The 230,686-nt window shown below is 58.9% G+C and carries 186 protein-coding genes, 3 tRNA genes, 3 rRNA genes and 8 pseudogenes (2 of these 200 cut by a window edge); 93 read left to right on the top strand and 107 right to left on the bottom strand.

The annotated features are described in order from the left end of the window. Positions 1 to 90, top strand: the final stretch of a protein-coding gene (locus tag ACZ9BB_RS01760; protein WP_476212279.1) for a LysR substrate-binding domain-containing protein. 792 nt of this gene lie to the left of the window's left edge; only the last 90 of its 882 coding nucleotides appear in the window; its start codon lies off the left edge, out of view; it ends in the stop codon at positions 88 to 90. Between the two features lie 60 nt (positions 91 to 150). Here the strand turns inward: ACZ9BB_RS01760 and ACZ9BB_RS01755 are convergent, their stop codons facing one another. Together ACZ9BB_RS01755 and ACZ9BB_RS01750 are read right to left on the bottom strand one after the other, a co-directional pair. Further along, complete coding sequence (locus ACZ9BB_RS01755) at positions 151 to 765, bottom strand: NAD(P)-dependent oxidoreductase (protein ID WP_476212278.1); 615 nt, start codon at positions 763 to 765, stop codon at positions 151 to 153. 203 nt (positions 766 to 968) lie between these two features. Continuing rightward, entirely contained in the window at positions 969 to 1,853 is an 885-nt protein-coding gene (locus tag ACZ9BB_RS01750; RefSeq protein ID WP_476212277.1) for an MBL fold metallo-hydrolase, read from the bottom strand. 114 nt (positions 1,854 to 1,967) lie between these two features. Between ACZ9BB_RS01750 and ACZ9BB_RS01745 the strand changes: the two genes are divergently transcribed. After that, the gene (locus ACZ9BB_RS01745) at positions 1,968 to 2,873 is read left to right on the top strand and encodes a LysR family transcriptional regulator (protein ID WP_476212276.1); all 906 of its coding nucleotides are present in this window, start codon (positions 1,968 to 1,970) and stop codon (positions 2,871 to 2,873) included. Positions 2,874 to 3,328: 455 nt separating this feature from the next. Here ACZ9BB_RS01745 and ACZ9BB_RS01740 read toward each other — a convergent pair whose 3' ends face one another. After that, positions 3,329 to 4,240, bottom strand: coding sequence for a helix-turn-helix domain-containing protein (locus ACZ9BB_RS01740; protein WP_476212275.1), 912 nt, complete (start codon positions 4,238 to 4,240; stop codon positions 3,329 to 3,331). Between the two features lie 178 nt (positions 4,241 to 4,418). On the opposite strand from ACZ9BB_RS01740, the gene pobA reads away from it, so the two are divergent. Together pobA and ACZ9BB_RS01730 are read left to right on the top strand one after the other, a co-directional pair. Then, complete coding sequence (gene pobA, locus ACZ9BB_RS01735; protein ID WP_476212274.1) at positions 4,419 to 5,612, top strand: 4-hydroxybenzoate 3-monooxygenase; 1,194 nt, start codon at positions 4,419 to 4,421, stop codon at positions 5,610 to 5,612. Positions 5,613 to 5,690: 78 nt separating this feature from the next. Then, positions 5,691 to 7,208 (top strand): MDR family MFS transporter, encoded by a 1,518-nt coding sequence (locus tag ACZ9BB_RS01730; RefSeq protein WP_476212273.1) that lies wholly within the window; start codon positions 5,691 to 5,693, stop codon positions 7,206 to 7,208. An 83-nt stretch (positions 7,209 to 7,291) separates the two neighbouring features. Here ACZ9BB_RS01730 and ACZ9BB_RS01725 read toward each other — a convergent pair whose 3' ends face one another. From ACZ9BB_RS01725 to ACZ9BB_RS01710, 4 genes are all read right to left on the bottom strand, one after another. Next, a complete protein-coding gene (locus ACZ9BB_RS01725) occupies positions 7,292 to 8,140 on the bottom strand; it encodes a cache domain-containing protein (RefSeq protein WP_476212272.1) in 849 nt (282 codons plus the stop codon). Between the two features lie 285 nt (positions 8,141 to 8,425). Further along, positions 8,426 to 9,292, bottom strand: coding sequence for an ATPase (locus tag ACZ9BB_RS01720; RefSeq protein ID WP_476212271.1), 867 nt, complete (start codon positions 9,290 to 9,292; stop codon positions 8,426 to 8,428). A gap of 116 nt (positions 9,293 to 9,408) precedes the next feature. Beyond that, positions 9,409 to 10,401, bottom strand: a complete 993-nt coding sequence (locus ACZ9BB_RS01715; protein WP_476212270.1) for an NAD-dependent epimerase/dehydratase family protein — start codon at positions 10,399 to 10,401, stop codon at positions 9,409 to 9,411. An 82-nt stretch (positions 10,402 to 10,483) separates the two neighbouring features. Further along, entirely contained in the window at positions 10,484 to 11,377 is an 894-nt protein-coding gene (locus tag ACZ9BB_RS01710; protein WP_476212269.1) for a LysR family transcriptional regulator ArgP, read from the bottom strand. A 96-nt stretch (positions 11,378 to 11,473) separates the two neighbouring features. On the opposite strand from ACZ9BB_RS01710, the gene ACZ9BB_RS01705 reads away from it, so the two are divergent. The 10 genes and pseudogenes from ACZ9BB_RS01705 (at position 11,474) to ACZ9BB_RS01660 (ending at position 25,821) form a co-directional block, all read left to right on the top strand. Next, the gene (locus tag ACZ9BB_RS01705; protein ID WP_476212268.1) at positions 11,474 to 11,875 is read left to right on the top strand and encodes an ACT domain-containing protein; all 402 of its coding nucleotides are present in this window, start codon (positions 11,474 to 11,476) and stop codon (positions 11,873 to 11,875) included. Positions 11,876 to 11,880: 5 nt separating this feature from the next. Continuing rightward, the gene (locus ACZ9BB_RS01700; RefSeq protein WP_476212267.1) at positions 11,881 to 12,483 is read left to right on the top strand and encodes a LysE/ArgO family amino acid transporter; all 603 of its coding nucleotides are present in this window, start codon (positions 11,881 to 11,883) and stop codon (positions 12,481 to 12,483) included. Between the two features lie 176 nt (positions 12,484 to 12,659). Next, entirely contained in the window at positions 12,660 to 13,256 is a 597-nt protein-coding gene (locus ACZ9BB_RS01695) for a superoxide dismutase (RefSeq protein ID WP_007898423.1), read from the top strand. Positions 13,257 to 13,843: 587 nt separating this feature from the next. Next, positions 13,844 to 15,893 (top strand): annotated as a pseudogene (locus ACZ9BB_RS01690) (putative bifunctional diguanylate cyclase/phosphodiesterase). Positions 15,894 to 16,222: 329 nt separating this feature from the next. Further along, positions 16,223 to 17,566, top strand: coding sequence for an imelysin family protein (locus ACZ9BB_RS01685; protein WP_476212266.1), 1,344 nt, complete (start codon positions 16,223 to 16,225; stop codon positions 17,564 to 17,566). 205 nt (positions 17,567 to 17,771) lie between these two features. Continuing rightward, on the top strand, positions 17,772 to 19,199 hold the full coding sequence (locus tag ACZ9BB_RS01680; RefSeq protein ID WP_476212265.1) for a di-heme oxidoreductase family protein: 1,428 nt from the start codon (positions 17,772 to 17,774) through the stop codon (positions 19,197 to 19,199). A 27-nt stretch (positions 19,200 to 19,226) separates the two neighbouring features. Continuing rightward, positions 19,227 to 20,291, top strand: a complete 1,065-nt coding sequence (locus tag ACZ9BB_RS01675; protein WP_476212264.1) for an imelysin family protein — start codon at positions 19,227 to 19,229, stop codon at positions 20,289 to 20,291. A gap of 14 nt (positions 20,292 to 20,305) precedes the next feature. Further along, positions 20,306 to 21,406, top strand: a complete 1,101-nt coding sequence (locus ACZ9BB_RS01670; RefSeq protein ID WP_476212263.1) for a DUF1513 domain-containing protein — start codon at positions 20,306 to 20,308, stop codon at positions 21,404 to 21,406. Between the two features lie 225 nt (positions 21,407 to 21,631). After that, positions 21,632 to 22,780, top strand: a complete 1,149-nt coding sequence (locus tag ACZ9BB_RS01665; RefSeq protein WP_476212262.1) for an efflux RND transporter periplasmic adaptor subunit — start codon at positions 21,632 to 21,634, stop codon at positions 22,778 to 22,780. Between the two features lie 13 nt (positions 22,781 to 22,793). Then, a pseudogene (locus ACZ9BB_RS01660) lies at positions 22,794 to 25,821 on the top strand (multidrug efflux RND transporter permease subunit). A gap of 125 nt (positions 25,822 to 25,946) precedes the next feature. Here ACZ9BB_RS01660 and ACZ9BB_RS01655 read toward each other — a convergent pair. The 5 genes and pseudogenes from ACZ9BB_RS01655 to colR form a co-directional block, all read right to left on the bottom strand. Further along, positions 25,947 to 26,174, bottom strand: coding sequence for a hypothetical protein (locus ACZ9BB_RS01655; protein WP_026331876.1), 228 nt, complete (start codon positions 26,172 to 26,174; stop codon positions 25,947 to 25,949). Between the two features lie 2 nt (positions 26,175 to 26,176). Continuing rightward, positions 26,177 to 26,326: pseudogene (locus ACZ9BB_RS01650) on the bottom strand (lipopolysaccharide kinase InaA family protein); the annotation flags it as partial. Positions 26,327 to 26,396: 70 nt separating this feature from the next. Then, on the bottom strand, positions 26,397 to 27,062 hold the full coding sequence (locus ACZ9BB_RS01645) for a class I SAM-dependent methyltransferase (RefSeq protein WP_476212261.1): 666 nt from the start codon (positions 27,060 to 27,062) through the stop codon (positions 26,397 to 26,399). Between the two features lie 129 nt (positions 27,063 to 27,191). Continuing rightward, complete coding sequence (locus tag ACZ9BB_RS01640) at positions 27,192 to 28,472, bottom strand: sensor histidine kinase (protein ID WP_476212260.1); 1,281 nt, start codon at positions 28,470 to 28,472, stop codon at positions 27,192 to 27,194. Continuing rightward, positions 28,462 to 29,145: a two-component system response regulator ColR gene (colR, locus tag ACZ9BB_RS01635; RefSeq protein ID WP_476212259.1), complete on the bottom strand. Its 684-nt coding sequence runs from the start codon at positions 29,143 to 29,145 to the stop codon at positions 28,462 to 28,464. The genes ACZ9BB_RS01640 and colR overlap by 11 nt, the downstream gene beginning before the upstream one ends. Positions 29,146 to 29,347: 202 nt before the next feature. Between colR and ACZ9BB_RS01630 the strand changes: the two genes are divergently transcribed. Together ACZ9BB_RS01630 and ACZ9BB_RS01625 are read left to right on the top strand one after the other, a co-directional pair. Further along, entirely contained in the window at positions 29,348 to 31,297 is a 1,950-nt protein-coding gene (locus tag ACZ9BB_RS01630) for an LTA synthase family protein (RefSeq protein WP_476212258.1), read from the top strand. Between the two features lie 54 nt (positions 31,298 to 31,351). Next, positions 31,352 to 32,095: a phosphatase PAP2 family protein gene (locus ACZ9BB_RS01625; RefSeq protein WP_476212257.1), complete on the top strand. Its 744-nt coding sequence runs from the start codon at positions 31,352 to 31,354 to the stop codon at positions 32,093 to 32,095. 171 nt (positions 32,096 to 32,266) lie between these two features. Here ACZ9BB_RS01625 and groL read toward each other — a convergent pair. From groL to ACZ9BB_RS01605, 4 genes and pseudogenes are all read right to left on the bottom strand, one after another. Next, a pseudogene (gene groL, locus ACZ9BB_RS01620) lies at positions 32,267 to 33,914 on the bottom strand (chaperonin GroEL). Between the two features lie 49 nt (positions 33,915 to 33,963). Then, complete coding sequence (locus ACZ9BB_RS01615) at positions 33,964 to 34,257, bottom strand: co-chaperone GroES (protein WP_018926588.1); 294 nt, start codon at positions 34,255 to 34,257, stop codon at positions 33,964 to 33,966. A 247-nt stretch (positions 34,258 to 34,504) separates the two neighbouring features. After that, positions 34,505 to 34,981 carry an FxsA family protein gene (locus ACZ9BB_RS01610; protein ID WP_427622959.1) on the bottom strand — a complete coding sequence of 159 codons (477 nt, stop codon included), beginning with the start codon at positions 34,979 to 34,981 and terminating at the stop codon, positions 34,505 to 34,507. A gap of 66 nt (positions 34,982 to 35,047) precedes the next feature. Next, on the bottom strand, positions 35,048 to 35,779 hold the full coding sequence (locus tag ACZ9BB_RS01605; RefSeq protein WP_476212256.1) for a HugZ family pyridoxamine 5'-phosphate oxidase: 732 nt from the start codon (positions 35,777 to 35,779) through the stop codon (positions 35,048 to 35,050). Between the two features lie 170 nt (positions 35,780 to 35,949). On the opposite strand from ACZ9BB_RS01605, the gene ACZ9BB_RS01600 reads away from it, so the two are divergent. After that, on the top strand, positions 35,950 to 36,708 hold the full coding sequence (locus ACZ9BB_RS01600) for an SDR family oxidoreductase (protein WP_476212255.1): 759 nt from the start codon (positions 35,950 to 35,952) through the stop codon (positions 36,706 to 36,708). Positions 36,709 to 36,818: 110 nt separating this feature from the next. Here the strand turns inward: ACZ9BB_RS01600 and apbC are convergent, their stop codons facing one another. Further along, positions 36,819 to 37,913, bottom strand: coding sequence for an iron-sulfur cluster carrier protein ApbC (apbC, locus tag ACZ9BB_RS01595; protein WP_008069516.1), 1,095 nt, complete (start codon positions 37,911 to 37,913; stop codon positions 36,819 to 36,821). A gap of 367 nt (positions 37,914 to 38,280) precedes the next feature. On the opposite strand from apbC, the pseudogene metG reads away from it, so the two are divergent. The 8 genes and pseudogenes from metG to ACZ9BB_RS01555 all read left to right on the top strand — a co-directional run bounded on the left by metG (position 38,281) and on the right by ACZ9BB_RS01555 (position 45,173). Beyond that, a pseudogene (gene metG, locus ACZ9BB_RS01590) lies at positions 38,281 to 40,337 on the top strand (methionine--tRNA ligase). Positions 40,338 to 40,481: 144 nt separating this feature from the next. After that, entirely contained in the window at positions 40,482 to 41,051 is a 570-nt protein-coding gene (locus ACZ9BB_RS01585; protein ID WP_476212254.1) for an electron transport complex protein RnfA, read from the top strand. Then, positions 41,048 to 42,055, top strand: coding sequence for an electron transport complex subunit RsxB (gene rsxB / locus ACZ9BB_RS01580; protein WP_476212253.1), 1,008 nt, complete (start codon positions 41,048 to 41,050; stop codon positions 42,053 to 42,055). The genes ACZ9BB_RS01585 and rsxB overlap by 4 nt, the downstream gene beginning before the upstream one ends. Continuing rightward, on the top strand, positions 42,042 to 43,034 hold the full coding sequence (locus ACZ9BB_RS01575; protein ID WP_476212252.1) for an RnfABCDGE type electron transport complex subunit D: 993 nt from the start codon (positions 42,042 to 42,044) through the stop codon (positions 43,032 to 43,034). The genes rsxB and ACZ9BB_RS01575 overlap by 14 nt, the downstream gene beginning before the upstream one ends. Beyond that, positions 43,031 to 43,642: an RnfABCDGE type electron transport complex subunit G gene (locus ACZ9BB_RS01570; RefSeq protein WP_476212251.1), complete on the top strand. Its 612-nt coding sequence runs from the start codon at positions 43,031 to 43,033 to the stop codon at positions 43,640 to 43,642. The genes ACZ9BB_RS01575 and ACZ9BB_RS01570 overlap by 4 nt, the downstream gene beginning before the upstream one ends. Further along, the gene (locus ACZ9BB_RS01565) at positions 43,635 to 44,222 is read left to right on the top strand and encodes an Rnf-Nqr domain containing protein (protein WP_476212250.1); all 588 of its coding nucleotides are present in this window, start codon (positions 43,635 to 43,637) and stop codon (positions 44,220 to 44,222) included. Before ACZ9BB_RS01570 ends, ACZ9BB_RS01565 begins: the two co-directional genes overlap by 8 nt. Before the next feature lie 25 nt (positions 44,223 to 44,247). Next, the gene (nth, locus tag ACZ9BB_RS01560) at positions 44,248 to 44,886 is read left to right on the top strand and encodes an endonuclease III (protein WP_007938911.1); all 639 of its coding nucleotides are present in this window, start codon (positions 44,248 to 44,250) and stop codon (positions 44,884 to 44,886) included. Between the two features lie 107 nt (positions 44,887 to 44,993). Beyond that, positions 44,994 to 45,173, top strand: coding sequence for a PA3496 family putative envelope integrity protein (locus ACZ9BB_RS01555; RefSeq protein ID WP_476212249.1), 180 nt, complete (start codon positions 44,994 to 44,996; stop codon positions 45,171 to 45,173). Positions 45,174 to 45,264: 91 nt separating this feature from the next. On the opposite strand, the gene ACZ9BB_RS01550 is transcribed toward ACZ9BB_RS01555, so the two are convergent. Further along, positions 45,265 to 45,891 (bottom strand): response regulator, encoded by a 627-nt coding sequence (locus tag ACZ9BB_RS01550; protein WP_476212248.1) that lies wholly within the window; start codon positions 45,889 to 45,891, stop codon positions 45,265 to 45,267. A 543-nt stretch (positions 45,892 to 46,434) separates the two neighbouring features. Here ACZ9BB_RS01550 and ACZ9BB_RS01545 point away from each other — a divergent pair. Next, positions 46,435 to 47,016 carry a hypothetical protein gene (locus ACZ9BB_RS01545; RefSeq protein WP_476212247.1) on the top strand — a complete coding sequence of 194 codons (582 nt, stop codon included), beginning with the start codon at positions 46,435 to 46,437 and terminating at the stop codon, positions 47,014 to 47,016. Positions 47,017 to 47,182: 166 nt separating this feature from the next. On the opposite strand, the gene ACZ9BB_RS01540 is transcribed toward ACZ9BB_RS01545, so the two are convergent. After that, on the bottom strand, positions 47,183 to 48,400 hold the full coding sequence (locus ACZ9BB_RS01540) for an argininosuccinate synthase (protein ID WP_007938916.1): 1,218 nt from the start codon (positions 48,398 to 48,400) through the stop codon (positions 47,183 to 47,185). A 129-nt stretch (positions 48,401 to 48,529) separates the two neighbouring features. Beyond that, positions 48,530 to 49,438, bottom strand: coding sequence for a flagellar protein MotY (locus tag ACZ9BB_RS01535; protein WP_476212246.1), 909 nt, complete (start codon positions 49,436 to 49,438; stop codon positions 48,530 to 48,532). A gap of 157 nt (positions 49,439 to 49,595) precedes the next feature. Here ACZ9BB_RS01535 and pyrC point away from each other — a divergent pair, with 157 nt between their 5' ends. Both pyrC and rnt read left to right on the top strand, forming a co-directional pair. Further along, positions 49,596 to 50,642, top strand: coding sequence for a dihydroorotase (gene pyrC / locus ACZ9BB_RS01530; RefSeq protein ID WP_476212245.1), 1,047 nt, complete (start codon positions 49,596 to 49,598; stop codon positions 50,640 to 50,642). After that, on the top strand, positions 50,639 to 51,316 hold the full coding sequence (gene rnt / locus ACZ9BB_RS01525) for a ribonuclease T (protein WP_476212244.1): 678 nt from the start codon (positions 50,639 to 50,641) through the stop codon (positions 51,314 to 51,316). Before pyrC ends, rnt begins: the two co-directional genes overlap by 4 nt. An 85-nt stretch (positions 51,317 to 51,401) precedes the next feature. On the opposite strand, the gene ACZ9BB_RS01520 is transcribed toward rnt, so the two are convergent. Beyond that, positions 51,402 to 52,004 carry a peroxiredoxin gene (locus ACZ9BB_RS01520; protein WP_253416557.1) on the bottom strand — a complete coding sequence of 201 codons (603 nt, stop codon included), beginning with the start codon at positions 52,002 to 52,004 and terminating at the stop codon, positions 51,402 to 51,404. Between the two features lie 326 nt (positions 52,005 to 52,330). Here ACZ9BB_RS01520 and ACZ9BB_RS01515 point away from each other — a divergent pair, with 326 nt between their 5' ends. Further along, positions 52,331 to 52,549 (top strand): bacterioferritin-associated ferredoxin, encoded by a 219-nt coding sequence (locus ACZ9BB_RS01515; RefSeq protein ID WP_018926608.1) that lies wholly within the window; start codon positions 52,331 to 52,333, stop codon positions 52,547 to 52,549. Between the two features lie 198 nt (positions 52,550 to 52,747). Continuing rightward, positions 52,748 to 53,221, top strand: coding sequence for a bacterioferritin (bfr, locus tag ACZ9BB_RS01510; protein WP_123500680.1), 474 nt, complete (start codon positions 52,748 to 52,750; stop codon positions 53,219 to 53,221). Positions 53,222 to 53,311: 90 nt separating this feature from the next. On the opposite strand, the gene grxD is transcribed toward bfr, so the two are convergent. The 3 genes from grxD to ACZ9BB_RS01495 all read right to left on the bottom strand — a co-directional run bounded on the left by grxD (position 53,312) and on the right by ACZ9BB_RS01495 (position 56,285). Next, entirely contained in the window at positions 53,312 to 53,653 is a 342-nt protein-coding gene (gene grxD, locus ACZ9BB_RS01505; protein WP_476212243.1) for a Grx4 family monothiol glutaredoxin, read from the bottom strand. Positions 53,654 to 53,750: 97 nt separating this feature from the next. Next, positions 53,751 to 55,859 (bottom strand): molybdopterin oxidoreductase family protein, encoded by a 2,109-nt coding sequence (locus ACZ9BB_RS01500; protein WP_476212242.1) that lies wholly within the window; start codon positions 55,857 to 55,859, stop codon positions 53,751 to 53,753. A 135-nt stretch (positions 55,860 to 55,994) separates the two neighbouring features. Continuing rightward, on the bottom strand, positions 55,995 to 56,285 hold the full coding sequence (locus tag ACZ9BB_RS01495) for a hypothetical protein (RefSeq protein WP_476212241.1): 291 nt from the start codon (positions 56,283 to 56,285) through the stop codon (positions 55,995 to 55,997). A gap of 454 nt (positions 56,286 to 56,739) precedes the next feature. Here ACZ9BB_RS01495 and argF point away from each other — a divergent pair, with 454 nt between their 5' ends. Together argF and ACZ9BB_RS01485 are read left to right on the top strand one after the other, a co-directional pair. Next, entirely contained in the window at positions 56,740 to 57,660 is a 921-nt protein-coding gene (gene argF, locus ACZ9BB_RS01490; protein ID WP_253553548.1) for an ornithine carbamoyltransferase, read from the top strand. After that, the gene (locus tag ACZ9BB_RS01485) at positions 57,657 to 58,766 is read left to right on the top strand and encodes an ABC transporter ATP-binding protein (protein WP_476212240.1); all 1,110 of its coding nucleotides are present in this window, start codon (positions 57,657 to 57,659) and stop codon (positions 58,764 to 58,766) included. Before argF ends, ACZ9BB_RS01485 begins: the two co-directional genes overlap by 4 nt. A 58-nt stretch (positions 58,767 to 58,824) precedes the next feature. Here ACZ9BB_RS01485 and ybaK read toward each other — a convergent pair whose 3' ends face one another. Then, positions 58,825 to 59,295, bottom strand: coding sequence for a Cys-tRNA(Pro) deacylase (gene ybaK / locus ACZ9BB_RS01480; RefSeq protein ID WP_476212239.1), 471 nt, complete (start codon positions 59,293 to 59,295; stop codon positions 58,825 to 58,827). 369 nt (positions 59,296 to 59,664) lie between these two features. Here ybaK and ACZ9BB_RS01475 point away from each other — a divergent pair, with 369 nt between their 5' ends. From ACZ9BB_RS01475 to ACZ9BB_RS01420, 12 genes and pseudogenes are all read left to right on the top strand, one after another. Further along, entirely contained in the window at positions 59,665 to 60,516 is an 852-nt protein-coding gene (locus ACZ9BB_RS01475; RefSeq protein ID WP_476212238.1) for an MIP/aquaporin family protein, read from the top strand. A gap of 75 nt (positions 60,517 to 60,591) precedes the next feature. After that, positions 60,592 to 62,097: a glycerol kinase GlpK gene (gene glpK / locus ACZ9BB_RS01470; protein ID WP_476212237.1), complete on the top strand. Its 1,506-nt coding sequence runs from the start codon at positions 60,592 to 60,594 to the stop codon at positions 62,095 to 62,097. Positions 62,098 to 62,180: 83 nt separating this feature from the next. Beyond that, positions 62,181 to 62,936, top strand: a complete 756-nt coding sequence (locus tag ACZ9BB_RS01465) for a DeoR/GlpR family transcriptional regulator (protein WP_095632280.1) — start codon at positions 62,181 to 62,183, stop codon at positions 62,934 to 62,936. Between the two features lie 329 nt (positions 62,937 to 63,265). Then, complete coding sequence (gene glpD, locus ACZ9BB_RS01460) at positions 63,266 to 64,804, top strand: glycerol-3-phosphate dehydrogenase (RefSeq protein WP_476212236.1); 1,539 nt, start codon at positions 63,266 to 63,268, stop codon at positions 64,802 to 64,804. 376 nt (positions 64,805 to 65,180) lie between these two features. Next, entirely contained in the window at positions 65,181 to 66,095 is a 915-nt protein-coding gene (locus tag ACZ9BB_RS01455; protein WP_476212235.1) for a glutamate/aspartate ABC transporter substrate-binding protein, read from the top strand. Positions 66,096 to 66,285: 190 nt separating this feature from the next. Beyond that, positions 66,286 to 67,034: pseudogene (locus ACZ9BB_RS01450) on the top strand (amino acid ABC transporter permease). Next, entirely contained in the window at positions 67,034 to 67,705 is a 672-nt protein-coding gene (locus ACZ9BB_RS01445; RefSeq protein WP_476212234.1) for an amino acid ABC transporter permease, read from the top strand. Before ACZ9BB_RS01450 ends, ACZ9BB_RS01445 begins: the two are co-directional and overlap by 1 nt. Further along, entirely contained in the window at positions 67,702 to 68,436 is a 735-nt protein-coding gene (locus tag ACZ9BB_RS01440) for an amino acid ABC transporter ATP-binding protein (RefSeq protein WP_476212233.1), read from the top strand. The genes ACZ9BB_RS01445 and ACZ9BB_RS01440 overlap by 4 nt, the downstream gene beginning before the upstream one ends. A 238-nt stretch (positions 68,437 to 68,674) precedes the next feature. Then, positions 68,675 to 70,576, top strand: a complete 1,902-nt coding sequence (gene aauS / locus ACZ9BB_RS01435; RefSeq protein WP_476212232.1) for a two-component sensor histidine kinase AauS — start codon at positions 68,675 to 68,677, stop codon at positions 70,574 to 70,576. After that, complete coding sequence (gene aauR / locus ACZ9BB_RS01430) at positions 70,573 to 71,901, top strand: two-component response regulator AauR (protein WP_476212231.1); 1,329 nt, start codon at positions 70,573 to 70,575, stop codon at positions 71,899 to 71,901. Before aauS ends, aauR begins: the two co-directional genes overlap by 4 nt. A gap of 8 nt (positions 71,902 to 71,909) precedes the next feature. Beyond that, the gene (locus ACZ9BB_RS01425; RefSeq protein ID WP_476212230.1) at positions 71,910 to 72,239 is read left to right on the top strand and encodes a GlpM family protein; all 330 of its coding nucleotides are present in this window, start codon (positions 71,910 to 71,912) and stop codon (positions 72,237 to 72,239) included. 715 nt (positions 72,240 to 72,954) lie between these two features. Beyond that, the gene (locus ACZ9BB_RS01420) at positions 72,955 to 73,311 is read left to right on the top strand and encodes a DUF6124 family protein (RefSeq protein ID WP_476212229.1); all 357 of its coding nucleotides are present in this window, start codon (positions 72,955 to 72,957) and stop codon (positions 73,309 to 73,311) included. A 178-nt stretch (positions 73,312 to 73,489) separates the two neighbouring features. On the opposite strand, the gene ACZ9BB_RS01415 is transcribed toward ACZ9BB_RS01420, so the two are convergent. After that, entirely contained in the window at positions 73,490 to 74,524 is a 1,035-nt protein-coding gene (locus ACZ9BB_RS01415; protein ID WP_476212228.1) for an alpha/beta fold hydrolase, read from the bottom strand. 252 nt (positions 74,525 to 74,776) lie between these two features. Here ACZ9BB_RS01415 and ACZ9BB_RS01410 point away from each other — a divergent pair, with 252 nt between their 5' ends. Together ACZ9BB_RS01410 and ACZ9BB_RS01405 are read left to right on the top strand one after the other, a co-directional pair. Beyond that, positions 74,777 to 79,246, top strand: coding sequence for a dermonecrotic toxin domain-containing protein (locus ACZ9BB_RS01410; RefSeq protein WP_476212227.1), 4,470 nt, complete (start codon positions 74,777 to 74,779; stop codon positions 79,244 to 79,246). A 73-nt stretch (positions 79,247 to 79,319) separates the two neighbouring features. After that, complete coding sequence (locus ACZ9BB_RS01405; protein ID WP_476212226.1) at positions 79,320 to 80,351, top strand: hypothetical protein; 1,032 nt, start codon at positions 79,320 to 79,322, stop codon at positions 80,349 to 80,351. A gap of 41 nt (positions 80,352 to 80,392) precedes the next feature. On the opposite strand, the gene metE is transcribed toward ACZ9BB_RS01405, so the two are convergent. After that, on the bottom strand, positions 80,393 to 82,705 hold the full coding sequence (gene metE, locus ACZ9BB_RS01400) for a 5-methyltetrahydropteroyltriglutamate--homocysteine S-methyltransferase (protein WP_476212225.1): 2,313 nt from the start codon (positions 82,703 to 82,705) through the stop codon (positions 80,393 to 80,395). 121 nt (positions 82,706 to 82,826) lie between these two features. Between metE and metR the strand changes: the two genes are divergently transcribed. Both metR and ACZ9BB_RS01390 read left to right on the top strand, forming a co-directional pair. Continuing rightward, positions 82,827 to 83,744, top strand: a complete 918-nt coding sequence (gene metR, locus ACZ9BB_RS01395; RefSeq protein ID WP_007898547.1) for a transcriptional regulator MetR — start codon at positions 82,827 to 82,829, stop codon at positions 83,742 to 83,744. Between the two features lie 43 nt (positions 83,745 to 83,787). Continuing rightward, positions 83,788 to 83,884: pseudogene (locus ACZ9BB_RS01390) on the top strand (DUF6124 family protein); the annotation flags it as partial. Between the two features lie 147 nt (positions 83,885 to 84,031). Here the strand turns inward: ACZ9BB_RS01390 and ACZ9BB_RS01385 are convergent. The 4 genes from ACZ9BB_RS01385 to nosR all read right to left on the bottom strand — a co-directional run bounded on the left by ACZ9BB_RS01385 (position 84,032) and on the right by nosR (position 87,242). Continuing rightward, on the bottom strand, positions 84,032 to 84,547 hold the full coding sequence (locus tag ACZ9BB_RS01385) for an N-acetyltransferase family protein (RefSeq protein WP_476218168.1): 516 nt from the start codon (positions 84,545 to 84,547) through the stop codon (positions 84,032 to 84,034). Between the two features lie 2 nt (positions 84,548 to 84,549). After that, positions 84,550 to 85,188 (bottom strand): LysE family translocator, encoded by a 639-nt coding sequence (locus tag ACZ9BB_RS01380; RefSeq protein ID WP_476212224.1) that lies wholly within the window; start codon positions 85,186 to 85,188, stop codon positions 84,550 to 84,552. 36 nt (positions 85,189 to 85,224) lie between these two features. Then, entirely contained in the window at positions 85,225 to 85,659 is a 435-nt protein-coding gene (locus ACZ9BB_RS01375; RefSeq protein WP_476212223.1) for an NUDIX hydrolase, read from the bottom strand. A gap of 224 nt (positions 85,660 to 85,883) precedes the next feature. Next, on the bottom strand, positions 85,884 to 87,242 hold the full coding sequence (gene nosR / locus ACZ9BB_RS01370) for a response regulator c-di-GMP phosphodiesterase, NosR family (protein WP_476212222.1): 1,359 nt from the start codon (positions 87,240 to 87,242) through the stop codon (positions 85,884 to 85,886). 254 nt (positions 87,243 to 87,496) lie between these two features. Between nosR and ACZ9BB_RS01365 the strand changes: the two genes are divergently transcribed. The 6 genes from ACZ9BB_RS01365 to ACZ9BB_RS01340 all read left to right on the top strand — a co-directional run bounded on the left by ACZ9BB_RS01365 (position 87,497) and on the right by ACZ9BB_RS01340 (position 97,787). Continuing rightward, the gene (locus ACZ9BB_RS01365; protein WP_476212221.1) at positions 87,497 to 89,806 is read left to right on the top strand and encodes an EAL domain-containing protein; all 2,310 of its coding nucleotides are present in this window, start codon (positions 87,497 to 87,499) and stop codon (positions 89,804 to 89,806) included. Beyond that, positions 89,803 to 91,677 (top strand): putative bifunctional diguanylate cyclase/phosphodiesterase, encoded by a 1,875-nt coding sequence (locus ACZ9BB_RS01360; RefSeq protein ID WP_476212220.1) that lies wholly within the window; start codon positions 89,803 to 89,805, stop codon positions 91,675 to 91,677. Before ACZ9BB_RS01365 ends, ACZ9BB_RS01360 begins: the two co-directional genes overlap by 4 nt. A gap of 45 nt (positions 91,678 to 91,722) precedes the next feature. Further along, entirely contained in the window at positions 91,723 to 92,682 is a 960-nt protein-coding gene (locus tag ACZ9BB_RS01355) for a cytochrome-c peroxidase (RefSeq protein ID WP_476212219.1), read from the top strand. After that, a complete protein-coding gene (locus ACZ9BB_RS01350) occupies positions 92,679 to 94,484 on the top strand; it encodes a DAHL domain-containing protein (protein WP_476212218.1) in 1,806 nt (601 codons plus the stop codon). The genes ACZ9BB_RS01355 and ACZ9BB_RS01350 overlap by 4 nt, the downstream gene beginning before the upstream one ends. Then, positions 94,481 to 95,887 (top strand): ATP-binding protein, encoded by a 1,407-nt coding sequence (locus ACZ9BB_RS01345; RefSeq protein WP_476212217.1) that lies wholly within the window; start codon positions 94,481 to 94,483, stop codon positions 95,885 to 95,887. Before ACZ9BB_RS01350 ends, ACZ9BB_RS01345 begins: the two co-directional genes overlap by 4 nt. Before the next feature lie 280 nt (positions 95,888 to 96,167). After that, complete coding sequence (locus tag ACZ9BB_RS01340) at positions 96,168 to 97,787, top strand: FMN-binding glutamate synthase family protein (protein ID WP_476212216.1); 1,620 nt, start codon at positions 96,168 to 96,170, stop codon at positions 97,785 to 97,787. On the opposite strand, the gene ACZ9BB_RS01335 is transcribed toward ACZ9BB_RS01340, so the two are convergent. From ACZ9BB_RS01335 to ACZ9BB_RS01325, 3 genes are all read right to left on the bottom strand, one after another. Further along, entirely contained in the window at positions 97,765 to 99,279 is a 1,515-nt protein-coding gene (locus tag ACZ9BB_RS01335; RefSeq protein WP_476218166.1) for a glycosyltransferase family 39 protein, read from the bottom strand. The two genes, ACZ9BB_RS01340 and ACZ9BB_RS01335, sit on opposite strands and share 23 nt — an antisense overlap. Before the next feature lie 73 nt (positions 99,280 to 99,352). Further along, complete coding sequence (locus ACZ9BB_RS01330; protein ID WP_476212215.1) at positions 99,353 to 100,861, bottom strand: glucosyltransferase domain-containing protein; 1,509 nt, start codon at positions 100,859 to 100,861, stop codon at positions 99,353 to 99,355. Position 100,862: 1 nt separating this feature from the next. Next, entirely contained in the window at positions 100,863 to 101,804 is a 942-nt protein-coding gene (locus tag ACZ9BB_RS01325) for a glycosyltransferase family 2 protein (RefSeq protein WP_476212214.1), read from the bottom strand. A gap of 237 nt (positions 101,805 to 102,041) precedes the next feature. Here ACZ9BB_RS01325 and ACZ9BB_RS01320 point away from each other — a divergent pair, with 237 nt between their 5' ends. Continuing rightward, positions 102,042 to 103,166 carry an OpgC domain-containing protein gene (locus ACZ9BB_RS01320; RefSeq protein ID WP_476212213.1) on the top strand — a complete coding sequence of 375 codons (1,125 nt, stop codon included), beginning with the start codon at positions 102,042 to 102,044 and terminating at the stop codon, positions 103,164 to 103,166. Positions 103,167 to 103,415: 249 nt separating this feature from the next. On the opposite strand, the gene ACZ9BB_RS01315 is transcribed toward ACZ9BB_RS01320, so the two are convergent. Continuing rightward, the gene (locus ACZ9BB_RS01315; protein ID WP_476212212.1) at positions 103,416 to 104,837 is read right to left on the bottom strand and encodes an amino acid permease; all 1,422 of its coding nucleotides are present in this window, start codon (positions 104,835 to 104,837) and stop codon (positions 103,416 to 103,418) included. 630 nt (positions 104,838 to 105,467) lie between these two features. Here ACZ9BB_RS01315 and ACZ9BB_RS01310 point away from each other — a divergent pair. The 3 genes from ACZ9BB_RS01310 to ACZ9BB_RS01300 all read left to right on the top strand — a co-directional run bounded on the left by ACZ9BB_RS01310 (position 105,468) and on the right by ACZ9BB_RS01300 (position 114,635). After that, positions 105,468 to 105,926, top strand: a complete 459-nt coding sequence (locus tag ACZ9BB_RS01310) for an REP-associated tyrosine transposase (RefSeq protein WP_476212211.1) — start codon at positions 105,468 to 105,470, stop codon at positions 105,924 to 105,926. Between the two features lie 301 nt (positions 105,927 to 106,227). Further along, complete coding sequence (locus ACZ9BB_RS01305; RefSeq protein ID WP_476212210.1) at positions 106,228 to 109,377, top strand: transglycosylase domain-containing protein; 3,150 nt, start codon at positions 106,228 to 106,230, stop codon at positions 109,375 to 109,377. A 146-nt stretch (positions 109,378 to 109,523) separates the two neighbouring features. Next, positions 109,524 to 114,635 carry an NEL-type E3 ubiquitin ligase domain-containing protein gene (locus tag ACZ9BB_RS01300; RefSeq protein WP_476212209.1) on the top strand — a complete coding sequence of 1,704 codons (5,112 nt, stop codon included), beginning with the start codon at positions 109,524 to 109,526 and terminating at the stop codon, positions 114,633 to 114,635. A gap of 222 nt (positions 114,636 to 114,857) precedes the next feature. Here the strand turns inward: ACZ9BB_RS01300 and ACZ9BB_RS01295 are convergent, their stop codons facing one another. The 6 genes from ACZ9BB_RS01295 to ACZ9BB_RS01270 form a co-directional block, all read right to left on the bottom strand. Continuing rightward, entirely contained in the window at positions 114,858 to 116,144 is a 1,287-nt protein-coding gene (locus tag ACZ9BB_RS01295; protein WP_476212208.1) for a hypothetical protein, read from the bottom strand. Between the two features lie 50 nt (positions 116,145 to 116,194). Beyond that, on the bottom strand, positions 116,195 to 116,689 hold the full coding sequence (locus tag ACZ9BB_RS01290; protein WP_476212207.1) for a CS1 type fimbrial major subunit: 495 nt from the start codon (positions 116,687 to 116,689) through the stop codon (positions 116,195 to 116,197). A 47-nt stretch (positions 116,690 to 116,736) separates the two neighbouring features. After that, positions 116,737 to 117,480, bottom strand: a complete 744-nt coding sequence (locus tag ACZ9BB_RS01285; protein WP_476212206.1) for a molecular chaperone — start codon at positions 117,478 to 117,480, stop codon at positions 116,737 to 116,739. 59 nt (positions 117,481 to 117,539) lie between these two features. Then, positions 117,540 to 118,802 (bottom strand): hypothetical protein, encoded by a 1,263-nt coding sequence (locus tag ACZ9BB_RS01280; RefSeq protein WP_476212205.1) that lies wholly within the window; start codon positions 118,800 to 118,802, stop codon positions 117,540 to 117,542. Positions 118,803 to 118,839: 37 nt separating this feature from the next. After that, positions 118,840 to 121,362 (bottom strand): CS1-pili formation C-terminal domain-containing protein, encoded by a 2,523-nt coding sequence (locus tag ACZ9BB_RS01275; RefSeq protein ID WP_476212204.1) that lies wholly within the window; start codon positions 121,360 to 121,362, stop codon positions 118,840 to 118,842. Positions 121,363 to 121,470: 108 nt separating this feature from the next. Beyond that, positions 121,471 to 121,965 carry a CS1 type fimbrial major subunit gene (locus tag ACZ9BB_RS01270; protein ID WP_476212203.1) on the bottom strand — a complete coding sequence of 165 codons (495 nt, stop codon included), beginning with the start codon at positions 121,963 to 121,965 and terminating at the stop codon, positions 121,471 to 121,473. 514 nt (positions 121,966 to 122,479) lie between these two features. On the opposite strand from ACZ9BB_RS01270, the gene ACZ9BB_RS01265 reads away from it, so the two are divergent. Both ACZ9BB_RS01265 and ACZ9BB_RS01260 read left to right on the top strand, forming a co-directional pair. Beyond that, positions 122,480 to 123,061 carry a PadR family transcriptional regulator gene (locus ACZ9BB_RS01265; RefSeq protein ID WP_008010671.1) on the top strand — a complete coding sequence of 194 codons (582 nt, stop codon included), beginning with the start codon at positions 122,480 to 122,482 and terminating at the stop codon, positions 123,059 to 123,061. Further along, complete coding sequence (locus ACZ9BB_RS01260) at positions 123,058 to 123,858, top strand: siderophore-interacting protein (protein ID WP_476212202.1); 801 nt, start codon at positions 123,058 to 123,060, stop codon at positions 123,856 to 123,858. Before ACZ9BB_RS01265 ends, ACZ9BB_RS01260 begins: the two co-directional genes overlap by 4 nt. A 175-nt stretch (positions 123,859 to 124,033) precedes the next feature. Here the strand turns inward: ACZ9BB_RS01260 and ACZ9BB_RS01255 are convergent, their stop codons facing one another. The 3 genes and pseudogenes from ACZ9BB_RS01255 to ACZ9BB_RS01245 all read right to left on the bottom strand — a co-directional run bounded on the left by ACZ9BB_RS01255 (position 124,034) and on the right by ACZ9BB_RS01245 (position 126,463). Further along, positions 124,034 to 124,678 (bottom strand): Pr6Pr family membrane protein, encoded by a 645-nt coding sequence (locus ACZ9BB_RS01255; protein ID WP_476212201.1) that lies wholly within the window; start codon positions 124,676 to 124,678, stop codon positions 124,034 to 124,036. 2 nt (positions 124,679 to 124,680) lie between these two features. After that, positions 124,681 to 124,911, bottom strand: coding sequence for a VF530 family protein (locus tag ACZ9BB_RS01250; protein WP_007941719.1), 231 nt, complete (start codon positions 124,909 to 124,911; stop codon positions 124,681 to 124,683). 161 nt (positions 124,912 to 125,072) lie between these two features. Further along, positions 125,073 to 126,463 (bottom strand): annotated as a pseudogene (locus tag ACZ9BB_RS01245) (aminotransferase-like domain-containing protein). A gap of 349 nt (positions 126,464 to 126,812) precedes the next feature. Here ACZ9BB_RS01245 and ACZ9BB_RS01240 point away from each other — a divergent pair. The 4 genes from ACZ9BB_RS01240 to ACZ9BB_RS01225 all read left to right on the top strand — a co-directional run bounded on the left by ACZ9BB_RS01240 (position 126,813) and on the right by ACZ9BB_RS01225 (position 133,557). Next, complete coding sequence (locus tag ACZ9BB_RS01240; protein ID WP_476212200.1) at positions 126,813 to 128,018, top strand: benzoate/H(+) symporter BenE family transporter; 1,206 nt, start codon at positions 126,813 to 126,815, stop codon at positions 128,016 to 128,018. A gap of 134 nt (positions 128,019 to 128,152) precedes the next feature. Beyond that, a complete protein-coding gene (glyA, locus tag ACZ9BB_RS01235) occupies positions 128,153 to 129,391 on the top strand; it encodes a serine hydroxymethyltransferase (protein WP_476212199.1) in 1,239 nt (412 codons plus the stop codon). Between the two features lie 243 nt (positions 129,392 to 129,634). Then, the gene (locus tag ACZ9BB_RS01230) at positions 129,635 to 131,017 is read left to right on the top strand and encodes a carbohydrate porin (protein ID WP_476212198.1); all 1,383 of its coding nucleotides are present in this window, start codon (positions 129,635 to 129,637) and stop codon (positions 131,015 to 131,017) included. Between the two features lie 128 nt (positions 131,018 to 131,145). After that, the gene (locus ACZ9BB_RS01225; RefSeq protein ID WP_476212197.1) at positions 131,146 to 133,557 is read left to right on the top strand and encodes a glucose/quinate/shikimate family membrane-bound PQQ-dependent dehydrogenase; all 2,412 of its coding nucleotides are present in this window, start codon (positions 131,146 to 131,148) and stop codon (positions 133,555 to 133,557) included. 309 nt (positions 133,558 to 133,866) lie between these two features. On the opposite strand, the gene ACZ9BB_RS01220 is transcribed toward ACZ9BB_RS01225, so the two are convergent. Further along, positions 133,867 to 136,938, bottom strand: a complete 3,072-nt coding sequence (locus tag ACZ9BB_RS01220; protein ID WP_476212196.1) for an efflux RND transporter permease subunit — start codon at positions 136,936 to 136,938, stop codon at positions 133,867 to 133,869. A gap of 6 nt (positions 136,939 to 136,944) precedes the next feature. Further along, positions 136,945 to 138,045, bottom strand: a complete 1,101-nt coding sequence (locus ACZ9BB_RS01215) for an efflux RND transporter periplasmic adaptor subunit (RefSeq protein WP_476212195.1) — start codon at positions 138,043 to 138,045, stop codon at positions 136,945 to 136,947. Between the two features lie 93 nt (positions 138,046 to 138,138). On the opposite strand from ACZ9BB_RS01215, the gene ACZ9BB_RS01210 reads away from it, so the two are divergent. Continuing rightward, a complete protein-coding gene (locus ACZ9BB_RS01210; RefSeq protein WP_476212194.1) occupies positions 138,139 to 138,783 on the top strand; it encodes a TetR/AcrR family transcriptional regulator in 645 nt (214 codons plus the stop codon). A gap of 114 nt (positions 138,784 to 138,897) precedes the next feature. On the opposite strand, the gene ACZ9BB_RS01205 is transcribed toward ACZ9BB_RS01210, so the two are convergent. Further along, complete coding sequence (locus ACZ9BB_RS01205) at positions 138,898 to 139,680, bottom strand: class I SAM-dependent methyltransferase (protein ID WP_476212193.1); 783 nt, start codon at positions 139,678 to 139,680, stop codon at positions 138,898 to 138,900. 93 nt (positions 139,681 to 139,773) lie between these two features. On the opposite strand from ACZ9BB_RS01205, the gene ACZ9BB_RS01200 reads away from it, so the two are divergent. After that, entirely contained in the window at positions 139,774 to 140,394 is a 621-nt protein-coding gene (locus ACZ9BB_RS01200) for an energy transducer TonB (RefSeq protein ID WP_476212192.1), read from the top strand. 34 nt (positions 140,395 to 140,428) lie between these two features. On the opposite strand, the gene ACZ9BB_RS01195 is transcribed toward ACZ9BB_RS01200, so the two are convergent. The 6 genes from ACZ9BB_RS01195 to ppc form a co-directional block, all read right to left on the bottom strand. Then, complete coding sequence (locus ACZ9BB_RS01195; RefSeq protein ID WP_476212191.1) at positions 140,429 to 141,250, bottom strand: isocitrate lyase/PEP mutase family protein; 822 nt, start codon at positions 141,248 to 141,250, stop codon at positions 140,429 to 140,431. Positions 141,251 to 141,283: 33 nt separating this feature from the next. Further along, positions 141,284 to 142,144, bottom strand: coding sequence for a DUF72 domain-containing protein (locus tag ACZ9BB_RS01190; protein WP_476212190.1), 861 nt, complete (start codon positions 142,142 to 142,144; stop codon positions 141,284 to 141,286). Further along, a complete protein-coding gene (locus ACZ9BB_RS01185; RefSeq protein ID WP_476212189.1) occupies positions 142,144 to 142,449 on the bottom strand; it encodes a hypothetical protein in 306 nt (101 codons plus the stop codon). The genes ACZ9BB_RS01190 and ACZ9BB_RS01185 overlap by 1 nt, the downstream gene beginning before the upstream one ends. Positions 142,450 to 142,747: 298 nt before the next feature. After that, on the bottom strand, positions 142,748 to 143,422 hold the full coding sequence (gene tsaB, locus ACZ9BB_RS01180; RefSeq protein ID WP_476212188.1) for a tRNA (adenosine(37)-N6)-threonylcarbamoyltransferase complex dimerization subunit type 1 TsaB: 675 nt from the start codon (positions 143,420 to 143,422) through the stop codon (positions 142,748 to 142,750). Positions 143,423 to 143,515: 93 nt separating this feature from the next. Beyond that, positions 143,516 to 144,163, bottom strand: a complete 648-nt coding sequence (adk, locus tag ACZ9BB_RS01175) for an adenylate kinase (protein WP_476212187.1) — start codon at positions 144,161 to 144,163, stop codon at positions 143,516 to 143,518. A gap of 302 nt (positions 144,164 to 144,465) precedes the next feature. Then, positions 144,466 to 147,096, bottom strand: a complete 2,631-nt coding sequence (ppc, locus tag ACZ9BB_RS01170; protein WP_476212186.1) for a phosphoenolpyruvate carboxylase — start codon at positions 147,094 to 147,096, stop codon at positions 144,466 to 144,468. A 234-nt stretch (positions 147,097 to 147,330) separates the two neighbouring features. Between ppc and ACZ9BB_RS01165 the strand changes: the two genes are divergently transcribed. The 3 genes from ACZ9BB_RS01165 to lptF all read left to right on the top strand — a co-directional run bounded on the left by ACZ9BB_RS01165 (position 147,331) and on the right by lptF (position 149,296). Beyond that, on the top strand, positions 147,331 to 147,675 hold the full coding sequence (locus ACZ9BB_RS01165; RefSeq protein ID WP_476212185.1) for a pilin assembly protein: 345 nt from the start codon (positions 147,331 to 147,333) through the stop codon (positions 147,673 to 147,675). Positions 147,676 to 148,037: 362 nt separating this feature from the next. Then, complete coding sequence (locus ACZ9BB_RS01160; protein WP_476212184.1) at positions 148,038 to 148,451, top strand: DUF4398 domain-containing protein; 414 nt, start codon at positions 148,038 to 148,040, stop codon at positions 148,449 to 148,451. A gap of 56 nt (positions 148,452 to 148,507) precedes the next feature. After that, positions 148,508 to 149,296: a lipotoxin F family OmpA-related lipoprotein LptF gene (lptF, locus tag ACZ9BB_RS01155; RefSeq protein WP_476212183.1), complete on the top strand. Its 789-nt coding sequence runs from the start codon at positions 148,508 to 148,510 to the stop codon at positions 149,294 to 149,296. A 266-nt stretch (positions 149,297 to 149,562) separates the two neighbouring features. Here the strand turns inward: lptF and ACZ9BB_RS01150 are convergent, their stop codons facing one another. The 14 genes from ACZ9BB_RS01150 to ACZ9BB_RS01085 form a co-directional block, all read right to left on the bottom strand. Next, positions 149,563 to 149,892: a hypothetical protein gene (locus ACZ9BB_RS01150; protein ID WP_476212182.1), complete on the bottom strand. Its 330-nt coding sequence runs from the start codon at positions 149,890 to 149,892 to the stop codon at positions 149,563 to 149,565. Beyond that, positions 149,889 to 150,803, bottom strand: a complete 915-nt coding sequence (locus ACZ9BB_RS01145; RefSeq protein WP_476212181.1) for an alpha/beta hydrolase — start codon at positions 150,801 to 150,803, stop codon at positions 149,889 to 149,891. The genes ACZ9BB_RS01150 and ACZ9BB_RS01145 overlap by 4 nt, the downstream gene beginning before the upstream one ends. 89 nt (positions 150,804 to 150,892) lie before the next feature. Then, positions 150,893 to 152,170 carry a flavohemoglobin expression-modulating QEGLA motif protein gene (locus tag ACZ9BB_RS01140; RefSeq protein ID WP_476212180.1) on the bottom strand — a complete coding sequence of 426 codons (1,278 nt, stop codon included), beginning with the start codon at positions 152,168 to 152,170 and terminating at the stop codon, positions 150,893 to 150,895. 36 nt (positions 152,171 to 152,206) lie between these two features. Beyond that, on the bottom strand, positions 152,207 to 152,761 hold the full coding sequence (locus ACZ9BB_RS01135; protein WP_476212179.1) for a hypothetical protein: 555 nt from the start codon (positions 152,759 to 152,761) through the stop codon (positions 152,207 to 152,209). Between the two features lie 187 nt (positions 152,762 to 152,948). Beyond that, on the bottom strand, positions 152,949 to 153,665 hold the full coding sequence (locus tag ACZ9BB_RS01130; protein WP_476212178.1) for a TetR/AcrR family transcriptional regulator: 717 nt from the start codon (positions 153,663 to 153,665) through the stop codon (positions 152,949 to 152,951). A gap of 102 nt (positions 153,666 to 153,767) precedes the next feature. Further along, complete coding sequence (lysS, locus tag ACZ9BB_RS01125) at positions 153,768 to 155,270, bottom strand: lysine--tRNA ligase (protein WP_476212177.1); 1,503 nt, start codon at positions 155,268 to 155,270, stop codon at positions 153,768 to 153,770. Between the two features lie 102 nt (positions 155,271 to 155,372). Next, a protein-coding gene (gene prfB, locus ACZ9BB_RS01120; RefSeq protein ID WP_476212176.1) for a peptide chain release factor 2 occupies positions 155,373 to 156,468 on the bottom strand; the annotation gives its coding sequence in 2 pieces (ribosomal slippage) (positions 155,373 to 156,395 and positions 156,397 to 156,468; 1,095 coding nt in all). A 262-nt stretch (positions 156,469 to 156,730) separates the two neighbouring features. Next, positions 156,731 to 157,732 (bottom strand): diguanylate cyclase domain-containing protein, encoded by a 1,002-nt coding sequence (locus tag ACZ9BB_RS01115; RefSeq protein WP_476212175.1) that lies wholly within the window; start codon positions 157,730 to 157,732, stop codon positions 156,731 to 156,733. Between the two features lie 48 nt (positions 157,733 to 157,780). Next, positions 157,781 to 158,791, bottom strand: coding sequence for a chemotaxis-specific protein-glutamate methyltransferase CheB (gene cheB, locus ACZ9BB_RS01110; protein WP_476212174.1), 1,011 nt, complete (start codon positions 158,789 to 158,791; stop codon positions 157,781 to 157,783). Next, positions 158,788 to 161,076, bottom strand: a complete 2,289-nt coding sequence (locus ACZ9BB_RS01105) for a response regulator (protein WP_476212173.1) — start codon at positions 161,074 to 161,076, stop codon at positions 158,788 to 158,790. Before ACZ9BB_RS01105 ends, cheB begins: the two co-directional genes overlap by 4 nt. Beyond that, a complete protein-coding gene (locus ACZ9BB_RS01100) occupies positions 161,073 to 161,756 on the bottom strand; it encodes a chemotaxis protein CheW (protein WP_476212172.1) in 684 nt (227 codons plus the stop codon). The genes ACZ9BB_RS01105 and ACZ9BB_RS01100 overlap by 4 nt, the downstream gene beginning before the upstream one ends. Next, positions 161,753 to 163,042 (bottom strand): CheR family methyltransferase, encoded by a 1,290-nt coding sequence (locus ACZ9BB_RS01095; protein WP_476212171.1) that lies wholly within the window; start codon positions 163,040 to 163,042, stop codon positions 161,753 to 161,755. Before ACZ9BB_RS01095 ends, ACZ9BB_RS01100 begins: the two co-directional genes overlap by 4 nt. Then, positions 163,039 to 163,575 carry a chemotaxis protein CheW gene (locus ACZ9BB_RS01090; protein ID WP_476212170.1) on the bottom strand — a complete coding sequence of 179 codons (537 nt, stop codon included), beginning with the start codon at positions 163,573 to 163,575 and terminating at the stop codon, positions 163,039 to 163,041. Before ACZ9BB_RS01090 ends, ACZ9BB_RS01095 begins: the two co-directional genes overlap by 4 nt. After that, positions 163,575 to 165,197, bottom strand: coding sequence for a methyl-accepting chemotaxis protein (locus ACZ9BB_RS01085; protein WP_476212169.1), 1,623 nt, complete (start codon positions 165,195 to 165,197; stop codon positions 163,575 to 163,577). Before ACZ9BB_RS01085 ends, ACZ9BB_RS01090 begins: the two co-directional genes overlap by 1 nt. Positions 165,198 to 165,742: 545 nt before the next feature. Here ACZ9BB_RS01085 and ACZ9BB_RS01080 point away from each other — a divergent pair. Further along, the gene (locus ACZ9BB_RS01080) at positions 165,743 to 166,147 is read left to right on the top strand and encodes a hypothetical protein (RefSeq protein ID WP_476212168.1); all 405 of its coding nucleotides are present in this window, start codon (positions 165,743 to 165,745) and stop codon (positions 166,145 to 166,147) included. A gap of 80 nt (positions 166,148 to 166,227) precedes the next feature. Here the strand turns inward: ACZ9BB_RS01080 and ACZ9BB_RS01075 are convergent, their stop codons facing one another. The 3 genes from ACZ9BB_RS01075 to ACZ9BB_RS01065 form a co-directional block, all read right to left on the bottom strand. Beyond that, the gene (locus ACZ9BB_RS01075) at positions 166,228 to 166,944 is read right to left on the bottom strand and encodes a tellurite resistance TerB family protein (protein ID WP_476212167.1); all 717 of its coding nucleotides are present in this window, start codon (positions 166,942 to 166,944) and stop codon (positions 166,228 to 166,230) included. 256 nt (positions 166,945 to 167,200) lie between these two features. After that, on the bottom strand, positions 167,201 to 169,051 hold the full coding sequence (locus tag ACZ9BB_RS01070; protein WP_476212166.1) for an Ig-like domain-containing protein: 1,851 nt from the start codon (positions 169,049 to 169,051) through the stop codon (positions 167,201 to 167,203). A gap of 17 nt (positions 169,052 to 169,068) precedes the next feature. After that, positions 169,069 to 169,608: a hypothetical protein gene (locus ACZ9BB_RS01065; RefSeq protein ID WP_476212165.1), complete on the bottom strand. Its 540-nt coding sequence runs from the start codon at positions 169,606 to 169,608 to the stop codon at positions 169,069 to 169,071. Positions 169,609 to 169,814: 206 nt separating this feature from the next. On the opposite strand from ACZ9BB_RS01065, the gene ACZ9BB_RS01060 reads away from it, so the two are divergent. From ACZ9BB_RS01060 to ACZ9BB_RS01030, 7 genes are all read left to right on the top strand, one after another. Next, entirely contained in the window at positions 169,815 to 170,729 is a 915-nt protein-coding gene (locus tag ACZ9BB_RS01060) for a LysR family transcriptional regulator (RefSeq protein ID WP_008072897.1), read from the top strand. A 130-nt stretch (positions 170,730 to 170,859) separates the two neighbouring features. Continuing rightward, positions 170,860 to 172,317, top strand: a complete 1,458-nt coding sequence (locus tag ACZ9BB_RS01055; RefSeq protein WP_476218165.1) for a gamma-aminobutyraldehyde dehydrogenase — start codon at positions 170,860 to 170,862, stop codon at positions 172,315 to 172,317. 91 nt (positions 172,318 to 172,408) lie between these two features. Continuing rightward, on the top strand, positions 172,409 to 173,560 hold the full coding sequence (ydcS, locus tag ACZ9BB_RS01050; RefSeq protein WP_476212164.1) for a putative ABC transporter substrate-binding protein YdcS: 1,152 nt from the start codon (positions 172,409 to 172,411) through the stop codon (positions 173,558 to 173,560). 122 nt (positions 173,561 to 173,682) lie between these two features. Continuing rightward, positions 173,683 to 174,720 carry an ABC transporter ATP-binding protein gene (locus ACZ9BB_RS01045; protein ID WP_476212163.1) on the top strand — a complete coding sequence of 346 codons (1,038 nt, stop codon included), beginning with the start codon at positions 173,683 to 173,685 and terminating at the stop codon, positions 174,718 to 174,720. Position 174,721: 1 nt separating this feature from the next. Beyond that, positions 174,722 to 175,669 carry an ABC transporter permease gene (locus ACZ9BB_RS01040; RefSeq protein ID WP_476212162.1) on the top strand — a complete coding sequence of 316 codons (948 nt, stop codon included), beginning with the start codon at positions 174,722 to 174,724 and terminating at the stop codon, positions 175,667 to 175,669. After that, a complete protein-coding gene (locus ACZ9BB_RS01035) occupies positions 175,659 to 176,486 on the top strand; it encodes an ABC transporter permease (protein WP_476212161.1) in 828 nt (275 codons plus the stop codon). The genes ACZ9BB_RS01040 and ACZ9BB_RS01035 overlap by 11 nt, the downstream gene beginning before the upstream one ends. Positions 176,487 to 176,607: 121 nt before the next feature. Then, the gene (locus ACZ9BB_RS01030) at positions 176,608 to 178,032 is read left to right on the top strand and encodes a gamma-aminobutyraldehyde dehydrogenase (RefSeq protein ID WP_476212160.1); all 1,425 of its coding nucleotides are present in this window, start codon (positions 176,608 to 176,610) and stop codon (positions 178,030 to 178,032) included. A 70-nt stretch (positions 178,033 to 178,102) separates the two neighbouring features. Here ACZ9BB_RS01030 and ACZ9BB_RS01025 read toward each other — a convergent pair whose 3' ends face one another. Further along, positions 178,103 to 178,729: an RloB family protein gene (locus ACZ9BB_RS01025; protein ID WP_476212159.1), complete on the bottom strand. Its 627-nt coding sequence runs from the start codon at positions 178,727 to 178,729 to the stop codon at positions 178,103 to 178,105. 2 nt (positions 178,730 to 178,731) lie between these two features. After that, the gene (locus ACZ9BB_RS01020; protein ID WP_253416634.1) at positions 178,732 to 179,985 is read right to left on the bottom strand and encodes an AAA family ATPase; all 1,254 of its coding nucleotides are present in this window, start codon (positions 179,983 to 179,985) and stop codon (positions 178,732 to 178,734) included. Positions 179,986 to 180,495: 510 nt separating this feature from the next. On the opposite strand from ACZ9BB_RS01020, the gene ACZ9BB_RS01015 reads away from it, so the two are divergent. Next, complete coding sequence (locus ACZ9BB_RS01015) at positions 180,496 to 180,975, top strand: BRO-N domain-containing protein (RefSeq protein WP_476212158.1); 480 nt, start codon at positions 180,496 to 180,498, stop codon at positions 180,973 to 180,975. A gap of 65 nt (positions 180,976 to 181,040) precedes the next feature. Here the strand turns inward: ACZ9BB_RS01015 and ACZ9BB_RS01010 are convergent, their stop codons facing one another. Beyond that, positions 181,041 to 181,226 carry a hypothetical protein gene (locus ACZ9BB_RS01010; RefSeq protein WP_105344867.1) on the bottom strand — a complete coding sequence of 62 codons (186 nt, stop codon included), beginning with the start codon at positions 181,224 to 181,226 and terminating at the stop codon, positions 181,041 to 181,043. A gap of 410 nt (positions 181,227 to 181,636) precedes the next feature. Between ACZ9BB_RS01010 and ACZ9BB_RS01005 the strand changes: the two genes are divergently transcribed. Next, complete coding sequence (locus ACZ9BB_RS01005) at positions 181,637 to 183,262, top strand: glucan biosynthesis protein D (RefSeq protein WP_476212157.1); 1,626 nt, start codon at positions 181,637 to 181,639, stop codon at positions 183,260 to 183,262. 136 nt (positions 183,263 to 183,398) lie between these two features. Here the strand turns inward: ACZ9BB_RS01005 and ACZ9BB_RS01000 are convergent, their stop codons facing one another. The 3 genes from ACZ9BB_RS01000 to ACZ9BB_RS00990 all read right to left on the bottom strand — a co-directional run bounded on the left by ACZ9BB_RS01000 (position 183,399) and on the right by ACZ9BB_RS00990 (position 187,180). Then, positions 183,399 to 184,505 (bottom strand): NADH:flavin oxidoreductase/NADH oxidase, encoded by a 1,107-nt coding sequence (locus ACZ9BB_RS01000; protein WP_476212156.1) that lies wholly within the window; start codon positions 184,503 to 184,505, stop codon positions 183,399 to 183,401. A gap of 356 nt (positions 184,506 to 184,861) precedes the next feature. Further along, a complete protein-coding gene (gene recJ, locus ACZ9BB_RS00995) occupies positions 184,862 to 186,571 on the bottom strand; it encodes a single-stranded-DNA-specific exonuclease RecJ (protein WP_476212155.1) in 1,710 nt (569 codons plus the stop codon). Positions 186,572 to 186,637: 66 nt separating this feature from the next. Beyond that, the gene (locus ACZ9BB_RS00990) at positions 186,638 to 187,180 is read right to left on the bottom strand and encodes a YaeQ family protein (protein ID WP_476212154.1); all 543 of its coding nucleotides are present in this window, start codon (positions 187,178 to 187,180) and stop codon (positions 186,638 to 186,640) included. Between the two features lie 147 nt (positions 187,181 to 187,327). Between ACZ9BB_RS00990 and ACZ9BB_RS00985 the strand changes: the two genes are divergently transcribed. Then, positions 187,328 to 188,527, top strand: a complete 1,200-nt coding sequence (locus ACZ9BB_RS00985) for a CaiB/BaiF CoA transferase family protein (RefSeq protein WP_476212153.1) — start codon at positions 187,328 to 187,330, stop codon at positions 188,525 to 188,527. 218 nt (positions 188,528 to 188,745) lie between these two features. Here ACZ9BB_RS00985 and ACZ9BB_RS00980 read toward each other — a convergent pair whose 3' ends face one another. The 12 genes from ACZ9BB_RS00980 to queA form a co-directional block, all read right to left on the bottom strand. Further along, positions 188,746 to 189,033: a DUF3509 domain-containing protein gene (locus ACZ9BB_RS00980; RefSeq protein ID WP_476212152.1), complete on the bottom strand. Its 288-nt coding sequence runs from the start codon at positions 189,031 to 189,033 to the stop codon at positions 188,746 to 188,748. Positions 189,034 to 189,254: 221 nt separating this feature from the next. Beyond that, entirely contained in the window at positions 189,255 to 190,610 is a 1,356-nt protein-coding gene (locus ACZ9BB_RS00975; protein WP_476212151.1) for a transporter substrate-binding domain-containing protein, read from the bottom strand. Between the two features lie 133 nt (positions 190,611 to 190,743). Continuing rightward, complete coding sequence (gene thrC, locus ACZ9BB_RS00970) at positions 190,744 to 192,153, bottom strand: threonine synthase (RefSeq protein ID WP_038979090.1); 1,410 nt, start codon at positions 192,151 to 192,153, stop codon at positions 190,744 to 190,746. Positions 192,154 to 192,261: 108 nt separating this feature from the next. Then, positions 192,262 to 193,566, bottom strand: coding sequence for a homoserine dehydrogenase (locus tag ACZ9BB_RS00965; RefSeq protein WP_476212150.1), 1,305 nt, complete (start codon positions 193,564 to 193,566; stop codon positions 192,262 to 192,264). A gap of 132 nt (positions 193,567 to 193,698) precedes the next feature. Then, positions 193,699 to 194,430 carry a bifunctional protein-disulfide isomerase/oxidoreductase DsbC gene (gene dsbC, locus ACZ9BB_RS00960; protein ID WP_476212149.1) on the bottom strand — a complete coding sequence of 244 codons (732 nt, stop codon included), beginning with the start codon at positions 194,428 to 194,430 and terminating at the stop codon, positions 193,699 to 193,701. Positions 194,431 to 194,697: 267 nt separating this feature from the next. Beyond that, entirely contained in the window at positions 194,698 to 195,594 is an 897-nt protein-coding gene (xerD, locus tag ACZ9BB_RS00955; RefSeq protein WP_019651849.1) for a site-specific tyrosine recombinase XerD, read from the bottom strand. A 137-nt stretch (positions 195,595 to 195,731) separates the two neighbouring features. Then, positions 195,732 to 196,280, bottom strand: a complete 549-nt coding sequence (locus ACZ9BB_RS00950) for a glycine zipper 2TM domain-containing protein (RefSeq protein ID WP_007934016.1) — start codon at positions 196,278 to 196,280, stop codon at positions 195,732 to 195,734. Between the two features lie 120 nt (positions 196,281 to 196,400). Further along, positions 196,401 to 197,315 carry a protein translocase subunit SecF gene (gene secF, locus ACZ9BB_RS00945; RefSeq protein WP_476212148.1) on the bottom strand — a complete coding sequence of 305 codons (915 nt, stop codon included), beginning with the start codon at positions 197,313 to 197,315 and terminating at the stop codon, positions 196,401 to 196,403. 9 nt (positions 197,316 to 197,324) lie between these two features. Next, on the bottom strand, positions 197,325 to 199,193 hold the full coding sequence (secD, locus tag ACZ9BB_RS00940; protein WP_476212147.1) for a protein translocase subunit SecD: 1,869 nt from the start codon (positions 199,191 to 199,193) through the stop codon (positions 197,325 to 197,327). 63 nt (positions 199,194 to 199,256) lie between these two features. Beyond that, positions 199,257 to 199,592 (bottom strand): preprotein translocase subunit YajC, encoded by a 336-nt coding sequence (yajC, locus tag ACZ9BB_RS00935; RefSeq protein ID WP_008014002.1) that lies wholly within the window; start codon positions 199,590 to 199,592, stop codon positions 199,257 to 199,259. A gap of 43 nt (positions 199,593 to 199,635) precedes the next feature. Continuing rightward, positions 199,636 to 200,751 carry a tRNA guanosine(34) transglycosylase Tgt gene (gene tgt / locus ACZ9BB_RS00930; protein ID WP_476218163.1) on the bottom strand — a complete coding sequence of 372 codons (1,116 nt, stop codon included), beginning with the start codon at positions 200,749 to 200,751 and terminating at the stop codon, positions 199,636 to 199,638. A 14-nt stretch (positions 200,752 to 200,765) separates the two neighbouring features. Next, positions 200,766 to 201,830 (bottom strand): tRNA preQ1(34) S-adenosylmethionine ribosyltransferase-isomerase QueA, encoded by a 1,065-nt coding sequence (gene queA, locus ACZ9BB_RS00925; RefSeq protein WP_476212146.1) that lies wholly within the window; start codon positions 201,828 to 201,830, stop codon positions 200,766 to 200,768. 107 nt (positions 201,831 to 201,937) lie between these two features. Here queA and ACZ9BB_RS00920 point away from each other — a divergent pair. Further along, positions 201,938 to 202,022, top strand: a tRNA-Leu gene (locus tag ACZ9BB_RS00920). Positions 202,023 to 202,184: 162 nt separating this feature from the next. After that, positions 202,185 to 202,514: a hypothetical protein gene (locus ACZ9BB_RS00915; RefSeq protein WP_476212145.1), complete on the top strand. Its 330-nt coding sequence runs from the start codon at positions 202,185 to 202,187 to the stop codon at positions 202,512 to 202,514. Between the two features lie 67 nt (positions 202,515 to 202,581). Here the strand turns inward: ACZ9BB_RS00915 and ACZ9BB_RS00910 are convergent, their stop codons facing one another. The 3 genes from ACZ9BB_RS00910 to ACZ9BB_RS00900 form a co-directional block, all read right to left on the bottom strand. After that, positions 202,582 to 203,316, bottom strand: a complete 735-nt coding sequence (locus ACZ9BB_RS00910) for a tetratricopeptide repeat protein (protein ID WP_476212144.1) — start codon at positions 203,314 to 203,316, stop codon at positions 202,582 to 202,584. 76 nt (positions 203,317 to 203,392) lie between these two features. Continuing rightward, the gene (locus ACZ9BB_RS00905) at positions 203,393 to 204,793 is read right to left on the bottom strand and encodes a sensor histidine kinase (protein ID WP_476212143.1); all 1,401 of its coding nucleotides are present in this window, start codon (positions 204,791 to 204,793) and stop codon (positions 203,393 to 203,395) included. Continuing rightward, positions 204,790 to 205,500, bottom strand: coding sequence for a response regulator (locus tag ACZ9BB_RS00900; protein ID WP_476212142.1), 711 nt, complete (start codon positions 205,498 to 205,500; stop codon positions 204,790 to 204,792). Before ACZ9BB_RS00900 ends, ACZ9BB_RS00905 begins: the two co-directional genes overlap by 4 nt. 166 nt (positions 205,501 to 205,666) lie before the next feature. On the opposite strand from ACZ9BB_RS00900, the gene ACZ9BB_RS00895 reads away from it, so the two are divergent. Together ACZ9BB_RS00895 and ACZ9BB_RS00890 are read left to right on the top strand one after the other, a co-directional pair. Continuing rightward, positions 205,667 to 206,458 (top strand): MlaA family lipoprotein, encoded by a 792-nt coding sequence (locus ACZ9BB_RS00895; protein WP_476212141.1) that lies wholly within the window; start codon positions 205,667 to 205,669, stop codon positions 206,456 to 206,458. Beyond that, complete coding sequence (locus tag ACZ9BB_RS00890) at positions 206,448 to 206,711, top strand: hypothetical protein (protein ID WP_476212140.1); 264 nt, start codon at positions 206,448 to 206,450, stop codon at positions 206,709 to 206,711. The genes ACZ9BB_RS00895 and ACZ9BB_RS00890 overlap by 11 nt, the downstream gene beginning before the upstream one ends. Before the next feature lie 115 nt (positions 206,712 to 206,826). Here the strand turns inward: ACZ9BB_RS00890 and ACZ9BB_RS00885 are convergent, their stop codons facing one another. The 7 genes from ACZ9BB_RS00885 to ACZ9BB_RS00855 all read right to left on the bottom strand — a co-directional run bounded on the left by ACZ9BB_RS00885 (position 206,827) and on the right by ACZ9BB_RS00855 (position 213,296). Next, complete coding sequence (locus ACZ9BB_RS00885) at positions 206,827 to 207,180, bottom strand: gamma-glutamylcyclotransferase family protein (RefSeq protein WP_476212139.1); 354 nt, start codon at positions 207,178 to 207,180, stop codon at positions 206,827 to 206,829. Positions 207,181 to 207,193: 13 nt separating this feature from the next. Continuing rightward, positions 207,194 to 207,859, bottom strand: a complete 666-nt coding sequence (locus ACZ9BB_RS00880; RefSeq protein WP_476212138.1) for a M24 family metallopeptidase — start codon at positions 207,857 to 207,859, stop codon at positions 207,194 to 207,196. A gap of 224 nt (positions 207,860 to 208,083) precedes the next feature. Then, positions 208,084 to 208,199 (bottom strand): 5S ribosomal RNA (gene rrf, locus ACZ9BB_RS00875). A 160-nt stretch (positions 208,200 to 208,359) separates the two neighbouring features. After that, a 23S ribosomal RNA gene (locus ACZ9BB_RS00870) occupies positions 208,360 to 211,251 on the bottom strand. 237 nt (positions 211,252 to 211,488) lie between these two features. Continuing rightward, positions 211,489 to 211,564: transfer RNA gene (locus tag ACZ9BB_RS00865), tRNA-Ala, on the bottom strand. A gap of 34 nt (positions 211,565 to 211,598) precedes the next feature. After that, positions 211,599 to 211,675 (bottom strand) — tRNA-Ile (locus tag ACZ9BB_RS00860). An 82-nt stretch (positions 211,676 to 211,757) separates the two neighbouring features. Next, a 16S ribosomal RNA gene (locus tag ACZ9BB_RS00855) occupies positions 211,758 to 213,296 on the bottom strand. Together the 16S, 23S and 5S rRNA genes with 2 tRNA genes alongside form the textbook arrangement of a ribosomal RNA operon. 529 nt (positions 213,297 to 213,825) lie before the next feature. Between ACZ9BB_RS00855 and ACZ9BB_RS00850 the strand changes: the two genes are divergently transcribed. Beyond that, positions 213,826 to 215,763, top strand: coding sequence for an alkaline phosphatase D family protein (locus ACZ9BB_RS00850; RefSeq protein WP_476212137.1), 1,938 nt, complete (start codon positions 213,826 to 213,828; stop codon positions 215,761 to 215,763). Positions 215,764 to 215,779: 16 nt separating this feature from the next. Continuing rightward, complete coding sequence (locus ACZ9BB_RS00845) at positions 215,780 to 216,313, top strand: P-loop NTPase family protein (protein WP_476212136.1); 534 nt, start codon at positions 215,780 to 215,782, stop codon at positions 216,311 to 216,313. A gap of 48 nt (positions 216,314 to 216,361) precedes the next feature. Here ACZ9BB_RS00845 and ACZ9BB_RS00840 read toward each other — a convergent pair whose 3' ends face one another. Further along, positions 216,362 to 217,537 (bottom strand): acetylornithine/succinylornithine family transaminase, encoded by a 1,176-nt coding sequence (locus tag ACZ9BB_RS00840; RefSeq protein WP_476212135.1) that lies wholly within the window; start codon positions 217,535 to 217,537, stop codon positions 216,362 to 216,364. A 102-nt stretch (positions 217,538 to 217,639) separates the two neighbouring features. On the opposite strand from ACZ9BB_RS00840, the gene ACZ9BB_RS00835 reads away from it, so the two are divergent. Together ACZ9BB_RS00835 and ACZ9BB_RS00830 are read left to right on the top strand one after the other, a co-directional pair. Continuing rightward, positions 217,640 to 218,545, top strand: coding sequence for a LysR family transcriptional regulator (locus tag ACZ9BB_RS00835; protein WP_476212134.1), 906 nt, complete (start codon positions 217,640 to 217,642; stop codon positions 218,543 to 218,545). Between the two features lie 75 nt (positions 218,546 to 218,620). Beyond that, the gene (locus ACZ9BB_RS00830) at positions 218,621 to 219,634 is read left to right on the top strand and encodes a sensor domain-containing diguanylate cyclase (protein ID WP_476212133.1); all 1,014 of its coding nucleotides are present in this window, start codon (positions 218,621 to 218,623) and stop codon (positions 219,632 to 219,634) included. 6 nt (positions 219,635 to 219,640) lie between these two features. Here the strand turns inward: ACZ9BB_RS00830 and msrA are convergent, their stop codons facing one another. The 3 genes from msrA to msrB are packed head-to-tail and all read right to left on the bottom strand — an operon-like array spanning position 219,641 to position 222,740. Beyond that, on the bottom strand, positions 219,641 to 220,348 hold the full coding sequence (msrA, locus tag ACZ9BB_RS00825) for a peptide-methionine (S)-S-oxide reductase MsrA (RefSeq protein WP_476212132.1): 708 nt from the start codon (positions 220,346 to 220,348) through the stop codon (positions 219,641 to 219,643). A gap of 42 nt (positions 220,349 to 220,390) precedes the next feature. Continuing rightward, positions 220,391 to 222,178, bottom strand: coding sequence for a cytochrome c biogenesis protein DipZ (locus tag ACZ9BB_RS00820; RefSeq protein WP_476212131.1), 1,788 nt, complete (start codon positions 222,176 to 222,178; stop codon positions 220,391 to 220,393). Positions 222,179 to 222,221: 43 nt separating this feature from the next. After that, positions 222,222 to 222,740 (bottom strand): peptide-methionine (R)-S-oxide reductase MsrB, encoded by a 519-nt coding sequence (msrB, locus tag ACZ9BB_RS00815; RefSeq protein ID WP_476212130.1) that lies wholly within the window; start codon positions 222,738 to 222,740, stop codon positions 222,222 to 222,224. 152 nt (positions 222,741 to 222,892) lie between these two features. Between msrB and ACZ9BB_RS00810 the strand changes: the two genes are divergently transcribed. The 4 genes from ACZ9BB_RS00810 (at position 222,893) to ACZ9BB_RS00795 (ending at position 226,424) form a co-directional block, all read left to right on the top strand. Next, on the top strand, positions 222,893 to 223,609 hold the full coding sequence (locus tag ACZ9BB_RS00810; protein WP_476212129.1) for a response regulator transcription factor: 717 nt from the start codon (positions 222,893 to 222,895) through the stop codon (positions 223,607 to 223,609). Beyond that, positions 223,606 to 225,126, top strand: a complete 1,521-nt coding sequence (locus ACZ9BB_RS00805; RefSeq protein WP_476212128.1) for a sensor histidine kinase — start codon at positions 223,606 to 223,608, stop codon at positions 225,124 to 225,126. The genes ACZ9BB_RS00810 and ACZ9BB_RS00805 overlap by 4 nt, the downstream gene beginning before the upstream one ends. 112 nt (positions 225,127 to 225,238) lie before the next feature. Continuing rightward, the gene (locus tag ACZ9BB_RS00800) at positions 225,239 to 225,943 is read left to right on the top strand and encodes a hypothetical protein (RefSeq protein ID WP_109787539.1); all 705 of its coding nucleotides are present in this window, start codon (positions 225,239 to 225,241) and stop codon (positions 225,941 to 225,943) included. Between the two features lie 310 nt (positions 225,944 to 226,253). Then, positions 226,254 to 226,424, top strand: a complete 171-nt coding sequence (locus ACZ9BB_RS00795) for a hypothetical protein (protein ID WP_476212127.1) — start codon at positions 226,254 to 226,256, stop codon at positions 226,422 to 226,424. 70 nt (positions 226,425 to 226,494) lie between these two features. Here ACZ9BB_RS00795 and ACZ9BB_RS00790 read toward each other — a convergent pair whose 3' ends face one another. Continuing rightward, positions 226,495 to 226,989 (bottom strand): RidA family protein, encoded by a 495-nt coding sequence (locus tag ACZ9BB_RS00790; RefSeq protein WP_476212126.1) that lies wholly within the window; start codon positions 226,987 to 226,989, stop codon positions 226,495 to 226,497. A gap of 121 nt (positions 226,990 to 227,110) precedes the next feature. On the opposite strand from ACZ9BB_RS00790, the gene ACZ9BB_RS00785 reads away from it, so the two are divergent. Then, positions 227,111 to 228,520 (top strand): aminotransferase-like domain-containing protein, encoded by a 1,410-nt coding sequence (locus ACZ9BB_RS00785; protein ID WP_476212125.1) that lies wholly within the window; start codon positions 227,111 to 227,113, stop codon positions 228,518 to 228,520. A gap of 132 nt (positions 228,521 to 228,652) precedes the next feature. Here ACZ9BB_RS00785 and cyoE read toward each other — a convergent pair whose 3' ends face one another. The 4 genes in view from cyoE to cyoB are tightly spaced (at most 11 nt apart) and all read right to left on the bottom strand, a layout consistent with a single transcriptional unit that may run on beyond the window. Continuing rightward, positions 228,653 to 229,540 carry a heme o synthase gene (cyoE, locus tag ACZ9BB_RS00780; RefSeq protein ID WP_305478984.1) on the bottom strand — a complete coding sequence of 296 codons (888 nt, stop codon included), beginning with the start codon at positions 229,538 to 229,540 and terminating at the stop codon, positions 228,653 to 228,655. Positions 229,541 to 229,551: 11 nt separating this feature from the next. Further along, positions 229,552 to 229,887: a cytochrome o ubiquinol oxidase subunit IV gene (gene cyoD, locus ACZ9BB_RS00775; protein ID WP_008025399.1), complete on the bottom strand. Its 336-nt coding sequence runs from the start codon at positions 229,885 to 229,887 to the stop codon at positions 229,552 to 229,554. Next, positions 229,888 to 230,514, bottom strand: coding sequence for a cytochrome o ubiquinol oxidase subunit III (locus ACZ9BB_RS00770; protein ID WP_476212124.1), 627 nt, complete (start codon positions 230,512 to 230,514; stop codon positions 229,888 to 229,890). A gap of 3 nt (positions 230,515 to 230,517) precedes the next feature. Beyond that, a protein-coding gene (gene cyoB / locus ACZ9BB_RS00765) for a cytochrome o ubiquinol oxidase subunit I (protein ID WP_476212123.1) crosses the window boundary here: on the bottom strand, positions 230,518 to 230,686 show its 3' end. 1,862 nt of this gene lie beyond the right edge of the window; the window shows 169 of its 2,031 coding nt (coding positions 1,863–2,031); the start codon falls outside the window, past its right edge; its stop codon occupies positions 230,518 to 230,520.

Genomic DNA, 230,686 nt, shown 5'->3' with positions numbered 1-230,686 from the left:
TATTACCTGGTGTTCCCCGACAAACCAGAGCCTTCGCCGAAGTTGCGCGAATTGATGGGGTGGTTGGTGGAGCAGGCTCAATCGCGTTGAACCGAAATTCCCCGTAGCAGCTGGCGCAGCCTGCTGCTACGGGGTGCGGTGTTTCGTGGATCAATACCCTACAGTAAACCGCTGGCGGGAATGCTTCGGCGTCTCCACTTCATCAAGCAGCGCAATGGCGAAGTCAGCAAAGGTAATCCAGCTGCGGCCCTGCGCACTCACCAGCAAGTCATCCTTGCCGATTCGAAACGTGCTCGTACGCTCACCTTCGACAAACTCTGCCGACGGCGACAGGAAGGTCCAATCCAGGTCCTGCTCCTGACGCAGGGTGTTGAGGAACGCCGCACCGGCGCTGGCCTCGGCCTTGTACTCCGGCGGAAAGCCTTCGCTGTCGATCACCCGGGTGCCACCCGGCAGCAACAGCGAACCGGCACCGCCCACCACCAGCAAACGCTTGACCCCGGCTTTTTTCACCGGCTCGATGACAGCGCTGGCGGGAATGGTGGAGAAATGCGCAGCGCTGATCACCGCATCATGTCCGGCGACGGCGGCTTGCAATGCAGCGGCATCGAGCACGTCCACGTTTTTGCTCACGACACCGGCACGCTGGCCGATTTTCGAGGTGTCGCGGGCGATGGCGGTGACGCTGTGACCGCGACGCAGGGCTTCTTCCAACAGTTGGCTACCGGCACGACCGGTGGCACCGATGATTGCGATGTTGCTCATGATGTTTCTCCAGTTGCGGTGATGTAGTTGTAGTGACTTGGCAATGCTCATTGTGGCGAGGGAGCTTGCTCCCGCTGGAGTGCGAAGCGCTCCCCCCGCATTTCTTCAGGCTCACCGCATGCTCAGGTTTTACGACTGCTTCGCAGCCGAGCGGGAGCAAGCTCCCTCGCCACAAAGGCTTATTCAGTTTCAGCTGCGGCGGATTACCACTTCATCTCGCCCTTGGCGACTTTGGCGCTCAGCTCAAGCGAGCTTTCTTCGCCCAGGGTCGGGTAGCGTTTTTTCATCGCGCCGATCAACTCGGCAGCATCTTTCGCCTTGGCGGTTTCTTCGTCGAAAGCCTTGATGTAGTCGGCGGTGAACTGCACCGCTGCCAGAGAGCGAGCGCTCTCGCCGAGGTAGTGACCCGGCACGATGGTGTTCGGCTTCAGCGTTTCGATAGCGTGCAGCGTCGTCAGCCAATCGGCATGGGACTGCGGAGTCTGGGTGTCGGCCATCCATACGTGAATGTTTTCAGCAACCACCACGCCTCCCACCACTGCCTTGATCGACGGAATCCACACAAAGCTGCGATCCGGCTGTTTGCTGTCCAGGCCGATCACCTGCAGTTTCTGCCCTTCCAGCATCAGGCTGTCGCCCTTGAATACGTGTGGCACGACGGTTTTGTTCGGTACATCAGCACCCATTTTCGGGCCCCAGAAGGCCAACTTGCCGTCGACGGTTTTTTTGATGTGATCAACGGTTGGTTGCGAGGCCAGCACTTTGGCTTTCGGGAACGCTTTGGTGACGGTGTCGAGGCCGAAGTAGTAATCCGGGTCACCGTGGCTGATGTAGATAGTGGTCAGTTGCTTGCCGCTGGCGCGGATTTTTTCCACCACTTGTTCGGCTTGGGCTTTGCCGAATTGCGCGTCCACCAGAATTGCTTCCTTCTCGCCGCTGACCAGTACCGAGGTCACCGGGAAGATTGCGTTGGTGCCAGGGTTGTAGACCTCCAGCGTCAGGGTGGACGCTGCCGCGGCGTGGGCCACCACGAAGCCGAGCGTGGCGGTTGCCAGAAGGATGCGTCTGAGTGAAGTGAAGCCGATCATCTGTTGCTCCGTTGTCCGAATGCCGTGCTTGGCGATGGGACAGAGCTTAGTTGCCTGGTTCGATACAAAAAATGCGATGCTTGAACATAGTTTGTTTCTGAAAGCGGGCAAATCATGGATCGTCTACAAGCAATGCGGGTGTTCGTCACCGTGGTCGACCTCGGCAGCCAATCGGCCGCCGCGGATCACCTGGACCTGTCACGGCCGGTGGTTTCCCGGTATCTGGCGGAGCTGGAAGATTGGGTCGGCGCGCGCCTGATGCACCGCACCACGCGCAAATTGAGCCTGACCACCGCCGGCAGCGAGATCCTGCCGCGCTGCCAGCAGATGCTCGAGTTGTCCAGCGACATGCAAGCCGCCGTCAGCGAGCCGCACGACGCACCACGCGGCTCGCTGCGGATCAGCGTCAGTACCTCGTTCGGCCAGGCGCAACTGGCGGACGCCATGACGGCTTATGTCAAACGTTACCCCGGCGTCAGCATCGATATGCAAATGCTCGACCGCACGGTGAACCTGGTGGATGAGCGTATCGATCTGGCCATCCGCACCAGCAACGACCTGGACCCGAACCTGATCGCCCGGCGCCTGACGGTCTGCCGCTCGGTGATCTGCGCCTCCCCCGCTTATCTGCGCGAGCACCCGACACCGCAACGGGTCGAGGACCTGAGCCTGCACAATTGCCTGACCCACTCCTATTTCGGCAAGAGCCTGTGGCATTTCGAGCAGGACGGCGAGCCCGTCTCGGTGCCGGTGCAGGGCAACATCAGCGCCAACGAAGCCAGCACATTGTTGCGTGCGGCGATGGCCGGGGCCGGTGTGGTGATGCTGCCTAGTTACCTGGCCGGTGTGCATATCCACAGTGGCGAACTGGTCCGTCTGCTGCCCCAGGCTGAGCCCCGGCAGATGAACATTTATGCGGTGTATGCGTCACGCAAGCACATGCCGGTGGCGTTGCGCAGCATGCTGGATTTTCTGGTTCTCAGATTTCCGCAAGAACCCGCTTGGGATGCAGGCCTGTAAACACCTCTCCTGTGGGGGATATCAGTGTTCTGAATAACGCGTTACATGTCGGGCAACTGCGCTGGCAACTCATCACCGCTGACCTATGCTCAAAGCAGTACCCACGGGTATTCGTTCAGAGGTCACCGCCATGAACATCAGAACAAGAAGATACCTCGCCATTTTCATCACTTGCGCTGCGACACTGGCGCTGTATGGCACGGCAGCCTGGCGCGTCGAGCAGTTGCGACAACAGCCCCGTGACTTCGCGAGCTGCAACTTCGAGCGCTGCATCCCCCACAACGCAAGCCTCAACGCCCTCCGATAACGAACACCCTGTGGCGAAGGGGCTTGTCGGAACGCCGCATCACCCCGTTCGGCTGCGCAGCAGTCGTAATTCGGTGAATGCGGTGTTCTCATTGAAATGCTGGGGTCGCTTCGCGACCCAACGGGGGCAAGCCCCCTCGCCACAGGCTTCAGGCCTCGCTGTCCTGATCGGCAGCGTCCTGATCGGCCTTCAAGCGGTCGCGAAAGGCTTTGGGCGAGATCCCCACGCGACGTCGGAACAGACGTGTGAAGTTGGTGGGATCGGAAAACCCCAACACGTCGGACATTTCGTAAATGGTCATGCTGGTGTAGGTCAGCAAGCGCTTGGCCTCCAGCAATTGACGCTCATGCATGATCTGCAACGCCGGTTGCCCCGCCAGTTCGCGGCACGTGCCGTTGAGGTGGGACACAGAAATCCCCAGCCGATGCGCCAGGTCCTCGACCTTGACGTGCTGGCGATAGGTCTCTTCCACCAACTGAATAAAGCCGTTGAGGTATTCCCGAGCCCGCTGCGGACGCTGGGTGGCGGTTTGGCGCTGAATCACCTGACGGCTGATCCACACCATGATCACGCTGACCAGCGAATGCATGAGCATTTCCCGCGCCGGTTGATGGCCGGTGTATTCGCTTTGCAGCGCTGAAAAAAGGCTATTGAGGTACTCGCTGTCCTTGCCCGCCGGGTAGCTTTCGGCCTGCGCCAGAGCGTTCACCGAATTACCCAGTTGTGCCTGCAGGTGGGCGATCAGCGGCGCGGCCAGTGTGACGACGAACCCTTCGACGTCCTCGGAAAACCGATAACCATGCACCGACAGCGGCGGCAGGATCAGGATGGCCGGCTCAGTCAGCTGTGTGCGTTTACCTTCGATTTCAAGTTCTGCCTGACCTTTGAACACGAACAGCAACTGACACAAATCAGCGTGGCGGTGAGGTTTTATTTCCCACTGATGTTCGCGGCTGCGTTTGGAAATGGTTTCGCAGTGCAACAAATCAGGGGTCGGCCAGTCCAGGCTTTCACCATAGAGTTTGAACACCGGAATCGATGGCAGGTCAGGCTTGTTCATCACTTCAATCCAGGCCTCGGGGTAACGGGGCGATAATCGCACCGATTGGTAAAAAGTACAGGTATCGGCTCAGTTTTCACCTTCAATTGACAGACTCGCAAGTGAAAAATGCAAGTACTCGATCCATAAAAATCATTCACCGGCCTTGGTCGCGTAGAACTTGCGAGTCATAAAAACAATGAAAACACTAAAAACCCAAGTCGCCATCATCGGTGCCGGTCCCTCTGGCTTGCTGCTCGGCCAATTGCTGCATAACGCCGGTATCGACACGCTGATTCTCGAACGCCAGACCCCGGATTATGTACTCGGACGCATCCGCGCCGGAGTCCTCGAACAAGGCATGGTAGAGCTGTTGCGTCAGGCCGGGGTGGGCCGGCGCATGGACACCGAAGGGCTGGTCCACACAGGCTTCGAACTGGCCCTGGATGGGCGCCGGGTACACATTGATTTGCAGGCGTTGACCGGTGGCAAAACCGTGATGATCTATGGCCAGACCGAGGTCACCCGCGACCTGATGGCCGCCCGTCGGGACGCAGGCGCGCAGACCCTTTATGAGGCAAGCAACGTTGTGCCCCACGGCATGAAAACCGCTGACCCCTTTATCACCTTCGACAAGGACGGCGAAACCTGGCGACTCGATTGTGACTACATCGCCGGTTGCGACGGTTTCCATGGCGTGGCACGGCAGTCGATCCCTGCCGATAGCCTGAAGGTATTCGAGCGAATTTATCCCTTCGGCTGGCTGGGGATTCTCGCCGACACGCCTCCCGTTCACGAGGAGTTGGTCTACGCCCGGCATGAGCGGGGTTTTGCGCTGTGCAGCATGCGTTCGCCGACACGCACCCGTTATTACCTTCAGGTCCCGGCCCAGGATCAGGTCGAGGACTGGTCCGATCAGCGCTTCTGGGATGAGCTCAAATCCCGCCTGCCGGCCGCCCTCGCCGAGACACTGGTGACCGGCCCGTCAATCGAAAAAAGCATCGCGCCGCTACGCAGTTTCGTGGTCGAACCGATGCAGTACGGCCGGATGTTCCTGGTCGGCGACGCCGCGCACATTGTTCCGCCTACCGGCGCCAAGGGTTTGAACCTGGCGGCCAGCGACGTCAGTACGTTATTCAATATTCTGCTGAAGGTTTATCGCGAAGGCCGTGTGGACTTATTGGAGAAGTATTCCGAGGTCTGCCTGCGGCGGGTGTGGAAAGCCGAGCGGTTTTCGTGGTGGATGACTTCGATGCTGCATCGCTTCGATGACCACGACGCGTTCAGTCAGCGCATCAGCGAGTCGGAGCTGAGCTATTTTGTGAACTCCGAGGCCGGTCGAAAAACCATCGCGGAAAATTACGTCGGCCTTCCTTATGAGGCTATCGAATAGCCTCCTACCGACTTACACTGGCGAGCATCCCCGCTCGCCTCGGCTCTTGCGGGCCCATCACTGCCCGCAGGTTTACCCGTGACCAATCTCAACCAGCCTGAAACGCGCAAACCGGCCATTCGCAGCGTGCTGATCGCCCTGATGCTGGCGATCTTTCTGGGCGCGCTGGACCAGACCATCGTCGCCGTGTCGATGCCGGCGATTTCCGCGCAATTCAAGGATGTGAGCCTGCTGGCCTGGGTAATTTCCGGGTACATGGTGGCGATGACCGTGGCCGTGCCGATCTACGGCAAACTCGGCGATCTGTATGGCCGTCGCAAGTTGATGCTGTTCGGTATGGGGGTGTTCACCCTGGCGTCGTTGTTCTGCGGCATGGCGCAAAGCATGGAGCAACTGGTGCTGGCGCGGATCCTTCAGGGCATCGGTGCCGGCGGGATGATTTCGGTAAGCCAGGTGATCATCGGCGACATCGTTCCACCCCGCGAGCGCGGTCGTTATCAGGGCTACTTCAGCAGCATGTACGCGGTGGCCAGCGTAGCCGGGCCGGTACTCGGTGGCTACATGACCGAATACCTGTCCTGGCGCTGGGTGTTTCTGATCAATCTTCCACTGGGCCTGGGTGCCTGGCTGGTCGCCTATCGCACGCTGGTGGGGCTGCCGGTGCCGCAACGCAAACCGGTCATCGACTACTTCGGCACATTGCTGATGATCATTGGCCTGACAGCGTTGCTGCTGGGCATCACCCAAATTGGCCAGGGCCATTCGTGGCGCAGCGCCGACGTCTTGGGTTTGCTCGGTTGTGCGGTGGTGGTGCTGGCGATGTTCGTCTGGCATGAACGGCGGGCGCGGGAACCGTTGCTGCCGATGCATTTGTTCGCCAACCGCAATGCGATTCTCTGCTGGTGCACGATTTTCTTCACCAGTTTCCAGGCGATTTCCCTGATCGTGTTGATGCCGCTGCGTTTCCAGAGCGTCACCGGCGCCGGGGCCGACAGCGCCGCACTGCACCTGTTGCCGCTGGCCATGGGCTTGCCGATAGGCGCGTATTTCGCCGGGCGCCAGACTTCGGTGAGCGGTCGTTACAAACCAATGATCCTGACTGGCGCCCTGCTCATGCCGTTCTCGATTCTCGGCATGGCGTTCAGTGCGCCTCAGGCGTTTGTGCTGAGCAGTCTATTCATGTTGCTCAGCGGCATTGCCAGCGGCATGCAGTTCCCGACGTCGCTGGTGGGTACGCAAAACTCGGTGGAACAACGGGACATCGGCGTCGCGACCAGCACCACCAATCTGTTCCGCGCTCTGGGCGGCGCGGTGGGGGTGGCGTTGATGTCGGCGCTGCTGCTGGCGTTACTGCAGGATTCAAGCTTCGCGCATCTGGCCGGCTCGTCGCTGATTGCCGAGGGCAGTTCGGGAAATGTCTTGCTGGACGGTTTGAACGCCGCGCCGGGGGATGCACAAAACGCCCTGCGCGCTGAGCTGCTGCTGACCTTCCGGCATTTGCTGATGGTCAGCGCGGCGGTGTCATTGCTGGGGCTGGCGGCGGCGATTGCCATGCCGAACAGGGTGTTGCGGGGGCGGGAGGACACGGTTCGGTAGATAGACCGAGGTGCGGCCTTCGCGGGCGAGCCTCGCACCTGTAGAGGCTTGCCCGCGAAGACGTCAGCCCGGACACCACCGAATCAAGGGCTGTAATACCCCACCGCCACCAGAAAATGCCCGACCTTTTTCAGGTAGGCATGCTTGTCTTCGACCTTGCCGGTCACCGGGTTTTTCCAGCGGTATTCGTATTCGCCGTCATCCTGCTTGGCCATCAGCGCCAGAATCGGCTCGCCCACCGGTTTGCCTTCCGGGTCCTTGATCTTGCCGAAGTCGGTATTGATCAGGCGCAGATTGGTGCCGTGGGCAACATAGCGCTGGTTATCCAGGTCGACGACAAACACGTACAGGTCATCCTGCAAGTAGCCGCCCTTGAGGGAGTTGATCGCTGTGAGCGTGCCCTTCTCGTTTTTGGCCAGATCGACCGCTGCGTTATCTAGCAACGCTTGCGCCTGTTGCGGCGAGGCCCGTGGCAGGTAGTAACCGACCGCCAGAATCCGCTGGCCGACGCGCTGATAGAACACATGCTTGCGTTCGACTTTACCGTCGGCCCAGTTCTGCCAGCGGTATTCGGCCTGCTGAATTCCGTTGCCCTCAGGCACTTTCAAGGCGTCCTTGAAGGCCTTCTGCACATCCGGCCCAAGCACCTCGGATACATCACGACCGATCAACGCTGAAGATGGCCCACCACTGGCGAGCATCACGCCCTTGGTGTCGACCACGAAGACATAACGATCCTTGTCGACAAACTCGCCCTGACGGCTGAAGGCCGCGAAAGCCTTGTCGCCCTGCTCGTGGTAATAGGCCAGGGCTTTTTCCAGCAAGGCTTTGGCGGCCTGGCTGTCATCCTTTTGTGCCGTGGCGGCGTGAACCGGCCCCAGGCACAGCAATATCATCCCGCCCAGCAAGGCCAGCTTGTGAAGAACCCCCATGGCGCATTCCCCGTTCTTGTTAGTGTTTCAAGAGCGTAGACGGCTTGGGGCTATGTATGAATATTCAGGAAACGGTGGGGAGGTCTGTGCTTTGAAGAGCTTTTCCGTGGCGAGGGAGCTTGCTCCCGCTGGGTGGCGCAGCCGCCCCAATCCATGCGCCGCGTTTTTTCAGATAATGCGCGACGCCTGATTTGCGACTGCTGCGCAGCCGAACGGGGGCAAGCCCCCTCGCCACAGAAGCTCCCTCGCCACAAAAGCCCCATTCCCCATCACTGCATCAGCCAATCAAGGCCGGGTGCGCAGTTGTTGTTGCAGATTCTGGATCTGCGCCTGCAGGGTGTTGATGCTGCGGGTGACCTGGCCACGGAAAGCGTCGAACTCCGCGGTGTTGGAGCCACCTGGCGCGGCGGACGGGCGGTTGTCCTGCTCGCTTTTGAGCACGATCATGTCTTGCTCCAGGCGCTCGATGGCGGCGCTCGGGTTACCTTGTCTCTTCAGCGCGGCGATGTCGGCGCCCAGGCTTTTGAGCTGGGCGTCGACTTTGCTGGTATCAGCCGGAGCGTTTTTCAACGCAGCCAGTTCGCCGCTCAAGGCTTTGACCTGCGCCAGTAACTGAGCGTTGGTGGCTTGCTGTTCGGTGGTTTGCGCACTCATTTGCGCCAGGCGCTTGTCCAGATCGGAAGCCTGGCCGAGCACGCCTTGCTGCTGTTTGCTCTGGTCCTGAAGCTTGCTTTCCAACTGTTTGCTTTGGTCCTGCAGCTTGCCTTCCAGCTGTCTGATTTGCAGCTTCAGCGCTTCACTGTCGGTATTGACGTTGGACTGGCTGGCCACGACCTTGCCGGAAATGTCCTGCAAGCGCCCCGCCGCTTCCTCACTGATGCGCGCGAAACTTTCCTGAGTGGCCACCAGTTGCTGTTCCATCAGCGAGATCTGTTGGAAACTCCACCAGGCAAGGCCGGCGAAGGCAAAGAACAATGCGCCGACCAATGCCCACAGAGGGCCGGTGCTCGGGCCTTTGACCTTGACCACAGGCGCGGTGCGCGAATGTACCGAGGTGCGAGCGGTGGTTGGAAAATCATCGTCATCGAGGGTGTCGGCACGCAGGCTCGGTACATCGTCGAAGTCGTCGTTGGCATCGTTACGCATGGACATTGAGTCAACCTTTGTGGAACGCGGTGATGGCTTGATGCGGCGAAGTATAACCCTCGCTGCCGCACCGGTTGACCCTGAACCCCGAGCTCGGTTCAGTAAGGGGCCGCCCTTGTGTGTCAGCGAATGTCCTGAGCCTTCCACCAGCCGCAGAACTCATCGAGGGCGGTCCAGAGGCTGACTTTCGGATCGTAGTCCAGATAATGCCGTGCGCGGCTGATGTCCAGGGTGAAATTTTTGCTCATTACCTGCATACCCAGCCGCGACAGGGTCGGTTCGGGACGACCCGGCCACAGCTTGCACACGCCTTCGTTGAGCGCGGCAAGGCTGTAGGCCAAACCGTAGGAACGGTAACGGGTAACCTGTGGGACATCCATTTGGCGCATCACGTAATTGACCACATCCCACAACGGCACAGGCGCTCCATTGCTGATGTTGTAGGCCTTGCCCAAGGCCGAACCGCTGGCCAGCAAGCTGCTGAGCAAAGCTTCGTTGAGGTTTTGCACGCTAGTGAAGTCAACCTTGTTCAGGCCATTGCCAATAATCGCCAAGCGCCCTTTGCGCTGCATCTTCAGCAGCCTGGGAAAAATGCTCATGTCACCGGCGCCCGTGACAAAACGCGGGCGCAGGGCCAGGGTTTCGAGGCCGAACTCCTGTGCACCGAAGACTTTTTGCTCGGCCAGGTATTTGGTCGCGGCGTAAGGATGTTTGAAGCGCTTGGGCACCTGCTCTTCGGTCAACCCCAGATGATCGCGGCCATCGAAGTAGATTGACGGCGACGACAAGTGCACCAGGCGCCGCACCCGTTGTTTCAGGCAGGCCTCGACCACGTTCTCGGTGACTTCGACGTTGCCTTGATGAAAGTCCTGATACCGCCCCCACAAACCCACTGCGCCGGCGCAATGCACCACGGCTTCGACGTCTGAACACAAGTCGCGCGCCAGTTGCGGGTCGCTCAAGTCACCCTGAATGAACTCGGCGCCACGGCGCACCAGATGCTCGACGCTCTCGGCCCGGCGACCGTTGACCCGCACGTCCAGGCCCTGCTCCAGGGCGAAACGCGCAAAGCGTCCGCCAATGAAGCCGCTTGCGCCGGTGACCAGAATCTTCATGAGTTGCTCCGAATATTTCGTTTTGCGTTTTGCGCTTTGCATATTGCGTAGGGCGTAGGTCGTGAGGTCTTGACGCTGCCCGTCAGTCCAACGGCACCAGCCATTGCTTCGACGAGCGCACCAATTGGTCGGTGAGTACCCCCAGCAACTGACCGCCATTGCGCCAATGATGCCAGTACAGCGGCACATCGATCGGCCTATCTGGCAAAAGCTCCACCAATTGACCGCGCTCCAGCTGCTCGCGCACCTGCAATTCGGGCACCAGCCCCCAACCAAGTCCCGCTTCCGTAAGACGAAGAAATCCTTCGGACGATGGGCATAAATGGTGTTCGAAACCGCCATCCACGCCGAGGGACGCAAGGTAGCGATGCTGTAGGAAATCGTCCGGGCCAAACACCAGGGCCGGGGTTTTGGCCAACTGGTCGGCGCGCACACCTTCGGGAAAATGCCGGGCGATGAAGGCCGGGCTGGCCATCGCACGGTAGCGCATCGCCCCCAACAGCACACTACGCGCACCGGCCACCGGCCGTTCACTGGCGCAAACGCAAGCCGCTACTTCGCCTGCGCGCATGCGTTTGAGGCCGACGGTCTGGTCTTCCACCACCAGGTCGAGCAACAGATGTTGTTCGGCGCAAAAATCCCCTACCGCCCCGGCCCACCACGTTGCCAGGCTGTCGGCGTTCAGCGCGATGCGCAGGCGTTCCGGCATGCCTTCTTCGTCCAGTGCCGGCACCAGGGTTTGCAGATCGCGTTCCAGCAGCCGCACCTGCTGCACATGGTTGAGCAATCGCCGGCCAATCTCCGTCGGCGCCGGAGGCGTGACCCGCACCAGCACCGGTTGGCCGACCCGTGCCTCCAGCAGTTTGATCCGCTGGGAGATGGCCGATTGGGACAAGCCCAACACCTGCGCGGCGCGTTCGAATCCGGCCTGCTCGATCACCGCGGCGAGCGCGGACAGTAATTTGTAGTCGAACATCAGTTTTCCTAATGAGCGATCAGCACTATTGGTTTTTCTTATACATCGTTCAACCCGAGAATGGCCAGCAAGAACTCTTGAACAAGGATCACCGACATGGCTGGCGAAACGTCATTGGCAACCCTGCTGCGCAGCATGAGCCCGCAACTCAACGACGGCGACTACGTGTTCTGCACCTTGCCCGACGGCAATCTGCCCGCAGGCCTTGAGATTGTCGGCAGTTTTCGCGAACAAGAAGGGCTGACGGTGATTCTGCAACGATCCGACGCCGAAAAAGCCGGGTTCAGCTTCGACTACGTCGCTGCCTGGATCACCTTGAACGTGCACTCGGCCCTCGAAGCCGTCGGCCTGACCGCCGCGTTCGCCACGGCGCTGGGCCAGGCCGGAATCAGTTGCAACGTGATCGCCGGGTATTACCACGACCATTTATTCGTCGGCCAGGCCGATGCCGAACGCGCCCTGCAGGTGCTGCGGGATCTGGCGGCCAACGCGGAGTAAAACCTATGTGGCAAAGCTATGTGAACGGCCTGTTGGTGGCCGCGGGGCTGATCATGGCGATCGGTACCCAAAATGCGTTTGTGTTGGCGCAGAGCCTTCGACGTGAACATCACCTGCCGGTGGCGGCACTCTGCGTCACCTGCGATGCACTGCTGGTGGCCGCCGGGGTGTTCGGCCTGGCGACGGTGCTGGCGCAAAACCCGACCCTTTTGGCCATCGCCCGTTGGGGTGGCGCGGCGTTTCTGCTGTGGTATGGCAGCCTGGCGTTGCGTCGGGCGTGTTCAAAGCAAAGCCTGCAACAAGGTGAAAACCAGACCGTACGTTCACTGCGGGCGGTGATGCTCAGCGCACTGGCGGTGACGTTGCTCAATCCACACGTTTATCTGGACACCGTGTTGTTGATCGGCTCCCTCGGCGCACAACAAACCGAGCCCGGTGCTTATGTAGTGGGCGCGGCCAGCGCGTCGTTGCTGTGGTTTTTCACCCTGGCCCTTGGCGCGGCATGGCTCGCGCCGTGGTTGGCGCGACCCGGTACCTGGCGAATCCTCGACCTGTTGGTGGCCGTAATGATGTTCACCGTAGCGTTCCAGTTAATCAGCGCCGGGTGATTTATTCCAAAAGCCTCTGGAACCTCTATTCCACACAGTTGTTGCGTGGTTATGCCGCACCCCCGGTGCTATGATCCGATCCCTGCGCCGCAAAGAGTACAAACTCCCCGGCGCATGTCTGGCCGCCCGTGATCGGCCTTGCGCTCACCGCAACTGACCTGATTAGGAGAATCATCATGGCTTTCGAATTGCCGCCGCTGCCTTACGCACACGATGCCCTGCAGCCGCACATTTCAGAGGAAACTCTGCAATACCACCACGACAAGCACCACAACACCTATGTCGTGAACCTGAACAACCTGGTGCCAGGCACCGAGTTCGAAGGCAAGACCCTGGAAGAAATCGTCAAGACTTCCTCCGGTGGCATCTTCAACAACGCCGCTCAGGTCTGGAACCACACCTTCTACTGGAACTGCCTGGCGCCAAACGCCGGCGGTCAACCAACCGGCGCGCTGGCTGATGCCATCAACGCCGCTTTCGGTTCGTTCGACAAGTTCAAGGAAGAGTTCAGCAAAACGTCCATCGGCACCTTCGGTTCCGGTTGGGGCTGGCTGGTGAAAAAGGCTGACGGTTCCCTGGCCCTGGCCAGCACCATCGGCGCCGGCAACCCGCTGACCAGCGGCGACACCCCGCTGCTGACCTGCGACGTCTGGGAACACGCTTACTACATCGACTACCGCAACCTGCGTCCGAAGTACGTCGAAGCGTTCTGGAACCTGGTCAACTGGAAATTCGTGGCTGAGCAGTTCGAAGGCAAAACCTTCACCGCTTAAGCTTCGCGCCAGTCAAAAAACCCGGCTTTTGCCGGGTTTTTTTGTGGGCTCGGGAAAGTGTGTCGTCTGTCAGACCGCTATCGCTAGCAGGCTCGCGATGAACGATAACGCTGTCTACGCCGGATCGACGTTATCCAGTGCCCGATTCACCGCCAGCTCCGAAAGTTCCAGGTTTTGACACATCCATTAAACATTCAAAAGCGGAACGCGGAGCGTCCCTGGCGCAATTCCCACGCAGAGCGTAGGAACAATCAATCGAGCGCAGCAGAAAGGGATTGGTCGTCTGTCAGGCCGTCATCGCGGGCAAGCCCCACAGGGTTTGCGGTGTATCAGCGCCCGAATCACCCGCCAATTCCGCCACCATGACGCCTCTCCCTGTCCCCAAAGGAAAAATAGTCCCGATCCCCCTCAAGTTGAAGGCCTCAACAACCGACACAGTACGAATAGGGCAAATACTCCAAACAACAGCCTATCCGCCAAGCTACCGGCAAAATCCCTTGGGGTGGATTGTCCCTTTGACTGACATCACGGGATTGCCAATACTCATGGCAACTTGACGCTACCCGCACGGAACAAGGAATAACCCTTTGAAGCTGGAACTCAAGAACAGCTTGTCGGTGAAGTTGCTCCGGGTCGTGCTCCTGTCGGCATTGATCGTCGGCGTGGTCTTGAGCTGCGCACAGATCGTTTTCGATGCCTATAAAACACGCCAGGCCGTGGCCAATGATGCCCAGCGCATCCTCGACATGTTCCGCGATCCCTCGACCCAGGCCGTCTACAGCCTGGACCGGGAGATGGGCATGCAGGTAATCGAAGGCCTGTTCCAGGATGACGCCGTGCGCATGGCCTCCATCGGCCATCCCCACGAAGCCATGCTTGCGCAAAAATCCCGCGAGCTGCAGCACTCCCACAGCCGCTGGCTGACCGACCTGATCCTCGGCAAGGAACGCACCTTCACCACTCAACTGGTGGGGCCGTGGCCCCTACAGCGAGTACTACGGCGACCTGAGTATTACCCTCGACACCGCCACCTACGGCCAGAGCTTCATCGTCAGCTCGGTGATCATCTTCATCTCTGGCGTCTTGCGCGCCCTGGCCATGAGCCTGGTGCTGTATCTGGTCTATCACTGGCTGCTGACCAAACCGCTGTCGCGGATCATCGAGCACCTGACCGAAATCAACCCGGACCGACCCAGCGCCCACAAGATTCCGCAGCTCAAGGGCCATGAGAGAAACGAGTTGGGGGTCTGGATCAACACTGCCAACCAGTTGCTCGAATCCATCGAGCGCAACACGCATCTGCGCCACGAGGCGGAAAACAGCCTGCTGCGCATGGCCCAGTACGATTTCCTCACCGGTCTGCCGAACCGCCAGCAATTGCAGCAACAGCTGGACAAAATCCTCATCGACGCTGGCAAATTGCAGCGTCGGGTCGCGGTGCTGTGTGTCGGGCTCGATGATTTCAAAGGCATCAACGAACAGTTCAGCTATCAAACCGGCGACCAATTGCTGCTGGCCCTGGCCGATCGCCTGCGAGCCCACAGCGGCCGCCTCGGCGCCCTCGCCCGCTTGGGGGGCGACCAGTTTGCACTGGTCCAGGCCGACATCGAACAACCTTACGAAGCCGCCGAACTGGCGCAAAGCATTCTTGACGATCTGGAAGCGGCCTTCGCCCTCGATCATCAGCAAATTCGCCTGCGCGCCACCATCGGCATCACCCTGTTTCCCGAGGATGGCGACAGTACCGAGAAGTTGCTGCAAAAAGCCGAGCAGACCATGACCCTGGCCAAGACTCGCTCACGCAACCGCTATCAGTTTTATATCGCCAGCGTCGACACGGAAATGCGGCGGCGCCGCGAGCTGGAAAAAGACCTGCGCGATGCCTTGATCCGCGACCAGTTCTACCTCGTCTACCAACCCCAGATCAGTTACCGCGATCATCGCGTGGTGGGCGTCGAGGCGTTGATTCGCTGGCAGCATCCAGAACATGGGCTGGTGCCGCCGGACCTGTTCATCCCGCTGGCCGAGCAGAACGGCACCATCATCGCCATCGGCGAATGGGTGCTGGACCAGGCCTGCAAACAATTGCGCGAATGGCACGATCAGGGTTTCGACCTGCGCATGGCGGTGAACCTGTCCACCGTGCAATTGCACCACGCCGAGTTGCCGCGAGTGGTCAATAACCTGCTGCAGATGTACCGCCTGCCACCGCGCAGCCTGGAGCTGGAAGTCACCGAAACCGGCCTGATGGAAGACATCAGCACCGCCGCCCAGCATCTGCTGAGCCTGCGTCGCTCCGGCGCGCTGATCGCCATTGACGACTTCGGCACCGGTTATTCGTCGTTGAGCTATCTGAAAAGCCTGCCCCTGGACAAGATCAAGATCGACAAGAGCTTCGTTCAGGACCTGCTCGATGACGACGACGATGCGACCATCGTTCGGGCCATCATCCAGCTGGGCAAGAGCCTGGGCATGCAGGTGATTGCCGAAGGCGTGGAAACCGCCGAGCAAGAGGCCTATATCATTTCCGAAGGCTGCCACGAAGGTCAGGGCTATCACTACAGCAAACCGCTGCCGGCGCGGGAATTGAGTGTTTATCTGAAACAGGCGCAGCGTAGTAACGCGTTTACCCTCTGAGACAACACAGCCTTTGTAGCAGCTGACGCAGCCCTGTGGCGAGGGAGCTTGCTCCCGCTCGGCTGCGCAGCAGTCGCAACCAGGCTGACGCGATCCTTCTGGCAGAACCGGGTTGCAGAATTTGGGACAGCTTCGCCGTCCAGCGGGAGCAAGCTCCCTCGCCACAGGGATCTGCCAGCTGTTACAGATCATTCTGTTGGCATTCAGCCGCGTGAATAAGAAATATTTACAAGCGCAACCCTTTACACATAATGCGAAAGATTTGCATTATGTCGCAGTTTTGCGCGCCCCTCGCGCGTCCAATCCATCACCGAAGCAGGATGTTCGCCATGATTCGTATGCCTCTGGCCACCGCCAGTCTGCTGGCCATCGCTATTTCCCTCGCCGGTTGCGGCGAAGGCAAAGACAAGGCTGCCGCTCCACAAGCGCCGACACCGGCTGCCAGCACGGCTGCCGCGGCTGCGCCTGCTGCCACCGGTAAAGTCGACGAAGCCGCCGCCAAGGCTGTGGTCGCACACTACGCCGACATGGTCTTCGCCGTTTACAGCGATGCCGAATCCACCGCGAAAACCCTGCAAACCGCCGTCGACGCGTTCCTCGCCAAGCCGAACGCCGACACCCTCAAAGCCGCCAAGGCGGCCTGGGTCGCGGCCCGCGTGCCTTACCTGCAGAGCGAAGTGTTCCGCTTCGGCAACACCATCATCGACGACTGGGAAGGTCAGGTGAACGCCTGGCCACTGGACGAAGGCCTGATCGACTACGTCGACAAATCCTACGAACACGCACTGGGTAACCCGGGCGCCACCGCCAACATCATCGCCAACACTAAAGTCCAGGTCGGCGAAGACAAGGTCGATGTGAAAGACATCACCCCGGAAAAACTCGCCAGCCTGAACGAGCTGGGTGGTTCCGAGGCCAACGTCGCCACTGGCTACCACGCTATCGAATTCCTGCTGTGGGGCCAGGACCTGAACGGCACCGGCCCTGGCGCCGGCAACCGTCCGGCTTCCGACTACCTGGAAGGCAAGGGCGCTACCGGCGGTCACAACGATCGTCGCCGCGCTTACCTGAAATCCGTGACCCAGCTGCTGGTCAACGACCTGGAAGAAATGGTCGGTAACTGGAAGCCGAACGTGGCTGACAACTATCGCGCCACCCTGGAAGCGGAGCCTGCTGAAACCGGTCTGCGCAAAATGCTGTTCGGCATGGGCAGCCTGTCGCTGGGCGAACTGGCGGGCGAGCGCATGAAGGTTTCCCTGGAAGCCAACTCCCCGGAAGACGAACAGGATTGCTTCAGCGACAACACCCACAACTCGCACTTCTACGATGCCAAAGGCGTGCGTAACGTGTACCTGGGTGAATACACCCGTGTCGATGGCACCAAGCTGACCGGCGCCAGCCTGTCGTCCCTGGTCGCCAAAGCCGACCCGGCCGCCGACACCGCGCTGAAAGCCGACCTGGCTGCGACCGAAGCCAAGCTCCAGGTCATGGTCGATCACGCCAACAAGGGTGAGCACTACGACCAACTGATCGCGGCTGGCAACACCGCCGGCAACCAGATCGTTCGCGACGCCATCGCTTCGCTGGTCAAGCAGACCGGTTCGATCGAAGCGGCCGCCGGCAAACTGGGCATCAACGACCTGAACCCGGACAACGCTGATCACGAGTTCTGATCAACGCTGACTGAAAAAAAGGCGACTTCGAGTCGCCTTTTTCATGCCTGTTTTTTGGGTGATGCTGATGGCTTGCCCGCGATGGCCGCGACGCGGTCTGACGCCAACCCTGCGCCACATCAACCAAACGATAATTCCTCTTATTCAAACTCCCCTGCCCTGTTAGACTTTGCGCCCTTGTTTTGCTCGTCTTGCAGGATGTCCGATGCCCTCGCTGCCTCTTCGTTTGTCTGCACTGTTGCTGGCCCTGGGCCTGAGTGCCTGCGATGACGCCCCGCGTTTTACCCAGGCCGAACCCGGTGAAGCCCGGTCCGGTGGCAGCGCGACGGTGCGCAAGACCGATCAGAATTCATTCTCCCTGCCGTCCGCCAATCTGCCGCCGTCACGGCGTGTGGATTTCAGCGTCGGCAACAGTTTCTTTCGCAGCCCCTGGGTCATCGCACCGTCGACCACCACGGCGCGTGATGGCCTCGGCCCGCTGTTCAACACCAACGCCTGCCAGAACTGCCACATCAAGGACGGGCGCGGTCATCCGCCCGCGCCCGATGCGCCGAATGCGGTGTCGATGCTGGTGCGCCTGTCGATCCCCGATACGCCGGCCTACGCCAGGGTCATCGAACAACTGGGCGTGGTGCCGGAGCCAGTCTACGGCGGCCAGTTCCAGGACATGTCGGTGCCTGGCGTCGCCCCGGAAGGCAAGGTGCGTGTCGATTACACGCCGGTCCCGGTGCGTTTCAAGGACGGCAGCGAAATCGAGTTGCGTAAGCCGACCTTGCAGATGACCCAACTCGGCTACGGCCCGATGCACCCCGACACGCGTTTCTCGGCGCGCATCGCACCGCCGATGATTGGCCTGGGCTTGCTTGAAGCGATCCCCGACGAGGCCATCCTGGCCAACGCCCAGGCTCAGGCCCGAGAGAAAAACGGTATCGCCGGACGGCCGAACCGGGTCTGGGACGACGCGCAGCAGAAAACCGTTCTCGGGCGATTTGGCTGGAAAGCCGGGCAACCGAACCTCAATCAACAAAACGTTCACGCGTTCTCTGGTGATATGGGCCTCACCACCAGCTTGAGACCCATTGATGACTGCACCGACGCACAAACCGCTTGCAAGCAGGCGCCCAACGGCAATGGCCCGGCTGGCGAGCCGGAGGTCAGCGACAACATTCTGCGTCTGGTGCTGTTCTACAGCCGTAACCTCGCCGTACCGGCCCGTCGCGATGTCGGTGCGCCGCAAGTACTGGCCGGCAAGAATCTGTTTTTCCAGGCTGGATGCCAGTCCTGTCACACCCCCCAATACACCACCGCCGCCAACGCCGCCGAACCTGAATTGGCCAATCAAGTGATTCGCCCTTACAGCGACCTGCTGCTGCATGACATGGGCGACGGCCTGGCCGACAACCGCACCGAGTTCCAGGCCAGTGGCCGCGATTGGCGCACGCCGCCGTTGTGGGGCATCGGCCTGACACAGACGGTCAGCGGCCACACCCAGTTCTTGCATGACGGCCGCGCCCGCAACCTGCTTGAAGCCGTGCTCTGGCATGGCGGCGAGGCAAAGGCGGCGCAGCAACAGGTTTTGTCTTTCAATGCCGAGCAGCGCGCGGCGTTGCTGGCGTTTTTGAATTCCCTTTAATACGTATTCCTCCAATGGGAGCCCGACATGTTCCGTCCCAAATTGTTGTTCACCAGCCTTGCCGCCCTCGCCCTGGGCGCTTGTTCCCCCCAGGATCCACAAGCGGTCACGTCGGCGGCCATCGCCAAGCAAGTGATCCTGCCGACCTACAGCCGCTGGGTCGAAGCCGACCGTCAATTGGCGGTCAGTGCCCTGGCGTTCTGCCAAGGCAAGGAAACCCTGGACACCGCCCGCGCCGACTTCCTGCACGCGCAAAAAGCCTGGGCCGAGTTGCAACCACTGCTGATCGGGCCGCTGGCCGAGGGCAACCGTTCGTGGCAGGTGCAGTTCTGGCCGGACAAGAAAAACCTCGTTGGCCGTCAGGTCGAGCAACTGGTCACCGCGCAACCGCAAATCGATGCCGCCGCCCTGGCCAAGTCCAGCGTTGTGGTTCAGGGGCTCTCGGCCTATGAATACATCCTGTTCGACAGCAAGATCGACATGGCCGACAGCGCTCAGAAAGCCAAATACTGCCCGCTGCTGACCGCCATTGGCGAACGTCAGAAGCAACTGGCCGAAGAGATCCTGTCGCGCTGGAATACCAACGACGGCATGCTCGCGCAGATGAGCAAATTCCCGAACCAGCGCTACGCCGACTCCCACGAGGCGATCGCCGATCTGCTGCGCGTGCAGGTCACCGCGCTGGACACCCTGAAGAAAAAACTCGGCACGCCAATGGGCCGCCAGAGCAAGGGCACGCCACAGCCGTTCCAGGCCGATGCCTGGCGCAGCCAATCGTCGCTCAAAGGCCTGGAAGCGAGCCTGAGCGCGGCGCAAACCGTCTGGGTCGGTGTCGACAACAAAGGCCTGCGCGGCCTGTTGCCGAGCGAGCAAAAACCGTTGGCCGACAAGATCGATGCCGCCTATGCCGCGTCCCTGAAACTACTTGCCAGCAACCAGCGCTCGCTGACCGACATGCTCACCGACGACACCGGTCGCCAGCAGCTCAACGACATCTATGAGAGCCTCAACGTTGTTCATCGCCTGCACGAAGGCGAACTGGCCAAGGCGCTGGGTATCCAACTGGGCTTCAACGCCAACGACGGTGACTGATGAGGGCAAGTGCCATGCTGCGACGCCAGGCTCTGACGTTAGGGAGTTTGCTGCTGGGTGCGGTGACACTGGGCGGCTGGACGCTGTTCAAGCAAAAGGACAAAAGCCCGCTGCTGCTTTCGGCGCGGGATGACAGTGACGGCAAGCACTATGCCGTCGGTTATCGGCTGGACGGCACCCGGGTATTTGCCACCCAGGTCGGCCAGCGTTGCCACGACATCATCAACCACCCGACGCTGACAATAGCGCTATTCGTCGCCCGGCGTCCGGGCACCGAGAGTTACCTGATCGACCTGCGCGACGGCACGCTGCTGCAAACCGTGGTCTCGCAGCCGAACCGGCACTTCTACGGTCACGCAGTGATTCACCAGAGCGGCGACTGGTTGTACGCCACCGAGAACGACACCTGCGATCCGGGCCGTGGCCTGCTCGGTGTGTATAAGTTCGAAGGTGAGCGTCTTATCCACAGCGGCGAGCTTTCCACCCATGGCGTCGGCCCGCATCAGGTGTCATGGATGCCCGATGGCGAGACGCTGGTGGTGGCCAACGGCGGCATTCGCACCGAGGCCGAAAGCCGGGTCGAGATGAACCTCAATGCGATGGAGCCGAGCCTGGTGTTGATGCAGCGCGATGGCACTTTGTTGAGCAAGGAAACACTGGCCCAGCAGATGAACAGCGTGCGGCATCTGGGCGTCGCCAGCGATGGCACCATCGTCGCCGGCCAGCAGTTCATGGGCGATGCTCACGAGTCTTCGGAGCTGCTGGCGATCAAGCGTCCCGGCCAACCGTTCGTGGCGTTCCCGGTGCCCGAGCATCAGTTGCAGGCCATGGGGCATTACACCGCCAGCGTCGCCGTGCACAGCGAACTGCGCCTGGTCGCCCTGACCGCGCCGCGGGGCAACCGCTTTTTTATCTGGGACCTGGACAGCGGTGAAGTACGCCTGGATGCACCGCTTCCCGACTGCGCCGGTGTCGGGGCCGTGGCCGATGGTTTTGTCGTGACCTCGGGACAAGGCCGCTGCCGGTTCTACGATTGCCGCCAGACAACCCTTGTTGCAAAACCGCTGGAGTTGCCTGCGGGGCTCTGGGACAACCACCTTCATCTGATAGCGTAAACGCCCGCAAGATCGCAGCCTTGTAGCAGCTGGCGCAGCCTGCGTTCGGCTGCGCAGCAGTCGTGAAATCAGACACCGAGTTGTATCAGACAAACCGCGGTGTATGGATTACGACTGCTGCGCAGCCGAACGCAGCCTTCGGCAGCTGCTACGGTTGGAATCCCCCTTATACTCGGAGTAATGTTCCCGCCTGTCTCACCTGATTTTCTCCAAGGAACTGGAAATATGCTGCGTCGCCGCATGCTGATCATGTTGGGTGTTGTCCTGCTAATCGTGTTGGTCCTGGCCGGCTACAAAGCCTTCTCCATCTACACGATGATGCAGGGCTTCTCCGTGCCGAAACCGCCGATCAGTGTCGCCGTGGCCACCGCCACCGAACGTCCGTGGCAAAGTCGTTTGCCGACGGTGGGCACCCTCACCGCGCTGCAAGGGGTCGACCTGAGTCTGGAGATCGCCGGCACCGTCAAGGAAGTGCAGTTCGAGTCCGGGCAGAAGGTCAAGGCAGGTCAACCGATCCTGCAACTCGACACCTCCGTTGAAACGGCCCTGCTGGCAACCGCTCAAGCCGACCTGGGGCTGGCGCAACTGGATTATGGTCGAGGCAGCCAATTGGTCGGCAGCCAGGCCATCTCCAAAGGTGAGTTCGACCGACTCTCGGCGGTGTTGCAAAAGAGCCGGGCCACGGTCAATCAGCTCAAGGCAGCGCTGGAGAGAAGGCGCATCCTCGCCCCGTTCAGCGGGACCATCGGCATTCGCAAGGTAGACGTCGGCGACTACGTGGCCAGCGGCACGATGATCGCCACCCTGCAAGATCTGAGCAGCCTCTATGTCGACTTCTTTGTACCCGAGCAGTCCGTGCCGAAAATCACCCTCGGCCAACCGGTACAAATCGTTGTCTCGGCTTACCCAACAGAAAGTTTCCCCGGCACCATCAGCGCGATCAACCCGAAGGTCGAGGCCAGCACCCGCAATGTGCTGGTACGCGCGACCCTCGCCAACCCCGATGGCAAATTGCTTCCGGGGATGTTCGCCAGCCTGCAGGTGATGTTGCCCGACCCGCAGCCGCGCATCGTCGTGCCGGAAAGCGCAATCACCTACACCCTGTATGGCAACTCGCTGTACGTCGTCGCGCAGAAAAAGGCCGAAGACGGCAGCCTCGAAAAAGACGACAAGGGCGAGCCGATTCTGATCGCCGAACGGCGCTTCGTCGAAACCGGCGAGCGCCGCGACGCGATGGTCATCATCACCAAAGGCGTGCAGAACGGCGAGAAAGTGGTCACGGCCGGCCAGATCAAACTGGACAACGGCGCGCACATTGCCATCAGTGACGACAAGACCCTGGCCGAGAAGAGCAGTCAGCCGCGCGCTGATTGATCAAGGAACCCCTATGGCTTTTACCGACCCGTTCATCCGCCGCCCGGTGCTCGCCACCGTGGTCAGCCTGTTGATTGTATTGCTGGGATTCCAGGCCTGGAGCAAGCTGCCGCTGCGCCAATACCCGCAAATGGAAAACGCCCTGATCACGGTGACCACCGCTTACCCCGGGGCCAACGCTGAAACCATCCAGGGTTACATCACCCAACCGATGCAGCAGAGCCTGGCCAGCGCCGAGGGCATCGACTACATGACCTCGGTCAGTCGCCAGAACTTCTCGGTGATCTCGATCTACGCGCGCATCGGCTCCAACACCGACCGCCTGTTCACTGAACTGCTGGCCAAGGCTAACGAGGTCAAGAACCAGCTGCCCCAGGACGCCGAAGACCCGGTGCTGAGCAAGGAAGCCGCCGGCGCCTCGGCGCTGATGTACATCAGTTTCTTCAGCAACGAGCTGAGTAACCCGCAGATCACCGATTACCTGTCACGGGTCATCCAGCCGAAACTGGCGACGCTGCCGGGCATGGCCGAAGCCGAGATTCTCGGCAACCAGGTGTTCGCCATGCGCCTGTGGCTGGACCCGGTGAAACTCGCCGGTTTTGGCCTGAGCGCCAGCGATGTGACCAACGCCGTGCGCCAGTACAACTTCCTCTCCGCCGCCGGCGAAGTGAAAGGCGAGTACGTGGTCACCAGCATCAACGCCAACACCGAACTCAAATCCGCCGAGGCCTTTGGCGCGATCCCGCTCAAGGTTGAGGGCGACAGTCGCGTACTGCTGCGGGACGTGGCACGGGTCGAGATGGGCGCGGAAAACTACAACTCCATCAGTTCCTTCGGCGGCACGCCCTCGGTGTACATCGGCATCAAGGCCACGCCCGGCGCCAACCCGCTGGACGTGATCCGGGAAGTGCGCAAGATCATGCCGGACCTGGAAGCCCAACTGCCGCCCGAACCTCAAGGGCGAAATCGCCTACGACGCCACGCTGTTCATCCAGGCCTCCATCAACGAAGTGCTGAAAACCCTGTTCGAAGCGGTACTGATCGTGATCGTGGTGGTGTTCCTGTTCCTCGGTGCGCTGCGCTCGGTGGTGATCCCGGTGGTCACCATTCCGCTGTCGATGATCGGTGTGATGTTCTTCATGCAGATGATGGGCTACTCGATCAACCTGCTGACCTTGCTGGCGATGGTGTTGGCCATCGGCCTGGTGGTGGACGACGCCATCGTGGTGGTGGAAAACATCCATCGGCACATCGAAGAAGGCAAGACGCCGCTGGATGCGGCGATCGAGGGTGCCCGGGAAATCGCCATGCCGGTGGTGTCGATGACCATTACCCTGGCGGCGGTCTATGCGCCAATCGGTTTCCTGACCGGTCTGACGGGGGCGCTGTTCAAGGAGTTCGCCCTCACCCTGGCCGGTGCGGTGGTGATTTCCGGCATCGTTGCCCTGACGCTGTCGCCAATGATGTGCGCCCTGCTGCTGCGCCACGATGAAAACCCCAGCGGCCTGGCCCATCGCCTGGACATGATCTTCGAAGGCCTCAAGCGCCGCTACCAGAGTGTGCTCCACGGCACCCTCAACACCCGGCCGGTGGTGCTGGTGTTCGCGGTGATCGTGCTGTGCCTGATTCCGGTATTGCTCAAGTTCACCCAATCGGAACTGGCGCCGGACGAGGACCAAGGCGTGATCTTCATGATGGCCAACGCCCCGCAACCGGCCAACCTCGACTATCTGAACGCCTACACCGACGAATTCGTCGCGATTTTCAAGAAGTTCCCCGAGTACTACTCCTCGTTCCAGATCAACGGCTTCAACGGCGTGCAATCGGGGATCGGCGGCTTCCTGCTCAAACCCTGGAACGAACGCGACCGGACCCAAATGCAGATCCTGCCCGAGGTCCAGGGCAAGCTGGAAAGCATTCCCGGCTTGCAAATCTTCGGCTTCAACCTGCCATCCCTGCCGGGCACCGGTGAAGGGTTGCCGTTTCAATTCGTGATCAACTCGGCCAACACTTACGAGTCGTTGTTGCAGGTGACGGACCGCGTGAAAAAAAGAGCGATGGAGTCCGGCAAGTTCGCCTTCGTCGATGTCGACATGGCCTTCGACAAACCCGAAGTCGTCGTCGATATCGATCGGGCCAAGGCCGCGCAGATGGGGGTGTCCATGCAGGACCTGGGCGGTACCCTGGCGACGTTGCTGGGTGAGGCGGAGATCAACCGTTTCACTATCGAAGGTCGCAGCTACAAAGTCATTGCTCAGGTGGAACGGCCTTTCCGGGATAACCCCGACTGGCTGAACCATTATTACGTCAAGAACACCAAGGGCGAACTGCTGCCCCTGTCGACCCTGATCACCGTGACCGACCGGGCGCGGCCGCGTCAGTTGAACCAGTTCCAGCAACTCAACTCGGCGATACTTTCCGGGGTGCCGCTGGTCAGCATGGGTGAAGCCATCGACACTGTGCGCCAGATCGCTCGGGAAGAAGCTCCTACGGGTTACGCCGTCGATTATGCCGGCGCATCACGGCAATACGTTCAGGAAGGCAGCGCGCTGTGGGTTACTTTTGCACTGGCTCTGGCGATCATCTTCCTGGTGCTGGCGGCCCAGTTCGAAAGCTTCCGCGATCCATTGGTGATTCTGGTGACCGTGCCGCTGTCGATCTGTGGTGCGTTGATCCCGCTGTTCCTCGGCTGGTCGAGCATGAACATCTATACCCAGGTGGGGTTGGTGACGTTGATCGGGCTGATCAGCAAGCACGGGATCCTGATCGTCGAGTTCGCCAACCTGTTGCGCAAGGAGAAAGGCCTGACGCCTCGCGAAGCGGTGGAGGAAGCGGCGGCCATTCGCCTGCGCCCGGTATTGATGACCACGGCGGCGATGGTGTTCGGCATGGTGCCGCTGATCATCGCCACCGGTGCGGGTGCTGTCAGCCGCTTCGACATCGGTACGGTGATCGCGACGGGGATGTCGATCGGCACGCTCTTCACCTTGTTCGTGTTGCCATGCATTTACACCTTGCTGGCAAAACCCGACAAACCCTGAAGAACACAACATTTCCCTGTGGGAGCCAGCAGGCTCGCTCCCACAATGGATCGCGCAAGACTTGAGTCATCGGATACAAAAAAGGCCTCGCATCTGCGAGGCCTTTTACTTGGGCTTCAATCTGTTCAACTCTGTGGCCTCAGTCCTTGAGAAAGTCCGAACATGAACAGTAACAAGTCATGATCAGGTTGAGTGGCCACAGGGGCTTTGGCCACCCGGGGCAACGGACAATGCGCGTCACCGTGCACTGAACTGAGGACTTGCGTGCGGGGCTGCTCCCAGGCAGCGACCGCCAATGAAGCGACTGCCAAGGCTCCCGCTAAAAACAAACCTCGCGCAATTTCGAGTTTCATTGTTATAAGCCTTTGATAGCGCTGCCAAACGCCGTCTCATAAAAATAGACCAGTTTTTTCCAGTCCGTATCGCTGAACGACGAGTGGCGACGTAGTTGTTTCAGGTCATGCGCCGCCGCTTGATGGGCGGTCAAACGCTCTTCTACCCATTCACCGCGCAGATTCCAGAAGCGGTCCTGAGGAGTGACTTGCGTTTGTGCTGCATATTGCACTGCCATCCAGTTACCTCTTGCGCAATACGTAAATCCGCCACATGGCATAGAACGGTAAAAAATCCAGTTGCTCCTGAATACGGAAACCCACCTGCTCGAATTCCTTTTCGATCGTGGCAGCCGGTAACACAAATCGATTCTGGTACTCCTGCCCACGCTGTTTCTCGGCGCGCTTGCGTTTCCAGGCCTTGAAATTGCCATCCACCCACAACGAAACAATCACGCTGTCACGGGTGACACGCTCGAATTCGCGCAGGATAGTCAGTCGCTGTTCGGCTTCACCGATGTGATGGAGCAAACGCATGCAGAAAATGCTGTCGACGGCGTTATCGGGCAAGGCAATGTCGAATGCAGAAGCGTGCAAGGGTTGTACCCGTTTTACCACGTCGGCGGGTTGCGCCTGCATGGCAGTCTTCAACATGGACTGCGAGTTGTCGGCCCCGATGATGACACGGTTGTGTTTTTCCGCCAGCAACGGCCAGAAACGCCCTGCGCCACAGGGCAAATCGAGGACCAACCCAGGATCACCGGCCAGCTTTAATGCTTTTCGCGCCAGCTGTTCGTCACGCCAGTGAGAGAGTCGGCGGCCGAGCCCCTCCTGATGCTTGCGCAAATACTTCTGGGCGTGTTGATCGTCGTACTTTTTGGAAAATTCGAGCTTGACCGGGCCAGCCATGACTGCAATCTCCTGAGCTTCTGATGACAACCACATTAGGTAGCGTGGTGTTAGCGTCAGGTGATGCCTTTGTGAAAATGTTGTCATGTAAAACCCGGATTCATTTCAGGGGATTACATGACGGCCCAATCAAACCCGGGACGACGTCAACTCCACCTGAAAACGGCAGCCATTGGGTTCCATATTCGTCAGGCTGACGCTCCAGCCCTGGTTCTCGCAGATTCGCTGCACCAGCGACAGTCCCAGCCCCAGGCCCTCGCCACGCTTCTCACTGCCGCGCACAAAAGGCTCGAACATTGCCTCGCGTTTTTCCTCGGGAATACCTACGCCACTGTCTTCGACCACAAACCCGGTATCCGTGAGGGTCAAGCGGATAAAACCGTGTTCGGTGTAATGCAGCGCATTACGTAACAGGTTGCCCATCACCGCGTGCAGGAGGGTCGCGTTATAGCGGGTGTCCGGCGGATTGCCTGGCTCGAAGTTCAGCGTCAGGCCCTTGGTTTCTATCGGCTCGCGCCATTGGCAGAGTAGCCCGTCGGCTACCTGGCCCAGGGTTTGCCGAGGGGCCATACTGGCGTCTTCATGTTGAGCGCGAGCCAGCATGAGGAAAGTTTGCACCAGCTCGCGCATTTCCGCGCACGCACGGGCGATTCGTTCGACCTGGGCACGTCCACGCTGATCGATGCCGGGGTTTTCCAGCAACAGCTCACAGGAACTGGCCAACACCATCAACGGCGTGCGCAACTCGTGGCTGACGTCACTGGTGAACAATCGCTCTCGGGTCAACGCCTGACGCAAACGCCCGAGGGTGGCGTCGAAGGCCACGGCCAGTTCGCCCACTTCATCGGCGGCATAATCCGGGGCCAGTGGCGGTGCCAGGCCCAACAACTGATCCCGATGACGCACCTGGCGGGCCAGCCGTACCACCGGAGCCATCACCTTGCGCGCCAGCACCCAGCCCAGAAATACCGCCAATGCCAGGCTCAGCACGAAACCCACCAGCACCACGGCAAACAACACCCGCTCACGTTCTTCGAAATCGCTCTGGTCTTGCAACAGCACGTAATGCCGACCGTCGACGATTTCGACCATCGCGTGATACGACAGCTGCTCGCGAAAGATTTCATGAAAACCCGAGTCCAGGTGCCGCAAATCCTTGGGCAATTCGAAATCGCCCGGTCCGCCACTGAAATAGAACAACTGGTCCGGCTCGGGGCGATGGCTCCAGTCCGACACGCTGTCCATCAGCAACAGGCGTTGCAAATCACCGCCCAGACCTGCCGAAATCAGCTTCTCCTCCACCAGGTGCACGGTCGCCACGATGCCCATGGCGAAGGCCCCGGCGACCAGGGCGCTCATCAACGCAAAGGCGATGATGATCCGCTGAGAAAGGCTCTGCTTAAACTCCATCACGGCCCTCGGCCAAGCGATAACCGACGCCGTGCACCGTGTGCAGCAAGGGCTTGGCGAACGGCTTGTCGATCACCTGGCGCAGTTGATGGACGTGGCTGCGCAGGCTGTCGCTGTCCGGGCAGTCATCACCCCACAGGGCCTCTTCGAGAATTTCCCGGCGCAACACGTGCGGACTCTTCTGCATCAGCACGGCCAGCAACTTCAGGCCCACCGGGTTGAGTTTCAGCAAGCGACCTTCGCGCGTCACTTCCAGCGTATCGAGGTCGTAGCTCAAATCGCCAACCTGCAACGAACGGCGACCGCCCCCCTTGGCACGACGCATGACCGCCTCGATCCGCGCTGCCAGTTCGGACAGGGCAAAGGGTTTGATCAGATAGTCGTCAGCACCGGACTTGAAGCCCTGCAAACGGTCATCGAGTTGATCGCGCGCAGTGAGCATGATCACCGGCGTATCGCGGCGCGCGTCTTCGCGCAGGCGTTTGCACAGGGTGTAGCCGTCGATGCCGGGCAACATGATGTCGAGTACAATCAAGTCGTAATGCTCGGTGGCCGCCAGGTGCAGGCCTGACAAACCGTCCTGCGCGCAATCCACGGTGTAACCTTTGAGCCCCAGATAATCGGCCAGATTGGCCAGGATATCGCGGTTGTCTTCAACCAATAGAATTCGCATCGGCACCTCCTCCGTATACAGTAACGGCTGTCTTGGCGCGCAGCTTAAGGCCAAGTGTGGCTCAGGGATAGGGTTGCGGGTCGAGGAATCAATTCGCTCAACCAATTTCCGGGGTTAACATGTTTTTCACTATCGATTCACAAGCTCACTACAGTGATCAGCCGAGAATCCCGCGCAATTGATATTAAGGAATGTAAACACAATGGACTTTTTCAAGACTGCGCCAATGCGCTTTCTCCTACTTGTGACCGGCGCCTGGCTGATCATTTTCTTGCTGACCCGAACCGTTCTGCTGCTGACTCATCTGGATGAGGCCGGTAGCGGATTTTTGTCAGTGTTCGGCATCGGCCTGCTTTACGATCTGGGCTTCATTGCCTATGCGGCGCTGCCGATGGGCCTCTATTTGCTGCTCTGCCCGCCGGCCTTGTGGCGCCGCCGTGGCCATCGCTGGGTCCTTCAGGGACTGCTGACCGTCAGCCTGTTCGCCATGCTGTTCACTTCGGTGGCCGAATGGTTGTTCTGGGATGAATTCGGTGTGCGCTTTAACTTCATCGCCGTTGATTACCTGGTGTACTCCGACGAAGTGCTGAACAACCTGCTTGAGTCCTACCCGATCGGCACCCTGCTGAGCATCCTCGCAGTGCTGGCCCTCGCCCTGAGCCTTGCGTTGCGCCAACCTTTCAATGCCGCCCTGGACGCACCGTTGCCATCGCTGCGCGGGCGCCTGCTCAATGCACTGGGCCTGTTGATCGTCGCGGGGCTGAGCCTGCAACTGCTCAGTCAGGATTCGCCGCGCGCCCAAGGCGGTAATGCCTATCAGAATGAACTGGCGAGCAATGGTCCGTATCAATTCTTCGCTGCATTCCGTAACAACGAACTGGATTACCCGCAGTTCTACAGTAGCCTGCCGCCGGCAGTCGTAGCGCAGCAGATTCGTGCCGAATTGAGCGAACCCAACGCGCACTTCATCAGCGAAGATCCGCAAGACATTCGCCGGATGATCGACAACCCGGGCACTGTGCGTAAACCCAACATTGTGCTGGTAACCATTGAAAGCTTCAGCGCCAAGTACATGGGCAGCAACGGCGATGACCGTAACCTGACCCCCAACCTCGATGCCTTGCGCAAGCAGAGCCTGTATTTCAATAACTTCTACGCCACCGGCACCCGCACCGATCGCGGTCTTGAGGCCATTACCCTGGCGATCCCGCCAACCCCAGGGCGCTCGATCGTCAAGCGTGTTGGCCGTGAAAGCGGTTTCGCCAGCCTCGGCCAGCAACTCGGCGCCGTGGGTTATGACAGCGTATTCGTCTATGGCGGACGCGGTTACTTCGACAACATGAATGCATTCTTCAGTGGCAATGGTTACCGCGTGGTGGACCAGAGCAGTGTCGATGAGTCAGAGATCCACTTCAAAAACGCCTGGGGCATGGCCGACGAAGATCTCTACAAGCAAACCCTCAAGCTGGCCGACGCCGACTACGCGAAGCAGCAGCCGTTTCTGTTGCAACTGATGACCACTTCCAACCATCGTCCTTATACCTACCCGGATAACCGGATCGAGATCAAATCCGGCAACGGTCGCGACGGCGCGGTGAAGTACACCGACTATGCCATTGGTCAGTTCCTCGATCAGGCGCGCAAGAAGCCGTGGTTCGACGATACAATCTTCGTCTTCGTCGCCGACCACACGGCTGGCAGCGCCGGCAAGGAAGACTTGCCGATCAGCAACTACCAGATTCCGTTGTTCATCTATGCACCGAAACTCGTCGACGCTCGGGAAACCGCGCAACTGGCTAGCCAGATCGACTTGGCGCCGACCTTGCTGGGTCTGCTTAACCTGGACTATGAATCGACTTTCTTCGGCCGCAACTTGCTGCAGGAAAATCCACTGCCACCCCGCGTGGTCGTTGGCAATTACCAGCATCTGGGCTTGTTCGATGGCAAGGATCTGGCGATTCTGAGTCCTCGCCAGGGGCTGCGCCGCCATGATGAAGCACTGACCGAGAGCCGCGAGTCCCGGGCCACCGCCAGTGATCCGTTGATCACTCGCGCAATCACCTATTACCAAACTGCCAGTTATGGCTTCAAGCAACAGCTGCTTGGCTGGAAAGCGCCCAAGGAGGGTGCCGGGCAAATCAGCGAACGTTAACCGAACAGCCCCGGGCTGATGCCCCGGGGCTATTTCCTTTGTTCAGGATCCACCATGTCATCAACTGCTGTCCGCCCCGCGTCTCGTCCGCTTAATGTCTGGCTATGCCTGGGAGTGCCCGCCATTGCGGCGATAACCCTGCTACTGCTCGAACTGACGTCCCTGGACATGGACCTTGCCAAGCTGTTCTATGACCCGGTCGCCGGCGCGTTCATCGGGCGACACAGTTATTTCCTGGAAAACATCCTGCATGACCGGGCCAAGCAAGTGGTCATTGCCTTCTCAGTGTTCTCCATCCTGGGCTTCATCGGCTCCTTTTTCATGGAAAAGCTCAAACCGTTCAAACGTGAACTGGGTTGCCTGGTGGTGTCTCTGGCGCTGGCAACTTCCTTTGTTACCCCGGTCAAAGCAGTGACGGCGGTGCAATGTCCATGGAGCCTGGAGCAATTCGGCGGACACGAAACCTATAGCGAACTGCTCAGCCCCCGCCCGCACACCGACAAGCCGGGGCGCTGCTGGCCTGGTGGTCATGCGGCGACCGGTTTCACGTTGTTTGCGCTGTTCTTCGTCCTGCGAGATCGTCGGCCGCGGCTGGCGCGCAAGGCGTTTGTCCTGGCCTTCACGTTGGGCTCGGTATTTTCCATCAGCCGGATGATGCAGGGCGCGCATTTCTTCTCGCACAACGTGTGGACGGCGATTTTCTGCTGGCTGATTTGTCTGGGGGCCTACTACTACATCCTGTACCGGCCGGCCTCCAAGGCTGAGCAGGCGAGCGAGGCACAACCGGTCGGCGCCTGAGCCGACGCCATCGCGGCAAGCCCGCTCCCACAGGTTTGACACAATCCACTGTGGGAGCGTGGCTTGCCCGCGATGGCCGCGACGCGGTCTCCAGACCTACCAAAATGAAGGCCATAAAAAACCCCGCCTGCTCAGCGCAGGCGGGGTTTTTTCGTACAGGGTGAGGCTGGCTTACATCATGCCGCCCATGCCACCCATACCGCCCATGTCTGGCATACCGCCGCCAGCTGCACCGTCTTTCTTCGGTGCTTCGGCAACTGCGGCCTCGGTGGTCAGGATCAGACCGCCAATCGAGGATGCAGCTTGCAGGGCCGAACGAGTCACCTTGGTTGGGTCCAGGATGCCCATTTCGATCATGTCGCCGTATTCGCTGGTGGCAGCGTTGTAACCGAAGTTACCCGCACCCTGCTTGACCTTGTCCACAACCACGCTTGGCTCGTCGCCGGAGTTGGCAACGATCTGACGCAGTGGCGCTTCGACCGCACGACGCAGAACAGCGATACCGACGTCCTGATCGGCGTTGTCGCCTTTCAGTTCGCTGATGGCTTGCAGGGCACGGATCAGTGCCACGCCGCCGCCAGGTACCACGCCTTCTTCAACGGCTGCACGGGTAGCGTGCAGGGCGTCTTCAACGCCGGGCTTTCTTCTCTTTCATTTCAACTTCGGAACCAGCGCCAACCTTGATCACTGCAACGCCGCCGGACAGTTTGGCCAAGCGCTCTTGCAGTTTTTCACGGTCGTAGTCGGACGAAGTGTCGGCCACTTGTTGACGGATCTGGGTAACGCGAGCCTGGATGTCAGCCTCAACGCCAGCACCGTCGATCACGGTGGTGTTTTCTTTGGACAGGATTACGCGCTTGGCATTACCCAGGTGTTCCAGGGTGGTGCTTTCCAGGCTCAGACCGATCTCTTCGGAGATGACGGTACCGCCAGTCAGAACAGCGATGTCCTGCAGCATGGCCTTGCGACGGTCGCCGAAGCCTGGAGCCTTGACGGCTGCGACTTTAACGATGCCACGCATGTTGTTCACAACCAGAGTCGCCAGGGCTTCGCCTTCAACGTCTTCGGCCACGATCAGCAGTGGACGGCCGGCTTTGGCAACGGCTTCCAGTACTGGCAGCATTTCGCGGATGTTCGAGATCTTTTTGTCGACCAGCAGGATCAGCGGACCGTCGAGTTCGGCGGTCATGGTTTCCGGCTTGTTGACGAAGTACGGGGACAGGTAGCCACGGTCGAACTGCATGCCTTCAACAACCGACAGTTCGTTTTCCAGGCCCGAGCCTTCTTCAACGGTGATCACGCCTTCTTTACCGACTTTTTCCATGGCTTCGGCAATGATGTCGCCGATGGAGTTGTCGGAGTTGGCCGAGATGGTACCCACCTGAGCGATAGCCTTGGTGTCAGCGCAAGGCTTGGACAGGGCTTTGAGTTCCTTGACGATCGCGATGGTCGCTTTGTCGATACCGCGTTTCAGGTCCATCGGGTTCATGCCGGCAGCGACGGCTTTCAGGCCTTCGTTGACGATCGACTGAGCCAGAACGGTAGCGGTGGTGGTGCCGTCGCCTGCGTCATCGTTGGCACGGGAGGCAACGTCTTTGACCAGCTGCGCGCCCATGTTTTCGAAGCGGTCTTCCAGTTCGATTTCTTTGGCTACGGAAACGCCGTCCTTGGTGATGGTCGGAGCGCCGAAGCTCTTCTCGATGATCACGTTACGGCCTTTCGGGCCCAGGGTCGCTTTTACTGCGTCAGCCAGGACGTTGACACCGGTGAGCATTTTCTTGCGGGCGGAGTCGCCGAATTTAACTTCTTTAGCAGCCATGATCGATATTCCTTAAATACTTTGTAGTAGCGGGAAAATGAGCGGGGAATCAGCCTTCGACAACAGCGAGAATCTCGTTCTCAGCCATGATCACCAGGTCTTCGCCATCGACTTTCACAGTGTTGCTGCCGGAGTAAGGGCCGAACACAACCTTGTCACCCACTTTCACGGACAGCGCACGCACTTCACCGTTGTCCAGCACTTTGCCTGGGCCTACAGCGAGGACTTCACCCTGGTTTGGCTTTTCAGCAGCCGAACCTGGCAGGACGATACCGCCAGCGGTTTTCTTTTCTTCTTCGCTGCGACGGATGACGACGCGGTCATGCAGAGGACGAAGCTTCATTGTCGATCTCTCCTAATTGTGGTTTTCATCGGCCGGTGTAGTCCCGGCGGGTTTAACAAATCCGGCGGCGCCGGGTGCGGTTCGTCGAGCGAACCGCGGAAGTCTGTCTGGCGCAATTGCCAGAAACCTTGCGGTGACCGATACATAAGGGCGCATAAGCTTATTTCAAGGGCGCTGCGCGAATTTTTTTTACGTCCAGGCCCTGAAAACGAACACGGCACCCGAAGGTGCCGTGTCGATGGAAGTGTTACTTGGAATCGCGGTGCTCGAACTCGCCTTCGATCACATTGGGCTCACGGCCCAGTGGCTGCCGCGGAGCAGGACCGCCCCGTGGCTGAAGGTCATCGGCGAACGCACGCTGACGCATCGCTTGTTCCTCGGCGCGCAGACGCATTTTGTTGGCCAGCAGTCGACGGGAGATCGGCAGCAACATGATCAGGCCCAGCACGTCGGTGACGAAGCCTGGCAGGATCAACAGGCCGCCAGCCAGGGCCAGCATCAGGCCTTCGAGCATGGTCTGGGCCGGCAGCTCGCCGCGGTTCAGGCTTTCACGGGCACGCAGTGCAGTAGCAAGACCGGCGACACGCAGCACGAACACACCGAGCATCGAGCCGAGAATTATCAGCAGCAGGGCCGGGAAAAACCCGATCGCCCCGCTGACCTTGACGAATACGAACAGCTCCAACACCGGGAACAGTACAAAGAGCAACAAAAAAGGGCGCATCAAATGGTTCCTCAACGCAAGAATGCCTTGCCAGTGTTCCTTAGATGACGTCGCCGTTTCGTGAATTCAAGCGTCGGCCACTTCATTTTTCGGCCAATGCTCGGCGTGAGCCAGGAAAACCAAGGCTTCCCGGACTTGTGTCGGCGTATTACAGGGTGTTTGAAACGGCAGCCAGTAGAGTCCCTGACCGATGCGCAAATGCATGCCTTCGCTGTCGATTCCGGCCAACTGCGCCGGAGCGGTTTTCGGCAGGCCCGCCAGATCGACGTAGTGGGCGATGGCTTTGGCGTGATCGGCATTCATATGCTCGACCATGCTCGCTTCGGCCTTGCCGACGAACGGGTTGGCGAGGGTCAGCTGATCGATCCAGTGGATTGCGCCGAAGCCGCCAATGTAACGGTGACGTACCGGTTTAAGTACCCAGAAATCGAAATCGTGGGCCTTGTGATAGCTCTGTGAATCCGGGAAGTAGCGGTAATAACGCTCGGCTGCCGCTTCAATGGCCGCGGCGTCCTTGAGTTTTTCCGCCTCGGCCAGGTAAGTCAGGCGACCAACGGCTTGTACGTCTTCGGCCTCGCGCTCCCCCACCAGCAGCGAGCATTTAGGATCTTTCTGCAGGTTGTGAGTGTGCTGAGCGATGCGGCTGATAAGGATCAGCGGCCGGCCCTGCTCGTCCAGGCAGTACGGAACCACGGAGCCAAACGGAAAACCGGGCATCGCTTTGGAGTGCGTCGAGAGCACTCCACGGTATTCCTTGAGAAGCAATTCTCGGGCATGCTTAGCCACTACAACGCTCAATTTATGACTCCTTATATAGAATCCGTCAAAAAAACGGACAGGCGCCTGGGTAAAAGTTCCAGCACGCCATAGGGGCAGTTCTCATGTGCAGCCAGGCCACATCAGGCTCAGATCGAGAGACCCTCTAGAATAGAAGGAAAACCACTCGGAACTGCTATGGGGCTATGCGAATGCAACTCACTGACAAAGTAATCATTATCACCGGCGGGTGCCAGGGTTTAGGTCGTTCCATGGCCGAGTATTTAGCCGGCAAAGGCGCGAAGCTGGCGCTGGTGGACCTGAACCAGGAAAAACTCGACGCCACTGTCGCGGTTTGCAAAGCCAAGGGTGTCGAGGCCCGCGCCTACCTGTGTAACGTCGCCGATGAAGAGCAAGTGACCCACATGGTCACCCAGGTAGCCGACGACTTCGGCGCGATCCATGGTTTGATCAACAACGCCGGCATTTTGCGCGATGGCCTGCTGCTGAAGGTCAAGGACGGCGAAATGACCAAGATGAGCCTGGCCCAATGGCAGGCGGTCATCGACGTCAATCTGACCGGTGTGTTCCTGTGCACCCGTGAAGTCGCGGCAAAAATGATCGAGCTGCAAAACAGCGGCGCGATCATCAATATCTCGTCGATCTCGCGCGCTGGCAACGTCGGCCAGACCAACTACTCCGCCGCCAAGGCCGGTGTCGCTGCGGCGACCGTGACCTGGGCCAAGGAACTGGCGCGCTACGGGATTCGCGTGGCAGGTATTGCGCCGGGCTTCATTGAAACCGAAATGACCCTGAGCATGAAGCCCGAAGCGCTGGAAAAGATGACTTCCGGGATTCCGCTCAAGCGCATGGGCAAACCCGAAGAGATCGCCCAGTCGGTGGCCTACATTTTCGAGAACGACTACTACACCGGCCGGATTCTCGAATTGGATGGCGGGTTGCGCATCTAAAGCAAGATCAAAAGATCGCAGCCTCGCTTCGCTCGACAGCTCCTACATGGATTGGCTTACACCTGTAGGAGCTGTCGAGCGAAGCGAGGCTGCGATCTCTTTTCAGCGATTTAATCGTCGCTGACAGTGATGTTCGGCATCGCCGGCGTCGCAGCTTCCTGCAACACAATCCGCGCGCCGACATGGCGGGCCAGCTCCTGGTAAACCATCGCAATCTGGCTGTCAGGCTCGGCGATCACCGTTGGCTTGCCGCCATCGGCCTGTTCGCGGATCAGCATCGACAGTGGCAACGAAGCCAACAGCTCAACGCCGTACTGATTGGCCAGCTTCACACCGCCGCCCTCACCGAACAGATGCTCGGCATGCCCGCAGTTGGAGCAGATGTGCACGGCCATGTTCTCGACCACACCCAGCACCGGGATGTTGACCTTGCGGAACATCTCCACACCCTTGCGCGCATCCAGCAATGCCAGATCCTGCGGGGTGGTCACGATCACGGCACCAGCCACCGGGACTTTCTGCGCCAGGGTCAGCTGGATGTCACCGGTGCCTGGCGGCATGTCGATGACCAGGTAATCCAGATCGCCCCAGGCCGTTTGCGTGACCAGTTGCAACAGCGCACCGGACACCATCGGCCCGCGCCAGACCATCGGCGTGTTGTCGTCGGTCAGGAAGGCCATGGACATCACTTCGACGCCATGGGACTCGATCGGAATGAACCACTTCTGATCCTTGACCTTTGGGCGGGTGCCTTCAGGGATGCCAAACATGATGCCCTGGCTCGGACCGTAGATGTCCGCGTCGAGAATCCCGACTTTGGCGCCTTCACGGGCCAGCGCCAGGGCCAGGTTGGCGGCCGTGGTGGACTTGCCCACGCCGCCCTTGCCGGATGCCACGGCCACGACGTTCTTGACGTTGGCCAGCCCTGGAATCTGCGCCTGGGCCTTGTGCGCGGCGATCACACTGGTGATCTCGACGCGGGCAGTGACCACGCCGTCCAGGCCCTCGATGGCCAGTTGCAGCAACTGCGCCCAGCCACTCTTGAACAGACCGGCGGCGTAACCCAGCTCTAGCTGGACACTGACGCGATCGCCCTGAATATCGATGCTGCGCACACACCCGGCGCTGACCGGGTCCTGGTTCAGGTAAGGATCGGTGTACTGGCGAAGGACGGCTTCCACCGCTGCGCGATTGACGGCGCTCATGGGCAACTCCGATAGCAAGACTGGAAAATCAGGCGGGTATCCTAACCGTTCTACATCATAGACGGCATGCCCCACGATGATTTGTGGCAAACATATCCCTGTGGCGAGGGAGCTTGCTCCCGCTCGGCTGCGCAGCAGTCGTAATCAAGTTGATGCAATCCTTCTGTCGGAACCGGGTTGCAGGGGTTGGGGCGGCTTCGCCACCCAGCGGGAGCAAGCGCCCTCGCCACAAAAGCCCTCTTGCACCCAGCAAACTCATCACCACTTTTTTCAGGGTCGATGCATCCGGAAACAGGCCCGAAGGGTGAAAAATCTGCGCCGGCGCTTTATAGTGGCCGACCTCCGTTTCATCAAGTAGCCGAGCCCCATGTCCGAGCCACGCAAGATCCTCGTTACCAGCGCCCTGCCCTATGCCAATGGTTCGATCCACCTCGGCCATATGCTGGAGTACATCCAGACCGATATGTGGGTGCGCTTCCAGAAGCATCGCGGCAATCAATGCATTTATGTCTGCGCCGACGACGCCCACGGTTCGGCCATCATGCTGCGCGCGGAAAAGGAAGGCATTACCCCGGAACAACTGATCGCCAACGTCCAGGCTGAACACAGCGCCGACTTTGCCGAGTTCCTGGTGGACTTCGACAACTTCCACTCCACTCACGCCGAAGAAAACCGTGAGCTGTCGAGCCAGATCTACCTGAAGCTGCGCGACGCCGGGCACATCGCCACGCGCTCGATCACGCAGTACTTCGACCCGGAAAAGAAAATGTTCCTGGCCGACCGCTTCATCAAGGGCACCTGCCCGAAATGCGGCACCGAAGACCAGTACGGCGACAACTGCGAAAAATGCGGTGCAACCTACGCGCCGACCGACCTCAAGGATCCGAAGTCGGCGATTTCCGGCGCCACGCCGGTGCTCAAGGATTCCCAGCACTTCTTCTTCAAGCTGCCGGACTTCCAGGAAATGCTGCAAGCCTGGACCCGCAGCGGTACGTTGCAAGAGGCCGTGGCCAACAAGATCGCCGAATGGCTGGATGCCGGCCTGCAACAGTGGGACATTTCCCGCGATGCGCCGTACTTCGGTTTTGAAATCCCCGACGAGCCGGGCAAGTATTTCTACGTTTGGCTGGACGCGCCGATCGGCTACATGGCCAGCTTCAAGAACCTGTGCAACCGTACACCGGAGCTGGACTTCGACGCGTTCTGGGGCAAGGACTCAACCGCCGAGCTGTACCACTTCATCGGCAAGGACATCGTCAACTTCCACGCCCTGTTCTGGCCAGCGATGCTCGAAGGCGCCGGGTTCCGTAAACCGACCGCGGCATCAACGTGCACGGCTACCTGACCGTCAACGGCCAGAAGATGTCCAAATCCCGCGGCACGTTCGTCAAGGCGCGGACTTACCTGGATCACCTGTCGCCGGAATACCTACGCTACTACTACGCCGCCAAGCTGGGCCGTGGCGTCGATGACCTGGACCTGAACCTCGAAGACTTCGTGCAGAAGGTCAACTCCGACCTGGTCGGCAAAGTCGTCAACATTGCCAGCCGTTGCGCCGGTTTCATCCATAAAGGTAACAGCGGTGTGCTGGTGGCCGGTAACGCCGCACCGGAACTGACCGACGCCTTCCTGGCCGCAGCGCCAAGCATTGCCGATGCCTATGAAGCTCGCGACTTTGCCCGGGCCATGCGCGAAATCATGGGCCTGGCCGACCGTGCCAACGCCTGGATCGCCGACAAGGCGCCGTGGTCGCTGAACAAACAGGAAGGCAAGCAGGATGAGGTCCAGGCCATTTGCGCCTTGGGCATCAACCTGTTCCGCCAACTGGTGATTTTCCTCAAGCCGGTACTGCCATTGCTGGCCGCCGATGCCGAGGCCTTCCTGAATGTCGCGCCGCTGACCTGGAACGACCACGCCACCTTGCTCAGCAACCATCAGCTGAACGAGTTCAAACCGTTGATGACCCGTATCGACCCGGTAAAAGTGCAAGCCATGACCGATGCCTCGAAAGAAGACCTGACCGCCAGCCAGACCGACACTGGCGAAGCTGCCGCACCTCAAGGCAACGGCGAACTGGCAAAAGATCCGCTGTCGCCAGAAATCGAGTTCGATACCTTCGCCGCTGTAGACCTGCGTGTTGCGCTGATCCTCAAGGCCGAAGCGGTGGAAGGGGCCGACAAGCTGCTGCGCCTGACCCTGGACATCGGTGACGAGCAACGCAACGTGTTCTCCGGCATCAAGAGCGCCTACCCGGACCCGTCCAAGCTCAATGGTCGCCTGACCATGATGATCGCCAACCTCAAGCCCCGCAAAATGAAATTCGGGATCTCCGAAGGCATGGTGATGGCGGCAGGTCCTGGCGGCGAAGAAATCTACCTGCTGAGCCCCGACAGCGGCGCCAAGCCGGGTCAGCGCATCAAGTAAAGTTCTGCGCTAAACCGATCCCACAGTCGTGCCCGGCGCGACTGTGGGATTTTCATGTCTGGCCCACCCTCCTTCCTTGCCGGATAATGCCTACTCTCTTTTTAGAGAGCCCCTTAACAAAGGCTTGTTCTTGCCGGCACGATCATGACCGAGATACTGCTTACGCTTATCAGCGCCGCCCTGATCAACAACCTCGTGTTGCACTGGCCGCTGGGCGTCGATCCGGTGCTGGGCAGCGAGCGACAACAGGTCCACGCGCTGGGCATCGCGACGACGTGCCTGATGCTGATCGTCGGCCTGCTCGGCTATGCGCTCTACCACTGGCTACTGGCGCCGTTGGGGCTGACGTCGCTGCGGCTGTTCGTGTTCTTGCCGCTGAGTGTTCTGCTGATCGGTCCGCTGCTGAAGCTGCTTTCCCGGTTATTTGCGAAGCTTTCATTCGATGGCCTCTGGCCCTTGCTGCTGGGGAATGCCGGGGTGCTTGGGCTGACCTTGCTCAACGCTCAGGACAACAAAGGGTTTTTCCACGCCACCGTCCTGAGCCTTGGTGCCGGGCTGGGTTTCTGGCTGGTGCTGAGCCTGTTCAGCGACTTGCGCCAGCGCACCCTCGATAACAATGTCCCCCTGCCCTTTCGCGGCCTGCCGATCGAATTGATCGGCGCCGGATTGATCGCGGTGATTTTTCTCGGATTCAGCGGGCTGATCAAAACATGAGTCTGATTCAACGCATCGATGCCCTCTTGCCACAAACCCAATGTGGCAAGTGTGGCCACCCCGGATGCAAACCCTACGCCGAGGGCATCGCCAGCGGTGAGCCGATCAACAAGTGCCCTCCGGGCGGCAGTGAAACCATCGCGGCCCTGGCCGAACTGCTGAAAGTGCCGGTGCTGGAACTGGACGTCAGCCGCGGCTCGGCACCGGCGCAGATCGCCTACATCCGCGAGGCCGAATGCATCGGCTGCACCAAATGCATTCAGGCTTGCCCGGTGGACGCGATTGTCGGCGCGGCGAAATTCATGCATACGGTCATCGTCGACGAATGCACCGGTTGCGATCTCTGCGTGGCGCCCTGCCCGGTGGATTGCATTGAGATGCATCCATTGCCGCTGGCCACGGTGCTGCCGATAGTCGGTGGGCTGGCGTTCAGCCTGGAGGAGCAACAGGCCCGGGCCGCCAAGCGCAATCGCGCGCGACGCCGTTTCGAACAGCGCAATGACCGTTTGCGTCGCGAAGAGGAACAAAAACTCGCCGAACGCCAGGCCCGCGCCCAACGTGCCGTGCAGCACAATGAAGCGACTCTGGACCCGGTTCAGGCCGCGCTCGAGCGCGTGCGCGCACAGAAGGCCGCCAATGCCGATGCGGCACTGAAAAAGGCCAAGGTCGACCTGGCGATGAGTCGGGCGCAGTTGAACAAATCGCTCAAGGCCTTCGGACATCCACCGACCTTCGAACAGCAGTCGCAATTGATCGTGTTGCAACAACAGTTTGAAGCCGCCGAACAGGCGCTCCTGCAACTGGAAAGCGCTGCACCGCAGATCTCTGCCCCTCCTCCCCCAGCGAAAGATGCCGAGCTGAAACGGGCGAAGATCCAGTTGGCCATGCGTCGCGCCGAACTGAAGAAAGCTCAAACAAGCGAAGCGCCGGCCGAACAGATTGCAGCGCTGGAACTCGCGCTCAGCGAAGCCGAACGTCAGGTGGACGCCTATGCCAACCCATGAATCGGTGGACGAGCGCCTTCAGCAGGCCATGAAGCTGGTATTGCTGGCCACCGTGCCGGGGATGCTGATGTTGTTCTGGTTGTATGGCTGGGGCGTGTTGATCAACCTGATTCTGACGGCGGCGGCCGCGCTGGCCGTTGAAGCGGCGGTGTTGCAGTTGCGCAAACAACCGGTAAAACCAACGTTGAGCGACGGCAGTGCGCTGGTCAGTGCAACCCTGTTGGCACTGGCCTTGCCGCCTTACTGCCCGTGGTGGCTGACGGTCAGCGCTGCTGCGTTCGGACTGTTCTTCGGCAAGCATCTGTACGGTGGCGTCGGCAAGAATCCGTTCAACCCGGCGATGCTTGGTTTCGCTCTGGTCCTGGTGACGTTTCCCCAATCAATGACCCATTGGCCGCAGCCCCATGGCCTGGGCTTGCTCGATGGCCTGCAGCGAGTATTCGGCTTCAGCCTCGACCAGACGCCAGATGCCTGGGCCCGGGCCACGGCGCTGGACAGTCTGCGAATCAACAAAAGCCTGACCATGGACGAACTGTTCGCCGGCAACCCGGCATTCGGCCATTTTGGCGGTCGAGGCGTGGAATGGGTCAACCTGGCGTTTCTGGCAGGTGGTGCATTTCTGCTGCAACGACGGGTGTTCAGCTGGCATGCGCCGGTCGGCATGCTGTCCAGCCTGTTCATCATCAGCCTGTTGTGCTGGAACGGTACGGGCTCCGACTCCCATGGCTCGCCCCTGTTTCATCTACTCACCGGCGCGAGCATGCTGGGAGCCTTCTTCATCGTGACCGAACCGGTATCCGGTGCGAAAAGCCCCACCGCCCGATTGTTGTTCGGCGCAGGCGTGGGATTGCTGACTTACCTGATTCGTACCTGGGGCGGGTATCCGGACGGAGTGGCCTTTGCAGTCCTGCTGATGAACCTCTGTGTACCGGCGCTGGAGCGGTTTGCCGCGTCCAGGCAGGAGCAAGTTACCCCATGAACCGAGCGACGAGCGTTGTGGCTCTGGTAATGCTGGCAGGCCTGGGGATGGGTGCGACTTACCTCGTGCAGCACACCAGCGCCGCGCGCATCGCCGCCGAACAACGCCTGATCGACAGCCGTCAGTTACTGGATCTGCTACCACCCGACAGCTACGACAATCAGCCCCTGGAACATCCCCTCAGCCTCGAAAGCATGCGCCTGGCCAACAGCACGCTGCTGGGTGGCTTCCTGGCATCCAGCGCCGGCCAACCGAGTGCCGTGTTGCTGCGCAGCCAGACCCTGGGCTATGCGGGCGCCATCGACTTGCTGATCGCCATCGATCCCAATGGCAAGCTGCTGGGCGTCAAAACCCTCAAGCAATCGGAAACCCCGGGGCTGGGCGGCAAGCTCGCCGACTGGCCCAATGCCTGGCTTGAGGTGTTTACCGGCAAGTCTCTGACGGAACCCGGCGACAATGGCTGGTCGTTGAAGAAGGACCAGGGACAATTTGATCAAATCGCGGGCGCGACCATCACCTCAAGAGCAGTGATCAATGCCACCCATGATGCGTTGCGCTACTTCGATGAACATCGGCAACCGCTAATCGGGAGCAGCGCCCATGAATAAGTCATCGACCCTGCAGAACTCACTGATGCTTACGCCTTTGATCGGCATCACTGACTCACTGGTAACGGCCCTGGGCCTGTGGCTGATGTTCGCCCTGGTGCTCAGTGCTTATGGTATGGGCATGGGCGCCTTGCGCTCGCGATTGATGCCGCCCACACATTTGCTCGCTAGCCTCCTGCTGGCGGCCACGCTGACCAGTTGCGCGGAACTCGCCATACAGGCCTGGTCGCTTCAATGGCACCAGCATTTGGGTTTCTATACAGGATTGATCGCCTTGCAATGCGTCGTGCTGGAACACAACGGTTTTTTCCAGGGCACATGGCGTGATCGCCTGCGTCTGTGTGGCCTGTTCGGCGCCTTGATGGTGAGCCTGGGCCTGCTGCGCGAGTTCATCGGCAACGGTACACTCGGCAGTCATCTGCCCTGGCTGGCCGGAGCTGCACAAGCGGACTGGTCAGGCTGGATCCTGATCGCCGATGGAGGCCTGCATCTGGCCACGCTGGCCCCTGGCGGGTTTATTCTGCTGGGACTGCTGATCGCCGCATATCAAGCCTGGACTCGCCAGGCTGCCTCACATTGAAAGCCTTCGAGGAAACGCATCGCCCATGAATGCCGCAAAACGCCTGGAAATTTTCCGCAGGTTTCACGAAGACAACCCTGAACCGAAGACTGAACTGGCCTATTCCTCGCCGTTCGAATTGCTGATTGCCGTAATTCTCTCGGCACAGTCGACCGATGTCGGCGTCAACAAGGCCACCGCCAAGCTGTTCCCGGTAGCCAATACGCCGGCGGCGATTCATGCCTTGGGCGTCGAAGGGCTGTCGGAGTACATCAAGACCATCGGCTTGTTCAACAGCAAAGCGAAAAACGTGATCGAAACCTGTCGCTTGCTGGTAGAGCGCCATGGCGGTGAAGTACCACAGACCCGCGAGGCGCTGGAGGCACTGCCCGGCGTCGGTCGCAAAACCGCCAACGTGGTGCTCAATACCGCATTTCGTCAGCTGACCATGGCCGTGGACACCCACATTTTCCGGGTCAGCAATCGTACCGGCATTGCTCCTGGCAAGAATGTGGTCGAGGTGGAGCAGAAACTGATGAAATTCGTGCCGAAGGAGTATCTGCTCGACGCCCATCACTGGCTGATTCTCCATGGACGCTACGTTTGCCTGGCCCGCAAGCCGCGTTGTGGCAGTTGCCGGATCGAAGACCTCTGCGAATACAAGCAAAAGACCTCCGACGATTGAGGCATCATTAGGTTTTTTGATTGACCGATTGAAAAAATCTTTTTTACCCGCCGGGAAATTGTCGATATAAGGAGCGCCAAAGGCAGTCTTAGCCTGGAGTTAACCTTATGAGCACTGGCAAAGAGCAATTGGACGTAGAAGACGACTTCACCCCCGTTGATGCCGATGACGCAGAACCGGTGGTGGAAGTGGCGAAGACCAACCTGAGCAAACGCCGCACCATAGACAACCTGCTGGAGGAGCGCCGACTGCAAAAGCAATTGGCCGATTACGATTTTGACCTATGACACCTAAAAGCCTCCCGAAACGGAGGCTTTTTACTAAGTGCCGATCCTTGGTAAACGCCCGTTTATCACGCTTCCTCAAACACTGACATCCTCATACCAGGCCATTGCGTTGAGCCAATTCGATCAGGTCGACCAGTGAGCGAGCATTGAGTTTTAACAACAGACGAGTCTTGTAAGTACTGACGGTTTTATTGCTGAGAAACATTCCATCGGCGATCTCTTTGTTGGTCTTTCCTCGGGCTAACTGTTGCAAAACCATCATTTCCCGCCCAGATAGACGATCCACCATGTCGGCCTCACTGGCGTTCCCAAGACTGGAACGCACAGTATGCAGAGCCTGATTGGGAAAGTAACTGTAGCCTGACAGCACGGCTTTTATTGCACTGAGCAATTCAGTGAGATCCTGTTGTTTACAAACATATCCGGCAGCACCCGATTGCATACAACGCATGGAAAAGTGCCCTGGCGCCTGGGACGTCAATATCAGTACTTTAAGAGGCATCGCCATCGATGTCAGGCGCGCGATAACTTCCAGCCCGTCCAGCTTCGGTATTCCAATATCCAGGATAACAATATCCGGCATAAGTTCACGGGCAAGTTGTAATGCGTCGACGCCATTATCTGTTTCTGCAATGACTTCGTAGCCATGACGCTCCATCAGCATACGTACCGCAAGACGAATGACGGGGTGATCATCCACGATCAGCACTTTATTCATGGGCAAGTCCAATTTTCGCTGTTCGAATTTTTAGAGCCCGCACCATAGCCTAGTCGTTTCACCCATGGCATGCCGTCCCCCTCGGCCACTCGCACCGAGAGACATCACCTACAAACAACACGGATTATTCCTACAAAAAATCATTGCACACAATGAGCCAGAGATTTTACTGGCCAGAGGCTGTTCCGCGCACCGGCAGTTTCTTTGTATCAATTCACAACCAGAAAAACACAAGAACTGGGCTCGACGCCAGTAATCTTATCTACCTCGACTATTGAGCCTACACTTAAAAGTAACGAGCATTGTCCATTTCTTCCGCAAGCTTACACACAGCAACACACCAGCAACAAAACAACCTCATGCAACTTTAGAACCTACAAACAACTATACCCGCGCCAAGAACATTACAGCTATTATAACAACCTCAACCGCTCAACAAAAAAGGAGTGCAACATAACAGCAGACAACCTCATACATTAGCCGCCCTAAACTGAATACCCATAAACAAACCGAGAAAAAGAAAATAACTCATGAGCAAAAAACATGATAAAACTCAAAAAAAGAATCTCCAACCCCATGACAATCATTGCAATGTTTGCAGCACTGTCTGAAACATCAGCCGCTGTATCCCTCCCCTTCCTCGCCAATGAGGAAAGAGAGCTCTATATCTGGTTCCTGATAAGTTTTCCCTTTTATTTGCTTTTTCTTTTCTTTGTTACACTCAACTTCAACTATCGATCGCTTTACGCACCGTCCGATTTTGAGAAGGGGAAACATTTCATAAGAGTCATGGACAACGCTGATCATTCAGCAAACAGCATTTCCAGGGTAGCGCCTGAAAGCTCGACCCAACACCACGTGCACTTGCCTGCCCCCCCGGAGGATCTGCACATCATCGATGCACGGGGTATAAACAAAAAAATGGCGTTCAGCGCCCTGATGGAGAGTATCCGGCAGCCTGCGGATAACCCTGCACAAGTGATCGTATTTCTCACGTGCGCCGATTCGGAGATCTTGCTGAAGGAAAACGCGCTCAAACACTGGAAACAAATGAAGAAACGCAACAGCGCAACGTTCTGTATTTCTTACAACTTGAACTCACGCGGCGTGACAATTGTGGGCTAGGTGTGATGCAGCAGAAGGCAGTCCTTGAAGTGAGATCAAAGACAGGAAGCAGAAGGAACGGTTTGCAGATACAGGAAGAAAGTGGACCGCAGTATGCAACAGCCCCTTTTCAGAGTTGTGGCCTCGTCAACGACAAGGCCACGACTTCATTACCGACTCAAAGGTCTCAGAAAAGCTTCCGGCCTTTGTTCGCCGCAATGCGCATGCGCAAGGCGTTGAGCTTGATGAAGCCCGCCGCATCGGCCTGGTTGTAGGCGCCGCCATCTTCCTCGAAGGTCGCGATGTTGGCGTCGAACAACGACTCGTCGGACTTGCGGCCGGTGACGATCACGTTGCCCTTGTACAGCTTCAGGCGCACTACGCCGTTCACGTGGGCCTGGGAAGCATCGATCATCTGTTGCAGCATCAGACGCTCAGGGCTCCACCAGTAACCGGTGTAGATCAGGCTGGCGTATTTAGGCATCAGCTCGTCTTTGAGGTGAGCCACTTCGCGGTCCAGGGTGATCGATTCGATCGCACGGTGAGCGCGCAGCATGATGGTGCCGCCGGGGGTTTCGTAGCAGCCACGGGACTTCATGCCGACGTAGCGGTTTTCGACGATGTCCAGACGGCCGATACCGTGTTCGCCACCGATACGGTTCAAGGTCGCCAGCACGGTGGCCGGGGTCATTTCGACGCCGTCCAGTGCGACGATGTCGCCGTTGCGATAGGTCAGTTCCAGGTATTGCGGTTTGTCAGGAGCGTTCTCCGGGGAGACGGTCCAGCGCCACATGTCTTCTTCGTGCTCGGTCCAGGTGTCTTCCAGCACGCCGCCTTCATAGGAGATGTGCAGCAGGTTGGCATCCATCGAGTACGGGGATTTTTTCTTGCCGTGACGCTCGATCGGGATCGCGTGCTTCTCGGCATAATCCATCAGCTTCTCACGGGACAGCAGGTCCCACTCGCGCCATGGAGCGATCACTTTTACGCCTGGCTTCAAGGCGTAGGCACCCAGTTCGAAACGAACCTGGTCGTTACCCTTGCCGGTCGCGCCGTGGGAAATGGCGTCAGCGCCGGTTTCGTTGGCGATTTCGATCAGGCGTTTGGCGATCAACGGACGAGCGATGGAAGTACCCAGCAGGTACTCGCCTTCGTAAACGGTGTTGGCGCGGAACATCGGGAACACGAAATCACGCACGAATTCTTCGCGCAGATCGTCGATGTAGATTTCTTTTACGCCCATGGCCTGTGCCTTGGCGCGGGCCGGTTCGACCTCTTCGCCCTGACCCAGGTCAGCGGTGAAGGTCACTACTTCACAGTTATAAGTATCCTGCAGCCACTTGAGGATCACCGAAGTGTCCAGGCCGCCGGAATACGCCAGAACGACCTTGTTTACGTCCGCCATGCCATCACTCCACGGGGTTCTACGGAAAGCCGTCAAGTCTACCGCTCATGCAGGATAATTTACAGAGGCGCGACAGCTTATGACGACGAAGCGACAGATTATGTCGAGTGAGCGACGATTTCAGCCGCTTCAGGAGGTCGTCGCGCTGCTCGCGGAGGCAGTGGCTTGAGGCGCCGGCTTTTCGGTCGGCGCTACTCGCTCAAGTCGTACGGCAACCCGGCGGTTCTTCGCCCGATTGGCGGCGTTGTTGTTCGGCGCCAGCGGATAGCGCTCACCGTGAAAACGCATAGTGATCTGCGATTCCTGAATACCGTTGGCCTTGAAGAAGTCCATCACGGCCAGCGCCCTGCGTCGTGACAGTTCACGGTTGGTCAGGCGGTTGCCACTGTTATCAGAATGGCCGTCGAGTTCAATGTGGTTGACCGTCGGATCGGCTTTGATGAATTCGAGCATGACCTGCAACTGGGCCTTGGCCCTGGCGTCGAGATCGATACCCTCCCCCGGAAAACCGACTTCGGATTGCTTCACTTGCTCGAAATTCTGCGGCAGCAGCTTGGCCACGCACCCTTGGTAGTCGCCGTAGGCCTTGCTGAATTTGACTGGTAACAGACGAACTTCAGACACCCGACCGTCACTCGAATAGTGTCGAACCACCGGACTGCGACCATCCATCAACCCGCTGATCAGGCGCCCGGCCTGAACCTGCGAACTGTTGAACAGCACGTTGCCATTGCCGACTCGCACCGACCCCAGGTTGATGTCGCCCCGCCCCGGCTGCCAGGGTGCCGCCGCCGCCAGCAAGGTCGCGGAACCACCACCGACCATCGAGTTGTAGGCCTTCAGACGAAATGTCGCCTGCTCGCCGGCGCGACGCACGAACTCACCTGCACCGAAATCAGTGATCGGTTGAGTCAGGCGGCACTCGAACTTGTCACCTTCGACCGTCCACTCGATGCTCTCCAGACGAGTCTGGAAAGTGAGCGCCATCGCAGGAAGGCTGGCAAACACACTGAGCAAAGCTAAATAACGCTGGCGCACGGGAGGCTCCCCTGGCTTGTGCAACAAAAATACCGACATACACATTTACGGCATACCTGTTGGGTATCGGAAGGTTGCCGCAAAACTTGATAGCGAGTGCCTGGAAGAGTCTTTTCCGGTAGCATTCCCCTGAGTTCGACCCGCCTGGAATCCCCTCATGTCCGACCGCCTGACCCTGCTGCGTCCCGACGACTGGCATATTCATCTTCGCGATGGTGCTGTGTTGACCAATACCGTCGCGGATGTCGCGCGCACCTTTGGTCGCGCCATCATCATGCCCAACCTGGTACCTCCGGTACGCAACGCTGTCGAAGCCGATGGCTATCGCCAGCGGATTCTCGCCGCACGTCCGGCCGGCAGCCGTTTCGAACCGCTGATGGTTCTGTACCTGACCGACCGCACCCAGCCCGAAGAAATTCGTGAAGCCAAGGCCAGTGGTTTTATTCACGCCGCCAAGCTGTATCCGGCCGGCGCGACCACCAACTCGGACTCTGGCGTCACCAGCATCGACAAGATTTTCCCTGCGCTCGAGGCCATGGCCGAAGTCGGGATGCCCTTGTTGGTTCACGGTGAGGTCACCCGTGGCGATGTCGACGTTTTCGATCGCGAAAAAATCTTCATCGATGAGCACATGCGTCGTGTGGTCGAGCGTTTCCCGACGCTCAAAGTGGTGTTCGAACACATCACCACCGCCGACGCCGTGCAGTTCGTCAACTCGGCTTCGGCCAACGTTGGCGCTACCATCACCGCGCATCACCTGCTGTACAACCGCAACCACATGCTGGTGGGCGGGATTCGGCCGCACTTCTATTGCCTGCCGATCCTCAAGCGCAATACCCACCAGGAAGCCCTGCTCGACGCCGCCACCAGCGGCAGCGACAAGTTCTTCCTCGGCACCGACTCGGCCCCCCATGCCCAGCACGCCAAAGAAGCGGCTTGCGGCTGCGCCGGTTGCTACACCGCTTACGCCGCGATCGAGATGTATGCCGAAGCCTTCGAACAGCGCAATGCGCTGGACAAGCTTGAAGCCTTCGCCAGCCTCAATGGCCCGCGTTTCTACGGCCTGCCGGCGAACACCGATCGCATCACCCTGGTCCGTGACGAATGGACCGCCCCAACCAGCCTGCCATTTGGCGAGCTGACCGTAATCCCGCTGCGCGCCGGTGAAAAACTGCGCTGGCGCCTGCTGGAGGAACACGCGTGAGTGAAGACCATTTCGACGACGAACAGGACGGTCAAGGCGGCGGAGGCGGTCCTCGTCATCCAATGGCAGCCAGGTTCCGGGGTTACCTGCCGGTAGTTGTCGATGTAGAAACCGGTGGCTTCAATTCGGCCACCGATGCCCTGCTGGAAATTGCTGCAACCACCATCGCCATGGATGAAAAAGGGTTTGTGTATCCCGATCACACCTACTTCTTCCGCGTCGAGCCATTTGAAGGCGCGAACATCGAAGCGGCCGCTCTGGAGTTCACCGGGATCAAGCTCGATCACCCGTTGCGCATGGCGGTGACTGAAGAAGCGGCCCTGACTGATATTTTCCGTGGCATCCGCAAGGCCCTGAAAGCCAACGGCTGCAAACGGGCGATTCTGGTCGGGCACAACAGCAGCTTCGATCTGGGCTTCCTCAACGCCGCTGTCGCACGCCTGGACATGAAACGTAACCCGTTTCATCCATTTTCCAGCTTCGATACCGCAACCCTCGCAGGCCTGGCCTACGGTCAAACCGTATTGGCCAAGGCCTGTCAGGCAGCCGATATCGACTTCGATGGTCGTGAGGCCCACTCGGCTCGCTATGACACGGAGAAGACTGCCGAGCTGTTCTGCGGCATCGTCAATCGCTGGAAACAAATGGGTGGCTGGGAAAACTACAACGACTGATCCGCCCCAAGTGAACAGCATGGGTTTATCCCGCCCATAAAAAAACCGGCCTCATCAGCCGGTTTTTTTATGCCTCGAACGTGCCTTACAGCGCAGCAGCGTTCTCGGTCAGGTAAGCAGCAACGCCTTCTGGCGAAGCGTTCATGCCTTTGTCGCCTTTTTTCCAGTTGGCAGGGCAAACTTCGCCGTGCTCTTCGTGGAATTGCAGAGCGTCGACCAGACGGATCAGCTCTTCCATGTTACGGCCCAGCGGCAGGTCATTGATGATCTGCGAACGGACAACACCTTTGTCGTCGATCAGGAACGCGCCACGGAAAGCCACGCCGCCTTCGGACTCAACGTCGTAGGCCTTGGCGATTTCGTGCTTCATGTCGGCAGCCATGGTGTAGCGAACCTGGCCGATACCGCCATTGTTCACCGGGGTGTTGCGCCATGCGTTGTGGGTGAAGTGCGAATCGATCGATACCGCGACCACTTCAACGTTACGAGCCTTGAAGTCAGCCATGCGGTTGTCCAGAGCGATCAGCTCGGACGGGCAAACGAAGGTGAAGTCCAGTGGATAGAAGAACACCAGGCCGTATTTGCCTTTGATGGCCGAGGACAGGGTGTAGCTGTCAACGATCTCGCCATTGCCGAGTACGGCCGGTACGGTGAAGTCAGGGGCTTGTTTGCCTACGAGTACGCTCATTGGATATCTCCTGGTGTAATAACGTTGAAGAACAGGGTTCATGCCAGCCTGCCACCCTCGGGCGACAGCCCTGTGACACGAACCTGCTTCGCAAAAGGCCGACCATCATACACCGCGTTTTTCACCTGTCCTTAGCGCCTTAACGGTTTTTTTCCTGGAAGGTAAAAAGGCCGTTGCTATATTTTTCTCATGACAGGTGTAAGAAGAAACCGTTCGTCAGTCACAGGCCCTTATGACGAAAAGGCTTCAGAAACCACTTTGACAATCATTCTCGTTAACATTAAGATCCATCGCAATTGAGTCACAACCAGCGACGGTTCTCACTTATGTATGTCTGCCTCTGCACTGGCGTCACCGACGGTCAAATCCGCGATGCAATCTATGAAGGTTGCTGCAGCTATAAGGAAGTCCGTCTGGCTACCGGCGTAGCCGGCCAATGCGGTAAATGCGCTTGCCTGGCCAAGGAAGTGGTGCGTGAAACACTGGGCAAACTGCAAACGGCCCAGGCGGCGATCCCCTACCCCGTAGAATTTACGGCCGCCTGACTACCGCATTTCAAAGAACCGGACTGATGTCCGGTTTTTTTATGCCCGAAAATCAATTGCTTAGGCACCAGACGCGGAACACAAACATTCTTATTCCGATTAATTTTCATATAAGTTTCAATAACTTAGGTTTGACACTCTTAATTGCGCGGCTCAGACTCTGCCTTATAGACAGCTAATACAGGGCAGGACCCCATCATGAAAGGCGACATTACAGTCATCCAGCATCTCAACAAGATCCTTGCCAATGAACTGGTCGCGATCAATCAATACTTTTTGCATGCGCGCATGTACGAAGATTGGGGCCTGAACAAGCTCGGCAAGCACGAGTACCACGAATCCATCGACGAGATGAAGCACGCCGACAAGCTGATCAAGCGCATCCTGTTCCTTGAAGGCCTGCCGAACGTTCAGGACCTGGGTAAGCTGAACATCGGCGAACACACCAAGGAAATGCTTGAGTGTGACTTGAAGATCGAACGCGATGGCCATGCCGATTTGAAAGTCGCGATCGCTCATTGCGAAACCGTTGGCGACTTCGGTAGCCGTGAACTGCTCGAAGACATTCTTGAATCCGAAGAAGAACATATCGACTGGCTGGAAACCCAACTGGGCCTGATCGATAAAGTCGGTCTTGAGAACTATCTGCAATCGCAGATGGGCGAAGAGTAAGTTCTACGCCTCTAACCCCGATGCAATAAAAAGCCCCGCTCTCTTTTAAAGAGGCGGGGCTTTTTGTGTGCGCTTCCTACAGGTACCGAATCAGGCGTCGGTCTTGTTGGCAGCAGCAGCTTCAACAGCGGCTTTGATCGTCGCTTGCAACGAACCGTCAGCAGCCATTTCAGTCATGATGTCGCTACCACCGACCAGTTCACCCGCCACCCACAGTTGTGGAAAGGTTGGCCAGTTGGCGTACTTGGGCAGGTTGGCGCGGATTTCCGGGTTCTGCAGGATATCCACATAGGCAAACTTTTCACCACAGGCCATCACAGCCTGGGCGGCTTTCGCGGAGAACCCACACTGCGGGGCATTCGGCGAGCCTTTCATGTAAAGCAGAATGGTGTTGTTGGCAATCTGCTCTTTAATCGTTTCGATGATATCCATGGAGCACCTCGGCTGAACTTTCCGACTCAGTGGTCGGCACGGTGGCGCATTGTAACGGAAACCCGAGCGCCATGCTCGGCCTCCCCGACAGTCATGTTCACGCCGCCGCCACGGTCACCGGCACGCCGTTCAATGCCGCATTGCCCGACAACTCATCGAGCTGACATTCGTCAGTCAGGTCATTGGCGCTGGAACCTGGCTGGCCACTGGCAATCGTCATCTGCACGCCCGGTCGCGCATGGCCCCAACCGTGGGGCAGGCTGACCACTCCTTTCATCATATCGAGGCTGGCGACCACTTCAACCTCGATCACGCCGACCCGTGAACTGACGCGCACCCGCTGCCCATCGCTGAGCCCGCGGCTGGCCAGGTCGTCCGGGTGCATCAGCAGTTGATGGCGCGGTTTGCCCTTCACCAGTCGGTGATAGTTATGCATCCATGAGTTGTTGCTGCGCACATGGCGGCGACCGATCATCAGCAACTCATCGGCGGCCGGTGCTTGCAGCGCCGCAAAGCGTGCCAGATCGGCGAGGATCTCCACAGGCGCCGCCTGGACGCGCTGATTAGCCGTCTTCAGACGAGGCGTCAAATTGGGCTTGAGCGCCCCGAGATCGATACCGTGAGGGTGATCGAACAAGCTCGCCAGCGAAAGCTTGTACTGCGAAGCATCGCCATACAGGCCCATCCGCAGCCCTTGGTCGATCATCTGTGCCGGTGCAATGGTCGGTTTCAGCTCCTTGCCGGTCTTCGCCGCAAAGGCTTTGGCCAGCCCCACGAAGATCTCCCAGTCATGCAACGCGCCTTGCGGCTTGGCGAGAATCGCCCGGTTGAAACGGGTGACATTGCGTACCGCGAACATGTTGAAGGTGGTGTCGTAATGGTCGTTTTCCAGCGCCGAAGTCGACGGCAGGATCAGGTCGGCATAACGCGTGGTTTCATTGATGTACAGGTCGACGCTGACCATGAACTCCAGCCCGTCCAGCGCCTGCTCCAGCTGCCGGCCATTGGGTGTGGACAACACCGGATTACCCGCCACGGTGATCAACGCGCGGACCTGCCCTTCCCCTTCGGTGAGCATCTCTTCGGCCAGCGCCGACACCGGCAGTTCTCCCGCGTATTCCGGACGCCCGGACACCCGGCTCTGCCACCGGTTGAAATGCCCGCCCGAGGTCGATGCCACCAGATCCACCGCTGGTTCGGTGCACAACGCACCACCCACCCGATCGAGGTTGCCGCTGACCAGATTGATCAGTTGCACCAGCCAATGGCAAAGGGTGCCGAAAGCCTGGGTCGAAACACCCATGCGCCCGTAGCACACCGCTGTCGGCGCTGCCGCGAAGTCCCGCGCCAGTTGGCGGATCTGCTCGGCGGGCACCGCGCAAAGCGGGCTCATGGCCTCGGCAGTGAAACCTGCGATCGCCTTACGCACTTCATCCAGACCATCGACCGGCAAATGACTGTCGCGGGTCAGGCCTTCAGCGAATAACGTATTGAGCAGTCCGAACAACAGCGCCGCATCGCCGCCGGGGCGCACGAACAGATGCTGATCGGCAATCGCCGCCGTCTCGCTGCGACGCGGATCGACCACCACCACTTTACCGCCCCGGGCCTGAATCGCCTTAAGGCGCTTCTCGACATCCGGCACGGTCATGATGCTGCCGTTGGAAGCCAGTGGATTGCCGCCCAGGATCAGCATGAAATCGGTGTGATCGATGTCCGGGATCGGCAACAGCAAACCGTGGCCGTACATCAAATGACTGCTCAGGTGATGGGGCAACTGATCGACCGACGTCGCGGAAAACCGGTTGCGGGTTTTCAGCAGGCCTAGAAAGTAATTGCTGTGGGTCATCAACCCGTAATTGTGCACGCTGGGGTTGCCCTGATAGACCGCCACCGCGTTCTGCCCGTGACGCTCCTGAATCGCCGCCAGGCGTTCGGCTACAAGGCTGAACGCATCTTCCCACTCGATAGGCTGCCACTCGCTACCCACTCGCTGCATCGGCTGACGCAGGCGATCCGGGTCGTTCTGAATGTCTTGCAGGGCCACCGCCTTGGGGCAGATATGCCCACGGCTGAAGCTGTCCTGAGGGTCGCCCTTGATCGAGGTGATCTGCACGCCGCTGCCTTCGACCTCGGTGGTTTCGATGGTCAGGCCGCAGATGGCTTCACACAGATGGCACGCACGGTGATGGAGAGTCTTAGTCATGGCCAGTCTCTGTCTTGTTCTGGGCGGGCGATGTCGGCCGCGGGAACAAAACTATGGCGCGCGACTCGCCCCTTTGCCAGCGACGTTCGTCTTGTGAATCGGCAACCATCAGGCCAGCCGATGACGGCAAGGAGATCAGTTCGGCGGCAGGCTCGGCGGCGCCTGCAGCTGGATTTCCTCGATTGTTTCGATCTGTTCGTGGGCAACATGCACGCCGGTGAGCTCGCCGATCAGCCGCCAATGCTCGTCGAGCCCGGTGCTGATGGTGGCCATCCGGTCGATCATGCGCCGACCAGCCGCCTTGGTGACTTCGTCTTCACTGCGTAACAACTCGAAAGACATCGAGGTCATGGAAGCAGTGAGGTGGGTCAGAGAGCGTGCGGTCAGACCGAGCAGCTCCATCAACAGTTGTTCTTTCGATTCCATTCCAAGGGCTTCCTGCATCGCTCGTGAGGGCCTGTCATCCAGTATGTCCTGAGCCCGCGCCGGCTGGAGACAGGCCCTAGTTATAACCCAGCACTTTGCATTAGCAAATGTTTCAGACCAGACACATTGCCCGCCGATGGCTCGAATGACAGGTCAAAAACCGACTACCAGTATGTCGCCCGCGCCCCGTCTGATTGCCAAGCCCCGCGGGCCCGGTGTACAAATGGTTAGCTGCTATCAGGACACAGGCTTCAAAAGCGCTATTGCGGTCATCCCGTAGCCCCTCTGAAATCCCCTAAACACTGTAGCCTATTGGAAAAACGCGACATTTAATGTCAATATCGCGCCTCCCCCTATTTCGTCGCCCCGTGCGGCTTACGCCGCAGGTCTCGCCCGTTTTTCAGTTAAACAAGGCTTTGAGTATCTGCGGTCTGTTGCAAAAAGGTAGTCAATGATGAGCGCAAGGCACTTTCTCTCCCTGATGGATTGCACGCCCGAAGAGCTGGTCAGCGTGATCCGTCGAGGCGTTGAGCTCAAGGACCTGCGTAACCGCGGCGTACTGTTCGAGCCTTTGAAGAACCGCGTCCTGGGGATGATTTTCGAGAAGTCCTCGACCCGTACCCGTATTTCGTTCGAAGCCGGCATGATCCAGCTCGGTGGCCAGGCGATCTTCCTGTCGCCACGCGACACCCAACTGGGCCGTGGCGAGCCGATCGGCGACTGCGCCATCGTCATGTCGAGCATGCTCGATGCGGTGATGATCCGTACCTTTGCCCATAGCACCCTGACCGAATTCGCCGCCAACTCCCGCGTACCGGTGATCAACGGCCTGTCCGATGACTTGCACCCGTGCCAGTTGCTGGCCGACATGCAAACCTTCCTCGAACACCGCGGCTCGATTCAAGGCAAGACCGTGGCCTGGATCGGCGACGGCAACAACATGTGCAACAGCTATATAGAAGCGGCGATCCAGTTCGACTTCCAGTTGCGCATCGCTTGCCCGGAAGGCTACGAGCCCAACCCTGAATTCGTGGCCAAGGCCGGCGATCGGGTGACCATCGTCCGCGATCCACAGGAAGCCGTGCGCGGCGCGCATCTGGTAAGCACCGACGTCTGGACCTCCATGGGCCAGGAAGAAGAAACCGCCAAACGCCTGAAGCTGTTCGCGCCATTCCAGGTCAACCGTGCGCTACTCGACCTGGCCGCGCCGGACGTGCTGTTCATGCATTGCCTGCCGGCCCACCGTGGCGAGGAAATCAGCCTCGACCTGCTCGACGACCCGCGTTCAGTAGCCTGGGATCAAGCCGAAAACCGTCTTCATGCCCAAAAGGCCCTGCTCGAATTTCTCGTTCCACCTTCGTACCACCACGCATGAGCCAGCCATTACTGCTGAACCTGCGCGACCTGGCCTGCGGTTATCAAAACCAGCGGGTCGTGCAAAACCTCAACCTGCACTTGAATGCCGGCGATATCGGCTGCCTGCTGGGGTCTTCGGGCTGCGGCAAAACTACCACCCTGCGGGCAATTGCCGGTTTCGAACCGGTGCACGAAGGTGAAATCCAGTTAGCGGGCGAGACCATCTCCAGCGCCGGTTTCACCCTCGCCCCGGAGAAACGCCGGATCGGCATGGTGTTCCAGGATTACGCGCTGTTTCCGCATTTGAGCGTGGCCGAGAACATTGCCTTCGGGATCCGCAAGCATCCGCAAAAGGATCGCGTCACCGAAGAACTGCTCGAACTGGTCAACCTGAAAAACCTCGGCAAGCGCTTCCCCCATGAGCTGTCCGGCGGCCAGCAGCAGCGTGTTGCACTGGCCCGCGCCCTGGCGCCGGAGCCGCAATTGCTGTTGCTCGACGAACCATTCTCCAACCTCGACGGTGAACTGCGGCGCAAGCTCAGCCATGAAGTACGCGACATTCTCAAGGCTCGCGGCACCAGTGCGATTCTGGTGACCCACGACCAGGAAGAAGCCTTCGCCGTCAGCGACCATGTCGGCGTTTTCAAGGAAGGCCGCCTGGAGCAATGGGATACGCCCTACAACCTCTATCACGAACCACTGACACCGTTCGTGGCCAGTTTCATAGGCCAGGGTTATTTCATTCGCGGTCAGTTGAGCAGCCCGGAGTCGGTGCAGACCGAGCTGGGTGAACTGCGCGGCAATCGCGCCTACACCTGGCCGATTGGAGGCGCCGTAGACGTGTTGCTGCGTCCGGACGATATCGTCTATGCCCCAGACAGCCCGTTGAAGGCACAGATTGTCGGCAAGAGTTTTCAGGGTGCATCAACCTTGTACCGCTTGCAGATGCCTACGGGCGCGCAGCTAGAGTCGATCTTCCCGAGCCATGCCGATCATCTGGTCGGTGCAGAAGTAGGAATCCGGGTGGCGGCTGAACACTTGGTGCTGTTCCAGGCATCTGGCAGCACGGCGGCACAGATTCCGCCGGTCGAATCCGGTGTTCGGCGCCATAGCACCGCCAGCTGACGCCTCGCTCCCTGGATTCTCGTTTAACCGACAGAACAACTCCTCCCGCGCCCTCCGCTCAAGCGCGACCGATATCAGCGAACTTCGCCTGGGTGTATTCGGCCAACACGGCAGGCGTCAGTTCGACTTCCAGACCACGCCGTCCGGCGCTGACGAAGATGCTGGAAAAAGGCTGAGCCGAACGATCGATAAAGGTGCGCAGGCGCTTCTTCTGCCCGAGTGGGCTGATGCCGCCTAACAGGTACCCCGTCGACCGCTGTGCAGCCGCAGGATCAGCCATTTCGACTTTCTTCACGCCAGCGGCATGCGCCAGCGCCTTCAAGTCCAGACTTCCGACAACCGGCACCACCGCCACCAACAATTCCCCCTTCTCGCTGGCTGCCAGCAACGTCTTGAACACTTGCGCGGGGTCCAGCCCCAGTTTCTCTGCAGCCTCCAGACCATAAGACGCCGCCTTTGGATCGTGTTCGTAACTGTGCACGCGATGTTCGGCCCGAACTTTTTTCAACAAATCCAATGCGGGGGTCATGACAGCTCCTGGCTTGGCGACAGAAAAAAAATACTGCGCAGGATTCTAGGTCATTGATCGATAAAAGGCTCTATCGCGGCGCTATTTCAAAGGCCTGGCGAGGCCTTCGACCGCTCATCCACGTTCGGTCTGCCGCGCGAACAACGCGGTCATTCATTTGACTGATAGTTGAAATATGACCGATCGTTCACTTTCGACCTTTGACATCAGCGTTTCTTGTCTATATTTTTTCGAATACGAATACTGTACGAATGTTTCACTGTCGTACCCAGCAGTAAGCCGAGATCAGGATGGGGATCCTGCCTCGGTGAAAATCGCGCTTCGATCTTGATGAAAAAGCGCCAGACAAAAACAAAAACGAGGTTTTCAATGACAACTGCTTTACAACAACCGTCGCTCTCGAGCCAATGCATGGCCGAGTTTCTAGGTACCGCACTGCTGATCTTTTTCGGTACCGGGTGTGTTGCCGCGCTCAAGGTCGCGGGCGCCAGCTTCGGGCTGTGGGAAATCAGCATCATCTGGGGGGTTGGCGTGAGCATGGCGATCTACCTCACCGCCGGCGTTTCCGGCGCGCATCTCAATCCTGCCGTGAGTATCGCGCTGAGCATTTTCGCTGATTTCGAAAAGCGCAAACTGCCCTTCTATATCGTCTCCCAAGTGGCCGGCGCTTTCTGCGGGGCATTGTTGGTTTACACGCTGTATAGCAACCTGTTCTTCGATTTCGAACAAACTCACCAAATGGTTCGTGGCACCCAGGCCAGCCTTGAATTGGCCTCGGTGTTTTCCACCTTCCCTAACCCAGCCCTGTCCACAGCCCAGGCCTTTCTGGTTGAAGTGATCATCACTGCCATCCTGATGGGCGTGATCATGTCGCTGACCGATGACAACAACGGTCTGCCCAAAGGGCCGCTGGCGCCGTTGCTGATCGGCCTGCTGATTGCCGTGATTGGTAGCTCGATGGGCCCGTTGACCGGTTTCGCGATGAACCCGGCCCGCGACTTCGGTCCTAAACTAATGACTTTCTTTGCGGGCTGGGGTGAAATTTCCTTCACTGGCGGGCGCGATATCCCGTACTTCCTGATTCCGGTTTTTGCACCGATTGTCGGTGCCTGCCTCGGTGCTGCAGCTTATCGCGGGCTGATTGCCCGTCATCTGATCGGCGCCATACCTGCTACAAAGGACGCAACGCCGGCCATTGATGGCAAACCAAGAACGTCTTGAAACCGTTGGCGCGTGACCCTGCCCATTTGGTCCCGCGCCTGACTTCACTTCCTTATTTCGTCCAAGGCAATCGACATGACCGACATTCAGAATAAGAACTACATCATTGCCCTCGATCAGGGTACGACCAGCTCCCGCGCGATCATTTTCGACCGTGACGCGAACGTGGTCTGCACCGCCCAACGTGAATTCGCACAGCACTACCCGCAAGCCGGATGGGTCGAGCATGACCCGATGGAAATCTTCGCCACCCAAAGCGCCGTGATGGTCGAGGCCCTGGCTCAAGCCGGCCTGCATCACGACCAGGTCGCAGCCATCGGCATCACCAACCAGCGCGAAACCACCGTGGTCTGGGACAAGACTACCGGCCGCCCGATCTACAACGCGATCGTCTGGCAGTGCCGGCGCAGCACCGAAATCTGCCAGCAGCTCAAGCGCGACGGCCACGAGCAATACATCAGCGACACCACTGGCCTGGTCACCGACCCGTACTTCTCTGGCACCAAGCTCAAGTGGATCCTCGACAACGTCGAAGGCAGCCGTGAACGTGCGCGCAAGGGTGAACTGCTGTTCGGCACCATCGACAGCTGGCTGATCTGGAAATTTACCGGCGGCAAGGTTCACGTCACCGACTACACCAACGCCTCGCGCACCATGCTCTTCAATATCCATGCGCTGGAGTGGGACGCGAAGATGCTGGACGTCCTCGACATCCCGCGCGAGATGCTCCCTGAAGTAAAATCGTCGTCCGAAATCTACGGCCACACCAAAAGCGGCATCGCCATTGGTGGTATTGCCGGCGATCAGCAGGCAGCACTCTTCGGCCAGATGTGCGTCGAGCCCGGCCAGGCGAAAAACACCTACGGCACCGGTTGCTTCCTGCTGATGAACACTGGCGACAAAGCGGTCAAATCCAAACACGGCATGCTCACCACCATCGCCTGCGGCCCGCGCGGTGAAGTGGCCTACGCCCTGGAAGGCGCTGTCTTCAATGGCGGCTCCACCGTGCAGTGGCTGCGTGACGAGTTGAAAATCATCAACGACGCCCACGACACCGAATACTTTGCCAACAAGGTCAAGGACAGCAACGGCGTGTACCTGGTGCCAGCCTTCACCGGCCTGGGCGCCCCTTACTGGGACCCGTATGCCCGTGGCGCCCTGTTCGGCCTGACCCGTGGCGTACGCGTGGATCACATCATTCGTGCCGCGCTGGAGTCGATTGCCTACCAGACCCGCGACGTTCTCGACGCCATGCAACAGGATGCCGGCGAACGCCTGAAGTCCCTGCGAGTGGACGGCGGAGCTGTCGCCAACAACTTCCTGATGCAATTCCAGGCCGACATTCTCGGCACGCAGGTCGAACGTCCGAAAATGCGCGAAACCACAGCGCTGGGTGCGGCTTACCTGGCTGGTTTGGCTTGCGGCTTCTGGGGCAGTCTGGACGAGTTGCGCGGCAAGGCGGTGATCGAGCGCGAGTTCGAACCGACACTGGACGAAACCGCGAAGGAAAAACTCTACGCCGGCTGGAAAAAAGCCGTCAGCCGCACCCGCGACTGGGAACCGCATGAGGGTGCTGAATAAGCCAAGGTCGGGTTCTAACTGGTAGGGAGCGGATTCCTGCGGCATCATGGGCAAATTTTGCACGGCAGCCCAAAGGAAGCCCCATGAATCTGCCTCCCCGTCAGCAGCAAATCCTCGAACTGGTCCGCGAGCGCGGTTATGTCAGCATCGAGGAAATGGCTCAGCTGTTCGTCGTTACACCGCAAACCATCCGCCGCGATATCAATCAACTGGCGGAAGTCAATTTGCTGCGGCGCTACCATGGCGGCGCAGCCTATGATTCCAGTGTCGAAAACACCGCCTACGCCATGCGCGCCGATCAGATGCGCGATGAAAAACAGCGTATTGGCGAAGCCATTGCGGCGCAGATTCCAGATCACGCCTCGCTGTTCATCAACATCGGCACCACCACCGAATCCATCGCCCGGGCGCTGCTCAATCACAACCACCTGAAAATCATCACCAACAACCTGCATGTGGCCTCGATGCTCAGCGCCAAGGACGACTTCGACGTGCTGCTGACGGGGGGGAATGTGCGGCGTGACGGAGGCGTGGTCGGCCAGGCCAGCGTCGACTTCATCAACCAGTTCAAGGTCGACTTCGCCCTGGTCGGCATCAGCGGCATCGATGAAGACGGCAGCCTGCTGGACTTCGATTATCAGGAAGTGCGGGTGTCCCAAGCGATCATCGCCAACGCCCGACAGGTAATTCTCGCAGCCGACTCCAGCAAATTCGGGCGCAACGCCATGATTCGCCTGGGGCCGATCAGCCTGATCGATTGCCTGGTCACCGATCAACCGCCTTCGCCGGCCTTGGCGCAGTTGCTGAGCCAGCACAAGATTCGGTTGGAAGTGGTTTAACTCCTTTCGAAACAGCTCGCTCCCCTGTGGCGAGGGAGCTTGCTCCCGTTCGGCTGCGCAGCAGACGCAAATCAGATGGCATGTTCATTCTGAAATACCCCGATTGCCGGTTTTAGGGCTGCTTCGCAGCCCAGCGGGAGCAAGCTCCCTCGCCACAAAAGCCTCCACTGTCATCATTCAATGTTCGAAAATTTTCCTTTAACACCCCTTCGATCAGTATTTTCAATCGAAGCTGGCTGGCTGTGGGCGTCTTTATGGGCTAATATTTTCGTAAGTGAACATAAATGTTCGAATTCAAATACAGAAACTCTAAAAACCGAGGCTAGCCGATGCCCACTTCTACCTTGCCTACGCCCCCTCTCGCCGAGGTCTACGATATCGCCGTCATCGGTGGTGGGATCAATGGCGTGGGGATCGCAGCGGATGCCGCCGGTCGCGGCCTTTCGGTGTTCCTTTGCGAAAAGGATGACTTGGCCAGCCACACCTCGTCAGCCAGCAGCAAGCTCATTCACGGCGGCCTGCGCTACCTCGAACATTATGAATTCCGCCTGGTACGCGAAGCCCTCGCCGAGCGCGAAGTGCTGCTGGCCAAGGCGCCGCATATCGTCAAACAGATGCGCTTCGTGCTGCCACACCGCCCGCACCTGCGTCCGGCCTGGATGATCCGCGCCGGCCTGTTCCTTTATGACCACCTCGGCAAACGGGAAAAACTCCAAGGCTCGAAAAGCCTGAAATTCGGCCCGGACAGCGCACTGAAAAGCGAGATCACCAAAGGCTTCGAATACTCCGATTGCTGGGTCGATGACGCACGCCTGGTCGTGCTGAACGCCATGGCTGCCCGCGAGAAAGGCGCTCACGTTCATACGCAGACCCGTTGCGTCAGTGCCCGTCGCAGCAAGGGCCTGTGGAACCTGCACCTGGAACGCGCCGATGGCAGCCTGTTTTCGATCCGCGCCAAAGCGCTGGTGAATGCTGCCGGCCCATGGGTCGCCCAATTTATCCGGGACGACCTGAAGATGGAGTCGCCGTATGGCATCCGCTTGATCCAGGGCAGCCACCTGATCGTGCCGAAACTGTACGAAGGTGAACACGCGCACATTCTGCAAAACGAAGATCAGCGCATCGTCTTCACCATTCCCTACCTGAACCACTTCACCTTGATCGGCACCACCGACCGCGAGTACACCGGCGACCCGGCGAAAGTGGCAATCACTGAGGGCGAAACCGATTACCTGCTGAAAGTGGTCAACGCCCACTTCAAGAAGCAAATCAGCCGCAGCGACATCCTGCACAGTTATTCCGGCGTTCGCCCGCTGTGCAACGATGAATCCGACAACCCGTCGGCCGTTACCCGCGACTACACCCTGGCGTTGTCGGGCAGTGCCGAAGAAGCGCCACTGCTGTCGGTGTTCGGCGGCAAACTGACGACTTACCGCAAACTGGCCGAGTCGGCGCTGGCGCAATTGGCCCCGTACTTCACGCACATCAAGCCAAGCTGGACCACCAGCGCTCCCCTGCCCGGCGGCGAAGACATGACCACCCCGCAGGCCTTGAGCTCGCGGATCCGCGACAAGTTCGACTGGGTGCCCACCGAGATCGCCCGGCGCTGGGCCACTACTTACGGCAGCCGCACCTGGCGCATGCTCGAAGGCGTTGAAAAACTCAGTGACCTGGGCGAGCACATCGGCGGCGGCCTTTACACCCGCGAAGTCGATTACCTGTGCAGCGAAGAATGGGCAAGCACCGCCGACGACATTCTTTGGCGCCGCAGCAAACTTGCGCTGTTCACCACCCCGGCGGAACAGGAAAAGCTCAAGGATTACCTGAACAAGGTCGAACAGAACCGCAGCAAGATCGAAGCGGCCTGATCGACAATCCAATTGAACCAAAGCCCCTGAATCTCATGATTCAGGGGCTTTTTGCATTCCGCCAAACACTACATATCTCCAGGCTCGCCCCCACAGGGGATAGGTGCAAGACGAGAGATTGCATTCGGTTTTCCGAACGCGACCCATCGGTCAATTCGGTTAACCGGATTCCCCATCCCGAAAAACCACGCCATAAATATTTAATATCATTATAAATCAATAAGTTGACCAGATCAGCCTGGCCTGGCACGAGTCATGCTCTACACTCTTGGACGAATGCCTGTTGCGCCAACACTTCAGGAGCCCTTGGGCATTCGAAGCACCAAAAAGGGCCGAAGAACTGGCTCCATATAAAAACAATGTCGAGGAAAATTTGATGCGCATCGTTCCCCATATCCTGGGCGCAGCCATTGCTGCCGCTCTGATTAGCACTCCAGTTTTCGCCGCCGAACTCACCGGCACACTGAAGAAGATCAAAGAGTCCGGCACCATCACCCTCGGGCATCGTGACGCTTCCATTCCGTTTTCCTACATCGCGGACGCCTCCGGCAAACCGGTTGGCTACTCCCACGATATCCAGTTGAAAATCGTCGAAGCCATCAAGAAAGACCTGGACATGCCCAACCTCCAGGTCAAATACAACCTGGTGACCTCGCAAACCCGTATCCCGCTGGTGCAGAACGGCACCGTGGACGTCGAGTGCGGCTCCACCACCAACAACGTCGAGCGTCAGCAACAAGTTGACTTCTCCGTCGGCATCTTCGAAATCGGCACCAAGCTGCTGGCCAAGAAAGACTCCCCATACAAAGACTTCGCCGACCTCAAAGGCAAGAACGTCGTGACCACCGCCGGTACCACGTCCGAGCGCATCCTCAAGTCGATGAACGCCGACAAGCAGATGGGCATGAACGTGATCTCCGCCAAGGACCACGGCGAGTCCTTCCAGATGCTGGAAACCGGCCGTGCCGTTGCTTTCATGATGGACGACGCCTTGCTGGCCGGTGAAATGGCCAAGGCCAAGAAGCCGGATGACTGGAACGTGACCGGTACACCACAATCCTTCGAAATCTACGGCTGCATGGTCCGCAAGGGCGACGCGCCGTTCAAGAAAGCTGTCGACGACGCCATCATCGCGACCTACAAGTCCGGCGAGATCAACAAGATCTACGAAAAATGGTTCATGCAGCCAATCCCGCCTAAAGGCCTGAACCTGATGTTCCCGATGAGCAACGAGCTCAAGGCCCTGATCGCCAATCCGACCGACAAAGCGGCTGACGAAAAGAAATCCTGATTCCTGACTAACCTTATCCCCTGAGAGAGCCTTTGCCCTTTCAGGGGTTGTCACTCCCTGCTGGCATTTCTGGAAACACTCGAACCGGTGGCTGTCGAGCCGTTCGTGTGTGCCTGACCATTAGAGTCGGGCGGGAACGGAGTCCCCAGGCGGGCATTTGTACATCGATCGAATCCGAGGGGAGACCCTAATGAATTACAACTGGGACTGGGGCGTGTTCTTCAAGTCCACCGGCGTGGGCAGCGAAATTTATTTCGACTGGTACCTCTCCGGTTTGGGCTGGACCATCGCCATCGCCGTCGCGGCCTGGATCATCGCCCTGCTGCTGGGCTCGATTCTGGGCGTCATGCGCACGGTGCCGAATCGCATCGTATCGGGCATCGCGACCTGCTACGTCGAACTCTTCCGTAACGTGCCGCTGCTGGTTCAGCTGTTCATCTGGTACTTCCTGGTACCCGACCTGCTGCCGCAAAACCTGCAAGACTGGTACAAGCAGGACCTGAACCCGACCACCTCGGCCTTCCTCAGCGTCGTCGTGTGCCTGGGCCTGTTCACCACGGCTCGCGTTTGTGAACAAGTGCGCACCGGTATCCAGGCGCTGCCCCGCGGCCAGGAATCCGCTGCTCGCGCCATGGGGGTTTCAAGCTGCCGCAGATCTACTGGAACGTGCTGCTGCCCCAGGCTTACCGCATCATCATTCCACCGCTTACCTCGGAATTCCTGAACGTGTTCAAGAACTCCTCCGTCGCATCGCTGATCGGCCTGATGGAGCTGCTCGCGCAGACCAAACAGACCGCCGAGTTCTCCGCCAACCTGTTCGAAGCCTTCACTTTGGCCACGCTGATCTACTTCACCCTGAACATGAGCCTGATGTTGCTGATGCGCGCGGTCGAGAAGAAAGTCGCCGTACCGGGCCTGATTTCCGTAGGGGGTAAATGATGGAATTCGACTTCTCGGGCATCATTCCGTCCCTGCCGGGTATGTGGAACGGCATGGTCATGACCCTCAAGCTGATGGCCCTGGGCGTGAGCGGCGGGATCATTCTCGGCACGATCCTGGCACTGATGCGCCTGTCCCACAGCAAACTGCTGTCGAACATTGCCGGCGCCTACGTCAACTACTTCCGTTCGATCCCACTGCTGCTGGTCATCACCTGGTTCTACCTGGCGGTGCCATTCGTATTACGCTGGATCACCGGCGAAGACACGCCGATCGGCGCGTTCGCCTCGTGCATCGTGGCCTTCATGATGTTCGAAGCCGCGTACTTCTGCGAAATCGTCCGGGCTGGCGTGCAGTCGATACCCAAGGGCCAGATGGGCGCTGCCCAGGCATTGGGCATGGAATATGGCCAGATGATGCGGCTGATCATCCTGCCGCAAGCGTTTCGCAAGATGACCCCGCTGCTGCTGCAACAGAGCATCATCCTGTTCCAGGACACCTCGCTGGTGTATGCGGTCGGTCTGGTGGACTTCCTCAATGCCTCGCGTGCCAGTGGCGACATCATCGGCCGCTCCAATGAGTTCCTGATCTTCGCAGGTCTCACGTACTTCACAATCAGCTTTGCCGCCTCGCTGCTGGTCAAGCGTCTGCAAAAAAGGTTTGCCGTATGATCTCTATCAAGAATGTCAACAAGTGGTATGGCGACTTCCAGGTACTGACTGACTGCAGCACCGAGGTCAAAAAAGGCGAAGTGATTGTGGTGTGCGGGCCGTCCGGCTCCGGCAAATCCACCCTGATCAAATGCGTCAACGCCCTGGAACCGTTCCAGAAAGGCGACGTGATCGTCGATGGCACGTCCATCGCCGACCCGAAGACCAACCTGCCGAAACTGCGTTCGCGCGTTGGCATGGTGTTCCAGCATTTCGAACTGTTCCCGCACCTGAGCATCATGGACAACCTGACCATCGCACAGGTCAAGGTGTTGGGTCGCAGCAAGGAAGAGGCATCCAAGAAAGCCCTGCAACTGCTCGAACGCGTCGGCCTCTCCGCCCACGCCAAAAAGCATCCGGGCCAACTCTCCGGTGGTCAGCAACAGCGTGTGGCGATTGCCCGTGCGCTGGCGATGGACCCGATCGTGATGCTGTTCGACGAACCGACCTCGGCACTGGACCCGGAAATGGTCAACGAAGTACTCGATGTGATGGTGCAACTGGCCCACGAAGGCATGACCATGATGTGCGTGACCCACGAAATGGGCTTTGCGCGCAAAGTGGCCGATCGGGTGATCTTCATGGACCAGGGCAAGATCATCGAAGACTGCAAGAAAGAGGAGTTCTTCGGCGACATCAACGCCCGCTCCGACCGCGCGCAGCATTTCCTCGAGAAAATCCTGCAGCACTAAGAAGGAAGACACCGCTCCCCCAATTGTGGGAGCGGGCTTTTGTGGCGAGGGGGCTTGCCCCCGTTGGGTCGCGAAGCGGCCCCAATATCTGGATTCGGGTTGTATCTGACAAGCCGAGTATTCAGGTATTGGGACTGCTACGCAGTCCAACGGGGGCAAGCCCCCTCGCCACACAGCAACTCCCACGGGGCCCGTGGGGATATGGATATTGTGTTGTGGTTGACCCAAGGCATCTGTGATGAAATGCGACTCCACTCTCTATCGCGCCGCGCCGCCATCACTCGCCGTGAAACCCCGTTTGATTCGCCATCTGTTCCTGCCGCCGCTGATCGTCGCCCTGATGATCGGCTTGGGTTACATCGGCTTCTGGGTCAGTGAACACTACGGAATTCGCAGCCTCAGCGAGAACGGCCAGCGTCAGCTGGAACTGCACGCCCGCGCCGTCGAGAGCGAGATCAGCAAGTACACCTACCTGCCCAGCCTGCTGGAACTCGAGTCCAGTGTTTCGAAGCTGTTGGCCGACCCGTCACCGGAACTCCGGCAGACGGTCAACGAATACCTTGAAGGCCTGAACCGGCGCAGCCGCAGTCGGGCCATTTATGTGATGGACACCACCGGTCGCGTCCTGGCCACCAGCAACTGGCGCGATGTCGACAGTTACCTGGGTGAAGACCTGTCCTTCCGCGCCTATTTCCAGAACGCCGTGCGCGGTCAGCCGGGGCGCTTCTATGGCATCGGCAGCACCAGTGGCGAACCCGGTTATTACCTGGCTCATGGCCTAGAAGAGCACGGCAAGATCATCGGCGTCGCGGTGGTCAAGGTTCGCCTCGAAGCCATGGAAGAACGCTGGCAGCGCGCGCGCCTGGAAGCCTTCGTCAGCGACGAAAACGGCATCATCATTCTTTCCAGCGATCCGGCGCGGCGGCTCAAATCGGTGGTGCCGTTGACCGACGAAACCAAGGAAAAACTGGCCCGCAGCCTGCAGTACTACTGGTTTCCGCTGAATGAACTGCAACCGCTGGCGCGGGAGAAACTGGCCGAAGGCGAAGAGAAACTGACCTTCCCCGCCAATAGCGAACTGGAGTCCGATGAAGAGAACATCAGCTACCTCTCGCAAACCCGGCCGCTGAGCGATACACCATGGAATTTCACCCTGCTCACGCCCCTGCAAGACCTGCGGCGTGAAGCAATCAACCAGGGGATTCTGGTGGCGGTGGCGTTTGCCCTGGTGGCGTTTCTGCTGATCGCCTGGAACGAGCGACGCAAAGTGATCGCCACTCGCCTTGCAGCGCGAGAAGCCCTGCAGGAAGCCAACAATCAACTGGAGCGTCGGATTGCCGAACGCACCACCGACCTGCGCGCCAGCAACGAACGGCTCAAGGGTCAGATCCGCGAACGCCGACAGGCCGAAGAGACGTTGCGCCGCGCCCAGGATGAACTAGTCCAGGCTGGCAAACTGGCAGCCATCGGCCAGATGTCCACCAGCATTGCCCACGAATTGAACCAGCCGCTGGCTGCATTGCGAACCTTGTCCGGCAATACCGTGCGCTTTCTGGAACGCGGTCAGCTGGATGTGGCCAGCACCAACCTCAAGACCATCAACGAACTGATCGACCGCATGGGCCGGATTACCGCCAGCCTGCGTTCCTTCGCCCGGCGCGGCGATGACAAGGGCCAGGCCAGCCTCGGCAAAGCCGTGGACGCCGCCCTGCAACTGCTGGGCAGTCGTATGGAAAACGTGCATCTGCAATTGCATCGCGACTTCACCGACGTGCAGGTGCAGATCGACCAGACCCGCCTGGAGCAAATTCTGGTCAACCTGATCGGCAACGCGCTTGACGCCATGCAGTCGCAGCCCCAACCGGCGTTGTGGCTCGAAGGCGAGGAGTTCGACCGCAAGTATCGCCTGCGGGTGCGCGACAATGGCCACGGTATCGATGCCGAAGCGCGCAAGCATCTGTTCGAACCGTTCTTCACCACCAAACCCGGCGAACAGGGCCTGGGCCTCGGCCTGACCCTGTCGGCGAGCCTGGCCGCCGCCACTGGCGGGCATCTGGGTGTCGAACACCCGGCCAGCGGTGGCACCACCTTCGTCCTCAGTTTACCGTTGGTAAGCCCCACTCCCGCCGAGCCAATATGAACAACGACCTTAGTGTGTTGATCGTCGAAGACGACCCCCATGTACTGCTCGGTTGCCAACAGGCGCTGACCCTGGAAGACATTCCCTGCGTGGGCGTCGGCAGCGCCGAAGAAGCGCTGGAGCGAGTCGGCGATAACTTCGCCGGCATTGTCATCAGTGACATCCGCTTGCCCGGCATCGATGGCCTGGAACTGCTGACCCGGCTCAAGGCCCGCGATCGCAGCCTGCCGGTGGTGCTGATTACCGGCCACGGCGACATCTCGATGGCCGTCGGCGCGATGCAGAAAGGCGCCTACGACTTCATGGAGAAACCCTTCTCCCCGGAACGCCTGGTGGACGTGGCCCGCCGCGCGCTGGAGCAACGCAGCCTGGCGCGGGAAGTCTCTTCGTTACGTCGTCAACTTTTCGAACGTGACTCCCTCGAAGGCCGGATCATCGGTCGCTCGCCTGCCATGCAGCACCTGCGAGAACTGATCGCCAACGTCGCCGATACTTCGGCCAACGTGCTGATCGAAGGCGAGACCGGCACCGGCAAGGAACTGGTCGCGCGCTGCCTGCACGACTTCAGCCGCCGGCACACCAAACAATTCGTCGCGCTGAACTGCGGTGGCCTGCCAGAGAACCTGTTCGAAAGCGAGATCTTTGGCCACGAGGCCAACGCCTTCACCGGCGCCGGCAAACGACGGATCGGCAAGATCGAACATGCCCACGGCGGCACGTTGTTCCTCGACGAAGTGGAAAGCATGCCCCTGCCATTGCAGATCAAACTGCTGCGGGTGTTGCAGGAGCGCACCCTCGAACGCCTCGGTTCGAACCAGAGCGTCGAGGTGGATTGCCGGGTGATCGCCGCGACCAAGTCCGATCTGGATCAATCGAGCAAGGCTGGCGAGTTTCGCAGCGACCTGTATTACCGCCTGAACGTGGTGACCCTGGAACTGCCGCCGCTGCGCGAACGCCGCGAAGACATCCTGCAACTGTTCGAACACTTTTTGCAGCAGTCATCCCTGCGCTTCGACCGTGCCGTGCCGGAGCTGGACAACCAGACCCTGTCGACGCTGATGAGCCACGACTGGCCGGGCAACGTGCGTGAATTGCGCAACGTTGCCGAACGCTTCGCCCTCGGCCTGCCGGCCTTCAAAAAAACCGGCGCCAGCGGCAGCAACCAGGGCCTGGCCTTCGCCGAAGCAGTTGAAGCCTTCGAACGCAACCTGCTCAGCGACGCCCTGCAGCGCAGCGGCGGCAACCTGACCCAGGCCAGCCTGGAACTGGGAATGGCCAAGACCACGCTGTTCGACAAAGTGAAAAAATACGGGCTGAGCCACTGATGGACCTGATGTTCAAAGCAACCCTGGGCGCGGCGGTGGTGGTGATTCTCGCCATGCTGGCCAAGACCAAAAACTATTACATCGCAGGGCTGGTGCCGCTGTTTCCGACCTTTGCGCTGATCGCCCATTACATCGTCGGCAAGGGCCGCTCGCTGGATGATTTGAAGACCACCATCGTGTTCGGCATGTGGTCGATCATTCCGTACTTCGTCTACCTGGCGACCTTGTATGTGATGGTCGACCGGATGCGACTGGAGGCTTCGCTGGCGGTGGCGGCGGTAGCGTGGTTGATGGCGGCGACGCTGCTGGTCAGCGTGTGGGTGCGCCTGCACGGCTGACCATTGTTCCTGGGGATGCCCCCTTCCTCTGTGGCGAGGGAGCTTGCTCCCGCTCGGGTGCGAAGCAGCCGCAAAACCAGCCTGCGCGGTGTACCTGACGCAAAAGAGGTGACTCTAATTGGGGCTGCTTCGCAGCCCAGCGGGAGCAAGCTCCCTCGCCACAAAAGTGCTGTGCGACTGAGATCAGCTCACCGTTCCGCCCCTGGCTTCACTCATGATCTGGCGAATCGCGCCAACAAACGCCTATTCCCCTTGTGTGAGCGAGCCTGCTCGCGAAGGCGTCATGTCAGTTGATATCTGCATTGGCTGATTACACCGCCTTCGCGAGCAGGCTCGCTCCCACAGTGGATTTCGGGTGTTTGGGAGGGCGTGTTTAGTTCTGTTTAACGTTACTTCCTGAAAGCTACAGCGCCTTGCGCCGTCGCCTACAACCACGTCAGAATCCGCCGGCTTGTGCGTCTGGAGGCCCGTCGGTAACTTGGTTCCTGTCACTGATTCCCAGTGATCGGGTTTAGTAGCCCGGATTACCCCTCAAGACGGTTGCACAAGCGTCATTTAGTCAGGTTTTCACCTGCACTTGATGGTGGCTGTGCGCATGGCACCCTCGGGTGCGCCGGGTTTGAGGGTGTTACCGGTCTACTAACTTGCGCACAGCTACCACCCCTACCGTTTAGTAGCGAGAGAGGTTGTAGCTCTACTAAAGGTATATCCCTCAATGTTCAAGATCACTCCAAACCCACCGGAAACCGACGACGTTTCCCCATACGAAACCCCTGGCTCCAAAAAGCTCAACGAAGCCGCCGACCGCGCCCTCGATTACTACCTCAAACCGGTCATTCCCAAAGACACCCCACGCAAACCCAGCACCCTTTACCTCGTCGCCCCCGACGCCGATAACGAAACCCTGCTGGTCAACGCCTGCGAATCGCTGGCGGCGGCGAGCGTGATGTTGAGTGATTTCGCGGGGCAGTTGAACGGCCCGCAACGCAACACCGTACTCGGCATCCAGAACTCGGTCATGCTGGGTGAACTGGCGGTGAACCGGATGCTGGATAACTTCGTTCCAACGTAAACCAGCCTCCGTTTTTGTGGCGAGGGGGCTTGCCCCCGTTCGGCTGCGCAGCAGTCGTAAATCGGCTTGCGCGGTTTTTCAGGAGATCCGCGCTGACCGGTCATGGGACTGCTTCGCAGCCCAACGGGGGCAAGCCCCCTCGCCACAAGAGCCCGCTCCCACAGTTTGGATTTGGGTGTTACAGAAGATTGTGTTCGGCCACTGGATCAATCTGCGCCCAATGCGAGGTGTCTTCGCGATGGGCCTGCAAATACGGCAACACCGCCGCCAGTAACGGCGCCTTGAATGCCTCCTGAAAACGATGCGCCAGCCCCGGAATCAGCTTCAATTGGCTGCCACGGATGTGCGCCGCCAGGTGCACACCATGCATCACCGGCAACAACGGATCGGCGGTGCCGTGAACCACCAGCGTCGGCACCCGCAATTGATTGAGCAGCGCCACCCGGCTCTGTTCGGCGAGGATCGCCATGATCTGGCGCTTAACGCCTTCAGGGTTAAACGCCCGGTCATAAGACAGCGCCGCTTGATGCAGCAACGCCTGCCGATCATCAGTGACCGAGGGACTGCCCAACGCCGCCAGCAAATCGGCCTGTTGCTCCAGCGCCACTTGGCGATTCGGCGCACCGCGTCGCGCGAGTAACTGCACCAGCGCCGCACTCGGCGCCGGCAAGCCTTCGGCACCCGAACTGGTCATCAGCAAGGTCAGGCTCTCGACACGCTGCGGTGCCATGGCCGCCATATGCTGAGCGATCATCCCGCCCATGCTGGCGCCCAATACGTGGAATTGCTCGACGTGCAAGGCATCCATCAACCCAAACGCATCGTCTGCCATGTCGGTCAGGGTATACGGCGCCGATACCGGCAAGCCGAGTTTGTAGCGCAGCACTTCGAATGTCAGGTTGGCGTCGACAGGCGTCTGCCGCCAAGTCGAGAGGCCCACATCGCGATTGTCATAGCGGATTACCCGAAACCCCTGCTGACACAGCGCAACCACCACCTCATCCGGCCAGTGAATCAACTGCCCGCCCAGGCCCATCACCAGCAACAACGCAGGGTCCGAGGCACGGCCAATGCTCTGGTAGGCCAGGCTCACCTGCGCCAGATCGACCCGCTCGGTCGGAACATTGACATCGCACCGCGAAGCCGCCAGGGACGACAGGCTGAACAATAAAGCGGCCAGAAAAGTGGCCGCCGATAACAATAAAGCACGCATGAAAAACACCGAAACGCAGAACTCCAGTAGAGCGCGAGTCTGATGAAGTTTGTTCAAGCGCGCTGCCACAGTTACGTGACAGTTTGATGAAGATTGCCGAGCGGTCATCGCGACAGTTCGATTGCATGAGGTGCGTTCGATCACATCCGCCTCTGATGCGATAACTATTTACCGCCACCGTCCCCGAGAACTTTCCTTAAATGGCTCGCAAATGGAGTGGAACCGCCGCTCCTCACACCGAGCCATGTTGTTATGACCGATAGACTTCTTTTCGACCTCCCCAACCCGGCGCCGATCCTCATCCCTACCCCATCCGCGCTGCCGCCTCTCTACGACGAAAGCCTGTTTCTGCATGCTTCGGCACGCTGGCGCGAAAGCAGCGAGGGCTTGCGCGAGCTTCTTGCCGCCAGTCCGGGAATGCGTGAGACGCTCACTCAACTGTTGAAACAGAAACTCGATCTGGCCGGGCAACAAGCTGGCTTGCTCTTCGTCGCCACACAGGAGCATCCGGAACGGTTTGTCAGCTTCACCGATGCCTGCGCCTTCGTCCTGCAACACCCGACACTGGAGACGACGCTCGATGAGCGCTGTCAAGTGACCGGTCTGAATCAGACTCATCCCCTGTCGAACCTGACTCCATTGCAAATACTCGAGCGACTCAAGACACTCACCCCTGAACAGTCGCACCGCGAGCGCTGGGCAACCTACTGGGACACGCGCGCCCCCGGCACTGCGGTATCGCGCAAAAAACGGGCAATACAACTTTACCGTCAGCATTTCGAAGCGAGCCTTCAACTGGCATTCGCCCAGAGAACCCTGACGGCGGAACAGCTCAAACCCCTGTTGTTGATCATTGATCCGCCCCTCGGTGCTCTGACGCTGGACGGCCAGCCTGTCCATACCGAGCAATTGGCCCTGGTATTGAGTAACCTCGGCAGAGTCGAACTCCCAGGCGCATGGGTCATCACCACAGGCGAGGCGGCCAGCGGCAGTCAATGGCTGTATCTGCCTTGCCGGCCCGTCGCAATTCAACTTTTCAGTCAACGCAGCGACATGGAGGCATGGCTTCTCCGACAGGCACTCGTCCCGCCCGGCTTGCCCACCGATAACGTTCGCTTTGAATACACCGCCAAAACCGACCCCATGGGCGTGGGCGCAAGCGACCTGTTTGCGGCCTGCCAGCCGGCTCAGGTCAGCGCGTTACGCCACGGAACCCGCGACAAGCCCGGGTTGGCCGAGCACGGTGCGCAATCCCTCACCCTGGCTGACCAGGTTGACCAAGAGCGCGGCAAGACTGCCATTCTCGCCTCCCCCCCCAAGCTGGAAACCGCCGATGGCGACACTGTGACCGGTGAACAGCCACTGTTTGGCAGCCTATATGCGGATATCCCCTTGTCACTGCGCCGGGCCGCGCTGAACAAGCAGCGCGATGCGCTCGAAATATTGGTGGCAGAGGTAGGAGATGGCCAGGGCCTGCAACCGTTCAAGGACTCGCTCAAAGCGTTGGAAATCGCCGAAGAAGCCGCAGACAAGGCCGCCTCTGCGTTGCTTAATCGATCGCGCCCACTGGATGTGGTCACGTTCCAGCAGGCGTTCACCGCCCTGCACAGCGCCCATAAGGCCGGACTGCACGCAGAAGCCAGGCTCCAACTGGCGCTTAAACAACTCAGTGACGAGGAGTGCAGCCTGCTCAAGGCCTTGCTGGACACTCCCGACAATCCAGGTCCGGACCCGGTCGCGGCCAGCCTGACCCTATCGATGACCGAGCAGAGCGGTGACAAAACCACGGTCACCGCCCAGGAACTCAACGGCGCATTTATCGTCACCCGAGCGGATGCGCTGGCCGATGCCAATTCGCCGCACAGCGTGCTGCTCTACTGGTCTGGCACCGGCGGTGGTCTGCAACGATTCGCCAACCGTCGTGAGCTTGAACGCCAGGTATTGCAGATTCATCAGCAGGACAATGCACTGACGTTGCATCTGAATAAAATTCCTGGCGACGCGCTGACGTACGGGCTGAATCAACTGACCAGCGACTTCGAAGAACAGGCCGGCGCGCTGCGCCAGCGTCACGCCGAGCCGGCCAAGGCCGCGCAGCGTGCCGAACAACTGGAGATCTTGCGCAAACACACCCGCGCCACGTTGCAGGTTCCGGTGCATGCCGCCAGGAACCTTGCTTTCGCCCACCTGCAAGAGCAAGACCTCAGCAATATCCTCGCCTCCAACCTGCCAAATTGGCTCAGTGCACTGATCGAGGCTGACCGTACCAGGCTCAAGCGACTGATCGAGGCGTACATCACGGCGATGCAACGTAGCCACGAACTGATAACAGTCGCCCTGGAACCCCGTGACGACTTCACCCGCAAACACTTGCACGCCCGTCTGCGCAAGGATTTCGCGATCAAGGGCCGTTTCGACGTGAAGCTCGACTTGCCCGATTCGGTGAAATGGGCAAAGCATCTCGATCCCGCTCCCGGAGCGCCAGGAACCCCGCAAAAACTCGTGCTGATTCCAAGTGTGACGCGTAGCAGGATGTCTCTCGAGGACCTGGCCCAACACAATATAGACAACACACCGTCGATGAACCTGGAACCCCTTTCCCTGCGATTGAGCTTCATGCAGGTGGAGGTTACTGCGGCGAATAAGACAGAAGCCCAGGCCCTGAAAAGCGGCATCACCCGTGACTATCTGATGAGGGTCCTGCCGGAGCTCGACCTGCCCAAGGCATACGAAACGCTGATCCGCGACGCGTTCACGGGGGCGGCCACCGAGTCCGTCTTCAGCAAAGAGCATCGCCGCGAGAGCCTGATCGAGCCCTGGGCGCTGATGCTCAAATTGCAGGGTGAGACCGCCCGCCTGCAAAAGCAGATCGACCAAAACGACTTGCAAGTCCTGCACATCGCCATCGACGCCGACAACCCCGAAGCCTGGCGCACCGATGGCAAGCGCATCGTATTGCTGCCGGCCCACTTGAGCGTGGGTGGCAAGGACACCCCCAATGAAGGCCCCGTGACTTTGTCTGGCGTGAACTTCATCGAGGAACAGGTCAGCGGGGTCACCCTGCTATACCTGCCCGACAGCCCCGATGGCCAATTCCTGCGCCGTTACGACAGCCTGGAAACCGCTCGCAAAGCCCTGTTCAACCTGTGTCTGCATGACAAATGGGTCGGCTACCTGGCTGGCCGGGCCTTACAGGGCGACGTACGAGCCCACGAAATCCGCATCAAGCAGAGCATGCTTAAACACTTCGACGCGTTGATCGGAGTCGGCTTGCGTTGGCCGGCGACCACCTCGTTGGCCGCCCACCTGGTCAATGCTCATATGGGTCGCCTGATCGAAACTCATCGCGGCACCTCCCGCGCCAACGACGCGCTGTACATGGAGCGTTACGCACTGAAAGGCCCGCGTGCCTTCAACTACATAAAAATGGCTTTTGGACTGGTGCCTTTCGTCGGGACCGCTATCTCACTCTACGATGTCTGGATCGCCGCGAACCAGGCGGTGGCGGCCTTTTTACGCGCAGACGTGGGTGACGGCCTGGCGGAGGTCGAATCGGTGCTGTTGTCGCTGATCGACGCGGCCATGGATTTGCTTCCCGGTGAAGTTGCAGCCTCGGCGCTTTCCCGGACAGCCCGCTCCATCACGCGCGCGCGCCAGCTTCATAAGTTGGGCACAACGGCGGCCGCGATACAGGTGCCCTCGATGCGTCAGGCCCGGCATGTGGCCGAACGCTTCGCCGGTTACGAGTATGAGCAGGCAATTTCCCTATCGGGACTCCAGCCGGCGACCCAGGGGACCTATCGCAATATCTACCGCCATGCCGAGGGTGATTTTATCGTGCGCCAGGGACGGATTTTCCAGGTCGAGCGCAGCAAGGACTCACGCAACTGGCGCTTGAGCGGCAATAGTCAAAAAACCTACAAACAGCCCATCGCGCTCGATGAAGCAGGCCACTGGGATACTTATTTCGGCGTTTATGGCGTTACGTTCGAAGGCGGGGGGCTCGGTGGCGGCAACATGCTCGGGCACCTGGCGGATACGCTTGATCCGGTATGGCCTCAGGCTGTGCGCGAACGGTTGCCTCGCTGGTGGAGCGACCACGCTTATCGTCGCCATCATGCATTGACCGTAGAGGCCGACAGACTCGCCCTGCAATTCGATACCCAGGTAAAGCGCACCAAAGCCGCCCTGCAAGCCTACAACGCCAATCCAGAGCGTCCCAAGGCGCTGATGCGCGAAGCTGAGACAGCCTGCATCGCCGATATCGAGTTGGCCAAACAGCACTACCAGACGTTGGCAGATCTGCTTCCACTCAGCCACGGCAACAAAAAGCGCGCGCTTGTGCAAATCCAAAGCGATGACGCGGCGTTACTGACCGACAGGTACAAGCAACAATTGTTCTTTGCCAATCATCGAACCGATCCCCTGCTGAACAGCATCGATGCGCTGATAGAGAGTCTGGACACATTGCCTGCTACAGCGCTCTCCGAGCGGCTGCGGGTGCTGGGGGATATCCGGAAGCTGCGGCTGGAAACGATTAAAGAACTCGACACCATCAAAGCCCAAATGCGGGACCTTAACTATTGGTACGAGAAAATTACCGTCAAGGCACACAAAGCCCAACTGACCCAGGAAGTCACAATGTTGAACGGGCGTCTCAGCGAGGCAAATCTCCTTTACTTGAGAACCGGTAACTTGCTGGAAATGGTTGACACGCTATGACACCGCCAACGATGTGTCCTGGTTCTGGCTCCAAAGCCAGGCGCAAGTGAAAAGAGCCCAAGTCGACCGCGCCTTGTTCACCCAATTCAGTCTGCCGGAAGTCAACGTTACCAAGGCTCAGCGTAACCAGATCCTTCAAGAGTGCATCGAGTACTACAGTCAATTTCGTCGGGATATGAATGCCTGGACTGCCAGCTATCCTCAGCATTTTCATCTGGATGACGTGCCGTCATTGATGGACGGCATCGCGAAAATGGCCGAGAGAGCGCGCAAGGCTCTTGATTTGCCTGCACCGACTATTCCAGGGAGCAGCAACAAAAGAGTGTTCACCACTGAAGGCGACCAATTGTTGATCGGGGTGGAGCGCTGGGAAACGACTAAACAAAAGCGGCAATACATCCTGACGGGACGAAGTGGGCACATGGAAATCTGGGAACAAGGGAGCAACGGCAAATTCCGCCTCTTGAACCCACAGCCACAGCCATCTCACTCCATTCGCAGAGAACTTGAACCGTTAGTGGCAGATGCCCGCCACCGATTGCAATCACAAGAAACCTACCAGGCCAGGGTTCAAGCCTACGCGGATCAAGACATGCTCCCGGTGGACCTCGAGCACATGTTGGTCAGTGAGGCGAATGAACTCACACGCCGCGCTCTTGGCATCGAGGACATTGCCCCAGGCAATGCCCTTGTCCAGCAGCTACGCGACAAGGCCACCGAATTGATTGCCATCGGTCGCGCACTGCGAACCCGTCAGTCGCTGCTGATTAAAAAACCAACCGATGGCATGCTCGACGACCTCGTCACGCACCACGTGGTAGATATCCGTAAAACCAGCCCGATCAAAAACCTGGGCAAACGCTCGAATGGTCGAATTGACTATATGCAGGAATACGAAGTCTGGGACTTGACGCAAACACCAGCGAAAGTGCTGTGGTACGCCCACTTCCATTACTACAAGGCCGCACCTGCATTCGGCGCATTCGAGAAAGCCCACTTGAAGTTACCGGAACATCGGTTTCTCACCCACGCGGACAACGCCGACCTGCCTTACGCCGATATCGGCAAACAATCTGCCGCGCTGCCACACTTCGAAAACCTCTGATGAGAAAAAGGAGCGGGATTACCCCGCTCCTTCCTGGCGCTTCACGCCAGCTGGCTACGCAACTGCCGTGCTGCCGCGACCATGTTTACCAGCGCTGCTTCGGTTTCCGGCCAGGCGCGGGTTTTCAAACCGCAATCGGGGTTGACCCACAAGCGCTCGGCCGGAATCCGCTTCACGGCTTTGCTCATCAACTTGACCATCTCGGCCGTGTCCGGCACCCGTGGCGAGTGGATGTCGTAGACGCCCGGGCCGATGTCGTTGGGGTAGTCGAACGCTTCGAAGGCCTCCAGCAATTCCATGTCCGAACGCGAGGTTTCGATGGTGATCACGTCGGCGTCCATGGCGGCGATGGACTCGATTACGTCGTTGAATTCGCTGTAGCACATGTGGGTGTGAATCTGGGTTTCGTCGCGCACACCTGATGCACTCAGGCGGAAGGCTTGCACCGCCCAGTCGAGGTATTCCTGCCATTGCGCCCGGCGTAGCGGCAACCCTTCACGGAACGCGGCTTCGTCGATCTGCACGATTTTGATGCCGGCGTTTTCCAGGTCCACCACTTCATCGCGCAAGGCCAGGGCCAGTTGCTGCGCCTGAATTTTGCGCGAGACGTCTTCGCGCGGGAACGACCACATCAGCATGGTCACGGGACCGGTGAGCATGCCTTTCATGACCTTGTCTGTCAGGCTCTGGGCGTAGGTGATCCAGTCGACGGTCATCGGCTTCGGACGGCTCAGATCGCCGTAAATAATCGCCGGTTTGACGCAGCGCGAACCGTAGCTCTGGACCCAGCCGAACCGAGTGAACAGGTAGCCGTCCAGTTGCTCGGCGAAGTACTCGACCATGTCGTTGCGCTCGGCTTCACCGTGCACCAGAACATCCAGGCCCAGGCGCTCCTGGATTTGCACGGCATGGCGGATTTCGCTGTGCATGGCATCGGTGTAATCGTTGGCTGAAAGCTTGCCTTGCTTGAAGGCCTGGCGCGCCAGACGGATCGAAGCGGTTTGCGGGAAAGAGCCGATGGTGGTGGTCGGGAACGCCGGCAGTTTCAACCGTGCCTGCTGCTGTGCGATGCGTTTGGCAAACGGCGAGTGGCGTTGGCTGTCCGCCGCGCCGATGGCGTTGATGCGGGCCTGAACGTCCGCTTTGTGGATACGCGGCGACTGGGCACGGCTGGCCTGGATACCACGGCTTTGCGCCAGGGCGGCTTGCACCTTCGGCGCCTGCGGATCATTCAGGGCATCACGCAGCACGGCGATTTCGCCGCACTTCTGCACGGCAAACGCCAGCCAGCTTTTCAGTTCGGGATCGAGTTTGTCTTCACGCGCAAGATCCACCGGGCTGTGCAACAGCGAGCAGGAACTGCTGACCCACAAGTTATCGCCGAAGCGCTCCTGGGCCGGTTGCAGTTGGGCCAGGGCTTGCTCCAGTTCGCAACGCCAGACGTTGCGGCCATTGACCAGGCCCACCGAGAGAATCTTGTAGGTCGGCAGACGATCCAGTACCTGGCCGAGTTGCTCCGGCGCGCGCACCGCGTCGATGTGCAAGCCTTGCACAGGCAGGCCGACAGCCAGCCCGAGGTTGTCTTCCAGACCACTGAAGTAGGTCGCCACGAGTTTTTTCAGCGGCGAATACTGGAGGATGTGATAGGCACGCTCGAAGGCGTTTTTCCAGGCTTGTGGCAGGTCGAGGGTCAGGATCGGTTCGTCGATCTGCACCCACTCCACGCCTTGGGCTGCGAGGCGACCAAGGATTTCGCCGTAGATCGGCAGCAGGCGCTCCAGCAGGTCGAGCTTGTCGAAGTCATTGCCTTTGGCCTTGCCCAGCCACAGATAAGTCAACGGGCCGATGATCACCGGTTTGACGTTGTGGCCCAGGGCTTTGGCTTCGTCAACTTCGTCGAACAGCTGTTCCCAGCTCAGTTTGAACTGTTGATCAGCGGTGAATTCCGGGACCAGGTAATGGTAGTTGGTGTCGAACCATTTGGTCAGTTCCTGGGCGTATTGCGCCTGGGTATGTTCGCCGCCGCAGCAGGCTGCGGTAGCGCCACGGGCCATGGCGAACAGGGTGTCGAGGGTCGGCAGGCCGCGTTCATCCTTGGCGCTGTCGAAACGCTCGGGGATCACGCCGAAGGTCAGGGAGTGAGTCAGCACCTGGTCGTACCAGGCGAAGTCGCCCACGGGCAGCAGGTCGATGCCGGCATCTTTCTGCAATTGCCAGTGGATGGCGCGCAGTTGGCGGCCGACGCTGTTCAGCGCGTCCTGATCGAGGTCGCCCTTCCAGTAGGCTTCGAGGGCTTTTTTCAGTTCGCGGTCAGCGCCGATGCGCGGAAAACCAAGTGTGTGGGCCAAGGCCATGGTGAGAGTTCTCTCTATATAAGGACGTTATAAAACATGGTGCTATTGTCGACAGCCCACCCAACATGAGACAAACTCAACCTTTTCGTGTTGATCACAAGTTTTTCTCATGGAGCCCCCGGTGCTTGAAATCCGTCACCTGAAAACCCTGCACGCCTTGCGCGAAGCCGACAGCCTGGTGGATGCGGCCGACCGCCTGCACCTGACCCAGTCGGCGCTGTCCCACCAGTTCAAGGAGCTGGAAGAGCGCATGGGCATGCCGCTGTTCGTGCGCAAGACCAAACCGGTGCGCTTCACCAGTGCCGGCTTACGCCTGCTGCAACTGGCCGACGCCACCCTGCCGCTGCTACGCGGCGCCGAGCGTGACATTGCGCGGCTGGCCGGCGGCACTGCGGGGCGTTTGCACATGGCGATCGAGTGCCACAGTTGCTTTCAGTGGCTGATGCCCACCATCGACCAGTTCCGCGATGCCTGGCCGGAAGTCGAGCTGGACCTGGCCTCGGGCTTCTCCTTCGCCCCGCTGCCGGCGCTGGCCCGAGGCGACCTGGACCTGGTGGTGACCTCCGACCCGCTGGAACTGGTCGGGATCACTTATGTGCCGCTGTTCACCTATGAAGCCATGCTCGCGGTGGCTAACCAGCACCGCCTGGCGAGCAAGCCATACATCGTGCCCGAAGATTTGCTCACCGAAACCTTGATCACCTACCCGGTGGAGCGTGATCGGCTGGACATCTTCACCCGATTCCTGGAACCGGCCGACATCGAACCGGCCCAGGTCCGCACCTCGGAATTGACGGTGATGATGATGCAACTGGTGGCCAGCGGTCGTGGCGTCTGTGGCATGCCTCATTGGGCGCTGCATGAATACAGTTCACGGGGCTATGTGAAGGCCAAGCGACTGGGCGAGAAAGGCTTGTTCGCGACGCTGTATGCCGGCATTCGCGCCGACATGCTGGATGCGCCCTACATGCGCGACTTTTTGCTGACGGCCAAGGACACGTCGTTTTCGACGCTGGATGGGGTTAGTGCCGTTCGCTGAAACCCTGTCGACGCCGATCAAAGTTGGAGAGTGTTTTCTCGGACCTCATCGCAACACCCTGCCGGGCATTCAACAGGTGGTGATGCTTGGTGAGTTGGCGGTGAATCGAGTGCTGGGGTAACCCCGATCCACAAAACTAGCGATGAACCTGTGGCGAGGGAGCTTGCTCCCGCTCGGCTGCGAAGCAGTCGTAAACCGGTGTATGAGGAGTGTCTGAAAACATGCGATTGCAGGTTTTGGGGCCGCTTCGCAGCCCAGCGGGAGCAAGCTCCCTCGCCACAAGAAACCTACGCTTCAAGTTTTGGGGTGATCTCGCGCCACATGTGGATTTTGTCGAAGTAGTCCTCGCCGACCCGCACCGCCAGCGGCTCCAGGCCGAACTGCACGAAACCGCAGCGCTGATACAGCCTGAATGCCGATTCGTTACCGGCGGTGACGGTCAACTGGATCAGCTTCAGGCCCTGGTGGGCCTGTGCTTCATCCAATGCGGCCTGAACCAGTTGATAACCGAGCCCGCGCTGCCGCACCTCGCCGGTCACGTACATGCCGAACAGCGTCGCTTTGTGCCGGGCCTTTTCCCGGGACTCGAAGGCTAAACCGACGATGCCCGCCAGTTTCCCCTCCTCGAACGCCCCAAACACCCGGTCCAGCTTGCCGGTCAGGCGCGACTCCCACCAACTGAGCGGCATCACCGCGCGCTCGCGCACGCTGGAGGTGAACGCCTGGGGATGTGAGTCATAGGCTTCAAGCATCAGCGCCCGGTAATCCAGGGCATGGCTGGCATCAAGCCGTTGAATCCACATCTTCAAGCCACTCGCCGCTGCTCAAGCATCAACCGCACCGCCAGCCCGGATAGCACGAAGCCCATGAAGTAACGTTGCATCGCCAGCCAGCTCGGGTTGTTGACGAACCAGGAAGCGATGCCCGAAGCGAATAGCGCGATCAGCAGGTTGACGCTGAAACTCACGCTGATCTGGGTCAGGCCGAGGATGATGCTCTGGCTGAACACCGAACCGTGCTCAGGGGTAATGAACTGTGGAAACACCGACAAGTAAAACACCGCGATCTTCGGGTTCAGCGCGCTGGTGAGAAACCCCATGGTAATCAGCTTGCGGGACGAATCCGCCGGCAACTGCTGCGCCTCGAACGGCGAACGTGCCCCGGGCTTGACTGCCTGCCAGGCCAGCCACAACAGGTACAACGCACCAGCCCACTTCAATACTTCATAAGCCATCGGCACGGCCAGAAACACCGCGGTCAAACCCGCAGCGGCGGCAAACAGGTGCACGAAAAAACCCGCGACCACGCCCAACAACGACGTCACCCCGGCCCTGCGACCCTGGCAGATCGAACGAGAGATCAGGTAAATCATGTTCGGCCCGGGCGTGAGTACCATCAGCAGCGCCGCGGCAGCGAAAATCAGCAAGTCTTGAAGAGGGATCATGGGCATCCTGTCCTTGAAGTCATAAGGCCTGGGTGATCAGGCGGTTTCGATCAATGAAGCTCGATAAAACGGCAAGATCAGGTCCTGTGTCAATGGCGCCAGCGTGAGGTCGCCATCGGTGGCCGGATCAATCCAGCGCACCTCTTCGATTTCCGCCGCCGGGCAAACGTCAGAATCGATGGTCAGTTGAAAGAGTTCGGCCTGTACGACAAAACCCGGCTCGTTGGCGGCCGGTGCCGAGAATTGCCCCAGGTAGGCGGCGTGCGCCGGATCGATCACCAGCCCCAGCTCCTCTTCCAGCTCACGGGCGAGGGCATGGACCGGTTGCTCGTGCGCCTCGATCTTGCCCCCCGGCTGCATGAACGCCTGGGTGCCGCGCTTACGCACCAGCAGGGTGCGACCGTCGGGACCGATCAGCAGGGCAGCGGCAATGCGGATGAGGCGGGGCGAAACGGCGGATGAAAGTGTCATGGATCAGGACTGGCCTTGGGTAAAGGGCCACAAGGATCACATGGGCGCCGGTTCTTCGTCACGCCGAAAAAATACTGTGGCGAGGGGGCTTGCCCCCGTTTGAGTGCGTAGCACTCACAAGATCTTAGGTGTATTAGAGATTTTGGGGCTGCTTCGCAACCCAACGGGGGCAAGCCCCCTCGCCACAGGGCTCCCACACTGGATCTGTGCAAAGGCCAGGAAGCTCAGCTCGTCTCGAGAAGCGCGCCCTCCACTTCCTCCGGCACTTTCACAAAAATGCTGTACTTGGCACCTTCCATCGCCTCGAAAGCGATCAGTTTCTCCACCAGTGGTCCATTCAACACCTTGCCGGCATTGAGCAGCAGCATGCCGTTGTCGGCATTCAGGTTGCGCGCCAGAATCATGCCCGCCGCCAGATCCCGGGTGGTCAGCACCTTGACCGTCGGATCGGCCAGCGTCACGTCACTCAGATAAGTGGCGCAGACCTGAATGAAATCCTCCACCAGCTCCGGGTCGTAGAGGCGACCGGCGTACTGGCGGATATACACCAGGGCTTCATCGCTGTTCATCTGCCGTTCGAGGATCAGCCCACGCTGCAATTCGATGAAGTCCACCGCCAGTTTCAGCAACCGCGAACCGAATGGAATCGCCTCGCCCTTGAGCCGATCAGGAAAACCGCTGCCGTCCCAACGCTCCTGATGATGCAGGATCAGCCGCGCGGCATCCTTCATCGGGTCGAGCGTCATCAACAGCGACTCACTCTGCTTCGGATAACCCCGATAGCGCTCACGATCACTGTGATGCAGCAGATCCGAAGGCGTACTCATCATGCTGTCGGTCCAGCTCAACTTGCCGATGTTGTAGAGCGCCGCCGCCATGGTCAGGTCACGACTGGTGCCTTCGTCCAGGCCATGGCATTTGCAGTACACCCGCACCAGCTCGATGATCTGCCGGTTGGTCTGCTTGGCGGGCGGCAGGCGCAGGTTGGCCAGCAACGAAAACACCTCCGTGCCAGTGGCGTAGCTGCGTTTGAGCTCTTCGTAGGCCAGGTCCAGCATGTCGGCGGTCTGCTGCAGCTCGCAAGTACGGGCGGCAACGTGTTTTTCCAGGGTGGCGTTGAGCAGCTTCAATTGTTCGTTCTGGTCCCACGTCTCCTGCACCAGGCGCAACCTTTCACGCTCGGAACGCTGATAGGCGAGTGATTGTCGCAACGTCAGCAGCAATTCCTCATCGTGCCAGGGCTTGCTGATGTAACGATGAATCTGCCCTTCATTGATGGCTTTGATAATGGCCGACGGATCAGCGTAACCGGTCAGCATGATCCGGATAGTGTCGGGGTAGTGCTGATGAATGTGGGCCAGCAGCGTGGCGCCGTCCATATTGGGCATGCGCGCGTCACTCATCACCAGATCGACCGGTTGCTGCGCCATGATCTCCAGGGCCTGGGCACCGCTGGTGGCCAACAGTACCTCGTAGGGCTGACCGCGCAGCAGGCGGCGCAGACTGTTGAGAATCGACTCCTCATCGTCAACCAGCAGTAACTTGGGTTTATTGGTCGCAGTCGTGGGGAGTTGCTCATCCATGGCATTACCTCAAGTGAAACGAGTGTCTTTGTCACGCGCGAGGCAAACGTCCTGGCGTTCTCGCGCCTGACTTACAGGCTAGATGATTTTCCGCCCGACCCCGGAAATGATTCGTTTCAGTCGATCGGGCGAAGTACTGGCCGGGCGACTATGCTCAGTTCTATCGGATCCAAACGGCACCCGCTCCGCCCGGCAATCAGGGAAGGGATACCCTCTATGAGCTCATTGCACCAAACTGCTGTCGATACAGGCGCATGTCAGTGAATACGCTGCTTGCGCGGGAAAATCGTCGGATTCTCATCGTTGACGACACGGCGTCGATCCATGAGGACTTTGCCAAGATTCTCAGCCCGCCGTCGATCGAAGATGACAGCCTGATCAGCGCCGAAAACGCCCTGTTCGGTACCCCGATGTCGGTATCAGTGCAAAGTTTCGTCATCGACTCCGCATTTCAGGGCCGCGAAGCGCTGGACAAGGTCGAGACCGCGCTGGCGAATGACTCGCCCTACGCGATGGCCTTCATCGACATGCGCATGCCGCCGGGCTGGGATGGCCTGGAGACCATCGAACGCCTGTGGCAAGTCGATCCCAAGCTGCAAGTGGCGCTCTGCACCGCGTATTCCGACTATTCCTGGGAAGACATCGACGAGCGCCTGGAACTGGGCGATCGCCTGCTTATTCTGAAAAAACCCTTCGATGCCATCGAAATCCGCCAGATGGCCAGCGCACTGACCGCCAAGTGGCAGATGACCGAAGACGCGGCCCTGAAGATGTCGCTGCTGGAGCAAGCGGTCGAGGAACGCACCCGGGAGCTGTCCGACGCCAACATCATCGTGCAGAACAGCCCGACCATTCTGTATCGGCTGCGGGGCGAACCATCGTTTCCATTGATGTACATCTCCCACAACATCACCAAATACGGCCACGTCGCGGCGGCCCTGGTGGCGTCCTCCAACTGGGCGCAGGAGCTGATCCATCCCGACGATCAATCGAAAGTCGACACCGCCATGGCCCGGGTGCTGGATCGCCATGCGGCGGGGGCTTCCATCGAGTTCCGGATGCGCACCGGCGACGGTGACTGGCGCTGGGTCGAAAACCGCTATATCCCGGTGCGCGACGATGAAGGCCGCTTGCTGGAAGTCGAAGGCATCATCATCGACATCACCGAGCGCAAGGTGGCCGAGGAAAAAATCGCCCTGCTGGCCCGCACCGACGGGCTGACCGGCCTGGCCAACCGCGCGACGCTGATCGATCGGCTGCACCAGGCGTTCGCCGCCGCCCGGCGCGGGGCCACACCGTTTGCCATGTTTTACCTGGACCTGGATCACTTCAAGCGGATCAACGATACCCTGGGCCACCCGGTGGGCGACCTGTTGTTGCAGGAAGTCTCCCGACGCATCAAAACCTGCGTGCGCGAAAACGATGTGGTCGCCCGGCTGGGGGGCGACGAGTTCGCGATCCTGCAACTGGACGTCGGCGAGCCGACCCAATCAGCGGCCCTCGCCGCCAAGGTCCGCGATGCGCTGGTGCTGCCCTACTCCCTGGCCGGCAATGATGTGCGGGTTTCAGTCAGCATCGGCATCAGCAGCTACGCCCCGGCGAGTCTCAGCGCCGACAGCCTGTTGACCCAGGCGGACATGGCGCTGTATCGCTCCAAGGAAAAGGGCCGCAACCAGTACCACTTCCACTCCGAGGAGATCAATCAGGAAGTGGTCGAGCGCATGACCATCGCCAACGACCTGAAAAAGGCCATCGAACACGACGAACTCGAACTGCGTTACTGGCCGGAAGTAGACCTGAGCAGTGGCAAGATCCTCGGCATGGAAGCGCAGGTCAGCTGGAACCACCCCATACGCGGTTTACTGGAAGCCCCGGCGTTTCTGCCCGCGGCGGAAAAGACCGGCATCATCATCGCCCTCGGTCACTGGGTACTGGAACGTGCCTGTCGGCAAATGCGCCAGTGGCGAGACGAAGGCATGGCGCCACCGGTGGTGGCGATAAAACTGTCCCTTGCCCAGCTCAAGAGTGGCCCCGAGCTGATCTATGACGTATTGCGCGCTACCGCGCGCTGGGAACTGTGCCCATGGGACCTGCGTTTCGACGTCACCGAAGCGACCCTGGCCCAGACCAAGTGGACGCACAACGATATCCTGCCGCGCCTGCATGAACTGGGGGTGAAGATCGCCATCGATGACTTCGGCACCGAATACTCTTCGTTCGACTACCTCAAGACTTACCAGGTCAATCACCTGAAACTCGCTCAGGCGTTCATCGACGCCGCCGCCCACGACGCGGCCAGTGCCACCACCTTGCGGGCCATCATCAATTTCGCCCGTGAGGTCGGGATCGGCATCATCGCCGAAGGCGTCGAAACCCAGGAGCAACGCCGTTCGCTGATGGCCACCGGTTCACCGATGAACGCCCAGGGTCATTATTTCAGCCAAGCGGTCAGCAGCTTGCAGGCCGCCGAGCTGCTGAAGGCCGGGAGCATCGTCCATACCGATCAGGGAGCCGAAGCGATTCCGGGCGGCGCCCCATGGCGTGGCACGGAGGGCAAGAAATGAAGACTCCGTCCGTGCAGGCCAACCGGCGCATTCTGATCATCGACGACACGCCCTCGATCCATGAGGACTTTCGCAAGATCCTCGGTCCCGATACCGACGATGAACAAACCCTCGCTGGCACCGAAGCCGCACTGTTCGGCACCCAGCAGTCGGCTCGGCTGATATTCGAGCTCGACTCTGCCTATCAGGGCCAGGAAGCGCTCAAACTGGTCAAGCGTGCCCAGGCACAAGGTCGCCCTTACGCCATGGCGTTCACCGACATGCGCATGCCCCCGGGCTGGGACGGCCTGGAAACCATCGAACGGCTCTGGAAGGCGGATCCTCATCTGCAAATCGCGCTGTGCACGGCCTTCTCGGATTACACCTGGGAAGCCATGGCCGAACGGCTGGAGTTCGGCGATCAGTTGCTGGTGCTGAAAAAACCCTTCGACAGTCTGGAAATCCGCCAGATGGCCAGCGCCCTGACCTGGAAGTGGCAGATGGCGCAGGACGCGGCCATGAAAGTACTGACCCTGGAACAAACCATCGAGGCCCGGGTTCACGAACTGCTCAAGGTATCGCACCTGTTGCAGTACGACGTACTGACCGAATTGCCCAACAGCACCTTGCTGGGAGACCGGCTGAACCAGTCCCTTGCCCTGTCCAGACGCCATGACAAACAACTGGCCGTGATGTTCCTGGGGCTCGATCGCTTCAAGCGCATCAACAATGCGTTGGGCCACCCGACCGGTGACGAGATGCTCAAACGTGTCGGGCAAAACCTGGTGGCCTGCGTGCGCGCATCCGACTCGGTGTTCCGCTATGGCTCCGATGAGTTCGTGGTGATCCTGGCTGATATCCATCACCCCCAACAGACCAAGGGCATCGCCGAAAAACTCCTGCACGCCATACGGGCGCCCCAACACATCTGCGGCCACGACCTGAGCGTGACAGCCAGCCTGGGGATCAGTATCTATCCCGAGGACGGTTTCGATGCCATCGCACTGATCAAGAAAGCCGAAACCGCCATGCGCAACGTCAAGGAAAGCGGTCCGAACGATTTCAGTTTTTTCATCGATGAGATGAATCAGCGCGCCCGGGAACAGCAGAGTATCGAGTCGGGTATTCGCCTGGGGCTGGAACGCAACGAGTTTGTCCTGCACTACCAGCCCAAGCTCGACCTGAGCAGCGGCAAGGTGGTCGGTGCCGAGGCGTTGATCCGCTGGCAAAAACCGGGGCAAGGCTGGATTTACCCGACAGACTTCATCGGCGTGGCCGAAGACAGCGGCTTGATCGTACCGTTGAGCAAATGGGTGCTGACCCAGGCCTGTCGACAAGCCTGTGCCTGGCAAACAAATGGCCTGCCGAAGCTCTGCATGTCGGTAAACGTGTCGGCGATCGATTTCCGTCAGCGGGATTTTGTCGAAGGTATCGAACAGATACTCCACCAAACCGGTATGGAACCGGCCTTACTGGAGCTGGAAATTACCGAAGGCGTATTGATGCAGAACGTCGAAGCCACGATGGTCGCGCTGAATCGGCTCAAGGCCTTGGGGGTACGGCTGGCCATCGATGATTTCGGCACCGGCTATTCCAGCCTGAGTTATTTGCAACGGTTCCCCATTGATGTGCTGAAAATCGACCAGTCATTCATTCGCGGCCTGAGCCGTGACAGCAATGATGCGGCCCTGGTCAGCGCCATTATCAGCCTGGGCAAGAGCCTCAAACTGACCGTCATTGCCGAAGGGGTGGAAACCCTTGAACAACTGAATTTTCTCAAGGCCCTGCAGTGCGAGGAAGGCCAGGGTTACTACTTCAGCAAAGCCGTGGAGCCGGACGCCTTCGTGCAATACCTGACGTCGGTACAGACCGCTCCATCCGCCGCGATATGAATGATGTGCAACGACACCCAGGGCCCTGAGCCAAGGAGTCACAAGATGTCGCGCTGCTTCTACTATCTGCTCCTGGCACCTCTACTTGGTTTTTGTCTGATAGCCAGTGGCGCACCGCTGGACGAACCGCTCAAACCCTTGCCCGCGGTGCCCGAGCAGAATCCTTTGCAAGTCGAGCTTGGTCGCCGTCTGTTCAACGAACCACGCCTGTCGGTCAACAACAGCCTGTCCTGCGCCAGTTGCCACCGTCTGGAAATCGGCGGCGCCGACGACAAGGCGTTGTCCATCGGCTTCCAGGGCGATCCCTTGACGATCAATACCCCTAGTGTGTTCAACGCCAGTCTGAACTTCCGGCAATTCTGGAATGGCCGCGCCGACACCCTGGAAACGCAAGCCCACGAAGTGGTGCAGAGCCCCAGCGAAATGGGCAGTCACTGGGAGCATGTGGTTCAGACACTGGCCGCCGACCCGGCTTACAACAGTGCTTTCGCCAAGGCCTACCCGGACGGCCTGACCATGAACAATGTGCAAAAGGCCCTGGCCACCTACGAGCGCACGCTGATCAGCGCCAACTCGCGTTTCGACCAATACCTGTCGGGCAATACCGAGATCCTCACGACTGACGAGAAGTACGGTTACCAACGTTTCAAGGATTATGGCTGCATTGCCTGCCATCAGGGGGTGAACATCGGCGGCAACATGTTCCAGAAATTCGGGGTAATGGGTGATTACTTTCAGGCCCGAGGCAACCCCACCGAAGCCGATCTGGGCCGCTATCTGGTCACCAAGGCTGAAGAGGACCGCAACGTGTTCAAGGTGCCGAGCCTGCGCAATGTCGCCGTGACCGCGCCGTACTTTCACGACGGCTCGGCTAAAACCCTCGAAGAAGCGGTAGACGTGATGTTCAAGTTCCAGCTCGGTCGTGTGCCCTCCGACAAGGACAAGGACCTGATCATCAAATTCCTCAAGACCCTGACCGGTGAGTGGGGAGGAAAACCGTTATGAACCACCGTCGCAACCTGGCGCTGCTCGGTGTCGTGGCCTTACTGCTGGCCTCGACGCTGTTGTTCTTGTACCTCAAATCCAATTCGGACAAGACGTCGACCTACACCGAGTCCCGGGATTTGATAGGCCAGATCAAACAATTGAACGCCCAATGGGAAACCGAGATTCTCAAATCCAGGATCGCCATCAGCCACAACTACGACCCACTGGTGGCACCGCTGAGCGAGATGACACGCTTGTGGGAGCGGTTCGAGAGCATGGAATCCAGTCACGGCCGCAACGACTCGCCAACCTGGCGTGCCAGCCATGACGCCTACCACGCCGCCATCGAGGAAAAAACCCGGCTGGTGGAGCAGTTCAAATCCCACAATGCCGTGCTGCGCAATTCACTGGCGTTTCTGCCGACAGCCGAAGACGACATCCAGGAACCGCTGACTAACCTGGCAGATGAAGACAAACTGCAGTTGCAGAACATTGCCACCGACACCTACGACTTGCTGCTCAGCAGCCTGGAATTCGCCCAGGTCACCTCCGACGACAAAGCGGCCGATATTCTGGTGGGTTTGAACAAACTGGGGGTGAACCAGCAGCGATTGCCGGAGCAGTTCCACAGCCCGATCGAAATTTTGAGCAACCACATCGCATTGATCCTGCGTGAACAACCGGTGGTTAATCGATTGCTGGAAAACATCGAAGCCATTCCGGTGGCCGAACGGCTGGACGACATCACCAGCCTGCTGAACAAGGATCAGCAACAAACCGATGCCATCGACCAGCGCTACCACTTCTACATGCTGGTGTTTTCGACGCTGTTGGTACTGGTGCTGGTGTACCTGGCGATTCGCCTGATGCGCAGCTTCGGGGAGATCAATCGGGTCAACAAGGAACTGCAAACCGCCAACGAAGTTCTCGAACAACGGGTCGAAGAACGCACCCGCGAACTCAAGGATACCCAGAGCGAACTGCTCGACACCGCGCGCCAGGCCGGCATGGCCGAAATCGCCACCAACGTGCTGCACAACGTCGGCAACGTGCTCAACAGCGTGAACATCTCGGCCGACCTGGTCACCCGCAGGCTACGCAGCAGCAAGGCCCAGGGGCTGGGCAAAGCGATGCAACTGATCAACGAACACAAAAACGACCTGGGCATCTTTCTGACCCAGGACGAGAAAGGAAAACTGCTGCCCGGCTATCTGAATCAATTGGTGGATGCCATTGCCCTCGAACAGCAAGGCATGACCGACGAACTCGCACAACTGAGCAAAAGCGTCGACCACATCAAAGACATCGTCGCCACCCAGCAGTCCTACGCAGGCGCCAAGAACCTGGTGGAACCGTTGTACATCAGCGAATTGCTCGAGGACGCCCTGCGCATGAACGCCGGCGCCCTGAGCCGGCATCACGTCACCGTGCTAAAGGAGTACGGCGAAGTACCGCAAGTGATGGGCGACAAACACCGCTTGTTGCTGATCCTGATCAACCTGATCAGCAACGCCAAATACGCCATGTCCGATCACAGCAACTGCACGCGGCAAATCACCCTTGGGGTAAAAGTCGTCGACGACACGATCCTGCAAATCAGCGTCAAGGATGACGGCGAAGGCATCTCGCCGGAGAACATGACGCGCATCTTTGCCCACGGCTTCACCACCCGCAAGGAAGGTCACGGCTTCGGCCTGCACAGCTGCGCCCTGGCCGCGATCGAGATGAACGGCCATCTCACCGCCCACAGCGACGGGCCGGGTAAAGGCGCCCTGTTCACCTTACAGATCCCGCTAAAACCCGTCATGGAGGAAGCATGAGCGACCTTTCGAACCGACGCATCTTGCTGATCGACGACACGCCATCCATCCATGAAGACTTTCGCAAGATCCTCACTCCTCTGTCGGCACTGCATGTAGAACTGGACGAAATGGAGGCCGCGCTGTTCGGCAGTGAAGCGAAACCCACCGATCTTCTGTTCGAGCTGGATTCGGCCTATGGCGGTCAGGAAGGCCTGGGCAAACTCGTTCAGGCCTTGCAGGAAAACCGCCCCTACGCCCTGGCTTTTGTCGACATGCGCATGCCAGACGGCTGGGACGGTGCGCAGACCATCGAACACCTGTGGCAGGAAGACCCGCTGCTGCAAGTGGTGGTCTGCACCGCCTACTCCGACTATTCGTGGGATGAACTGCTGGATCGCTTGCAGGCCCACGACCGCCTGCTGATCCTGAAGAAGCCGTTCGACAACATTGAAGTCCAGCAGATGGCCAACACCCTGCTGACCAAATGGGACATGACTGAACGGGCGTCCATTCAGATGAGCCATCTGGAGCATCTGGTAGACCAGCGCACAGCCCAGTTCAAGCAGGCCAGTGAGGCATTGCAACGGGAAATCGACGAGCGCAAACAGCTTGAATCCCAACTGGTACAGTCGGAAAAACTTGCTTCTCTGGGGCAACTGGCGGCGGGTGTCGCCCATGAAATCAATAACCCCATCGGCTTCATTTCCTCCAATCTCGGCGCCCTCGATGGCTACTTCAAACAACTGCAGGACATGCTCGACGCCTATCGGCGTGCGGAAGAGGCCATTACTTCAAGCGAAGTCATCGAGCATCTCGCTCAATTACGTGAACGGGTCGAACTGGACTTTCTGCGTGAAGACATTCCGCTGCTGATCAAGGAGTCCAAGGACGGCATCGGCCGGGTCGGGCAAATCGTCAAAGACCTGAAGGACTTCTCCCGCGTCGACGCCAATCAGCAATGGCAGTGGGCCAATCTGCAGCAGGGCATCGAGTCGACGCTGAACATCGTCGCCAATGAACTCAAGTACAAGGCCGATGTGGTGAAGGAGTACCAAGACCTGCCCGACATCGAATGCCTGCCATCGCAAATCAATCAGGTGATCATGAACCTGATCGTCAACGCCTCGCAGGCGATGGGCGCGCAACGGGGCACCATCACCCTGCGCACCGGGCTTGAAGGCGAAACGGTGTCGATCGAGGTCGCAGACACGGGGTCAGGCATCGAGCCGGACAACCTGCCGAAAATATTCGACCCCTTCTTCACCACCAAACCGGTGGGCCAGGGGACAGGGCTCGGGTTATCCCTGTCCTATGGCATCGTGAAAAAACACCAGGGCGATATCTCGGTACGCAGCGAAGTCGGGGTGGGCAGCACATTCCGGGTCGAGTTGCCGGTGCGGCAATCGAAAGCGGCTGTCTAACCAGCCGAACAAGGGATCAAATCTCAATCCGGGCTGTTTTCGATTTTTCTCCAGGCCCAAAATGCCTGACACTCTTTGCTAACACAGGGGATCTCTGTGGCGAGGGAGCTTGCTCCCGCTGGATCGCGAAGCGATCCCAAACAGGCAACGCGTTCGCTCAGACAAAACCCGTCAGCAGGTTTTGCGACTGCTTCGCGCCTAAGCGGGAGCAAGCTCCCTCGCCACAAAAGCCTGTATACCAATGCCCTACCATTACCGAGTCCGAACCCAAGGAAACCGTATGAGCCTGTCACTCCTGAGCCGCTACGCCTTCTTTGCCGTCTGCGTGATATTCACCCTCGCCAGCCTGCCCTTCCTGGAGTACGACTGGCTCTGGCCGATCACCGCCGTCACCGGCGTCCTCAGCCTGGTGGGTCTGTTCGATCTGTTGCAAAGCCCCCATGCGGTGCGCCGCAATTACCCGATCCTGGGCAATATCCGTTATCTGGTGGAAGGTCTTCGCCCGGAAATCCGCCAGTACCTGCTCGAATCCGACAGCGATGCCCTGCCCTTCTCCCGTGCCCAGCGTTCGTTGGTGTATTCACGGGCCAAGAATGAAAGCGCCGACAAACCCTTCGGCACGCTAATAGACGTTTATCAGTCCGGGTTCGAATTCATCGGCCACTCGATGCGCCCGGCGCCATTAAGTGACCTGAACAGTTTCCGGGTGATGGTCGGCGGTCCGCAGTGCACCCAGCCGTACTCGGCGTCGGTGTTCAACATCTCGGCGATGAGCTTCGGCTCCCTCAGCGCCAACGCCATTCGCGCGTTGAACCAGGGCGCCAAACTCGGCAACTTCGCCCATGACACCGGCGAAGGCAGCATCAGCCCCTATCACCGGGAAAACGGCGGCGACCTGACCTGGGAACTGGGCAGCGGCTACTTCGGCTGCCGCACCACCGATGGGCGTTTCGACCCGGAGCGCTTCGCCGCCCAGGCACAGAACCCGCAAGTGCGCATGATCGAAATCAAAATGAGCCAGGGCGCCAAACCCGGCCACGGCGGCATCCTGCCCAAGCACAAAGTCACCCAGGAAATCGCCGAAACCCGTGGCATTCCGATGGGCGAAGACTGTATATCGCCATCGCGCCACAGCGCGTTTTCCACGCCGATCGAACTGATGCACTTCATCGCGCAACTGCGTGAGCTGTCCGGCGGCAAACCGGTGGGCTTCAAGTTTTGCCTGGGCCATCCGTGGGAGTTCATGGGCATCGCCAAGGCCATGCTGGAGACCGGCATCCTCCCGGACTTCATCGTGGTCGACGGCAAGGAAGGTGGCACCGGCGCCGCGCCCGTGGAGTTCACCGACCACATCGGCGTACCGATGCGTGAAGGCCTGCTGTTCGTGCACAACACGCTGGTGGGCCTGAACCTGCGGGACAAGATCAAACTCGGCGCCAGCGGCAAAATCGTCAGCGCTTTCGACATCGCCAGCGTCCTGGCCATCGGCGCCGACTGGGCCAACTCGGCGCGCGGCTTCATGTTCGCCATTGGCTGCATCCAGTCGCAAAGCTGCCACACCAACAAATGCCCGACCGGCGTCGCCACCCAGGACACCCTGCGCCAGCGCGCGCTCGTCGTTCCGGACAAGGCTCAGCGTGTGTTCAACTTCCATCGCAATACGCTGAAGGCTTTAGCCGAGATGCTTGCCGCCGCAGGCCTGGAACATCCTTCGCAACTGTCGGCCAAACATCTGGTACGACGCATGTCGGCGACTGAGATCAAGTTGTTCTCGCAGTTGCATGTGTTTTTGAAGCCGGGGGAATTGCTCACTGGCGAAGTGAACGGCGAGTTTTACTCGCGGATGTGGCAGATGGCGCGGGCGGATAGTTTTGAGCCTAATGATGCGGCGGCTGCATAGGCTGTGTTTGCGCGCCAATCTCAGCGATTGGCGCGTCCTCCACGATGAACAAACGAGCCTCACTGTCCCCTGCCTTTAGCGTCAGCACCTGTTTCCAATGTTTCGGAAACAAGGCGTCATGCTCAGGACGAGCAATGCCCGTCACCCACCAGACTCTCCTGGCATTGAGTTTCAGGGTCGAAAAGTCGTTGAAGAAAATCGAATGCAGGTGACGGGGGATAAGTGCCCAGCCACCGTATTCGGCAGTTCCCCACAGGGTGCCTGTCGCTGTTTTGAAGACATACAGCTTCGGCTGAATACCGGTCGCGTTGTAGTACATGAACGGCAAGTACCAATACAGGTTGTCCACGATGATTTCGTCACCGGGATGGGCTTCACGGCCGATACCGGCGACTACGGTGTCCAGCCTCGCGTCTTTGCGAATGCTGGTGCCGTTCATCTCATCCGTTTGGGCGTAAATCGCCGTGAGCCCGTGCACTTCCACCAATACAATAAAAACCATGGCGACAGCAGCAAGGGCCGCGTGGCGTTTGCTCCATGCGTCCAGCGCGAGCGCAACGATAAGGGGCAACGCGGCGGCGGCGAACACCAGGTATCGGGCATTGAAAATCGGAACGATCAGCGACACCAGAAACACGCTCAGCACCGGCACAAAAAAATAGCCCACCAGCAAGACGCTGAAGGGGCGCTCATTGCGTCCCTTGAGCAGTACCGCAGCGGCGCAAGTAATGATCAAAACCAAGGGGGTCATGCGCCATAAGTTACTGGCCGAACCCTCCATCACCACCAGTTGCCAAACGAAAGTCAGCACCGTCGACCAAGTGAGTGGCGGTATCCATTCGAGCCCGTCCATTCGCAACAATTGACTGATGAGAGGCGGTGCCCACGGCAGGTACAACACGACGATTGCACCGTTGGCCAGTATCCACGCACGTACAGGTACCGTGCTCTGGACCTTGCGCACTCGCCACCAGAACAGCCAATGCACCAGAACGCACAGTGCGGCGAAGTAGTGCGTATAGAACGCCGCCGTCATCAGCAGCACGTAAAGGACCGGGTAACGTTTTTGGTCAGCTGCCTTGATCCAGCACACCAGCGCCACGGTCGCGCCCATCAGCCAGAAGCCCAGCATGGTGTACATGCGCACTTCCTGGCTGTAGCGCACCGATATCGGCAGCAATGCCAATAACAATGCCGCAATCCAGGTCGCCCGTCGCGTCGCCACCAGGCTCATCAATTTCATGCCCAGCAACAGCGTGCCAACATCGGCCAGTGCGCTCAGGGACCGCGCAGCCAACACGCCACTACCGAACAGCAACATCCAGAAATGCAACAAGACATAGTAAAGCGGCGGATGAACATCCCGTGCCGTCGTAGCCCAGATGTATGACGGCGAACCCTTGGCCAGCAGCAGACTGTAAGCCTCGTCGTACCAGATGACCGGCTCGGTGATGGAGTGAAACCTTGCGAACAACGCGATCGCTAGCACCATCACCAGACCTGCACCGTTGGCGACCCGGGATGGAAAGTTTTCAGGATAAATCGAAAAGGCGCTCACCGACTTTTCACCATTGAAGCGACGCGATCGGGGCGGGTTCTTTCATGACGATAAAACCGTAATCGCCCAGCACATAGAGGCGGTAGAACTTGCTCTCCACCAGCGGTGGATACCCCTGATAACCCACCAGCGTCGCGTTGCGCCGCTCCCTCTCCACGACCACGTTGGTGATGCCCGCCTTCGGCAGGTTCTCGGCCAGCATGAAGAAGTTGATATTCAGCAGATAATGCAAGACCGGCATCTGCTTGAACGAGCCTGCGGCACCCACCAGCCAGCGATCGGAATAGTTCACCGACATGTAAATACGCTTGGCCTCGTACAGTTGCCGATAGGACGCGATGTCATGCCCCAGGGAAAACAGCGCGCTGGACGCAAAGGTGTTCTGCACGGTCAGCACGCGGCCATAGGCGTAGGACAGCGAAAGCATTGCCAACAGAGGCACCACCAACAGCATCGTCAGCCGCTCATGGATGGACGCCAACGCCAGATGGCTTAAATAGAACAACAGCACCAACAAGACCGCAAAACCCATCAAGGTTCTGGCGCCTTCATTGAAGTCCCGGAAAAACAGCGCAACCCCCGACACCAGCAAGGTCACGATCGGCACTGTCAGCACACACACCAGCCCCATCACGACTTTTCCAGGCCCCGTGTCCTGGCGTTCGATCACGTTCCGGGCCAGCCGCACGCTGCCCGCAAGTGCACACAATGCCAGCGCGGCGAACACCCAGGCGAACCCACCGTGAAACAACAACACGACTTTTTCCAGCACGCGGCCGATGTTGATTTCAAGCTGCAGGAACGGCGCCGCCGCCCAGTTCAGCAACAAAGTACGGTTCTGATTCATGTACGCAAAAGCCGTGACGCTGTAGATCAACCCGCCGAGCCCCACCTGCGCGATTTTCCAGCCGATCAATTCGTACCACTGCCGCCAGGCCCATTTGTCATTCGCGCCCTTGAGTACTTCCAGGCAACACAGGCCCAGAAACACATTGAGGCTCACTTGATAGAGTCCCAGCGCGAGCGCAATCAGGAACGCCGGCACCAGCCATTGCAAAATGCGCGAGGGGTGACGAAACGTGATCGCATAAATCACTGCCACCAGGCTCAAGGCGATGGCTGGCCCGTCGTATTGATAAGACAGGTTCTGCAGGAAAAACGGGTTGTACCAAAGTGGCAACAGCACCAGGCAACGGGAAATCGTCGGCTGCGAGTAGTAATGGAATGTCAGGCTGGTCAACGCAAAGGCCATGGCCAGCGTGGCGATCAACAGCGGTAATGGAAAGATGTTCGGTGCGGCATCGCTGAAGGTCAGCGCATTATAAAACAGCTTGGTGAATAACCGCCCCTGCCCTGCCCAGGCAGTACCGGCTGCCAGGGAGCGCCAGTTGTCATCGATATAGGGGTAGTCCGCGAGGATCAGCGGAATGACATACACCAGCGTCGCGATAAAAAAAAACAGCCAGACCCGACGATACCCAAGTTCTCTGCTGAAAAAATCGCTCAGTCTTCCCATGCTAAAGCCCGACCCGGTCTTTACCGCCAATGACATCTTTGACCACATAACGGGGTCGATGCTTGGCTTCGATGTAGATGCGGCCGACATACTCACCCAGGATGCCGATGCCAATCAGCTGTACGCCGCCAAGAAACAGAATGGCCGTCATCAACGAGGGGTAACCGGGGACGTTGTTGCCGAAGAAAATCTTGTCCAGCACCATGTACACCGCGTACAGCACCGCGAAGATCGAAATGCCGCCACCGATGTAAGTCCACAACCGCAACGGCACGGTGCTGAACGAGGTAATGCCTTCCAGCGCCAGGTTCCACAGCTTCCAGCCATTGAACTTGCTGCTTCCCGCCACGCGCCCGGCCCGCTCGTATTCCACCACCACGCTGGTGAAACCGGCCCACGACAAAACGCCCTTCATGAACAATTGATGCTCGGGAAGCGCGCGAATCACATTGACCACCTTGCGGTCCATGAGCCGGAAATCCCCGACGTTTTCTTCGATCCGGGTGTAAGCGATACGGTTCAGCAGGTGGTAGAACATCGCCGCGCTGTGGCGTTTCAGATAACTGTCGCTGGCACGATTACGGCGTTTGGCAAGCACCACGTCGGCGCCCTTCTGCCACTCGGCAATCAACTGCGGGATGACACTGATCGGGTCCTGCAGGTCCACGTCCATCGGGATCACCGCATCGCCAGTGGCGTATTCCAGCCCGGCAAACAACGCCGGTTCCTTGCCGAAGTTGCGCGAGAAGTTGATCAGCAACACCTGTTCATCGACCTGTGCCAGCGCCTTGGCCTGCTCGGCCGTCTGGTCGGTACTGCCGTCGTTGATGAACACTATTTCGACCTCACATCGGTCAAGTTTCAACTCACGACGTACCGCCTGATAGAACAGACTGATCGCCTGCTCTTCATTGAATACCGGGACAATCAGCGAAACCTTCACGTTGCACACTCCTGAGAAACGAAGTGTAGATGTTCGACAGGCCCCATCAGGTGTCGTTCTTGTGCGCAAGATGCCCGGCAGACCGACGGAAGCGTTGTTAAATTCGTTCGCTATAGGCATCTGAGACATTCGGTAATATCCAGCCTTTTGCAATTGCCCGCGAATCGCGCCACCCTGCGCGCCGCTGTAGGAGCGAGCCTCGCGCCTACCCAACAACCCGTTCAAGAGCCCGCTGTCATGACGTGTGAACGCGATCACCGAATCGATTTTTTTCGTGGCCTGGCGCTGATTTTCATCTTCTGGGATCACGTGCCACAGAACCCGCTCGCGCAGTTCACGGTACGTAATGTCGGCTTCAGCGATGCGGCGGAGATTTTCGTGTTCCTGGCCGGTTACGCGGCCGTGCTGGCCTACGGCAAAATCGCCCGGCGTGACGGTTTCATGGTCGCCACGGTGAAAATCCTGCGTCGGGCCTGGGTGCTTTATGTGGTGCACATCTTCTTGCTGGCGCTGTTGATGGGCATCGTGTTTTTCGCCAACAGCCATGTGGAAACCCGTGACCTGGTGCAGGAAATGGGCTTGCAGTATTTCCTCGGCAATCCGCAGCAGGCATTGATGGATGAGTTGTTGCTGCGCTTCAAGCCGAACCTGATGGACCCGCTGCCACTGTATATTTTGTTGCTGCTCGGCCTGCCACTGGTGCTGCCGATGCTGCTGCGCAAGCCTGAATACGTGGTGGGTTTGTCGGTGGTGGTGTACCTGCTGGCACCGTGGTTTCAATGGAACCTGGCAGCCACCGAGGGGGGCGTGTGGTTTTTCAATCCGATGGCCTGGCAACTGCTGTTTATTCTCGGCGGCGCGGCAGCCATTCATGGGCAGCGACCTCAGGTGCCGCAATCCCGGCCGCAGATTCGTCAGCCGGTTTTCGTCGCAGCGCTGATCTATCTACTGATAACGGGGCTGATCGCGCTGTCGTGGAAGTGGCCGACCGTCCATGACGCCTTCATGCCTCAATGGCTCGGCGAATGGCTTTATCCGATCAGTAAGACCAACCTCTCGCCGGCGCGCCTGCTGCACTTCCTCGCCCTCGCCTACGTCACCGCCAGGTTGTTGCCTGACAACGGCTGGACACAACACTGGCTGGCGCGGCAGAGCTGTCGCATGGGCCGTTATTCGCTGGAAGTGTTTTGTTTCGGCGTGTTGTTGGCGCCGTTGGCGGACATGCTCAACGCCTTGGGCGCGAATGCACTGGCGATGCAGCTATTCAGCGCAATGCTGGGGGTCGGGTTGATGGTGTTGCTGGGGACCTGGCTGGATTTCAACAAGCGGTTGAATCGGCCGGCCCAAGTTGCCGTCGTCTGACATTGAGACAAGTCAATTCTTTTGCCAAGGGAGCTTTTTGTGGTGAGGGGCTTTTGTGGCGAGGGAGCTTGCTCCCGTTCGGCTGCGCAGCAGTCGTAATCCGGTACATGCGATCGGTCTGAACGGTAACCCTTTAGGGCCGCTACGCGCCCCAGCGCGAGCAAGCTCGCTCGCCACAGGAGATTGCGTCAACCAATGCAAAAGCCCCAGTCATTCAGGCCGGGGCTTTTGCATTTCTGGCGTTACGACTTACGAAGCCGAACGCACCGCACCTTGCGACGCATTGGCAGGTTGCAACTTGAACACGTAGAACAACACCGTCAGCAGTACCAGGAAGGCAGGTCCTACATACAGTGCCACGCGAGTGTCCGGGAAGTACGCCATCAAGCCGACCACCAGTACCAGGAACGCCAGCGCCAGATACGAGCTGACCGGATACAGCCACATGCGGTATTTCAGGCCGGCACATTCGCTGGCGCTCAGGCCTTGGCGGAACTTGAGCTGGGCCAGCAGGATCATCGCCCAGGTCCAGATGGCGCCGAAGGTGGCAATCGCGGTGACCCAGACGAAGACTTTCTCCGGCACCAGATAATTGAGCAGCACGCCCAGCAGCAAGGCACCGATCGACAGCAGCAAGGCGCGACGGGGTACGCCATTGTTCGAAGTCTTGGCGAAACCGGCTGGGGCCTGGCCATTCTGCGCCAGGCTGTAGAGCATGCGTCCGGTGCTGAAGATGCCGCCGTTGCAGGAGGACAGCGCAGCAGTGATCACCACGAAGTTGATGATGCCGGCGGCGGTCTTGATGCCCAGACGCTCGAAGGTCATCACGAACGGGCTGCCCTGGGTGCCGATTTCGTTCCACGGGTAGATCGACAGAATCACGAACAAGGCGCCGACGTAGAACAACAGAATCCGCCAGAACACCGAGCCGATCGCATCGGGGATAGTCTTTTGCGGGTTCTTCGCTTCACCGGCTGTCAGGCCGATCATCTCGACGCCGAGGTAGGCGAACATCACCATTTGCAGGGACATCAACACGCCTTGCACGCCGTTGGGCATGAAGCCGCCGTGGGCCCAGAGATTGGAAATCCCCAGGGCGACGCCATCGTTGCCAAAGCCGAAAGCGATCACGCCGATGCCGCCGACCACCATTGCAATGATGGTGACGATCTTGATCAGGGCGAACCAGAACTCGAATTCGCCGAAGGCTTTCACCGCGATCAGGTTGATCGAGCCCATGCTGACCAAGGCTGCGAGTGCCCAGATCCAGCGCGGCACGTCGGGGAACCAGACGCCCATGTACACCGCCACCGCGGTGATTTCCGCGACGCAGGTCACCAGCCACAGGAACCAGTAGTTCCAGCCGGTCAGAAAGCCCGCAAGAGGGCCGAGGTAGTCTTGGGCATAACGGCTGAACGAGCCGGCGACCGGGTTATGCACAGCCATCTCGCCGAGCGCGCGCATGATCACCAGGATCGCCAGACCGCCAATGATGTAGGACAGCATGATGGCCGGGCCGGCCATTTCGATGGCCTTGGCCGACCCCAGGAACAGGCCGACGCCGATACAGGCACCGAGCGCCATCAAGCGAATGTGCCGTTCGCCGAGTTCGCGTTTAAGCGGGCCGCCCTGAGCGGTCTCGCCGTGAGGCAGGTGATTGCCGACTGGCATAGGGATGCAACCTCGTCTTGTTATTGGATATGACCACCGAGTGTCAAAGCGCCGACCGATAAGCCAGTGCCTGTTGAAATCGGGCCTGCTTCGTGGGCAGACACGTCTTGCAGGACAAAACCTGCAAGATCAGCGGGACGTGCAGTATAAAAAGCTGGCGACAGGGGTTTTCACTATATAAACCACAACATTAAGCGATAAGTCTCGGCAAAAGTCCGGTTTTCGGAGCGGCATTACCTGGCTTATGTGGGATTTTTCGCGACCTGAACGGCACCGAGTATTGCACAACAATGGTGCATCGTCATGCCCCTACTTACGCAGCATTTACCTCGTTGATGCGTCTGGCTCAAGCCTTTCAGACGACACCCCCTGTGGCGAGGGGGCTTGCCCCCGTTGGGACTGCGCAGCGGTCCCAAAAACCAGTAACACTGGATTTTTTCAGACACACCGCATGTACAGGATTCACGACTGCTGCGCAGCCGAACGGGGGCAAGCCCCCTCACCACAACACCCCCCCCGCAGTTAATCCTTCGCAAGAATCAGAATATTCACTCAATAATTACGGCCCCGATCCAGGAAGTCGGGTAGTAGCCTGAGAAGCGTCGTCTACTTACGCAAGGAAGCAGTGGATTGCCTACTCAACCAAACTCTCATCGTCTGCGCTTTAGCAGAGCATCCGAAAACGGCCGCGCTTACCTCATCACCGCAGTTATTCACGAACGCCAACCCATATTTTCTGACTGGCAATTAGGACGTCTGTTGGTCGCAGAACTGCGCCGAATTCACGACGCGGGTTTAGCGGATTCAATCGCCTGGGTTGTGATGCCTGATCATTTCCATTGGCTAATGCAGCTGCGGGACAACAATCTGGGCAGGGTTGTCGGCTCTACCAAGTCACGCTGCACCCTTGCAGTGAACAAAATGACCGGTCGGTGTGGTCCGCTATGGCAAAGCGGCTACCACGACCGGGCAATCCGCGATGGTGAAGAGCTTCTGCCGTTTGCTCGTTACATTGTTGCCAATCCCTTGCGCGCAGGGTTGGTCAATAAAATTGGCGATTACCCACTATGGGATGCCTGCTGGCTGTGAACCCAGCAGCACCATAACCCTGTGGCGAGGGGGCTTGCCCCCGTTCGGCTGCGCAGCAGTCGTGAGCCCTTTAAATGCGGCGTGTTCGAAAAATCCAGTGTTGCTGTTTTTTGGGGACTGCTGCGCAGTCCAACGGGGGCAAGTCCCCTCGCCACAGGCAAGCTCCCTCGCCACAACAGCCCTTCTCCATAGGTAATCGTGCACATCTGATATTTGGTTGTTCACAATTTTTTCACCAACGCCAACCACCGTCTAAGCTTCAAACAAGTCCGATCAATCTGCGTGAATGGATCAGTCGACTATGGGCGCTTTGTGGCAAACCGATTCGAGTAAAACCGTGGTTCCGACTGAACGAGTGGATGAAGCGCCTTTACCTGAGAAACCCCGCCGCTCCCGGCACGGCTGGGGGGCATTCTGGTTGTTGCTGCTGATCATCCTGATTGTCCTGGGCCTCGCCGCGGCCAAGGAAATGCGCACCTCCAGATTTCAAGCCCGGGAAATCAGCAAATATGCCGCCTCGCTGAAGTACGAGCTGCAACCCGGGCCCAGCGATGCCATTCGCTACCCAGGCGCTGGCCCGTTCGATCAGCGTTTGGGTTACAGCGCCATGGGTGAATTTCTACCGCGCCTGCTCAAACGCGATTACGTGATAGAGGCACAAACCCGTTTCTCCCCAGCACTGATGAACTACAACGACAAGGGCTTTTTCGTGCCCTATGCAGAGAAAATCCAGGCCGGGCTGTCGATCACCGATTGCCGGGCGGCCCCGCTGTATCAGTTCAAGTACCCTCAGCAGCTCTATTCAAGCTTTGCGGCGATTCCTCCGGTAGTGGTCAACAGCTTGCTGTTTATCGAGAATCGCTTTTTGCTCGATCCTCATCAGCCCCTGGCCAACCCCGCTGTGGACTGGCCGCGGTTCGGCATGGCGGCGTGGTCCCAGGTGGCCAAATTGCTGCGTCTGCCCGGTCAGTCGGCGGGCGGCAGTACCCTGGCCACGCAGCTTGAGAAATATCGGCATTCGCCTGATGGCTTGACGGTGTCGGGCGCGGAAAAAATCCGACAAATGATTTCCGCCAGCGTGCGGGCCTATCAGGCGGGGCCGGAAACCCTCCAGGTGCGACAAAACGTGATTCGCGACTACCTCAACAGTGTTCCGCTGTCGGCGGTACCGGGCCACGGTGAAGTGCATGGCATGGCCGAGGGCCTGCGCGTCTGGTACGGCACCGACTTCAACAAGGCCAATGAACAGCTGGCCAGCAGCGACACCGATCCGAAAAGTCTGTCGGAAAAAGGCCTGGCCCTGCGCGAAATGCTGTCACTGATGATTGCTCAGCGCCGCCCTTCCCATTACTTGACCAAGGGCCGTGATGAATTGGCCAGTCTCACCGACAGCCATATTCGCCTGCTGTCTCAAAACGGCGTGATCGATGCGCCACTCGCCACGGCGGCATTGGCCAGTAAAGTGACTTACCGCGACTGGGCCACCCAGCCCACCATTCAGCCAATCGAAACCAATAAAGGCATCAGTGTGGCGCGCAGCCGCCTGGCCGGTTTGCTCAATCGTCCGCTGTATGACCTCGACCGCCTCGACCTGTCCGCCACCAGCACCTTGCAAGGCGAACTGCAAACCCAGGCCACCGCGTACCTCAAGCATCTGGCCGACCCGGTCTATGCCGCGGAAATCGGCCTGATCGGCGAACGCCTGCTCACCCCCACCAACACCGCGCAGGTGCGCTATAGCTTCACCCTGTTCGAATTGACGCCGGACGGTTCGCGCGTGCGGGTGCAGACCGACAGCACCGACCAGCCATTCGACATCAATGAAGGCAGCAAGCTGGAACTGGGCTCCACCGCCAAAATGCGCGTGCTCACCACCTACCTGCAGATCATGTCCGAACTGCATGATCGCTACGCCACCATGAGCGTTGCCGAACTGAAGAAAACCGAAGTCGCCGAGCAGGACCGTCTGAGCAGTTGGGCCGTCGATTACATGATTCAGAACACCGACCGCAGCCTACCAAAAATGCTCGGCGCCGCACTGGATCGCAAGTACTCGGCCAGCCCCGGCGAAGCCTTTTTCACCGGCGGCGGGCTGCACACATTTGTCAACTTCCGCAAGGAAGACAACGGCCGCATGCCGACTCTACGCGATGCTCTGCGCGAGTCGATCAACCTGCCGTTCATTCGACTGATGCGCGACCTGGTGCGCTACAGCACCTACGCTGGCCCCAACAGCAGCGCCGAATTGCTCAAGGACGACCGCGACCCGCGGCGTCAGGAATACCTGGCCCAGTTCGCCGATCGCGAAGGCACTGCGTTCCTGCTGCGGTTCTGGAAGAAGTACCAGAACAAGGACACCCAGACACGGCTCGAAACCTTCCTCGACGGTATGCGCCCGACACCGATTCGCATGGCTGCCGTGCATCGTTATCTGTTGCCACAGGCCAGTCAGGAAAGCTTCAACAGCTTTGTGCGCTCGCACCTCAAAGGCGCCAAGCTCACGGAAAAACTCACCGACGAGCGCCTTGAACGGCTTTACCTGAGTTACGGCCCTGGTAGCTACGATCTGCCGGACCAGGGCTTCATCGCCAAGGTCCACCCGCTGGATCTGTGGCTGATGGGTTATTTGCTGAATAACCCCGACGCCAAGTTCAGCCAGATCGTCAAAGCCAGCGAATTCGAACGCCAGGAAGTTTACAGCTGGCTGTTCAAAAGCCGTCACAAGGGCGCCCGTGACAGCCGCATCCGCACGATGCTGGAGATCGAAGCGTTCCTCGACATTCACCAGCGCTGGCAGAAAGTCGGCTATCCGTTCGATCACCTGGTGCCATCGCTGGCCACCGCTATCGGCAGCTCCGGCGACCGCCCCGCTGCGTTGGCAGAGTTGATCGGCACCATTCTCAACGACGGTGTACGGATGCCGACATTGCGTATCGACAGCCTACACTTCGCGGCAGATACGCCCTATGAAACACGCCTGATCAACAATCCGGTGGTCGGCAAACGAGTGATGCCTTCGGAAGTGGCGGCGGCGATGCGCGAAGCCCTCTCACAAGTGGTGGACGCCGGCACCGCCAAACGCGTGGCGGGCACTTTCAAACAGGCCGACGGCACCCCGTTGGCGATGGGGGGCAAGACCGGTACCGGCGACAACCGCATTGAAGCCATCGGTGCCGGCGGGCGGATTCTCAGCTCCAAATCGATCAACCGCACGGCAACTTTCGTGTTCTATATCGGCGACAAGCATTTCGGCACCCTCACCGCCTATGTTCCCGGTCGCACGGCGGAGAATTTCAAATTCACCTCGGCGTTGCCCGCGCAAGTGCTCAAGGGCATGGCGCCGATCCTGTCGCCTTATCTGCAACCGGGCACCCACACGTTGTGCCATGCAGGGACTGGATTGCCGGTCGTCACCCAAGCTACGGCCGCACTGGGCACATCTGCACGTTAAAGGGTGGTATTCCTGTATTTTTCGCTCTTTGTTTATAGTTGGATTGAGGCCTCTTTCGGGGCAATCCAACCCTTTATTTGAGCTTTTTTCGACCGCGGCACCTGCCTAACCTGAAGAGCCTGATTACAGCTTTAGACGGTTAGCACATGACGAACTTATCAAGGATTGATCAAAGACGCCGCAACACCAAAAACCAGGACGGCATTAATGACACCTGGATCGCGCAGGCGCTGCCCGCCTGGATCACCGACATTTCCCCTGTCAACGCTCGCGCATTAAAGGCTGCCCAGCGCGACTTCGCTCCGTTCAAAACCCATGCCCGCTCAGCTCATCATCAGCTCAAAGAGGCGATATCCGAGCACTGGTCTACCCAGAACGCCGTGGACGCCCTGCTTGATAACCTGACCGATGTTTACGCGTTTGCCGAACCCCTGTTGAAAAAAACGCTCAGCGAGCACTACGGCGACATTGATGTCAGGAACACCTACCTGCGGCTTTATGCCGCCGTCGGCCGCCCATGGTGGGTGCACGATTTCAAGGGTGGCACGAAGGTCCGGACGGTCTCGTTGCTGAACGCGGCCCTGCACAATTTCTCGGATGACGAAACATTCTCGGACTTTGCTTTTCTTGACGCGCCGGACCCGCGCGGACAGATGAAAACGCTGCACATCAACCACAGGATCACGGGAGCCCCGCTTACCGCCCAAGCGTTCAAGGCCATCTGCCGTGATCTGGACATCGGCGCCCGCTACCAGCAGGCACTGCGTCAGGCCCTCGGATTCGGCAGCCCCCAGGTCGCCAACAACGTGCGCACGGCGGTCATTGCCAGCCAAAAAGCCGCGTTGAAAGCAGCGGCGCATTTGGCACTGCTGAACAAACACATTGATGCACACGCCCATCGACTCATCCTCGATCTGGTCCATGGCCGACAGGATTTGAGGCTGGACGGCAAGCCCGTGAGCTACTACAACCTGGCCATGATGGAAACGGTGCTGGCGGGCATTCTGTTGATCACAACCGACCCGGGACCGGATGGCTCTCCCGGTCGCCTGATCGCCTATGTGCCACACGACAACCAACACCCACTCAAGGAATACCCCTCGCCCGCCGAGTTCATGGCCGAACTGACCCGCCGGCTGCAAGAAGAAAAACCCGCCAACGGACAGTCATCGGGTGGGTTCGGTTATCAACAGTTCTTCAGCCAATTCGTGCCCCACAAGGAGCGAGGGCATTTCTTCGCCAGTCTCAATCAACGCCTGAGCACGGTGAAATGGCAGCAACGAGATCGGCAGGCCGGCGGCCCCGTCTGGAGGGATACGCCGGTGGACAATCCCAACCTGAGTTTCAGCGTCCAGGCGATCACCGATGACTATCAAAACCGCTCGCCCGACCCGGCCCACGACGACCTTTGGCAATACCTGCTCCGGGTCAGGCTCAACAAGATCGTCAACGATGCCCGCGACCTCGCGATCTCCACCCAGGATGCCGACCGCATGGCGCGTTGGGCCTGGTGGGATAACCTGGAGAAGATGCTCTCGGACATTTTCAATGTTGCCCTGTTCATGGTCACGCCGTTCGTGCCGGTGCTCGGTGAGCTGATGCTGGCGTACACCGCTTACCAACTGACGGATGAGGTGTTCGAAGGCGTTGTGGACTGGGCTGAAGGACAGACCACCGAAGCGGCCGGGCATGTATTGGGCATTGTCGAAAATCTGGTTCAGTTCGGTATCTTCGGCAGCGCCGCCGAGCTCGGCAAATCCCTCTCCTCACCGTTCATCGACGCGATGAAACCGGTGCAATTGCCTGACGGCAGCCAACGCCTGTGGCACCCCGATCTCACCCCCTATCAACAGCACAACCTGTCATTGCCCGCCGATTCGACACCGGATGCCTGGGGGTTGCACCGGCATCAAGGCAAATCCATTCTGCCCCACGAGGGCAAACTGCTTGAGATCGAGCGAGAACCCTCCGGCCGGGTGCGGGTGATTCATCCTCGGCGGCCGGACGCTTATCGGCCGCAGGTGACACACAATGGCCTGGGTGCCTTCGTGCATGAAGGCGAACAGCCCAGAGCCTGGAGTGAACGCCAACTGATGCGCCGGCTCGGGCATTCGGTCGAGCGCTTTAGCGACGGCGAACTGGAGCAGATCCGCGCCATCAGCGGCACCGACCACGATGCGTTGCGGCGGATGTACGTCGAATCTGAAGCGCCACCGCCGCTGCTGGCCGATGCGCTGAAACGCTTCGAGGCGTATGAAGATGTCGCCCGGCTGGAAGAACAGATTCGCAGTGGTCTGCCGCTGACGCCTGATCCGGCTTCGGCCTGGTTCGAACAAACCGTGACCGAGCTGCCCGGCTGGCCTGAGGACAAGGCCCTGCGCGTGCTTCATCAAACCAGTGCTTCGGCCCAGGACCGCCTCTATGGCAATCCCGACGCCTCACCCTCGAACACCCTCAGCATCACGCTGACGGAGGTCATGGCCGGACAGTTGCCCGAGCGCGTGGTGGCGTTTCTGGATGAGCCCGAACTTGCCGTCATGCTCGGCCCCGACGTGCCACCGGCGCATCGGGCACAAGCCTTGCGCAATCAACTGGCCGACTACGTTGAAGGCCATATGAACAGGTTGGCCAAACAGACTTATCGCGCCCGGGAAAAAACCCGCGATCCGCAAGTGAGGCTGCTCAGAGACGCGTTCCCTGAACTGCCCTCAAGCATCAGCCAAACACTGCTGGCCAACGCCACGGGCGCGGAACGTTTCAAGATGCTCAGCGAAAAACGCCTTCCGTTGCGTATAAAAAATCAGGCCCGTGAGCTGAATTTCGAAGTGCGCGCGGTCCGGGCAACCGAGAGCCTTTATGGGCATTCGGGGTTAACAGCGGACACCGAGCGTCTGCTCCTGAATACGCTGAGACTGCACAGCGACGTATTCACCGACCTGCGTGTCGACATCCGCGACGGTTCCCCGCACGGTCGCTTGCGCTGCAGCGTTGGCGCGCAATCTGCTACCCGGGTCAGGACGCTCGTCAGCAGCGGCGTACGCAACAAATACGAAGTGTTCGACGAGGACAACCGCCTTTACGGAGCCAGCAGCCTCTATGAGTCGTTGCTGCGCGCAATGTCGCAGGATCAGCGCAACGCCTTGGGTTTCCAGCTCGGCCAGGGCAAGGCGCTCAAACACTGGTTCAAGCAAATCCTCGTCACCCCTGAAGTCCGCAGAATCGCGCTCGCCGAAATACCGATTCGCTCGCAGCGTGACCGGATCACCACCCTGCTGTTACAGGGTGGGGGGCTGAGCAAGGACGGTTCCGCCTCACTGGATCGGCGGGTTCGCGACCTTTACCCGACCTTCAGCGCTGAGGAGGCCACGCGATTTGTCGAGGCCTTGACCGCGCAAGGTGACCCCCTGACCGCCCTTTCGGCGCTTGAGGATGAACTCGACGACCTGCGCGTCACCCTCAATCAGTGGCGCTATCAGCAACCCGACATCTGGGGGCCTGACCCCCAGGGTTTCCGCGACGGCGGCGGGCGCCACATCGCCGAACGGCTGATCGAGTGTTTCGAACGTCGAAGCCTGGTGTTCGACGAACGCAGCCTGCATCCCCACGCCGGTTATCGTCTCGATTTATCGGTGGAACTGAGCAGTGTCAATCTTGAGACCTGGTGGAAACAGAAGCCCGATCTCAAGCGGTTTCTCGACAAGGTCTCGGTCCTGAATCTGGACAACACGCGTTTCTCCAGCGAGCCGGGCGGTCTGTTAAAGGACTTTGCTCACCTGGACGAATTAAGCGCCAGAGGCTGTCAACTGACTGAAATCCCCCAGGGCATCACCGCGATGCACGTTCTGTCGACACTGCGCCTGAACGACAACCACATTCGCCTGACAGCGCAAAGCGTTGAACAACTCAGCCGCCTGACCTACCTGAAAACCCTCAGGCTGGATCACAACCCCTTGGGCGCGCTACCGGACATCGGACGCATGCCCGGCCTGATGATCGTCAGCCTGCGTGACACCGGCATCGACACCTGGCCCCGAGGCACCTTCGGCAAACCCCGACCGCGCGGTTTTTTCCTCGACTTGCAGGACAACCCGCTGGCGCGTATTCCCGATGTGATCCCGGGCTCGAACGATGCCTTTGTGGTCGCGCGCACCCGGCTCAACGCGCAAGCGCTCAGCGACATGAACCGGTTGGCCTATGAAGACCTCAGGAGGTCCGTGGGGCTCAGCCCCCGACATGCCTATCCACCTGCCACCGACAACGATCTGGCCTTCTGGCCTGTAACTGACGACAGCGAATGGTGGACGCCCTCCCCCGGGCTTGGCCGATACCGTGGCGAGGCCTGGGGGGATCTGGCCGATGAACCGGACTCGGCGGGATTCTTTACCGTGATCCGCGGCCTCACCCAATCGGCGGACTATCGGGCTGGAGGCGAGTTTCGAACCGAACTGGCCAAGCATGTATGGCGAATGATCGATGCCGCCGACATGGATGCCGAGCTCAGGAACAGGCTCTTCACCATGGCCAGCTCACCCGTTAACTGCGCCGATGCCGGCGCTCAGTTGTTCAACAACATGGGGCTGGAAGTGCTGGCCTCGGAAGCCAGGTCATTGAGCACCTCGCCGCAGATGCTCGAACGTCAACTGGTGACCCTGGCCCGGAGTGCGGCGCGTCTGGATCACGTGAACGAGATTGCCCGTACGGACATGCAGGAACGGATGGCCAGCGGCCTCACGCCGGATGAAGTCGAGGTCTATCTGGCCTACCAGACCGGTCTGGCCCGACGGCTGGACCTGCCCTGGCAATCGCGAAGCATGCTTCACCGGCCGGTTGCCGGCGTGAGTGAGAGCATGATCGATAACGCCTACGACGCGGTGCTGTCACTGGAGTACGGTGACGGGCTGGTGAACCAGATGCTGGAGCAACGGTTCTGGGTTGAATACCTGCGCGCGTCCCATCCGCGAGCATTTGAGGAAAACACCGAGCTGTACGCGGTGGTCAAGGCCGGGTTACTGGCGGACTTGCGGCAGACGCAAAACGAACGGGCTCATACCCGGCACCGCACGGATGAATACAAGAACCAGCTCGGGGAAAAACTCAAAGAACTGGCCCGACAGCTTGCTGTTCCCGAGTCGATTGTGTTCACCGACAAGGAAATGACCGATGAGGTGTACAACCGATTGATCAACGACCTTTTCGACGACGAAAAGGAGCTGGCGCGACGCCTGACCCGAATGGCATTGAGAATGGCAGGTCATTGATAACGCCCTGAACGTTTCGACCATTGCCAGATGCGGTACCTGGAGGCAAACAGTCAGCCGGTAAGTCAAGACGCAGAACCTGTGGGAGCGTGGCTTGCCCGCGAAGAACGATGACGCGTAGTACCTGAAAAACCGCGGAGCATTCTTCGCGGGCAAGCCACGCTCCCACAGGATTTTCGTCGCTCAAATGTCTTGACTTACCGGCATTAGCCCAAGGCCATTTCATATTTCCGAATCCCAGATCACGACGATGTTCCCGGTATAGCGGGCGGCGACGCCAGGTTGCAGCATGTAATCCATGTATTCGCTCGCGACTTCAAAGTGCAGGATGCCCGGCCGATTGTTCACATAATTCAGGGCCTGGTATTTTTGCTCCTCCTCCTGACCTACACGTACCAGACGACGACGCTTGACCGGTACGCCAGCGAGATCGGTCAAGCCATCGGGCAGGGTGACGTTGAGTTCCACCAGAACGGCACGCTGCGAAACGGGGTCGCGAATCATGCAGTCGTACAGCCCGGGGATTTCGCAGTCGATTTGCATCTTGAACCGTGATGAGGCCGAGATATTGAAAACCTGGTCGCGGAACAGACGTACCGGTTTTCGTCCATGTTGCAGCCAGTTTTGCCACCCGCCGGCCGGCTCCAGCACGACTTTGTTACCACCCGGTGGAATATCGACCTTGAGCGTATGTTCAACGTTGAGGGTAAAACTCAATGTCAGGGTAGAGTCGCTGGGGTGCATGATATCGCCCATGTCGAAGTCCATGCCGGGGCCGACGCTGTAGGTCAAATCGCCGATAAAAACTCCGGAAGACATATGCAGCGGATCGGGTGTTCTCAATTCATAACCGATTTGCACCTGGTCATACCTGAACGTCTCGATTCGATATCCCGCAATTGCAGCACACTCGCCCGATGTGGGCGTCAGCCAGAAAAAAGTGCGCCAGGCTGGCTGCACGTACATGCCGCCACCAGAGCCCATGCAGGGCGCAGGTGGTGCCCATGTCCAGTCAGTCCCTCCCCATAAACGGCGGTGCCAGACCGAATTATCATTGGATGGTGAGCCTTCACCGACCAGGTTTTGCGCCGTATCGGGAAGAATGTAACGGCCACCGATAGAAACAATACGAACTTCGACCTCCGATGTCTCTGGCTGACCGTCGGCCTTTCTGATCGTGAGCCGTCGCCAGTCGGCCGGCACTTTGAACATTGCCCCTTTGCGGCGATCGGCATGCCCGGCCAGGATAGGGGCAATTGATTGAAACTCGATGGGGACAAGCAATGAGAACAACCCCTGCTCCTTGCAGAATTCAGGTTGAAGTGCGCAATGTCCGCTCACCGGGGTGTCATTGGTGAACTTGTTTTCATGGGGTTTGGACGGATCCGGCCTGAACGAAGCGCTGATGTCCATGGTCGCGGCGATCGCCGATTCAACGGTTAATGCACACAACAACACCCACCCCGCGCTGCCCTGGAGGAGGGTTTTACAAACACTCACTGATTTCATCTTCGCTCATGACTCCCTGTCATGGGATGGAGGACGTTTTTTTAACGGGCTCAGGGCGCCACGGCACTGAACACCAACAGCACGTTGCCGTAGTAACTGCCCGGTTTATAACCTCCAGTGGGGATTGTCGGCTCGATGTCCAACCGCACCCGACTGCCCGCCATGGCCTCCTGTGCCGAGACCACTTGCCGGGGCTGAGCGTCGTGACTCAGCTCCTGACCGTTGAAGCTGACGCGCAGGTATATATTCTCGGCATCGTTGCCGTTGGATATATAAGGTTCGCTCTCCAGCCGCGCTTCAATCGCGCTGGTGTCGTGCTTGACGTCGAAATACTTGCGCAAACCGCCCAAGGTTGAAGTATGAGGATTCCACGGCAATCTCTGCTCGCGATGAATCCAGTCCGTTTCCGCCGGTATCACGTAAAACGCCAAGGTGGGGATGTTCACCGAAATTTCGAACTCATGTTCTTCCCGCGCCGCGAACACCTGGGAGCTCATCAGCGTCGCGGCACTCAACGATGCCGCGAAGGCCCATTGCTTGATCATGTCTGGTACCTGTTCATCAAAGAAAACCGCAGCAACACGGGTCGGTGCTATCGGCTGGCAATGCGCATGGTCTTTTTGGCCTGGCCTTCAATCAGCTGGAAGCGGTACTCACGACCGGGTTTTTTCTCGAACTGAAAACTCTTTCCCGCGAGGATGTGGTGCTTGGTTGTCGGCTCGCATTCGGTCTCGACCTTCAACGAGCAGTTCTTGAACTCGTCGACTATCACCACGGTGTTGCCGTTGTTGCGAATGCTGTAAGTGCCCGGACCATCATCGATCACGCTGTCGTAACGGGTGTTTTTCGGCCGCACGAAGAACACCGTGCCAAAACCGGCCATCACGTTGACCCCCGCCGACAGGTTCTGTTTGTAGGTGTCGCGATCCTCCTCGGAAACGGCGAACTCATCCTCCTTTTCCGGCACCACGGGTACAAAACGCACGCGAAAATATCGCTCGGTTTCACGCTCGCCCATGTACAACAGACGCGAACCCTGCATGCCATTGACGGGCACGATCAGCCGCGCGGGGCTGGCCATCAATCCATCGCGGGCGCTGGCATCTGCCTGGCTCTTGACCGGTACTTCCTGCGGTACGCCATCGGCGTCATAGATGATTTCCAGGATGTTGACCTTGACGAACGCGGTGCTGTCCCCGCCGTTGAACACCCGCTTCAAGTAGGTACTTTTATCGCCATCCAGATAGTCGTAGACCGTCCCGACGTTGATGTTGGGCGCCGCCTGAACGGCCAGGGAAAACCCGCCCAGACTTACCAGCGCAAACAGACGCTTCATAACCTTGTACCTCATGACATTGAATACAACGCTGGCTCGACCGCTCGATGCACAGCCCATCAGACTTCCGAATCCCAGATCACCGTGACAGTCCCGGAATAGGTGGCCGCACGGCCGCTTTGCAGCATTAGGTTCACGTAAGTGGAATCGATTTCGAAGTGCAGCACGCCGGGGGCCCGATCGACATAGAAGGCAGGTTGAAACTGTTGAGCCCTACTCGAACCAGGATAAAAACGCTTGCGCTTGACCGGTTCCCCAGCAAGGTCCGTCAGACCATTGGGCAAGCTGATCGATATCTGCACCGCCGCGGTACGTCCTGAAAGCTGGTCAAAAATCAGGCAATCCGTAGTCCCGGTCAGGAAGCAACTCAGCTCCATCTTGAACCGCGACGACGCGGAGATATTGAAGGTCTGGTCCCGGAACAGCCGCACCGGTTTGCGCCCGTTCTGCAGCCAGTTTTGCCAGCCGCCTTCTGGCACCAGTTCAACTTTGTTGCCGCCGGGAGGAATATCGACTTTGAGGGTGTGCTGTACGTCGAGGCTGAAGTTCAAGCCCAGGGTCGTGCTACTCGGCTGCATGACATGACCCATGTCGAAATCCGACTCCGGGCCCACGGTGTAGCCAATACGTCCGTTATACCTGCCCGACGCCATTTGCAGCGGGTTCGGGGTCTCCAGTTGATAGGCAAAATCCAGATACTCATAGCGCAGCCAGGGCACGTCGTACCTTGCATACTTGGTGCAATGCCCTCGAGTGGTCGTGGTTTTCCAGAAGAAGTTGTACCAATCCGCGCCGTAGGAACTTAACCCGCTGGATACACACGGAGGCGGCGCAAAGAGCCAGCCACCACTCGTCCACAACAGGTCATGGGCCTGTGGCAGGCTGACATCCTGATCGACCAGTTCGAGCACGTTGGGTGATCTGACTCGGGTACCGACCCCCGAGATCCGGACCCTCAGCGTTTGCGGCTCGCCGGTCGTCTCGTGAAAAACCGTCAAGTTCCGCCAGCTCGACGGTAGATAAAATGTCGGCCCCTGCCGCGGGTCGGAATAGCCAGGAGTAATCGCGCCGTTGGATTCGAATGTAATCGGCACCCGCAGGCTGAACATTTGATCATCCCTGCATTTGTTCGGGAAATCGGCGCAGTAACCACTGGGCGGCGTTGTATTTTCAAAAATGTTTTGATCCGGTTTCGAAGGGTCCGGTTTGAACATCGCCGTGATGAACACCTCCTCCGCTTCGGCCGAGTGTTGAAAACAGCCGATCAATAATCCGACGATCGAAAGCGCAAGAAACTTGCCGTACCGCCTTTTATGAGCCATGGGTTTATCGTCCGAAAGTTAATATCTGTGTGCGGCATCAGCCCGCTGTTTCAGGCGCAAACGTTGCGTCCGCCAAGGTGTCCGGGCTGCAGCGCAGGTCACCGATCATCAGCACGTCGTTTTCACTGCGGTACTTGCCGGTATCGAGTCGGAACTGGCACAGCAACTGATCGGCGTAACGCACTTGCAGGGTCGGCGAGCCGGCGTTCATTTCCATGGAGAAGAACCCGTCCACTTCACTCACCCCGCGGCTGGCGTGGTTGATCACGTGATGGCCCTTGAGCGGCCGACCTTGTGGGTCAAGCAGGCGACCGAGCACGGTCAGGGTTTTCATCACGCGCACCTTGCGGTACTCGACCCCGCCCTTGTTCAGGTGATAGCGGGTGCGCGCCGGCTCGATGGTCGCCGCCGGAACGTGATTGCCTTCGAAATCGAAGCTCACCGAGCTGTTCTTGTAGGCGGTGATGGGGATGAAGTTGCGCCCCGGTCGCAAGGCGGCGCTGCCGCCGCTGAGGTCGTCGGCGCGTAAGGCGATGCCGTCGATATCGGACTCGACATCGACGATCATCCCGGCGCCCCGCCCCTGGGGCTGGCTGGTCATCACCATCTGCTGGGCGCCGATGGCAACCGTGCTGTCCAGGTTCAGGCCACCGGTAAAGTTGCCGTTGTAGGACGAGCGCTGCACAAACCCGTCGCCCCGCATCGTGTCGGTACTAAAGTTCGCCAGGCTCGACACGCCGACGCCATAGGTATCGGTGAGTGCCGTCACCGAAACGCTCTGCAATATGTGGTCCTGCAGGTCTTTGCGGTAACCCAGGGAGGCGTTGTTGTCACGGCTGCCGTCGCGCGCCGTGCGCGAACCGATGCTGCCGGATATTTGTTGTCCCGGTGTCCCCAGCGCGACGTTGACGCTCAGGTCGACGCCGCGATTACGATCATTGCCGCTGCTGTAGCTACCGGGACGATCGAACAGTGACAGGCGCCAACTGGCATCGCTGCCAAACAGCTCGCCGCGCTGCGTCCATCCCAGGTCCACGCCAACGCCTTCGACATTGCCTTCGCTGTGGGACACCCGCGCGTTGACCGAGCTTTTGCGACTGATGCGGTGGCTCAGCGCCAGGGATGAATTGCTGGTCTGGCCGGTGAACACATTTTGTTGGCGCACCCGGGTGCCGTCGGGCAGGGTGTCATAGGTGTAAGTGGTGTCGAGCCAGCTGCGGTTATGGCTGACCACCAGGCTGCCAGAGCCATAGTTGTACAAGCCTTGCAGATCGACCCCGGTGCCGTGGTCTTCGGTCTGATACACGTTGGCGTAAACGCTGAAACTGTTGGCCAGGGTCCAGTCGATGGAGCTGCCGTATTGCAGTTTTTCGCGTACCTGACGCAACGACAGTCCGAGAATGGCCCTGGGGTGCAGCAGGTAGTTGATCGACGCGCCCGCCGTGGCATCACCACTGGTCTGTTGATCCCAGTTGCTGAACAGTTTGCGTTCCTGCCCGGCAAACAGGTTGTAGCGCCAACGCTCATCGAAGTTGCGCCAATTGTTCGGCTTGTACACCAGCTCCTGGGTCGTCGAGGTGATTTGACCGTCTTCGATCAGGCGTACTTCCACTTCGTAAATGCCACCGGGCAACGGCCGGGTGTCGAGGGTTTGCAAGCCGGCCGGCACCGATTGGGTATTGATCAGCAAACCGTCGCGGAAAATTTCCACCGAGGCCTGCCGGTTGGCAGTGACATAGATCGGATAGACGCTCGGTTTCGGGGTGTCGATCGCCAGGCTGTCGGAACTGCCGAACATCATGCCCACCGCAGTATCGGGGCTGGTGCCGAAAGTGCGCGGCTGCCGGGTCAGGCCTTCGGAATTGGGGGTAAAGAAGCCCAGGCGAAAAAAACTGCCTTGCAATTCACGCTGGGTATGGAGTTCATGTATGGCGTGATAAAGCTTGTCATCGGGCCCACCGAGACGGGCCAGCTGCATGTTGAATGTCTGACTCCAATTGCCCAGGCTGCCACTGGCTTCCAGGCCAAAACGGCCGCCCAGATCCTGTTCCTGCCCACCATTGAGGTTGAGCTGATTGCGCACGATCAGACCACTGCTGCCACCCTCGGGCTGGTCGTAGTAACGCTTGGCCTCAGTGTCGCGTTCGGCATTTTCAGTACCGATCGACACCAGTGAATTTTGCAGGTTGTAGTGAATGGCCTGCATTTGCTCCGGGCACGTCCCCGTGCAAGCCCCAAGGCTCACACCGGATTTAAGATAAGTGGCCCAACTGTCACGTTCAACGGCACTGATATTACTTTCACTGGTATCGGTGAATTCAAGTAGGGTAATACGGTCATCACGAGACAATACAATCATGGCCTCGCCAAGCGGCTGCTGATCAAGTTCCACCCTTACTGCCAGCGGAACATCAAAGAAGTGCTCTTCAAAGTCCGCCGGCAAACCTTTGGCCTGAGACAACAAATTTCTCGGCGTATTAGCAACAGTAGCGGGCGCTGCAAAGGCACTGCTACAAAGCAGCAACGCAAGCGCAGCCGCGATGGGTGTCATCGGGAACATGAACACGTACTCTGATTACCAATAGATTAAAGCCCGGCCGACAAACAAGCGTGTTTGCCAACCGGTTACGTTACTTAAACAAGTAAGCGTTTACTGCTTTGTCGACACTCATGGAGTGATGGTAGGAGGAACGGCATCGTAAACGACGGCGACAGCGCCGGTGTAATCGCCTGCAGGGTGGTTCGCACCCACCGCGCTGATGCGGATTGGCGCGCGATAATTCACATCGGACTCTTGTTCACCGACAACCATCTGCGGTGTATTGGTGAGTACAACGTCATTGAACGCGACGACCAGATCAATCGTATTGGCCCCACCGTAGAGCCGCGGCGTCCCTTCCACACTGGCGTGAACCGAACCGTTGTTGTTGCGTACATCGAAATAACCGACCAAAGGAGTCAGGGTATTGGAGCCTGTGCGCGGGCTCATGTCCTGATCCTTGTTGACCAGGTCCGGATCGACAGGTGTCACGTAGAAACCGTTTTCCGGAACGGTGGCGATCAGACTGATGGAATGCTGTGCTTCCCCTGCAGCAAAAGCCACAGAGGAACTGAGTGCCAGAATGGCCAGTGGAGCAGTCATCGCAATTTTCTTGAACATCATCTAATACCTGTCTTTTTATCTAAGGATTGGCTCATTGAAGTCAGAAAACCTCTGATCGGCCACATAACCGTCAGAGGCTTTGTTGAACTTTCAATGCCGGAAGATCATCAAGCAATCTCTCCTGGAAGTAAGCAGGCAACTTCTGATGAGCGTGTAGCCAAATGGACATGGCAGCCGCGTGAAAAAACCCGACATATTGAAATAATCAAACAGTGACTGTAAGAGACGGACTACAAATCATGCAAAACACGACCTGCCTTACTTATTCAACACCGTGCAACTTCCGTAAGACAAGTACCACACTCCCTGAAATTAAAGGCTAATGTCCACGTATTAGAGAGTTAACACTAATTCTCTGTAATTAACAGGTATGTGAATGTGAATTCCTTTGTGTTTTTTCCCTCGTCCAATGGTTTTTTTCGTCCCGGCACAGAGGTGCCGTTGGTCTGAAGCGCTTGCCCTGACATTAAGATATATCTTACGTTATATCTAAACATGACGAGAGAACGCAAAAATGAGAGACCATCATTCCCCCCACCGCGAACACGGCGATGGCCGCGACGGCTTCGAGAAACGCCCCGGCCCTGGCCGCGAACGTGGTGGGCGCGGCCCACGGGTATTCGCCCCCGGCGACCTGAAATTGCTGCTGCTGGCACTGATCGCCGAGCAGCCGTGCCATGGCTACGACCTTATCCGCCAGATCGAAAGCATGTTCGACGGCGCTTATAGCCCCAGCCCCGGTGTGATCTACCCGACCCTGACCTTCCTTGAAGAAAGCGAAATGATCCTGGGCGACGCCGAAGGCGGAAAAAAACGCTACAGCATCACCGACGCCGGACGTCTGTCTTTAAGTGAACAAGCGATTGCCCTGGACGGCGTGCGCATGCGTATCGAAGTCAGCAAGCGTTCGTTGCGCGGCCATGACCGTCCCGCCGAAATTCACGAAGCGGTGCACAACCTGCGCCATGCCTTGCAGATGCACCATGGACGCTGGAGCCCAGAAGAAATCCTGCGGGTGCGCGACCTGCTCAACAACACCGCCAAGGCCATCGTCGATGGCCCCGCCGTTCAACCTGTTCAGGAGAAAGCCGAATGAGTGACATGATCCTGCAATCCCCCCAATCCCAATCCATTCACCGCGTCATGCATGAGCTCAAACGCCGTCGCCTGCAAGTGCTGCGGGTGGTCGACCTGACCCCGCGCATGCGCAGGATTACCCTGGGTGGCCCTGAGCTGGCAGGCTTCATCAGCCTCGGGACGGATGACCATGTAAAACTGCTGTTCCCGCAAAACGCGGCGGAACAGGCGGCGCTGGAAAACCTGGTCCTCGGTGCCAACAAGGACAACGGGCCGCTGCCAGCCATGCGCGACTACACCCCGCGCCGTTACGATCTGGACACCCTGGAGCTGGACATCGACTTCGTGTTGCATGGCGACGGCCCTGCCTCGACCTGGGCCGAGCAGGCCAAACCGGGCCAGTTCCTGCAAATCGGCGGGCCACGGGGCTCGATGATCGTGCCGGACATCTTCGACAGCTACCTGCTGATCGGAGACGAAACCGCCCTGCCCGCCATCGCCCGCCGGCTCGAAGGCCTGGCGGCCAACCGGCGTGCGCTGGTGATCGTGGAAGTGGAGAACGGCGCCGAACAACAACGCCTGGAAAGTGCCGCGCAGGTCGATGTGATCTGGGTGCTGCGTGAGGGAGGCAAAAACAACCTGCTGACCACCGTGCGTCAGGTCAAGGTGCCGACCGGCAGCCTATACGCCTGGGTCGCGACCGAGAGCAAAGTGTCGCGACAGATCCGCCGGGTATTGCTCGATGAGCACGGGCTGGATGAGCAATTCGTGAAAGCCGTCGGCTACTGGCGACTGGATGACAGTGACGAGGAATAAACGCTGTGCATGCTTTCTGTGGCGAGGGGGCTTGCCCCCGTTGCGTCGCGCAGCGGCGCTAAAACCTGCAACGGAGTTTTAACCGGCACGGTGTATTTGCTGATTTTGCGACTGCTTCGCAGCCGAACGGGGGCAAGCCCCCTCGCCACAAAAGCTCCCTCGTCACAGTCAGAGTTCACTTGCGATCCGTGCGCCACCGATCCAGCCCGATCACCAGCAACGCAACCAGCACAAAACCCGCCAACAATCCCCCGGCATTCACAAACACCTGTGGATAACCCAACTTGTCGACATCAATGAACGGATAGGGATAAACCGCCAGCAGATGCCCGCGCCATAACGCATAACCGAAGTACACCAGCGGATAGATCACCCACAACGCAATGTGCCGCAACCGCAACGTACCTTTGGGCACGCAGCACCACCAATAAACCAGGAACAGCAGCGGCATGACGTCATGCATCAGCTCGTCGGCCAGCCATTGCCAGCCTTCGGGATGCCATAAATGACGCAGCAACAGGTTGTACGCCAAACCGACCACGGCGATGCTCACCACAATTGCACTGCTCACCCACGGCTGTAAAAACCAGCGGCGCGCAGCGGATTCGCGGGACGTCAGTTCACAGGTCAGCACCACCGCCACCAGCGTATTGGTCAGCACAGTGAAAAAGCTGAAAAAACTCACCAGCCCACCCAGCAGACTGGCCGCGATACTCCAGCGGGCATAGAGAATCAGGTACATCTGAATGCTCAAGCCCGCCCAGCCCAAAATTGCCGCCACGGCAACACAACGACGCCTCGCGGTCGAGGGTATGACCATGCTCAGACCGGGCGCTTGGTGCGCATCAGCTTCACGTACAAGCGTTCGACCTTCTCCCGCGCCCACGGGGTTTTGCGCAGGAATGTCAGGCTCGACTTGATGCTCGGGTCGCTCTTGAAGCAGCGGATATCGATACGCTCGGCCAGCCCTGACCATTCGTAGTGCTCAACCAGGGCGTTGAGGATTTGCTCCAGCGTCACGCCGTGCAGGGGGTTGGTGTTCTGTTCGGTCATGCCGGGCCTTCGAGCGATGAAAGGATGAGAAGCCGCGCACCTTAGCGGAGGCTTTCGTCCGGTGGAAGGGCTCCGGACAGAGGCATTCGTCAGAGGCTGAATTAACTGTAGGCGAGTTGGCCATCATTTGAGGGGCAAACGTCAGGAGATACTGCCTGGGCTCAGTAATAACGACGCGGGTCCGAATCGATCAGACTGGCCAGCTTGGTCAGGGCAAACCTCAATTCGTCCTGGCTGGTGGGCGACATCAACACCAATCGCACGCAGCGGGTAACGCCGCTACGTTCGGCCTGGAACTGGGTACCACTGAGGACCAGCACACCGTTGGCACGGGCCAGCATGGTGAATTCGTCACTGGTCCAGGGTTCGGGCAACGTCAACCAGACGTGATAGGAATACGGCTGGGTCTTGAGCTCGAAATTGGCGAAGATTTCCTGAGCGATCGCCTGCCGCCCGGCGGCTTCGTTGCGCTGAATACGGATCAGCTTTTTATCCAGCCCCTCCGTGATCACATTGCTGGCCAACTGAGCGGTCAATGGCGACGGCATCCAGACGCTGCTGCGTACCATGGAGGTCAGGCGCGACAGCAGTTTCGGCGGGCTATAGAGATAGCCAATCCGCAAGGCCGGCATGACCGATTTCGACAGACTGGTCAGGTACACCGAACGATCCGGGGCAAACGCCGACAGCGGTTTGATCGACGGGTCGGTGGCCAGAAAACCGTAGATGTCATCGTCCAGAATGATGAAGTCGAACTCCTCGGCCAACGCCGCGATTTGCGCCCGACGTTTTTGCGACATGATCGCGGCCGTCGGGTTCTGACAGGTCGCCACGCAGACCAGCATCGCCGGTTTCTCGCGCTGGCACAGTTCGCGTAGCGCTTCGGGAATGATCCCTTCATCGTCCATTGGCACGCCACGCAGACGTCGTTCCAGCCCATGGGCAAGGGAAATGATGCCGGGGTAGCACAGCGCCTCGCAGAGCACCAGATCACCGGCGTTGGTCAGCGCACTCATCGCGACCATCAAACCATGCTGTGCGCCGGCGGTGATCACCACTTGCTGCCATTGTGCATCGGGCAACGAATGGCGCAGCCATTGCGCGCCCGCCTCGCGATGAGCCGGATGACCGCCATCGGGTGCGTAATCGAGGGTATGGACAAAATCCGTGCTTTTGGCCATGCCCACCAATGCTCCGCGCAACCAGTATTCCAGGGTTTCGCTGTAGGGCTTGATGATCGAAAGATCCAGTAATTCAGACTGTCCCAGATTCAGCGAGACGGCACTGTTGCTGGCCGGCAGTTCCAACTGCTTCTGGTTGAGCACACATAAGTGCCACGCCCCACTTCCCCCTGCACCAGACGCCGCCGATGGGCTTCGCTATAGGCACGGCTGATGGTACCGGGCGTGACATTCAGCGTGGTGGCCAGCTCACGCAGGGTCGGCAGACGATCACCTTCGTTCAACACGCCGTTGCTGATATCGCGCGCCAACGCGTCGGCAATCGACAAATACATCGGCTGGCTGAACTCGCTTAGCTGAGGAACCCACATGAATGATCACTACCCATCGTAGAAATGATGAATGCCCGAGCATATCACAGGGAGGTTAGGCAATTAATCAATCGACTCAATCAATAAATTGAGTCGATTGATGCGCCGATTGATTCGAGAAACACGCTTCACCAAAAATATTTCTAAACAGAATTATTTTATTATTAATCAATTACTTATACACAATAAATCTAACAAGCAAACGCTGATAACAAAAAAACATCTCGTAACAGCATCTCAACCTATTGAGTCAACTCAATCCATTCAAATACACTCATCTCGAATCGAAGCAATCGACTCAATCTCAATTCTGAATCACCGCGTGCCCGCCACGCCAAGTCGAGACATCATGGACACACTCAGAAAGGATCTATCCCTGTCAGCGGTCATTGCAGGCTTCATCGCCGTGATCATTTCCTATGCCGGCCCGCTGATCATCGTGTTTCAGGCGGCCCGGGAGGCGCACCTGCCCAATGATCAAGTGTCGTCCTGGATCTGGGCGATTTCCATCGGCAGCGGCATTACCGGTCTGTTATTGAGCTGGCGTTTGCGGATTCCAGTGATTACGGCTTGGTCGACACCGGGCGCGGCGTTGCTGGTGTCGATGCTGCCCACGGTCTCCCTGCCCGAGGCCATCGGCGCCTATGTGGTGGCTTCGGTGATTATCGCGGTGGTCGGCCTGTCCGGTGCGTTCGACAAACTGATGAGTCGCCTGCCAAAAGCCATCGCCGCCGCCATGCTCGCCGGCATCCTGTTTCGTTTCGGTGCCGAACTCTTCACCTCGATCAAACTGCAGCCGAGCCTGGTGCTGTCAATGATCGCGGCGTACCTGATCTTCAAACGCTTTTCACCGCGCTACGCCATCCTGTCGGTATTGATTGTCGGCTGCGCCGTGGCCGCCTCGTTCGGTGAACTCAACACAGGTTCGATCACCATCGATGTCGCCCATCCGATCTTTATCGCCCCGCAGTGGAGCTGGCACGCGATCATCAATGTCGGCCTGCCGCTGGCCCTCGTCACACTGACCGGGCAGTACGTGCCGGGCATGGCGGTGTTGCGCACCTCGGGCTACAACACCCCCGCGCGCTCGATCATTTCGGTCACGGCCATCGGTTCCATTTTGATGGCGCCATTCGGCTCCCATGGCTTAAACCTGGCGGCCATCACCGCCGCTATCTGCACCGGCCGCGAAGCCCATGAGGATCGCGACAAGCGCTACATCGCCGGGATCGCCTGCGGGGTGTTCTACATTCTGATGGGCATCTTCGGCGCGACCCTGGCTTCGGTGTTTTCTGCCTTGCCCAAAGAGCTGATCGCCTCGCTCGCCGGCCTGGCCCTGTTCGGGGCGATCAGCGCCGGGCTGACCGGCGCCATGGCTGACGAGAAACAACGTGAAGCGGCGCTGATCACCTTCCTGGTCACCGCTTCGGGCATGAGTTTCCTGGGGCTGGCCGCTGCATTCTGGGGGCTGATTTTCGGGCTCGTGGCACATTTCGTACTGACTTACACCCGGGAAAGCAAAGCCAGCACCGTCGCCGAGGGCAGCCGACCATGACCGCTCGTTACGACTTCATCGAGGTCGGCGGCGCAATAGTCTCAAGGACATGCGCGCGGTAACGGCCAGCGAGGGCTGTTGCCGCATCACGCACCAGCCCCCTTGGCCGAAGCACTTATTGAAAGGAAAACTCCATGAGCCTGAAGAATTTAGACCCTACCCTCGCGCGCCTGATCGGCCGCGAACGCAACCGCCAGGAAACCCACCTGGAACTGATCGCCTCGGAAAACTACGTCAGCGAAGAAGTGCTGGAAGCCCAAGGTTCGGTGCTGACCAATAAGTACGCCGAAGGCTACCCAGGCAAGCGCTATTACGGCGGCTGTAAAGTGGTCGACGAGATTGAAAGCCTCGCCATCGAACGTGCCTGCAAGCTGTTTGGCAGCGAATATGCCAACGTCCAGCCGCACTCCGGTTCCCAGGTCAATCAGGCCGTGTTTCTCGCTGTGCTCAACCCTGGCGACACGATTCTGGGAATGTCCCTGGCCGATGGCGGCCACTTGACCCATGGAGCCTCGGTAAACTTCTCCGGCAAGTTCTACAACGCGTACTCTTACGGCCTGGAAAAACACAGCGAAACCCTCGACTACGCCGAGATGGAAGCCCTGGCCCGGGAACACCGGCCGAAAATGATCATTGCCGGTGCCTCGGCATATTCCAGGACCATCGACTTCCAGCGTTTTCGCAATATCTGCGATGAAATCGGGGCGTACCTGATGGTCGACATGGCGCACTACGCCGGACTCATCGCAGCCGGCCTGTATCCCTCGCCGGTTGGCATTGCCGACTTCGTCACCTCGACCACTCATAAAACGCTGCGCGGCCCACGGGGCGGTCTGATTCTGGCTAAACGCGAACATGCGGCGTTGCTAGACAAGACGATATTCCCGGTCTATCAGGGTGGACCTCTGGTGCACGTCATCGCCGCCAAGGCCGTAGCGTTCAACGAAGCCCTCGGTGATGAGTTCAAGCACTATCAGCAACGCGTCATCGACAACGCCAGGACCATGGCGAATATCCTTACTCGACGGGGCCTGCGGGTGGTGTCAGGTGGCACCGACTGCCACATGTTCCTGCTCGATCTGCGCGCGAAGAACATCACCGGAAAAGATGCCGAGGCGTTGCTGGAGAGCGCCCACATCACCTTGAACAAGAACGCGATCCCCGACGATCCGCAAAAACCTGCGATCACCAGCGGCATTCGCATTGGCACACCCGCCCTGACCACGCGAGGCTTCGGCGAAGCCGAATGCGCCGAAGTGGCCAACCTGATTGCCGACGTGCTTGAGCAACCGACCAATGCGGCGCTGCTGGACAATGTCCGTCGACGGGTGATGCATTTGTGTGAATGTTTCCCGGTCTATCTGTTGAATTAACACCACTAAAACATAGCGGGGCGGACGCTTGAGTCCGCCTTTTTTTGGCAGCACCTGGCACTGCGGCGACCGGTCGCAGCCGACTGTTACCAAATCCGAAATGATCCATGTCAGTAAAAGCCCTTTCTCAATGTGTTACAGAACATTATCCTTACGCCCGTCCAGCTGAAACGCTTCTCCCCCCGCTGCATTCCCGCTGCGTTCAGTTCACCCCTTTAGAAAAAAACCAAGAATTCCTTCTCTATGCCTGATTTTAAAACTCTGCGAGACAGCGCTGTCTTACCCCCTATGGCCAGTCGAAAAGCCCTGAGCCTGATCGGTGGATTCACCGCATTGAGCCTCGCCACTTGCACCCAGGCCGCGCCAGCCTTCGATAGCGATTCGCCGTGGATGCTCGGTGACTGGAACGGCACTCGCACCGAACTTTCGGAAAAAGGCTACGACTTCAAAGTCGATTACACCGGTGAAATGGGCAGCAACCTGCACGGCGGCTACGACCACGATCGCACTGCGCGCTACAGCGATCAGTTCGCTTTTGGTAGCCACCTGGACTTGCAGAAAATTCTCGGCTGGGACGACGCTGAATTTCAGCTGACCATCACCGAACGCAACGGCAACAACATCAGCAACGACCGGATCAACGATCCGCGTGTCGGCGGTTTCACTTCGGCCCAGGAAGTCTGGGGTCGTGGCCAGACCTGGCGCCTGACGCAGATGTGGTATCAGCAGAAATTCTTCGACCAGAAGCTCGACATCAAGGTCGGCCGCTTCGGCGAAGGCGAAGACTTCAACAGCTTCCCCTGCGACTTCCAGAACCTGGCGTTCTGCGGTTCCCAGGTCGGTAACTGGGTCGGCGGCATCTGGTACAACTGGCCGGTCAGCCAGTGGGCGATGCGGGTCAAATATCACCTGACGCCGCAGCTCTACGCGCAAGTCGGGGCTTACGAGCAAAACCCGTCCAATCTGGATCGCGATAACGGTTTCAAGCTCAGCGGCAGCGGCACGCAGGGTGCGATCCTGCCGGTAGAACTGGTCTGGACCCCGAAGCTCAACGGCCTGCCGGGTGAATACCGCGCCGGTTACTACTACAGCAGCGCCAAGGCCAGCGACGTCTATAAGGACAGCAATGGCCAGCCGGCTGCCCTGAGCGGCGAGGCTTACCGCAGCGCATCGAGCAAGCATGGCATGTGGCTCGGAGTTCAGCAGCAACTGACCAGCCGCGCCAGCGATAACACTCGCGGCCTGAGTGTGTTCGCCAACGCCACGATGCACGACAAGAAGACCAACGCCATCGACAACTACGTCCAGGCCGGCGTCGTCTACAAAGGTTTGTTCGATGCCCGCGCCAAAGACGATATCGGCTTCGCGCTGGCCCGTGTCCACGTCAACCCGGCCTACCGCAAGAACGCCGAGGCGACCAATCAGGCCCGCGCCGTCCAGGACTTCGACGACCCGTCGTTCCTGCCACCGCAAGACACCGAATACAGCAGCGAGCTCTATTACGGCGTGCACGTCACCAACTGGCTGACCGTGCGCCCGAACCTGCAATACATCCGCCACCCCGGTGGCGTGGACAAGGTCGACGACGCGCTGATTGGCGGGATCAAGATCCAGTCTTCGTTCTAACCAACACCCTACAAATCCTATGGGATTGCGGCATCCAAACACTTTTGCCAATGAACCCCGCCCGCGCCAGATCGTCATCTACAGTGAACTTGCGCGGGACTACTTAAAACGTCACGGAGAACCACACTATGAGCACTGAGGGTGCTTTGAGTCGAAGCCGTCTACTGCCGAGCCTGCTCGGTATCGTGCTTCTGCTAATGGGCCTGGCCTTGCTGGCCGGGGGGATCAAGCTGAGCATGCTCGGCGGCTCGCTGTATTACCTGCTGGCCGGTATCGGCCTGGCGCTGACCGGGGGCCTGCTGATCGCTGCGCGCCGCTCTGCGCTGGGTCTGTACGCAGCGGTGCTGTTTGCCAGCACCGCCTGGGCGCTGGGGGAAGTCGGCCTCGACTGGTGGCAATTGGTGCCGCGTCTGGCGCTGTTCTTTGCGCTGGGCATTGTCCTGCTGCTGCCGTGGGTCCGCCGCCCGTTGCATCGCGGTGAGTTCAACCCGATCGGCACTGGCGCGCTGAGCGCTGCCGTGGTGATTGCCGGCGTTGTCGCGCTGGCCAGCCTGTTCACCAACCCCGGTGAAATCAAAGGCGAACTGAATCGCGATAGCGTGCCGGGCATGACCAACACCGCCCCGGCCATGCCGGACGGCGACTGGAACTCCTACGGCCGCAGCGCCCATGGCGATCGATACTCGCCGCTGGCGCAGATCACGCCGCAGAACGTCAGCAAACTGGTGCCTGCCTGGACCTACCGCACCGGCGACCTGCCCGGCCCGAACGACCCGGGCGAAACCACCGCCGAAAACACCCCGCTCAAAGCCAACGGCATGCTCTACGTCTGCACGCCGCACAGCCAGGTGATCGCGCTGGACCCGGACACCGGCAAGGAAATCTGGCGTTTCGATCCGAAGCTCTCCACGCAGAACGCGGCGAACTTCAAGGGCTGGGCGCACATGACCTGCCGTGGCGTGACGTATCACGATGACGCCGCCTACGCTTCCGAGCAAAGCCCGACCGGCAGCGCCAGCCCGGCGCCGGTCAGCAACGTCTGCCCACGCCGGATCTTCCTGCCGACCGCCGACACCCGTCTGATCGCTCTGGACGCCGACACCGGCAAGATGTGCGAAGACTTCGGCGACAAAGGCCAGGTCGACCTGCGCGCCAACATCGGCAGCTTTACTGCCGGCGGTTACTACTCCACCTCGCCACCGGCGGTCACCAAAGACCTGGTGGTGATTGGCGGCCACGTTACCGACAACGTTTCCACCGACGAGCCAAGCGGCGTGATCCGCGCGTTCGACGTGCACACCGGCAAACTGGTGTGGAACTGGGACAGCGGCAACCCGGACGACACCACACCGATTGCCGAAGGCAAGGTCTATACCCGTAACTCGCCGAACATGTGGTCCATGTTCGCGGTCGACGAAAAACTCGGCATGCTCTACCTGCCGATGGGCAACCAGACTCCGGACCAGTTCGGCGGCGCTCGCACGCCTGAATCGGAATTGCACGCCGCCGGCCTGACTGCCCTGGACATCACCACCGGTAAAGTGCGCTGGCACTTCCAGTTCACCCACCATGACCTGTGGGACATGGACGTCGGCGGCCAGCCAACCCTGATGGACCTGAAAACCGCAGACGGCGTGAAGCAGGCGGTACTCGCATCCACCAAGCAAGGCAGCATCTACGTGCTGGACCGCAGCAACGGCAAGGCCATCGTGCCGATCAACGAAGTGCCGGTACCACAAGGCGCTGTCGAAGGTGATCACACCTCGCCGACCCAACCGAAATCCGACCTGAACCTGATGCCGCCGCCGCTGAAAGAACGCGACATGTGGGGCGTCACCCCGTTTGACCAGTTGATCTGCCGGATCGAATTCAAATCTATGCGCTACGACGGCCCATTCACACCGCCATCGCTGCAGGGTTCGATCGTTTATCCAGGCAACTTCGGTGTGTTCGACTGGGGTGGTATCTCGGTTGACCCGGTGCGTCAGATTGCTTTCATGAACCCGGACTACATGGCGTTCAAATCGAAACTGATCCCCGCTGCCGAAATCGCAGCCCAAGGCCCGCGTAAAAGCGAAACCGAAGGCGTGCAGCCGAACAAAGGCGCGCCATACGGCGTCATTCTCGAACCCCTGCTCTCGCCAATGGGCCTGCCGTGCCAGGCACCGGCCTGGGGTTACGTGACAGCGGTCGACCTGACCACCAGCAAAATCATCTGGAAACACAAAAACGGCACCGTGCGCGACAGCTCACCGGTTCCAATCCCACTGAGCATGGGCGTCCCAAGCCTGGGCGGGACCTTCACCACCGCCGGTGGCGTAGCCTTCCTGAGCGGCACCCTCGACCAGTACCTGCGCGCCTACGACGTGAAAAACGGCAAGCAACTGTGGGAAGGCCGCCTGCCAGCCGGCGCGCAAACCACACCGATGACCTATACAGGCAAGGACGGCAAGCAATACGTGCTCGTTGTTGCCGGCGGTCACGGATCGTTGGGCACCAAACAGGGTGACTATGTGATTGCGTACAAACTGTCCGAGTAAGTTTTAGCGGCAGTCAAAACAAAGGCGACCCTGTGAGGGGTCGCCTTTTTTTGTAGCTGTTGCAAACTCCCTGTAGGAGCGAGGCTTGCCCGCGAAGGCTTTCTAACATTCGACATTGATGTCGACTGACACGCCCCCATCACGCGAGCAGGTTCGCTCCCACAATTTGCTCGGTGTAAATCTGCAAGAGATTGATCGGCTGGCAGGCCGTCTTCGCGGGCAAGCCTCGCTCCTACGAAAAGCCACTGGCGTACACCGCCCGCCCCTCACCACTCAATAGGCCGAGCGTCGAACTCATCGCCTGTAGAATCACACAGACTCTTTACGGACCCTGAACCAAGCCGCATACAACGCCGGCAAAAACAACAACGTCAACGCCGTCGCCACAATCAACCCACCCATGATCGCCACCGCCATCGGCCCGAAGAACACACTGCGTGACAGCGGAATCATCGCCAGTACCGCCGCGAGCGCGGTCAATACAATCGGTCGGAAGCGTCGCACCGTGGCCTCGATGATCGCCTGCCAAGGCTTAAGCCCGGCAGCGATATCCTGCTCAATCTGATCCACCAGAATCACCGAGTTACGCATGATCATCCCGGACAAGGCGATGGTCCCGAGCATGGCGACGAAGCCGAACGGCTGACGGAACACCATCAGAAACAACGTCACCCCAATCAGCCCCAGTGGCGCCGTCAGAAACACCATGACCGTGCGTGAGAAACTGCGCAGTTGCAGCATCAGCAACGTCAGCACCACCACGATGAACAGCGGCACGCCGGCCTTCACCGAATTCTGCCCGCGAGCCGAGTCTTCCACCGTGCCGCCGACGTCCAGCAAATAGCCGTCCGGCAATTCGGCGCGAATCGGATCGAGGGTCGGCATGATCTGCTGCACCAGCGTTGCCGGTTGTTCCTTACCGTAGATGTCGGCGCGAACCGTCACATTGGGCAAGCGATTACGGTGCCAGATGATGCCTTCCTCGAAGCCGTACTCCAGCGTCGCGATTTGCGACAGGGCCACGCTGCGACCATTGTCGGTCGGCACGGCGAGGCTCGGCAGCAACGCCAGTTCGGTGCGTTCATGCACCGTGCCGCGCAACAGGATCTCGATCAACTCGTTGTCTTCACGGTACTGGCTGACGCTGGAACCGGTCAGCGAGCTTCGCAGGAAACCCGAGAGGTTCGCCGTGCTCACACCCAGCGCCCGCGCACGATCCTGATCGACGTTCAGGTACACGACTTTGCTCGGTTCTTCCCAGTCCAGGTGCACGTTGACCACGTGTGGGTTCTCGCGAACCTTGGCCGCCACTTTACGGGCCAATGCGCGGACTTCCTCGATATGCTCGCCGGTCACCCGGAACTGCACCGGATAGCCAACCGGCGGGCCGTTCTCCAGCCGCGTGACCCGCGAACGCAGGGCCGGAAATTGTTCGTTGAGGATTTCGATCAGCCAGGTGCGCAGGGTTTCGCGCTCTTCGATGGTTTTGGCCAGCACGACAAACTGCGCGAAGCTCGCTGCCGGAAGTTGCTGATCCAGCGGCAAGTAGAAACGCGGTGAACCGGTGCCGACGTATGCCACGTAGTTGTCGATCCCGGCGTGATCCTTGAGCAGGCCTTCGAGGCGTTTGACTTCCTCGGCGGTGTTGCTCAAAGACGCTCCTTCGGCCAGTTTCAGATCGACCATCAACTCCAGCCGCCCCGAAGCCGGGAAGAACTGCTGTGGCACGAAACGGAACAGCACCACCGATGCGATGAACATCACGACGGTCAGCACGATCACCGTTTTGCGCCGGCGCACGCACCACTCCACCAGACGCCTGACGCGCTGATAGAACGGCGTGCCATAAGGGTCGGGTTGGCCGTCACCGGAGCCATGTTTGGCGGCGTGAATTTTCGCCAGGTCCGGCAGGAGTTTTTCCCCCAGATAAGGCACGAAGACCACGGCGGCAACCCAGGACGCCAACAACGCGATGGTCACCACCTGGAAGATCGAGCGTGTGTATTCGCCGGTGCCCGATTGCGCGGTGGCAATCGGCAGGAAGCCGGCAGCGGTGATCAGCGTACCGGTGAGCATCGGGAACGCGGTGCTGGTCCAGGCATAGCTGGCGGCCTTGACCCGGTCGAAGCCCTGTTCCATTTTGATCGCCATCATTTCCACGGCGATGATCGCGTCGTCCACCAGCAAACCCAACGCCAGTACCAGCGCGCCGAGGGAAATCTTGTGCAGGCCGATCCCCAAGTAATACATGCAGGCGAAGGTCATCGCCAACACCAGCGGAATCGCCAGCGCCACCACCATGCCGGTGCGCACACCGAGCGAGAAGAAACTCACCAGCAACACGATCGCCAGAGCCTCCACCAGCACCTGGACGAACTCGCCGACACCGGTTTTCACCGCGGCGGGTTGATCGGACACTTTGCGCAATTGCATGCCGGCGGGAAGGTTTTTCTGGATCCGGGCGAACTCTATTTCCAGTGCTTTGCCCAGCGTCAGAATATCCCCGCCATCCTTCATGGCCACGGCCAGGCCGATGGCATCTTCGGCCATGAAGCGCATCCGCGGCGCCGGTGGATCGTTGAAACCACGATGGACGCTCGCCACATCGCCGATGCGGAACGTGCGATCACCGACACGGATCGGAAAGTTCTTGATCTCGTCGACCGTCTGAAAATTCCCCGAAACCCGTAGCTGCAAACGCTCACTGGTGGTTTCGAAGAAACCTGCGGTAGACATCGCGTTCTGTTCTTCAAGCGCCTGCTGCACCACCGCCAACGGCAACCCGAGGGTGGCCAGCTTGACGTTGGAGAGTTCGATCCAGATCTTCTCGTCCTGCAACCCGAGCAGGTCGACCTTGCCCACATCCTTGACCCGTTGCAGCTGGATCTGGACGCGGTCGGCGTAGTCCTTGAGCACTGCGTAATCAAAGCCTTCGCCGGTCAGCGCATAGATGTTGCCGAAGGTGGTGCCGAATTCATCGTTGAAAAACGGGCCCTGGATACCCGGTGGCAGGGTCTGACGGATGTCGCTGATCTTCTTGCGGACCTGATACCAGAGGTCCGGGATTTCCACCGAATGCATGGAGTCCCGAGCCATGAATGTCACCTGGGACTCGCCCGGGCGGGAGAACGAGGTGATCCGTTCGTACTCACCGGTTTCCATCAGTTTCTTTTCAATCCGCTCGGTGACCTGGCGCGACACTTCCTCGGCCGTGGCCCCCGGCCAGTTGGTACGAATCACCATGGCTTTGAAAGTGAATGGAGGGTCTTCACTCTGGCCGAGTTTGGTGTAGGACAACGCGCCGACGACAGCCAGCAAAAGCATCAGGAACAGAACGATCTGGCGGTTACGCAGCGCCCATTCGGAAAGATTGAAACCCATCGGGGATTACTCCTTGTGCGCCAGATTGACCACGCGGTTGGAGCGATCCACCGGGCGCACCTGCTGCCCCTCGTGAAGCACATGAACACCGGCCGCCACCACCCAATCGCTGGCGTTCAGGCCTTCGAGTACCGGTACTGTTTTCTCACCGAATGCACCGACCCGCACCGGGGCTTTTTTCAAGGTGTTGTTGGCACTGACCACCCACACGTAGGTGGCACCGTTTTCCGCGGTGACCGCCGACAGCGGCACCGACAACGGCACGACTTCGGCAGTCTGGATGAACACCCGGGCGCTCTGGCCGAGCTCGGCGGTAACCTTGTCAGCGGTAAAAGCGACACGGGCGGCGAAGGTACGGGATTTCGGATCGGCCGCGGGCGACAGTTCACGGATGCGTCCGGGGAAACGTTGACCGGGTTGGGTCCAGAGCTCCACCGAGACCGGCTGACCCACCTTGAAGCGGCCGAAGCTCTGTTCCGGAAAGCTGATCAGCACTTCGCGCTCGCCATCGGTGGCGAGGGTGAACACGGTTTGCCCGGCCGCCACCACTTGCCCGACTTCAACCGCGCGCTTGGCCACTACGCCATCCTGCGGCGCACGCAGCACGGCGTAACTGGCCTGATTGGTCGAGACGTTGAATTCGGCTTTGATTTGCTTGAGGCGGGCCTCACCGGAGCGGTAGAGGTTTTCTGCGTTGTCGTACTGCGAACGGCTGACCATCTGACGTTCCATCAGGGTCTTGTAGCGATCACGTTCGGCGCGCACCAGGCTCAGGTTGGCTTCGGCGGCCGTGACCTGCGCACGGGTGGCTTCCAGTTGCAGGCGCACGTCCTGAGGATCGAGTTCCGCCAAGGGTTGGTCGGCCTTGACCCGTTGCCCCTCTTCGACCAGTCGTCGGCTGACTTTGCCACCAATGCGGAAGGCCAGATCCGGCTCATAGCGCGCACGCACTTCACCGGGATAACTTTCCATTGCCTGGGCCGAAGGCTCTGGCTGCACCACCATGGCCGGGCGCACGGTGACGGAAGCCGCCTCTTCATGGCCACACGCCGACAATAAAAAGGCCAGACTGACCGGCAACGCGAGGGGCAAGGCATAGCGGAACATGGTGAACGACCTTTCGCTAATGGTGCTTTGAATAATTATACTGACCAGTATGTTATTAATAGCAAACTCACCAGTCCAGTATTAAAGCGAAGAATGTCTGACAATCTTTCCCCCCCCAGTGGTCCGGGTCGCCCCAAGGATCTGGCCAAACGCCAGGCAATCCTCAACGCGGCGAAAATCCTGTTTCTGAGTAAGGGATACGCCAACACCAGCATGGATAGCGTGGCGGCCGAGGCCGGCGTGTCGAAGCTGACGGTCTACAGCCATTTCAACGATAAGGAGACACTGTTCTCCGCCGCCGTGGTGGCCAAATGCGAGGAGCAGTTGCCAACGCTGTTTTTTGAACTGCCGGAGGGTATTGCGGTGGAAACCGTACTGCTGAACATCGCGCGCGGTTTTCATCAACTGATCAACAGCGATGAATCGGTGAACCTGCACCGGCTGATGATGACGCTGGGCAGCCAGGACCCGAAACTCTCGCAGATCTTCTTCCAGGCCGGGCCAGAACGCGTGTTGCATGGCATGGAGCGGCTACTGAGCAAGGTCGATCAGAGCGGCGTGTTGAGCATTGATAAACCACGCAATGCCGCCGAGCACTTCTTTTGCCTGCTCAAAGGCGCGGGGAATTTCCGTTTGCTTTATGGCTGCGGCGAGCCGGTAACCGGGGATGCGGCCGAGGCCCATGTGCAGGAAGTGGTGGGGTTGTTTATGCGGGCGTATCGGCCGGAGTCGCCCTGATAGATATTTGGCGTCTGGGCTGACGCCTTCGCGGGCAAGCCTCGCTCCTACAGGTTGTGAGCCTGTCGTAATCCTGCAGGAGCGAGGCTTGCCCGCGAATGAGGCGACTCGATCTTAAGGCTTGAGCGCTTTCTTCGGATAAATGTCATACCGGCTGGATTTACCGTCCAGCGCATGGCTCGGTTTGGGCCCGTCGATGCACGGCGCCTTGCGCGGGCGCTTAACCACCACCCGGTGGCTGGCCAAGGCCAATGCCGCTTCGAGCAGGGCCGGTGCGTCCGGGTCATCGCCGACCAGCGGCCGGAACAGGCGCATTTCCTTCTTCACCAACGCGGTTTTCTCACGGTGGGGAAACATCGGGTCGAGGTAGATCACCTGCGGCGGCTCGCCCTCCCAGTTGCGCATCACCTCGATCGAATTGCCCTTGAGCAAACGCATCCGCGCCACGATCGGCGCCACATCGAAGTCTTCCGCGCCGCGCGCCAGGCCATCTTCAAGCAAGGCGCCGATCAGCGGCTGGCGCTCGATCAGGCTCATCTCACAGCCCAGGCTGGCCAGCACGAACGCATCCTTGCCCAACCCTGCCGTGGCGTCCAGCACCCGCGGGCGCACGCCTTGGGCGATACCGACCGCCTTGGCAATCATCTGCCCGCTGCCGCCGCCGTACAACCGACGATGGGCCGCGCCGCCCTCGACAAAATCCACCCGCACCGGCCCCGGTACATCCGGCCCGAGTTGTTGCAGCTGCAAACCCTGCTCGCCCACCTGCAAGGCAAACTCGCCGTCATCCACCTGCAATGGCAAACCCAGGCGCTCGGCCCATTGCTCGGCCTGTGGCTGGAAGGTCGTGCCTAGGGCCTCGACATGGATGCGGCAGGCCGCAGGTTGCTCAATCATGGGGAAACACGCTCAAAAAATTAATGATCGGCAAAAACGGCCGATAACCAAACTATCGAGCATTTTGCCAGAGCTGAGCGTCGACCGAGAAAAATGTCAGGCATTCAACGCACATCGATAGGTTACATTTCGCCCCACGGCGATTTTGGCCTGCGAAATTCCCAGGCACTGAGCGGCGTCAGTCACCTGTGGCAGGATTTTTTTGCCCAGGCCCTGGCCGATCAGTCGGGTGATGTCGTGCCGGCGTCTCTGGACTTCCCACCGGTCGATCTCGACAGCCCAATCGAGCCGACCGTTGGCAGCGAACTGCTGGCACACATCATTTCCCAGCGTGAATGCAACGTCACAGAAACCCCGGTCCGTCCGCCAGAGCCCCTGTTCCTGCCGATTGCCGAGTTCGAAATGGACCTGGCCGACAAACCGTTCCCGCCGTTCCCACCGGAAGAAATCGTCGCGCAACAGAAACAACAGGACTTCGAAAGCGGCTGGGTTCGCCCGATCGTGCTCACCGCCGGCCAAGCACTGCCAGAGCCCGACGCCGCACCGCAACCGCGTCCGCTGCACTTGCCGATCGCCGAGTTCGAACTCGACCTGCTGGACAAGCCCTTCCCGCCGTTCTCGCCCGAAGAACTGGTGGAACAACAGAAACAACTCGATTTCGATAACGGCTGGGCACGCCCGATCGTTCTGCAGAACCTGCGCATCGCCGCCTAACCCTCAGCGACACCTCCACCACAGCCCGAGCTCGTCAGCCTTTGAACAATTGGTTGGCCTTCTGGAACGGCATCGACCGGGAAGTGAAGCCGAAGGTCCCGTGTTGCTGGATTTCCTCGGCAGCCCGGAAGAACTCGCCATACGCCGCCAGGGCCAGGGCCGAACCGACGCTGATGCGCTTGACGCCCATTTCACTCAACTGCTCCACCGTCAGTTTGAGCCCACCGGACATCAACACATTGACCGGTTTCGGCGCCACGGCGCGGACCACCGCCAAGACCTCTTCAGCGCTACGCAAACCCGGCGCGTAAAGCACGTCGGCACCGGCCTCGGCAAACGCCTGCAAGCGGCGAATGGTATCGTCGAGGTCAGGATTGCCGTGCAAAAAGTTCTCGGCACGCGCGGTCAGCACAAAGGGAAAAGGCAAGCTGCGAGCCGCTGCGACGGCGGCTTCAATACGCGCCACAGCATGTTCGAAGCAATAGATCGGACCGTCTTCGCGCCCCGTGGCATCTTCGATCGAACCACCGACGGCACCAGCCTTGGCGGCCCGCACAATACTTTGGGCGCAGTCTGCGGGGGCGTCGGCAAAGCCGTTTTCGAGGTCCACCGCGACCGGCAGGTCAGTGGCCGCGACAATCGCCTGAACGTTCGCCAGGGTTTCGTCGAGGGTTAGCCCACCATCGGGACGGCCTCGGGAAAAGGCGTAACCGGCACTGGTGGTCGCCAGCGCCTGGAAGCCGAGGCTGGCGAGCATTTTCGCTGAGCCGGCATCCCAGGGGTTGGGAATGACAAAAGTACCCTCGCGTTCGTGCAGCGCTTTGAACGCCTGGGCTCGAAGGGTTTGCGCATCCATTGGCAGGCTCCTGAAAAGGGCAAAGAAGCCGCTTCAGAGCAAACCAAGTTGCTCGGCGGCGGGCTCTCTGTATAGCTCAGGCAGCGGCGGCAAGCCAGGCAAACGCAGCATCAGTTTTGCGTGAAAACGTTGTGCCAGTTTCGCTGCCAGCAAGTTATCGGCGGTGTGCAGGAAGATATAGGGCGTGCGCCCCTCTTCGATCCAGACGGCGATTTTCTCGACCCATGGCACCAGGAACGGATCGTTGGCTTCCAGTTCGGGATGGCCGATGAAGCGCACCTGGGGAAATTGAGTGAACGCCGCAGGGCGAGGCGGCACCCTGGGCTTTTTCGATTGGGCGTGGAGTACTGAGGGATCGGTGGAAGCACAGCTGAACAGCGCTCGCGGATCGAGACAGATGCGCTCGACACCACGATCCAGCAACAGGCGATTGAGCATTCTCTCGGCATCGCCCTTGGCAAAAAATTCGTCGTGGCGCACTTCGACCGCCAAAGGCCGGTCCACCGCGTCGATAAAACCGGCCAGCTCCGACAATCGTTGCGGGGTGAAGCTTTTGGACAATTGCAGCCAGAGCGGAGAAACCCGCTCACCCAGAGGGCTGAGCAATTGCAGGAAGGTTTCGGTGGCGGTCAGTTGTTCGCGCAGGTCACCGCTATGGCTGATGTCGCCGGGGAATTTGGCGGTGAAGCGAAAGTGTTCGGGCATGGTTTCGGCCCAGCGTTGCACGGTGGCGGCAGACGGGCTCGCGTAGAAGGTCGTATTGCCTTCCACGGCGTTGAACACTTGAGAATAAAGATTGAGAAATTCAGCGGGCCTGGCGTCTTGTGGATACAAGTAATCGCGCCAGGCGTTTTCACTCCAGGACGGGCAGCCGAGGTAGTAAGGCAGCCGCATCAGATGTACAGATCGAGACCCAGTACATCCGCATCCCAATCGACAAAGGTGGCGGTACTCAGGTAACTGGCCAGTGCCATCGCCACACTTTTGCTCATGGCGCGGTGATAAATCATGTCTTGTTGACGGGCGGGCAGATTGCTCAGGCGTTGCGCGGAGGCTTTGGCAGCGCGGGCGGCCAATTGCTCTTCGGTAGGAATTTCCAGCTCGCCGTCAATATCGACGTAGTCGTCATCCGCCACAGGGCCTTTGCGGGGCTTGCGCTTGATGGGGTAGGACTGGGAGGAAACGCCGTCTATACGCATGAGTACATGTCCGGTATCAGTGATGGCAGCTTAGTGGCACATAGCCCACTTCGCAAACTGCCGAGTGATAACTAGAACACAGAAAAGCGAAAAGGTTTAAAAGCGGCCAGTAGAAAACTGACGATTGGCTAAATCCGACACATTCATTGTGGCGAGGGGGCTTGCCCCCGTTCGGCTGCGAAGCAGTCGCAAAACCAGCCAATGCGGTGCGTCAGGGGAATGTGGTGGTGATTTTGGGGCCGCTTCGCGACCCAACGGGGGCAAGCCCCCTCGCCACAGAAGGCCCTATCAACCTGGATTAACGCGCTTTCGGCGTCGCGACCTTATCGCGCAGATACACCGGCTGCGCCTCATCGGCCACGATCGCTTCACCGCGTTCCCAGGCGAAACGCGCCAGAGTCAGCAGGTCTTCGGCGTGGGGCAGCATGCCGGCATCCGAGCCGCTCAGGTTCACACCAATGCGCTCGGCATACCCCCAACCGGTGCCCGCGCCGAACCACTCGCCGCTGGCATCGGCCGGCAATGCGGCGACTTCGGGTGGCAACACAGCTTCGTTGCCCACCAACCGCATCTCCCCCGCTGTTTCGCGGTAGCAACCCCAATACACCTCATCCATACGCGCATCGATGGCCGCCGCGACCTGGCTGACGCCGTGTTCGCGATAGGCCCGCTGGGCGAGGACAGCGAGATTGGAGACCGGCAACACCGGGCGATCCAGCGCAAACGCCAGCCCCTGCACCACGCCGATGGCAATCCGCACACCGGTGAACGCGCCTGGCCCACGGCCGAACGCAATGGCATCGACCGCTTGCAGCGTGGTCCCGGCATCGGCCAGCAGTTGCTGGATCATCGGCAGCAGCTTCTGCGCATGCAGGCGCGGGATCACCTCGTAATGGCTCGTGACTTTGCCGTCATGCAGCAAGGCAACGGAGCAAGCTTCAGTCGCGGTGTCCAGGGCCAGCAAGGTGCTCATCGATGTTTCCGTAAGAAGAAGTCAAAAAAGTGCGCCAGTATAAACAACTACGGCCCGCAAGCGGGCCGTAGAAGATGAAGCCGATCAGACTTTTCAGCTCAGTGCTTCAAGCACCTTGCCGGTGATCGATTCAACCGAGCCAACACCTGCAATGTGGCTGTACTTCGGCTTGCCCTGATCAGCGGCCAGATTCTGGTAGAACTCCACCAGCGGCTTGGTCTGGGAATGGTAGACCGACAGGCGATGACGCACGGTTTCTTCGGTGTCGTCCTTGCGCTGCACCAGTGCTTCACCGGTGATGTCGTCTTTACCAGCGATTTTCGGCGGGTTGTAGACGGTGTGGTACACGCGGCCGCTGGCCTCGTGAACGCGACGACCGGCAATACGCTGAACGATTTCTTCGTCATCGACGGCGATTTCGACCACGTTGTCCAGTTCCACGCCAGCGTCTACCAGTGCTTCAGCTTGCGGAATGGTGCGCGGGAAACCGTCGAACAGGAAACCATTGGCACAGTCAGGCTGCGCGATACGGTCCTTGACCAGGGCGATGATCAGGTCGTCGGAAACCAGACCACCGGCATCCATGATGCTTTTGGCTTTGACGCCCAGCTCGGTGCCGGCTTTTACCGCAGCACGCAGCATGTCGCCGGTAGAGATTTGCGGAATGCCGAACTTCTCGGTGATGAACTTAGCCTGAGTACCTTTACCGGCCCCGGGAGCTCCCAGCAGAATGACGCGCATTAGATGTGCTCCTCAATTTTTTATTTAGAATTACTTAAACAAAACAATGGATTCGCCTCGTGGGGCCAATCTCAAAAATAGGGTCGTGACCGCCCAAACGGCCAAAGGCTGATCAAGATACACAGCAGGCTCTGCCCACACAAGCCGCCGAAAGTCGGAGAAACCCGCACCTTACGAGACCTTACGAAGGGGTACCCCAAGTCGCAACCCCATCATTAACTGTCGCGTGACAGACCTTTTCACCCCCTTGCCAGCAGGCACTCGACGCTCGTATCGGGTGCCTGTTTCCCACGACAAAAACCTTAGCCGGTATTTCGCAAACCGGCGGCAATCCCCGCCACAGACACCAGCAACGCCTGTTCTACCGGGCTGTCTTGCGCCTCGTCCTGTTGCCGCGAACGCGCCAGCAGTTCGGCTTGCAATAGATGCAGCGGGTCGAGGTACGTGTTGCGCAGGCGGATGAATTCAAGGGTGGCTGGGCTATGTGCCAGTAGTTGAGACTGACCAGTCAGCCCCAGGACCACCGAACAGGCCTGCGACAATAGGTCGCGTAAATGCGCACCCAAAGGGAGCAGATCCGGCTCCACCAGACGCTCATCGTAAGACTGGGCGATATCGGCATCGGCCTTGGCCAGCACCATTTCCAGCATATCGATGCGGGTACGGAAGAACGGCCACTGTTCGCGCATCTGCCCCAGCAACACCCCTTCGCCGCGCTCCAGCGCCTTGCTCAGCGCTGCTTCCCAGCCAAGCCAGGCCGGCAGCATCAGGCGCGTCTGGGTCCAGCCGAAAATCCACGGAATGGCACGCAGGCTTTCAATACCACCAGCACGGCGCTTGGCCGGGCGGCTGCCCAACGGCAAACGCCCCAACTCCTGCTCGGGGGTGGACTGGCGGAAATACTCGACGAACTGCGGGTTTTCCCGCACCACGGCACGGTAAGCCTTGACGCCATCGGCGGCCAGTTCATCCATCAAATGGCGCCAGGCAGGCTCAGGGGGCGGCGGTGGCAACAAGGTCGCCTCCAGCACTGCCGCCAGGTACAGATTGAGGTTCTGCTCGGCGATGTCCGGCAGGCCGAATTTGAAACGAATCATTTCCCCCTGCTCGGTGGTGCGGAAACGCCCCGCCACCGATCCCGGCGGCTGCGACAGAATCGCCGCGTGCGCCGGACCGCCGCCACGGCCCACGGTGCCGCCGCGACCGTGGAACAACAGCAGTTCCACTTGCTGTTCCCGGCAAATATCCACCAGACGCTCCTGAGCCCGATACTGCGCCCAGGCCGCTGCCGTGGTGCCGGCGTCCTTGGCCGAGTCGGAATAACCGATCATCACTTCCTGCGGCCCTTGCAGACGCGAGCGATAGCCCGGCAACAGCAACAGCTTTTCGATCACCGGTCCCGCGTTGTCGAGGTCAGCGAGGGTTTCGAACAGCGGCACCACGCGCATCGGCCGTAGTACGCCGGATTCTTTGAGCAGCAGCTGCACGGCCAGCACATCGGAAGCGGCGCCGGCCATGGAAATCACATAGGAACCGAGGGAAGCACCTGGTGCCGCAGCGATTTCCCGGCACGTCGCCAGCACTTCGGCGGTGTCGGCAGACGGCTTGAAATACGCCGGCAGCAACGGCCGGCGATTGTTCAGTTCACGCATGAGGAAGGCGATGCGCTCTTCCTCGCTCCAGTCCTCATAACGGCCCAGGCCGAGGTAATCGGTGATTTCAGTCATGGCCGCACTGTGGCGCGACGAATCCTGGCGCACATCGAGGCGCACCAGAAACAGCCCGAACGTCACCGCTCGGCGCAGGCAATCGAGCAACGGGCCGTCGGCAATGACGCCCATGCCGCATTCATGCAGCGAGTGGTAGCACAACTCCAGCGGGTCCAGCAGGTCGCGGTTGTTTTGCAGCACATCGGCGGATGCTGGCGTGGTTGCCGTCAGGGACGCATGGGCCCAGTTACGGGTCGCGCGCAAGCGTTCACGCAATTGTTTGAGCACCGCACGGTAAGGTTCGGCGCTGTCGCCAGCCTTGGCTTTGAGGGCGTCGCTGGCCTGCTGCATCGACAACTCGGCGGCGAGATGATCGACATCGCGCACATACAAATCGGCGGCCATCCAGCGCGCCAGCAGCAACACTTCGCGGGTCACGGCGGCGGTGACGTTGGGGTTGCCGTCACGGTCGCCGCCCATCCACGAGGCAAAGCGTATCGGCGCGGCCTCCAGTGGCAGGTGCAGGCCAGTGGCGGCATGCAGAGCCTGATCGGCTTTGCGCAAATAGTTGGGGATCGCCTGCCACAGCGAATGCTCAATCACCGCAAAGCCCCACTTGGCTTCGTCCACGGGTGTCGGGCGGGTGCGGCGGATTTCTTCTGTGTGCCAGGCTTCGGCGATCAGGCGCTGCAGCTTCGTCTTGATCTGCTCGCGCTCGGCGGTGGTCAGGTCACGATGGTCCTGGGCGGCCAGTTGCGCGGCAATGGCGTCGTACTTCTGAATCAGCGTGCGACGCGCCACTTCGGTGGGGTGCGCGGTCAATACCAGCTCGATTTCCAACCGTCCCAACTGCCGGGCCAGGGACTCGGGGTCATGGCCCGCGGTCAGCAGGCGAGCGAGCAATTCCGGCAACACCCGGGCCTCGAATGGCGCGGGTTGCGACTCTTCGCGGCGGTGAATCAGCTGATACTGTTCGGCAATATTGGCCAGGTTGAGGAACTGGTTGAACGCCCGAGCTACCGGCAGCAATTCGTCTTCGCTCAACTGATTGAGACTGGCGCTGAGCTCGGCGTCCATCGAACCGCGACGATCAGCCTTGGCGCCCTTGCGGATCTGCTCGATCTTGTCGATAAACCCGTCCCCGTACTGTTCACGAATGGTGTTGCCCAACAGCTCACCCAACAGGTGAACGTCCTCGCGCAAGCGTGCATCAATATCGGTCATCAGCAGTTCTCCAGCGAAAATCCGGGCGGCTATGCTTTGATGGTAGAGGCACTGACATAGATGCCTTTCATAGAGAGTGCCGTCGTAAAGCGCTTCTTACAAGCAGACGACGCCAAGGACTTCAAACACCGGGCATTGCAGCTAATCTCAACCATAAGCCGTACAACGGCTTACCACCGGCCATCGCCGGACACTCACCCGGCCTGCCACGAGCAGGTGCGCAACGAGGTCATCATGAAAATCCGCGAGCTCGCCAAGCATTGGGAAGAAAACGCCAAGGGTCGTCTGACCGACTCTGGCTACGCGATTCATCTGGACGTGGAAGCCGCAGCACGGCTGGCGGCGATTATCGACATGTACCCTAAACGGCAGCCCGAAGAACTGCTCGGAGAGCTGATCGGCGCCGCCCTGGAAGAGCTCGAAGCGAGCTTTCCGTACGTGAAAGGGTCAACGGTGGTGGCCACCGATGAAGAAGGCGATCCACTGTACGAAGATGTCGGCCCGACCCCGCGTTTTCTCGCCTTGTCCCGTCGTCATTTGCACGATTTGTCGGGTGAAAACGACAAGCAGAAACACTGATTCCTGTGGGAGCGAGCCTGCTCGCGAAGGCGTCAGCACAGTCAACATTGTGGTGACTGACCTACTGCTTTCGCGAGCAAGCTCGCTCCCACAGTTTGATCGCATTCTTCCTGCAAAACGGTGAACTTGCGGGCCACTTAAAGACCCGGAAACACGGCTGCGCCGCCCGAAAATTCCCGATTTAGAACCTTGCCCACTCGATCAGATTTTTTCGGGCGACAGGCATCTTCTCTGAACTTTTAAAAAACGCCTCGGGTCAACCCAGTAACCATGCCTGGGACGGCCGTTTCGAAATGCTCTGGAAATTGATGGTTGCGGCTCCTTGCCCAGGATGGATTGAGATGTTTTTCAGGAGTTATCCAATGGAGTTGAAAACCATGAAGACCAGCACCGCATCATCCACGTTCCCCCACCTGCGCGGTCTCAAACTGGCTGCCCTGGCCATCGGCAGCAGCTTCGTTCTGGCCGGTTGCGCCGGTAACCCGCCGACCGAGCAATACGCCGTGACCCAATCGGCCGTGAACAGCGCCGTCAGCGCCGGTGGTACCGAATTCGCCGCGGTAGAAATGAAGACCGCTCAGGACAAGCTCAAACAAGCCGAAATCGCCATGCACGACAAAAAGTATGACGAGGCCAGAATGCTGGCCGAACAGGCTGAGTGGGACGCCCGTGTGGCAGAACGCAAAGCCCAGGCGATGAAAGCCGAACAGGCTGTGAAGGACTCCCAGAAAGGTGTTCAGGAACTGCGTCAGGAAAGTCAGCGCACCGTGCAGTAAGCGCGCATCCCGATTTTCAGGCCTGAAACGCTTATCGATAGAAAGGACGAACTATTATGCGCAAACAAATGATGATACCCGCCCTCCTGGCCGCAAGTGTTGCACTGGCTGCGTGCTCCACACCGCCTAACGCGAACCTGGAACAAGCTCGCACCAACTACACCGGCCTGCAAGCCAACCCGCAAGCCAGCAAAGTCGCCGCGCTGGAGACCAAAGAGGCCAGCGATTACCTGGACAAGGCCAACAAGGCTTATCTGGACAAGGAAGACCAGGCCAAGGTCGACCAACTGGCTTACCTGACCAATCAGCGTGTTGAAGTGGCCAAGCAGACCATCGCCCTGCGCACCGCTGAAAACAACCTGAAAAATGCCGCGGCACAACGGGCCCAGGCTCGTCTGGATGCTCGCGACGCACAGATCAAGCAGTTGCAGGACAGCCTCAACGCCAGGCAGACCGACCGCGGCACGTTAGTAACGTTCGGCGACGTGCTGTTCGCCACCAACAAGGCGGACCTGAAGTCCAACGGTTTGGTGAATATCAACAAACTGGCGCAGTTCCTTCAGGAAAACCCGGACCGTAAAGTGATTGTCGAAGGCTACACCGACAGCACCGGCTCGGAGTCGTACAACCAGTCGCTGTCCGAGCGTCGCGCGACCTCGGTGCAAGTGGCCCTGATCAAGATGGGTGTAGATCCCGCACGCATCGTGACCCAGGGTTATGGCAAGGAATACCCGGTTGCGGAGAACTCCAGCGTCTCGGGCCGTGCGATGAACCGTCGGGTGGAAGTGACCATATCCAACGATAACCAGCCGGTGATACCGCGTTCGGCCGTCAGCTCTAACTGAGCTTCGTCTGAAACACAAAAGCCCCGTCTGATCGGATCAGGCGGGGCTTCTTATTGATCGAACACTTGCCCTGGGACCAAGCAACCCTGTGGCGAGGGGGCTTGTCGGAACGCCGCATCGCCCCGTTCGGCTGCGAAGCAGCCGTGAAACCATCCCGCAAGGTGTACCTGACAAAACGCGAATGCAGGTTTTAGGGCCGCTTCGCGACCCAACGGGGGCAAGCCCCCTCGCCACAAGGGTTCATCATTGCCAATGGAGGTGGGATTTTACTGTTCGAGTTTTTGCGGGGTTTCCTGGCCCATGCAGCGCACGGCTTTTTTCTTGCTGTTGATCAGCACGCCGGTCAGGCCTTTCTGTTCGGTGTCGAACAGCACCAGCACGCCATCGATGCACTGCGCCACTTGCGCGGCCGGTTCCAGGGAGACTTTGTAGTCTTCGCCCGGCACGGTCTTGAGCATGGTGAAGTCGCTGAGCAGCAACGCATCCTCGGGTTTGGCAAAGTGCAGGTAACCGTACCACCACAGGGCCCCGACGGTGCCGAGGATGCTGCAGATGCCGGTGATGATCAGCGGGATGGCGTTACGTTCTTCACTCATTGCGGACTCTCTGGTGGTTCATCTTCAGGTTTCGGTGGCGCCGGGTAATTGGGGATCTCGCCCAGGCGGCGCAGGCCGTTGAAATGCTGTGGGTCTTCGAGGTAGCGCAGCATGACCTTTCGCCAGACCGGGTCGGCGAAGGTTTGCACATGGCCGCCCCGGGTCAATTGCAGTACCCGCGGCGGCGGCGCAGCTTGATACAGTCGGATGCCGTTGGAAAGAGGCACCAACTGATCATCGATACTGTGATAGATAAGTTTCGGTACGCCGTTGAGCTGCGTCATGGAATGGATCGCGCTGTCACCGTCCGGCACCAACCAGGACAACGGCACCTGGAACGGCCAGGTCATCCACGATGTGCTCAGGGCGAAACGTCCGACATCACGATAACTGGCAGGCACGCCATCGAGCACAAAAGCCTTGAGTTGTTGCTGGCGCTCGGGATGCCGGGCCAGGTAATGCACGGCCATCGCACCGCCCAGGCTCTGACCGAGGAGAATCAGCGGCCGGCCCTTGACCTCCGGGGCCTGGTCGAGCCATTTGAAGGCCGCATCGATGTCCTGATAAATCGCCGGTAACTTCGGTTTACCTTCAGACAAACCGTACCCGCGATAATCCACCAGCAGCACCTGATAGCCCTGCTCCGGCAGCCACCAACTGGCGCCCAAATGCCACGCCAGGTTGCCGCCGTTGCCATGCAGATGCAGCACGGTGCCTTTGACCTCGACGCCTTTTTTCGCCGGCAGCCACCAGCCATGCAGCTTGAGGCCGTCAGCGGTGGTCAGAGTGACGTCGCGAAATTCGAGTTTGGCTTTTTCCGGGGTGAACGGCTGGCCGGGCTCGGGGTAGAACAGCAAAGAGTCGCAACCGCCGAGGGCCAGGAGCAGGCAAAAGATGCCGAGGATTCTCATCCGGTGAAGCCTCGCAGAAAATGGGGGATTTGAATTCACCCCCCCTGTGGGAGCGAGCAGGCTCGCTCCCACAGGGGATCTCGTCATCGTTAGAGGATGTTGGAGTAATCCGCTTCGATCCGGTCCAGGCTCAAGTGGTTGAGGAAGTTGGAGAAGCACATCCATGCCGACAGCGCGTTCATGTCGCGGAACTGCTCGGGCAGGTATTTGGGCGGCACCACCAGGCCTTCGTCTACCAATTGGCGCAAGGTCCGCATGTCTTCCAGCGTGGTCTTGCCGCAAAACAATAGCGGTATCTGCTCCAGCTTGCCTTTACGCACGGCCAACTGAATGTAGTTGTAAACCATGATAAAGCCCTTGAGGTAGGACAAATCCTTGGTAAATGGCAGACCGGTCGGCACCGAGCCACGGAAAACCCGACTGGCGTTGCCGTAGCTTTCGGCCATTTCGAAGCCTTGCTCACGGAAGAACTCGAAGATCTGCAAGAAATCCGCGCCCTCCTCCACCATGTGAATGGCGCGGGTACGGTTGGTGAGTTTGCGCAGGCGGCTCGGGTACGAGGCGAAAGTGATGATTTCCATCAGGATCGCCAGGCCTTCCTGAGTCACGGTGGACGACGGCGGGCCCTTGGACAGGAACGTGCAGATCGGCTGATTCAGGCCATTGAGTGTGGTGCCCACATGCACCAGCCCTTCGTGGACTTCCAGCGCACGCACGTCGCGGTCGTTGAACATCGCGTCGGCGCGGATCTTGATGTAGTCGGCACCGGCCGCCGCATCGGCGACGATCCCGTCGGATTCGAACACCCGAATGGTTTCCTCGTTCTCGCCAAAGACCCGGTTCAACCGGTGTTGCAGCAGGTTGACGGCTTCCTTGGCGGTGAGGACTTTCGGTTCGTCCTTGAGGTCGCCACGGCCATCGATGTTGTTCAGGTAATCGGAAAGCATCAGCCCCAGGTCGGCCAGGGTCGGGTCGCCAGCGTGAAACGCATCGGACGCGGCGCCATACAATTCCTGGGAAATCAGCCCGAAATCCTCGGTGCCGCGCGCTTCGAGCATGCGCACCACCATCCGGTATTCCTTGCACATGCGGCGCATGATCTGCCCGACCGGGTTGAACTGGCCCAGTTGGCGGGTGATGTCGCGCTCGATGTTCTGGAATTCCAGCTTCACTTTGCTGGAGTCAAACGACAGTGGTCGATTGAGGTAGTAGTCGCGGTCCACGGCCGGCATTTCCTTGCCCTTGGCCTTGAGGAACCCCTTGCGAATGCTGTCGTCCCACTTGACCGCATCCAGAACGCGAATCGGCGTCTGCGCCAGCACTATGCGATCGGACAAAATGCGTATCGTCTGCTGGTATTCGTCCACCCGAAACTCCTGAAGAAAAACCGTTACGTGCTGAGTTTATTTGGCTTTGGCCTGGCGCTGATAGCGCACCGCCTCGACGAAGACATCGGAATTGGCCGGATCGTCGAGGTAGGCGAACACCTGGTCCAGGCTGTTGTTGATCAACACGCCGTCGCCGTCGTCGGTCTGGAAGCCTTCGCCACTCAGGACGTTTTGCCCCATGGCTTGTTTGATTTGCTCGAGGTCGAGGTTGTAGACCACCAACTCCTGCTTATCGTTGAGCTCGAAACCGGTGATGGTGAAGTGCCCGCCGAATTGCGCCGGCACTTTCGCCGACAGGTACCAGCGATTGCCATGGCGCGACACCGTGAAGGGATAGGCTTCGCGCTCATGGGGCTTGGCCTTGAAGTAGCTGACCGCCTGGTAGCGGTTGTCGCCGATGCGCGTCAATTCCAGGTTCATCGGTTCGCCCCAGGCGTTGGTGCTGGCCCATTTGCCGAGCAGCCCTTTGGGCGCTGGCTCGCTGGCGGGCAGTGGCTCCTTGAAGGTCACCAGGCAGCCACTGAGCAGCAGGAACGACAAGGCGATCACAACGACACGCCAGGCTTTCATTCAACACTCCCTATGAACACACTTCGCCTCGCGGCGACCCGTAGCAGCTGCCGAAGGCTGCGTTCGGCTGCGAAGCAGTCGTAAAATCTGAATCCCGAATCAACCTGAAGGAATACGGTGGCAGGTTTTACGACGACTTCGTCGCCGAACGCAGCCTTCGGCAGCTGCTACAGAGACCGCGCTCGACTCATACCGACGCCAATACCAAATGCAAGTAGCGGGTCAGGATACCGAGCATTTCCTCTTCGGCCGCAGGCTCGGCGTCGTTGAGCAGGCCCTGATATTCCATCCGTCCGACAATCGCCGTCAACACTTTGGCATCCTGTTGTGGCTCACGGGAACCCAACACCTGGAACAGCTGGCACGTTCCCTGTAGGAGAATTTGCTGGTGTGAACGCACCAACAGCGCCAGGCGCGGGTTAAGCAGCGCTTCCTGGCGGAACGCCTGTTCGGCCATCAAGTGTTCGCGGCGGTTCATCAGTTGCCGGTGAACATAGTCCGTCATCAACCGCGCAATATCATCCGCCAGTTGCGAGCGAGACTCGGGGCTGCCGTCGCCGCTGATCACCATTTCACGCAACAGGCCTTCGTTGTTCACCCACAACTTGGCCATATACGCCGCGCTACGCTCCACGTATTGCGCAAAGGTATCGGTGAGCAAGTCATCGATATCCTTGAAATAGTAGGTGGTGGCCGACAGCGGCACACCCGCTTCAGCGGCCACCGCACGGTGACGTACAGCCCGCACGCCATCGCGCACGACAATACGCATCGCCGCGTCGAGAATGTCCTGTCGACGCTGTTCGCTGCCCTGTCGGCTGGCCTTTCGGCCCTGGTACTGAACACTTTCAGCGACCGCAGTGGCGATACCCGCTGCACCTTCTTGAGCAATTGCACGATTCACGACCGGTATTCCTCTCTAACGTCAAAAGTAACCAATTGATACGTTTGTACCAGACAGGCAATAAAAAACCGCCTGTTATAGGCGGTTTTTTAATTGAAACACTTACGCTTGCGGCCGCATGTGCGGGAACAGGATCACGTCGCGGATCGACGGTGAGTTGGTCAGCAACATCACCAGACGGTCGATGCCGATCCCTTCACCGGCGGTCGGCGGCATGCCGTACTCCAGCGCACGAACGAAATCGGCGTCGTAGTGCATGGCTTCGTCATCACCGGCGTCCTTGTCGGCCACCTGCGCCATGAAACGCTCGGCCTGGTCTTCCGCGTCGTTCAACTCGGAATAGGCGTTGGCGATTTCACGGCCGCCGATGAACAGCTCGAAGCGGTCGGTAACGTTCGGGTTCTCGTCGTTGCGACGGGCCAGCGGCGACACTTCGAACGGGTACTGGGTAATGAAGTGCGGCTGCTCCAGCTTGTGCTCGACCAGCTCTTCGAAAATCATTACCTGCAGCTTGCCCAGACCTTCGAAACCCAGCACCTTGGCGCCGGCCTTCTTGGCGATGGCGCGGGCTTTGTCGATGTCGTTCAGGTCATCGGCCGTCAGGTCCGGGTTGTACTTGAGGATCGAGTCGAACACCGACAGACGCACGAACGGTTCGCCGAAGTGGAACACCTTGTCGCCGTACGGCACGTCGGTGCTGCCCAGAACCAGCTGCGCCAGCTCGCGGAACAGTTCTTCGGTCAGGTCCATGTTGTCTTCGTAGTCGGCGTAAGCCTGGTAGAACTCCAACATGGTGAATTCAGGGTTGTGACGAGTCGAAACGCCTTCGTTACGGAAGTTGCGGTTGATCTCGAAGACTTTCTCGAAGCCGCCGACGACCAGGCGCTTGAGGTACAGCTCAGGCGCGATACGCAGGAACATTTCCATGTCCAGCGCGTTGTGATGCGTCTCGAACGGCTTGGCCGCCGCGCCGCCCGGAATGGTTTGCAGCATCGGCGTTTCCACTTCCAGGAAGTCACGCTTCATCAGGAAGCTGCGGATGTATGCAATCACTTGCGAACGCACGCGGAAGGTCTGGCGCACGTCATCGTTGACGATCAGGTCAACGTAACGCTGGCGGTAGCGCTGTTCGGTGTCGGACAGGCCGTGGTGCTTGTCCGGCAGTGGACGCAGGGATTTGGTCAGCAGGCGCACGTCAGTCATTTCGACGTACAGGTCGCCCTTGCCGGAACGGGCCAGGGTGCCTTCGGCGGCAATGATGTCGCCCAGGTCCCAGGTTTTCACCGCGGCCAGGGTTTCTTCAGACAGGGTTTTACGGTTGACGTAAACCTGGATGCGCCCGGACATGTCCTGGATCACCATGAACGAGCCACGGTTGAGCATGAGACGACCGGCAACCTTGACCGGAATTGCAGCCTCTGCCAGCTCTTCCTTGGTCTTGTCCGCGTACTGTTTCTGCAAGTCTTCGCAGTAAGCGTCGCGGCGGAAGTCGTTGGGGAAGGCCTGGCCCTTGGCGCGCTCGGCAGCAAGCTTTTCCTTGCGCAGGGCGATCAGGGAGTTTTCTTCCTGTTGCAGGGCTTGCGGGTCGAGTTGTAGGTCGCTCATGTCTTTAAAAATTCCATCTCAGGTTCGTTGCCCCCGGCATTCGCCGGGGTTCGCGGGCAAGCCTCGCTCCTACAGGATTACGACAACCCTGTAGCGCGGGCCTTAGAGCCCTTGTTTCAGGCTGGCCACCAGGTATTCGTCGATGTCGCCGTCGAGTACCTTGTCACAGTCGCTGCGTTCGATGTTGGTACGCAGATCCTTGATCCGCGAGGCATCGAGCACGTACGAGCGGATCTGGTGACCCCAGCCGATATCCGACTTGGTGTCTTCCAGGGCCTGGGAGGCAGCGTTGCGTTTCTGCACTTCCTGCTCGTACAAGCGCGCCCGCAACATTTTCATCGCGGTGTCTTTGTTGGCGTGCTGGGAGCGTTCGTTCTGGCAGCTGACCACGGTGTTGGTCGGTACGTGGGTGATACGTACGGCCGAGTCGGTGGTGTTTACGTGCTGACCACCGGCACCGGAGGAGCGGTAGGTGTCGATGCGCAGGTCCGATGGGTTGATGTCGATTTCGATGTTGTCATCGATTTCAGGCGACACGAACACCGCCGAGAACGAGGTGTGACGACGGTTGCCGGAGTCGAACGGGCTCTTGCGCACCAGACGGTGCACGCCGATTTCGGTACGCAGCCAGCCAAAGGCGTATTCACCCTTGATGTGTACGGTCGCGCCTTTGATACCGGCGACTTCACCGGCCGACAGTTCCATGATGGTCGCGTCGAAACCGCGTTTATCCGCCCAGCGCAGGTACATGCGCAGCAGGATGTTGGCCCAGTCCTGGGCCTCGGTGCCGCCGGAACCGGCCTGGATGTCCAGGTAGGCGTTGTTGGGGTCCATCTCGCCGCTGAACATGCGACGGAATTCGAGCTTCTCGAGGGCTTCGCGCAGGCGCTCCACTTCAAGGGCTACGTCGTCGACGGCGGCCTGGTCTTCTTCCTCGGCAGACATCAACAGCAGGTCCTTGGCATCGGCCAGACCGCTGGACATTTCATCGAGGGTTTCTACGATCTGGGCCAGCAGCGAGCGCTCGCGACCCAGGTTCTGAGCGTACTCAGGGTTGCTCCAGACATTCGGATCTTCAAGCTCGCGATTGACTTCAGTCAGACGCTCATGCTTTTGATCGTAGTCAAAGATACCCCCGAATAGTTTCGGAGCGCTCGGACAGGTCCTTGATACTGTTAAGGATCGGGTTGATTTCCATGGCGGGCAGCACTCGTTGGCGAACTTTTGAAAGCCGGCGAGTATAACGTAATCACGCTGTCACGGCAGCCCGCCCGGCGGCTTTAGGCGCAACATAAAACCAGTGGCGAGGGGGCTTGCCCCCGTTCGGCTGCGAAGCAGTCGTAAAACCTGATTGCTGGGTTTGACTGGAAGAATGCTGGGGCCGCTTCGCGACCCAACGGGGGCAAGCCCCCTCGCCACAGTGTTTGTACCAGTCTTGGGAGTTTCATTTAATCTGAAGACTACTCGATCCCCACCTGATTGCGCCCATTGTTCTTCGCCAGGTACAACCCCTTGTCCGCCGCCGAGATCAATTGCCGGCAGTCAGTGCCCGGCTGCGGAATCATGGTCGACAGGCCGATACTGATGGTCAGGCACGAACCTTCGGTCGGGAAAATGTGCGGGATTTTCAACCCGGCCACGGTCTGGCGCAGTTTTTCCGCCACCAGCCGAGCACCGCCTGGCGAGGTGTTGGGTAGCACCAGCACGAACTCTTCGCCGCCATAACGGGCTGGCAAGTCCGATGGCCTGGCGCTGGCGTCGCGAATCGCCGTGGCGACTTTGCGCAGGGCTTCATCGCCTTCAAGGTGGCCGAAGCTGTCGTTGAAGGACTTGAAGTAGTCGACATCGATCATCAGTAGCGACAATTGAGTCTGGTCCCGCAGCGAACGCCGCCACTCCAGCTCCAGGTATTCGTCGAAATGCCGGCGGTTCGACAGCCCGGTCAGGCCGTCGGAGTTCATCAAGCGTTGCAGCACCAGGTTGGTGTCGAGCAACTGCTGCTGACTGACCCGCAGCGCGCGGTACGCCGCATCCCGCTGCAGCAGGGTCATGTAGGAGCGTGAGTGATAGCGGATGCGCGCCACCAGTTCGATGTTGTCCGGCAGTTTGACCAGGTAATCGTTGGCACCGGCGGCAAACGCCGCGCTCTTGATCAGCGGGTCTTCCTTGGTCGACAGGACAATGATCGGAATGTCCTTGGTGGCCGGGTGATTCCGGTATTCGCGCACCAGGCTCAAGCCGTCGAGGCCGGGCATCACCAGGTCCTGAAGGATGACCGTCGGCTTGATGCGGATCGCCTGAGCAATGGCCTGGTGCGGGTCGGCGCAGAAATGGAAGTCGATGTTCTCTTCGTTCGACAAACCACGGCGCACCGCCTCGCCGATCATCGCCTGATCGTCCACCAACAACACCATGGCGGCGTTTTCGTCGGTCTTGAAGTCGTCGAGCTGTAAATCATTCATGTGCGGTCACCTGAGTACTGCTTGGGCCACGATTGCTGCTAATGATAGTCATTGTGGGAAAATCTCCAGCAATCGTGGCGCTATCTTGTCCAGTGGGCGGATTTCCACGGCTGCGTCGAGGGCTGCGGCCGCCTTGGGCATTCCGTACACGGCACTACTGTTCTGGTCCTGAGCGATGGTCATGTAGCCCTGTTGGCGCATGAGTTTAAGCCCCTGGGCGCCGTCGCGCCCCATACCGGTCAGCAGAACGCCCACGGCGTCACCGCTCCAGTAACTGGCCACACTTTCGAAAAACACATCGATCGAAGGCCGATAGATCTCGTTGACCGGTTCGGCGGTGTAGGCGAGTGTGCCGTTTTTCAACAATCGAATGTGATGGTTGGTGCCGGCCAGCAGAACCGTGCCGCTTTGCGGCGGTTCGCCTTCCTGGGCCAGGCGCACATCCAGGCCACTGGCGCTGGCCAGCCATTCGGCCATGCCGGCAGCGAACACCTGATCCACATGCTGGACCAGCACGATGGCCGCCGAAAAATCTCGTGGCAGGCCTTTCAGTAGTACCTCCAGCGCCGCCGGCCCGCCGGCGGATGAACCGATGGCCACCAAATGCTGACGCGAGGCCGAATTGCGGTGTGGGCTCGGCGCCGATCGCACCCGATTACTCCGGTCGCCGATCAGCCAGCCAATGTTCATGATCTTGCGTAGCAGCGGTGCGGCGGCTTCCTGAGGATTGCCGCCCCCGATAGCCGGGGTATCAACCACATCCAGCGCGCCGTAGCCCATGGCTTCGAACACCCGGTGCACGTTCTGCTCGCGGTCGACAGTGACAATGACAATCGCGCACGGGGTTTCGGCCATGATTCGCCGGGTCGCTTCCACGCCGTCCATCAACGGCATGATCAAGTCCATCAGGATCAGGTCCGGGGTGTATTCGGTGCAACGTTGCACCGCCTCGGCCCCGTTGCCGGCGACCCAGACCACCTCGTGCGCCGGTTCGAACGCCAGGGCGCGGCGCAAAGCCTCTACCGCCATGGGCATGTCGTTGACGATGGCGATTTTCATGCTCGCGCTCCTCCAATGAGCTCAACGACTGCATCCAGTAAGGCGTCATCATGAAAACTGGCCTTGGCTAGATAATAGTCGGCGCCGGCGTCCAGTCCACGGCGACGGTCTTCTTCGCGGTCCTTGTAGGACACCACCATCACCGGCAGCGATTGCAGCCGATTGTCGCGACGCAATAAAGACACCAGCTCGATGCCGTCCATGCGCGGCATATCGATGTCGGTGATCAGCAGATCGAAATCCTCCGAACGCAGGGCATTCCAGCCATCCATACCGTCCACCGCCACGGCGACGTCGTAGCCGCGATTGAGCAGCAGCTTGCGCTGCAACTCGCGAACGGTCAGCGAATCGTCCACCACCAGAATCCGTTTACGCGCCGCTTCGACGGCCTGATTGGCGTGCCGGGCAATGCGTTCCAGACGCCCGGTATTGAGCAGTTTGTCCACCGAACGCAGCATGTCTTCGACATCAACGATCAACACCACCGAGCCATCGTCGAGCAAGGCCCCGGCGGAGATGTCCTGCACCTTGCCCAGGCGCTCGTCCAGCGGCAACACCACCAGCGTGCGCTCGCCAATAAATCGCTCGACCGCCACCCCGTAGATCGCCTCGCGCTCGCGGATGACCACGACTTTGAGCGTCTGCTCGTTGTTCTGGCTCGTCGGGCGTTGCAATAGCTGACTGGCGGCGACCAGCCCGACATGCCGGCCTTCATGCCAGAAATGCTGCCGGCCTTCGACCTGCACGATATCTTCCGGCTCCAGATCGCACATGCGCTCGATGTGTGCCAGCGGAAAGGCGTACGCCTCTTCACCGACTTCCACCACCAGACTGCGCACCACCGACAGCGTCAGCGGCACTTCAAGATGGAAACGACTGCCCTCGCCCGCCGTTTGTTCCAGCGCCACGGCGCCGCGCAACTGTCGGACCATGTGTTGAACCGCATCCAGCCCGACACCGCGCCCGGAGACTTCGGTGACCGTGTCGCGCAGGCTGAAACCCGGCAGAAACAGGAACGTCAGCAGCTCTTCTTCGCTCAACTGGGCGGCGGTCTCGGCCGGGGATAACTGCCGCTCGACGATGTTGCGACGGACCTTTTCCAGATCGACGCCATTCCCATCATCGCTGAGTTCCAACACCAGCAGACCGGCCTGATGGGACACTCGCAACCGGATCAGGCCTTCCTCCGGCTTACCGGCCAATAGCCGTTGTTCCGGGGTTTCGATGCCGTGATCCACCGCATTGCGCAGCAGATGCGTCAGCGGCGCTTCGAGTTTTTCCAGCACGTCGCGGTCGACTTGAGTCTTTTCGCCCTCGATCTCCAGCCGCACCTGTTTGCCGAGACTGCGACCGAGGTCGCGGACCATGCGCACTTGCCCGCTCAGCACATCGGCGAACGGCCGCATGCGACAGGCCAGCGCCGTGTCATACAACACCTGCGCGCGCTGGCTGGCGTGCCAGGCGAACTCATCGAGCTCGGCGTTTTTTTCCACCAGCAATCGCTGGGACTCCGCCAATAACCGACGGGCATCGCCCAAGGCTTCCTGGGCTTCTAGGCTCAAGGCATGGTCCTTGAGATGGACATTGAGACTTTCCAGGGCCCGCAGGCCGTTGCTCTGCGTGCGTTTAAGGCGCTGCATGGTGGCCAGGTGCGGCTTGAGTCGCTGGGTTTCCACCAGGGATTTACTCGACAGGTCGAGCAGGCTGTTCAAGCGCTCGGCCGTGACGCGCAATACGCGTTCGCCACTTTCGGTGGTGCGTTTAGTCACAGGCGTTGGCTCGGCGGGTGCTGCCGGGGGAGCTTCGGTGGTGGCCGACATGGGTGGCTCAACCTTGGGCGTCGGCGGTTCCAGCTGAAGTTCTGCCATCGGCGGCGTCATGGGGGCAGTGGCCGCCATGTGATCAAGCAGCCGTCCCATCAAGACGACGTAAGCGTCGATATCCACAGGCGCCGGAGCATTGCCCGGCGTCGCAATCCGCATCAGCAGATCGGTGCCTTGCAATAGTGCATCAATGTGTTCGGGCCGCAGGTACAGGCGCCCTTCCTGGGCGCTGACCAGGTAATCTTCCATCACATGGGCGACACGGACCCCGGCATCGACACCGACAATCCGCGCCGCGCCCTTGAGCGAGTGGGCCGCGCGCATGCACGACTCGAGGTAATCGGCCTGGGTCGGGTCGCGCTCAAGCGCCAGCAGACCGGCGCTCAGCACCAGGGTCTGGGCCTCCGCTTCCAGGCTGAACAGTTCCAGCAAAGAGGCATCACGCATTTGCTCGGGGGTCATGTGAGGCTCCGGGTCACGGCAGACAGCAGCTGCTCTTCATCCAGCCAACGCAGGCTGCGACCTTTGAATTGCAAGACTCCGCGGGTGTATTTGGCGCTGGCCTGGGTGCCGGACTGGGACGCGGCATCGAGAATGTGCTCGTCGATGGCGTGAATCCCGTCCACTTCGTCCACCGGCACCACCACCGGCCCACCGTGGCCGGCGATGATCAGCATCCGAGGGGTCACTCGCGCGCCGGACGCCACGCCACTGGTGCCGTCGAGCCCCAGCAACTCCACCAACGACAGGCACGCCACCAAGGCACCGCGCACATTCGCCACCCCGAGCAATGCCCGGGAGCGTTGATGCGGCAAGGAGTGAATCGCTTGCAGCGGCGCCACTTCGACCAGGCTGCGGGTGGCCAGGCCCAGCCACTCTTCGCCGAGACGAAACATCAGCAGCGAGCGGGTTTTCACATCGTTCTGGGCCATCGTCGAGACTTGGCCGCGATCGTCCTGTTGCAAGGCGTAGCGGTCGAGCAAGCGTGTGGCGGCAGCCGAATACACCGCGCAATTGCGGCAATGAATGTGTTCGCTCAGCAGCGGGCAGGATTTGTCGCCATGAATACCGATGCGGTTCCAGCAGTCGTCGATGGCCTGGGCATCTTCATGGGTGACGCTCAAGGTGTCGGAGGCGTTCATCGTTTACGCTCACTGTCAGCGGCGCGCTCGCTGCGGGCGGCGCGGGCCTGCAATCGTCTGGCACCCGCCGTGTCGCCCTGGGATTGCAGCAAGGCGGCCAGGTGCATCAACGCGTCGGGGTGTTGCGGTTCGAGGTACAACGCCTTGCGATAAAAACCCTGGGCCTCCAGGGCGCTGCCGGCGACATCACTGAGCAGCCCCAGCCAATAGAACACCTGGGCCACCGGCTCATGGCTGCGTAGATAGCTTTCGCACGCGGCGCGAGCTTCAGCGCTTTTGCCCTCATTGGCCAGCGCGGCGATGTTCGCCAGCAGCGTGGCAGAGTCCGAAGGTGTGGTTTTCGAAGGGTTGGCGGCAACCGGAGGCATCGGTACGACCGTCGCGAAAGGCCGACTGCGCACCGGCGGCGGTGGCACGCTACGCACCGGTTGTTGCACCGGCAACGGTACCGGCAATGGCATCGACGCGAAACTCGCCAGCGGCTCGGGCGCGCTCTGGCGACTGAACGCAAACGACTGCGCAATCCCGATCGAGCGCATGCCGAAACGGCCCAGCAGGCTGCCCTCGGCCGGGCCGATAAACAGCACGCCGTCAACGTGGGTCAGGCGTTTGAGTACTTCGAACACTTGCTGCTGGGTCGGCTGGTCGAAATAGATCAGCAAATTGCGACAGAACACAAAGTCATAGGGTGGCTCATTGGCCAACAAGGCCGGATCCAGCACATTGCCGACCTGCAGACGCACTTGTTCAAGCACGCGGCCGCTGAGGCGATAGCTGTCGGTTTCAGCGGTGAAATGCCGCTCGCGAAACTCGATGTCCTGGCCGCGAAAAGAATTCTTGCCGTACAGCGCGAGCCTGGCCTTTTCCACCGACAACGGGCTGACGTCCATGCCGTCGACCTTGAACTGGTGTGGCGCCAGCCCGGCATCGAGCAATGCCATGGCGATGGAATACGGTTCTTCGCCGGTGGAACACGGCAGGCTGAGAATCCGCAGGGCGCGCATGTTATTGATCGCCGCCAACCGCTTGGCCGCCAGTTTCGCCAGCGTGGCGAAGGATTCCGGGTAACGGAAAAACCAGGTCTCGGGGACGATCACCGCTTCGATCAGCGCCTGTTGTTCGTCGCGCGAGCCGAGCAAGGTGTGCCAATACTCATCGGCTGTCAGCGCCCCAGTCGCGGTGGTCCGCTGGCGCACCGCGCGCTCGATGATCGCCGGGCCGACCGAGCCGACATCCAGGCCGATACGTTCCTTGAGAAAATCGAAAAACCGTTGATCGTTGCTCATCCCTGCTCCTCAAACTGCGCCAGGTCCAGCGGCGGCGAGGGAAACAACAAAACGCGAACCTGTTCGTCCAGCAAATCGGCAACCCGCACCCATTGCAGCAAACCCTGGGCATCTTCACGTACCGGGCCGAGGTACGGCGCCTGGCGATTGTCCAGGCCATAAGGCTGAAAGTCCGCCGGGTTGCAGCGCAACGTGTCGGTGGCCTGCTCCAGAATCAGCCCGAGCAACCGCGAAGGCGTCGCCTCATCCGGCCGATAATGCACCAGCACCAACCGCGTGCTGGTGCGGGCCTGGGCCGGTTGGCCGAACGTCAGGGCACTGAGGTCGATCACCGGCACCACCGCGCCACGATAGGCGAACACCCCCGCCACCCATTCCGGCGCTCGGGGGATGGGTTTCAACGGCAGATTCGCCAGCACTTCGGCTACCTCGATGGCCTGCAAGGCATAACGCTCATTGCCGATGCGGAACACCAGAAACAACGACTGTTTCGCCGGCCGCGCCGCGCCGCGTTTGACCGCGAGCTCGCTCATCAGACTTTGAATCGCGAGACGCCGCCACGCAGCCCCACGGCCACCTGGCTCAATTCATCGATGGCGAAACTGGCCTGACGCAGAGACTCGACAGTCTGGCTGCTGGCATCGCCCAACTGCACCAGCGCGTGGTTGATCTGCTCGGCGCCGGTGGCCTGGGCCTGCATGCCTTCGTTGACCATCAACACCCGTGGCGCCAGCGCCTGAACCTGATGAATGATCTGCGACAGCTGCTCGCCCACCTGCTGCACCTCGGACATGCCGCGGCGCACTTCTTCGGAGAACTTGTCCATGCCCATGACCCCGGCCGACACCGCCGACTGGATTTCGCGCACCATCTGTTCGATGTCGTAGGTGGCGACCGCGGTTTGGTCCGCCAGACGCCGCACTTCGGTGGCGACCACGGCAAATCCGCGGCCATATTCGCCGGCCTTCTCGGCTTCGATCGCGGCGTTCAGGGACAACAGGTTGGTCTGGTCGGCGACTTTGACGATGGTCACCACCACCTGATTGATGTTGCCGGCCTTCTCGTTAAGGATCGCCAGTTTGGCATTGACCAGATCCGCCGCGCCCATCACCGAGTGCATGGTGTCTTCCATGCGTGCCAGGCCCTGCTGTCCGGAGCCCGCCAGCACCGAAGCCTGGTCGGCGGCGGTGGAGACTTCGGTCATGGTGCGCACCAAATCCCGCGAGGTGGCGGCAATTTCACGGGATGTCGCCCCGATTTCGGTGGTGGTGGCCGCGGTTTCGGTGGCGGTAGCCTGTTGTTGCTTGGACGTCGCGGCGATTTCCGTGACCGACGTGGTGACCTGCACCGAGGAGCGCTGCGCCTGGGACACCAGCGAGGTGAGCTCGGTCATCATGTCATTGAAGCCGGTTTCCACCGCGCCAAATTCGTCCTTGCGATCTAGGTCCAGGCGATTGCTGAGATCGCCGGTGCGCATGATTTCGAGGATATCCACGATACGGTTCATCGGCGCCATGATCGCGCGCATCAGCAACAGACCGCAGAGGCCGGCGACAATGATCGCCACCAGCAGAGAGACGCCCATGCTGATTTTGGCGGCTGTCACCGCTTCACTGATGGCCAGCGTGGACCGTTCAGCCAGGGTGTGATTATTTTCAAGAAGGCTGTTCAACTGCTTGCGCCCATTGATCCAGGCCGGCGCAAGTTTTTGCTCCAGGGCAAGAACCGCCTGGTCGTACTCTTTGCGCTGATAGAGATCGAGAACGTTGGTCATTTCTTTGTTGTAGAGCTGATGACGCACTTCGAATTCGTCGAACAGGACCTGATCGTCCTGCGTGAAAATGGTTTTTCGGTAGTTGGCTATTTGCTCGTTCAAGCGCTCTTCGAAGCTTTTGTACATGGTCTGGTCGGCGACGGTTATTTCGCGACGTCCGGAAAGGCCGACAATCTGTTGGGTGAGGTTAAAACTGTCGACCCACGCGCCGCGGATCATCGAACTGAAATACACCCCGGGGACCGCATCGGTGCGGACTGTTTCTGCCCCGGCGTCGATCTTCATCAACCGAGAAAAAGACACCACGACCATCAACAGCATGATCGCGATAATTACCGCAAAGCTCGCCAAAATGCGTTGGCGCAACGTCCAGTTCTTCACAGTCAGTCCTCGGTGCGGTTCAAATTGCCGGGGAGTATAGCCGAGGGTGGTGCTTCGGTTATCAGATGGACGAAGGCCGAATTGGATCTGGATGGCGCTTTGCGCGATAGAGGGTGGGTGCCAGTAATTCGAAGGAAACGAACTATGGAAGGGTCATTGAGGGATGTGGTGCAGATGAAGACGCCTTCGCGAGCAGGCTCGCTCCCATATTGGATCTTTAGCGGAGCCAGCTTTTGTGTACGACGGTGATCAACGCAGGGCTTGCTCGCGAAGAACAATAGCGCAGTGCCAATGACGTCCTCATGTGGCGAGGGAGCTTGCTCCCGTTGGGCCGCGAAGCGGCCCCGAAACCTGCAGCGCACTACTTAATGTCAGTCACCGTCAAGAAAAAACCTGCTTAAAAAAAAACCCTGAATATTCAGAATAAAAACTAACAAACCGATACCAAAACACGCTAACCAACTATCAATTCTGACAGTAGCCACCCCTCCTGATGAATTATTACTCTATGACCTGTATAAACACCAACTAGCGAGCACATCATCATGTCAGCACCCGAAGACTACGACCTGAAAGCGAAAGGCGAAAAGGTCACAGGAACAATGTCTGCATTCCTCAACAGCACACAAATACTTGATACCAAAACGATAACTTACATACGAGGCAGAGAAGTTTATACGTTCTTTGGCGAAAGCGACGAGAGCCTTGTGCTTCTCAGATTCTTAGAAGAACTGGCGCCCGACAAAGAACATACTGTAGTTTACCCAGCGGATTTAATCAGACCATGGGAAGCCAAAGACAAAAATTCAAATCTACCCGTAGAAAAAGGCACAATGCAACTAAAATTCTTCGATTCGGGAAAGCGTTCTTTCGAAGGTACATTTGACATCGATTTAGAAGGCGATCTTGGCAAATTAACCGGAAAGTTCCATATCCCAGAACAAAAGTAACATCACCAAAACAATAAACCCCATCAACACAATCCGTTGATGGGGTTTTTCTTTATAGCCTAATGTCGTCCCAAGCCCGATCAAGCGATTCTAACTTGCTTCTCCAACTCAGCCTTCAACCCCGGATCCAGCTTCAACTGCCGCGCCAGTTCATCGAGGTAGGACTTTTCCATGAAGTTCTCTTCGTCCACCAGCATCACACTGGCGATGTACATTTCAGCCGCCATTTCCGGCGTACTCGCAGCACGGGCGACATCGGTCGGGTCCAGCGGTTTGTTGAGTTCAGCGTGCAGCCACTGCTGCAGTTCCTGATCGTTGTCGAGCTTGCTGAACTCGCCTTCGATCAACGCACGCTCGCGTTCATCCACATGACCATCGGCTTTGGCCGCCGCCACCAGCGCCTTGAGAATCGCCTGGCTGTGCTGCTCGACTTGCGCCGCTGGCACGCGGTCGAGGGTTTGCGGTTCGGTTTGGGGAGCCGTGCCCTGCTGGGCCTGCCAATTTCCGTAGGCCTTGTAGGCAATGACCCCCAACGCGGCGAGGCCACCGTAAGTCAGGGCTTTGCCGCCCACACTGCGAGCCTTTTTGCTGCCCAGCAACAGGCCCATGGCCCCGGCCGCCAAAGCACCGCCGCCGGCGCCCGAAAGCACACTGCCGAGCCCGCCAGCCCCACCACTACCACCAAGCAAGCCGCCCAGCCCACCGGCAGCCGATTTGTTCTGCGTCCCGCCAGCCTTGTTCTGCAACAGATCCTGACCGGACTTGAGTAACTGATCGAGCAATCCACGGGTGTTCATTTGCTGCCTCCACGAATTCGGGTTAACCGGATCATTAAGGCCATGAGCCTGGACCGAAAGTGCCCGGTGTCGGGGGCGAGAGTGCTTCAGGATGTTGCTTGCTACTCGTGGCTGCTGATTCCCCTGCTTCTCGACCTTCGTCCTCCCACGACAATCAGGGAAGAAAAACAAAAATAAAAACGCCCCCCCCCATTAGTCTTGACTTGAAAACGGCTAATGGGCGCCCCTTCTTTCCTTTTTCTAGTAACGGCGATCACTAAATGATTTTGCTGACTACTGGAAGTCGGGTACCACCATTTGTCTGAACTTTACCGTCACCATTACCAATGTTTTCGTTCAAACGAAACGCCCATGCGTCGCCGATAACAGGAATGTTGTCGCTGCTCCAGTAGAGTTTCGTAGGCCACCCCAATGCAGCGGCCACAGGTCCCTCGGATGGATAATAGATTTCCCAAAACACCCTCAACTCTGCAAGTGAAAGCGCGTTCGCTTTTGATGGCAAAGTCGCACCGGTTGGATCCCACCAGATATCATCGGTACGAGTGACTAACGTTACTCCCGAGAATTCAATGCGATAGGAGGCCGTTCTCTGGGCTGCATCTGTGACGGTGATTATCGCGAAGCCATTACTGCCGGCACGTACCGTGCCAGTGGCTGGATCTACCAGTGCAACTTGGGTGTCGGAAGAAGAATATCGATAAGGCTCGGTACCACCGGTGGCTGTTCGAGTGTAGCTACCGCGTACAGGAGGGACACTCGGTGGCCGACCTTGCACTATGAAATAATTGTCAATGGGTTGAACATGATCATTACTGCCGAAACTCAACGCTTTAACGGTATAGGTGCGCACCGGAAAACGTACCGCGTCTACTCCATTAAAGCTCACGCTGAAGCTGATGGTCAGCTCACTGCCATCCTTGAGCGTCTTCAACCAATCAAGCGGTGCCGGCCGGGTCAGACCCTCTACAGCGTCATTAGGCGCTCCTACGAGGTCCTCCAAGAAAATCGGCTTACCGTCGGCATCGAGCCCCGCGTCATAACGCAACCACACACGCTGCCCCAACTGCTGAAGCGGCCAGGCGACTACGCGCAGCTGATCGCTGGCCTGCAAGTTGGTCACGTCCGGTTCATTGCCCACGGCACCGTCAATGGCCGGTGTCGGAAACCGCGTATCGCCATCCGCGATTCTTGACACGGTAATGTCGGTGGAGGGCGATAGATACTCCTGTCCACCTCTAGTGAATACATAACTGAACTTCACCGGTTGACCGCCCATGTTGGCGTTGATGAACGCCACCTCCAGCGGAAAATTCGCCCGATTGTTGGTATTCAACGGCTTGCTCGTAAAAACCGGCGACCCGGCACCCGGTGCGCCTTGCACAATCAATCGAACCATATCGCCGTCGCGCCAACCCTGCACCTCAACCCGCCCAGTGGCACCTTGCAGATTCTGCATTGGGTCGAGTACACCATTGACGCTGGTCAGCACCGTGGGTGGAACCAGATCCGGCAGGCCCTCACCAATCACCCGCGCCTTAGCCTCCCGCGAGGAATATTTCTGCTCGCCGTTTCTTTTCAGCACATAGGCCACACTCACCGTCTGGGCGGAAACGACCTTGTCATTCGGGATTTCCAGTACGACACGCACCGGAACCCCGAAGTCGTCCGCCTGAACATTTCCCCCTACGGTCATCACCACATCCGGCAGCCCCGGTGATTGACCGGTGTAGGTCGCTTCAATGAAGTCGCCCACTTCGAAGCGAGGGTCTCTCACCAGGATAATCACATACAGGTAGGCCCCCAGTTTTCCCAGGTCGATGGTGCCTGACTCGTCGTCGGCCTCACTCAGAATTTCGCGCAGAATCGCAGCTGGCAAGCGGGTGCCCGCCAAGTCCTCTTCCACGGTTTGGGTTGCAGACCAGATAGCATCGGTGTCCGGGACGTTTCCGAGCTGGTCGGTGACGGTGTAGGAAAAGTTGAGTTTTTGGTCGGGGTTTTGCGCGACTTCCAGGTGGGCGCGGGTCACGGTAAAACACACCCTGGTCGCGATCGGTGAGCCCGGATCGGGTGGTTCAGGCGCTTCGTCCCTGCCAACGATGAAATGCATGGACTCACCGTTACACTTCAGGGTAATCGTGTCGTAGGCTCGGCAGAAGACACACACACTTGGGCACTGACGAAGTCGGGGCCGACGCCGTTCTTGATGGCGTCGGGCAACAATAACTCCAGCTCGGAATGGCCCTCGATCTCCGGAAATCTGTCTTTTAAACCGGGCCGGATTTTGTTGTACAGCATCGTCAGCATCGGTGAGGTGCCGATATTATCGCTGCCGCGCTTGATGATGTAGAAGAGTTCATTGATCCGATCCGCATGCAACCGGCCTTTGGGGATACGCAGGGTCGTGATCGCGTTCTCATCCTCAATGATTTTGCTGTACAGAAACGTGGTCTCCCCGAGCAGCCACAGCTCCATGACATCCCCGGGATTCATCGTGCCCGACAACGGCGGATCGATCTCGACGGTGGCGCCCTCACCGTCAGTGACGAGATCGTAAATCACCAGGGACACGCCGATATCGGCCCCTATGACTGGCCGGGTCGCGCCAAGCACTCGGGGTCTATCCAGCACTAGTACGGTGTTATCGGGCGATTCCGGTAGGGTCATGATAAAGGCTCCTGCACGATGGGCTTTGGGTTGGGTTATCCAATACCGATACGCGGGAACTGGCTACTGTCAGAACTAACAGGTAGACGACTTTTCCAGACAAACGGTAAAGCGTATCCCCCAGATACCGCTGCGCAGGCTACCCATCGATTTAAAAGATATACACTCGGGCAAATCGATAAAAACCGCCCACCCGGTAATTCCCCATGATGACCCTGCGTCAAATCCGTCACTTCATCGCCGTGGCCGAAACCGGCTCGATCTCCGCCGCCGCGCAAACCGCGTTTATTTCCCAGTCCACCCTGACCCTGGCCATCCAGCAACTGGAGCAGGAAATCGGTGTCGGCCTGTTCAATCGCCACGCCAAGGGCATGACCCTGACCCACCAGGGTCATCAATTCCTACGCCAGGCGCACCTGATTCTGGCCACGGTAGACAACGCCAAACGCAGCCTGCAACAGAGCACCGATCAGGTTGCCGGGCAGTTGATCATCGGCGTGACCAGCCTGGTTGCCGGTTATTACCTGGCGGATTTGCTCACCCGATTCCAGCGCGCCTACCCCAATGTAGAAATCCGCGTGATGGAAGACGAACGGCCGTACATCGAGCATTTGCTGGTCAGCGGCGAAATCGATGTCGGCGTGCTGATTCTGTCCAACCTCGAAGACCGCCACGCCCTGCAGACTGAAGTGCTGACCCACTCGCCCCATCGACTGTGGCTACCGGCCCAGCATCCGCTGCTGGAACACGACAGCATCAATCTCGCCGATGTCGCCCGCGAGCCGTTGATTCAGCTGAACGTCGATGAAATGGACCGCAACGCCCAGCGCATGTGGTCGGCGGCCTCGCTGCAACCGCGCATCACGTTAAGAACGGCGTCAACCGAAGCGGTACGCAGCCTGGTCGCGGCAGGCCTGGGCGTGTCGATCCAACCCGACATGACCTACCGCCCGTGGTCACTGGAGGGCGACATCATCGAAGCACGGCCAATCGCCGACCTGAGCCAGACCCTCGATGTCGGCCTGGCCTGGCGTCGCGGCACCGCCCGCCCGGCGCTGGTGGACCCGTTTCTGACCGTCGCTCGCGAACAACCCCACGGCGGGCGCAAGCCATCTATTTAATCGAACGCCACCTTCAATATTTAGTATTTGTAGACCAAAAGCCCGGCCACTAGTCTTGAGGCATCTATAAGACGGCCGGGCTCCAGTCACAGGGAATCCCATGGCCACACAAGAAAAGAGAACCCGAAAAATGGCTGGCGCGCAGACTCCGTTGTTCACCGCGTTGTTGATCGATGGCGAGTTGGTCCCGGGCCAGGGTTTCGTCGAACCCATCCTCAACCCGGCCACCGGAGAAGTGCTGACGCACATTGCCGAAGCCAGCACCGAGCAGGTTGAAACCGCGATCCTCGCCGCCCACCGCGCGTTTGCCGGTTGGTCGCGAACCACGCCGCAGCAACGTTCGAACCTGCTGCTGGACATCGCCAACGCCATCGAAAAGCAGGCCGACCTGCTCGCCCGCCTCGAATCGCTCAATTGTGGCAAGCCGTTGCACCTGGCGCGTCAGGACGATTTGAGCGCCACGGTCGATGTGTTCCGTTTCTTCGCGGGTGCCGTGCGTTGCCAGACCGGCCAGCTCAGCGGCGAATACTTGCCGGGTTACACCAGCATGGTCCGCCGCGATCCGATTGGTGTGGTCGCATCGATTGCACCGTGGAACTACCCGATCATGATGGCCGCCTGGAAAATCGCCCCTGCCCTCGCCGCCGGCAATACCCTGGTGTTCAAGCCGTCGGAACACACGCCGCTGTCAATTCTGGCCCTGGCACCGGCGCTCGCCGAGATCCTGCCGCGCGGGGTGATCAACATCATCTGCGGTGGCGGTGAAGGCGTCGGCAGCCATTTGGTCAGCCACCCGAAAGTGCGCATGGTGTCGCTGACCGGCGATATCGTTACCGGGCAAAAAATCCTCCAGGCCGCGGCGAAAACCCTGAAACGCACCCACCTCGAACTCGGCGGCAAGGCGCCGGTGATCGTCTGCAACGATGCGGACATTCAAGCGGTGGTCGATGGCGTGCGCACCTACGGCTATTACAACGCCGGCCAGGACTGCACCGCCGCGTGCCGGATTTATGCCCAGGCCGGGATTCACGACCGACTGGTGGCCGAACTCGGCGCGGCGGTCGGCAGCCTGCGCTTTGCCGGCAAGCGCGATGCCGACAACGAAATCGGCCCGCTGATCAGCACTCGCCAGCGTGACCGCGTGGCCAGTTTCGTCGAACGTGCCCTCGGCCAGCCGCACATCGAGCGGGTGACCGGCGCGGCGGTGCATTCCGGCGCCGGCTTCTATTACCAGCCGACCTTGCTGGCCGGTTGCAGGCAAGGCGATGAGATCGTCCAGCGCGAAGTGTTCGGGCCGGTGGTCACCGTGACCCGCTTCAATGAGCTCGAACAAGCGGTGGACTGGGCCAACGACTCGGAATACGGCCTCGCCTCCTCGGTCTGGACCCAAAACCTCGACAAAGCCATGCAGGTCGCGGCGCGTTTGCAGTACGGCTGCACCTGGATCAACAGCCATTTCATGCTGGTCAGCGAAATGCCCCACGGCGGCCTGAAGCGCTCGGGCTATGGCAAAGACTTATCCAGCGATTCGCTGCAGGACTACAGCGTGGTGCGCCACATCATGGCCCGCCACGGACAGCATTTATAAAAGCGCACTACGCTAACAATTAGCCATAACGGCATTGGCTTTACCCCGTTCAGAACTGCCCCGACCATAATTTAAAGAAGAGGGAAACCCCATGTTCGTGCACAAGACCGCACTGCTCAGTGCAATCACCACGGCACTGCTGGCCAGCGCCAGCCTGCAGGCCGCCGAACCGCTGAAAGCCGTCGGTGCCGGCGAAGGTCAACTGGATATCGTCGCCTGGCCCGGCTATATCGAACGGGGCGAAACCGACAAAGCCTACGACTGGGTGACTGGCTTCGAGAAGGAAACCGGCTGCAAGGTCAACGTCAAGACGGCCGGCACGTCCGATGAAATGGTCAGCCTGATGGCCAAGGGCGGTTACGACCTGGTGACGGCGTCCGGCGATGCCTCCCTGCGGTTGATCGCTGGCAAACGCGTGCAGCCGATCAACACCGGCCTGATCCCCAACTGGAAGAATCTCGATCCACGCCTCAAGGACGCGCCGTGGTACGTGGTCAACAAGCAGACCTATGGCACCCCGTACCAATGGGGTCCGAATGTGCTGATGTACAACACCACGGTGTTCAAGCAGCCGCCCACCAGCTGGAGCGTGATATTCGACGCGCAGAACCTGCCGGACGGCAAACCCAACAAAGGCCGGGTGCAAGCCTACGACGGCCCGATCTACATCGCCGACGCGGCGCTGTACCTCAAAAGTACCAAGCCGGACCTGGGCATCCAGAACCCCTACGAATTGACCGAACCCCAGTACAAGGCTGTGCTCGATCTATTGCGCGCCCAGCAAAAATTGATCCACCGCTACTGGCATGACACCACCGTGCAGATGAGTGACTTCAAGAACGAAGGCGTGGTGGCTTCCAGTTCCTGGCCTTATCAGGTCAACGGCCTGATAAACGAGAAACAGCCGGTTGCCTCGACCATCCCCAAAGAAGGCGCCACCGGATGGGCCGACACCACGATGATGCACGCCGAGGCCAAACACCCGAACTGCGCCTACAAGTGGATGGATTGGTCGCTGCAACCGAAAGTCCAGGGCGACGTGTCCGCCTGGTTCGGCTCGCTGCCGGCAGTCCCGGCGGGGTGTAAGGAAAGCGAACTGTTGGGCGCCGAGGGTTGCAAGACCAACGGTTTCGACCAGTTCGACAAGATCGCCTTCTGGAAAACCCCACAGGCTGAGGGCGGCAAGTTCGTGCCTTACAGCCGCTGGACCCAGGATTACATCGCGATCATGGGTGGTCGTTAAGCCTCGGTAACACATTTAGCGAGGAACCCTCGCCACAACAGCCCATCGATCACGATTCAGATTTTTCAGAAGTCCAGGCAGGGGCTGCTGTGAAGCCCCTCGCCTTCTCGGAGCATCGCACCATGACGCTTGCAGTCCAGTTCACCAACGTTTCCCGGCAGTTCGGCGAAGTGAAGGCCGTTGACCGGGTTTCCATCGATATCCAGGACGGCGAGTTCTTTTCCATGCTGGGCCCTTCCGGCTCGGGCAAAACCACCTGCCTGCGCCTGATCGCCGGGTTCGAACAACCGAGCACAGGTTCCATTCGCATCCATGGCGCCGAAGCCGCCGGGCTGCCGCCATACCAGCGTGACGTGAACACCGTGTTCCAGGACTACGCACTGTTCCCGCACATGAACGTTCTCGACAACGTCGCCTATGGCTTGAAAGTCAAAGGCGTCGGCAAGACCCAACGCCATAAACGCGCCGAAGAAGCCCTCGACATGGTCGCCCTTGGCGGCTACGGCGAGCGCAAACCGGTGCAACTGTCTGGCGGCCAGCGCCAGCGTGTGGCCCTGGCCCGCGCGTTGGTCAATCGCCCGCGCGTGTTGTTGCTCGACGAACCTTTGGGCGCCCTCGACCTGAAGCTGCGCGAGCAAATGCAAGGCGAGCTGAAGAAGCTGCAACGCCAGCTCGGCATCACCTTCATCTTCGTCACCCATGACCAGACCGAAGCGCTGTCGATGTCCGACCGTGTGGCCGTGTTCAACAGGGGCCGCATCGAACAGGTCGACACGCCGCGCAACCTCTACATGAAACCGGCAACCACGTTCGTCGCCGAATTTGTCGGCACCTCCAACGTGATTCGCGGCGATCTGGCGCAGCAGTTGAGCGGCAATCCACAGCCGTTTTCGATTCGCCCCGAACACGTGCGTTTCGCCGAAGGCCCGTTGGCCAGCCATGAAATCGAAGTCAGTGGCCTGTTGCATGACATCCAGTACCAAGGCAGCGCCACCCGCTATGAACTGAAACTGGAAAACGGCCAGACCCTGAACATCAGCCAGGCCAACGTCCAGTGGCTGGACGTCAGCACGCAACACCAGACCGGGCAACGCATCAGCGCTCGTTGGGCGCGTGAAGCGATGATCCCGCTGCACGACAATGTTGTGGGCGGGGTGTGAGATGAACAGCGTGGCGCCCCCTCAAACCCCGGCCAGTGGCTCGCCATTACGCCGGTTTTCCAACCTGCTGTATCGCCGGCCGAACCTGTATCTGTCGCTGCTGCTGGTGCCGCCGTTGCTGTGGTTCGGTGCGATCTATCTTGGCTCGCTGCTGGTCCTGCTGTGGCAAGGTTTCTACACCTTCGATGACTTCACCATGGCGGTCACCCCCGAGCTGACCCTGGCGAACTTCGCTGCGCTGTTCCAGCCGTCGAACTTCGACATCATCCTGCGCACCCTGAGCATGGCCATCATCGTGTCGATCGCCAGCGCCGTGGTGGCGTTCCCGATCGCCTACTACATGGCGCGCTACACCAGCGGCAACACCAAGGCGTTTTTCTACATCGCGGTGATGATGCCGATGTGGGCCAGTTACATCGTCAAGGCCTACGCCTGGACCTTGCTGCTGGCCAAGGGTGGCGTGGCCCAGTGGTTCGTTCAGCACCTGGGGCTGGAGCCGATGTTGCAGTTCGTGCTCGGGATTCCGGGCGTGGGCGGCAGCACCTTGTCGACCTCGCACCTGGGACGTTTCATGGTGTTCGTCTACATCTGGCTGCCATTCATGATCCTGCCGATCCAGGCCTCGCTGGAGCGCCTGCCACCGTCCCTGCTGCAAGCCTCGGCGGACCTCGGCGCCAAGCCGCGCCAGACCTTTATGCAAGTGATTCTGCCGCTGTCGATCCCGGGCATCGCGGCCGGTTCGATCTTCACCTTTTCGCTGACCCTGGGCGACTTCATCGTGCCGCAACTGGTGGGCCCGCCGGGCTACTTCGTCGGCAGCATGGTCTACGCCCAGCAAGGGGCGATCGGCAATATGCCGATGGCGGCGGCCTTCACGCTGGTGCCCATCGTGCTGATCGCCATTTACCTGTCCATCGTCAAACGTCTGGGGGCTTTCGATGCGCTCTAACTCGGATAAACACGGGGACAAAGCCTCGCTGGGCCTGCGCATCGCCGCCTGGGGCGGGTTGATGTTCCTGCACTTCCCGATCCTGATCATCTTCCTCTACGCCTTCAACACCGAAGACGCAGCGTTCAGCTTTCCACCCCAGGGCTTCACCCTGAAATGGATCAGCGTGGCGTTCTCCCGGCCCGACGTACTGGAAGCGATCAAGCTGTCGCTGCAGATCGCGACCATCGCGACGTTGATTGCAATGATCCTCGGCACCCTCGCGTCGGCGGCGCTGTACCGGCGGGACTTCTTCGGCAAGCAAGGTATCTCGCTGATGCTGATCCTGCCGATCGCCCTGCCCGGGATCATCACCGGGATCGCGCTGCTGGCGACCTTCAAGACATTGGGAATCGAGCCGGGGATGTTCACCATCGTGGTCGGTCACGCGACCTTCTGTGTGGTGATCGTCTACAACAACGTCATCGCCCGGCTGCGCCGCACGTCACACAGTTTGATCGAAGCGTCGATGGACCTCGGCGCCGACGGCTGGCAGACCTTCCGCTACATCGTCCTGCCGAACCTCGGCTCGGCATTACTGGCCGGGGGCATGCTGGCGTTCGCCCTGTCGTTCGACGAAATCATCGTCACTACCTTCACCGCCGGCCACGAACGCACCCTGCCGTTGTGGCTGCTCAACCAGCTCAGCCGCCCACGGGATGTGCCGGTGACCAACGTCGTCGCGATGCTGGTGATGATGGTGACCATGCTGCCGATCCTCGGCGCGTATTACCTGACCCGGGGTGGCGAAAGCGTTGCGGGCAGTGGCGGGAAATAGATCAGGAACAGACAACAACAATCTCCTGTAGGAGCGAGGCTTGCCCGCGAAGGGATCCTCAAGAACGCCAAAAGCTTCGCGGGCAAGCCTCGCTCCTACAGAACAAATGAGGACCATAGACATGCAAACCAAACTCTTGATCAACGGCCAACTGATCACCGGCGACGGCCCCGCCCAAGCCGTGTTCAACCCCGCGTTGGGCCGTGTGCTGGTAGAAATCAACGAGGCCAGTGAAGCCCAGGTCGATGCTGCCGTACGGGCCGCCGACACTGCCTTCGAAAGCTGGTCGCAAACCACGCCGAAAGAGCGCTCGTTGCTGCTGCTCAAGCTCGCCGACATCATCGAAGCCCATGGCGAAGAACTGGCCAAACTGGAGTCGGACAACTGCGGCAAACCCTACAGCGCCGCGCTGAACGACGAGATCCCGGCGATTGCCGACGTGTTCCGATTCTTCGCCGGGGCCAGCCGTTGCATGAGCGGCGCGCTGGGAGGGGAATACCTGCCCGGCCATACTTCAATGATCCGCCGCGACCCGGTGGGCGTGATTGCCTCCATCGCGCCATGGAACTACCCGCTGATGATGCTCGCCTGGAAAGTCGCCCCGGCCCTGGCCGCCGGTAATACCGTGGTGCTCAAGCCGTCGGAACAAACCCCGCTGACCGCCCTGCGCCTGGCAGAACTGGCGTCGGAGATTTTCCCGGCAGGTGTGCTTAACCTGGTATTCGGCCGTGGTCCTACCGTCGGCACCCCATTGGTCACCCACCCGAAAGTGCGCATGGTGTCGCTGACCGGCTCGATCGCCACTGGCTCGAACATCATTTCCAGCACCGCCGGCAACGTCAAACGCCTGCACATGGAACTGGGCGGCAAGGCACCGGTGATCATCTTCGACGATGCGGACATCGACGCCGCCGTGGAAGGCATTCGCACCTTCGGTTTCTACAACGCTGGTCAGGATTGCACCGCCGCCTGCCGCATTTACGCCCAGGCCGGCATCTACGACACCTTCGTCGAGAAGCTCGGCGCCGCGGTCAGCAGCCTCAAGTATGGCTTGCAGGACGATCCATCGACGGAGCTGGGCCCGTTGATCACCGCGCAACATCGCGACCGCGTGGCCGGGTTTGTCGAACGTGCCGTGGCGCAACCGCACATTCGCTTGATCACTGGCGGCAAGTCCGTGGAAGGCAACGGTTTCTTCTTTGAACCGACGGTGCTGGCCGACGCGCAACAGGACGACGAGATCGTGCGCCGTGAAGTATTCGGGCCGGTGGTGTCAGTGACCCGATTCACCGATGAAGCGCAGGCGCTGGCTTGGGCCAACGATTCGGACTACGGCCTGGCATCGTCAGTCTGGACCTCGGACGTCGGCCACGCCCATCGCCTGTCTGCACGCCTGCAGTACGGCTGCACGTGGGTGAACACCCATTTCATGCTGGTCAGCGAAATGCCCCATGGCGGTCAGAAATTGTCTGGTTATGGGAAAGACATGTCGATGTATGGATTGGAGGACTACACGGTTGTAAGGCATGTGATGTTCAAGCATTAAAAATGCTTCGCGGCTAAGCCTCGCTCCGAAATCAACCGTGCCCACATCTCTGTGGGCACGGTTGATGGTGTTAGATCGGCTGAGGCTTGGAGAGGGTTTCGAATTTATCCATCAGCAGATGGATTTCGGTGCTGGGGTTAGGTTCGCCGCTGATGGCGACGTCCTCGAGAATCTTGGGGGCCAAAGCTCTGGCTTTCTGAAAAGGCTCGCCCAGTAGCTGAGCAAAATAGCTGATGTCTTTGCCCTTCTCGTACTTATCCATGTTCGGTTTTTCTCTGAGGTTCTTGGCTACCAAGTCGCCCGGAGAGTTTTTCCCGACAGCTCTAAATGGCTTTCGATTGAAACCGAAGTGCAAAAGAAGCCAAAACTCAAAACAGGGAAACGATGCTATGACTTTGATTTTCGGATGAGGCTTCGCCAGATCTATCGCCCTCTCAAAACATAGGTGCGTATCGCGATCCAATGCACAAAAGACCCTATCGAAAAATTTCTGGCGGGCGATGGCTCTTTCTACAATGCCGCTCGGGTGCGTGACGCCGCAGTGGGCAATTTCAACCTGGGCTTTAGCACGAAAATGAAAGGCGGCCTCCTCCAGATACCGTTTTCCTGACTTGCTATCTTCACAGAGGACCAACACTTTGGGTTGAGGCTTGAATCTCGATTTCTTTCGATCAAATGATTTTGTCGAGCGCATCATGGTCACCTCAGCCTGATCAAAGGCAAACCGCGGTAACGGCCTTCAAAGTAGCGCTTCTCAACATCCTCCCCCTCTCGCCCTTCAAAATCGTGAACGGAAAAAATACTGGTTGCACCATTGGCATCGCGCTCAGTGATCCAGAACTGATCACGCCGCAGAATTTTTGCGTTCATTAGATGAGTGTCGTGAGTCGTAAAGATCAGCTGAGTATCCAACCCCCTATCAAGATGTTTCCCGATCAGATCAGCAACTATTTCAGGATGAAGGCTACTATCCAACTCATCGACAGACAGTATCCCGCTTCCATCTGCGCGATTGATCATGAACCACGGCAACCAGAAGCCAATCAGATTTTTGGTGCCGCCAGACTCCTCTGAGAAATCAAACTCTGCTGTTCCCAAATGGCTTGTATGCGACAGGGTCACCTTGTCTTTTTGGGCGGCGGCGAAGAATTCTTTTAACGTGAGCTTTTTCTTGGTCGGTACAGCATCCGCATCCTCAGTATTGAGTTGAATAGCAGACACCGGGATATCCACTTCCCTTAAAAACTCCTTTAAATCACCCGTGTAGTCCGAGGCAACCTGCAGAAACCTGATGGAGGCTGCAGACAACCCCATCATGTTGTTCTGTTCAATGACAAGGAGACCGGTTTGAAACCAGGTAAACGGTGCTCGCAACTGTGTCAGTTCTTCGCTGCTGTTCGCCACGGCCTGCGAAATAAACAAAACCTTCGGGCTCGTCAAACGCCGCCAAGCATTGTGGACATCTTTCCCACCCTCAAGACTTGAGCCAAAAACATACTGCTCTCCCTCGTCACCAAAACGACGCTCATACAGCAGCGTTTCTTTCCCTTTGGGATAGGAGACCAGCTGCTCCTTGATTATCCGTTGCGAAGTAACGCGTAGAACAAACCGATATCGGAGCCCGTTTTGAATGAAGTTGTACTCAAAGGAACTGGGTTCGTTCTGGAGTTGCGGGTCAAAACGAAACGGTGAAACCGGCAGTGGTTCGTCATTTGAGGAGGGTGTCGTTGCGAGCAGGCGTCCCATGATCCCCATCGCCTGGATAAGCGAAGATTTACCGGACGCGTTCGGCCCGTAGATCGCTGCCACCTTCAACAAATCAGGAAGCTTTTCGCCACTCACTGAAGGTTGAAAAACATTGCGCTTTTTACTCAGGCGTGGAGTCGCAACCATGGACAGGGTTTGCGCCTCGCGGAAGGAGCGATAATTGGAAACTGAAAATTCGATCAACATGTAGAAATCCTGCACTTAATTTCTAAGAGCAGAATAAATATAGGAAAAACCATGCATTTGGCGCTGCTTCTCTGCACCTCGTGCAAAAACAGGAAATTCCTACGGATGGAGCCTTCCAGCAAAGGCAACGATTCCTACAACAAGCGTCGCCAGAGTAGACTTGGCGCCGCGAGCGCCTTGCAGATAGGCTTCATCCCGTCGCTGCAACATCAGCGACCCGGGGTCGAAGCCGGTACATCATCAACATGGCGCATCCGCGCCCCCATATGAGCTGAGGCATTTTTTGCCCTCCAGTCTCGCTTTATGGTGGGCCGTGTGGCGCGGGCCTCTTGGCTTCCATGTTGATCGAGAACCCGACTTCGAACGCCGCACGGTCCGCCACCCAAATCTGTCGAAGGATTAGTGGCGGCTCCCTTTTCAACATGGAGTCGAAAAAATGCTTAGGCACATCACAAACTCAACTGAAGTCTTCGTACCAGAATGCTGTCTCGCTAACACTGGAGGCAGGCCATGACCCATCCTCATTTCATCCCTACCGTCTTCACCCGCCACAAACGCTTCCTCCACACCATCATGCAAGCCAACCAAGCCTGGTTCTGCGTTCAGGATCTAGGTCGCTTGATGGGCCGACCGCTGGACCAACGACTCACCCTGAAACTCGATCCTGATCAACGCCAATATGTCTGGTTGCTGAAGAACGGCAAAACAGTCGAATCGCTGATGGTCAGCGAATCGGGAATGTACGCCCTGCTGGTTCACCATTTCGTCCCGGAAAATCGAAACCTGCGCCAATGGCTTAGCAACGAGGTCATGCCAATGCTGCGTGATTCGAACGCCGCATCGTTGGAGAACATTCCAAGTCTGAGTTCGTTACAGTGGGCCGGGATCTCTGTGCCGCTGCTGCATTGGCAGCATCAGGCCTGGATCAAGTGGCGCGATATGCCCGATCTGATGCAGGCACAACGACCATTCACGATTGGTAGCCGATGAACTGATGCACAAAGGGACGGACTTTTGGGTCCGTCCCTTTGGTTTTCCAGCATTACTCCCCACCTTCAAAACCGCGAAACACTCCTCATCGCATCCACCAGATAGCGCATCGCAATCCGGTCGCTCTCCGACAACTCGCGATAGCGCTCCACCAACTTCAGCTCTTCCGAACTGAGCCGACGCCTTCGCCGCCCGGTGGCCAGGCAGGGGAAGATTCCTAACATTTCGGTAATGCCTTGTACTTTCGACATGGACGATGTCCTTCTATACGTCAGAGAAAACTGCAAAACCGCATCGCCCTATCACTTTCAGCGGCCGCTTTGTGTGCGCTGAACCCACCGGCCTGAAGGGCCGAAACCGGTCATGCCCATAGAATAGAAATTAAATCGGTGCTGAAAAGCGGTTTTTAGAGTAATTAGTCGAAAAAAGCAGATATGCCCTATAAATCAGAAAGCGCTGCGAGAAACGTTACCTGACATGTCTTGTTTCATTGCCGCGCTGTCGCGGTGCTATCAATCATTTTTGCTCTGCAACTGAACGGTTTAAGCTATTTGGCATCTTTCTAAAGTCCGTTGCGTTTGGCCAAGGCATGTCCGAACCGTTATTTCAGATCCAGCACGTGCCAGGAACGGCGCGGGATTGTTCACGACAGGTTGTACTTATGCACCGCAGGAATTTGCTCAAAGCCTCCATGGCCATCGCGGCTTACACCGGTCTCTCGGCCACCGGCCTGCTGGCCGCGAACGCCTGGGCCAGTAGCGGCACTGCCGATGGCGATACTCAGGCGTTCGACTTCGAAGCGCTGAAGAGCCAAGCCAAACAGCTCGCCGGCAAGCCGTATCAGGACACCAAACAGGTGCTGCCGCCGACGCTGGCGACCATGACGCCGCAGAACTTCAACGCGATCCGCTACGACGGCAATCACTCGCTGTGGAAAGACCTGAAAGGTCAGCTGGACGTGCAGTTTTTCCACGTCGGCATGGGCTTCAAGCAGCCGGTGCGCATGTACAGCGTCGATCCCAAGACTCGACTGGCGCGCGAGGTGCATTTCCGTCCGTCCTTGTTCAACTACGAAAAAACCACGGTCGACACCCAGCAACTCAAGGGCGATCTGGGGTTCTCCGGGTTCAAGCTGTTCAAGGCCCCGGAGCTGGACCGGCACGATGTGTTGTCGTTCCTCGGCGCCAGCTATTTCCGCGCGGTGGATGCCACCGGCCAGTACGGTTTGTCAGCGCGCGGCCTGGCGATCGACACCTATGCCAAGAAGCGCGAAGAATTTCCTGATTTCACCAAGTTCTGGTTCGAGACACCGGACAAGGACAGCACCCGTTTCGTGGTTTACGCCCTGCTCGATTCGCCGAGCGCCACCGGTGCCTACCGTTTTGACATCGATTGCCAGGCCGAGCGCGTGGTGATGGAAGTCGACGCCCACGTCAATGCCCGTACCGCCATCGAGCAACTGGGCATCGCGCCGATGACCAGCATGTTCAGTTGCGGCAAGCATGAACGGCGGATGTGCGACACCCTTCACCCACAGATCCACGACTCAGATCGCCTGGCGATGTGGCGCGGCAACGGCGAGTGGATTTGCCGCCCGCTGAACAACCCGGCCACCCTGCAATTCAATGCCTTCGCCGATACCGACCCGAAAGGCTTTGGCCTGGTGCAGACCGACCATGAATTCGCCAATTATCAGGACACTGTCGACTGGTACAGCAAGCGTCCGAGCCTGTGGGTAGAACCTACGACCGCGTGGGGTGAAGGCTCGATCGATTTGCTGGAAATTCCTACAACCGGCGAAACCCTGGATAACATCGTCGCGTTCTGGACGCCGAAAAAACCGGTTGCCGCCGGTGATTCCCTGAACTATGGCTACAAGCTCTATTGGAGCGCCCTGCCGCCGGTGAGTACGCCGCTGGCACGGGTCAACGCGACCCGGTCGGGCATGGGCGGTTTCACTGAAGGCTGGGCGCCGGGCGAGCATTATCCGGAGGTCTGGGCGCGCCGTTTCGCCGTGGACTTCACCGGTGGCGGGCTGGACCGCTTACCCGAAGGCGCGGGGATCGAGCCGGTGGTGACGTGCTCGAACGGTCAGGTGAAGGACTTCAACGTGCTGGTACTCGATGACATCAAGGGCTACCGAATCACCTTTGACTGGTACCCGACCAATGACAGTGTGGCGCCGGTGGAGCTGCGGTTGTTCATTCGCACCAATGACCGGACGTTGAGTGAAACCTGGTTGTACCAGTATTTCCCGCCGGCACCAGAGAAGCGTAAGTACACCTGAAGTAAACGGATGTCTGAACTGGCCCCATCGCGAGCAGGCTGCTCGCGATGGGGCCGGAAAGCCCAGCAAAATTTTTCCAGATAAACAAAAGCCCCGGTTAATTCGACCGGGGCTTTTTCGGTTTTACAGCCCCCCTTCAGTCACGCAAATCCGATTCATGAATCGGCTGGTCGCGATGGGTGGCCCGCTGGTATTGCGCCGGCCAGACAGCCTTGTGCCCGCCCAGATCATCATCGGCATGCAGCGCCCAATACGGATCGCGCAACAGCTCCCGCGCGAGGAAGATGATGTCGGCCTGACAAGTGCGCAGAATGTGCTCGGCCTGAGCCGGTTCGGTGATCATTCCTACGGTACCGGTGGCAATGCCTGACTCTTTACGTACGCGCTCGGCGAAACGGGTCTGATAACCGGGGCCTGTAGGAATCTCCGCGTTTACCGCCGTGCCGCCCGACGAGACGTCGATCAGGTCCACGCCCAGATCCTTGAGGCGTCGCGCCAGCTCCACGGTTTCATCGGGGTTCCAGCCGTCTTCCACCCAGTCGGTGGCCGACACCCGCACAAACACCGGTAACTCTTCAGGCCATACGGCACGTACTGCTTCGGTGACTTGCAGTACCAAGCGAATTCGATTCTCGAACGACCCGCCGTACTGATCGCGCCGTTGATTGCTCAAGGGCGAAAGAAATTGATGCAACAGGTAACCGTGGGCGGCGTGTACTTCGACCACTTTGAAACCGGCGGTCAGCGCCCGTTTGGCCGAATCGACGAAAGACTGAATGATGTTGGCAATCTCGCCGTCATCAAGCTGCTTGGGTGCAGTGTGCTGTGGATCGAAAGCGATGGGCGAAGGGCCGACCGGGATCCAGCCGCCGTCTTCCGGCTTGACGCTGCCATGCTTGCCGAGCCACGGCCGATGCGTACTGGCCTTGCGCCCGGCGTGGGCCAACTGGATGCCGGCCACAGCCCCCTGGGCGGCGATAAAACGCGTAATACGTTGCAAGGGTTCGATCTGTTGATCATTCCAGAGGCCGAGATCCTGGGCGGTGATCCGCCCGTCGGCGGTGACCGCCGTGGCTTCGGTAAACACCAGGCCGGCCCCGCCGATAGCGCGGCTGCCGAGGTGGACCAGGTGCCAGTCATTGGCCAGCCCATCAACGCTGGAGTACTGGCACATCGGGGACACCGCGATGCGGTTAAGCAGGGTCAATTGACGAAGGGTATAGGGTTCAAGCAGCAGACTCATGGGGCACCTCTCGAATCAGTGGGCAGGCTCCAGGGTTCTGTTTGAATAGTCGACGAGTGACAGGAAAAAGGTACAGCACCCGCCCCCGCGGGCAAAAAATTCGACAAGACGTCACAAGGATAATCAAGCAGTGCTTAGAGCCTAGTCGACATCGGGGGATCAGGGAGGGTTCAAGAAATGAAACACCCAAATTTAAGGTCCGGGCGATACCTGTGGCGAGGGAGCTTGCTCCCGCTCGGCTGCGCAGCAGTCGTCAACCAACCGACGCGGTACCACAGGAAAAAAGTGTTTAAAGGTTTAGGGCCGCTTCGCAGCCCAGCGGGAGCAAGCTCCCTCGCCACAAAAGCATCGTGCCGTTATCGCGGTTCGATGTGGGCAATCATCAACTGCACGGTCTCGTTCCCACGGAACTCATTGAGGTCGAGTTTGTATGCCAACTCCACCCAGCGAATCGTCGGATTCGGCCAGATATCACGGTCGATACCGAAGGCAATGCCGTCCAGTTTTACCGAGCCGCATTCACTTTTCAGCACCACTTTAAGGTGCCGCTCGCCGACTACCCGTTGCTCGACCAACTGAAACACACCATGAAACAGCGGCTCTGGAAAGTGTTGCCCCCACGGCCCGGCGTGGCGCAGGGCGCGGGCCAGTTCCAGGTGAAATTCTTCGACCGCCAAAGTGCCATCCGACAGCAGGCGCCCGGTCAGGTCTTCTTCGCGCAGTTGCCTACGCACTTCAGCGTCGAAGGCCTCGGCGAATAACGGAAAATTCGCTTCCGGCAAGGTCAGGCCGGCTGCCATGGCGTGTCCGCCATATTTGCTGATCAGGTTCGGATGCTGCGCCGCGACCACACTCAAGGCGTCGCGAATATGAAACCCTTGAACCGAACGCCCCGAGCCCTTGAGCAGGCCATCGCCGGCATCGGCAAAGGCAATGGTCGGACGGAAATAGCGCTCTTTCATACGAGAGGCGAGGATTCCGATGACGCCCTGGTGCCACTCGGGATCGAACAGGCACAGGCCGAACGGCATCGACTCCACCGGCAAATCCTTGAGCTGTGCCAGCGCCTCACGCTGCATGCCCTGCTCGATGGATTTGCGGTCCTGGTTCATGCCATCCAGCTGAGCGGCCATTTCACGGGCAGACCCCGTATCTTCGGTGAGCAGGCATTCGATGCCCAGGCTCATGTCGTCCAGACGTCCCGCCGCGTTCAGACGCGGGCCGAGGATGAAGCCCAGGTCGGTAGAGGTAATGCGTGAATGGTCGCGCTTGGCCACTTCAAGGATCGCCTTGATTCCCGGTCGAGCGCGCCCGGCGCGAATCCGCTCGAGGCCCTGATGCACCAGAATCCGGTTGTTGGCATCCAGCGGTACCACGTCGGCGACGCTGCCCAATGCCACCAGGTCCAGCAATTCGCCAATGTTCGGCTGCGGCTTGCTCTCGTACCAACCCAGGCTGCGCAAGCGCGCGCGCAACGCCATCAACACATAAAAGATCACCCCGACACCGGCCAGGGCTTTGCTCGGAAACTCGCAACCCGGCTGATTCGGATTGACGATGGCATCGGCCAAGGGCAGTTCATCGCCAGGCAAGTGGTGATCGGTGACCAGGACCTTGAGCCCGGCCTTTTTCGCCGCCGCCACGCCTTCGACGCTGGAGATGCCGTTGTCCACGGTGATCAGCAGGTGCGGCTCGCGGGTCAGCGCCACTTCAACGATCTCCGGCGTCAGGCCGTAGCCATACTCGAACCGGTTCGGCACCAGATAATCGACGTGCGCCGCCCCCAACAGGCGCAACCCCAACATGCCCACGGTACTGGCCGTCGCGCCATCGGCGTCGAAGTCGCCGACGATCAGGATCCGCTGACGCTGTTCCAGGGTCGCCACCAGCAAATCCACCGCCGCATCGATGCCTTTGAGCTGCTGGTACGGAATCAGCCGCGCCAGACTCTTGTCCAGTTCAGCCTCCGATTGCACGCCCCGTGCCGCATACAATCGGGTCAGTAGCGGTGGAATATCACCGAGGAATGGCAGGGTGTCGGGCAACTGGCGAGGTTCGATGCGCATGGGGTGACAGGTACTTCTCTTGAATACGTAGGATAAAACCGTGTGACGCGGACCTTGGGCGAATAATCAGCCGCGTTCGCCGCTCAACCATTGCAACTGCACTTCGTGCTGACCACGGTCGTCGGTGACGAAAATCGTTCCTTCGCTGATCATCACATCCCACTTGATAACGCGCGGCATGTCCTTGGCCAGGGTTTCCAGCACGTCTTGAGGCACGGCGGCGATGTGGACGTTTTTCAGGTTTTTGATCGCCGGGATCACTTTGGTTTCCCAGACACGCAGGCTGCCATAGGCCAGCAGACTGGTGCGCTCGGTGCGGCGCGAGCACCAGGTCAGGCGATCGGCGTCTGGCTGACCGACTTCGATCCAGTGCAGGACACGGTCATCCAGGCTCTTTTCCCACAGTGCCGGTTCATCCACGTCTGACAGACCGCGCCCAAAGGACAGCTGTTCGCTGTACCAGAAGGCGTAGGCCAACAACCGTACGGTCATGCGCTCTTCGGTTTCCGAAGGGTGACGGGCGATGGTCTGCTTCACGTTCTCGTAAACACTGCGGTCGAGGTCGGTGAGGTTCAGTTCAAACTTGTAGGTCGTGGACGGCTGGGCCATGAACGGGCTTCTTGATACGAGGAAAGGCGGCAAGTCTAACCGATGCAACGGGCAATCCACGAATTGAAGGCGATCAACTTTGGGCGATGGATGTCGGCCTATGTTAAAACTCTGCTTTCGCTCAGCCTTTGTCCTACAGGATTCAGTATGCCGTTCTCCAACAAACCGCTCAGCGGTCTGAAAGTCATCGAATTGGGTACGTTGATTGCCGGGCCGTTTGCCTCGCGTATTTGCGGCGAATTCGGCGCCGAGGTGATCAAGATCGAGTCACCGGATGGCGGTGATCCATTGCGCAAATGGCGCAAGTTGTATGAAGGCACTTCGCTGTGGTGGTTCGTTCAGGCGCGCAACAAGAAGTCTTTGACCCTGAACCTGAAGCACCCGGACGGCTTGGCGATTCTCAAACAGCTGCTCAGTGAAGCGGACATTCTGATCGAGAACTTTCGCCCCGGCGTACTGGAAAAGCTCGGCCTGGGTTGGGAAGTCTTGCACGCGTTGAACCCGAAACTGGTGATGGTGCGGCTTTCGGGCTTTGGCCAGACCGGGCCGATGAAAGATCAGCCGGGCTTCGGCGCGGTCGGTGAATCCATGGGTGGCCTGCGCTACATCACCGGGTTCGAGGACCGGCCGCCGGTACGCACCGGGATTTCCATCGGCGATTCGATTGCCGCGCTCTGGGGCGTGATCGGCGCACTGATGGCCTTGCGTCATCGCGAGGTCAACGGCGGCTTGGGCCAAGTAGTGGATGTGGCGTTGTACGAAGCGATCTTCGCCATGATGGAAAGCATGGTCCCGGAGTTCGACGTGTTCGGCTTCATCCGCGAACGCACCGGCAACATCATGCCGGGTATCACACCCTCCTCCATTCACACCAGCGCCGACGGCAAACACGTGCAGATCGGCGCCAACGGTGATGCGATCTTCAAGCGTTTCATGCTGATCATCGGTCGCGAGGATTTGGCCAATGACCCAGAGCTGGCCAGCAACGATGGACGTGACAGCCGTCGCGATGAGATTTATGGGGTGATCGATCGCTGGGTCAACTCACTGCCGCTGGACGCGGTGATCGAACAACTGAACCAGGCTGACGTTCCTGCCAGCCGGATCTTCAGCGCCGAAGACATGTTCAGCGATCCGCAGTACCTGGCCCGGGAAATGTTCCTGCAAGCCAAGCTGCCCGATGGCAAGGACTTCAAAATGCCGGGCATCGTGCCAAAACTCTCCGAGACACCCGGCACCTCCGAATGGGTCGGGCCGCAGCTGGGCGAACACAATACGCAGGTGCTGCACGATCTTGGTTACGACCCGGCACAGATAGCACGGCTGCGTGAAGACGGGGCCATCTAAGCACCTGCATTCGTCAGCGAGAGCTTTCGAGAGAAAGCCGAGCAGCGGCAAATTTCAGGCAAAAAGAAACCCCGAGAAGTGGGGAGACAACTCGGGGTTAAACGTGGCCTGTATAAAGACCAGTGACAACAAGCTACAAGCACCGGAGCACAATGCTTGATCCTGCTGCTACATGGTCTGACTGACCTTGGCGCAGGAAGGTTCCCACAAAAAACAATTCAATTCCGGCTGGCCAGAATCTTGTCCTGAGCAGCATTGCGCAACGCCGCGATGACACAGGGTTCCAGGCGTCCTTCAGCGATCAGCACGTCGCGGTGCAAGCCGTCGACGACATCCGTCAGCAGACGTTTATCGGTTAACTGGGCCTGATTGAACAACCGTTCGACCACAATGGCGCCACTCGCATTCTTGAGTGTCACCCGGCATTCGCCATGGGCACCTGATGGGGTCAACGTTACCTGATACGGGCTCAGAGCCTCACCGAGCAAAAGACTGATACTTTCCATCTCGATCACCACTCAATAGTCCGAAAACAAAGTGCCTGGGGCGCATCCACAGTAAACGACCACAGGCCCGAGAAGAAAGTTCTGGATTCCAACGGCAGGCGCACCGGCGCCTCTGGTAGATAGAGCATGCACGGTAAAGATGACAGCAAAAAAACAGCAGATTCACAGCCAGATAAGCATTTTGGCCTCGCCACATTCTTTGTAGCAGATTGCATTGCAATTCATGGCAGCCTTGTACGCTTGCCGATCTCGGTCCAGCCCCCCAACAATCCTCGCAATTGACCGTTGGCACTGTAGAACGGCACCGTCCACTGGTAGATGTCCCTGACGCCGTCCTTGAACATCAACTGACGCTCACTGAAACGGGTCTTGCGAGTACCGAGCTGAGCCATGAATTCGGCGTGCAGCTGTTCGGCGGTCTCTTTGGGCAAGACATCGAGCTCGATCAGTCGTCGTCCCTGAACCTGATCGAAACGGATCGACAAGCTCTCCTCATAACTTTTGTTGCACATGATCAAACGCCCTTCCAGATCACGCACGAACATCGGATCGGGCATGGCGTCTATCAATGCGTGCTGGAACGCGAGCTGGTCATTGAGGTCTTTCTCGGCGTCCCGCCGTTGCTCGATCAGTGCCGCGAGCCGGCGATTCCAGAGCAATGAAAGCAGGCCGAACAGGCTAACGATGAACACGCCCCAGCAGCCCCACTGGGTGATCCGCTGCCAAGCCGAGGGCATGTGCGCCGGGGCAATTCCATTCAGCCATTTCAGCCGTATGGCGCGTAACTCGGCGGGCGGAAAAACTTCGAGTGCCTTGTTGAGGATGCTTAACAACTGCGGCTGTCCTTTGCGTACCGCCAAGTGATCAGCTTCCCACTTGCCCTCTACTGCGTGCCCTACCTTGAGCCGGCACGAAGGATATAGCTGCGCTCCGATTTCATTTTCAATGGTGGCGAAGGCCTCGCCACTTTCCACCAGCGCCCGGGCTTCAGCGTAGGTTTTGACCGAGCGCAGTTCGATCGCCGGGTAATCACGACGAATCACGCCTTCCAACGCGTGCCGGTCCGGCAATACCAGAACTCTTTTCGAAAGCTGTTCCAGGGACTGTAATGCAGGTGTGCCGGCCAGTCCCACGAGTACCCAGCCCGCTCCGCCAAACGCATGGCTGAAATCCAGAAACACCTTGCGCTCGTCATTCATTGCCAGTGTCGTACTCATGTCCGCCGCACCGTTTTCCAACTGTTCCAGCAGCTGATCGGTGGAAAACGACTCTTCATGGACGAACCGCAACCCTGTCATGGCGCTGATGCGGTTGAGCACATCGTTGTTCAAGCCGCTCCAGTGACCGTGCTCATCCTTGAACAGATACAGCGGGTATTGCGTCGACGCGACAATGACCAACGGATGATCACGAATCCATTGCAACTCCTGAGCGTCCAGCTCAATGCGTGCGACGGCGACTGATTCCCTGGATTCATGTGTCGCCAATTGTGCGGCTTTTACCCATGGCCCAAAGCCCAGGGCACCCAGCAAAAACATCCAGCACACGGCTGGTTTGAAGCCTCTGAAAAACAGCATTGCCACTTCCTTGGTGATCGACTCGCCCGTCCTTCGTGGGCGGCTCTTCATTTAAGAGACGCGACAAGTGTGGCATGCAGAAATGAGAAAGCCCGTCAGGAGACGGGCTTCAAAATGTGACAGCTTTTACCGGTTACAGTGGCTTACCGCGGTTGCCATGCTGACTGACAAAGGCCTGCACGGCTTTCAGGTCGTTCGGCAATACGGTGCAACGTTCATCTCTCTCAAATAAATCAGAAAGATGTGCAGGTAGTTCGAGCGCTTTTCCTACACCAGCTTTTTCCACCGCGTCCGGGAATTTGACCGGATGGGCCGTGCCCAGGATCACCATCGGGATATCCAGGCTGCGACGGCATTCACGTGCGGCCTTCACGCCGATAGCGGTGTGTGGATCCAGCAGCTCACCGGTTTGCTCAAAGACTTCGGCAATGGTTTCGCACGTTTGGGCATCGTCCACGGCCAGCGAATCGAACAACTTGCGCGCTTCGGTCCAGCGTTCCTCTTCGACGCTGAAACCGCCGCCCTGTTTGAAGGTGTCCATCAAACCGGCAATCGCCGCGCCGTTGCGACCGTGCAGGTCGAACAGCAGGCGTTCGAAGTTCGACGACACCATGATGTCCATCGACGGCGACAACGTGGCGTGCAAGGTTTCCTTGACGTACTGATTGCCGCTCATGAAGCGGTGCAGGATGTCATTGCGGTTGGTGGCGACGATCAACTGGTTGATCGGCAGGCCCATGTTGCGCGCCAGGTAACCGGCGAAAATATCGCCGAAGTTGCCGGTCGGCACTGAGAACGACACCGAACGCGCCGGGCCACCCAGTTGCAGGGCTGCGTGGAAGTAGTAAACGATCTGGGCCATGATCCGCGCCCAGTTGATCGAGTTCACCGCCACCAGGCGCGTGCCCTTGAGGAAGCTCTGGTCGGCGAAGCTGGCCTTGACCATTTCCTGGCAATCATCGAAGTTGCCTTCGATGGCGATGTTGTGAATGTTTTCACCGAAGATGGTGGTCATCTGGCGACGCTGCACTTCAGACACACGGTTGTGCGGGTGCAGGATGAAGATGTCGACGTTTTCGCAATGCTTGCAGCCTTCGATGGCGGCCGAACCGGTGTCGCCGGAGGTGGCGCCAACAATCACCACGCGCTCACCGCGCTTTTCCAGCACGTAGTCGAGCAAACGACCCAGCAGTTGCAGGGCGAAGTCCTTGAACGCCAGGGTCGGGCCGTGGAACAGCTCCAGCACCCATTCGTTGCCGTTCAGCTGACGCAACGGGGCCACGGCGTTGTGGGAAAACACGCCATACGTTTCTTCAAGAATCTTTTTGAAATCGGCATCGGGAATGCTACCGGTAACGAACGGGCGCATTACCCGGAAGGCCAGCTCGTGATACGGCAGGCCGGCCCAGGAAGCGATCTCTTCCTGGGTGAAACGTGGCAGGTTTTCCGGCACGTACAGGCCGCCGTCCGTGGCCAGGCCGGCCAGCAGGACGTCTTCGAAATTCAGGGCCGGTGCCTGGCCGCGGGTACTGATATAACGCATAGGGGCAAACCTTCGGTTTGGGCTTCAAGCTGCAAGCTTCAAGCGACAAGTTAACGCCAGACCGCCTTAACTTGTCGCTTGAAGCTTGCAGCTTGCCGCTGCTTTAATTTAGTTCAAGTGCTCGACGCGGATCCGAACGACCGGGCCAACCACGCCTTGCAAGGCTTCCAGGGCGGCGATCGCGTCGTTGATGCGCTGCTCCTGCACACGGTGGGTCAGCAGGATCATCGGCACCAGGCCGTCGTGTTCCTCGACTTCCTTCTGCATGATCGATTCGATGTTGATACCGCGCTCCGACAGGATGCTTGCCACCTGAGCCAGCACGCCCGGATGGTCCTTGGCCTGAATGCGCAGGTAGTAAGCGCTTTCGCAGGCTTCGATCGGCAGGATCGGGTGGGCCGACAGCGAATCCGGCTGGAAGGCCAGGTGCGGTACGCGGTTTTCCGGGTCGGACGTCATGGCACGCACCACGTCCACCAGGTCGGCAATCACCGACGAAGCGGTCGGTTCCATGCCGGCGCCAGCGCCGTAGAACAGGGTCGAACCGGCTGCGTCACCATTGACCATCACGGCGTTCATCACACCGTTGACGTTGGCGATCAGGCGATCGGCCGGGATCAGTGTCGGGTGCACGCGCAGTTCGATACCGGCCGCGGTGCTGCGCGCCACGCCCAGGTGCTTGATGCGATAGCCCAGTGCTTCGGCGTAGTTCACGTCAGCGGTGGTCAGCTTGGTGATGCCTTCGGTGTAGGCTTTGTCGAATTGCAGCGGGATGCCGAACGCGATGGATGCCAGGATCGTCAGCTTGTGGGCCGCGTCGATGCCTTCGACGTCGAAGGTCGGATCCGCTTCGGCGTAACCCAGGGCTTGCGCCTCGGCGAGGACGTCTTCGAAGGTCCGGCCCTTTTCACGCATTTCGGTGAGGATGAAGTTACCGGTGCCGTTGATGATCCCGGCCACCCAGTTGATACGGTTGGCGGACAAGCCTTCACGAATCGCCTTGATCACCGGAATACCACCGGCCACGGCGGCTTCGAACGCCACGATCACGCCTTTTTCGCGGGCCTTGGCGAAGATTTCGTTACCGTGCACGGCAATCAGTGCCTTGTTCGCGGTAACCACGTGTTTTCCGTTTTCGATCGCTTTGAGTACCAGCTCGCGGGCAACGGTGTAGCCGCCCATCAGCTCTATGACGATGTCGATCTCAGGGTTCGTGGCCACTTCGAAGACATCGTTGGTAATCGCAATACCGGTCGTCTGGAACTGAGGCTTTGGCGTGCGCATGGCAATTTGTGCCACTTCGATCCCACGCCCGGCACGACGAGCAATTTCCTCGGCGTTGCGCTGAAGTACGTTGAAGGTACCGCCACCGACGGTCCCTAACCCACAGATGCCTACTTTGACCGGTTTCACTGTGAACTCCCCATAAAACGGCCGACTCAAGGCCGGCCGTGAAAACAACCGCATACTCGCGGCTCTCTATTAATGGCCCGACAATGTTGCCGCCAGACCATGATCGTCAAGGCTGACCGTGACGATGCGAAACTATTTCGCGCCCAGTGCCAGTTTGGCGACTTGTGGCGCAGGCTGGTAGCCCGGAATGACCTGACCGTCGGCCAAAACGATGGCCGGTGTACCGTTCACGCCAATCGACTGACCGAGGGCGAACTGCTTGGACACCGGGTTCTCGCACTTGGCGGCCTTGATTTCCTTGCCATCGACCATTTTGTCCATGGCAGCTTTCTTGTCCTTGGAGCACCAGACCGCTTGCAGTTGTTCATCACCCGGCGAGCCCAGGCCCTGGCGCGGGAACGCAACGTAACGCACTTCGATACCGAGCTTGTTCAGCTCAGGCACTTCGGCGTGCAGCTTGTGGCAATACGGGCACGTGGTGTCGGTGAACACGGTGATGTGCGACTTGGTTTCGCCGATCGCCGGATAAACCACGGTTTCAGCCACTGGAATACCGTTGATCAGTTTGGAAATGCCCAGGCGCTCGGTCTTCTCGGTCAGGTTGACAGGTTTACCGTCCTTGAGCTGGAACAGGTAGCCCTGAACGACGTACTGGCCGTCGGCGCTGGCATAAAGCACGCGGCTGCCCTTGAGTTTGACTTCATACAGGCCTGGCAGCGGGCTGGCAGTGATGCTTTCGACCGGTACGTCGAGCTCGAGGCTTTCCAGGCTTTTACGAATGGCTTTATCAGCCGTGTCATCGGCGACGGCAAAGGTGCTGACCAACGCAATGGCTGCGGCGGCGAAAATCTGGGTCAGACGCATGAGAACTCCTGAAGGCGGACAAATGGGACGATCAGAACGCCCGTGCCGAAACACCGGGTCATAACCGCCCATCGTGCAAACCGGCAAAGCCTAACACATAAGGCCCCCGTGGCGAGGGGGCTTGCCCCCGTTGGGTTGCGAAGCAGCCCCTCTTTGGCGATCTCTATCCGATATATGGACCGAGGCGTGAGGATTGACGACTGCTGCGCAGCCGAACGGGGGCAAGCCCCCTCACCACAGGTCAGCATTCCCATTCCAGGGGCTGCGTTAGCCGCGCGGGTGATGTTTGGCATGCAGGTCCTGTAAGCGAGCCCGGGCGACGTGAGTATAGATCTGGGTGGTCGAAAGATCGCTGTGGCCGAGCAGCATTTGCACCACCCGCAAGTCGGCACCGTGGTTGAGCAAATGCGTGGCAAAGGCATGACGCAGGGTATGCGGCGACAGCGACTTGCCGATCCCTGCGACCTTGGCCTGATGCTTGATGCGATGCCAGAAGGTCTGGCGGGTCATCTGCTCGCCGCGCAGGCTGGGGAACAGGACATCGCTGGGCCGCCCGCCCAACAGCTCGCCACGGGCATCGCGCATGTAGCGCTCGACCCAGACAATCGCCTCCTCGCCCATCGGCACCAGCCGCTCCTTGCTGCCCTTGCCCATCACCCGCAGCACGCCCTGACGCAGGTTGACCTGCTCCAGCGTCAGGCTGATCAGCTCCGTCACCCGCAAGCCGCACGCGTAAAGCACCTCAAGCATGGCGCGATCACGCTGCCCGATGGCCTCGCTCAGGTCTGGCGCGGCCAGCAGCGCTTCCACATCGGCTTCCGACAAGGATTTAGGCAACGGCCTACCCAGTTGCGGCATATCCACGCGCAGGGTCGGATCCACGGCAATCAACTTTTCCCGCAGCAAATAGCGATAAAAACCACGCACGCCTGAAAGAAAACGCGCAGTAGAACGGGGTTTGTAGTTTTGCTCCAGGCGCCAGGCCAAGTGATCGAGGATCAACTCGCGCCCGGCGTTGATCAGCTCCAGGCCCTTCTCCTGCAACCAGCCGTTGAACAAGGCAAGGTCGCTGCGATAGGCATCGCGGGTGTTATCGGAAAGGCCTTTCTCCAGCCACAGGGCGTCGAGGAACTGGTCTATCAGGGGATGATCGATGGCAGGCATGGGGGCTCAGGACTGGCGGACAAAAGGCCGCAAAAATGAAGAGTCTTTCATAGCATGTTGATGGTGACACATAAAATTCAGGCACAAAAAAAGCATCCCTTACGGGATGCTTCTTTTTGAGTGAGACGCTCAGCTTATTACCGGGCCGGTTCGTTCTGCCCCAGGATCAGCCTGCCTTCCTTGTCGACCGGAATCTGGTTGCCCGGATCACGGTCCATCCGCACCTTGCCTTCCTTGCCATCCAGCGAATAACGAACGTCGTAGCCTACAACCTTGTCGCTGATGTCATTGACCGTGTTACAGCGAGTCTGGGTCGTGGTGTAGGTATCACGCTCTTGCATGCCTTCCTGCACCTTGTTACCCGCATAACCGCCGCCGACCGCACCGGCCACTGTGGCGATTTTCTTGCCTGTACCACCGCCGATCTGGTTGCCCAACAGGCCACCCGCCAGCGCGCCGACCACCGTACCGGCGATCTGATGTTGATCTTTCACCGGCGCTTGCCGGGTCACCGTAACGTCCTTGCACACTTCACGTGGAGTCTTGATTTGTGTCTTGACCGGTTCAACGGCCAGCACTTGCGCATACTCAGGGCCGCTTTTAACCAGTTTGTAGGTGGCAACAGCACCACCGGCAGTCACACCGACAGCACCCAATACCGCACCAACCAGCAACGACTTGTTCACATGAACCTCCTGGCTATCACAGGCGGGACAAACCCGCGCTTCTCCCAGCCTTGGAGCATAAAAAAAGGCGCGAGTTCAACACTCGCGCCTTCTCGGCTTTGGGCAGGAAAACGATAACCGTTATGGACGGTCGTCGACTTCCTTCTCGCTCGTCGCCACAGGAATCAGGTCTTCGCTGTTCAGGTTCAGCCAGATCAGCACTACGTTCGCGATGTAGATCGACGAGTAAGTACCCGCCAGAACACCGATGAACAGGGCAATGGAGAAGCCGAACAGGTTGTCACCACCGAAGAACAACAGAGCCGCGATCGCCAGCAAGGTGGAGATCGACGTCGCCATGGTCCGCAGCAGGGTTTGCGTGGTCGAGATGTTGATGTTCTCGATCAGGCTGGCCTTGCGCAATACGCGGAAGTTCTCACGAACCCGGTCGAATACCACGATGGTGTCGTTGAGCGAGTAACCGATGATCGCCAGCACTGCCGCCAGTACCGTCAGGTCGAAGGTGATCTGGAAGAACGACAGGATACCGATGGTCACGATCACGTCGTGGATCAAGGAAACGATCGCACCGACCGCAAACTTCCACTGAAAGCGGAAAGCCAGGTAGATCAGGATACCGCCGAGCGCCATCAACATGCCGAGGCCGCCCTGGTCGCGCAGTTCTTCACCGACCTGCGGGCCGACGAACTCGACACGCTTGACCTGAGCCGGGTTGTCGCCGCCGACTTTTTGCAGCGCATCAGCCACCTGGTGACCCAGTTGCGGGTCTTCGCCAGGCATGCGCACCAAAAGATCGGTGGTTGCACCGAAGTTCTGCACGATTGCTTCGTGATAACCGGCTGTAACCAGTTGCTCACGCACCTTGGTGACATCGGCCGGACGCTCGTAGGTCAGCTCGATGAGCGTACCGCCGGTGAAGTCCAGGCCCCAGTTCATGCCCTTATGAAAGACACTGAACATTGCCAGTGCGGTAAGGAACAATGTGACGCCGAACGCAAAGTTGCGAACGCCCATGAAGTTGATTGTACGTAACATGGCAGCCCCTTAAATCCACAACTTCTTGAAGTCACGACCGCCGAAGATCAGGTTGACCATCGCGCGGGTCACCATGATGGCCGTGAACATCGAGGTAAAGATCCCGAGGGACATGGTCACGGCGAAACCCTTGACCGGGCCGGTGCCCATGGCAAAGAGAATCCCGCCCACCAACAAGGTTGTCAGGTTGGCGTCGAGAATCGCGGTGAATGCCCGGCCGAAGCCTTCGTTGATTGCCCGTTGTACGGTCATGCCGGCCGCGATCTCTTCACGTATCCGCGAGAAGATCAGAACGTTGGCGTCGACCGCCATACCCATGGTCAATACGATACCGGCGATGCCCGGCAGGGTCAGCGTTGCCCCCAGCAGCGACATCAAGGCCAGCAGCATCACCATGTTCACCGACAGCGCGACGGTGGCGATGAGGCCGAAGAAGCGATAGATGGCCATGATGAACAGCGAGACAAACAGCATGCCCCACAGCGATGCATCGATACCTTTGGTGATGTTGTCGGCACCCAGGCTTGGGCCGATGGTGCGCTCTTCAGCGAAGTACATCGGTGCCGCCAGACCACCGGCACGCAGCAGCAGCGCCAGCTCGGACGATTCACCCTGGCCGTTCAGGCCAGTGATGCGGAATTGGGCACCCAGCGGCGACTGGATGGTCGCCAGGCTGATGATCTTCTTCTCTTCTTTAAACGTCTGAACCGGCACGTCTTTCTCGACGCCGTTGACCACTTGCTTGACGTAAGTGGTGACCGGACGCTGTTCGATGAAGATCACCGCCATGCTGCGACCGACGTTACTGCGAGTCGCACGACTCATCAGCTCGCCGCCGTGGCCATCCAGACGGATGTTCACTTCTGGTGTGCCATGCTCGCCGAAGCCCGCCTTGGCGTCAGTCACCTGGTCACCAGTGATGATCAGGCCACGCTCGATCAACGCTGGAGGACGCTTGCCTTCACGGAACTCGAATTCCTCGGAAGTGGCTTTCGAAGCGCCAGGTTCAGCCGCCAGACGGAACTCCAGGTTGGCCGTCTTGCCGAGGATACGCTTGGCTTCTGCAGTGTCTTGCACGCCCGGCAGCTCAACCACGATGCGGTTGGCGCCCTGGCGCTGAACGATAGGTTCGGCAACACCCAGCTCGTTGACGCGGTTACGTACCGTGGTCAAGTTCTGCTTGATGGAGTATTCGCGGATTTCCGCCAGCTTGGCCGGGGTCATCGCCAGACGCAGTACCGGTTGGCCATTGAGGTCTGCCGGAACAATGTCGAAATCGTTGAAGTTCTTGCGGATCAGCGCACGGGCCTGCTCGCGGGAGTCTTCATCAGTAAAGCCCAGCTGAATGGCACCGCCCAGTTGCGGCAGGCTGCGATAGCGCAGCTTCTCTTTACGCAACAGGCTCTTGACGTCGCCTTCGTAGACTTTCAGGCGTGCGTCGAGGGCTTTGTCCATGTCCACTTCCAGCAGGAAGTGCACACCACCGGACAAGTCCAGGCCCAGCTTCATCGGGTGCGCGCCCAGGCTGCGCAGCCATTGCGGGGTAGTTTGCGCCAGGTTCAGTGCAACGACGTAGTCATCACCCAATGCCTTGCGCACGACGTCTTTGGCTGGCAGCTGGTCTTCAGCCTTGGCCAGACGGATCAGACCACCCTTGCCGTTTGCCGCCAGCGTGGCCGCCTTGACGTTGATCCCGGATTCCTTGAGCGCGGTGCTCACACGGTCCAGATCAGCCTGATTGACCTGCAGTGCAGTGCTTGCACCGCTGACCTGAATGGCCGGGTCATCAGGGTATAGATTGGGAGCGGAATAAATCAGACCGATCGCCAGCACCGCCAGGATCAGAATGTATTTCCACAGAGGGTATTTGTTCAGCATCACGCCGCCCGCTTATGACGCGGGGCGCCTTGCGCGCCCCGTCGATTGAGTAGAAGTTGAAACTTAAATCGCTTTGAGCGTGCCTTTTGGCAGCGTGGCGGCGATAGCGCCTTTCTGGAATTTCATTTCGACGGTGTCGGAGACTTCCAGAACAACGAAGTCGTCGGACACTTTGGTGATCTTGCCGGCGATACCACCGGTGGTCACGACTTCGTCACCTTTTTGCAGGCTGCCCAGCAGGTTTTTCTGCTCTTTGGCGCGCTTGGCCTGTGGACGCCAGATCATCAGGTAGAAGATGACCAGGAAACCGACCAGGAAAATCCACTCAAAGCCGCCGCCCATTGGGCCTGCCGCAGGTGCAGCAGCGTCAGCCATGGCATTAGAGATAAAAAAGCTCATTTAGCACTCCAGTTGCAAATGTTGAATCTTGGGGTCAGAAAACTCAGTCCAAAGGCGGAACAGGTAACCCGCGTTTGGCGTAGAAGGCATCGACAAAGGCGGCCAATGTACCCTGTTGAATAGCCTCGCGCAAACCAGCCATAAGCACCTGGTAATGGCGCAAATTGTGGATGGTATTCAACATGCTACCCAGCATTTCGCCGCACTTGTCCAGATGATGCAGGTAAGCGCGGGAGAAGTTCTGGCAGGTATAGCAATCGCAGGTCGGATCCAGCGGCGAATCATCATGGCGATGGAACGCGTTACGGATCTTCAGCACGCCTGTATCAATGAACAGATGCCCATTGCGGGCATTACGGGTTGGCATCACGCAATCGAACATGTCCACACCGCGGCGCACACCCTCAACCAGATCTTCCGGTTTGCCAACGCCCATAAGGTAACGAGGTTTGTCAGCCGGCATCTGACCCGGCAGGTAATCCAGCACCTTGATCATCTCGTGCTTGGGTTCGCCCACCGACAGACCACCGATGGCCAAACCATCGAAGCCGATCTTGTCGAGGCCTTCCAGCGAACGCATGCGCAAATCCTGGTGCATGCCACCCTGCACGATGCCGAACAGCGCCGCCGTGTTGTCGCCATGGGCGTTTTTCGAACGCTGGGCCCAACGCAGCGACAGTTCCATCGAGACGCGAGCGACGTCTTCGTCGGCCGGGTACGGGGTGCATTCGTCGAAAATCATCACGATGTCCGAGCCCAGGTCACGCTGGACCTGCATCGACTCTTCCGGCCCCATGAACACTTTGGCGCCGTCGACCGGAGAGGCGAAGGTCACGCCCTCCTCCTTGATCTTGCGCATGGCGCCCAGGCTGAACACCTGGAAACCACCGGAGTCGGTCAGAATCGGGCCTTTCCACTGCATGAAATCGTGCAGGTCGCCGTGTTTCTTGATCACTTCGGTGCCAGGACGCAGCCACAAGTGGAAGGTGTTGCCCAGAATGATTTGCGCGCCGGTGGCGACGATATCCCGCGGCAGCATGCCCTTGACCGTGCCATACGTGCCCACCGGCATGAAGGCCGGGGTCTCGACGGTACCGCGCGGGAAGGTCAAACGACCGCGACGCGCCTTGCCGTCGGTGGCTAGGAGCTCAAAGGTCATGCGACTGGTGCGACTCATTCTGTTTCCTCTGGGCCTGTTTGTTTAGGGGCAGTAGGTGCGGGATTACGGGTGATGAACATCGCATCACCGTAGCTGAAAAAGCGGTATCCGTTGTCGACGGCAGCCTTATAGGCGGCCATGGTCTCGGGATAACCGGCGAACGCCGAAACCAGCATCAACAGCGTGGATTCGGGCAAATGGAAGTTGGTGACCAGGGCATCGACCACATGAAACGGCCGGCCCGGGTAGATAAAGATATCGGTATCGCCACTGAACGGCTTGAGCACGCCATCGCGCGCGGCACTTTCCAGGGAACGCACGCTGGTGGTCCCCACGGCCACCACACGACCACCGCGAGCGCGGCAGGCTTCGACTGCATCGACCACGTCCTGGCCGACTTCCAGCCATTCGCTATGCATGTGGTGATCTTCGATCTTCTCGACGCGCACCGGCTGGAAGGTACCCGCGCCCACGTGCAAGGTCACGAATGCGGTCTCGACGCCCTTGGCGGCAATCGCCTCCATCAGCGACTGATCGAAATGCAGCCCCGCCGTCGGCGCCGCCACCGCGCCCAAGCGCTCGGCGTACACCGTCTGATAACGCTCGCGGTCCGAGCCTTCGTCCGGGCGGTCGATATAAGGAGGCAACGGCATGTGCCCGACACGATCGAGCAGCGGCAACACCTCTTCGGCAAACCTCAGCTCGAATAACGCATCGTGACGCGCCAGCATCTCAGCCTCGCCACCGCCGTCGATCAGGATCTTTGAACCCGGCTTGGGCGACTTGCTGGAACGCACATGCGCCAGCACGCGATGACTGTCGAGCACCCGCTCCACCAGAATTTCCAGTTTGCCGCCGGAAGCCTTCTGGCCAAACAGCCGCGCCGGAATCACCCGGGTATTGTTGAACACCATCAAATCGCCCGGGCGCAAATGCTCAAGCAAATCAGTGAATTGACGGTGTGCCAGGGCGCCGCTGACCCCGTCCAGGGTCAACAGGCGACTACCGCGACGCTCAGCCAATGGATGGCGAGCAATCAGCGAATCAGGGAGCTCAAAAGTAAAGTCAGCAACGCGCATGATGGGGTTCGTCTAGCAGGGCCGGGAAGTCTAGCGGAAATATCAAAAATTCTCCATGTACCTGATTGACCAACGGTTATCTCATCTCTATACTTCGCCGCCATTGAGCCCTGATGGCGGAATTGGTAGACGCGGCGGATTCAAAATCCGTTTTCGAAAGGAGTGGGAGTTCGAGTCTCCCTCGGGGCACCAAAATTAAGAAAGGTCTTGCTTTGCAAGGCCTTTTTTTTCGTCTGTAGAAAAGTGACCTCGCCCCGGCGCCCCGTAGGAGCTGCCGAAGGCTGCGATCTTTTGATCTTGTCTTTTCGGTGCTACAGCCCCAAACCGCTCGCTAACGAATCAAGGATTCACACAATGGAATTGCCACTGGAAACCGTTGCCCTTTTCGCCCTCAAGCTGGCTTATGAGACGGAAGGTGAAAGTCCGATTTTGCGGGACGATCCGATCATGAGTGATTATGAGCGAGAGGTGTTTGGGTTGTTGGTGCGTCGGGGTGATATTGAGGCTATCCAGTTTAGAGTGGCGCAATGCGTGGGTTTGGCGATGGATGCTTTAGGTGGTGTTGATACACCGTTGGGGTGTGAGCTGCACAGGTTGGCAGCCGATTTCAGCAATGCGCGGACGATGGAGCAACTTGATATGCCTCTCATTGCACTTAAGGGTTACTTGAAAGATATTCAGTGAATGATGATGCAGCGTGTACACCAGGCGTTTCCGTCTTGTGCTTTTCGGGGCTTTCCATATTTTCAAACTAGAACTCGACCCGTTGATAAACCCCTTCAGCGCCCACATTGTGGCCAAAACCACATGACTCACCGGCCGTGCGCGTTACCGTGAACAGGCCTTTTTTAATGTCGAAGTCGTAGGCACAGTCGCCATTGTCTTCTTCACTCATGGCGTAATGCGCCTTGCCGTTATCAACCGCTAATACCGTTGAAAATTCACCGATATTGGGGCCGTAGTACATCGCCATCAGGCCGGCGTAATAACCCTGGAAATCAACTTTGTATTGCTGGCCTTGTGGCTTGATCGTCATGGTGTTCCATAACGCCGCCCCGGCATATTGCCAATATTGCCCTTCTGGCTGACTCGAAAGCTTCTCAAGCGAGTTTTCGATTTCGCCATCGATTTTGCCAAGGTTGAAGATCGACTTTTTGTCGTCTGGCAGGATGCTCAGCCACGCCCGGGCCTTCAGGTAATTGCCTTCATGGATGTAGGTGAGTGCTACGTTATTGTAGGCTAGGGCAATTTTCTCTTCGTCCAGCTGACAGCTTTCAGACCAGCCAGCCTGCCGCTCATATTGTTCCCGAGCCTTGGCGTACTGTTTGAGCTTGTAGTACTTCCCGCCCTCGGCGGAATACTCGCTGATCTTGAGGCAATTGGCGGTCGCTTGTTCCTCGGTAATATCCGCTTGAGCAAAAAACGGAGTGATGAGAAGCAGGAGGATCGCTCCAATCTGTATGAAGCGGCACCATTTAATGTCCATATTATTTCTCTGTTTGAACGTCGACCCTTGGTTCTGATCGCAGCAATAACCGGGAAAAAGTGACGGCATAGCGCCTTCACTCACGAAGTGACCGAAGGCGATTGGGATGACCTGTGCCCCACCCCACCTGCACCGGCAACACCACCAGCGCTTCCAACCCGCCCTTCGCCCGATTACGCAGCCGTAATTCTCCGCCATGCTCCAGCACAATTGCCCGCGCCGCCGACAACCCTAAACCAACCCCACCGGTGCTCTTGTTCCGCGACCCTTCCAGACGAAAAAACGGTGTAAACACCTGTTCAAGACTGAACTCAGGAATACCCGGCCCACGATCCAGTATTTTGATCCGCACCTGTCCATCACCTAGGATCAGTTCAACCGCCGGCTCACTCCCGTACTTGATCGCGTTATCCAGCAAGTTGGTAATCACCCGTTTAAGCCCTAACGGACGCCCGAAATACACCAACCGCAGCGGCCCGCTGAACGTAATGTCGACTCCCTGATCCCGGTAATCATCAAGCAACGTTTGCAGCAGTTCCGCCAGATCAAACTGGGTCGCCGGTTCAAGCCGCGCATCATCACGAAAGAACTCCAGCGCCGAGTTGATCATCGCCTGCATTTCATCCACGTCACGAAACAACCGTTGCTGTTGCTCGTGGTCTTCGATGAATTCGCCTCGCAAGCGCATCCGCGTTAAGGGCGCGCGCAGGTCGTGGGAGATGGCGGCGAGCATTTGTGTACGGTCGCGGATGAAGTGCTGCAGCTGGGCCTGCATGGCATTGAACGCGAGAATCGCCTGGCGGATTTCGTGGGGGCCGAGCGGTTCGATCGGCGGTGCGCGGAAGTCCACGCCGAAGCGTCGGGCACCTTCGGCAAAGTGCTGCAACGGTGTGGCAAGGCGCCGGGTGGCGATCAGTGCGACCAGTGCGGTGGAGATCAGCACCAGCAGGATGACGATCAGGTAGCGTGGCGCTTCGTCGAGCCCCCAACTGCGCGAGGGTGCGGAGAACATCAGCCATGATGAATCCGATAGCTCGATCAGCAGCGCGTAATGCGCGTCCGCCGTGTGCTCCGTCCAGTCGGCCGGTTCATAGGCTTCGATGCGCCGGTCAGGGGCTCTGAGCATCGGCTGCAGGATGGTCGAGCCGATGTCAGTCTTCGGATCGTCCACTGCAGGCAGATTGAGATCGCGCCTATCAGGATGCCAAGTGACAGTGAAGCCGCTCTCGTCGGCTGCTTGCGCCAATTGATTGCGCAGTGGCACCGGAGCGGCCTCGATGACGCGGGTGATGGCCGCGGCTTTTTCCAGCAAACCGATCTCGGTCAACGGCGGGCGCGCCCACACCCCGGCCAGTTGGATAAACAACCCGTTGAGCGCCAGTGAAATGAGCATGGCCAGGATGATCGTCAGCGCGATCCAGCGCGCAACCGTATCTTGCGGCCAGTCTCGGGCGCGAATCCGCTTCAGCCAGCTCATCGCCGCGTCACGCTGGGTGTGAACAGGTAACCGCCGTTGCGCACGGTGCGAATCATCGCCGGCCGCTTGGTGTCGGACTCGAGCTTGCGTCGCAGGCGGCTGACCTGAACGTCGATGCTGCGATCGAACGCGTCATGGCAATGCCCGCGCGCCAGGTCCAGCAATTGCTCGCGGGTGAGAATACGCTGCGGGTGTTCGACGAAGACCAGCAGCAGGTCAAACTCACCGGCCGACAGCGGGATCATCACGTTGTCCGGCGAGCGAAGTTCACGGCGGGTGACGTCCAGGTGCCAGTCGGCGAAGTCGATCAGCGGCCGTGGCCGCTCCTGCGACACCGGACGACGCTCGTCCACGCGACGCAACACAGCACGCACCCGGGCCAGCAGTTCACGGGCGTCGAAGGGTTTGGTCAGATAATCATCGGCACCTAGCTCCAGGCCGACCACCCGATCACTGAGTTCACCCATGGCGGTCAGCATGATCACCGGTATTGCGTGTCGAATCCGCAGTTGCTGACACAGGATCAGCCCGCTGTCGCCCGGCAACATCACGTCCAGAATGATCAGATCTGGCGCCTGGCGCTCTATGGCCGCCCACAGCGACGCACCGTCTGTGGCGACCTCGACGCTGTAGCCGTGCTGCACGAAGAATTTTTTCAATAGATCGAGGACTTCAAGGTCGTCGTCCACAATTAAAAGGCTGTTCACCAAAGGTCACTTAAGGGGCGAATGGAACCGACATCTAAAACCATTCACGGCTGCTCGTCATATATTTCAACTCTGCAATAAAACATCAGCATCGCAATAAACCAGACATCTTTGCGCAAGGCTTGGAGCTCAGCATCACGGCGAATTCTTCCTGAGACTTGCGTCCATGTTGCCTTTCAAGTGTACTCCCTGGCTGGCCCGCAACACCTCAATTGCCGTGTTGGCCGCAGGGTTGACAGGTTGCAGCAGCCAGCCGCCGTCCACCACCGACGTAGCCTGCGCCGACATCGGCTATTCGGTGTACGACCCGGCGGAACCGTTCAATCGCGGAGTCTTCGCGTTTAACCGGGTGGTTGATGATTACGCCCTGGCGCCGGTCGCGCGCGGCTACCGCTACACGCCGGACTTTTTCCAGACCGGTGTGCATAACTTTGTAGCGAACTTTGGCGAACCGAAGGTCTTTATCAATGACCTGTTGCAAGGCAACCCGATGCGCTCGGTCAATACCCTGGGGCGTTTCGCGCTCAACACCACGGTCGGGGTGGTGGGTTTGATCGACGTCTCCGGCATGGCCGGTATCCCGCGCCACGACTCGGACTTCGGCCAGACCTTCGGCGTGTGGGGCATCGGCAACGGCCCGATCGTCGAGCTGCCATTGCTCGGGACCTCCAACAGTCGCGACGCCGCCGGCCGCGTACTCGGCTTTGTGGTCGATCCGTTCGGCAGCAATAGCGATACCGTGGAGACGCTGTCCACTATCAGCACTGTCGGTGGCATCGTCGATGGTCGGGCAGAAGCCTTACCGCTGACCGACAGCCTGCAAAAACTGCCGGACTATTACAGCGCGCTGCGTAATGTGGTGGCCGAGCATCGTGCTGCTTACGTGGCCGATGGCAAACAAGGCTCGCCAGAGAACACCACTCCTAAATGCGCAGGAGCACCGGCCGATGGGTTCTGAAAGCAATAGCCTGACTCTGCAGCAACGGGTGATCCGGGACGACCCGGCCAATCTGCACTGTCGGGAAATCACCCTGCGCCTGTCAGCGGACTGTCGCCAACTGGTGCTCACCCGCTACACCGAACACTACGGCCAAGCGGTGGTGCGTTGGATCGAACGCAGCCATACGGTGTCAGTGGCCGAACTGTTGCGCTGGCTCGTGGCCAATGGCGAGGTGGAGGTCATGAGAGCGAGCAGCCAGTCGCAGTCTTGATTTCAGGGGGATGACACGGAGGATGGAAATCTTCCGGTCGTCATCCCGCCCGAAGCCTACAGCGAAACCGAGACAAATCAGTTTCCCCTCGTACAGTTGCTGCAGCCTTTAGCAATCAGGCTCGCACATAAACCCAGGCGTTGATACCGGACTTGAGGGTCACACTGACGCGTTTATAGTCCGCCACCTCGTATTCATCGGCCGCGGCCAGCTCCTGGGCTGTGATCTCGAAAACAGTACCGGCGATCTCGTCCGACAGGTCGCCACTCTCCTGCACGATGGGATGATGGGTTTTCCCACTCATGGCCAGCACTGCTGGATCGGCTATCTCGACCAGGTTCTGCTTGTAGCCTGGCAGTCTATCCAGACGCCCTTTCAACTCGCGCCCGAAGGTAGACCGCTGAACGGCCTGATCCTGCAAGGTACCGTAGGAGAACAGCAAAACCGGTTGCTCTGTTTGGTCAGGCATGAGGTTTCCTCGATCAAATAAGCAAATCTTCGTAGAACGCTCCGAAAGGGCGCTCAGGGTGGGCGATCTGGATTTCCAGAATCCATAGGCCGGTCGTCGGGCATGTGTCTAAATCCCCGAGGTCGCCGCCACGGTGAATCGCATGAGGAAAATCGCAGACTCTGTGGCCTTTGATGTCCAGATTGAGCTTCCACCCCATGGCTTGCGCCTGGTAGGCCGCATAGCTGTAAAGCTCCATGCCGGATACCCGCTCGCCGCGCCAATACCCTTCAACACGATTGAAGAGCTCTCTTGCGGCCGCGGCACAGGCAATCATTTCCGGGTCGGAACCCGTGGTGAAAGTTGCCCCTGCATCACCTTCGTGCCCTTGCCAGACTGCGCCCATGTCGATGAAGAAAATGTCTTTGTCACCCAGTACAGGATCGCCATCGGAGCGCTGTTTGAACGTCTTGAGTGTGTTGGCGCCAAAGCGGATCAGCAGTGGATGCCAGATTCGATCCATGCCAAGTTCGGACAGGATCTGTTTGCCTCGCAACTGGGCTTCAGACTCGCGCATACCGGGAGAAATAACCCGAGCGATCTGTTCAATGGCCTTCCAGGTCATCTGCTGGGCGTGGCGCATCGTTTCCAGCGCGTAACGCTCGCCTACTGCCTCTTTGCCGCTCAGGACCATTGTCATCAGTCATTCCCTTTATAAGAAAGCGCAGGCTCATACGCTATATAGTTTTATATATTGCGATATTCAATAATAAAAATATAGACATGACCCTGGCTTCAATTCATCGCCATGACGCCTGAGCGAGACTGTGACAACCGGAAGCGGTCCGATGATGCTGTACGAACTTTCCTGCGGACAAAACAAAACCCCTACCTGCAGATGCAGATAGGGGTTTCGGAATTTAATCTTGACGATGACCTACTCTCACATGGGGAAACCCCACACTACCATCGGCGATGCATCGTTTCACTGCTGAGTTCGGGATGGGATCAGGTGGTTCCAATGCTCTATGGTCGTCAAGAAATTCGGGTACCGAACCGTCTTTCGACGCTTCAGCAAATTGGGTATGCGATAGTTTGTGTGTTTACTTCTCGAACTTTCGGTTCATTGCGTCTTCACACACCGCAATCTGGTGCCCTTTCGCTCTTCAGCTCGAAGCCTACAAATTGCTTGGGTGTTATATGGTCAAGCCTCACGGGCAATTAGTATTGGTTAGCTCAACGCCTCACAGCGCTTACACACCCAACCTATCAACGTCGTAGTCTTCGACGGCCCTTCAGGGGACTCAAGGTCCCAGTGAGATCTCATCTTGAGGCTAGTTTCCCGCTTAGATGCTTTCAGCGGTTATCTATTCCGAACATAGCTACCCGGCAATGCCACTGGCGTGACAACCGGAACACCAGAGGTTCGTCCACTCCGGTCCTCTCGTACTAGGAGCAGCCCCTCTCAAATCTCAAACGTCCACGGCAGATAGGGACCGAACTGTCTCACGACGTTCTAAACCCAGCTCGCGTACCACTTTAAATGGCGAACAGCCATACCCTTGGGACCGGCTTCAGCCCCAGGATGTGATGAGCCGACATCGAGGTGCCAAACACCGCCGTCGATATGAACTCTTGGGCGGTATCAGCCTGTTATCCCCGGAGTACCTTTTATCCGTTGAGCGATGGCCCTTCCATACAGAACCACCGGATCACTAAGACCTACTTTCGTACCTGCTCGACGTGTCTGTCTCGCAGTCAAGCGCGCTTTTGCCTTTATACTCTACGACCGATTTCCGACCGGTCTGAGCGCACCTTCGTACTCCTCCGTTACTCTTTAGGAGGAGACCGCCCCAGTCAAACTACCCACCATACACTGTCCTCGATCCGGATAACGGACCTGAGTTAGAACCTCAAAGTTGCCAGGGTGGTATTTCAAGGATGGCTCCACGCGAACTGGCGTCCACGCTTCAAAGCCTCCCACCTATCCTACACAAGCAAATTCAAAGTCCAGTGCAAAGCTATAGTAAAGGTTCACGGGGTCTTTCCGTCTAGCCGCGGATACACTGCATCTTCACAGCGATTTCAATTTCACTGAGTCTCGGGTGGAGACAGCGCCGCCATCGTTACGCCATTCGTGCAGGTCGGAACTTACCCGACAAGGAATTTCGCTACCTTAGGACCGTTATAGTTACGGCCGCCGTTTACCGGGGCTTCGATCAAGAGCTTCGCGTTAGCTAACCCCATCAATTAACCTTCCGGCACCGGGCAGGCGTCACACCCTATACGTCCACTTTCGTGTTTGCAGAGTGCTGTGTTTTTAATAAACAGTCGCAGCGGCCTGGTATCTTCGACCGGCGTGGGCTTACGGAGCAAGTCCTTCACCCTCACCGGCGCACCTTCTCCCGAAGTTACGGTGCCATTTTGCCTAGTTCCTTCACCCGAGTTCTCTCAAGCGCCTTGGTATTCTCTACCCAACCACCTGTGTCGGTTTGGGGTACGGTTCCTGGTTACCTGAAGCTTAGAAGCTTTTCTTGGAAGCATGGCATCAACCACTTCGTGTTCTAAAAGAACACTCGTCATCAGCTCTCGGCCTTAGAATCCCGGATTTACCTAAGATTCCAGCCTACCACCTTAAACTTGGACAACCAACGCCAAGCTGGCCTAGCCTTCTCCGTCCCTCCATCGCAATAACCAGAAGTACAGGAATATTAACCTGTTTTCCATCGACTACGCTTTTCAGCCTCGCCTTAGGGACCGACTAACCCTGCGTCGATTAACGTTGCGCAGGAAACCTTGGTCTTTCGGCGTGGGTGTTTTTCACACCCATTGTCGTTACTCATGTCAGCATTCGCACTTCTGATACCTCCAGCAAGCTTCTCAACTCACCTTCACAGGCTTACAGAACGCTCCTCTACCGCATCACCTAAGTGATACCCGTAGCTTCGGTGTATGGTTTGAGCCCCGTTACATCTTCCGCGCAGGCCGACTCGACTAGTGAGCTATTACGCTTTCTTTAAAGGGTGGCTGCTTCTAAGCCAACCTCCTAGCTGTCTAAGCCTTCCCACATCGTTTCCCACTTAACCATAACTTTGGGACCTTAGCTGACGGTCTGGGTTGTTTCCCTTTTCACGACGGACGTTAGCACCCGCCGTGTGTCTCCCATGCTCGGCACTTGTAGGTATTCGGAGTTTGCATCGGTTTGGTAAGTCGGGATGACCCCCTAGCCGAAACAGTGCTCTACCCCCTACAGTGATACATGAGGCGCTACCTAAATAGCTTTCGAGGAGAACCAGCTATCTCCGAGCTTGATTAGCCTTTCACTCCGATCCACAGGTCATCCGCTAACTTTTCAACGGTAGTCGGTTCGGTCCTCCAGTCAGTGTTACCTAACCTTCAACCTGCCCATGGATAGATCGCCCGGTTTCGGGTCTATTCCCAGCGACTAGACGCCCTATTAAGACTCGCTTTCGCTACGCCTCCCCTATTCGGTTAAGCTCGCCACTGAAAATAAGTCGCTGACCCATTATACAAAAGGTACGCAGTCACCCAACAAAGTGGGCTCCCACTGCTTGTACGCATACGGTTTCAGGATCTATTTCACTCCCCTCTCCGGGGTTCTTTTCGCCTTTCCCTCACGGTACTAGTTCACTATCGGTCAGTCAGTAGTATTTAGCCTTGGAGGATGGTCCCCCCATATTCAGACAAAGTTTCTCGTGCTCCGTCCTACTCGATTTCATGGCCAAGAGATTTTCGCGTACAGGGCTATCACCCACTATGGCCGCACTTTCCAGAGCGTTCCGCTAATCTCAAAGCCACTTAAGGGCTAGTCCCCGTTCGCTCGCCACTACTAAGGGAATCTCGGTTGATTTCTTTTCCTCAGGGTACTTAGATGTTTCAGTTCCCCTGGTTCGCTTCTTAAGCCTATGTATTCAGCTTAAGATAACCATCTTATGATGGCTGGGTTCCCCCATTCAGACATCTCCGGATCAAAGTCTGTTTGCCGACTCCCCGAAGCTTTTCGCAGGCTACCACGTCTTTCATCGCCTCTGACTGCCAAGGCATCCACCGTATGCGCTTCTTCACTTGACCATATAACCCCAAGCAATCTGGTTATACTGTGAAGACGACATTCGCCGAAAATTCGCGATTAAACTCACAAATTTTACCTTAGCCTGATCCGTTACCAGTGAAAGTAACGTTCAGTCTATCTTTCTATCACATACCCAAATTTTTAAAGAACGATCTAATCCAAAGACTAGAAATCAACATTCACCATCATCACGATGGAATGCTCATTTCTAAGCTTTCAACAAACAGAAGCAGTAGTGGTGGAGCCAAACGGGATCGAACCGTTGACCTCCTGCGTGCAAGGCAGGCGCTCTCCCAGCTGAGCTATGGCCCCGTATTTCTACAGGCGTTTCCCACACAAGCAAAATTGGTGGGTCTGGGCAGATTCGAACTGCCGACCTCACCCTTATCAGGGGTGCGCTCTAACCAACTGAGCTACAGACCCAATTTCGGGCTGCTTCTTATCGTCTTCTTCAATGAATCAAGCAATTCGTGTGGGAACTTATGGAGCAGCTGATGTCGTCGATTAAGGAGGTGATCCAGCCGCAGGTTCCCCTACGGCTACCTTGTTACGACTTCACCCCAGTCATGAATCACACCGTGGTAACCGTCCCCCCGAAGGTTAGACTAGCTACTTCTGGTGCAACCCACTCCCATGGTGTGACGGGCGGTGTGTACAAGGCCCGGGAACGTATTCACCGCGACATTCTGATTCGCGATTACTAGCGATTCCGACTTCACGCAGTCGAGTTGCAGACTGCGATCCGGACTACGATCGGTTTTATGGGATTAGCTCCACCTCGCGGCTTGGCAACCCTCTGTACCGACCATTGTAGCACGTGTGTAGCCCAGGCCGTAAGGGCCATGATGACTTGACGTCATCCCCACCTTCCTCCGGTTTGTCACCGGCAGTCTCCTTAGAGTGCCCACCATAACGTGCTGGTAACTAAGGACAAGGGTTGCGCTCGTTACGGGACTTAACCCAACATCTCACGACACGAGCTGACGACAGCCATGCAGCACCTGTCTCAATGCTCCCGAAGGCACCAATCCATCTCTGGAAAGTTCATTGGATGTCAAGGCCTGGTAAGGTTCTTCGCGTTGCTTCGAATTAAACCACATGCTCCACCGCTTGTGCGGGCCCCCGTCAATTCATTTGAGTTTTAACCTTGCGGCCGTACTCCCCAGGCGGTCAACTTAATGCGTTAGCTGCGCCACTAAGAGCTCAAGGCTCCCAACGGCTAGTTGACATCGTTTACGGCGTGGACTACCAGGGTATCTAATCCTGTTTGCTCCCCACGCTTTCGCACCTCAGTGTCAGTATCAGTCCAGGTGGTCGCCTTCGCCACTGGTGTTCCTTCCTATATCTACGCATTTCACCGCTACACAGGAAATTCCACCACCCTCTACCATACTCTAGCTCGACAGTTTTGAATGCAGTTCCCAGGTTGAGCCCGGGGATTTCACATCCAACTTAACGAACCACCTACGCGCGCTTTACGCCCAGTAATTCCGATTAACGCTTGCACCCTCTGTATTACCGCGGCTGCTGGCACAGAGTTAGCCGGTGCTTATTCTGTCGGTAACGTCAAAACAATTACGTATTAGGTAACTGCCCTTCCTCCCAACTTAAAGTGCTTTACAATCCGAAGACCTTCTTCACACACGCGGCATGGCTGGATCAGGCTTTCGCCCATTGTCCAATATTCCCCACTGCTGCCTCCCGTAGGAGTCTGGACCGTGTCTCAGTTCCAGTGTGACTGATCATCCTCTCAGACCAGTTACGGATCGTCGCCTTGGTGAGCCATTACCTCACCAACTAGCTAATCCGACCTAGGCTCATCTGATAGCGCAAGGCCCGAAGGTCCCCTGCTTTCTCCCGTAGGACGTATGCGGTATTAGCGTCCGTTTCCGAGCGTTATCCCCCACTACCAGGCAGATTCCTAGGCATTACTCACCCGTCCGCCGCTCGCCACCAGGTACAAGTACCCGTGCTGCCGCTCGACTTGCATGTGTTAGGCCTGCCGCCAGCGTTCAATCTGAGCCATGATCAAACTCTTCAGTTCAAACATCTTTGGGTTTTTAAGAAACCCTAAACTTGGCTCAGCAATCGTTGGTTACATCTTTGATTTCTCGCGGAGTAACTTGTGATGCTGATAATCTTGTTGACTATCAGTCTGACTCCACAAGCACCCACACGAATTGCTTGATTCAGTTGTTAAAGAGCGGTTGGCTAAGATCTTTCGTCTCAACCGAGGCGCGCATTCTACAGCAGCGCTTGTTGCTGTCAAGTGATTATTTTCAGAAGTTTTCAAAGTTTCGCTTGGAAATCTTTAACAACTTCAACCACTTGCGCTTCCGATCTCTCGTTAGCGGGAGGCGAATAATACAGCATTTTGTTTCATGGTCAACCATCTACTTTAATAATTTTTACCCTTACCGAAGCGCCTCGGCCAACATCACATTATGCTGATTGCGCTGCGTTGGTATTGCCGACCACGAGAACGGCAAGTGATCGAGGGCACCCCGGATCGCTATGCTTAACAGGCACTGCGTTATCATCGCCGGCCTGTTCGCAAAGAGCCTTGAACCCGGATGTCCGTATCTCTGCCATTGCCTGACGATGATCTCCGCTTGCCACCCGTCCTCGTCGGCCCGCTATTGCGGCGCCTGGAGCCAATGCGTCTGGTGTTGTGGTTAGCGGGGTCGCGTGCGCTGACGCTGACGCTGCGCCTGCAAGGAGTCGACATCCCCCTCGACGCAGGGCAATGCACGATTATCCCGGTCGGCACTCACGCCTTCGTTCATTTAATTGATGTGCCCCTGAACACCGCCCTGCCCTGCGACACCTTGATCGAGTACGACCTGCTGATCACCGAAGCGGATGGCGCGCAGTCGGGCAGCGCCGAGTGGGCACCTCATCTATTGTATGGCGAAGCGCTTTGCCCGAATTTCGTGTTGCGCTCACGGGTTGATCAGTTGCTGCATGGCTCCTGCCGTAAACCCCACCATCCGGCGGCCGATGGTCTGCTGTGCGTCGACCGGTTGCTGGAATCCGAACCGGATGCTTGTAAGCGCCCCGCGCTATTAATGATGAGCGGCGATCAAGTGTATGCAGATGATGTCGCCGGGCCGATGTTGCGGGCGATTCATGCCTTGATCGAGCGCCTGGGGCTGTTCGATGAACACCTCGACGGTGCGGTGGTCAGCGACAGCGCCAAACTCTACGAACACCCGGCCAGCTACTACCATCGTGCGGATTTGTTACCGGCGCTTGAGAGCAATGAAACCTTGCGCGAGCGATTTTTCGGTGGAGCACGTAAGCCGATTTTCACCAGCAGCAGCGCCGACAACCATTTGGTGACGTTCGCCGAAGTCATGGCCATGTACCTGCTGGTGTGGTCGCCAACGTCCTGGACACTGATCGCGCCACAACCACCGGCACTGACACCCGAACAACGCAAGCGTTATGCCTTGGAGCAGACACGCATCGATGCGTTCAAGACGGGGTTGAGTGGTGTCGGGCGGGCGATGGCGCATCTGCCGTGTCTGATGATTTTCGACGACCACGATATTACCGATGACTGGAATCTTTCCGCGCAATGGGAGGAAACGGCCTACGGCCATCCGTTCTCCAAGCGCATCATCGGCAATGCGCTGCTTGCTTATATGCTGTGTCAGGGCTGGGGCAACAATCCGGACGCGTTTGGTAGCGTGCTGGAAAAAACCCGGCTATTGAGCGCCACGGGGCAAGACCATTACCTGGACAGCGACGTCCAGGATGACTTGATCGATGAGCTGCTTGGCTTTCAGAAGTGGCATTACGTGCTGCCCACCCGCCCGGCGCTGGTGGTGCTCGACACTCGCACCCGACGTTGGCGCAGCGAGATGAACCTCAAGCAACCGTCGGGTCTGCTGGACTGGGAAGCCCTTAGTGAGTTGCAACAGGAACTGCTTGGTCATCCCTCGGCGATCATCGTTTCACCGGCACCGATCTTCGGCGTCAAACTCATCGAAACCGTACAGCGCGTGTTCAGCTGGTGCGGCTATCCACTGCTGGTGGACGCGGAAAACTGGATGGCCCATCGCGGCGCTGCCCAAGTGATCCTGAACATTTTCCGACACTCCCGCACACCCGGTAACTACGTGGTGCTGTCTGGCGATGTGCATTATTCCTTCGTCTACGAAGTTCTGATCCGACACCGCAAGGCCGGCCCGCGTATCTGGCAGATCACCAGCAGCGGTATCAAAAACGAATTCCCGCCCGCCCTGCTCGAATGGTTCGACCGCCTCAACCGTTGGCTTTACTCGCCCCGTTCGCCCCTCAACTGGCTGACCAAACGCCGGCGCATGCGCATTGTTCCGCACATCCCCGAACACGCCGAAGCTGGCGAGCGACTGTGGAACTCAGCAGGAATCGGCCAAGTGTTCTTCAATGAAAAAGGCCAGCCGCAGGATATTTATCAATTCAATGCGGATGGATCGCCGAAGACGCGGATGATTGCGCCTGAAATTTGCGAAGCGGCTGACTGACGTTGCCCGAGTTGCCATGAGCAATCATTACCCGAACGCCATGAACCTCACTCGAACCCTGATCATCGGTAACTCCGGCTCGGGCAAGAGCTGGCTGGCGAAGCGATTAGCCAAACACTTGCAAGTGCCCTGGACCGATCTCGACCTGATTCACTGGGTATCCGATGAACACAGCATCGCCCGTCCTCGCGCCGAAGCACTGGGAATGGCGCGAGTAGCAGCGAGCGAAGAGCGCTGGGTTATCGAGGGTGTTTACGATTGGATGATCAGTGAACTTGTGGAGCAGGCGACAGCGCTGATCTGGTTGTGTCTGGAGGACGACGACTGCGTCAGCCATATTCGCCAGCGAGAGGCGAAACGGGATGAGCATGACGAGTTGCTGATGGCGTTACTGGAATGGGCCGGCAGCTACCGAATTCGTGAAGGCGCCAGTGGATTTGCCGCGCACCAGCGTTTGTTCGAAGGGTTTGGCGGCTCGAAACTTCAACTGATGAACCGCACTGAAGTCACGGCTTTCATCAGAACGAGACAACAATCCAATTGGAGATGACACGACGCGACGCCGCCCCCAGAGGAGACGGCGTATACCCAGAAGATATCAGTCCGCCTTCACCGCCCGAGACACCCCTCTGACAATCATCTCCACTTCCCGCTCATCGATCGTCAGTGGTGGCAGCAGGCGAATGGTTTTGCCCCGTGTCACGTTGATCAGCAAGCCGTGATCGCGGGCTGCAATCAGGGTCAGGTCGCGGATCGGTTGAGCGAGTTCGATGCCGATCATCAAGCCCTGGCCACGGATCTCCACGACGTTCGGGTTGTCAGCCAGTTCGACGCGTAATCTGGCGAGCAGACGCTCACCCTGAAGCCTGGCGTTTTCCAGCAGGTCTTGCTCCTCGATAATCGCAAGCACCGTGCAACCCACCCGGCACGCCAGTGGGTTGCCGCCGAACGTGCTGCCGTGGCTGCCGGGAGTGAACAGGTCGGCTGCTTTGCCTCGGGCCAGGCAGGCGCCGATTGGAACTCCGTTACCCAAGCCTTTGGCCAAGGTCATAACGTCCGGAACGATGCCTTCGTGCTGGAACGCAAACCACTGGCCCGTGCGGCCGATGCCGGTCTGGATTTCGTCGAGCATCAGCAGCCAGGCGCGCCGATTGCAGAGTTCACGCACGGCTTTGAGATAACCGGGCGGCGCCATTTGCACACCGCTTTCGCCCTGAATCGGCTCCATCAGGATCGCCACGATGCGCGGGCCGTGGGCTTGCTGCACCGCCTCCAGCGCCACGAGGTCGCCGAACGGTACTTTGATGAAATCCCCCGGCAACTCGTTAAACCCCAAACGCACCGCCGGGCCGTCACTGGCGGACAAAGTACCGAGGGTCCGGCCATGGAAGGCGTTTTCCATGACCACCACCAGCGGTTGCTCGATGCCTTTGTGCCAACCGTAAAGCCGCGCGAGTTTCAACGCGGTTTCGTTGGCTTCGGCACCAGAGTTATTGAAGAACGCCCGCTCCATGCCCGACAGCTGCGTCAGTTTCTGCGCCAGCCGCTGTTGCCAGTCGATGCTGTACAGGTTGGAGGTATGCAACAGCAACCCGGCCTGTTCGCTGATGGCCGACACGATGCGCGGATGGGAATGGCCGACGTTGGTCACGGCCACGCCCGCCACCGCATCCAGGTATTCACGACCGGCCTGGTCCCACAGGCGCGTGCCCAGGCCTCTGCTGAAACTCAGGGCCAAAGGTTGGTAAGCGCTCATCAGGCAGGCGGCAGTCATGACATCAGGCTCCATCAATAGTCGGTGTTTTTGCAGTATGGTTAGCCACCTGAACTGGATAAACGCTGCAATACTTCAATCATTTTAAAGCTGGGCTTGATAATGGATTTATTCCAAGCAATGACGGTTTACGTAAGAGTCGTGGAAGCCGGCAGCATGACCGCCGCCGCTTTGCAGTGCGAAATGTCCACGACCATGGTCGGCAACCACCTGCGGGCTTTGGAGCAACGTCTGGGTGTGCGCTTGCTCAACCGTACGACACGACGCCAGCGGCTGACGGAATTCGGCACCGCGTACTATCAGCGTTGTCTCGAGGTATTGGGGTTGGTGGCCGACTCCGAACGTTTGGCCGAACAGACCCTGGACGAGCCGAGCGGCACCCTGCGCATCACCGCGCCGCTGACCTTTGGCACCGAACGGCTGGCGCCGGCCTTGAGTGAATTCTCCCTGCGTTGTCCGCAAGTCAAACTCGACGTCGTTTTGACCAACCAGCGCCTGGATCTGCTCGACAACGGTTTCGATGTGGCTATTCGCTTGGGCACTACCGAGATGTCCAACATGATCGCCCGCCCGCTCATCGACTACACGATGACCCTGTGCGCTTCGAAGGACTACCTGGCGCGCCGAGGCACTCCGGAAAAACCTACCGACCTGCAACACCATGACTGCCTGGCCTTCGCCTACCCGGCCGGAGATGACTGGCACTCGGTAGCAAAACAATGGCGCCTGAGAGGACCTGAAGGCGAAGTCATGGTAGAGGTCAGCGGACCGATGCTGATCAACAGCTCGGCGGGGCTGCATCAAGCGGCGCGAACCGGGATGGGCATCGTGATGGTGCCCGATGCGTTGGTAGAACAGGACCTTCACGACGGAAAACTGGTGGCCTTGATGCAGGACTACCAACTGCCGAGCCGCCCGATGAACCTGGTGTACGCCCAGGACCGCTACCGTTTGCCGAAATTGCGCAGCTTCGTCGACTTTGCGCTGCAGAGGTGGGGCAAACACTAGCCGGAGCAATACCCCATGAACTAATCTCCCCGACTGACGAGTCACGTTGATATCAGTTCGGCAGGGAGACCGATGATGGGTGAGGCATCGAATATCGAGCCGTTGAAGTTCAATCTGTCAGATTTTAACGAAGACATGCTGCACACCATTCTGGAACTGGTCAGCGATGGCATCTGGGACTGGAACGCCAACACCGGGTTTGTCTACCGCAACCCCGGGTGGTACGAGATGCTCGGTTATCCACCTCATTCCCTGGATAACAATGTGCTGACCTGGGAAAACGTGATCCACCCCGACGATTATTCGCGGGTCATGGCGCTGTTTGATGACTACCTGGATCAGCGCGCTCCCGGTTATCAAGCCGAGTATCGCTGCCGCATGCGCGATGGTACTTACACCTGGATCGAAGATCGCGGCTACGTACTGGCACGTAATGCCGACGGCTCGGTGGCGCGAATGGTCGGCGCGCACCGCAGCATCGAAGACAAGAAGCGCCTGTTCGAAGAAATGGAACGGCGCAATCAATCCCTCGAAGCCATCATCGAAGAACGCACTCGGGAGTTATCCCGGGTCAATCAGCAGTTGCAGATTCAACTCGAAGAAAACCGCAAACTGGCGGAAACCGATGTGCTGACCTCCATCGCCAATCGCTATCGCCTGGAAAAAGCCCTGCCCCAGGAATGCGACCGCGCCCAACGCTTCCGCCAGCCGCTGTCACTGATCGCCATGGATATCGATGACTTCAAGAACATCAACGATCACTACGGCCACGCCCTGGGCGATGCGGCGTTGGTTCAAGTGATCGAGAGCGTGAAACATTGTGTGCGCGAAGGCGATCTGTTGGCACGGTGGGGCGGCGACGAATTCATCATGATCCTGCCCAATACCTTGTTGGCCGACGCCAGGGCACTCGCTGAAAAAATCCGTCACAGCCTGTCGAGCTTGCTGCCGGTCGGGGACTATCACGTCACCATGAGTTTTGGCGTGGTGCAACGCTTTGAAGAAGAGCAACAGACCGGGCTGCTGGCCCGGGCCGATCAGGCGCTGTATCGGTCAAAGATTGCGGGCAAGAATGTGATTTCGGGGTGAGCTTGCCTACATGCCTGCTTTAACCAATACCGGCTTCTCCTGATACCGATCCGGATACAACTGTTTCAACTGCGCCACCTTCGGCAGGTCATTGATCACGATGTAGGGGTACGTCGGGTGCTCGGTCAAGAAGTCTTGATGCTCCTCCTCCGCCGGGTAGAAACCGTTGTAGGTTTCCAGTTTGGTAACGATGGGTTTGTGGAACGAATGGGCGGCGTCGAGCTGGGTGATGTAAGCCTGGGCGACGCGTTGCTGTTCGGTGCTTTTCGGGAAAAGAGCCGATCGATACTGGGTGCCAGTGTCCGGGCCCTGGCGGTTGAGTTCAGTGGGGTTATGGGCCACGGAGAAGTAGATTTGCAGCAAGGTGCCATAGCTGACCTGAGCAGGATCGAAGGTGACTTCTACGGACTCGGCATGACCGGTATTGCCTTCGCTGACCCGCTCGTATTGAGCGGTATTGGCTGCGCCACCGGCATAACCGGAAACAGCACTTTTCACTCCTTTGACATGCTGAAACACGCCTTGGACGCCCCAGAAGCAACCACCCGCAAAAACTGCCGTTTCGCTGTGCGCCTGGGTGGTTTCGTCAAGCGTTGGCGGCGGGATAATGACCGCGTCTTCGGCGGCGCCGAAAGAGAACGCGGAGCACTGGCCGATAACACTGGCGGCGGCCAATCCCAGTAGGGTGCGTCGCCAGTTATATAGGGTTTTCATGGGCTGTCTCCTCAGTGAATGGGGCTATCAACCAAACGGCTATCAACCAAAGGTAAATGCATACGCCGACACACCCGGATCGAGAAACTCGATGCTGAACGTGCGGTCCGTCACACCTGCGCTCTGGCGTACCAATTGATACAAGCGCTGCTCGGTGACGCTGCCGCTGCCATCGGGCGCCACGTCGATACCGTGGGCATCGCCTGGGGGCTTGCCGTCAATCAGCACTTTGAAACGCACCGGTTTGCCGTCAGCACCCGGCCCCAACACCAAATGCAGGTCGCGAGCGTGAAAGCGGTAGACGATACGACTGGCCGGTGCGTTTGAAACGGCCCGCTCCGCCCCGACAGTCCATTGACCCTCCAGGCTCCAGTCATTGAGGGCCAATTGGGACGGTGGGCCATAGGCCTTCACCTTGTCCGGCACCAGACCGGTTTCAGGGACGAAATGCTCCGCACGCCGATAGCCGACATAGGTTTCCGGCGATTGCACCTCACTCATGTCCGGGGCGAGTTGAACACCCTCGGCGTGGGCAGTAATCAACCCGTCCGCGACCTTCGCGGCGCCCGCCTCACGCAGCAGTTGCTGAATCACTCGCTCCGACTCGGCGTATTTGCCTTCACCAAAATGGTGATATCGAATGCGCCCCTGAGCATCGGCAAAATAGTGGGCTGGCCAGTATTGGTTGTTGAAAGCACGCCAGACCTTGTAGTCATTATCGATTGCCACCGGATAAGTGATGCCCAGATCCTTCATGGCTTTGGTGACGTTGCCTACATCCCGCTCGAAGGCAAACTCGGGAGCATGGACACCAATGACCACCAGGCCCTGATCGTGATACTTCTCGGCCCAGGCCTTCACATACGGCAGGGTGCGCAGGCAGTTGATGCAGGAGTAAGTCCAGAAATCCACCAGCACAACCTTGCCCTTCAAGGCTTGGGCAGTGAGAGGGGGTGAGTTGAGCCATTGCACAGCGCCGTCCTGCGATGGAAGGTTGCCTTCAATCGGCAGTGTGTCCGGTGTCTTCGCGGTCATTTTCATGCTGGCGGCGGATTGATCGCCGCCGCGTGGAATCTGCGACATCATCGCCCCACTGTCGGAGGGCAGCTTACCGGCCAATTGGTTGACCAGCGCCTGCTCGATACCGCCGGTGGACGCCGTCGAAACCCGCGCCAGAATCCCGGTGTCCAGCCCCAGGGCAATCGCCACCACACCCACCAGCATCGCGGCACCCAAGCCTCGACGCAGCCACTCGCCAGCGCCTATCGAGCGCTTCATCGCAGCGAAGACTTTACCGCCCAGCAGCAGTGCCGCGGCGAGCGAAGTTGCGGCACCGGCCGCGTAAGCCAGTAGCAACAGGGTGGTTGCGATACTTGCCCCTTGCAGCGCCGCGCCGGTCAGCAATAAACCCAGAATCGGCCCGGCGCAGGGCGCCCAGAGCAGGCCCGTGGCGACGCCGATCAGGAATGAAGCGCCGGGACGCGGCCGGGTATCGGCCCCCGCGGCTTCCGACAGCCGACCGCCGGCCGCCACCAGTGGACGCGTCAGGCGCTCGGCCAACCGTGGCAGCAACAGCGTCAGCCCGAACAGCGCAACGAATAGCAACGCGAGCCAGCGACCGTACTGATTGACTTGCACCACCCAACCGCCGCCCACCGCCGCCAACGAGGCGACGAGCGCGAAGGTCAGCGCCATCCCCGCCAGCAGCGGCAAGCCACTCTTCATAAACGGCTGCCCGGTGCGAGCGAAGACAAAGGGCAATACCGGCAGAATGCACGGGCTGACAATCGTCAGCACACCACCGAGATAAGCGAGGACCAGAAGCCACATAACGTCGACCTGCATGAAGTGAATGAAAAGAAGCGCCCATGGATCAAGCCACCTGTGGCTTGAAGGTCAAGGCCAGGCCGTTCATGCAGTAACGCAGACCGGTGGGCTTTGGCCCGTCCTCGAAGACATGGCCCAGATGACCGCCGCAACGACGACAGTGGACCTCTTCGCGCAGCACGCCGAAGGAACGGTCCTGACGAGTGGCAACCGCGTTATCGAGCGGAGCCCAAAAGCTTGGCCAACCGGTGCGACTGTCAAACTTGGTATCGGATGAAAATAACGGCAGATCACAACCAGCACAGGCAAAAACGCCTTTGCGGTGCTCGTTGTTCAGCGGGCTGCTGTAGGCCCGTTCGGTGCCCTCTTCGCGCAGTATCTCGTACTGCTCGGCGCTGAGCTGGGCACGCCATTCGCTGTCGCTGTGAGTCACCTCGAAATCCTCTGCCGCGCGAGCCTCGTTGACCAGTGCGACGCTTGTGGAAAATTTTGGCAATACACCGATCACCAGGGCTGCAACCCCCAGCCCGCCGCTCGCTACAAGAAACTGTCGCCGTGAAAACATGGCCTTCTCCAAAATTCCAGGTGCCTTGTATGGAACACAGCCTAGGCTTGAGTTGATCGCCAAATCCTCACGAGGAGTTAAACAATTCGTGATAACTCAGCCTCAGAAAAACCCGCACAATGTGTTCATTGCGTCACAAGGGATTGAGTTCCATGGAACCGACCAAACGCGTCCTGGTGGTTGAGGACGACCTGCATATCGCCGACCTTATCTGCCTGCATCTTCGCGATGAGCAGTTCGAGGTGGTGCACTGCGCCGACGGCGACGAGGGCATGCGACTGCTGCAGCAAGGAAGCTGGGACGCACTAATTCTCGACCTGATGCTGCCCGGCGTCGATGGCCTGGAAATCTGCCGCCGCGCCCGGGCCATGGCCCGTTACACACCGATCATCATCACCAGTGCGCGCTCCAGTGAAATGCATCGGATTCTGGGGCTGGAACTGGGCGCCGACGATTACCTGGCCAAGCCCTTTTCCATGCTCGAACTGGTGGCACGGGTCAAGGCACTGCTGCGCCGGGTCGACGCCATGGCCCGCAACCTGAAAATGGATGCCGGCAGTCTGATCAGCGATGGCCTGTCCATCGACCCGATCACCCGCGAAGTCGCTCTCCATGGCCGGCGTCTTGACCTCACGCCACGGGAGTTCGACCTGCTGTACTTCTTCGCTCGCCAGCCCGGCAAGGTTTTTTCGCGCATGGACCTGCTCAACGCGGTATGGGGCTACAGCCATGAAGGCTACGAACACACGGTCAACACCCACATCAACCGCCTGCGGGCCAAGATCGAGGCCGATCCGGCGCAACCGGTGCGCATCCTCACGGTGTGGGGCCGTGGCTACAAATTCGCAGCAAGCGGAGAGCAGCCATGAGGCTGACCCTGACCCAACGCCTGTCCCTGGTGTTCGCCGTATTGTTGCTGGTGTGCTGCGGCACCTCGGCCTGGATGCAGGTGCGCTCCAATCAGATGCATGAACTGGAAGTGGTGCAAGGTTTGTCGCGGGATCTGGCGCAACACATCGCCCACGATACGGTGCTGATGGACCGCAATGGCCCGATGCCCAATGCCGTGCGCGAACTGTTCAGCCAACTGATGCTGGTCAACCCCAGTGTCGAGGTCTATCTGCTGGATACCGGAGGCAGAATTGTCGGCAGCGCCGCGCCCGAGGGCCGGATACGCCGGGAGCAGGTCGATCTGGCGCCGATCCAGCGTTTGCTCAAAGGCGAGGCGTTGCCGATTCTCGGTGACGATCCGCGCAGCGTCGATGGTCGCAAGGTATTCAGCGCCGCGCCTTTGCGGGTCAATGGTCAACCGGCCGGCTATCTCTATGTGGTGTTGCTCAGCGAAGAGCATGACCGCTTCGCCGAACGCGGCGCCACCAGCGCGGCGCTCAATACTGCATTGTTGTCCATCGGGTTAGTGGCATTGTTATGTCTGATAGCCGGCCTCACGGCATTTGCCCTGATCACCCGGCCATTGCGTCGTTTGACCGAGAAAGTCAGTCAGTTCGACATCAACGGCGTTCCGTCCGCTTCGCCCGAACCTGAGCCGGAACCCATAGAAAAGGCCGCCAGCCACGATGAGATAGCCGTACTCGACGCGGCCTTCCGGCAGATGCAAGCGCGCCTCGGAGAGCAATGGCGCTCGCTGACCCGTCAGGATCAGGAGCGTCGCGAACTGGTGGCCAACATCTCCCACGACCTGCGCACACCGCTGGCCTCGCTGCACGGTTACCTGGAAACCCTGTCGCTCAAGGACGCCACATTGTCCCCCGCCGACCGCCGTCGTTATCTGGGGATCGCCCTGGATCAGAGCCGCAAGGTCGGTGGCCTGGCGCAATCGTTGCTGGAACTGGTGCGGCTGGAACACGGTTTCGTGCAACCGGTGCTGGAGCGTTTCTCCCTGACCGATCTGGTACAGGACATTTTTCAGAAATTCGAACTCAGCGCCGAAGCGCGCCAGATCGAACTCAAGGCCACTTTCGCCCCTAACGTCTCGGCGGCTTGTGCAGATCTGGGGCTGATCGAGCGGGTGCTGACCAACCTGTTCGACAACGCCCTGCGCCATACGCCCCAAGGTGGAGAAATCGAACTCAGCCTCCGCCCTCACGGGTCTTTCATCGAAGTCACCGTCAGCGATACCGGCCCGGGAATCGCTCCCGAACTGCGCGAAGGTCTGTTCCTGCGCCCGTTCAACATTGGCGGCGCACGACGCGATGGCGGGCTGGGATTGCGGATCGTGCACCGGATCCTGCAATTGCATGGTCGAGAGATCGAGCTGATCGACGTGCCGGGACGCGGCGCGACTTTTCGCTTCTCCTTGCCGGTGGATGAGCAAACGGCGGAGCAATGGGTGGGTCGGTCTAAAACCTCTCACCAGAAATACTGACCAGCCACCTGTTCATCCGTGACAACGCAGCGCGGGTCCAATAGATTAGGCGGCCTGAAAAAGCCCTGTGCTTTCTCGCCTCAATCCAAGTTAAAGAAGTAGTGAAATTTCAATGTCCGATTCCAATACCGCTGAATCCGTAGTCACCTTGTCGTCCAAAGCGGAATACGAAAACTCCATCAATCTTTCACAACACGTGCCTCAGGCCAAGACCATCAGCGAGATGGTTCTGGACGCTTTTCAATCCACCCGGGAAAGCGACCAGATCCGCGAACTGCGCGCCGCGATTCGCCAGGCACATGACAGCTTCGACGACGATAAAGCCTACGAATTGATGGGCGAACTCAAGCAATTGAAAGACGCCGAAGCGGCCGACATTGCCGCCCTGGAAGACCTGAGCAGCAAATTCCCGATCAGCCGCATTCTGTCCAGCTTCAAGGATGACCCGGCGTTTCAGGAAATCGTCTACGGCCTCGCGCTGAAAGTGCTGAACCAGACTCACCAGGCCATCAGCAACCCGAGCAGTGGCAAAAGCAAAGTAGCGCGCGCCAAGAAAGATCTCGAAGTGTTCACCATCAGCAAGGACGGCATAAACGTCACCCTGCCACTGCGCACCCCGCGTTCAAGTCTGAACGTTGACCGCAAAGCCCTGGAATTCCTCGGCTTTACCTTTGTCGGCGAAGGCGATGATGCAGTGATTGAAAGCGAGACGTTCCTGGATAACGCCGGCGTCGAACAAGCGGTCAACCGCAAGAACATCATCACCGCACTGCAGCAGCAAACCGCGTTCGACGGCTACAGCATCGCCGCGCAGTAACACGCCCCACCTGAAAGCCCCTTTGCAGCGTAATGCTGTTCACTTAAACGCAACGCTGTATCTGTGGCGAGGGAGCTTGCTCCCGCTGGGTCGCGAAGCGGCCCCCTTCCTGCCCCAAAAAGAAGGGGACTGCTGCGCAGTCCAGCGGGAGCAAGCTCCCTCGCCACAAGTTTCCGTTTGTCTCAAGATTTTCTTAAGTGAACGGTATTACGCTTTTGCAGCGGGGCTATTTTCTTGAGAATTTGACTGCCGACCAAGAGAAGGCGCTCAAGAAAGCCATAGGCACAGAGTTAAAGGCACAAGGTAACCCATGAAAAAGCGCGACCTGTTTGCAGAGTTGATGCAGGGCGTTGGCGAGATGGCTGCTCAGCGAGAAGGCAAGATCACGCTGCGAAAATCCAAGCCAAATGCCCAAGCGGCTTTATTGATTAGGCAGGTGGAGAAATTCCCCGATATGGTTGAGCGACTTCAAGCCGTTTGAAGCGATAGCTCTTTATCAAAAAGCCCCCGCTTACGAGAGAAAAGCGGGGGTTTTTTATTGCCTGCAAAAATCAGGAAATCGAAGGATGCAGCGCCGCGATCATGTCCACTTCTACCGGCGCGTTTTTCGGCAACTGATAAACACCTACCGTCGTCCGCGTATGTTTGCCGGCGTAGCCCAACACATGGGTGAAGACATCCGATGCACCGTTGGCCACCTCACTGAGGTCGACGAAATCGAACGTAGATTTCACATAAACGGTGACACGAAGCAGTGCCTTGACGTTATCCAGTGAACCGACGGCCTCGCGGATCAATGCCAGACCGCGTATCGCGCTGATACTCGCGGCCTCTTGGGCATCGGCCATGTTGAGTTCCAGGCCCACTCGGCCGGGGTACTGGATTTTGCCGTTCATGCGCGGCACCAGGCCACTGACATATAGCTCATTGTCATTCCGAAGCAGTGACGCGTAATGCCCCCCGGCCGCGTTCTCGTCGTAGATATCGAAGCCGTGTTCTTTCGCCATCGCGAGAAAACGTTCGTCGCGGGTTAGTTGCTTAATCATCTACTGAGCCCTCTTGATCCATCATGTAAACGCGCTTTTGATGGTAGAGACAGACGCATCTCTTGATCAGGGCAAGTTCGTATAGAATCCAGCGAACTTTACTGCCAGGGAGACCAGTAAAATGCAGGTTCAGCGCGCCGTGATCGCCGCCATCGAGTTCCAGCCGGGAGTGCCGCTGGTGCAGCAGATTGTCGATCAGCTGTCCGAGGCAATCAGCCAGGGAGGCCTGCCGCACGGGGCCAAGTTGCCGCCGATTCGCGTACTTTCCGAATTGATGAACGTCGGCAAATCCACCGTAGTGGACGCCCTTGATCGATTGCGGGCTAAAGGGCTGGTGGTCTCACGCCAAGGCTCGGGGCATTACGTCCACCGGGCGAGCACCCAGACTCCAACCGCTGCTGGCCCGGACCTGCAACCGCAAGACACCCTCAGCCGTGTCCGCCGCGCGATGCTTCTGGATAACGGCGCGCTGCGTCCCGGCTGCGGGTTTCTGCCCGGCTCATGGTTGCCCGCCGAAGAACTGCTCAAAGCCGTGCGCGGCACTCTTCGTGCGACATCGTTGCGCATGGGTGAATACGGTGAGGTGGGTGGTTATCGGCCACTGCGCGAGGCGTTACGGGTCAAGTTGTCGAGTTTCGGCATCGAAGTGCCGGTGGAACAAATCATCACCACCGCCAACACCATGCAGGCCATCGACCAGTTGATGCGTCTGTTGATAAAACCCGGCGATACGGTGCTGCTCGACGATCCGTGTTACTTCAACCTGCACACCAATCTGGCGTTGCACGGCGCCAAGGTCATCACCGTTCCCCGCGATAGCACCGGGCTGGATCTGGAGGCGTTCGAGCAATTGCTGATCGCCCATCGCCCCGTGCTCTACATGACCAACAGCACCCTGCATAACCCGACCGGGCACTCGTTTTCCGCGGCGCAGGTGTATCGCCTGCTGGAGTTGAGTCACCGCTACGGTTTCCACATTGTTGAAGATGATCTGTACGGCGACCTCCAGCAACGACGCACCCCGCGCCTGGCCGCAAGCGGGCTGGACAATGTCAGTTACGTGTCCGGTTTCTCCAAGACCCTGACGGCCAACAGCCGGGTCAGCTACGCCGTGTTGTCACCACAACTGGCGGCCCGAATGATCAGCCTGAAGATGAGCATCGGCGGCGTGACCTCGGAATTGGCGGAACAGATCACCTGCACCATGCTCAGCAACGGCAGCTACGCCAAGCACATCCGGCGTACGGTGGATCGCTTGTATGAATCGAGCAGTCGCGTGGCGCGCTGGCTGGTGGCAGCAGGATGTTCGGTGTCCTCGGTGCCGGGTGAAGGACTGTTCATCTGGACCCGCTTGCCCAACGGGTTGCATGCCGAAACCCTCGCCAACAAAGGGCTCAAGAATGACCTGGTACTTGCGCCAGGGGCATTGTTGAGCAAAGCGACGGACGCCAATAGTTTTCTGCGCTTCAATGTTGCGCACAGCGATGATCCACAGGTGCGGGAGCGGTTTTTCCGATTGCTCGATAAGTGAATTTTTGACAGACCGAGGTGCGGCTTTCACGAGCAGGCTCGCGAAGGGGGCGACACGGTCCACCAGAAAGCCCCCAACAAAAAGCCCCGCGCTTCTCTCGAAGGCGGGGCTTTTGTTTACAGCATCCGACGCTTAAGGCGCGTAAGTCAGCAACAACTCACTCGGCACTTTGAAGTCCAGCGACATCATCACGCTCAATGCAGTAATGGTGAAGATCGAGAACACGAACAGCTTGCGTGCCCAGACCGTGTCATCCACTGCCTTGTAACCGGTCCAGGCCATGTACAACCAGTACATGCCCATGGCTGCGGCGACGGCGAGGTAGCTCATGCCGGCGTAGCCGCTGAAGGTCAGCATCAAGGTCGCCACGAGGAAGGCCAGGATGTAGAGCAGGATGTGCTTCTTGGCCACTTCAATTCCGCGCTTGACTGGCAGCACCGGAATCGACGCGGCCAGGTAATCATTGAAGCGGAAGATCGCGATGGCGTAGGAATGCGGCATCTGCCACAGGCTGAACATCACCAGCAACGTCAGTGCGGCCATGTCGAAGTTATTGCTGACGGCGACGTAACCGATCACCGGCGGCATCGCCCCCGACAGACTGCCCACCAGCGTGCCGTGAACCGACTTGCGCTTGAGGTACAGGCTGTAGAAGCCGACGTAGATGACAAAACCGATTACCGCGAACAACGCGGCCAACGGGTTGGCCACCTTGTACAGCAACGCAACGCCGGCAACGCCGAGGACGGTCGCATAGGCCAGGGCCAGTTTCAGGGAGATCAAGCCCTGGACCAGCACCCGGTTCTTGGTGCGCTCCATCTTCAGATCGATGTCGCGGTCGATGCAGTTGTTGAACACGCAACCGGAAGCCACCACCAGGGAGGTGCCGATCATCGCGGCCAGGAAAATGGCCAGATCGACATGCCCTTTGGAGGCCAGGAAAAATCCGCCTGCCACTGAAAGCACGTTACCGAAAATGATCCCCGGTTTGGTGATTTGGATAAAGTGCTTCAAGGACATCCGGACTTACCTCAGTGCGCCATCATGTTGGTGTGGATGCTGAACATGATCCACAGCGACAGGCCTACCAACAGGACAATCACGATCGCGGCAAAAACAAACGCAATCACGTTGTTACGCTGCGCGGCGGAACGGTCCAGGTGGAGGAAGTACACCAGGTGCACCAGCACCTGGATCACTGCGAAAGCCAGAACGATCCACAGGGTCAGGGCTTTCGGCAGGGATGGGTACATCACCAGGCCGAAAGGAATGACGGTCAGGATCACCGACAGGATGAAACCGATAGCGTAGGACTTGACGCTGCCGTGGCCGGCGTCGTGGCTATCGTGGGAATGAGCGTTAGCCATTTACATAGTCCCCATCAGATAAACAACGGTGAATACGCAGATCCACACCACGTCCAGGAAGTGCCAGAACAGGCTCAGGCAGCTCAGACGAGTCTTGTTGGTCGCCGTCAGGCCGTTTTTCTGCACCTGGTACATCATGATCGCCATCCAGATCAGACCGCTGGTCACGTGCAGACCGTGGGTGCCGACCAGGGTGAAGAACCCGGACAGGAAGCCGCTGCGGTTAGGACCGAAGCCCTCGGAGATCAGCATGTGGAACTCGTTGATCTCCATGCCGATGAAGCCGGCACCGAACAGGAAGGTCATGGCCAGCCAGCCCAGGACCTGGTTCTTCTTGCCCTTGAACAACGCCAGCATGGCGAAGCCGTAGGTGATCGAACTGAACAACAGCAGAGCGGTTTCGCCCAGTACGTATGGCAGCTCGAAGATGTCGTGGCCCGACGGGCCACCCGCTACGTTGTTAACCAGTACCGCGTACGCCGCGAAGATCGACGCAAACAGAATGCAGTCGGTCATCAGGTAGAGCCAGAAACCGAATACGGTCATCTCGCCCGAGTCGTGGTGATGGTCATCATGCCCATGTCCATCGACATGGGTGTGTCCAGCATTGGTCACTAAGTTCGACATGGTTTAAGCCTGTTCCAACGAGGTTTCAACACGGGTGGCGGTGGCTGGAACTTTCCCGGCCGCTACCAGACGCTTGTGCTGCTCGGCTTCGATGCGCTCGATCACGTCGACCGGCACCATATAGCCTTGATCATCGCGTGCAGCGTGGATCACGAAGTAGCCCACGGTGCCA

The sequence above is a fragment of the Pseudomonas sp. TE3552 genome (assembly GCF_056278945.1).
The sequence above is the reverse complement of the archived record's forward strand: the minus strand, read 5'-3'. Positions and strand labels throughout refer to the sequence as shown.

Coding starts and splice junctions, on each gene's coding strand:
- ACZ9BB_RS01080 (WP_476212168.1), top strand. CDS start 165,743: ATGTCAGCACCCGAAGACTACGACCTGAAAGCGAAAGGCGAAAAGGTC.
- ACZ9BB_RS00890 (WP_476212140.1), top strand. CDS start 206,448: ATGGGTTCTGAAAGCAATAGCCTGACTCTGCAGCAACGGGTGATCCGG.
- glpK (WP_476212237.1), top strand. CDS start 60,592: ATGACCGACATTCAGAATAAGAACTACATCATTGCCCTCGATCAGGGT.
- ACZ9BB_RS01440 (WP_476212233.1), top strand. CDS start 67,702: ATGATCTCTATCAAGAATGTCAACAAGTGGTATGGCGACTTCCAGGTA.
- ACZ9BB_RS01320 (WP_476212213.1), top strand. CDS start 102,042: ATGACGTGTGAACGCGATCACCGAATCGATTTTTTTCGTGGCCTGGCG.
- pyrC (WP_476212245.1), top strand. CDS start 49,596: ATGTCCGACCGCCTGACCCTGCTGCGTCCCGACGACTGGCATATTCAT.
- ACZ9BB_RS01705 (WP_476212268.1), top strand. CDS start 11,474: ATGGCTGGCGAAACGTCATTGGCAACCCTGCTGCGCAGCATGAGCCCG.
- ybaK (WP_476212239.1), bottom strand. CDS start 59,295: ATGACCCCCGCATTGGATTTGTTGAAAAAAGTTCGGGCCGAACATCGC.
- ACZ9BB_RS01745 (WP_476212276.1), top strand. CDS start 1,968: ATGGATCGTCTACAAGCAATGCGGGTGTTCGTCACCGTGGTCGACCTC.
- ACZ9BB_RS01195 (WP_476212191.1), bottom strand. CDS start 141,250: ATGGATGCGCAAACCCTTCGAGCCCAGGCGTTCAAAGCGCTGCACGAA.
- ACZ9BB_RS01420 (WP_476212229.1), top strand. CDS start 72,955: ATGTTCAAGATCACTCCAAACCCACCGGAAACCGACGACGTTTCCCCA.
- ACZ9BB_RS00795 (WP_476212127.1), top strand. CDS start 226,254: ATGAAAAAGCGCGACCTGTTTGCAGAGTTGATGCAGGGCGTTGGCGAG.
- ACZ9BB_RS01475 (WP_476212238.1), top strand. CDS start 59,665: ATGACAACTGCTTTACAACAACCGTCGCTCTCGAGCCAATGCATGGCC.
- ACZ9BB_RS01355 (WP_476212219.1), top strand. CDS start 91,723: ATGTCGCGCTGCTTCTACTATCTGCTCCTGGCACCTCTACTTGGTTTT.
- lysS (WP_476212177.1), bottom strand. CDS start 155,270: ATGAGCGACCTACAACTCGACCCGCAAGCCCTGCAACAGGAAGAAAAC.
- ACZ9BB_RS01200 (WP_476212192.1), top strand. CDS start 139,774: ATGTCAGGCATTCAACGCACATCGATAGGTTACATTTCGCCCCACGGC.
- ACZ9BB_RS01330 (WP_476212215.1), bottom strand. CDS start 100,861: ATGGGAAGACTGAGCGATTTTTTCAGCAGAGAACTTGGGTATCGTCGG.
- ACZ9BB_RS01035 (WP_476212161.1), top strand. CDS start 175,659: ATGCGCTCTAACTCGGATAAACACGGGGACAAAGCCTCGCTGGGCCTG.
- ACZ9BB_RS01455 (WP_476212235.1), top strand. CDS start 65,181: ATGCGCATCGTTCCCCATATCCTGGGCGCAGCCATTGCTGCCGCTCTG.
- ACZ9BB_RS01670 (WP_476212263.1), top strand. CDS start 20,306: ATGCTGCGACGCCAGGCTCTGACGTTAGGGAGTTTGCTGCTGGGTGCG.
- ACZ9BB_RS01115 (WP_476212175.1), bottom strand. CDS start 157,732: ATGAATGATTTACAGCTCGACGACTTCAAGACCGACGAAAACGCCGCC.
- ACZ9BB_RS01345 (WP_476212217.1), top strand. CDS start 94,481: ATGAGCGACCTTTCGAACCGACGCATCTTGCTGATCGACGACACGCCA.
- ACZ9BB_RS01160 (WP_476212184.1), top strand. CDS start 148,038: ATGGAGTTGAAAACCATGAAGACCAGCACCGCATCATCCACGTTCCCC.
- ACZ9BB_RS00845 (WP_476212136.1), top strand. CDS start 215,780: ATGAGCAATCATTACCCGAACGCCATGAACCTCACTCGAACCCTGATC.
- ACZ9BB_RS01360 (WP_476212220.1), top strand. CDS start 89,803: ATGAAGACTCCGTCCGTGCAGGCCAACCGGCGCATTCTGATCATCGAC.
- ACZ9BB_RS00785 (WP_476212125.1), top strand. CDS start 227,111: ATGCAGGTTCAGCGCGCCGTGATCGCCGCCATCGAGTTCCAGCCGGGA.
- ACZ9BB_RS01230 (WP_476212198.1), top strand. CDS start 129,635: ATGCCTGATTTTAAAACTCTGCGAGACAGCGCTGTCTTACCCCCTATG.
- ACZ9BB_RS01285 (WP_476212206.1), bottom strand. CDS start 117,480: ATGAAGCGTCTGTTTGCGCTGGTAAGTCTGGGCGGGTTTTCCCTGGCC.
- ydcS (WP_476212164.1), top strand. CDS start 172,409: ATGTTCGTGCACAAGACCGCACTGCTCAGTGCAATCACCACGGCACTG.
- ACZ9BB_RS01075 (WP_476212167.1), bottom strand. CDS start 166,944: ATGAACACCCGTGGATTGCTCGATCAGTTACTCAAGTCCGGTCAGGAT.
- ACZ9BB_RS01715 (WP_476212270.1), bottom strand. CDS start 10,401: ATGAAGATTCTGGTCACCGGCGCAAGCGGCTTCATTGGCGGACGCTTT.
- ACZ9BB_RS01250 (WP_007941719.1), bottom strand. CDS start 124,911: ATGACCGAACAGAACACCAACCCCCTGCACGGCGTGACGCTGGAGCAA.
- ACZ9BB_RS01645 (WP_476212261.1), bottom strand. CDS start 27,062: ATGGCTGGCCCGGTCAAGCTCGAATTTTCCAAAAAGTACGACGATCAA.
- ACZ9BB_RS01425 (WP_476212230.1), top strand. CDS start 71,910: ATGTTCAAAGCAACCCTGGGCGCGGCGGTGGTGGTGATTCTCGCCATG.
- lptF (WP_476212183.1), top strand. CDS start 148,508: ATGCGCAAACAAATGATGATACCCGCCCTCCTGGCCGCAAGTGTTGCA.
- nosR (WP_476212222.1), bottom strand. CDS start 87,242: ATGGATGAGCAACTCCCCACGACTGCGACCAATAAACCCAAGTTACTG.
- ACZ9BB_RS01545 (WP_476212247.1), top strand. CDS start 46,435: ATGATAAAACTCAAAAAAAGAATCTCCAACCCCATGACAATCATTGCA.
- ACZ9BB_RS00810 (WP_476212129.1), top strand. CDS start 222,893: ATGGAACCGACCAAACGCGTCCTGGTGGTTGAGGACGACCTGCATATC.
- ACZ9BB_RS01280 (WP_476212205.1), bottom strand. CDS start 118,802: ATGGCTCATAAAAGGCGGTACGGCAAGTTTCTTGCGCTTTCGATCGTC.
- ACZ9BB_RS01215 (WP_476212195.1), bottom strand. CDS start 138,045: ATGTTCCGCTATGCCTTGCCCCTCGCGTTGCCGGTCAGTCTGGCCTTT.
- apbC (WP_008069516.1), bottom strand. CDS start 37,913: ATGAGCGCCGTCAATCGCGCAGCGGTGGAAGCCGTCCTTCGCCAGTAC.
- ACZ9BB_RS01150 (WP_476212182.1), bottom strand. CDS start 149,892: ATGAGTGAAGAACGTAACGCCATCCCGCTGATCATCACCGGCATCTGC.
- ACZ9BB_RS01555 (WP_476212249.1), top strand. CDS start 44,994: ATGAGCACTGGCAAAGAGCAATTGGACGTAGAAGACGACTTCACCCCC.
- ACZ9BB_RS01210 (WP_476212194.1), top strand. CDS start 138,139: ATGTCTGACAATCTTTCCCCCCCCAGTGGTCCGGGTCGCCCCAAGGAT.
- ACZ9BB_RS01465 (WP_095632280.1), top strand. CDS start 62,181: ATGAATCTGCCTCCCCGTCAGCAGCAAATCCTCGAACTGGTCCGCGAG.
- ACZ9BB_RS01500 (WP_476212242.1), bottom strand. CDS start 55,859: ATGACTAAGACTCTCCATCACCGTGCGTGCCATCTGTGTGAAGCCATC.
- ppc (WP_476212186.1), bottom strand. CDS start 147,096: ATGACCGATATTGATGCACGCTTGCGCGAGGACGTTCACCTGTTGGGT.
- ACZ9BB_RS00830 (WP_476212133.1), top strand. CDS start 218,621: ATGGGTGAGGCATCGAATATCGAGCCGTTGAAGTTCAATCTGTCAGAT.
- ACZ9BB_RS01665 (WP_476212262.1), top strand. CDS start 21,632: ATGCTGCGTCGCCGCATGCTGATCATGTTGGGTGTTGTCCTGCTAATC.
- ACZ9BB_RS00980 (WP_476212152.1), bottom strand. CDS start 189,033: ATGGAAAGTATCAGTCTTTTGCTCGGTGAGGCTCTGAGCCCGTATCAG.
- ACZ9BB_RS01720 (WP_476212271.1), bottom strand. CDS start 9,292: ATGTCCATGCGTAACGATGCCAACGACGACTTCGACGATGTACCGAGC.
- ACZ9BB_RS01055 (WP_476218165.1), top strand. CDS start 170,860: ATGGCTGGCGCGCAGACTCCGTTGTTCACCGCGTTGTTGATCGATGGC.
- ACZ9BB_RS01700 (WP_476212267.1), top strand. CDS start 11,881: ATGTGGCAAAGCTATGTGAACGGCCTGTTGGTGGCCGCGGGGCTGATC.
- argF (WP_253553548.1), top strand. CDS start 56,740: ATGAGCGCAAGGCACTTTCTCTCCCTGATGGATTGCACGCCCGAAGAG.
- ACZ9BB_RS01165 (WP_476212185.1), top strand. CDS start 147,331: ATGAAAATCCGCGAGCTCGCCAAGCATTGGGAAGAAAACGCCAAGGGT.
- ACZ9BB_RS01275 (WP_476212204.1), bottom strand. CDS start 121,362: ATGTTCCCGATGACACCCATCGCGGCTGCGCTTGCGTTGCTGCTTTGT.
- ACZ9BB_RS01145 (WP_476212181.1), bottom strand. CDS start 150,803: ATGAGAATCCTCGGCATCTTTTGCCTGCTCCTGGCCCTCGGCGGTTGC.
- ACZ9BB_RS00990 (WP_476212154.1), bottom strand. CDS start 187,180: ATGGCCCAGCCGTCCACGACCTACAAGTTTGAACTGAACCTCACCGAC.
- ACZ9BB_RS01005 (WP_476212157.1), top strand. CDS start 181,637: ATGCACCGCAGGAATTTGCTCAAAGCCTCCATGGCCATCGCGGCTTAC.
- recJ (WP_476212155.1), bottom strand. CDS start 186,571: ATGCGCATCGAACCTCGCCAGTTGCCCGACACCCTGCCATTCCTCGGT.
- ACZ9BB_RS01515 (WP_018926608.1), top strand. CDS start 52,331: ATGTATGTCTGCCTCTGCACTGGCGTCACCGACGGTCAAATCCGCGAT.
- queA (WP_476212146.1), bottom strand. CDS start 201,830: ATGCGCGTTGCTGACTTTACTTTTGAGCTCCCTGATTCGCTGATTGCT.
- ACZ9BB_RS00840 (WP_476212135.1), bottom strand. CDS start 217,537: ATGACTGCCGCCTGCCTGATGAGCGCTTACCAACCTTTGGCCCTGAGT.
- ACZ9BB_RS01045 (WP_476212163.1), top strand. CDS start 173,683: ATGACGCTTGCAGTCCAGTTCACCAACGTTTCCCGGCAGTTCGGCGAA.
- ACZ9BB_RS00910 (WP_476212144.1), bottom strand. CDS start 203,316: ATGGACATTAAATGGTGCCGCTTCATACAGATTGGAGCGATCCTCCTG.
- ACZ9BB_RS01615 (WP_018926588.1), bottom strand. CDS start 34,257: ATGAAGCTTCGTCCTCTGCATGACCGCGTCGTCATCCGTCGCAGCGAA.
- ACZ9BB_RS01030 (WP_476212160.1), top strand. CDS start 176,608: ATGCAAACCAAACTCTTGATCAACGGCCAACTGATCACCGGCGACGGC.
- ACZ9BB_RS01600 (WP_476212255.1), top strand. CDS start 35,950: ATGCAACTCACTGACAAAGTAATCATTATCACCGGCGGGTGCCAGGGT.
- ACZ9BB_RS00885 (WP_476212139.1), bottom strand. CDS start 207,180: ATGCCTGACCAAACAGAGCAACCGGTTTTGCTGTTCTCCTACGGTACC.
- ACZ9BB_RS01710 (WP_476212269.1), bottom strand. CDS start 11,377: ATGTTCGACTACAAATTACTGTCCGCGCTCGCCGCGGTGATCGAGCAG.
- ACZ9BB_RS00800 (WP_109787539.1), top strand. CDS start 225,239: ATGTCCGATTCCAATACCGCTGAATCCGTAGTCACCTTGTCGTCCAAA.
- ACZ9BB_RS01300 (WP_476212209.1), top strand. CDS start 109,524: ATGACGAACTTATCAAGGATTGATCAAAGACGCCGCAACACCAAAAAC.
- msrB (WP_476212130.1), bottom strand. CDS start 222,740: ATGTTTTCACGGCGACAGTTTCTTGTAGCGAGCGGCGGGCTGGGGGTT.
- ACZ9BB_RS00915 (WP_476212145.1), top strand. CDS start 202,185: ATGGAATTGCCACTGGAAACCGTTGCCCTTTTCGCCCTCAAGCTGGCT.
- ACZ9BB_RS00805 (WP_476212128.1), top strand. CDS start 223,606: ATGAGGCTGACCCTGACCCAACGCCTGTCCCTGGTGTTCGCCGTATTG.
- ACZ9BB_RS01655 (WP_026331876.1), bottom strand. CDS start 26,174: ATGAAACTCGAAATTGCGCGAGGTTTGTTTTTAGCGGGAGCCTTGGCA.
- ACZ9BB_RS01410 (WP_476212227.1), top strand. CDS start 74,777: ATGACCGATAGACTTCTTTTCGACCTCCCCAACCCGGCGCCGATCCTC.
- ACZ9BB_RS00790 (WP_476212126.1), bottom strand. CDS start 226,989: ATGATTAAGCAACTAACCCGCGACGAACGTTTTCTCGCGATGGCGAAA.
- ACZ9BB_RS01265 (WP_008010671.1), top strand. CDS start 122,480: ATGAGAGACCATCATTCCCCCCACCGCGAACACGGCGATGGCCGCGAC.
- tsaB (WP_476212188.1), bottom strand. CDS start 143,422: ATGAGCACCTTGCTGGCCCTGGACACCGCGACTGAAGCTTGCTCCGTT.
- ACZ9BB_RS01685 (WP_476212266.1), top strand. CDS start 16,223: ATGATTCGTATGCCTCTGGCCACCGCCAGTCTGCTGGCCATCGCTATT.
- ACZ9BB_RS01725 (WP_476212272.1), bottom strand. CDS start 8,140: ATGGGGGTTCTTCACAAGCTGGCCTTGCTGGGCGGGATGATATTGCTG.
- grxD (WP_476212243.1), bottom strand. CDS start 53,653: ATGGATATCATCGAAACGATTAAAGAGCAGATTGCCAACAACACCATT.
- ACZ9BB_RS01540 (WP_007938916.1), bottom strand. CDS start 48,400: ATGGCGGACGTAAACAAGGTCGTTCTGGCGTATTCCGGCGGCCTGGAC.
- xerD (WP_019651849.1), bottom strand. CDS start 195,594: ATGCCTGCCATCGATCATCCCCTGATAGACCAGTTCCTCGACGCCCTG.
- ACZ9BB_RS01270 (WP_476212203.1), bottom strand. CDS start 121,965: ATGATGTTCAAGAAAATTGCGATGACTGCTCCACTGGCCATTCTGGCA.
- colR (WP_476212259.1), bottom strand. CDS start 29,145: ATGCGAATTCTATTGGTTGAAGACAACCGCGATATCCTGGCCAATCTG.
- thrC (WP_038979090.1), bottom strand. CDS start 192,153: ATGCGTTATATCAGTACCCGCGGCCAGGCACCGGCCCTGAATTTCGAA.
- ACZ9BB_RS01225 (WP_476212197.1), top strand. CDS start 131,146: ATGAGCACTGAGGGTGCTTTGAGTCGAAGCCGTCTACTGCCGAGCCTG.
- ACZ9BB_RS01570 (WP_476212251.1), top strand. CDS start 43,031: ATGAACCGAGCGACGAGCGTTGTGGCTCTGGTAATGCTGGCAGGCCTG.
- ACZ9BB_RS01485 (WP_476212240.1), top strand. CDS start 57,657: ATGAGCCAGCCATTACTGCTGAACCTGCGCGACCTGGCCTGCGGTTAT.
- ACZ9BB_RS01335 (WP_476218166.1), bottom strand. CDS start 99,279: ATGGTGCTAGCGATCGCGTTGTTCGCAAGGTTTCACTCCATCACCGAG.
- ACZ9BB_RS01260 (WP_476212202.1), top strand. CDS start 123,058: ATGAGTGACATGATCCTGCAATCCCCCCAATCCCAATCCATTCACCGC.
- secF (WP_476212148.1), bottom strand. CDS start 197,315: ATGTTACGTACAATCAACTTCATGGGCGTTCGCAACTTTGCGTTCGGC.
- ACZ9BB_RS00905 (WP_476212143.1), bottom strand. CDS start 204,793: ATGAGCTGGCTGAAGCGGATTCGCGCCCGAGACTGGCCGCAAGATACG.
- ACZ9BB_RS01305 (WP_476212210.1), top strand. CDS start 106,228: ATGGGCGCTTTGTGGCAAACCGATTCGAGTAAAACCGTGGTTCCGACT.
- ACZ9BB_RS01625 (WP_476212257.1), top strand. CDS start 31,352: ATGTCATCAACTGCTGTCCGCCCCGCGTCTCGTCCGCTTAATGTCTGG.
- ACZ9BB_RS01025 (WP_476212159.1), bottom strand. CDS start 178,729: ATGATGCGCTCGACAAAATCATTTGATCGAAAGAAATCGAGATTCAAG.
- ACZ9BB_RS01020 (WP_253416634.1), bottom strand. CDS start 179,985: ATGTTGATCGAATTTTCAGTTTCCAATTATCGCTCCTTCCGCGAGGCG.
- dsbC (WP_476212149.1), bottom strand. CDS start 194,430: ATGCGTCTGACCCAGATTTTCGCCGCCGCAGCCATTGCGTTGGTCAGC.
- glyA (WP_476212199.1), top strand. CDS start 128,153: ATGAGCCTGAAGAATTTAGACCCTACCCTCGCGCGCCTGATCGGCCGC.
- ACZ9BB_RS01065 (WP_476212165.1), bottom strand. CDS start 169,608: ATGACCCTACCGGAATCGCCCGATAACACCGTACTAGTGCTGGATAGA.
- ACZ9BB_RS01220 (WP_476212196.1), bottom strand. CDS start 136,938: ATGGGTTTCAATCTTTCCGAATGGGCGCTGCGTAACCGCCAGATCGTT.
- ACZ9BB_RS01380 (WP_476212224.1), bottom strand. CDS start 85,188: ATGATCCCTCTTCAAGACTTGCTGATTTTCGCTGCCGCGGCGCTGCTG.
- ACZ9BB_RS01575 (WP_476212252.1), top strand. CDS start 42,042: ATGCCAACCCATGAATCGGTGGACGAGCGCCTTCAGCAGGCCATGAAG.
- ACZ9BB_RS01415 (WP_476212228.1), bottom strand. CDS start 74,524: ATGCGTGCTTTATTGTTATCGGCGGCCACTTTTCTGGCCGCTTTATTG.
- ACZ9BB_RS01070 (WP_476212166.1), bottom strand. CDS start 169,051: ATGCATTTCATCGTTGGCAGGGACGAAGCGCCTGAACCACCCGATCCG.
- ACZ9BB_RS01000 (WP_476212156.1), bottom strand. CDS start 184,505: ATGAGTCTGCTGCTTGAACCCTATACCCTTCGTCAATTGACCCTGCTT.
- ACZ9BB_RS01040 (WP_476212162.1), top strand. CDS start 174,722: ATGAACAGCGTGGCGCCCCCTCAAACCCCGGCCAGTGGCTCGCCATTA.
- ACZ9BB_RS01190 (WP_476212190.1), bottom strand. CDS start 142,144: ATGCGGCTGCCTTACTACCTCGGCTGCCCGTCCTGGAGTGAAAACGCC.
- ACZ9BB_RS01060 (WP_008072897.1), top strand. CDS start 169,815: ATGATGACCCTGCGTCAAATCCGTCACTTCATCGCCGTGGCCGAAACC.
- ACZ9BB_RS01135 (WP_476212179.1), bottom strand. CDS start 152,761: ATGAAAGCCTGGCGTGTCGTTGTGATCGCCTTGTCGTTCCTGCTGCTC.
- ACZ9BB_RS01315 (WP_476212212.1), bottom strand. CDS start 104,837: ATGCCAGTCGGCAATCACCTGCCTCACGGCGAGACCGCTCAGGGCGGC.
- ACZ9BB_RS01550 (WP_476212248.1), bottom strand. CDS start 45,891: ATGAATAAAGTGCTGATCGTGGATGATCACCCCGTCATTCGTCTTGCG.
- ACZ9BB_RS01755 (WP_476212278.1), bottom strand. CDS start 765: ATGAGCAACATCGCAATCATCGGTGCCACCGGTCGTGCCGGTAGCCAA.
- ACZ9BB_RS01375 (WP_476212223.1), bottom strand. CDS start 85,659: ATGACACTTTCATCCGCCGTTTCGCCCCGCCTCATCCGCATTGCCGCT.
- ACZ9BB_RS00835 (WP_476212134.1), top strand. CDS start 217,640: ATGGATTTATTCCAAGCAATGACGGTTTACGTAAGAGTCGTGGAAGCC.
- ACZ9BB_RS01585 (WP_476212254.1), top strand. CDS start 40,482: ATGACCGAGATACTGCTTACGCTTATCAGCGCCGCCCTGATCAACAAC.
- ACZ9BB_RS01205 (WP_476212193.1), bottom strand. CDS start 139,680: ATGATTGAGCAACCTGCGGCCTGCCGCATCCATGTCGAGGCCCTAGGC.
- ACZ9BB_RS01495 (WP_476212241.1), bottom strand. CDS start 56,285: ATGGAATCGAAAGAACAACTGTTGATGGAGCTGCTCGGTCTGACCGCA.
- adk (WP_476212187.1), bottom strand. CDS start 144,163: ATGCGCGTCATTCTGCTGGGAGCTCCCGGGGCCGGTAAAGGTACTCAG.
- ACZ9BB_RS01015 (WP_476212158.1), top strand. CDS start 180,496: ATGACCCATCCTCATTTCATCCCTACCGTCTTCACCCGCCACAAACGC.
- ACZ9BB_RS01255 (WP_476212201.1), bottom strand. CDS start 124,678: ATGGTCATACCCTCGACCGCGAGGCGTCGTTGTGTTGCCGTGGCGGCA.
- ACZ9BB_RS00985 (WP_476212153.1), top strand. CDS start 187,328: ATGCCGTTCTCCAACAAACCGCTCAGCGGTCTGAAAGTCATCGAATTG.
- ACZ9BB_RS01750 (WP_476212277.1), bottom strand. CDS start 1,853: ATGATCGGCTTCACTTCACTCAGACGCATCCTTCTGGCAACCGCCACG.
- secD (WP_476212147.1), bottom strand. CDS start 199,193: ATGCTGAACAAATACCCTCTGTGGAAATACATTCTGATCCTGGCGGTG.
- ACZ9BB_RS00895 (WP_476212141.1), top strand. CDS start 205,667: ATGTTGCCTTTCAAGTGTACTCCCTGGCTGGCCCGCAACACCTCAATT.
- ACZ9BB_RS01185 (WP_476212189.1), bottom strand. CDS start 142,449: ATGCGTATAGACGGCGTTTCCTCCCAGTCCTACCCCATCAAGCGCAAG.
- ACZ9BB_RS01695 (WP_007898423.1), top strand. CDS start 12,660: ATGGCTTTCGAATTGCCGCCGCTGCCTTACGCACACGATGCCCTGCAG.
- ACZ9BB_RS01100 (WP_476212172.1), bottom strand. CDS start 161,756: ATGAACGCCTCCGACACCTTGAGCGTCACCCATGAAGATGCCCAGGCC.
- ACZ9BB_RS01095 (WP_476212171.1), bottom strand. CDS start 163,042: ATGAGCAACGATCAACGGTTTTTCGATTTTCTCAAGGAACGTATCGGC.
- ACZ9BB_RS01740 (WP_476212275.1), bottom strand. CDS start 4,240: ATGAACAAGCCTGACCTGCCATCGATTCCGGTGTTCAAACTCTATGGT.
- ACZ9BB_RS00770 (WP_476212124.1), bottom strand. CDS start 230,514: ATGTCGAACTTAGTGACCAATGCTGGACACACCCATGTCGATGGACAT.
- msrA (WP_476212132.1), bottom strand. CDS start 220,348: ATGAAAACCCTATATAACTGGCGACGCACCCTACTGGGATTGGCCGCC.
- ACZ9BB_RS01565 (WP_476212250.1), top strand. CDS start 43,635: ATGAATAAGTCATCGACCCTGCAGAACTCACTGATGCTTACGCCTTTG.
- ACZ9BB_RS01350 (WP_476212218.1), top strand. CDS start 92,679: ATGAACCACCGTCGCAACCTGGCGCTGCTCGGTGTCGTGGCCTTACTG.
- ACZ9BB_RS01520 (WP_253416557.1), bottom strand. CDS start 52,004: ATGAGCGTACTCGTAGGCAAACAAGCCCCTGACTTCACCGTACCGGCC.
- pobA (WP_476212274.1), top strand. CDS start 4,419: ATGAAAACACTAAAAACCCAAGTCGCCATCATCGGTGCCGGTCCCTCT.
- ACZ9BB_RS01105 (WP_476212173.1), bottom strand. CDS start 161,076: ATGACCCCCGAGCAAATGCGTGATGCCTCTTTGCTGGAACTGTTCAGC.
- tgt (WP_476218163.1), bottom strand. CDS start 200,751: ATGACCTTTGAGCTCCTAGCCACCGACGGCAAGGCGCGTCGCGGTCGT.
- ACZ9BB_RS01240 (WP_476212200.1), top strand. CDS start 126,813: ATGGACACACTCAGAAAGGATCTATCCCTGTCAGCGGTCATTGCAGGC.
- nth (WP_007938911.1), top strand. CDS start 44,248: ATGAATGCCGCAAAACGCCTGGAAATTTTCCGCAGGTTTCACGAAGAC.
- cyoD (WP_008025399.1), bottom strand. CDS start 229,887: ATGGCTAACGCTCATTCCCACGATAGCCACGACGCCGGCCACGGCAGC.
- metE (WP_476212225.1), bottom strand. CDS start 82,705: ATGGCCTTGGCCCACACACTTGGTTTTCCGCGCATCGGCGCTGACCGC.
- ACZ9BB_RS01090 (WP_476212170.1), bottom strand. CDS start 163,575: ATGAGCGAGCTCGCGGTCAAACGCGGCGCGGCGCGGCCGGCGAAACAG.
- glpD (WP_476212236.1), top strand. CDS start 63,266: ATGCCCACTTCTACCTTGCCTACGCCCCCTCTCGCCGAGGTCTACGAT.
- ACZ9BB_RS01630 (WP_476212258.1), top strand. CDS start 29,348: ATGGACTTTTTCAAGACTGCGCCAATGCGCTTTCTCCTACTTGTGACC.
- aauR (WP_476212231.1), top strand. CDS start 70,573: ATGAACAACGACCTTAGTGTGTTGATCGTCGAAGACGACCCCCATGTA.
- bfr (WP_123500680.1), top strand. CDS start 52,748: ATGAAAGGCGACATTACAGTCATCCAGCATCTCAACAAGATCCTTGCC.
- ACZ9BB_RS00880 (WP_476212138.1), bottom strand. CDS start 207,859: ATGACAATGGTCCTGAGCGGCAAAGAGGCAGTAGGCGAGCGTTACGCG.
- cheB (WP_476212174.1), bottom strand. CDS start 158,791: ATGAAAATCGCCATCGTCAACGACATGCCCATGGCGGTAGAGGCTTTG.
- ACZ9BB_RS01010 (WP_105344867.1), bottom strand. CDS start 181,226: ATGTCGAAAGTACAAGGCATTACCGAAATGTTAGGAATCTTCCCCTGC.
- ACZ9BB_RS01290 (WP_476212207.1), bottom strand. CDS start 116,689: ATGATCAAGCAATGGGCCTTCGCGGCATCGTTGAGTGCCGCGACGCTG.
- ACZ9BB_RS01295 (WP_476212208.1), bottom strand. CDS start 116,144: ATGAAATCAGTGAGTGTTTGTAAAACCCTCCTCCAGGGCAGCGCGGGG.
- ACZ9BB_RS01340 (WP_476212216.1), top strand. CDS start 96,168: ATGAGCCTGTCACTCCTGAGCCGCTACGCCTTCTTTGCCGTCTGCGTG.
- rsxB (WP_476212253.1), top strand. CDS start 41,048: ATGAGTCTGATTCAACGCATCGATGCCCTCTTGCCACAAACCCAATGT.
- ACZ9BB_RS00820 (WP_476212131.1), bottom strand. CDS start 222,178: ATGTGGCTTCTGGTCCTCGCTTATCTCGGTGGTGTGCTGACGATTGTC.
- ACZ9BB_RS01365 (WP_476212221.1), top strand. CDS start 87,497: ATGTCAGTGAATACGCTGCTTGCGCGGGAAAATCGTCGGATTCTCATC.
- ACZ9BB_RS01445 (WP_476212234.1), top strand. CDS start 67,034: ATGGAATTCGACTTCTCGGGCATCATTCCGTCCCTGCCGGGTATGTGG.
- aauS (WP_476212232.1), top strand. CDS start 68,675: ATGAAATGCGACTCCACTCTCTATCGCGCCGCGCCGCCATCACTCGCC.
- cyoE (WP_305478984.1), bottom strand. CDS start 229,540: ATGTCCTTGAAGCACTTTATCCAAATCACCAAACCGGGGATCATTTTC.
- ACZ9BB_RS01610 (WP_427622959.1), bottom strand. CDS start 34,981: ATGCGCCCTTTTTTGTTGCTCTTTGTACTGTTCCCGGTGTTGGAGCTG.
- ACZ9BB_RS00975 (WP_476212151.1), bottom strand. CDS start 190,610: ATGCTGTTTTTCAGAGGCTTCAAACCAGCCGTGTGCTGGATGTTTTTG.
- ACZ9BB_RS01675 (WP_476212264.1), top strand. CDS start 19,227: ATGTTCCGTCCCAAATTGTTGTTCACCAGCCTTGCCGCCCTCGCCCTG.
- ACZ9BB_RS01680 (WP_476212265.1), top strand. CDS start 17,772: ATGCCCTCGCTGCCTCTTCGTTTGTCTGCACTGTTGCTGGCCCTGGGC.
- ACZ9BB_RS01640 (WP_476212260.1), bottom strand. CDS start 28,472: ATGGAGTTTAAGCAGAGCCTTTCTCAGCGGATCATCATCGCCTTTGCG.
- ACZ9BB_RS01385 (WP_476218168.1), bottom strand. CDS start 84,547: ATGTGGATTCAACGGCTTGATGCCAGCCATGCCCTGGATTACCGGGCG.
- ACZ9BB_RS00850 (WP_476212137.1), top strand. CDS start 213,826: ATGTCCGTATCTCTGCCATTGCCTGACGATGATCTCCGCTTGCCACCC.
- yajC (WP_008014002.1), bottom strand. CDS start 199,592: ATGAGCTTTTTTATCTCTAATGCCATGGCTGACGCTGCTGCACCTGCG.